Raw genomic sequence first — 225,853 nt, 5'->3', positions numbered from 1 at the left:
GCTGGAGGCGCTGCGGCTCGCCGGCACCGCCTCTCGTGCCCACCACATTGGCGACCCCAAGGGGGGAACGTGGATCGAGGCGGGCGATGGAACGGTCACGATCGCCGGCAGCGACGACTACGGAGCCGCATTCTGGCGCGGTGATGCACTCGTTGACGTTCCCGGGACCGTGCTGGCAGAGCGCCGTGACGTGTGGCAGATCGCCGAAGCTCTACGCAAAGGTCTCGGACGCTCCGAACGTGAACGCGCTCTCGTGCAACTCGAATCCCACGGCACGGACGGATTGCGGATCGAAGTCGAAGGCCGATGGCACCGTGCGCACCTTCTGAAACGTCGAACCCAAGGTCCCGCAATTCCGCCCCGACCCGACACCCTCATTAGAGTCGAGGATGGCCTGGCCCTGAAGTCCGCGGTCGCGCACGTAGCCGCGGCCACAGACTGGAGCGCGGCTCGTCAACCCGACGACCAGCACCGAGACTACGTCGGCATACGCGTTGACGGCGAAACCCTCTGTCTCGACGCCAACAACCGCAAAGCGGCGGCCAACAGCCACGTGCCACTGAGCGACTCCGCCGAGCTAGAGATGCTGGTCCACTACCTCTGGATACGCGAGGTCGCATCCGCGACGGCAGCCGGTCCTTCGGTGATGGGACAAGCTGAGGTGTCAGACGGCCGGCAACTGGCCTACCTCGCCGGCGGGCACTGGGCTGCCTGGCACGCGAACGTGCGTCCATGGATCCGGCGGTTCGAGCCATCGAACCATGATGATCAGATCGAAGTCACCGTGGCGCGAGACGACCTCCACCGATACCTGAACGATGCGCGACGACTTGCCGAGGCCGCAAGCGGTGGTCGCAACAGCTGGCTCGTGGAGGCCACCGTTCGCGACGACACGCTTCAGCTACGCCCACTCAACCACATCAACGGGCCGTCGATGGGTACGCATACCGTCCTCGCCGAGGCTTCGGTGGCCGAGCCCGTCGTCAGTTACCTCCACGTGGTCAGCCTCGTCGAGGCTCTCGCCGGGTTCGCGCGACAGCGAGTGACTCTTCATCTGCGAAGGGAAGCAAAAGACGCCACTACCTACGTGACCACTGCCGGTTTCCGGCCGGGCGACCGGCCACCTGCGGTGCGAGCGACAAGGATCTACTCTCCCGACACCCAAGACACATGAGCGATCGCCCGCGTCGCCGGCTGCCACCCGCGACATCCGACGCGCCCGGTTCGGCCAGTTGCGCAGGGGACTGACGGCGCCTCCTGAGGAGCGGAACTGTCAGTGGCGGCGACCCTCATCCAGCCGAGGTTGATGGTGAAGGTCCGGGTCGGTTGTCACTGCCGGTCGCGGCCGCGACCGACGCCGAGGACCAACCCAGCAGCTCATACGCGTATCCGGTCGCGCGAGCATGTCGTCCTACGAGCAGCACATCCTGCGCCACCCTCTTCTGCCCATGCCCGGTTGCGGACGCCTGATGAGATGCCGATCACAGGACCTGCGACGACGTCGATCTCTCGAACGCCGTCGTCTCACCGTCGGCGTACCGGCCGAGCAGGTGGCCGCGATCATCGGTGCACTTTGGACGCGGCCGCGGACCGCTGGCACGCACATCCCGGCACCGGCCGCCCTTCCATGGGCGTTGACACCGGTTTCGCGGAGCTGACACGGCTGGTGGAGGTCTTCGGTGCCACTGGGCGGGTTCGAGGCGCGTGACGTGAGGTATCGTCAGCTGTGTCGTGACGCGTTGACGTCATCGCTGCCCCGGACCCCGGTGCCACTTGAGTGAGTGCGGGGAGCGGGGCATATGTCAGTCGAACGCGCTTGGCAGCAGGCGTCCGCGGCCGGAGTCGATGAGCCAACGGCTGAACGAATTTGCGACAGTCATGGTGCGGCCCTCTTCTCGTTGGCCCACTTCGTCCTGCTGGACCGTGCCGACGCGCAGCGTGCGGTGGTCAGTGTCATCGCCGATGTGTGTATCGAACGCGACGTGGCCCGCGACGAGGTCGGCATGCGTCGGCGTCTGGCCTATCTCATCTTCGTCCGTTGCCTGGCCTCCAGGGCGACGGTCGCGTCGTTGACGGCGGAGCGCGCTGAGTCACCGAACCCGGGGGGTCGTGGATCCGCGCGGGCGATGATGGCGAGTCTGGGTTCGCTCGCTGGTCAGCAACGTGCCTCGATCGCGTTGGTGCGCTTCGGGGGCTTCTCCTACCGTGACGTCGCGATCCTGCTCGATCTGCCGGCGGGCGAGGTGGCGAGGCTCCTGGCAACGGGTCTGCGGGAGCTCGCGTGGGCGGGTTCGGCGTCGCCGGGCGGAGGCGAGCAGGATGGCCGTGGACGCGACTGACTTACGCACGCTGCTCCCGTCCGACACGGTCGTGCTCGCCCGGTTCGCCGGCGACCTGCACGACCAGCGTGACGTCGAGAAGGCCGCCGAGCTGATCCTGGCGTTCGCCGTACGGTCGATTCCCTGCGACTACGCCGGTCTCATGCTCGACGGCAGGAGAGCCGTCGACCGTGTCTGGGTCTCTGCTCCGTGGCTGCGGCGGGCCGATCAGCTCCAGGTCGATCACGACGACGGGCCGTACCGGTCGAGGCTCGACGGGCAGGGCGGCGTGCGGGTCCTGGACACCGCCCTTGACGGGCGGTGGCCACGATGGAGCCCGCAGCTGGCCGAGCTCGGGGTGCGCAGCGTGTTGTGCCTCCGGGTGAGCGACGGGCGTGTCGCCATCGGGACGATCATCCTCTACGCGCTGGAGCCGGGTCGCTTCGATGCGCGCGAGGCCGCGATGGCGCACATGGTGTCGCGGCATGCGGCGATCGCCATCGACACCGCCCAGCATGAGGACAAGCTGCGCCGGGCAGCGGAGCTGCGCGGGTTCATCGGCCAGGCCCAGGGCATCTTGATGGCGCGGTTCGGTCTGGACTCGGTTCAGGCCTTCGCGATCCTGCGCCGCGCCTCGCGGGAGTGCGACATCAGTGTGGGGGAGGCGGCGCGGCTGTTGGCCTCGACTGGTGAGCTGCCGGCGAACGTCGCCGAGATCGGGGCATGAGGTCGGTCGCAGGATCGACGAGTGTTTCGGCGGCGCCGCCGGGGTGCGCACCGCGTGTCGCGCTATGGTCGGCGCCAGCGGTGTGTCGCCCGGCGTGCCGGCCCGAGCGGTGGAGGGCGGTGTGGCCGGAGTGCGTGCGCCCCGCGTGTGGCGGATCATCCTCGAGTCCATAGCCGCCACCAATGGCGACCAACGCAATGTCCTGGACGCGTTGTGCCTGGCTTGTTCGAAATCGTTGCCGGTCAGCGGCGTCGGACTGGCGCTGATGACCGAGCGCGGCCACGAGGGCACTGTCACCGCGACCGACGAATCCGCGGCGGTGATGGAGAATCTGCAGGAGACCTTGGGTGAGGGGCCCTGCCTCGACGCGTCGCGGTGGGCACGTCCGGTCCTGGAATCCGACCTCGCGGCGGCCGGAACCACACGGTGGCCCGTGTTCGGTCCGGCGGCGATCGAGGCCGGAATCGGCGCCATCTTCGCGTTCCCGTTGCACGTCGGCGGCATCCGGCTCGGCGTGCTCGACCTGTATCGGGCCACGGCCGGTTCCCTGAGCGAGGACGAGTTCGCGGAGGCGCTGGCTTTCTCTGACGCCGCGACGACCGTCCTGCTGCACCTGCAGGACAAGTCGCCGTCGGAGTGGTCGCTGCACCCTCAGCTGGACGATGCCGTCGAGAGCCGGCGTGAGATCCACCAGGCCACGGGGATGGTCTCCGTGCAGGCCGGCGTGAACCTGACCGAGGCGCTACTGCTGCTCAGGGCCCGCGCCTACGCCAGCGAACGGTCGTTGGCAGCCACCGCCGCAGATGTGGTGTCTCGACGGCTACGCATCGGACCCGAAGAAGGCGAGAATGAGTAGGCCATGCCCGGCGCAGCCGTTGCCGATCAGCCAGGAAGGTTGAAGCTTGTGCACAGGGAACGAGATCTGGCCCACGTGTTCGTGGAGCTTGCGGACACGCTGGTGGACGACTTCGACGTCATCGACCTCCTGCAGACGTTGGCTGAATGCAGCGTGGAGTTCCTCCAGGCAGACGCCGCTGGACTGATGCTGGCCGACCAGCGGGGCCAGTTGCAGGTGCTCGCATGCACCAGCGACCAGGTCAGGGTGCTGGAGCTGTTCGAGCTGCAGAACTCCGAAGGACCCTGCCTCGACTGTTTCACGACCGGTGAGCCCGTCGTCAACGTCGACCTCGCAGATGTCGCGACGCGTTGGCCGCGGTTCCATGCGGCCACTGCCGACAGTGGGTTCCGATCGGTGCACTCGCTGCCCATGCGCCTGCGCGGCCAGATCATCGGTGCGATGAATCTGTTCTGCACGCATCAGTCCACGCTCAGCGATGACGACATCACCGTCGGCCAGGCGCTCTGCGACGTGGCGACGATCGGTCTGCTGCAGGAACGCACGATGCGCCAGGGCGAGGTGCTGGCGGAGCAGTTGCAGGGGGCCCTCAACACCCGCGTTCTCATCGAGCAGGCCAAGGGCGTGCTGGCCGAGCGTCTGAACCTGGCTCTCGAGGACGCGTTCACCCTGATGCGTGCGCATGCACGCCGAAGCCAGCAGCGCCTCACCGATGTCGCACGGACCGTGATCGATGGATCTGCCGAGCTCTGAGACGTCGATGAGCAGCCCCTGGGACGCGTAGAACCGCGGCGCCCGAGCTGGTGGGGTGCGCGACCGCCGGGATCAACCAGCACCGAAGATGCGCAGGTAGAACCGGCTCGACCCAAGCGATCGGCTCCGCGACGGATCCACGGGGACGCGGCGGCGGAAACGCTGAAACGAACGCCCGCTGGGTTTCGTGGCCCGAGCGCCCAACGGGGGCAGACGCCCGGGCCTGTCGGCCTCAACGAAAGGCCGTTGACCCTGGCCGACATCACCAGAGTTCTCCGCATGGTTGCCTTCGTCAACGACTGGTTCGTTCCAATCCAACGATTCACGAGACCACCACAGTCGCAGGGGTCGGCCCCCGAATCACGCCGGCCCTCGCATCACGGGTCGGACTGATGGCGATGGCACTGACTCGCTGGGCGAAGGGCGGGTCTGTGCCTCAGGAGCCTGCTGAACTGAAACGCCACCACCATCGGCACCATGCCCGCCGCCCGCAGTCCTTCTCGGGGGACCCGCGACCTGGTCTTCATCCTCGACGATCAGAATCGCATGCCGCGACTCTGGCGCGTCCGGCTGCGGTGTAGACGTCCAGGAGGCGCCGCTCGGCATCGGAGAGCGCGAGCCGCACGGCGCCGAGCGCGACGGCGTCGTCACCGAGCTGCGAGAGCTCCAGCCGGGGTGTCACCAGCGCGCGCCGGGTGAGGTGACGCCGCAGGCTGTCCAGCACCGCGTCGCCGGCCAGGGCGACGCTGCCGCCGATGATGACGAGTTCCGGGTCGATCGCGGACACGAAGGAGGCGAGGCCCCGTGACAGCCGGGCGCAGGCCTCGTCCACCGCCTGCAGCGCCCGAGCCTCGCCGCCGGCTGCGCCGTGGGCGCCGCGGTGCAGCTCTCCGTGCACCAGCACGGCCGCGCCGACCCGGGCGCCCCATTGCACGAGGATCAGGTTCTCGGCGGCACCGCCGGCGCCGTTCCAGCGCTCGGCCATCACGGCGAGGTTGACGTCGTTCTCGACCCGGACGGAGCACTCGACGCTGCGCCGGAACAGGCCGCCCAGCTCCAGCGAGCTCCATCCGGGTATCGACGGCGCCTGCACGACGGCGCCGCGCTGCTCGTCCACCACGCCAGGCGTGCCGATGCCCACCGCCGCGAGTGCGGTCGACGGGACGGGCACCGCGTCGAGTGCCTGCCGCATCGTGGCCGTCACCTGCTCGAGCAGCTGGGCGTGGGTGCTGGCCTCCTCCACGTCACGACGAGGGGGCTTGGGAGCTGATGCTCCAACGTCCCGGTCTCGCGGCCGCCCGACCATCCAGGTGCTTTGATCGGATGTATTGACAACCACGCGACGCACGTTGACGTCCATCGCGCGGTACCGCTAATGTCATGACGGAAAACATCCGATGACTTGGCCTCAGAGTGGAGAGCATCGTGATCGGTTGGATGTCTGTTCGGCAAGGTGGTTCGTTGGTGGCCGGCGCGTCGCTGCTCGCCGGCCTCGTGGGCGGGCCGGCCGCAACACAGCCTGCCGTGTCGGCTCCCGACTCCGGCCCGCAGCGGTTGCTGCACGTCGCGCCCGATGGTCAGGACCGTGGTCCAGGCAACGAGCGGCATCCCTACCGGACGCTGGAGCATGCCCAGCAGCAGGCCCGCGGGTGGCTCAGCCGTGGCCTCACCGTCAACGTGGTACTGCACGAGGGCGTGTACCGGCTGACGGAAACGCTCCGGTTCGACGCTCGAGACTCGGGCAGGGACGGCGCGCCTGTGCGCTGGACGTCCGCACCCGGTGCGGACGTCACGGTCACGGGTGCGACGGAGCTCGCCGAACCATGGACACCGTTCCGGGACGGCATCTACGTGGCCGAGGTGGGTACCGGCCGAGACTTCGATCAGCTCTATGTCAACGGGGAGCGGCAGGTACTGGCGCGTTATCCCAACATCGATCCCGGCCAGCCGGTACTCGACGGCTACGCCGCCGACGCGCTCTCCCCGCAGCGAGTGGCGACCTGGTCCGATCCCACGACCGGCTACGTGCGTGCTCTGCACTGCAACGACTGGGGCGGCAACAGCTTCCGCATCGACGGCGTGAACGCCGACCACACGCTGCAGCTGACGTGGGTAGGCGACAACAACCGCAGCAACTGCATGCACGGCAGCAAACGCGTCGTGGAGAACATCTTCGAGGAGCTGGACGCGCCGAGTGAATGGTTCTACGACGCGCAGACCGGCGAACTCTACTTCTACCCGCCCGCGGGCCTCGACGTCTCGACCGCCACCGTGGAGGGCGCGGGACTGGACGAGCTGATCACAGTCACGGGCGCCGGCGCGGCCGAGCCGGCAGGTCACCTCAGCTTCGAGGGCATCACCTTCACCGGCACTCACCGGACCCTGTTCAACAGCGAGTACGAGCCGCTCCTGCTCGGCGACTGGGCCATCGTGCGCAAAGCGGCGGTCCGGCTGAAGAACGCCGTCGACGTGTCGGTATTGAACAGCACGTTCTCGCAGGTCGGCGGCAACGCGATATTCGTCGACGGCTACAACTCCGGTCACCGGATCGCCGGCAACCGCTTCGAGCACTCCGGCGCGAGCGACGTCGCCGTCGTGGGCTGCACCTGCTCGGTGCGGAACCCTCGCCACTGGAACGGGCTGTCCGACCCGGGCACTGACGTTCCCATCACCGATCTCGCACCAGGCCCAAAGACCGAGGACTATCCGCGCGACGTCCGCATCGAAGGCAACGTCATGACGGACATGGGCGTCTTCGAGAAGCAGACCTCCGGCGTGCAGATCTCCATGAGCGAAGGCATCGAGGTCATCGGCAACACCGTGCACCACGGCCCACGAGCCGGGATCAATGTCAACGACGGCACGTGGGGCGGCCACCTGATCGCCGACAACGACATCTTCGATATGGTCCGCGAGACCGGCGATCACGGTCCGTTCAACTCGTGGGGTCGCGACCGTTACTGGTCCTTGCGCGCCGACGACGCGACGAAGAAGCAATACGCATTGCTCGATGCGCAGCAGCCGACGGTCATCCGGCACAACCGGATCTGGCACGACTCGGAGTGGGCGATCGACCTCGACGACGGATCGAGCAACTACATCATCGAGAACAACATCATGCTCAATGCGGGCTTCAAGCTCCGCGAGGGATACCGCCGCGTGGTTCGCAACAACATCGTTCTCGGCGGGTCGGGCCACTTCCACGTCTCGTATCCCGACAACGACGACCAGATCGTGACGAACATCCTCGCCGGCGCCGACCCCTACCAGTTCATCCAGTCCGACCCCGGTGCGAGCAAGACCGTCTACGACCGCAACGTGTTCTGGAACGACGGCAACGCGGTCGCCGACATCGATGCCGCCTGGCTGGCCCGTGGCCTCGACGTCGACTCCGTCATCGCCGATCCTCAGTTCGCCGCGGGCAACCCGTGGGAGGACCCGGCGATGAGAGACTTCCGAGTGAGCGAGGCGTCACCGGCCATCGACCGCGGATTCGCCAACTTCAGCATGGACTTCGGCGTACCCGGCGCCCCGCAGCCGCCGCCGATCGCCTGGCGGCTACCTCCTCCCGGAGTGATCGGCACAGTCGACGCACAGCCCGAACCCTTCCTCGGCGCCACGGCCACCGGCATCCATTCCGAGGCGCTGAAATCATCGGTGGGCCTCGGCGACCGCAACGGCCTGTATCTGTCCGTGGTGCCGGCGGACTCCCCCGCGCACGCCGCCGGCCTCCGCAGCGGCGACGTCATCCGCACGGTCGCGGGCGTAGAGGTCGGCGACCGCTCGACATTCTGGCGAACCTGGCTGACACGAGCTCCGGGTCAGCCGGTGGCGCTCGGCGTGTGGCGCAACCAAGCCATGACGTCGATGTCGGCACAGCGGCCCGCCGATGTCGAGATCGTCAACGACACGGCAGGCGTGACGTACACCGGAGGCGGCTGGGACTGGAAGAACGCCGCCCGCGGCGGCGCCGGGTCCAGCCACGACGACCTGTGGGCCACCCAGACCAACGGCGAATCGTTCGAACTCAGCTGGAACGGCACCGGACTCGACCTCATCTCGCAGATCAACAGCGACGAAGGCGACATCGACATCTACCTCGACGGGCAGTTCCTGCAGACCATCAGCGCCCACAACGACACCCGCGTCTACCAGCAGACCATCCTCGATATCCGCGACCTGCCCGCCGGCGAGCACACGCTACGCGGCGTCAAGACGAACGGCGACTACATGATCGTCGATGGCTTCAGGCTGTTCGGGTAGTCGGCCGCTGCAGATCTCAACACGTATGCAACTTCTCCAGGTGAGGGGTGATCTACCCGGCGACGTTCGAGCCGGCCCCCCGAGAGGCCTGTGCGCTGGTCCGTCATGCCACCTGGACCCTTCTTGCTGACGGCCGATCACATTGACCGGGGCACGTCCTCGACGGCGAAGCCGCGCTGTCTCACGCCGGTGAGTATCTCGCGCAAGCTCCCGCGGCCTGGCCGACTCCGAACCTTGGCGCTGCAGGACCACGTCGTTCAAGGCATCCGACAGCCGGATCGAGCTGTTCGCAATCCGGTGGCTCACCTAGCCGTACACAGGTTGCGAGCACGGATGCGGTCGGGCACCGTGGTGGACGTCGCCGGTCCGTGTCTGATCCGAAGGTTGCCGGTTCCCGGCAGCGAGGGGAGGAGCGCAGTGCGTGTCGCCGTGACTGGTCATCGATGCCTTGACGAGGCGACTACGGGCCTGATCAGCCACGCCATTCGCAAGCACCTCGCCACGATCGACAGACTCGTGGGGATATCGTGTCTGGCTGAGGGTGCTGATCGTGTCTTCGCTCGCGCCGTCCTCGACGTCGGCGGTCGACTGGTGGTCGTCGTTCCATCGGCACCGCGACCTTCTACCGGTGAGTAGCCGGTGCGACTACGATGCACTGCTCAACCGTGCCTTTGATGTGGTTCGCCTTCGATTCGAAGAGTCCGATCCGCAGGCGCATCTGGCGGCCAGTAGGCACATGCTTGAGCGTGCTGACGAATTGGTCGCCGTCTGTAATGGCCGACCGGCGTGCAGGCTCGGTGGACCTGCCGATGTCGTACGCGAAGCCCTCCGGCTCAGGGTCACCGTGAAGGTGATTTGGCCGGCTGGCGCTGCGTCGTGATCACCCGCGGAATCGTGACCAGGAAGTGACGGGATAGACGTCGCATTCGCGCCGTACGGGTCGCCTCGGCAGGCGACCAACGGGCCAAGGTCGGGCCCGCGACCGAGGTGCCGCTGGTCGTCCTATACGCCTGCAGGGCTACCCAGTGTGTCGGGCCGAACATCTTCAAGCGTGCTCACGTGCGCATCGGTCGTCGGCTCGGGGCTTGCGGGCGTTGTCGATCACCTTTGCGCTCCGGTGCCGCGCAGGTGGACGTTGGTGGCGAGGGTGAAGGATTCGTCGGTTGCGGTGAGGGTGCCGGTGAGGTGGAGGTGGAGGTTGGCCTTCTCGCCTTCGTCGGTGTTAACGAGGTGGTAGGTGCCCGTGATTTCGAGATCAACGGTGTCGCCGGGTGCGATGGTGATGGGCGCCTCATCGAGGTCGGCGGTGGCGTCGGGGGCGCGGCCTCGGGGGCGCGGCGTCGTATGGGTGAGGTGGATGTCATCGACGGTGACCGTCGCGCTGCTGGCGGCGTCGTTGGTGATGGAGACGGCCAGGGCATACTCGCCGGTGGTGCCGGCGTCAGGGCAGAGAAGCGCGCCGTCGTAGGTGAGTGTGGTGTCAGAGCCGATGGTGGGGGTGCTCCGGTCGGCGCTGATGCACTGCTGGGATGACCCGTCGGGCACGGGTCCGATGGTGGGCGGGGTGTCCAGCTCCGTGATGCCGGCTGGCCCATCGGCGGCCGGGCGAGGGGCGGATCTGTCCAGTGCCCGCTCGATTGCTGGTCGGGCAGCGGCTGGCACGATGTCCTGCAGCGCGTTCAGGACGTGTTCGTGGGTGTGGAGTTCGCGGTTCGCACGGTCGGTTGTCGCCGCAGCTGCGTCGTCGCCTAGGTCGGCGAGCGCAGTGCGCAGCCCGGCGATGGCACGTTCGTAGCCGGCGATGACGTCCGGAATGGCGTCGTTGCGCTTGGTGCTCTGCGCGCGGACGAGTTCTTCCAGCCGGGTCTCGGTGTCGCGCAGGTAGAGCGAAGCCTCGTCGGCAGGATCGGTCGTCAACACGTGGCGGGCACGTTCGAGGACGATCTTGGCTGGATAGGCCGTGTCACCGGGCAGTGCCTGGTCCATCGCCGACACCGTAGCCGTCGAACCGGCCGCGGTGATCACGGCGGCCGCGCCGACGGCGGCGAGACGGCGCACCCATAGGATGCGCACGCGGCGAGGTCGCCGGGCCGCTGCTGCCCGAAACGCGGCCGTAGCGATGCGACTGGCAGCCCGAGCGTCCCCGGGATCTGGAGACGCATCGAACGCCGCGCTTAGTTCGCCGGCGAGTCGTGCGATGCAAGTGTCTGTAGCCTCGTCGCCGGCTGCGAAGCGTCTGGCTCTGATCATGGTTCCTCCAGAAGGCGGTGCAGCGCAGCGAGAGCCCGGTGCTGCAAGCTCTTCACCGCCGATACGGGTTTACCAAGCGCACGAGCGACCTCTTCGTTGGACAGGCCCGCGGCGAACTTGAGCAGCACCACGTCGCGCTGGTCACCGGTCAGCCGGTTGAGTGCGGCGCGCAGCCGGTGCGCCTCCAGCCGTCCGATCACCTGCTCGGCAACATCAGGGGCGGCCTCGGGTTCGGGCACCTCGGCGACCGGATCGACGCGGTGCCGGCGGTGGTGCCGATGTGCATCGGCGAGATCATGCCGGGCCACTGTGAACAACCAGCCGATGAACGCCGCACCACCACTGTGGAAGCCGGGTAGCCCGCGGGCTACCTCGACGAAGACGGCGGCCGCCATGTCCTCTGCCTCCACCCGGTCCGGTATCCGCGCGGCGAAGTACCGATACAGCGGCTCGTAGAACCGTTCGAATAGCGCAGCGAACGCCTCCGCGTCACCGTCGGCGGCGCGCCGCACCAAATCGTCAAGTGGTTCCACAGCCCTAACACCAGTACAAGCGCCGTACTGCCACAACAGATACGGTGAACCGCCTGTAAGTGTTCGTGGCGGCTGGCCTGGGGCTGGCTGGCAGGGTTAGCGCCCGGTCGCTCGGCGCCCGGTGTGACTCCTGAATCGCCTGACCCCTTCGGGGTGTCATGCCCGGGATCTGTCCATCCGGTGCTGGGTGCCGGCGCCGACCCTGGCCCACCACGATGGCTTGATCAGAAGCATGTCCGCCACGGGGATTGCCGTCCCCGCGGCGTGGCTCGTTACAGGCCCGCCTCGTAGTGACTTCTCACCCCGGGCCGACGCCGGCAACGACGTCCGTCCCAGCGAGTGAAGAGGAACATCGTCTTGTCCAGTGTGACAACCACAGTGGCCGACCTCTACCGGTACGTGGTCGGGGTCGACACCCACGCCGCGACCCACAGCTACGCCATCGTCGCCGCACCCAACGGCGCCCTGATCGACCAGGCCACCTTCCCAACCACCGCGGCCGGTCTGCGACGCGCCCGGGACTGGATCGGTCGCCGCACCGGCGGTGACCTCGACGGCGTCCTGGTCAGCGCCGAGGGAACCGGCTCCTACGGTGCCCTGCTGGGCGACGTGGTCGAGGAGGCCGGCTACCGGGTCGTCGAAGCACCCACGCCCCGACGCGAGCGTGGCCGCGGGAAGACCGACACCCTCGACGCGGTCCTGGCGGCCCGATCCACGCTGGTGATGCCGCTGGCTCACCTGCGGGACCGGCGAGCCGGTGAGATCCAGGTCGCCCTACAGGTGTTGACGGTGGCTCGGGATCAGCTCAACGCCGACCGGCTGCGGTGCATCAACGCGCTCACCGCTCTGGTCCGCAGCCATGACCTCGGCGTGGACGCTCGCCGGGCGCTGACCGGCTCCCAGATCTCTACGATCGCTGGCTGGCGTCGTCGTGACGAATCGCTCGGAGTGGCGACCGCGCGCGCCGAAGCAGTTCGCCTGGCCAAGCGGATTCTCGTCCTCGATGAGGAACTGGCCGACAACCGCAACCAGATCACCACACTCGTCACCGCGCAGGCGCCCGAGCTGCTCGACCTGACCGGCGTCGGCGCGGTCACCGCCGCGGTGATCCTGACCGTGTGGTCCCACCCCGGTCGGATCCGCAGCGAGGCTGCGTTCGCCCAGATCGCCGGCACCTGCCCGATCCCCGCATCCTCGGGCAACACCATCAGGCATCGGCTCAACCGCGGCGGCGACCGGCGGCTCAACCGGGCGCTCAACACCATCGTGCTCACCCGGATGCGCACCGACCCCGACACTCGCGCCTACCTCGAGCGGCGTGCCGGCGAGGGAAAGACACTCAAGGAGATCCGCCGCTGTCTCAAGCGCTACGCCAGTCGCCAGATCTTCCGCACCCTGGCAGCAGCGCACCGACCACCGGAGGCGATGGCCTCAGCGGCTTGACACGACATAGAAGCATCCCGGGATGTCCGGAGACTGATGTGCCCCGAGGTTCGTGGAGTCGCGTTGCTGGATTGTAGGCGACTTGCTGGATGGTGGTTTGGCGTGTTTCGTACTCGATCGGGGTGAGCATTCCGAGCGCGCTGTGTCGGCGTTGGCGGTTGTGGAAGATCTCGAGGTACTCGAAGATCGCGTTGGCCAGCTCGATCCTGGTCCGCCACTTCTTGCGGTTGAGCAGTTCGGTCTGCATGCGGCCCCAGAACGATTCGATCATGGCATTGTCGTAGCAGTCGCCGATCGAGCCCATCGAAGGGACCAGCCCGGACTCGCGGGCTCGCTGGGTGAAGGCCCAAGAGGTGAACTGCACGCCGTGGTCGGAGTGGATCAGCGTGCTGCCGGCGGCGGGTTGCCGGTTGCCGATGGCCATGCTCAGCGCGTTGGTCACCAGGGCCGCGGTCTGGCTCGAATCGATCGACCACCCAACCACCCGGCGGGAGAAGGTGTCGAGCACGACGGCGCAGTAGACCTTGCCCTCTCTGGTCGGGTGCTCGGTGATGTCGGTGACCCACAGCCGGTCGCGGGCCGGGCGGGCGAAGTCGCGGTTGACGAGGTCGGCCGCGGTCGGCGTTTCCGGCCTAAGCCGGCGGCTCTTGTGTCCGGGCAGGCCCTTGAGACCAGCCCTGTTCATGAGCAGCTCGACCGCGCCGTGGCCGACGCTGATGCCGCACCCAAGGCTGAGTTCGGCGTGCACCCGCCGCGATCCGTAGGTGCCGTGCGAGGAGGCGTGGATCGCAGTGATCGTGTCGGTCAGCCAGGCGTGCCGGACCGATCGCGCCGACGGCGTCCGAGACCGCCAGTCGTAGAAGCCGGACTCGGAGACCCGTAATACCCGGGTGGCCAGCTGCACCGGCAGACCCTCGGTGGCCATCACCGCGATCGCCTCGAACCGTCTTTTGGGGGCACCACATCGTCGAGCAACTCCGTGGCCCGGCGATGTATGGCGAGCTCGGTCTCCAGCTCGGCGATCCGCCGGCGCGCGGCCACCAGTTCGGCCTGGTCGCTGCTGGTGATCCCGAACACCCGCCCGGTATCAATCAGGTGCTGACGACGCCAGTTATAGATCGTCTGATCGCTCAGGTCGAGGTCGTGGGCGATCCGCGGAATCGGCCGACCAGCATCGACAAGGTCAAGAACTCTCCGACGGAACTCCGGCGGATAACGGCGGGGCAAGTAGGCCTCCTACAGGCACAGGAACATCGATTGTCCAGCAACCCGACACCGCCAAACCCGGGGCACATCAAAGTCTCCGGACATCCCGGGATGCTTCTATGTCGTGTCAAGCCGCTGAGGCCATCGCCTCCGGTGGTCGGTGCGCTGCTGCCAGGGTGCGGAAGATCTGGCGACTGGCGTAGCGCTTGAGACAGCGGCGGATCTCCTTGAGTGTCTTTCCCTCGCCGGCACGCCGCTCGAGGTAGGCGCGAGTGTCGGGGTCGGTGCGCATCCGGGTGAGCACGATGGTGTTGAGCGCCCGGTTGAGCCGCCGGTCGCCGCCGCGGTTGAGCCGATGCCTGATGGTGTTGCCCGAGGATGCGGGGATCGGGCAGGTGCCGGCGATCTGGGCGAACGCAGCCTCGCTGCGGATCCGACCGGGGTGGGACCACACGGTCAGGATCACCGCGGCGGTGACCGCGCCGACGCCGGTCAGGTCGAGCAGCTCGGGCGCCTGCGCGGTGACGAGTGTGGTGATCTGGTTGCGGTTGTCGGCCAGTTCCTCATCGAGGACGAGAATCCGCTTGGCCAGGCGAACTGCTTCGGCGCGCGCGGTCGCCACTCCGAGCGATTCGTCACGACGACGCCAGCCAGCGATCGTAGAGATCTGGGAGCCGGTCAGCGCCCGGCGAGCGTCCACGCCGAGGTCATGGCTGCGGACCAGAGCGGTGAGCGCGTTGATGCACCGCAGCCGGTCGGCGTTGAGCTGATCCCGAGCCACCGTCAACACCTGTAGGGCGACCTGGATCTCACCGGCTCGCCGGTCCCGCAGGTGAGCCAGCGGCATCACCAGCGTGGATCGGGCCGCCAGGACCGCGTCGAGGGTGTCGGTCTTCCCGCGGCCACGCTCGCGTCGGGGCGTGGGTGCTTCGACGACCCGGTAGCCGGCCTCCTCGACCACGTCGCCCAGCAGGGCACCGTAGGAGCCGGTTCCCTCGGCGCTGACCAGGACGCCGTCGAGGTCACCGCCGGTGCGGCGACCGATCCAGTCCCGGGCGCGTCGCAGACCGGCCGCGGTGGTTGGGAAGGTGGCCTGGTCGATCAGGGCGCCGTTGGGTGCGGCGACGATGGCGTAGCTGTGGGTCGCGGCGTGGGTGTCGACCCCGACCACGTACCGGTAGAGGTCGGCCACTGTGGTTGTCACACTGGACAAGACGATGTTCCTCTTCACTCGCTGGGACGGACGTCGTTGCCGGCGTCGGCCCGGGGTGAGAAGTCACTACGAGGCGGGCCTGTAACGAGCCACGCCGCGGGGACGGCAATCCCCGTGGCGGACATGCTTCTGATCAAGCCATCGTGGTGGGCCAGGGTCGGCGCCGGCACCCAGCACCGGATGGACAGATCCCGGGCATGACACCCCGAAGGGGTCAGGCGATTCAGGAGTCACACCGGGCGCCGAGCGACCGGGCGCTAACCCTGCCAGCCAGCCCCAGGCCAGCCGCCACGAACACTTACAGGCGATTCAGGAGTCACACCGGGCGCCGAGCGACCGGGCGCTAACCCTGCCAGCCAGCCCCAGGCCAGCCGCCACGAACACTTACAGGCGGTTCAGAGACCGGCACGGCCTTGTGGTCGAAGAAGATCGACAACGACGAGGCGGCGATCCTGACCGCTCTCGGGGAGATCCTTGATCTGGCCGGCGAGGTCCGCTGGGCGGTGGACATCTCTGGTCGGTCGTCCGCGCTGCTGCTGGCGCTGCTCGCGGCGCACGGCCAGCGGGCCGTCTACGTGCCGGGCCGGACCGTGAACCGCATGTCGGGGGCCTACCGCGGCGAGGGCAAGACCGACGCCCGAGACGCCTATGTGATCGCCGAGACGTCCCGGCAGCGCCGGGACTTCGCCGCCATCGACGTGCCCGCCCAGCTGGTGGCCGACCTTGCGTTGTTGACGGCCCATCGCACGGACCTGGTGGCCGACCGGGTGCGGATGATCAACCGGCTCCGTGACGTGTTGACCGGCGTCTTCCCGGCTCTGGAACGGGCCTTTGACTACTCCGCCCACAAGGGCGCGTTGGTGCTGCTGACGGGCTACCAGACCCCGGCCGCGATCCGCCGCCGTGGCCGGGCACGGCTCACAGCCTGGCTGACCAACCGCGGCGTGCGCGGCGCGGACGCGGTCGCGGCCACCGCCCTGGCGGCCGCCAAGGCCCAGCACACCACCGTGCCCGGCCAGGACGTCGCCGCGCAGATCGTCGCCGACCTGGCCACCCAGATCCTCGCCCTGGACGACCGGCTCACCCGCCTCGACCGGCAGGTCCGTGACACCTTCCGCGCGCATCCGCAGGCCGAGATCATTGAGTCCCTGCCTGGCATGGGCGCGATCCTCGGGGCGGAATTCGTTGTCGCTGCCGGCGACTTGTCCGCCTACACCGACGCCGGCCACCTCGCCTCGGCCGCCGGTCTCGTGCCGGTCCCGCGCGACTCCGGCCGTCGCACCGGCAACCTCCACCGGCCCAAGCACTACAACCGCCGCCTGCGCAGAGTGTTCTACCTGTCCGCGCAGACAAGCATCATCCGCGAAGGACCGAACCGGGACTTCTACCTCAAGAAACGCAGCCAGGGCTGCAAACACGTCCAGGCCATCATCGCCCTGGCCCGCCGACGAGCCAGCGTCCTGTGGGCCCTGCTGCGCGACAACCGGGTATTCACCTCCGCCCCGCCGGTCACGCAAGCGGCTTGACTTCCTCATTGAGACTCCTCTGTATTCGACTACCAGGCACTCTGGGTTCGAGGACCTACTCGTGAAGCGACGTTCAGGCGCGCACTCTCGACGCCCGGACGACCGGGGCGCGGTCGGCCAGGGCCGAGACCACGCGGTCCAGATAGATGGCCAGCACGACGACGGCCAGACCGGCCTCTACGCCGCGGCCCACGTTGAGCGACTGCAGGCCGGACACCACGTCCAGACCCAGTCCGGCCGCGCCGACCATGGCCGCGAGGACCACCATCGACAGCGACAGCATGATGACCTGGTTGATCCCGGCCATGATCGTGGGCAGTGCCAGCGGCAGCTGGATCTGCCGCAGGATCCGCGCCGGCGACGACCCGAACGCCTGGCCGGCCTCCACCACCTCGGTGTCGACCTGCCTGATCGCCAGCTCGGTGAACCGGACGCCCGGCGGCATCGCGAAGACGATCGTCGAGATCATCCCGGGGACGACGCCGATGGCGAACGCGCCCAGCGTCGGGATCAGGTACACCATGGGCGGCATCGTCTGCATGAAGTCGAGCACCGGCCGCAGCACGTTGCTCACCGGCTGCGACCGCGCCGCCCAGATGCCCAGCGGCACCGCGATCGCCGTCGCGATGAACGCGGCCACCAGCACCAGCGACAGCGTCTGCATGGCGCCGTCCCAGCGGTCCATCGCCGCGACGAGATAGAAGCCGACGACGGTGACGACGGCGAACCGCCACGACCGCACCAGCCAGCCGAGCCCGGCGAACAGCGCGATCATGACGAGGAACGGCGGCGCGCTGAGCACGTCGAAGACCCCGTTGTAGGCGCCCTCGAGCACGGAGCCGATGACGTCGAGGACCGGCTGGAAGGTCTCGGTGAACCAGTCGAACGCGTCGGAGATCCAGGTGCCGACCTCCAGGCGCGGGTCCAGCGGGTCGAAGGACTCGCTCACCGGACCACCTCCGCCTCGGGCAGCGCCTGCGCCAGGCTGGCCATCGCGTCGAGCAGGGTCACCCGCGGGATGACGCCCAGTTGCCGGCCGTCGCCGTCGACCACCGCGAGCGGCTGGTCCGACCCGGCCGACGCCGCGAACAGCTCCGCCAGCGGCGTGTCCGGGCGGACCACAGCCACGTGGTCAGTCACGATCGGCTCCAGCATGCAGTCGCCCCGGTTGACGGCGGTGACGACGTCCTCGTCGCGCACGACGCCGCGCAGCCTCCGGTCCCGGGAGACGACGAACGCGGCCCTGAGCCGCTTGCCGCGCATGCCGTGCAGCGCCACGTACGGTCCAGCCGACCCGTTGACCTCCACCGGGGCCGGCACCATGACATCGGCCGCCGTGAGGACGCGGGTGCGGTCGACGTCGGCGACGAACCGGGCGACGTAGTCGTCGGCGGGGTCGCGCAGCACCTCTTCCGCCGTCCCGACCTGCACGATCCGGCCGTCGCGCATGACCGCGACGCGATCGCCGAGCCGCATGGCCTCGTTGAGGTCGTGGGTGATGAAGACGACCGTCTTGCCCAGGCGCGCCTGCAGCTCCAGCAGCTGGTCCTGCATCTCGCGGCGGATCAGCGGGTCCAGCGCCGAGAACGCCTCGTCCATCAGCATGATCTCGCTGCCGGCGGCGAGCGCGCGGGCCAGCCCGACCCGCTGCTTCATGCCGCCGGAGAGCTGGGCCGGATAGCGGTCCTCCCAGCCGTCCAGGCCGACCAGCTCCAGCGCCTCGGCGGCTCGTGCTCGCCGCACGACCCGGCTGACACCCTGGACGTCCAGCGCGTAGGCCGCGTTCTCGGCGACGGTGCGGTGCGGGAGCAGGGCGAAGTGCTGGAAGACCATGCTGATCTTCTGCTGCCGCAGCCGGCGCAACTCGGCCGCGTCGATGCCGGAGAGGTCGACGCCGTCGACGTGGACCTGGCCGGCCGTCGGTTCGAGCAGGCCGTTGAGCATCCTGATCAGCGTCGATTTGCCCGAGCCGGAGAGTCCCATGACGACGAAGATCTCGCCCGGCCGGACCTCGAAGCTCGCGTCGATCACCGCCGGGGTCGCACCCTGCGCGACGACGTCAGCGCGGCCGGCGCCGGCCCGGAGCCGTTGAACGGCGTCGTCGGCGTCTCGGCCGAAGACCTTGAACAGTCCTTCCGCGCGTGCCGCGGTCACGCCCTCACCTTTCGTTCGTCTGCCACGCGACGGACGGGACCACCGGGCGGGATGGCGTATGGTCCAGTCTCCCGTCGGTCTGGTCGCTGCGGCCGGCATTGCCGGTGTCCTCGACGATGCACACCAGTTCTGCCGTGTCACCGGTGTGATCGAGGGACCATTCCTTGGTGAGCACGGTGAGGGCGTCGGCGACGGGAGGATCGGGGTCACCAGGTCCGTTGCCGGACGGTGACCACGCGATCGTCAGCTCCACGCAGACCGGGGTGCGCCAGGCGAGCCCCACGGTGATCTCCCTCGGCCTGGCCGACATGCCCAGGTGCACGCCGAAGGCGGCAAGGATCTCCAGCCGGGTGGCGGCACGCTCGCCGACGACCCGGGAGTCCGTCCAGGCATGGACCTTGTCCATCGCCTCCTGGGGAGTGATCAGGTCGACGGCTCCAGGGGGGTAGGTGCCGTCGTGGACAGCGGGCTCGCGCAGGGTGTGGTGACTCATCGGGTTGCCCTTCCGAGGGCCGAATCGAGGGGAGGTTGGATGTCCAGAACGTCATCGAGACCTGTGCGGTGCAGGAGTCCCGCCATGGCCTGATCTGGGTGGCTGAGCATCACGCGGACCCCGCGGGCGGAGCAGCGCCGCTTGGTCCACAGCAGCGCGGCGATGGTCGGAGACGAGAGTCTGGTCAGGCCGGACACGTCGACGACCAGCGCGGACGGACCGTCGGCCAGCATCTCCTCCAGACGCCAGCGCAGGTCGTGGATGCCTTCGCGCAAGGTCTGGTCCGACAGGGGCACGACGGCCGAGTCGCCCCGCGTGTAGAACACCGCTGGGCGGGCCGGCCCCCGCTGCGGGCGCGGTGGGTGGGCGTTCTGACGCATCCGCACAGGCTGCCCTGGCCAGGTGGAGGTGTCCTGACGGCTGCTTTGCAATTCCATGACAATGCCGGCCGGGGCCGCCGAGGCAGGTATACGCCTCCGGGGTCGGTGAGACGATGCCGGATGTGTCGAGGCGGGTGCTCGTGTTGGAGGAAGACTACGGCCTGCGCACGTCGTTGCGGCTGGTGCTGGAGCAGGACGGGTACACAGTCGTCGAGGCGGCCGACGCGATGACGGCGCTGGCCCTTGTGCGCGCTGAGCACGTGGACGTGATGCTGGTCGACCTCATGCTGGGTGGTCTAGACGGGTTCACCTTCATCCGCAGTGCCCGGCCGGACGCGACCGCCCCGATCATCGTGATCAGCGCCAGGGACGCTGCCCGGGACGTGGTCACGGCCCTGGAGGCAGGCGCGGACGATTACATCCGCAAGCCCTTCGACGTCGCCGAGGTCCAAGCCCGGCTACGGGCCGCGCTGCGACGGCCGGCCATCGCCGCCCACGAGGCGCCCGACGCGGGCAGCGCAGTGGTGCTGGACTCCCGGTACGGTCCGCTGGTGTTCGACCCGGTTGCGGCCACGCTCAGGCGCGGCGAGGAGGAGGTGCATCTGACCTATACCGAGTTCAAACTCCTGCACACGTTGACAGAGAACGCCGGAAAGGTGATGGCCCGCGGCAGCCTCCTGTCGCAAGTGTGGACCGACGGGCACTTCGGTGACGAGCGGATCGTGGACGTCCACATTCGGCGGCTGCGGACCAAAATCGAGCAGGACCCCGGCGCGCCCGCACTTGTCCTCACGATCCGCGGTCTCGGCTACCGGCTGGATCCACAGTGAGGACACGGCTGGTGCCGCGCGGACTTCGTTCTTCGGTGCTGGGCGCCTTCGCCGCCGGGGCACTGCTGATCAGCGTGATCCTTGCCCTGGGTACGTAGCTCTCGGCACGGCACTACCTGATCGAGCAACGCGAGCGCACAGCATTGCAGCAGGCCTACACCAACGCCGCCCTGGCCAAGGACGGGCTGCGCACCTCCGGCGCTAGCGTGGTCGATGTGCTCGACGCGATCGCGCTGCCGAACCGCACCATCGCCTACGTGCGCACCGGCGGGCAGTGGTACTCCTCCGGCCTGGCCGAGGAGGGCCATGCGGTCACCGAGCACGTCGCCCGGGCCGTCGTCGCCGGGTCGGCCGGCCTGAGCTGGACCGGGGCGACGGATCCGCCCGCCATCGTGGTCGGCATCCCGCTGGCCGCGGTGGATGCGGAGTACTACGAGGTCATCGTCGCCGAGGAGCTCGACGGAACACTGCTCACCCTGCGCACCGCACTCATCGTGTCCGCGCTGATCACCACGCTGGCCGGCGCGCTGCTGGGCTGGTACGCCGCGCGCGGCGTGTTGCGCCCGCTCAACCAGGTCACGGTCGCCGCCGCCCGGATCTCCGGCGGCCACCTCGCCTCCCGACTGGACCCGGTCGACGACCCCGACCTGGCCACCCTGGTGGGGTCGTTCAACAACATGGTCGACACCGTCACCGAGCGGATCGAGCGTGACGCCCGTTTCGCCGCGGACGTCGCCCACGAGCTGCGTACCCCGCTGGCGACCCTCACCACCGCGCTGGGGGTGCTGCAGGGCACGCCCGGGCTATCGGGGTCGTCCGCGCTCGCGGTCCAGCTGATGAGCACCGAACTCGAGCGGTTCCGTCAAGCGCTGGAGGACCTCATCGCCCTCGGCCGACTCGACTCCGGCGTCCGCGAATCGGAGTGGGAGTCCGTCGCCGTGACCGATCTCGTCGCCCTGGCCGTCGCCGACACCCGGTCCGCGATCATCGTGGACACGGACAAGGACGAGCCGACCGCGGTGGTGACGACCGAGCCCGATGCGGTACACCTGCGGGTACGGGTCGACAGGCTCCAGGCCCGCCGCGCGCTGTCCAACCTCATCCGCAACGCCGACACCCACGGTGGCGGGTTGACCGCCATCCGGATCGCGTCCCGTGGCCGGTTCGTCGACATTCACGTCGAGGACGCCGGTCCTGGCGTGCATCCCGCGGAGCGGCAGCGCATCTTCGAACGCTTCGCCCGTATCGGCGCTCGGGGCGCCAACGGCGGCAGCGGACTCGGGCTGAGCATCGTCGAGCGGACCGTCGCTGTCCACGGCGGCTCGGTGTGGTGCCGCGAGAGCGCTGCCGGAGGCGCCGACTTCGTCTTCTCCCTCCCCGCGTCCGGAGGGTTGCCGTGACCGCGCACGCAACGAGACGAACCACGAGGCTGGTGTCGGCCTCCGCTGCGGTGCTGGCCATGCTGCTCTGTCCGCTGGCCGGGTGCGGCGTCCCGTCCGACGACGCCGTCCGAGTCATCGACGCCGCTGAGGTGCCGTATCGACTCCTGGACGACCCGGAACAGACACCGTCCGCCGGGCCGGCCCCGGAGCAGTCTCTGACGGCCCACCTGTACTGGGTCGACCCCACCGAGCACCTGGTGGCCAGAACCCCGGCCCGCTACTGCGTGGCCACGCGTGCCGAGGTCGTCGAGGAGATCCTCGAGCAGCTGGTGGCGGGCCCGCCTGAGGAGGACCGGGTCGCCGGCATTGGCACCGCCCTTCCACCAGAGGAGTGGGTCACCCTCCTCGAACTCGACGGAGACACCGCACGGCTCCAGGTCTCGCCCAACGACGCGATCGGCGCCGGCCGCGTCACCCTCGCGGCCGCCCAGGTCGTCCTCTCGGTCACCTCCATCCCCGGCGTCAGCCGGGTCGAGCTCCTCCGCGACCAGGGCGAGCTCCAAGTGCCGCTGCCCGACGGCGAGCTGGCTACCGGACCACTCGGCGCCTCCGACTACGCGGCGCTCCTCGCGGCACCCGACGACACGCCACCCACCGCCACACCCGGCAGCGACGTCAGCTGTCCCTCAGCTGCGGCCCCGGAGCAGTGACCCGACCCGCCTACACAGCGCGGCGCCGGCCGGGGTGACCGTCGCCATCGCGACCTGGATCGATTCGCACCTGGCTCGGCCGGTGCCCGGTGGCGATGGGGCGACCGGGCAGCTATTGTCCGCTTTCGGACACCTTGCGACCCGCTGTGCGGGCGCTGTGTCCACGAGCGAGTCGGGGCGGCCGTCAAGGGGGGCGGGCCGCGCCGGCTCGCCTTCGATGAGGCTCACCCGGAGCGGTGGTGGGCGGCGCTTTCCCCGTGGCGTCGCCCACCATCGGCACGCACGCTGCACACATTCGCCCGCGTGACCTCAGCCGACCCGCTGCGGACCGAGCGCCTCGACGACCGTGGCGGCCATGCGCACGACGGACGAGATGGACTGCGGCATTGTTCCTCCGAGTGGCAAGGGGTCTGACACTAAGGGGTACGCGCCGGCCAGGCTTCGCGTTCAGCGAGGTTCATCCACCTGTCACTGTGCGGGCACGAGGCGGTCGCGGGCGAAGGAACGGGCGGGCCGACTGCTTCGGTCGGCCCGACGCGACGATCGTCGGCGGCCGGATATTGGCAGCCCGCCTCGACCTGCTGTCGCCTGCAGAAGCGATTGCCCGTAGCTGCGCCCATGTCTCGTCCCAAGCCCTCGACCTCTGGTGAGGATGCGGATGGACCGGGGGGCGTTCGCCCGGGCTCACATGGGTTGGGTTCGCACCGTTGGCCGGCCCCTGCTGCTCCATTGCCGCTGTGTCAGGCCGCAGGTGCACCTCACTCGCCTGGGGCACCGCAGCGGTGCCCGATCCGGCTGACGTTCGGTCCCAGACGAGCGAGCTGCGCCCCCAGCCGAGCGACGTGCCCCATCCATCCGCCTCTCAGCCGGGGACGGGGGCGCCGGGCGGGGTGAAGGCCGCGAGCAGGGTGGCCGTGATCGTGTCGGCCGCGGCGTCGGGAGCCAGCCGCCCGGCGCCGAGCTCGTCCGCTGCGCCGTGAATCACCGTGTAGAACACCGCGACCAGCCAGTCCGCCGGCAGGTCGAACCGGAACACGCCGGCGGCCCGGCCGCGCTCGAGCAGTGAGCGGACCCTCCCCATCGGGTTCTCGTGCAGCTCGCGGATCCGCTCCGGGGGCAACGCGTGCTGCGCCGCGACCAGCAGCAACCGCGACTCGTCGATCACCCGCCAGCTAGACGCGACCAGCCGCGCCAATGCCGCCCGCGCGTCGCCCGTGAGGTCGACGGCGTCAAGGGCCTCGTGTGCCCGGGCCACGGCCCGGACAAACACCGCGTCGACCAGGTCGGTGCGTGAGGCGAAGTGCCCGTAGAGCGTCACCCGGCCCACCCCGGCGGCCGCCGCGATGTCGGAGACGCTCGCGTCCGGATCGCGGACCAGGCACTCCGCGGCGGCGTCCAGGATCGCGGCGACGTTGCGCTGGGCGTCAGCGCGCCTCCCCGTCGTGACCGGCATCCGTTCTCCCGCCTTGTCGAACACACGTGTTCGAGTTAGTGTACCGTGCATAAGTCAGACAGAGGTGTTCAGATTAGGGGGATCATGTTCACGAATCCGCCCGCTGCCGATCGCTGGCGGCTGCTCGCTCTGCTCGGCGTCGCGCAGTTCATGCTGGTGCTCGACGTGACGGTGGTAGCGGTGGCGCTGCCGGACATCGGCGCGGAGCTGTCGCTCTCGCGTAGCTCGCTGACCTGGGTGGTCTCGGCGTACACGCTGATGTTCGGCGGACTGCTGCTGCTCGGCGGCCGGCTGGCGGACCTGTTCGGCGCCCGGCGAGTCGTCCTCGCCGGGCTGACGTTGTTCACGGCGGCGTCACTGGTCAGCGGGTTGGCGTGGAACGCGGAGTCGCTGATCGGTGGCCGCGTCGTCCAGGGTGCCGCTGCCGCGCTGCTCTCCCCTGCCGCGCTGTCGGTCGTCGCGACCACGTTCAGGGGCACCGAGCGCAATCGTGCCCTTGGCGTCTGGGCCGCGCTGGGTGGCGCCGGGTCGGCGGCCGGCGTGCTGGTCGGCGGGCTGCTGACGGCCGGCCCCGGCTGGTCGTGGATCTTCTACGTGAACGTGCCGGTCGGCATCGTGCTGGTGGCCCTGCTGATGCGGCTGATGCCACCGCACGACGCGTCGCCGGGCCGGCCAGTCGACGGCGGGATGCGGCCGCCGCGGCTGGACGTGCCGGGGGCGGTGCTCGTCACCGCGGCGACCGGAGCCCTGATCTACGGCCTGGTCAACGCCGGCGACGACGGCTGGACCGGCGCATCGACCGTCGTGCCGGCGGCGGTCGCGCTGGTCCTCTACACCGTCTTCGGCGCGCTGCAGCGGCGGCTGCGGGCACCCCTCATCGACCCGTGGATCCTCACCCGCCGGCCTGTGCTGACCGGGGTCCTGCTCATGTTGGTCCTGACGGCGCTGCTGATCTCGTCGTTCTTCCTCGGCTCGTTCTTCCTGCAGCACGTCCGCGGCTACAGCGCCCTGACCACCGGCCTGCTGTTCCTTCCGGTGGCGGTGGCGGTCGCCACCGGGGCGCACGTGGGTGGACGGGCGGTCGGCCGGGTGGGACCGAGGCGCATCGCGGCGGTCGCGCTGACAGTCGCGGCCGCCGGGCTCGCGCTGGCGGCCGTGGCGACGACGCGGCACAGCGGTTCAGCCGCTACCGCGTTACTGGTGGCTGGGATGAGCGTCGCCACGGCCGGTCTCGGCAGCGGCTTCGTCACCGCCACGACCACCGCCCTCGCCCACGTCGACCACCACGACGCCGGGCTGGCATCCGGGATCGTCAACACGTTCCACGAGTTCGGCGCCGCGCTGGGGGTCGCGTTGGCGTCGAGTATCGCCGCGGCGGACCTGGCTCCCGGGGCGGCCGGGACGGACGGGTTCACGGGCGCGTTCGCTGCCGGCGCCGGCGCTGCCGTGGTCGCTGGAATGGTCGCGTGGGCGCTCGTGCCGGCCGGACGGCCCGCGATGGCCGAGCTGCCGCTCCACTGAGGTCGCCGGGCTCGTGGCCAACCGCTCCGTTCATGTTCGACGTCGCCGATCTGCTTGCGGAGACGGCCCGCGACGCGCCGAGTTGCGCATTGCCGTCACTGGCCACCGTGAACTCGGCGACGCCGGGAGGTTTCTCGTTGATCGTGCCATCTGCACGCGTCGTGCGATCACGCTGTGGGAATCTCTTGCCTGGCCGATGGTGCGGACAACGGTTCGGCCGTGCGGTTCTCGACATCGGTGGCCGGTTCCTGGTGGTTCCGCCGCGGACCATCGTGACACGCTTCCGCCAGTGAGCCGGACTACGACGCCTTGCGAGCACAGTCCGTCGATGTGATTCGACTCAGATTCGACGAGTCCAACCCGCAGGCAAAGCTGACGGGCCAGCCGGCACATGCTCAAGCGCACCGGCGAACCGGTCGCCGTCTGGTGTGGCCGGCCGGCGGGTTGCCGTGACTGCCAACCTGTCGTCAGCTGATCCGATGATCGGGTGTGGTGTGGCGGCGCGCCCGACGGCGGGTCAGCCGCGCGGCGAGTAGGCCGGCGGCGACGACCAACGCGAGGGCGGCGGTGGCCCGGGCAGGCCCGAGGTCGGTGGCCCAGCCGCTGAGCGTGGCCTGGATCGCCAGCGCGGTGTCGATCACCGGGTCGTCCAGGCCGCCGCCCGCGTTCACTCGCAACTCGTAGATACCGTAGTACGTGACGTACCCTCCGGCGGGAAGCAGGAGCGCGCCGCTGACCCGCGACACGTACGGCAGCAGCCGGCGCGAATGCCGCAGCACCGCGTCGCTGCCCAGCGCCACGGTGATCGCCAGGACGCCGACGACCAAGCCCATGCCGAGGCCGTAGGTCACGAATGCCAGGAGCCCGCTGAGGATGCCCGGCCCGGAGAAGGTCGATGTCGCCAGCGCCAGAAACGGTGCGATGGTGCAGGACAGGCTGGCGATGGCGTAGGCGATGCCGTAGCCGGTCATCGACCATGGCGAGTGTGTCGGCGCGTTGCCCGCGAGCCGTGGCGCCCGGACGACCAGGTCGCGGCCGGACAGCAGCCAGCATCCCAGCGCGACGAGGCCGATGCCGATCACGACGGTTGCCCAGGGCAGGAACCGCTCGACCGACACGGCCGCGGGCACGACGATCAGGCCGAACGCGCCGAACACGAGGATGAATCCTGCCGTCATGGCGGTCGTCATGACGGTGGCGCGCCGCAGCGCTGCGTTCGGGCCGGGCGCGCCGCCCTGGGCGACCAGGAGGGTCAGGTAGGTGGGAAGGAGCGCGAAGCCGCACGGGTTCAGCGCCGCCACCATGCCGAGCAGCAGCGCGAACTGGAATGGGACGTCGGGCATGGTCAGCCGGCCGCGAGGCGCTCGACCGCGGCCACGATCTCGTCTTCTCCCAGCGGCCCGCGGATCACCTCGACGGTGCCGTCGGCGGACACGAGGCCGAAGTCGTATTGCTGGGTCACCTCGAACCGGGTGTAGACGTCGCCGTCGCGGTCGTCGATGTGCGGGATGGCGTCGACGCCGCCGTCGGCGATGAAGTCCTCCATCGAGGCGAGGTCACCGGACAGACCGGCCACACCCACGAATGCCACCTGACCCTCGTACTGCCCAGCGAGGTCGGCGATGAGCGGTGCCTCACGCTGACACACCGGGCACCACGGCGCCCAGAACCAGAGCACAGCGGGACGGCCGAGCAGGCTCGCGCCCTCGAATGTGCCGCCCGCTACGGTGGGCGCGGTGAAGTCCAGTTCCTCTGGCAGGGCCACGGCCGGTGCAGCTGGGCTGGTCTGCGCCGGCGGCGCGGGCGTCGTTGGTTCCGGCGTCGCGGCCGGGATGGGGTCGGTCGTGGCCGACGCCGTGGGCGGCGATGCATTGAGCTCGTCGCCGTTGTCGACGGATCCACATGCGGACAGACAAAGCAGGACGGCACCGACCAGGGCAGTCGATCGTGGACGCATACGAGAGAACCTCCGAGGCGAAGACGGACACGGGCATCATCCCCTGCACGCGAACTTGTGGACCTTACGAAACCGTGAACCACAGTGCCGCTGGCATCGCCGGCTGACCTGCGGGGTCGCGTATCCCACCAAGGCGGCGTGGCGGACGCCCCACCTCCGCCACCCGTCACCGCAGCCGCGGACGGCGTCGGCTCACGGCGATGCCCGTGAACTGGTCAGCACTCTCATCGAGCGCGAGGTCGAGATCCTCGCCTATCTCGGTGAGGCCTGTCGAGCCGACCTCGTCGACCCGGAGCGGATCAACGTCCACGAGCGCTGGGAGACGCAGGGAGGCGCTCGACGCGCTCCGGGGCGACGGCACCGGCGACGAGCAGGCAGCGCGCATCACCGACGCCGACGCCGAGGTCCGCGAGTTCGCCGTGGGCGCGGAGACGCGGCTCTAGCGACTCAAGCTCCTGCCTCGCGGCGGCATCCTGACCTCGCGCCGCGACGGCAAGACCGTCTACTGCCGCGCCGACAAGGACGCCACGGCCCGTCGCCGTCCGACTGGCGTTGACCGGGCGTGCCGTGGAGAAACACATCACCTCGGCCCTCATGAGACTCGACCTCGAACCAGAAGTCACCGAGGTCCACCGCCAGGTCCGCGCCGTGCTCGTCTGCTCTCGCCGCAGCCGGCGAGCCATGACGGTCGCCGCTGTGAGCGCCCAGGGGTTCCTGCGCGGCGCATTGGAGGCGGTGGCCAGCTCCGGTCGGGACGACCCCACGGGGGAGGGACGCCACGTCGAGAGCTGGCCACCTGCGATCCATTATGGCGTCACGACGACCAGCGTCAGGTCCCAGCGGTCTTCTCGGATGCGGGGCTTGCAGGACGGTCGGAGCCGTCGTCGGGGAGCTCGTCGTGTTCGTAGATGTCGGGGATGCCGTCGCGGTCGGTGTCGGTGGTCTCGGCGAGTTGGATGAGCCGGTGGGCGCGGTTGCGGATCCGCAGCACGACGGTGGCGAGGATCGCGGCGGTCAGGGAACCGGTGAGGACGGCGAGTTTGACGTGACCGTCGCGTTCGCTGCCGAGGCCGAAGGCGAGTTCTCCGATGAGCAGCGACACGGTGAAGCCGATGCCGGCCAGCATTGCCAGCCCGAACACGTCGGTCCAGGTGAGGCTGGGGTCGAGCCGGGCCTGTGTGAACCTGCTGACCAGCCAGGTGGCGGTCATGATGCCGACGGGTTTGCCGATGACGAGCCCGGCCATGATGCCCAGCGCCACCGGGTCGGTGAGGGATGTCGCAAGCCCGCCGCCTTGGTCGTTGATGGCGACACCGGCGGACATGAAAGCGAAGATCGGCACGGCGACGCCGGCGGAGAGTGGCCGGAACCGGTGTTCGAAGTGTTCGGCCAAGCCCGGGCCGGCTTCGGGGCCGCCGGCTTGCTGGCTGCGCAGCACCGGCACGGCGAAGCCGAGCATGACACCCGCGACGGTGGCGTGGACGCCGGAGGCGTGCACCAGTGTCCAGGTGGCGGCGGCGAGCGGCAGCAGCAGCCACCAGGAGCGCACCCGCTTCTGGACCAGCCAGGTGAAGACCGCCAGCGGCAGGAGCGCGCCGAGCAGGGGCGCGATGGATAGGCTGCTGGTGTAGAAGACGGCGATGATGATGATCGCGACGAGGTCGTCGACCACGGCGAGGGTGAGCAGGAACGTCCGCAGCGCCGTGGGCAGGCTGCGTCCCACGACGGCGAGGACGGCCAGGGCGAAGGCGATGTCGGTGGCGGTGGGGATCGCCCATCCCTCGAGTGCGCCGCCGTCCTGCAGGTTGATGAGCGTGAAGATGATGGCGGGGATCGCGACGCCGCCGAGGGCCGCGGCGATCGGCACCGCGGCGCGCTGAGGGGATCGTAGGTCGCCGGCGACGAACTCTCGCTTGAGTTCCAGTCCGGCGACGAAGAAGAAGATCGCGAGCATGCCGTCCGACGCCCAGGCGGCCATGGTCAGGTCCAGATGCAGTGCTTCCGGCCCGAACCGGTAATCGCGGATCGACTCGTACAGATCGGATGGGGGCGAGTTCGCCCATACCAGGGCGAGGACGGCGCCGGCCAGGAGCAGCGCGCCGCCGATGGTCTCCTTGCGCAGGATGTCCGCGATGCGGTGTGCCTCGACCCACGAGCCCCGTCCGAAGAGGAGGGGTGTGCGGCGAGGCTGTTGAGTCATAGGGGTGCTCCTCAGGGGTCGGGGCATCGACTGCCGACCAGACTTCCCGGCGCACCATGTCCATCCTACGGATTCGGGCTGTTTGGTCTGCGCACGTGGTCAGCCCAGCGGCTGGTCGGCGACCTCGGCTACCAGCGGCACCACGTCGTCGAGGTGGCTCGGGGTCGTCAGGTGGCCCATGCCGGGGAGGACCCGCAGGTCGAGATTCATGGTCCGCGCCAGTGCCGGTCCCAGCCGCTGGGGCGGGAGAAACCGGTCGTGCTCGCCGACGGCGACAATGCAGGGCCGGTTGGTGCGGCGGGTGAGCAATTCGGGCGGAAGGGGAGGCGGGGCGAGGGTGGTGTGGCAATGGGTGGCCACGAGGGTCATCCATGCCACTTCGGTCTCGGGCGGCTCCTCGCCGGGGGCGACGAACGATCGGAGCATGCGGCGAGCGTGGTCGGCTGTGGGACGCACCAGCCAGCGCGCCGAGGCCAGTGCCAGCGTCGGGTCCACGGTGAGACGGGTGACACCGGCCGGGGAGATCAGTGCGCGAACCGCGATCCGGGGTGAGTCGGCGGCCAGGGCGACCGCTGCGCCCAGGGAGTTGCCCACGAGCACGACACGGTTCAGATCGGCGGCCGTCAGGACCTCGTCGAGGACTCGGCCGTACCAGGCCATGCGGCCGGACCGCGGCCGGTGCGGGTCGCTGAGTCCGGGTTGGCCGGGCAGATCGACCACGGTGGTCGCCCACCGATCCGACAACGCCCGCAGCCACGGCAGGGTCACCGCGGCGTTGAAGTTCGTGCCGGGCACTACGACGACCTGAGGGGTCCGGTGCCCGGCCGACACGAGCGACACGCGACCGACGCTGGTGTCCACGCTCGCGGTGGCGAGGGGGAAGTCTGCGCGCGCCAGGGTGTCCGAGCACCACTGCTGCACCGCGAACTGGCCGCGCGGGCTCTTGTACACGGTGGGCACAGGGCCAGTGTGCCCGACGGCGCAGGCCCCGGTCAGCCTCCCGACCGGCCAGAGTGTCCAGGGCACGTCCATCACGATCCGGCCGCCGTCCACCTGGGACTGGGGTCCGGCGAGTTAGGTTGGTGGTAACCGTCCTGGATGTCCGGGAGGTCGGTTCCATGTCGTGGATCGTGTGGCTGCTGGTGGCTGCGATGCTGGGCGCGGCGGAGTTCTTCACGCTGACGTTCGCTCTCGGCATGCTCGCCGGCGCGGCGCTGGTCGCGGCCGTCGTCGCGGGGCTTGGCGGTGCGTGGCTGCTGCAGATCGCGGCGTTCGCGCTCGCCGGCGCCGCCGGGTTGCTGGTCGTCCGGCCGATCGCTCGCCAGCACATGAGTCACCCACCGCTGACCAGCGAGGGCAGCGATGCGCTGGTCGGGAAGCGGGCCGTGGTGATCGAGGACGTCACGACCGACCGCGGGCTGATCAAACTCGCCGGTGAGACCTGGTCGGCCCGCGTCCTGGACGGTGACCAGGTGATCCCGGCCGGTTCGGTGGTCGACGTGATGGAGATCGAGGGCGCGACGGCCATCGTCTATCCGCGGGAACTGCTGCCCTGACACGACGACGGAGGACACATGGAACTGCTGGTGCTCATCATCGTCCTCGCTGCCGTGGTGGCGTTCGGGGTCGCCTCGACGGTGCGGGTGGTGCCTCAGGCGCGCCGCTACAACGTCGAGCGATTCGGCCGCTACCGCACGACGCTGCAACCCGGGCTGAACTTCATCATCCCGATGGTCGACCGCATCAACACCAAGCTCGACGTGCGCGAGCACGTGTTCACGTCGCAGCCGCAGCCGGTGATCACTCAGGACAACCTGGTGGTGAACATCGACACGGTGCTCTACTACCAGATCACCGACCCCCGCGCGGCGGCCTACGAGGTGGCCAACTACCTGCAGGCCATCGATCAGCTGACCGTCACCACGCTGCGCAACGTCATCGGCAGCATGGACCTGGAGAGCACGCTCACCTCCCGTGAGGTGATCAACGCCCAGCTGCGGACGGTGCTCGACGACGCGACGGGGAAGTGGGGCATCCGGGTGAACCGGGTCGAGATCAAGGCGATCGATCCGCCGTCCACCATCAAGGAGGCCATGGAGAAGCAGATGCGGGCCGAGCGCGACAAGCGCGCCGTCATCCTGCACGCCGAGGGGGAGCGGCAGTCGAAGATCCTCACCGCCGAGGGGACCCGGCAGCAGGAGATCCTGGAGGCGCAGGGCAACCAGCAGGCGATGATCCTGCGTGCCGACGGCGAGGCGCGCGCCATCGAGCGGGTCTTCCAGGCGGTGCACCAGAACGACGCCGACCCGAAGGTGCTGGCCTACAAGTACCTCGAGACGCTGCCGCACCTCGCCGGCGGCGAGAACAACACGTTCTGGGTCATCCCCGGCGAGTTCACCGAGGCGATCCGCACGGTCACCAGCGCCTTCGGCGACCACTCCGGCTCGGGCGCCGCTCAGGCGTCCGGCAACCACGACGGCAGCCATGACGGCGACGGTGACGGCGACGGCAGGGCGCCGGCCGAGCTCGACCACGACGAGCACCGGGAGCTGACGGCAGGGGGCGTGCCCTCCGGTGATGCCGCCGCCGCGGCGCATCAGGTCGCCCAGCAGGCCGCGGCCGCCGTCGAGGACGCCAAGGCCGAGGCCGCGGCGGCCGAGAGCGGCATTGGCACAGGCCGCGCCGGCGTTCGCGCAGCGAGGGTGGCCGGCCGCCCACATGGGGATGAGCCGGCCGTCTCCGCCCCGGATGAACGCTCAGATGGCTGAGGCGAGGTTCGAGGTCGGGATGCTCGTCAGACCGGTGGGGGTGCTGGCAACAGAGATGGTTGATGAGGACCCTACCCGCCCTGATCCTCGTGCCGTTGTCGGTCAGGTCCTCATAGCCCTGGACCGCAACGGTGACGTGCATGTGGAATTTCCGCGGACGGGCGTTGGAGTATTCCGGCCTGACGAGCTTGAGATCGTCGACGACCCGTCGCGGGATGAGGCACAGACTGCGACGTGCTGGGATCCACCGCGTGGCGCGTGTGCTCTGGTCAGAGGATGCTCCAGGCAGGGTCCGAGCCGGTGGCATCTCCGCTGGTCACCGGACGAGCCGGAATTTCCATGATCGTTGCGCCGCCATTGTCGGGGGCGCCTCGTTCCGCACGGTGAGTAGCGCCACCATGCTCGCCATCAGGATGAGCAGCAGGATGGCGATCACCTTCGGTGGCGAACCGGGCTGGATCAGCCACCGACGCAGCGGAGCCATCACGTGGCGTTCAGGCATTGGTGCCCCCCTGGCCGTCTGTTCGGCCACACCGTAGGCATCCGGTGTGGCCGAACACCACCACTTGTCCTGACCGCCATCCGGTGGCCGTCAGTTGATCGGGATGTCGCGGCGGCGCATCCCGGCGAGCCCGGCCCAGGAGAATGCCGCAGCTATTGTCAGCAGGATGAGCACCGGGACGGGTTCGAAGTCGCCGGCCGGGAGTTCGGGGACATGCCCGAACGGTGACAGGTTCCTGGTCCAGTCGGGGAACTGCAGGATCTGTCCCATGTAGACGATGGCGATCGCGTAGGCGGGGACGAGCCAGGTCAGCGGGCTCAGTCGTGGTGCCAGGCCGACGACGGCCATCGCGAAGCCGGCAGCGACCCAGATCGCTGGGAGCTGCACGAGGCCGGCGGCGAGCATGTCGCCGATCCAGGCGGTGTCGTCGGTGGCGATTGCGGTGGAGACGCCGAAGCCGAGCCCGGCCAGCACCATGCTGACGGCGCTGCCGCCGAAGGCCATGGTGAGGTGGCTGGCGGCCCAGCGGCCGCGGGAGACCGCCGTGGCCAGGATCGGTTCCGCGCGCCCGGCGGTCTCCTCCGCCCGCAGCCGCAGTACCGCGAGGACGGCCTGGATGGAGGCGAGCATGCCGGTGAGGCTGAGCACGGTGACCAGCCACGACTCGATCAGTGTGGCACCGGCGATGTCGCGGATCAGGTCCTCGAACGAGGAGATCTGGTCGAACATGCCCTGGATGCTGTCGACCAACGATCCGTAGGTGACCGCGAGGACGAGCAGCCCGATGGACCACGCGATGAGGCTGGCGCGTTGCAGCCTGAACGCGAGCCCGAGCGGGCCGCTCAACGCTGGTGAGGCGGTGGGGGAGCCGAGCCGGGCCGGACGCAGACCGGCGCCGACGTCGCGGTGCACGCTCAATGTGTAGGCGACGGTGGCCAGCAGGACGGTCAGGGCGACCATGAGCAGCAGCGGCCACCACCGCTGGTCGGCGGCGAAGGACCGGGTGGCCTGGCCCCAGTACAGCGGCGACACCCACGACAGGCCGCTCGCGGCGACGTCGCCGACCGCCCGGATCGCGTAGGTCACGCCGAGCACCGCCAGCGCCATCCCGGACGCGCCGCGGGCGTATTCGGTGATCTGGCTGGTGACCGCGGCGACCGCGGTGAACACCAGACCGGCGGCGACCAGGCCGACACCGAACAACAGGGAACCCTCACCGGAGACGCCGTCGGCGCCGGAGCCGCTCAGCCCGGCGGCGATGAGCAGTCCGGTGACGGCGTTGGCGCCGCCGACGACGAGGAACGCCGCGGTCAGCTGGGCGTGGCGGCCCAGGACGTTCGAGCGGACGAGTTCGGCGCGGCCGGTCTCTTCCTCGGCGCGGGTGTGGCGGACGAACAGCAGGATGCTCATCAGTCCCAGCAGGATCGCCATGAAGACGTACATCTGGTGGCCGGTCATCACGCCGTAGGTGTAGTCGTCGCGGCTGTAGATGCGGCCCACCATGGCGGTGACCGCCGGCAGGCTGGACAGGTCCGCCGCCGTCGCGCGGTCCGCGGCGGTCGGGTAGGTCTGCTCGAAGCTGCCCACCGTGCCGACCCCGAAGAGTGTCAGCGCGGCGATCCATACTGGCAGGCGGACGCGGTCGCGGCGCAGCATGAACCGGGTCAGCGTCCAGGTGCCGGCCAGTGTGCTCCGCGATCTCGACGATGACCTGGCCTGCGTGGGCAGCGTGGTGGCGGTGCTCATCGCGCACCCCCGGCCCCGTTGCCGGCGAGCTCGTCGCCGTAGTGGCGCAGCATGAGCTCCTCGAGCGTGGGCGGGCGGCTGGTGATGCTGCGCACGCCCAGGTCACCGAGCCGGCGGATCACCGTATCGAGGTGCTCGCTGTCGACGTCGAAGCGTGCCCGGCCGTTCTCGTCGTGGAAGTCGTGCACCCCGGGCAGCTCCGCCAGCGTGTCCGCCGGTCGCAGCGTGTCGGCCTCGATGGTGGTGCGGGTCAGGTGCCGCATCTGCGCGAGGGTGCCGGTCTGGACGACCTCGCCGCGGCGGATGATGCTGATGGTGTCGCACAGCTTCTCGACCTGGGCGAGGATGTGGCTGGACAGCAGCACGGTGCGCCCGTCGTTCTTGGCCTGGGCGATGAGCTGCTGGAACACCGTCTCCATGAGCGGGTCCAGGCCCGCGGTGGGTTCGTCGAGGATGAGAAGGTCCATGTCGGAGGCGAGCGCGGCGATGATGGCGACCTTCTGCCGGTTGCCCTTGGAGTAGGTGCGGGCCTTCTTGGAGGGGTCCAGGTCGAAGCGTTCGATCAGGTCGCGGCGGCGGTCGGGGTCCAGGCCGCCGCGCAGCCGGGCCATCAGGTCGATGGCCTCGCCGCCGGTGAGGTTGGGCCACAGCTCGACGTCACCGGGGACGTAGGCGAGCCGGTGGTGCAGCTCGACGGCGTCATCCCATGGGTCGCCACCGAGCACGACGGCGCGGCCGGCGTCGGCACGGAGCAGCCCGAGCAGGATCCGGATGGTGGTCGACTTGCCGGCGCCGTTCGGGCCGAGGAAGCCGTGGACCTCGCCGGTCTCGACACTCAGGTCGAGTCCGTCGAGTGCGGTGACGGTTCCGAAGGACTTGCGCAGTTGCTGGATCTGGATGGCAGGAGTCATCGGGCTACCTCGATGCGTGAACCCCAGCCCATGGCCGGGGAAGAGAAGATCGTGACGGATGAAAGGGCCCCGAGGTGCGGGGCGTGCGTCAGTGGCTAGCTCGCGGCCGTGGCCGCGTCGCCTGCCGGTGGCGGATCCGGCACGTACATGAGGTAGTCGTCCAGCATGGAGCGGTCGACGAACAGGCCCTGGCTGAACAGTTCCAGCGCCGGCAGGGTGATCTGCTCGGAGTAGCGGCGGAACGCCGCGGCGAAGTCGTCCGGGTGATCGTCGAGGTGCATCGTGGCCCACAGCAGCAGGCCGCCAATGTTCTGGTAGGCGAGGAACCGCGTGCGCGCCTCCGGGTCGCGGCTGGGGAGGATCACGCCCGCCGCGACGCCCGCCGCCAGATACTCCTGCGCGTCGGCCAGCATCTGCTCGACCAGCTCCGACGCCAGCGCGCCACCGGCCTGCAGGCTGCGCAGCAGGTACCGGGCCATCGGCGCGAACTGCTCCACCTCGGCCAGCTGCGCGAACAGCATCGCGGCGGTGCCGGTCGTCACGGCCTTGGTCTTCTCGGCGCGGATGACCGCCAGGACCTGCGCATCGCACTCGCGTCGCAGGCCGTCCTTCGAGCCGAAGTGGTGCACGATCAGTCCCGCGGTCACGCCGGCGTCCGCGGCGAGTGCTCGCAGCCCCACGGCGAAACCGTCGCGACCGAACCGCGCGATCGCGGCGTCGCGGATCCGCTCGGCCGTCTCCACGCCGGCGGGCCGGGCCTCTCGCTTCGCGCTCGTGTCGCGCACGCCTCTGATTAAACATGTGTTCAATCAGGCGCACAAGGACCCCTGCGCAGCAGCTGTCGTCAGTAGCCCAAATCGAGACACGGGACGAGCTGCGCCTGGCCGCGCCCGGCGCTTGGGGTTACCACTGGGTGACGATCGGTAGGTCCGGTTCGTGCTGCCGCCAGGCTTCGGTGAGGCGGATGAGTTGGGTGGGGGCGGCGACGCCGCAGACGGCGGCGATCCTGCCGCCGGTGAGATCGAACGTCACGGCGCCGACGACGTGGTCGCCGAGCACGAAGAGGATGGCAGGGGAGCGGTTGACGAGCGCGTAGTGGACGGCGGGCGTGCCGCCGGCGAACCGCCGTTTCGCGGCTGTGGGTGCGAATCCGGCCCGGGCGATGGCGGCGATGCGTTGCGGCGTGTCGTATCGCAGTAGCGTCGCGGTCAGGCCGGCGCCGTCGGAGATCGCCGTCGCGTCGTCGGTGAGTAGCGCCACCAGTGGTTCGGTGCGGCCCGAGGCGGCGGCGGTGAAGAACTCCTCGACGATCCTGCGGGCGGATGCCGGGTCGACGTCGACGCCGCGGGGTCGCGATGTGCTGATGCGGCGCCTGGCCCGGTGGAGGTGCTGCTGGCTGGCGGATTCGGTGACGTCGAGGATCTCGGCGATCTCGGCGTGGCCGTAGGAGAACGCTTCGCGTAGGACGTAGACGGCCCGTTCGACGGGTGACAGGTGCTCCATGAGCGTCAGCACGGCCAGGGAGACCGATTCGCGCTGCTCGTAGGTGTCGGCCGGGCCGAGCATCGGGTCGCCGTCGAGCAGTGGTTCGGGCAGCCAGGCACCGGCGGTGCGTTCGCGGCGGGCCTGCGCCGAGCGGAGCCGGTCGAGGCACAGGTTGGTGACGACCTTGGTCAGCCACGCTTCCGGGACCTTGATCCGCTGCCGGTCGGCGGCCTGCCAGTGCAGGTATGCATCCTGCACGGCGTCCTCGGCGTCGGCGGCGGAACCCAGCAGCCGGTAGGCCAGTGAGGCCAGCCGGTTGCGGCTGGCTTCGAACCGGCCGGTGCCGAAGCGATCGATGGCGGTGCCGTCCATGCGGACCAACGTAGACGGCTACGCGACCGTCGTGTGGGCGTCGTTCGATGGGGTGGCCAGGCGACGCCGGCGCTTGGGCAGGCCGAACGCCGTCGGGTGCATGGTGCCCAGCAGCGCGCCCCGCTGGACGCCGGCCTTGATCTGCCTGGCCATCCGCCCGCCGACGAATCTCCGCCGCGGCTGCGCGGCGCCGTCGATCAGCTGCAGGATCCCGTCGCGCCGTCCGAGGCTGATGGCGTTGTTCCAGTAGACGAGTTTGACGTTCGCGATGTCGCGGCCGGTCAGGCGTCCCACGATCGCCTCGATGGCCTGGCGGCCGGTGTAGCCGGCCGAGCCGCAGTTCATCGGCAGCTGCCGGCCGTTGTCGCCGATGGTGTGGACGCTGTCGCCGATGGCGTAGACGTCCGGGTTCGAGACCGACCGCATGGTGCGGTCGACGACGATCTGACCGTGCTCGGTGACCTCGAGCCCGGCGGCGGCGGCGATGGGGCTGACCGCGAACCCGCCCGTCCAGACCGTCGCGTCGGAGGCCAGGACGGCGCCGTCGGCGCACCGCACCCGGGTGGCCTCGACCGCGTCTACCCTCGTGTGCTCGACGACGGTGATGCCCAGCCGCGCGCAAGCCCGGCGCAGATGGGTGCGCGCACCGGTGCAGAGCCGGGCGCCCAGCTCGCCGCGGGCCAGCAGCGACACCGACAGCCCGATCCGGGCCTCGGCGATCTCGGTGGCGGTCTCGATGCCGGTCAACCCGTCGCCGACGACCAGCACCCGTCCGCCGTCGCCCCGCCGCTCCAGCTCGTCCAGGCGTTCGCGCAGCCGCAGCGCCGAGGGCCGCCCGGCGACGTCGAAGGCATGCTGGGCCACGCCGGGGACGATGTGGTCGGCGACGTGGCTGCCGAGCGCGTACACGAGCGAGTCGTAGCCGACCTCGCCGCCGCCCTCGGCGTCGGCCACCGCGACGACCCGGCGCTCCGGGACGATCGCGGTGACCCGGGCCAGCCGCACCTGGATCGTCGTGCCCGCGAAGACCTCGGTCAGCTGCGGAGCCGCGACCTCGCGGCCGGCCGCCAGCTGGTTCAGCCGCTGCCGCTGCACGAACTCCGGCGCGGCGTTGACCACTGTGATCTCGGTGTCCGTCGGTGACAACCGGCCGGCCAGGTTCCCGGCCACGTAGGCCCCGGCATAGCCCGCGCCGAGAACGACGATGCGATGCTTCATGCGATGCTCCTGTCGGTCCCGCTGCTCTTCGTGACCTTGAGCGGGACAGCGCCCCGATTCCTGACAGGACCAGCAGGTGACGTGCGTCACACCTCGGTGGCGCGGGTGGCGTCCTTCGGACCGCGCAGGGCGATGTAGAGGGCGAGCACGGCCATGACGGCGACACCGACCCACATGGATTGCTGCCATCCGTCCACGTAGGACTGTCTCGCGGCGTCGAGGAGGTATTGCGTGTCCGTGCCAGCGCTGGCCGATGCCTCGACGGCGTTGGCGATGCCCTCCCGCGCGGTGGCCGCGGTCGCCGTGGGCACGCCGTCCAGCCGGTCGTCGATGGCGTCGCGGTAGCCGGCCGTGAGGATCGCCCCCAGCGCGGCGACGCCGAGCGCGGTGCCGAACTCGCGGGTGACGTCGTTGAGGGCCGAGGCGACACCCTGCTTCGCGCGCGGCAGGGAAAGGGTGATGGCCTCGGTGGATGGCACCATGGCCAGGCCCATGCCGATGCCCATGACGATGATGCCGGGCAGGATCGACAGGTAGCCGCCGTCGACGGAAACGGACAGGGCCATGAGCGTGAGTCCGGCAGCGGTCAACGCGACTCCGGCGGTCATGGTCGGCCGGGCCCCGATCCGCGAAGCCATCCTCGGGGCCAGCCCGGAGGCCGTCATCATCGCGGCGGCCATCGGCATCAGCGCCGCCGCGGACAGCAACGCCGACCAGTCGAGAACGGCCTGGAAGAACGGGAAGAGCACCACGAAGATGCCTGACTGAACACCGAAGACCGCCACCAGGGTGGTCGAGCCGCCGGCAAGGCCGCGTTCGCGGAACAGGCGCACGTCCAGCAGTGCGGCGTCTTTGCGGCGCAACTCCCAAGACACGAAGCCGACCGTGGCGACGACGCCGACGGCCAGGCTGGTCAGCGTCGCCGGTGCGGTCCAGCCGCGCTCCGGCCCCTCCTGGAGGACGAAGATGAGGCCGACGACGGCGACGACGGAGACGAGTGCGCCGATGGTGTCGAAGGCGTGGGCGGACCGCTCGCGGGAGTTGGGAACCGACCTCAGCGTCATGGCCAGGGCGAGGACCACCAAGGCGATGGGCAGGGCGAACAGCCAGCGCCAGTCGGCCACGTCGATGAGAAGGGCGGACAGGAACATGCCGAGGATGCCGCCGCCTCCGGCGACGGCGGTCCACACGCCGATCGCCTTGCCACGCTGATCCTCGGGGAACGTGGAGGTGATCACGGCCAGGGTGACGGGCATGATGATGGCTGCCCCGACACCGTTGGCCACGCGCGCTGTGAGCATGAATTCAGCGGTCGGCGCGAGGGCGGCGACAACGCTCGCGACGCCGAACACGGCCAACCCGGCGATCAGCGTCGGCCTGCGACCCAGGCGGTCACCGATCGCGCCGAGCGGCAGCAGCAGTGCGGACAGCGCGAGGGTGTAGATGTTGATGATCCACAAGACCGTGGATTGCGTGGTCTCCAAGTCGACGGCTATGCGTGTCTGCGCGACGTTGAGCCCGGACACCGAGGCGATGACGGCCATCAGTGCCATCGAGACGGCGATCAGGATCGTGCGCAGCTGGCGCGCGTCCGGCGCGCCCGGGCCGGACCCGTCAGCGGGTACTGCCTGTACATGGTTCGTGCTCATGTGGGTTGAGCGGAACGACGCCCCGATAGCTGACAGGAGCGGCCTATGGCGTGCGTCACAGGAGTGGCTCAAGCCACGGTGGGGTCCGGGGTCGTGCACGGTCGTGCCGTGGGCCTCGACGGCGAGGTCCTGCCAATCCGCCCAGGTCTTGAGCCGGTCGGCGTAGACCCTTCGGCACGATCTGGTGGCCCTGAGGACCGAGGAACACCGGCAACGGCGGGTGCTCGGCCTCGACGATCGTGACCAGCGCCTGGGCCGCGGCGGCTTGTCGCCGCCGGGCGGCTTGTCCACGAACGCGGCAATGCGCTCGCGGATGCCGTCGTAGATCGGGTCCCAGATGGCGTGCGCCCGCAATCATCGATGGGCCCGAAGCCGCCCGGGAACGACTACGTCCGGCGTGGCTGGTGTTCGCGGGAGGTCCGGGCGCCGGTGTTGGCGAGGGCGGCGACCGTGTCATCGCCCGTGGCGGGGTCGTCGGTATCGCTTCGCAGTTCGATGCCGCCGGCCAGCCAGCCGCCGTCGATGGTGAAGACGCTGCCGGTGATGAACGAGGCGTTCTCGCCGGCCAGGAACGCGACCAGGTGGGCGACCTCGTCGGCCTGCCCGGGCCGGCCCAGGGGGAACCGGCTGCTGACGTCGAGTTCCTCGCCCATCCTCCGTAGCAGCTCGTTGCTGGCGATGAAGCCCGGGCAGATCGCGTTGACCCGGATGCCGGCCGGCCCCAGCTCCAGTGCGGCCGACTTCACCAGCCCGATCACGCCGTGCTTGGACGCGGAGTACGCCGCCGACATCCGCACACCGGTCAGCCCGGCCGCCGACGCCGTGACCACGACCGAGCCGCCGCCCGCGGCGCGCATCGCCCGTCCCGTCGCCTGCAGACCGAGCAGCACACCGCGCAGGTTCACCGCCATCGTGTGGTCCCACTCCTCCAGCGGGTAGTCCAGGACGCCGGCCCAGTGCCCCGTCGCGGCGTTGAGGTGCGCGATGTGCACGGCGCCGTAGCGGTTCACCGTCTCGCGCACCATCGCGGCGTTGTCCTCCGGCGACGCCACGTCGACGCGCAGCCCGAAGGCCTTGCCGCCCGCGGCCGTGATCCGCTCGGCCGTCCGCTCGACGCCGTCGGCACGACGTCCGGCGCAGCACACCCGCGCGCCCAGCGCTGCCAGCGTCACCGTCGTCGCCGCGCCGATTCCGGACCCGGCCCCGGTCACGACCGCGACCCGTCCCGCCAGCGAGGCCGGCCCTGGCTCCGTCATCCGTCACTCCGCTCGTCGCCGTTGTCATTGCCGGTCATGAGATGCCCGCACCCGGCCGGGTGTGACAGGCACGGCACTGTGACGCGGGTCATCGCCGCGGTGATGTCACAAACCGATGGCGCGCGGCATCTTGTGAGTGATGGCGAAGCGCGGCGAGACGGGAGACCCATGGGCGACGACGGCGGGGCGGACGCCGCGACCGAGGTGTTCGTCGCCCACCGCAACCTGCTCTTCACCGTCGCCTATGAGCTGCTCGGCTCGGCCGCCGACGCGGAGGACGTGCTGCAGGAGACGTGGCTGCGGTGGGCCGGCGTCGACCTGAGCACGGTGCGGGACCAGCGCGCCTATCTGGTCCGGATCGCCGCCCGGCAGGCGCTGGCCCGGCTGCGCGTCGTCGGCCGGCGCAAGGAGTCCTATGTCGGCCCGTGGCTGCCCGAGCCGTTGCTGACCGCGCCCGACGTCGCCGACGACGTCGAGCTGGCGGATAGCCTGTCGATGGCGATGCTGCTGGTCCTGGAGACGCTCACCCCGACTGAGCGGGCCGTGTTCGTGCTGCGCGACGTGTTCGACCTGGCCTACGACGAGATCGCTGCGGCCGTCGACAAGAACCCCGCCGCGGTGCGCCAGATCGCCCACCGCGCGCGGGCGCACGTCGCCGCGCGCCGGCCGCGTGGAACGGTCAGCTCCGCCGAGACCCGGGCCGCGCTCGCGGCCTTCCAGCGTGCGATCGAGACGGGCGACCTGCGGATCCTGTTCGACATCCTCGCGCCGGACGTCGTCGCTATGAGCGACGGCGGCGGCGTCAAGCAGTCGATGCAGCGGCCCACGGTGGGTGCTGACAAGGTGGCTCGCCTGTGGGCGACCGGCCTGAACCGGCTCGGTGCCGCCATGTCGGCCGAGCCGGCGCAGGTCAACGGCTACCCCGGCCTGATCGTGCGGGTCGACGGCGAGCTCGACGGCGTCGTCGCGGTGCGGGTCGAGGACGGCCTCGTCACCGGGCTCTACTACGTGCGCAACCCCGACAAGCTCTCGCGGGTGGAGCGCGAGACCGCGGTGAGCCGCTGAAACAGCCATCGGCCGCCGAACCATCGGCCACCCGGCAGATGCTCTGGCGCTGGTGCTGGCGGCGCTGGCGTCGATCGTGGTCGTCGCCGAGCGGCCGTCCGTCGCCGGGCCGCCCGCGGCGGGGTGGCCGCGGTCCGGGCGGCGGCGCTGGAAGGGGTCTCCTACCTCGGCCACGCGCTGCCCGGGATCGTGGTCGGGCTGTCGCTGGTCTTCTCCCCGCGGGTGGTCCCCGGCCTCTACCAGAGCGCCGCCGTGCTGTGCTTCGCCTACGCGGTGTTGTTCCTGCCCAAGGCGATCGGGGCGACCCGCGCCGCCGTCGAGCGCACGCCGCCCGCCGCCGAGGAAGTGGCCCGCACGCTGGGCCGCTCCGCGCTGAGCACCTGGTCGGCGGTCACGATGCGGCACGCCGCGCCCGGCAGAGTCCGGGAGGAACCTCGCTCGTTGACGTGGCGGTGGGCGATGCGGGTGGCGGGGCCTGACGAAGCTCGCGAGCTCGAGCCAGGTTCCTGCGGGTGAACGCCGGCGGCGACCCGGCCGATTCCGTCGTCGACACCGCCCTGAGATCCAGGGCACGCTCTTTGCGGCTGGGTCGCGAACGCCGGTCCGCGGTGGCTCGCCGCTGCCGCTCTCACCGTTGCGGGTGCCGGTCCGCTCGCAGGCATCGCACGATGCCACCGCGCCCGTCGCTGACCCGTTGGACGCGCACGACTCCGTGGGGCCGAGAATGCGCAGTCGTAGTCTTCGGACTGGGTGTCCTGATCGGCATGCTCCCGTTCGTCAGTAGGTCGGAGAGGGAAGCGCCAGCGTCAATGTGGTTGGGAGTTCGGATGAACCAGTACCTGTTGTCGGTGTACGAGGTGCAGGGCAGGGTCGAGGGAGCCCCGGCGACGCCGGAGGAGATGCAGTCGTTCATGGCTCGGGTGGTCGCGCTGGAGGAGGAGATGGAGGCTGCTGGTGCCTTCGTGTTCGGCGGGGCACTGCACGGCCCGGACGTTGCTACCGTGGTGAGTGCCGGCACCGGCCTGGACAAGGTCATGACCGACGGTCCCTTCACGGAGGCCAAGGAGCACATCGGCGGCTTCTACATCATCAACTCCGAGAGCCTGGACCATGCCCTGGAGTGGGCGGGCAAGGTCGTGGACGCGACCAACCACGCCGTCGAGGTCCGGCCGTTCCGGGCCACCGGCCGCGTCCAACCGGCGTAACAGCCCGTGGCTCGGACCTGAGTGGATGAACGAGGTCGAGCGTGCGTTCCGTGCGGCCCATGGTCGTGCGGTGGCGACGCTGGTCCGCGTCTTCGGTGACATCTCGCTCGCCGAGGACGCGGTCCAGGACGCGTTCGTCGCCGCTTTGGACAGGTGGCCGAGGGACGGGATCCCCGACAATCCGGCGGGATGGATCGTGACGACTGCCCGTAACCGCGCGACCGATGTCGTACGACGCAATCAGCGTGGCCGGGAGCTGTACCAGCAGCTGGCCGCAGCAGCGGCGAGCGAGCTCGCCGCAGCTCCAGGTGGGGACCTCGGTCTGAGCCGTGATGACCAGCTCCGGCTCATCTTCACGTGTTGCCACCCGGCGATCAGCGTGGAGCACCAGGTGGCGCTCACGCTGCGACTGATCGGTGGGCTGTCCCTGGGTGAGGTGGCTCGCGCGTTCGTGGTGAGCGAGGCGACCATGGCCAAACGGCTGGTGCGCGCCAAGTACAAGATCAAGGCGGCGAACATTCCCTACCGTGTGCCCGGTGAGGCGGAACTCCCCGCGAGGCTACGCGCAGTGCTGTCGGTCCTGTACCTGATCTACAACGCGGGCGCCGACGGCCAGGAAGCGCGCGCTGATCTTCGTCGTGAGGCGATCCGTTTGACGCGACTACTGGCGGCGTTGATGCCGGACGAGCCCGAGGCGCTCGGTCTGCTCGCGCTGATGCTGCTGTGCGAGTCCCGGGTCCCGGCGCGCAGTGGCAGCGGCATCGTTCTCCTGCGCGACCAGGACCGATCACTGTGGGATCGAACGCTCATCGCGGACGGACACCGGCTGGTGCTGGCCTGCATCCAACGGGGTCGGATGGGACCGTTCCAGCTCCAGGCCGCGATCCACGGGGTCCACTGTGCGGCCGTCACGTACGACGTCACCGACTGGCCGGCGATCGTCCGGCTCTACGACCGGCTGGTGGCGATCATGCCGACCCCGGTCGTGGCACTGAACCGCGCCATCGCCGTAGCCGAGACCGAAGGGCCCGCGACCGCCCTTGTTTTGCTGGACGGGATAGCGGACGACCTCGACGGCTACCACCTGCTGCACGCGTCCCGGGCGGCGATGCTGGAGCGCCTCGGACGGACCGCGGAGGCGGCCGAGGCCTACGCCCGCGCCGCGGAACTGGCGCCCACCCAACCCGAACTCGAGTTCCTGGCCAGTAGACGCGACCACCTCGTCACAGCCGGCCGACCGTCTCGGTGAACGCTTCCCGATGGCGCGGGTCGTTGATGGAGCGCCGCTCGCCGAACTGCCCGTTCTTGGATCTTCGCGACGACGATCCGCCAGGATCTCACGGCCTCGGGTTCCTCATCGGCCGTGACCTCGACGACGGGTGGTTCCAGCGGAGCAGGGCGTGGCGTCGATGAGCGGCCCGACGCGGGCCTGACGAGTTTGGCCCAGCCTGGATTGGTGCGAGGTCAGATGCCGGCCTGGCCCGGATGTCATCGAACCGGCGATGATTTCCTGGATGTGCTGGCATCGACCAGTACATGGCGCGGAATGGGGCGGGTCGTCCGCACGGGACGTCGTGGAAGGGAGCAAGCGGTGGTGGATCGGACTGCCGGTGCGCTGTATGAGGACATCGAGGACCGGTTGCTCGCCGACCGCGGGGTCGAGCGGTCGACGATGATGGGTTTCCCGTGCCTGAGGTTGCGGGGCCGGTTCTTCGCCTCGTTCGATGCCCAGGCGGATGCCCTGGTGATCAAGCTGCCGCGGCAGCGTGTTCGCGAGCTGATCGGCGAGGGCCTCGGTGAGCCGTTCGCTCCCGCGGGGCGGGTGTTTCGTGAGTGGGTGTCGTTGCCGATCGCCAGCGTGGACGCATGGGACCAGTTGGCCGACGAGGCCCGCAGGTTCGCGCGGCTCCACGAGTCCGCCTCATGAGCGTTCACCTGGCCGGTCATCGATGCAGGGGCTGCATGGGTCGGGCTCGCGTGGTGACGAGCCCGACCCGCGGACAGTGTTCAGCTGGCCATCACCTTGCGCAGCGACTCGGCGTCGTAGATCAGTTCACCTCGCACGATCTGCCCGTCCTCCACCTCGAGGATCTCGGCCGAGGTGAGGACTTCCCCGGGCAGCATGGCCATCTGCCAGTCGACGATCGAGCAGATGGTCGATCCGTCGGTGAACTGACGCCGCACCTCGAACGCGGTGACGGCTGCGCCGGCCTCGGCGGCCATCTGCGTGAACCCGGCGGCGTCGGTGAAGCTGACGATCGGGCCCTTGAAGACCATGTCATCGGCCAGCGGGACCCCGGTCATGTCTCCCTTCTTGTTCTTCCAGGCGTCGTAGTAGACGCCGATGACTCGCGTCGCGTCCATGACAGTGCTCCTTCAGCAAGTGATGTGGTGTGGACGACGCGTTTGATGCCGCGACGACGCGACATTCATCGCCCGCGCCGCTGCACCCCGAGAGGTGAGACCAGTGGTCCCAGCTGACCAGTCGACGTCCTTCGCTGCCGCGCGTGACGGCGACGGACATGCCTTCGCCGAACTGGTGGGACCACACCGAGGCGGGATCCACTTGCACTGCTACCGCATGCTGGGGTCTTTCCATGACGCCGAGGAGGCGACGCAGGAGACGCTGCTGCGCGCCTGGTCAGCGTTGGGGAGCTACGAGGCGCGGGCGCCGTTCTCGCACTGGCTGTACCGGATCGCGACCACCACCTGCCTGATGATGATCCGGGCCGCGGGACGCCGGCCACAGCTCGTGGAAGACCTCGCTCACCTGCAGCCGTACCCCGACCGGCTCCTCGACGCCCTGCCGGCCGCGAGCCTCGATCCGGCGCGCGAGGCCGAACAGCGCGAGAGCGTGACACTCGCCTTCGTGTCCGCCCTGCAACTCCTGCCAGCGACTCAGCGGGCAGCGGTCATTTTGAAGGACGTCCTGGCCTTCAGCAGCGCCGAGATCGCCGAGGCTCTCGACACGAGTGTGGCCACGGTCAACAGCGGCCTGCAACGGGCACGAACGAGGCTGCGTGGCGCTGGCCCGGGAGCCGGCCGCGAGCTGACACCGGCCGACGTCACCGTCCTGGAGCGGTTCTTGGACGCCTGGTCGCGCCGCGACATCGACTGCCTCATCACCCTGCTCAGCGAGGATGCTGTGCTGCGCATGCCGCCGGAACCGCTCGCGCTACATGGCCCCGACGAGATCATGGCCTTCCTGTCCACGGTCCCGGCCGGTGGTCGCCTCGACCTCATCCCGCTCATCGTCACAGCCGCCAATGGACAGACCGCCCTGGCGGCCTACGGACCCGACGACGACGGGGACGTCGCGGCGTACGGCGTCATGGTCCTGGACCTGCGCGACGGATCGGTGGCCGGCATCACCGGGTTCGCCGACGCCACCCTCTTCCCGGCATTCGGGCTACCCCACGAGTTCGACCGCACAGCCACCAATGGCGGCTACCCGAGTACGCGCACGAGGAGTACGCGATGAGGCCGCCGCCCCTGGACATCGGACCCGAGGGCCTTGCGTTCCTCGAGCAGCTGGCGAACCCGGCCGCGGCGGCCGGGCCGAGTGCAGTGCCGGTGAGGTCACGCCGATGCCGAGCCTGATGCGGCTGGTGGCTATCGCGCATGGACCCAGGGCGACGAAGGGGTCCGGATCGAATCGACGTCGCTCAGCATGACGGGTTCCGGCGGTGGACGAAGGTCACGACCATGGGGCCGTCGGGTACCAGATGAGGTCGTTGCGGGCGAGGATGCGGACGTCCCAGTAGAGGAAGGTGAAGACGCCGACGACGATGAACGACGCGCCGGTGATGACGGCCAGCCGGGCCGGCCGGGCGATCAGCCAGCGGCCCGCTCGGCCGCCTGTCACCAGCGCGAGGAGCACGAACAGCACGGCGATGAGGACGATGTTGCCGAGCGACTGGAGCATGAACGCCGCGGCGCCGTAGAACGGGTTGCCGCTTTCGGCGGCGTCGCGGAAGAGCTGGCGGAACAGGCCGAACGGCCGGCCGATGAGGAAGCCTCCGATGAGGGCGCCCATGAGGAGCATGCGGGCCCCTGGGAACCGTCGGGAGATCCGCTCCAGTGGGTCCGGGACGAGGCGCAGTGCGGCGAGGCCGAGGTAGAGGAAGGCGAGGCCGATGATCCCGAAGGCCACCATGGACTGGATGTTGCGCGGCGAGAGACCTTCTCCTCCTTGTGCGGTGGAGAACTGGGGCATGCTCGTGCCGACCAGCCCCACGATGAAGCCGTACACGCCGGACACGGTCAGCACGCCCACCGTGAGCCACCCGAGCGGCTTGAGCACTTCGCGCAGCCGCTCGCTCAGCGACGGCCGCGAGCCGACGAGCGGGGCGACCGCGCTGAGCGCCGCGATGTTGCAGGCGGTGAACGTCCCCGCCATGCCCGTCGCGAAGGCGAACGCGATGCCGGAGAGGACACCGGTGATCGGCGCGTCCTCGGCTTCGTGACCCAGCACGGTGTCGGCGACGCTGGCGCCGATGGTGTCGTCCACGAAGCTGGCCGACCATACGACGGTGAGCAGGAATCCGGCGATCACACTGACGACGACCACCAGCCATGGGCGTCGCACGCCGGACGGGGACTCGGGGGTGACGACGGGTCGCTGGGTTGCGGTGTCTTGTTCGGTCATGTCCTGATCCCTTCGAAGTACCTCTGGCACAGGCGCAGGCGGCGCGCGTCCCACACCATGTAGGTGCCGAGAACGAGTTGGACGATGCTGCGCGATACGTCCTCCCACCTGTCGCGGACTCGCATGAGCGCGAGCCTCGGGGCACGTAGCGGGACGGAGGTGCCGCGCGGGGCCATCAGGCAGGGACCGCGGTTGGGCAGTGCGCGCGTGTGCGCCGCGGTCGTCGCGAGCGTGTGGTCGCGGAGGAGCTCGCGGGTCACCGCCTTGACGGTGACGGGGGCGAGGTGCCAGGCGGGGCAGGGGCGGTTGGCGGCCACGCCGAAGGGGATGTACCCGCCCGAACGGTGGAACTCCGGATAGTCGAAGCACAGGACGGAGCCGGCGGGGAGCGTCCGGTCCGATGACAGCTCGACGTCGGCCGTCGTGATGCGGTGCGCCACGCCGAACAGCGGGTACCGGCGCAGCGTCTGCTCGAACGCGTGGTCGAGCAGCGCCTCGTCCGAGGCGGCTCGCTGCAGGGCGTCGTCGGCCGCCAGCGCCATGAGCAGGTGTGCCGTCGCCTCCGAGCTCTGCACGACGGCGGTGTTGAAGAACGTGCCCTGCAGGTAGAACGCCTGCTCTCTCGGCTGCAGCGACGACGGCAGCTCGTGCGGCACGTCGTCGAGCACCCGCTCCAGGTGTGCCGTCAGCCGGAGCCGGCGGTCCAGGTGCCGGAGGCCGGTGCACTTGAGGGCGGTGATGACGTCGTCGGCGTTGCCGACGATCAGTGCGCGGACGTCGTCCGTGCACGGCCGCTGGAACACCACACGGTGGTAGAACTCCGCCCACACCGGCATGACCAGGTCGCGCAGCCGCACGACCTGTGACCGCGCCGGTGCGCCCAGGGTGGTGTGCAGCGTGGCGTGCAGGCTCTGCACCGCCAGCCGGTCCGCCTCGGCGGTCGGCATGGTGAGGATGCGCCGGGTGCAGTGCGCCACCTCGTCGTAGACCGGCCCCGGCTCCAGGTGCTCCTGGTGCACCTCGGCGCCGGGGGACAGCCAGTACCAGAACAGGTCGGACAGCCCGGCCCCGTGACTGCGTCCGTTGACCGCCGGATGTGAGTAGATCTCCAGGAAGCGGGACTCGTCGATGAGCTCGCCCGGGACCTGGATCCCGTCCGGACCGTTGATGCGAGCGAACACCCACATCCGCAGCGCGACCACCAGGTGTGGCAGCCAGTAGGGCAGGCTCGCCACCGCGACCAGTGCGACCACCGTGACCAGGACACCGTTCACGGTCCGTTGTACGGGCCGACCGCGGCGTAGGGATTTCGCCGCAATCCATTTGGTCGAGATTCGCGTAGTACGGGTCGTGGCGTCTGCAGCAGTCGACTACGCAGTGATCGGCGCGGGCCCGGCCGGCCTGCAGGTGGCGTACTTCCTCGGCAAGGCCGGGCGTGACTACGTCGTCCTGGAGAGCGGTCCGACGCCTGGCACGTTCTTCCGCACCTTTCCGCGCCACCGGCGGATGATCTCGATCAACAAGCCGCACACGGGCTGGCACGACCCCGAGAAGGACCTGCGGGTCGACTGGAACTCGCTGCTCTGCGACGATCCGGCGCTGCGGTTCACCCGCTACACCGACCGCTACTTCCCGGACGCCGGCGACTACCTGAGCTACCTGGCCGACTTCGCGCGGGGCCTCGACATCCGCTACGACTGCCGGGTCGGCCGGGTCGACAGGCGGGACGGGGAGAGCGGGTGGTTCGAGCTCGGCTGCGAGAACGGCGACACGATCCATGCCAGGCGGGTCATCGTCGCCACCGGGTTCGGTGCGGCGAACGTTCCGCCAATCCCGGGCATCGAGACCACCGAGCGCTACGCGGACGTGTCCGTCGACCCGGACGACTTCACCGACCAGCGCGTGTTCATCATCGGCAAGGGCAACTCCGCGTTCGAGACCGCCGACCACCTGACGGAGCGGGCGGCGGTCATCCATGTCGCGGGTCCTCGGGCGATCAACTTCGCCTGGCGCACCCACTTCATCGGTCACCTGCGTGCCGTGAACAACAACTTCCTCGACACGTACCAGCTGAAGACGCAGAACATGGTGCTCGACGGTGACATCCTGCGGATCGAGCGCGGTGCTGACGAGTACGTCGTCACGTTCTCGTACGCCCGCAGGGACAAGGTGGTCCAACTCGCCTACGACCGGGTCATCACCTGCACGGGGTTCCGGATGGACTCGTCCGTCTTCGCCACCGGCTGCCGCCCCGAGCTGACCATCGACGACCGGTTTCCCGCGCTCACGCCCGAGTGGGAGTCGGTGAACGTGCCCGGCCTGTACTTCGCCGGGACGCTCACGCAGTCACGCGACTTCAAGAGGTACACGAGCGCGTTCATCCACGGCTTCCGGTACGGCATCCGCGCGCTCGTCCGGATGCTGGAGCAGAAATACCACGGCGTCGAGTGGCCGCATCGCACGGTCGCCGCGGACGACCTCGCCGACGCCGTGCTCGAGCGCATCAACCGCACCTCCGCGCTGTTCCAGCAGTTCGGCTTTCTCTGCGACGCCTTCACACCCGATGGGCGGTACGTCGAGGAGCTGCCGCTGGCCTACGTGCCGTTCGCCGACTGCTTCACCGTCAGTCTCGAGTACGGCGCGGGCCACGACGCCATCGACCCGTTCGACGTGCGGGCCGGCCGGGAGTGGGAGGCGGACCGGTCGCACGACGACCGCTACCTCCACCCGGTGGTCCGGCGCCGCAGGGCCGGCGAGGTCGTCGCGACCTACCGGCTGCCGGAGGACATCTGCAACGACTGGACCGACGAGCAGGTGTATCGGCAGCCGCTGCGCGCATTCATCAAGGACTGGCTGTGAACGGGGGCGCCGTCGACCTGACGGCGGCGTCGACGTCCGAGGCCCTGGATGACATCGTGAACGTCCGCGACTTCGAAGCGGCCGCCCGGGACCGGCTGAACCGCGTCCACTACGACTACTTCGCGAGTGGTGCGCAGGACGAGGTGACGGTCGCGGCCAACGAGGCGGCGTTCGGCCGGCGGGCGCTGATCCCACGGGTGTTGCGCGGCCCGGGTGCGCCGGCACTGGAGACGACGCTCCTCGGGCAGCCGGCGTCGATGCCGGTCCTGATCGCGCCCACCGCGTTCCACCGGCTGGCCTGGCCCGAGGCGGAGGTGGCGACGGGGCGCGCGGCCGCGGCAGCCGGCGTGATCATGATCGCGGCGATGCTGTCCACGGTCACCGTGGAGGACATCGCGGCCACGGGCGCGAAGCTCTGGCTCCAGCTCTACGTCCAGCCGGACCTCGCGTTCACCGAGTCGCTGGTGCGGCGCGCGGAGGCGGCCGGCTGCGGTGCACTCGTCGTGACGGTGGACTCGCCCGCTCTCGGCCGCAACGAGCGGGGCGACCGCAACGACTTCCACGACCTGCCGCCGGGTATGCGCTGCGCCAACATGGGCGGCGACGGGCACGTGCGCGACGTCGTCCTCTCGCCCGAGATCAGCTGGCGGCACCTCGACTGGCTGCGCCGGACCACGTCGCTGCCGATCCTCCTCAAGGGCGTGCTGCACGACGCCGACGCGCGGCTCGCGGTGGAGCACGGTGCGGACGGCATCATCGTGTCCAATCACGGCGGTCGGCAGCTCGACACCACGCCGGCTTCGCTGGACCGGCTGCCGCTCATCGCGGACGCGGTCGCGGGCCGGGTGCCGCTGCTGCTCGACGGCGGCGTGCGGCGCGGCACCGACGTCGCGAAGGCCCTGGCGCTGGGCGCGCAGGCGGTGGCCGTCGGGCGCCCGGTGCTCTGGGCGCTGGCGGTCGCCGGGGAGGCAGGCGTCAGGCGGCTGCTCGAGCTGATGCGCGGCGAGCTGGCCAACGCCGTCACGCTGCTCGGCGCGGGCGCACCCGCCGACGTCACCAGGGACCAGGTGGTGCCATGAAGGTCATCGGAGTCGGTGTCGGACGCACGGGCACGCTCTCGCTCAAGGCCGCCCTCGAGCGGCTCGGATTCGGACCGTGCTTCCACGGCCGGCACGTGCTCGACCATCCGGACCGGTTATCTCTGTGGGACGCCGCGGCGGCGGGTGACCGCGTCGACTGGAACGCGGTCCTAGCGGGATACACCTCCACCGTCGACTGGCCCGGCGCGGCGTTCTGGCGTCAGCTCGCGGACGCCTACCCGGACGCGCGGATCATCCTCACCGTGCGCGACGCCGACGGCTGGTACGACAGCGTGAGCAAGACGATCTACCGGATGTTCGGCGACGGCCCGGCGGACGACCGCGTCGCCGAGGCCCGGCGGGTCGTCCGCGGCCTGGACGTCTTCACCGCCTTCCACCGCCGGATGATCTGGGACGGCTTCTTCGGCGGCCGGTTCGCCGACCGCGAGTACGCCATCCACGTGTACGAGCAGCACAACGCCGCCGTGATCCGCGACGTGCACCCCGACCGGCTCCTCGTCGTCACGCCCGGGGCCGGGTGGGCACCGCTGTGCGAGTTCCTCGGCGTGCCCGTGCCCGACGAGCCGTACCCGCACCTCAACGACCCCGAGAGGTTCTGGGCCCGGGTCGATGCACGGGTCAGCGAGTCACGGTCCTGAGGAGCGCGTTCTTGTCCGGCTTGCCGCCCGGGCTGAGCGGCACCTCGGTGATGACCTTCACCGTCGCGGGCACGCTGTTGGCACTCAGACGTTCGCGCACCAACGCCCGGAGCGCCTCGGCGTCCGGTGCGGAGCCGCCGGCGGGCACGACGAACGCGTGGACCGCTTCGCCCGTCTCCTGATCGGGCGCGCCGACGACGTACGCCTGGGCGACCAGTGGGTGTTCGGCCAGGACCCGCTCGATCGCGCCCGCGTAGCACACCTCCGCGTTGACCATGATCACGTCGCGGGCCCGGCCGGTCAGCCGGAGGTAGCCCTCGTCGTCGAGGTAGCCGAGATCCCGGGTGCGCAACCAGCCGTCGTGCAGCACCTCGCGGGTCTGCTCCGGGTCGTTCCAGTAGCCGGTCATCAGGTGCGGGCTCCGCACGTAGATCTCGCCGTCCCGCTCCGCCACCTGCACCGCCGGCAGCGGCCGCCCGACCGTGTCGTCGTGCCCGGTGATGATGTCCTTGGGGGTGAGCATCGAGATGACGCCGGCTTCTCCCTGCCCGTAGCCCTGCCACACGATCGGGCCGAGTCGCCGGGTCGCCGCCCCCAGGATGTGCGGTCCCGCCGGCGACCCGCCGATCACGACGGCACGCAGGCTGCGGAGATCGGCGGAGGCGCCCAGCATCTGATGCAGCCGGGCCGGCGGCATGAGGGCGGCGGTGACGCCGTACCGCTCGATGGCCTGCGGAACCTCGAGCCCGTCGGGAAGCACCACGGTGCCGCCGCCCACGAGCGTGCGTCCGAGATAGGTGAACATGACCGGACCGGCGAGGTTCTCGGAGATGAGGCACCGCTGGAAGCCCGTCATCAGCCGAGCCAGAGCCGGCGCCCAATGGTCGCGCTGATGGGCGAGGCTGATCGCACGGTACGTGTGTGCGCACGCCTTCGGCGCGCCGGAGGTGCCGCTGGTGAAGGTGAGGCGGGCGACGTCGTCCGGCCGGGCGAGTTCCGGGATCGGCACGGCCTCGGCTGCGGACCCGGCGCCGGCGAGCAGCTCACCCAGAGCGAGGGCCGGCCGATCCACGAGCTGGTCGGTGACGACGACGTCGACCAGGTCCAGCGCTCGCGCGAGCTGCCGCGGACTCCACCCCAGTCGTGCCGCTGCCACGCGACACCCCAGCGCGTGCGCCGCCAGGTGCGCGGCGTACGCCTCAGGCGACAGCGACAGCACCAGACCGACGCCCGTCCCTCTGGACACCCCGGCTCGCTGCAGCGCGCCGGTCAGCTGCCGCACCATGGCGAGCAGCTCACCGTACGTCACCGTGCGGCGGCCCACCTCGAACGCCGCTCGACCGGGCGCGGCGCGCAGCGCCTCCAGCACCGGCCCCGGAAACAGCATGACCATGCCGGTAGTACGGGAGAAACGCCCCAAGGGATTCGGGCGCCCCCATCGCGAGGCAGGCTCCCAGCGACCGCAGTGCGCGTTGCGTGGGCGGAGTGCTCCGACGTGTTCAGCCGGTTCGACGGCACAGGCTCACGCAGAGCTACATTCGATGCATGGAGGTCGTGTTCTCCGCGGCCGCCGTCATCTCGTTGCTACTGGCGATCTGGGCGGTCTGGTACGCGCGCCGAGCGGTGGCCGTCGTCAACCGGTCGGCCCGGACGACGCTGAGTGTCATGGGCCGCGTATGGACGGGAGCCTGGTTCCGGCTCGATCACGTCAGCCGGCACCGCTATGTCCTGCGCAACGTCGGCGCTGCGGCGGCCTACGGCGTCCGCGTCGATGTGGGAGACCTCGTCAACACGAGGGCACCTCGGCGCTCGACGAGTTCCCGGCCGGCCACGCCGAGCGCTATCTGCTGATCCAGCCGCTGCAGGCGCGCGTCACGAGGATCAGAGTGACCTGGCATGACCGGCCCGACCACCTCGACCCCGCGCGCTCGGTGCATCTGGCATTGCCGCTGGGTATCGATCGCCCCGAGCGTCAGGGCGCCTGAGGTCGGAGCCGCACCTCCGGGGCCGCGCCTTCCGGCGCCACGTCCATCGCTCACGGTCGCGGAGGATGTGGCGTCAGATGCTTGCTGGTGACTCGTCGCGATACTGGTTGGCCGGGATGAGCCTGAAGCCGGTGACGATTTGGGGATGTACGCGGATGACCTGGCCCATCGGCTGAGTGACCCATGGCTGGAGTGTTCGTTCGTACCGGACAAGCTGGCCGGCATCGGTGACGAGGTGCGCGACGCCGGTGATGACGACCATCCAACCGAGCTGGTCAACAGGGTCGATGGTGTCGGCCTCGTAGGCGACGACGGTGTCGGCGGCCGCATCGATGGCGCTGACGACGGCATCGTCGGTGTGGGTGCGGATGACGACATCGCCGTCGTCAACGACGTGGTTGACCGGGCGGATCGCCGGGAGCGCGTGCGCGGTGAAGACGATCCGGCCGAGCGAGATGGTGGCGACCAGCCGCAGGGCTTCCTCACTGTCCAGCGGTGTCAGTCGCCTAGGAGCGACGCCCATGTGGCCTCCGCGGTGACATCGATCCGGCCTGGTGAGCGGGGAACACTCAACCACCGACGGGTCCTCGATTCTGGTGCTCAGCGTCGTCAGTTATGAGGTCGCTCGCCCCTTGACACGGCTGGCGTGAGCCGTGTCATCACCCGCGAGGGTGAGGCACGGGGCCGCCCGCTGGCCCATCGCGCGCACGATATTGGAGGTATCTCGCATGGCCTCGCGGTGGTAAGGATGTGGTGTGGAGGACACGCTCACGCGCAGCGAGTTCGAGGAGCTCGTCGCGATGTATCGCCGCCAAGGGGTCGAGGTCGACGTGCGTTGGGAACATGGCGGCACCAACCCGATGCTCGTGTTCCGGTCAGCGACCGACGAAGAACGGATCGCCATCGAAGCCGCTGCCATGCGGGTCGTTCCCCGGGCTGACGAGGCTTGACACGACGATCGCGGAAATCGCGTGGGCTCCGGTGCCGCGCAGGGCGCTCAGTAGTACGGGAGGAGCCGCCCGTCGGGCTGGCCCTCGACGAGCGCCGGCCGCTCACGGGGTTGGGGCGGTCCAGCCGAGTTCGGACATCGCCTGGACGGTGACGGCGAACTCGTGGTCGATGGGGACGACGTGGCCCTCGGGATGCTGCGTGGTCCAGGTGCCGGCGGCCTCGGCGTCGATGAAGAAGTTTCCGAGGTCGCAGAGCTGGCGGCGGATGTCGTCGACAGCCTGGTCGGGGCGGATCTTGGAGACGACGGTGCTGGCGGGGGTGACGGCGACGACGTGGTCCGGGTCGACCTCGATGCGGATGCGCCGGCCGGTTGCGGGGCAGGCGGATTCGATGACGCCGGAGCGTCCGAGCATGACGGGGAACTCCAGGGCGTCGCTGGCGCAGAAGGCGTAGACGGTGCGCCCGTCGGTGGTGAAGGAGTGCGGGGTGGGTCGTAGCGTCAGTCCGAAGCCGGCGATGCGGCCGTCGTCGGTCCAGTCGACGCCGGGGTGCTTGCGCAGTTCGGTGCTGAGTTGTTCGATCGTCCAGCCGCCGGCTGTGGCGACCTGGTCGACGGTGACCGGTTCGCCGGCGGTGAGGAGTTGCCGGCCGATGTGCAGTGGCAGGTCGGTCAGGCCGAACTGGCGGCGGATGAGGCTGACGAGGTGACGGGCTTCGTCGTCGACGGTGGTCATGGGGCGACCTCCAGGAGCGGCCCGAAGACCCGGCCGGCGAGTTCTTGCGCTTCGTGCTGGTCGAGGATCTGGCCGGGGATCTGCGGGTGGGCGTCGGTCCAGGCCTGTGCGGCGGCGTGGCTGGTGAAGAAGTTCAGGTAGTCGCAGCAGCAGTCGGCCGCGGCGCCGCCGCAGGTGTCGGCGCCGACGAACACCACGGCGTCAGCCGGCTCCCACGACGTCCGGCCACCGGCCGTCGTGACGGCGACGGCGCGGCCGGTGGTGACGTCGAGGGAGTCGATCCGCGTGTCCTGACCGAGCATGGGTGCGATGCCGAGGGCGTCGATCGCGCACATCGCGTGGACGTCGGTGCGGCCGGCGATGCGGACCCGATGCCGGGTCGGCGTGGCGGAGAACGGGTACGCGACGACGATCCCTCCCGCCGGGTCGAGGCGGACGGCGTCGAGGTCGTGCAGCTCGGCGAGTGCGGCGGCGGTGCGAGCGGGGTCTGCCGTGACGGCGTCGAGGTCGGCCCGCGTGGGCGGCCGGCCGGCGGCGGCGAAGTGGCGCAGGATCGCCTGGTGCACAGCGCGCTGGGCCGGGTCCAGCGGCACGGCCCGGGCGCGCGCGGCGGCCAGGGCGTCGACGACGTCCGCCGGGCCGCTCGGCGTCGCGGCCCTGAGTGCCTGCCGCAGTTGCTCGGTGGACGGTACTGGGACGAGGCGGCCGTCGTCGTCGCGGTAGAGCCGGCAGGCGACCCCGCAGCCGCAGTCGTCAGGCGCGCCGAACGGGTCGGTGCCGTCGATGAGCAGCGTGGGCGACCCGGCCATGCCGGACGACGCGGCCTCCTCGTCGGTGGTGATCTCGCGGACCGTGACCGGCAGGTCCGTGACCTCGCGCAACCGTTCCAGCAGGGGAGCGAGGTTCGGGCACTCGGCCACGTGGAGCACGTCCAGTCGAGGGGCCGGCTCGGTGCTCATCGGCCGTCCTCCGGTCGGGGCGGCGGCTCGATGGCCACCAGCAGCCGGCAGCTGCGGTCGTCCCGCGGCAGGTCGCAGGTCTCGACGAGGTCGGCGAGGCCGTCGCGCATCCGCTGCAGGTCCGCGATCCGGGCCTCCAGATCGGACTTCCGGGCGACGGCGAGCGCCCGGGCGGCGTCGCAGCCGTCCGGGCCGCCGGCGTCGAGGTGGAGCAGCTCCTCGACCTCGTCGAGGGTGAAGCCGAGCTCCTGGGCGCGCTTGACGAACCGCAGCAGCCGCACGGTGGTGTCCGGGTAGTCGCGGTGCCCGCCCGGCGTCCGCGGCGGCTCGTCGAGAAGTCCGCGGCGCTCGTAGTAGCGCAGCGTCTCCGGGTTCACGCCCACGTGGCCGGCCAGCTCGCTCGTCCTCATGCCGCCATCATCGACCCCGTAACCCGGTACAGGGTCAAGCGCTGATGACGAAGCCCGTAGGTCAGCGCGCCAGGCGGTCGCCGAGGTAGGCCGCATCGGTGCCGACCCAGCCGATCAGTGCGGAGCCACGGGTGCGCTGGTAGGGCAGTCCGAGGAAGTGCAGGCGGGGGATCGGGCTGACGCCGGCGGTGTGCTGAGGCCAGCCGTCGCCGCCGACAGCGTGTGGGACGTCGAGCCAGCTGTAGTCGGGCTGGTAGCCGGTGGCCCAAATGACGGTGGCCGGCTCGATCATAGTGCCGTCGGCCGTGCGCAGCGCGCGGCCGACGGCACCGGCGACGCGGTCGACCACCCGGACGCCGGTGCGTCGCAGCGCCCGCGGGCCGGTGCCGATGAGCGGGTCCCGTTCCCGCATGCGCCGGCCGATGCGGCTGTCGGCCGGGATGTTCATGACGCGCAACTGGTCGAGCCAGGAGAACACGTCCCGGCCGAGGAGCCGCTGGGGCAGGACCGGCTGCCGGCGGCCCGCGGCCAGGACGACGGGCCGTGTGCGCGCGAGTTCGTCGGCGATCTGCACGCCGGAGTTACCCGACCCGACCACCAGCACCGGCCCCTCGGGAAGCTGGTCCGAGTTGCGGTAGTCCGCGGCATGGAGTTGCGCGATGTCGGGCTCCAGCCCTCCCGTCAGGGCCGGTATTGCGGGTCGCTGGAAGGGTCCGGTGGCGACCACGACGGCGCGAGCGATGTAGCCGCCTTGGGTGGTGACGGCCTGGAACCCACCGTCTACCTGCCGCAGGTGACGCACGGCGGTGTCGAGCCGCACGGGCAGACCGAAGTGGCTGAGGTAGTCGCTCAGGTACCGGGCCACCTCGTCCCTGTCTGGCAGGTGGTCCGGGTCGGCCGGAAACGGCAGGCCGGGCAGGCTGCTGTGCCGGGCCGGGGTGAACAGCCGCAGCGAGTCCCAGCGTCGCCGCCAGGACTCGCCCACCGTGCTGGCGCCGTCGACGATCACGAAGTCACGATTGGCGCGGGCCAGTTCGCGGCCCATGGCGAGGCCGGCCTGGCCGGCGCCGATCACCAGCACGTCGACGGTCGTCATGAGCAGGTGCATCCCTCGGTCGAGCAGCAGCCGGGATCGACGAACAGCGTCACCCTCAGGAGCTCGTCCAGTGCGTGGGCGATGTGGTCGTCGGAAAGGCGGTACCAGGTGTGCCGACCCTCCCTGACTGCCGCCACGAGATCACAGCCGCGAAGGCAAGCCAATTGGTTCGACATCACCTGACGCGACACCCCGAGGGCGTCGGCGAGATCGGACGGGATAGCCGGGGCCTCGCGTAGGGCGAGAAGGATCTGCGTCCTGGTCTCGTCGGCGAGCGCACGGCCCAGGCGGGTCACCGCCTCGGCGTGCGAGATCGTCGCAGTCAACGTCATGCCGTGACGATACATGATGTGCTGAACTGTCTTCGGTGCGTGAACCTGCTCTGGTGTTCCCCTTCAGATGACCGCCGCGACGCCGGCGTCACCGGTGTCGGTTACGCCCAGGTGAGGCGTTCGTGCAGGATCGCCTGCTCGGCCGGGTTGCTGGTCAGCTCCAGTGCCCGTTCGTCGGCAGTGCGGGCGTCGGCGGGCCGGCCGAGGTCGCGCAGCAGCCCGGCCCGGGTGGCGTGGAAGAGGTGGTACCCGTCCAGCCGCTCGGCCAGGTGGTCCAGCTCGCGCAGGGCCGCCGCGGGCCCGGCGGTGTAGCGCAGCGCGACGGCCCGGTGCAGCCGGGTGACCGGCGACGGCGCGAGGTGCAGCAGCATGTCGTAGAGCAGGAGGATCTGCTCCCAGTCTGTGTCGTCCCAGCGTTGCGCCTCGGCGTGACAGGCGACGATGGCGGCCTGCAGCTGGTACGGCCCGGGCCCGTGCCGGCGCGCGGCGCGGGTCAGCAGCGCGACGGCGCTGGCGATGGCCGCGTGGTCCCAGCGGGACCGATCCTGGTCGGCGAGCAGCACGAGGCCGCCGTCGCAGTCGAACCGGCCGCCCGCCCGGGCGCGGTGCAGCCTGATCAGCGCCAGCAGCCCGGCCACCTCCGGCTCGTCGGGCAGCAGTTCGTGCAGCAGCGCCGCCAGCCACTCGGCGTCGTCGACCAGCCGCTGCGAGTGCACGGCGCCGGCCGTGGACAGGTAGCCCTCGTTGAGCATGAGGTAGACGACGGTGAGCACGTCGGCCGTGCGGTCGCGCAGATCGGTGTCCGCCGGGATGCGGTACGCGATGCCGGCGTCGGCGATCTTCCGCTTCGCCCGGGTGATCCGCTGCGCCACCGTCGTCTCCGGCACCAGGAAGGCCCGGCCGATCTGCGCCGTCGTCAGCCCGCACACCACCCGCAGCGTCAGCGCCACCTGTGCCGACCGGGGCAGCGCCGGGTGGCAGCAGGTGAAGATCAGCCGCAGCCGTTCGTCCGGCTCCGGCGGGACCGGCCACTGCACCTGCGCCAGCTTCTCCCGGTACCGGGCCTCGCGGCGCAGCAGGTCCAGGCCACGGCGGCGGGCGACGGTGAACAGCCAGGCGTCCGGCCGCTCCGGGATGCCGTCGACCGGCCACCGCTGCAGCGCGGCGACGACGGCGTCCTGGACGAGGTCCTCGACGGTCGGGAAGTCGCCGATCAGCCGGACCAGGGCGACCGCGAGCCGGCCCGCGTGCTCACGCACCACACGGGCCAACTCGTCGTGCGGGTCCGCGGCCCGCGCCGGGTCCGTCGTCACGACTCCAGGGGCCGGATCTCCGCGACCGGGCAGCCCGGCCAGGCCTGCACCATGCGCAGCGCCTCGTCCAGGTCGGCGACCTCGACCTCCAGGTAGCCGCTGACCACCTCCTTGCCCTCGACGAACGGGCCGTCGGTGACGATCGGCTCCGGCCCGTCGAGGCGGACGGTGGTGGCGGTGTGGGCGCCCTGCAGCTTGCTGCCGCCCCGGATGACGTGACGATGCTCGGCCACCCACGCGTTGACCAGGTCGAAGGCACGTGCGCGGTCGTCGGGTGCCATCGCATCGAGGTCGGCGGAGAACTGCTCGGTATCGACGAACAACAGCACGTACTTCATCCGGTCAGGCTCCTTGCATCGCGGCCAGCCGGCGGCCCAGCTCGTCCTGCGCGACGTCCTCGACGTGCGTCGCGATGGTCCAGCCGTGCCCGAACGGGTCGACGACGTAGCCGTCGCGGTCGCCGTAGAACTGGTCCTGCGGCGCCCGCTTCAGCCTCGCCCCCAGCTCCACCGCCTTCGCGACGACGGCGTCGACGTCCTCGACGTAGAGGAACAGGAACGACGGCGAGCCGGGCAGCCCGCCCGCGGGCGGCGCTTCGGTCCCCATCAACGGCGACGCGTCCTCGACGATCAGGACCGAGTCGCCGATCTCGATCTCGGCGTGCGCGACGGTTCCGTCCGGCCCGGGGAAGTGCATCCGCTCGGTCGCGCCGAACGCGCCGGCGTAGAACTCCAGCGCCTTCGCCGCCCCGTCCACGACGAGGCATGGCGTCACCCGGCGGTAGTGCGCGGGAATCGGTTGCACGCTCATCAGAACGTCCTCCTGAGTACTCGACCTGAATGCATTTCTACCCATGAGACGAACGGCCCGTGGCCGGATACGACAACCGGCCGGATGCGTTCGGCCGGATCAACCCGCGGCGTTCAGCCACGTGGTGCGTACATGATCACGGCGACGCCGAGGAGGCAGATCGCGGCCCCGATGGTATCGAAGCGGTCAGGGCGGTAGCCGTCGAAGATCATCCCCCAGGCGAGGGAACCGGCGACGAAGATTCCGCCGTAGGCGGCGAGGATGCGGCCGAAATTGGCATCGGGCTGGAGCGTGGCGACGAAGCCGTAGAGGCCGAGGCCGACGATACCGGCGCCGATCCAGAGCAGGCCGCGGTGCTCGCGGACGCCCTGCCAGATGAGCCAGGCGCCGCCGATCTCGGCGATCGCGGCGGCGATGAACAAGGCGATGGAACGTGCAACGGTCACAGAGCGGATTCTCCCGAACTCCGGCTCTTGTCGCTCACAGGTTCGCAGCGGCCGCTGTGGTCGCCTGGTGGGCCAGGCCGTCGAGAACGCTGCCGCGCTCCGCCGGCACGTCCACCTGCAGCTGCACCGTTCCGTCGACAGGTGCCCTGAAGGTGAAGGTGAAGAAGGAGCAACAGCTGCTCTCTCGCGCGGCGAGGTCGCGGGCGCGCCCCTCGGCCGCCTCATCGAGGCTGAACACCAACCGAGTCGCAGTCGGCCGTTCGAGGCCGTGCAGCGACGTCGCGAACAGGTCGGCGAACTCGTCCAGCCGGAACGGACGTTCTGCTGTCGGAAGGGTGCAGGCGTCGTCGGGGACCCATGCCAGCAGGGCCGCGGTGCTGGGTGCGGTGGGAACGAGCGACGCCGTGATCGCTTCGCGCACCGTCACCTCCGGGTAGGCGCCGACCAGCGGCGCGCCGATGGGGGAGCCGTCCTTGAAGACCAGCAGGGTCGGCGTCGACCGCACGTCGTAGCGGGAGACCAGCTCGGTGGCCTCATCCACGTTCACCTTCACGAACTCGACTTGACCGGCGAGTTCGGCGGCGACGGCATCCAGTACCGGCGTCATGCGCCGGCATGCCCCACACCAGGTCGCGTAGAACTCGACCACGACCGGGCCGCGGCTCGCCGTGACGTCGTCGAAGTCGCTCGGGCTGATCTCTCGCACCATCGCAGGTTCGTTCACCGTTACCGTCCCATCCTCACGGCCGGACTCCCGACGTCCTGGCCTCTCCGTATCGACGGTAAACCTGTAGCCGGGTACCGATTGCAAGCCCCTCTGCGCGTCCCGGGCGCCCTTCAGGCCGGTGGCAGCCAGCGGCGGAGGTATGCCTCGACGCCGGTGAGGTCGGTGCCGCCGCGGTGGGCGAGGTGGCCGTCGGGGCGGACGAGCAGGTGGGCGGCGGTCTTCCCGATGCCGAGTAGTCGGCTGACCCGGCCGGTGTGGTCGAGCAGGACGTCGTCGCCGTTGTCGCGGCTGAGTCGGTGGATGGTGAGCAGGCCGGCGTAGCGGGCGGCGAGGTCGGCGCCGGCCGACGGCGGCCACTGGCCCGGCGGGCCGCAGAGGAGCAGGTGGAACCCGGGCGCATCGAGCTCGGTGTGGAGTGTCGTGGGCAGGCCGTCGCGGGTGAGGGGAGCGTCGGGCAGCCGGTCGCCAGGACGTGCGCGCCGGCCGAGGCGGCGCGAGCCGCCGGCCGTCAGCGGGCTGTGCCGGTAGTGGATGGCGAGCTGGGAAAGGACGCGGAATCCGTAGCCGCGGATGCGCCGGAACCGGGTGGCCAGGGGAGCGATGGCCGGGACGACGCGGGCGCGGGCGGTGCGGATCAGCGGGTTCGAGGAGGTGGCGATGGTGAAGGCGCGGTCGGTGAAGCGCAGCACGCGGCGCCCGACCGGTGCGCGTTCGGTCTCGTAGGTGTCCAGCAGTGTGCCGGGGAGCCGCGGCCGGTGACGACGAGGCCGAGCTTCCAGCCGAGGTTGACGGCGTCCTGGATGCCGGTGTTCATGCCCTGCGCCCCGGCCGGGCTGTGGATGTGGGCGGCGTCGCCGGCCAGGAACACCCGCCCGGACCGGTACCGGGTGGCCCCGCGGTTGGCGATCCGGAAGTCGGTCGCCCAGATCGGCTCGTGCAGCCGGACGGTGCTCGTTGTGGCGGCGTCGACGAGTGCCTGCAACTCCGCCAGCGTGACGGCGCCGGGTTCGGGCTCTGGTCGGCCGGGTGGGCGCATGGCCAGCAGCCGCCACGACGCCGGGGTGGCTAGTGGGAAGAAGAACAGGATGCCCCGGCCACTCACGAAGGCGTGGGCGGCGCCGGGCTCGATGACGTCGGCCTCGAGGTCGGCCAGCACGAACGTCTGCGGGTAGGCCAAGCCCTCGAAGCCGATGCCGGCCAGCGTGCGGACGGTACTGTGGGCGCCGTCGCAGCCGACGACGTACCGGGCGGTCACGGTCTCCTCGTCCTCGGCGCCGAACCTGAGCCGGCAGGTGACCGCGTCGTCGTGCTGCTCCAGGCCGACGAGCTCGACGCCGCGCTCCGGTTGAACGCCGTGCTGGGTCAGGTGGTCGACGAGGATGCGCTCGGTCTCGGCCTGGGAGAGGAACAGCAGGTAGGGGTAGGCGGTGTCGTCGAGGCCGATGTCGAACAGCGGCATCGACACGGTGCGGCGACCGGTATGCAGGCGCAGCCGGACGGTGCAGTTGCCGTGCGCGACGAGCTGGTCGGTGACGCCGAGTCCGGCCAGGACCTCCAGCGTCCGCGGCTGGATGGCCAGCGCCCGCGACTCGTGCACCCGGTCGAGCGCGCGGTCGACGACCCGGAACCGCACCCCGTACCGCTGCAGCGTGGCGGCCAGCGCCAGGCCGGTCGGCCCGGCCCCGACGACGAGCACGTCCAGCACCTCGCCGTCAGCGGAAGTCGTCATGACGGCACCATGCCACCGCGCGACGCCGGCGTCAGCGGTGGCGCCAGACTTTGATCGCTGAGAGCAGCAGGATCGCGACGAGCACCGGGATCAGGACGGCGTCGGACACGATGCCGAGCAGGAAGCCGCCGGCGATCGTGCCCGCGACCGAGCCGGCCGCCATGGTGACGAGGAAGCGGGTCTGCTCGCGCAGGACGACGAAGCTTCGGTCGCGGCTGTAGCGGGCGAACGCCACCAGCATCGTCGGGAGTGAGACGAGCAGCGACAGGCTGCCCGCGACCTTGATGTTCACGCCGTAGAGCAGCACGATCGCCGGGATGAGCAGCTCGCCGCCGGCCACGCCCATCAGCGCGGCGACGACGCCGATGCCGGCCCCGGCGAGCACGCCGACGGCGGTCGTGGCGGCGGCACGGCGGCGAGGCGTGCGGGCAGCGTGGTCGCGACGACGACCAGGCTCATCGCCCTTGTTGAGGATGACCGCGGCGAGCGCGGCGAACCCGAACATCCCGATGAGAATCGGCAGCCGGAACTCGGCGCCGCCGAGGCCGATCAGCCCGCCGAGCACCCCCACGAGCGCGCCGGCCAGGAACGCCGCCGCGGGACGCTGACGGACTCGCGGTCGTGGCAGTGCCGGGCCGGCGTCGGACGGGTCCACCGCGCCGGCCTCCGAGTGGCAGCTCATGAGGCATGGCGGTCGAGGCCGGCGAGCCGAGTGAGAGCGGCGAACCCATCCTGGCTCCCGGGCCAATGGTCCCGGACGGCGTCGATGCCGGCCCGGCGAACCACGCCACGTAGGACCGCGATGACGATGATGGCGTCGTCGGCGTAGCCCAGCACCGGAATGAAGTCGGGAATCAGATCGACCGGGACGGCGAGATAGGCCAGGAGCAATCCCAGCCGGATGCGTACGCCGCGCGGCAGCGATCTGTCGGCTGCCAACCCGCGCATCAGCCTCAGCACGTCGGGCACTAGCCGCAGCGCCTCGCGCAGCAGCCCGCCGCGCGGCCTGACGACCACCAGCACCAGGACCAGAGCAAGCCAGGCCACAGCCAGCGCGATCACGAGGCCCAGCCCGAGGTCCCACCAGATCGAAGTGGTCAGAGCTGGTCCACCGCCTGTGATCGCGACACGACATTGCCGGGCTCGGGCGATTCGGCGCGCACGGAGGCGTCCTCGAAAGTGGCGAGGTCGGCGGCGGCCAGATCGACAGCCTCCCGGGCGGCCGGTCCGCCGGGTGCGTCGAAGTAGTCGCACGTTTCGATCTTGGCGAGCCAGCTGCGGAACCGGTCCAGGTCGGCTTCGGACTCCTTCACCGCGGCGTACGTCACGTCGCCGCAATCTCGCTCGACAGCCAACTCACCGCTCAGGTCGGGTAGCCGCTCGAGCACTTCCGCATACTCCGCGTTGTGGCCGACGTCTTCCACCTCACGCGGCTCGCCCGCTCCTGACCTCTCCGGCGCAAGCGCCGTGCAGGCACTGGACCTCGGCCGGGTCGCGAAGGGCCCAGCAGCGGCGCGGTCAAGAGCCGGCTTGGGTCGAACAGGCAATACATAGCGAGTATGCTCGGTGGAAAGGGAGGCCCGCGCTGGTGGCGTTCGTCGGACACAAACGGGCACGTGACCTGATCGTGCGATGGCGCTACGCCGGGCTGGACGAAAGTGAGTTCGATCAGACCACCGGGCACACGTTCGGCTCGGCGGCCGAGATGGGCTGGGACGAGTTGGACCGCGCCTACGAGCGGATCGGAGCCGTGTACCGCGGGCGCGCGACACCCCCGGACGCACCCAGCACCGACCCGACGTAGTGACGGCATCCCCGGGAGCCTGCGAGCGGGCCACGCGGGTCCAAACGAGCCCGGTCGAACCCACCGACACCGAACCGCAGGGCGCGGCGAGAACTGTCAGACAGGCCGGTGACGACGCGAGAACCCGTCGCACCTGTCGACGGCCTGGTGATCCAGTGACCAACGAGGATCAGTCCGACGGGTCGCCGCGACGCCACGTACACCGTCCGGCGTCGGCAGCATCGGGTCCGTTGGCCGATCCGACCACGTGACCCTTGACACGCCCCACTCCGGCCTTGGGGCAGCAGCCATGAGGGGCGCGGACCGTCACAGCACGCGACCATGGGACCTTCGGCACTAGACGCAACGTTCGGGAACAGCGAGAATGATTGTGATTCGCCCTAATTCAGCGCTAGCGGCTGGGGATCCGTCCCCGTGCTGGGTCCGATCCGGGGGGACAGGCCCTGCACGGGGGCGTGATCGAATACAGCAGGGAAGTGCGGCGACCAGGGAGACCGTCACCACTGCGCACTTGACCAGCACAGGCCGGTGACCAGCGCCGGAACCCTGGCAAACCCCGCCGCTCGCGGTTGTTGGATCGGTGCTCCCACGCCATCAGTTGGCGGGCTCGACATCCCGTCAGCGATTCATTCTCCCGGCCACCAGCAGCGGCGTGAACTCTCATCGGGATCACATGTGCTCACCCGGCCGGACGGCCGCTTCGCCAGCGCCCTCTGGGCGTCGTGCTCATTCCGGCGCGACAGGCGCTGATCTGTACCAACGCAGCCGTACCAGGATCACTTAGGGCGACGAGGTTGGCCGCCGACCAGCCGGCGCGAACCCGGGTCGGGGATTGAGCCGACCAATGCCGGCGGACGTCTGACCGCGGCCGGTGAACCTCCGTGAGTCGAGCATCGGTCGGCTCGTCAGGAAGATCGGCCGATGATCTTGCCAGTAGCTCGGGGGTTCTGTGCTCGGCGGCATCATCCCGGGCGTGTTCATCTGCTGAATCTCGTCTCTTCGACCGACGCGACCCAGGGCGGGCTTGCGTGCTCTGAGCCTGTGAAGCGCTTCAGTGCGACCTGGCGGCTGTGCGTTTCCTGGTTCCGCACCGGCGCCCTTGAGGCCGTCCCTAGCCTTCCGGGCGAGGCGCTCGTACGCCCCCGGTGGTCTATGTTTCGGCTAATCTGGACGAACCCCCGCAAGGCACCCCACCCGCACGTTCCCCCGTCGGCGGGTGGGGTGTCATTAGTCAGGCCGTCTGCTCGTGTGGTCCGACCGTCCGCCTCCAAGCCGCCCCGCGGCGGTGGCCGGTGGGCTTGAGGCAGGCCTGACCCACAGGTACGAGGCACCGGGAGGACTTCTCCTTCCGGTTGAGGCACCAACAAGAAGCAAAGACGTCATGCGAACTGCGCGGTCGCCCAGAGCTGGCAGTCCTTCTCGATGTCGTGGCGATCTGCAACTCCTCATCAAAAGGGCTGCATCAACTCGTACCTGGGTACAGGGTCAAGACCGACGTTCAGCGCAAGTCGCGGGCCGATCTGGCGCCGCGAGCACGAAGCCACGCGACCAGGTCCGACGCGCCGGCCCGGTCGGCGGCGTCGAGCGGAGTCAGGTCGTCGTACCCGATCCAGTCCGCGTCGGCGCCGCGGCTGAGGAAGTACGCCGCCGCCTCACGCTGACCGCCATGGCACGCCGCCCACAGACCCTGGGTCACCTCCTGCGCGTCCGGCGCAGGCTCGGCGGCGAAGGCGCCCTCGATGCGGTCCATCAGACCGAGTGCGGCGGCCTCCCAGAGCAGAGCGGTCGCGCCGCGCTCGAGCAGGCGGCGGGCGGCGTTCCACTGGGCGAAGGCGCACGCGTCGGACATCGGCGTGCCCCCGCCGATGACGGAACCGCCGGCCTCGATGTCCGCGCCCGCATCGAGCAGGGCATCGAGCACCGCGACATCGTCGGTGCTGGCCGCCCAATGCAGTGGCGTTTCGATGTGCGGGCCGGCGAACCGGGCGTTCACGTCGGCGCCCGCCTGGACGAGCGCGGCCACGGTCTCGGCGCCGCGCGGGAAATGACCGGGCCAGTCGGTCGCCACGTGCAGCAACGTCCGCGACATGCCGGTCGCGGAGCCGAGGCGGTCCGTCGCCAGGCCCGGGTGCTCCACGAGCAGGTGCCGCAGCCCGTCCACGTCACCGGAGTGGATCGCCGCCACCGCGGCCACCGCGACCGGATCACGCGTGTCCAGGAAGGCCATGCCGAAATCCTCCTCTCAGCGTGTGCGGCTCGCCAGGTCTGCCGTCGACGCGGCGTCGAAGCGCCCGCGGGGTGGCATCGTCACCCAGCCGCCGCGTTCGGTGCCGGTGCTCACGCAGTCGTCGGTGCAGCGGACAGCCCGACCAGGTCGGCGCTCACGCGCCAGAGCCGAGCCGCGGCGGCCTCGTCATAGCTGCGCTTGGAGGATCTCTTGGGCTTGCTGTTGGTGAAGTACTGACCGGTCACCTGCGCGAGGTCCGGTGCGGATGCCAGGTGGATGGATGTGACGGCGCCTCGGGCTGGGGTCTTCATGAAGGGCCGCATGAGGGGGACGAACAGTCGCTGGGCGCGGCTGGGGTCCTCGGCCCCGAATGTGGTGCTCGTGACACCGGGATGCAACGCGTTCGCGGTGACAGAGGTGGCCTGCAACCTTCTGGCCAGCTCGTAGGTGAACAAGATGTTGGCGAGCTTTGACTGGTTGTAGGCCCGTGTGCCGGAGTAGGACCGTTCGCATTGCAGGTCGTCGAAGTCGATTCGTCCTGTGGCGTGCGCGTTGGACGAGACCGTGACGACGCGGCTCGGGCCGTTTTGTCGCAGCCGGTCGAGGAGCAGGTTGGTGAGCAGGAACGCCGCCAGGTGATTGAGAGCGAAGGTGCGTTCGAGCCTGTCGGCGGTGAGGTGGCGGGTGTTCCAGTAGCCCCCGACGTTGTTGATCAACACGTGGATTCGGGGAACGTTGTGGAGCAGTTCGTCGGCCAGGTGCCGCACCTGCGCCTGCGAAGACAGGTCGGCGACGAATACGTCCACCTGCCCGCCGCCGGCGGCGCGGATCTCGCGAGCCGCGTGGTCGGTGCGTCCGCGGTCGCGGCCGATGATCGCGAGATGTGCACCCATCGCGGCCAGACCCAGCGCGGTCGCTCTGCCGATGCCGGCCGTGCCGCCGCTGATCAGCACGGTCCGGCCGGCCATCGCCTCGCGGTGGATCTGTTGCATGTCCGCTCCTTCGATCCCGCTCGCGCCGAGGGCCTGGTTGCGTTGTTGCTGGACTCCGGCGTGGTCATCCGTTTCGGTAGGCCGCGAGGGTGTCGTCGATGGCTTGGTCGATGGAGGTGGCTTGAACGCCGAGTTTGCTGGCGATCTTGCTGCTGTCCACGATGAAAGGTTCCTCGAATTGGTACTGCATTTCGACGAGTTCCCGGACCGTGGGGTTGATCAGGCCGAGGGAGCGCAGCATCAGCGCCGGCATGGCGCGCAGCTTGGTGCGTGGTTGCCTGGCGTACTGGTAGGCGAGGTCGACCAGCTGCCGCGTGGTGCGGGTGTCGGGGTCGTTCGGGAGGTGCCACACCTGCCCGGGGGCATCCGGGTGTTCGCCGAGCACGGCGAGGGCTTCGCCGATGTCGGGGATGTAGGTGTAGGTGTGCGGCTGGTCGGGGTCACCGAGCACGGTGGCGGTCTTGCCGGCCAGGGCGGCGGGAAAGACGCGGTCGCCGAGATTGGATTGCGCCCCGCCGCGCGGTCCGAAGTAGTCCGACGCGCGGCCGATCGCGACCTGGACACGGCCGGCGTCGTGTGCGGCGAGGAGTTCGCGGGCCATCCTGCCGCGGAGCCGTCCCTTCTTGGTGTGCGCCTCGTAGGCGCGGTCCTCGGTGAGCGCGCGGCCGGCGGGCCGTCCGTACATGTAGACGTTCTCCATGCTGACCAGCCGGGCGCCGGTGGCCTCGGCGGCGGCGAGCACACCCGCCTGCAGAGCGGGGAACTGCGCCGTCCACTCCGGGTAGGGCGGGTTGAGTGTCTGGTAGAGCACCCGGGAGCCTTGGGCGACCGTGGCGGCGAAGGTGGGGTCGCAGGCGTCACCACCGATGACCTCGACGTCGTCGGGCACGCGGGCATGGCCGGAGCGGTTGACGAGCCGGATGGATTCGCCGCGGCGGCGAAGCGCGTCGTAGGTGGCGAGGCCGATCGCGCCGGTGCCGAAGATGACGTGCTGCGCTGCGGTCATGTCGTGGCCGCGGGGTGGGCGGCGGCCGGGGTTGGTTCGACGGTCGCGCGGTAGGGCAGCAGGCGATGGAGCAGCAGTCCAGACAGTGCGGAGAAGGTCACCGCGCCGTAGGCGCCGAAGATCGTGAACTGGTTGTCGACACTGATGCCGCCGAGGGTGGTGACGGTCCACCCCAGAGCCCACAGGACGGGCATCGCGGCGGCCCAGACCCAACGAAGCTGCGTCTGGTGGGGTAGGGCGAGGGCCTGTGCCGGGCCGAGGACGACTCCAGTGAGCGCGCCCATCAGGGCGAGGTCGCCCAGCGAGGTGCCGTACCCGACGACCGCAGCGCCGAGGAGCAGCCCCACGCTCGTGCCGACGGCGGTGGCCGGGATCCACCTGCGCGGATCGAGTCGCCGCCGGCTCATCAACGTCTGGCCGGTACCGAGGACGAGCCCGACGACCAGGCCGCCGAGCAGCGCGGCGGCGGCGTCGTCGACCCGGCCAGCTATCGCGGTGCCGGCCAGGCCGGCGAGGGGAAAGACGATGAATCCCGCGGTCCACACCAGCCAGGTGCGTAGGAAGACCGGTTGCGATGCTCCGGATGGGGTCATGGTGCTCAACTCCTGCTGGTCGGGGTCGCCGACCGGGTAGTGATGCGTTGGAGGCCGAGGCTGGCGGCGAATTCTGTACGCTGTACAAATCCTGTATGCTGTACAGATCGAAGTCAAGAGGGGAGCACGAATCAATGCCGGAGACATCCAAGCGAGGCCGTCCCGGGCCGCGGCGAGTCCTGACCGAGGACCAGATCCTTGACGCCGCACTGACGCTGCTCGACACCGGCGGGGCCAACGCGGCGTCGATCCGGGGAATCGCCGCACAGGTAGGCGTGGCCCCGAACGCGGTGTACACCTACTTCCCGGACAAGGCCGCCGTGGTCAAGGCGCTCGTCGAGCGCCTCCTCGGCGACGTCGACCACGGCGTCTTCGCCGATCGCGACCAACCGTGGCGGCAACGCGTCGAATCCCTCGCACTGGAGCTGAGAACACGGCTGTCCGCACACCCCGGCGCCGTGCCCCTGATGATCGGCGGTCCCATGGACGGCCCCAGCGCGCTCACCCTGAACGAGCGGCTCCTCGAGCTCCTCGCCGACGCCGGGCTCCATCCCGCGGACGCCGTGCGCGCGGCCTACCTGCTGATCGTCTACGTCTTCGGTTCGGTCGCCTTGGAAGTCGCCGATCAGCACCAACCCGGCCCGCTGCTTCCGGAGTCCGAACGCGTCGACACCAGGGTCCGCGCCTACGCCGCGACACCGGCCGAGCAGTACCCCAGGACAGCTGCGGCGGCAACCGAGATGGCCGGCTACATCTCCACCGAGCAGTACCTCTGGGGACTCCGCCGGGTCCTCGACGGCATCACCACCAGCACAGCCGCCTACGCCGACAATGCCAGCGCTTAGCGGGCGTCACGGCCTATCCGCCCACGGGCGTCGTTCACCTCGCGCATGGGCGCCCCACCCGAGATCGACCGACCACGATGTGCACCCCGTGTGCGCGTCGTCCGTGTCGAGATCGTGGGTGCGCGCGCTCGGAATGCGCTGCGACCGAAGTCCGTCGCGGCGAATTCGTTGGCGTGCAGCTTTGCGCCTCGTTCCAGCAAGTGCTCTCAACTGCGGAATCGCAGGTGCGGGGTTCTTTCGTCGGTCCGGGCGTCCTCGACTCTGGGCCGTTCGCGCTTGGCTGGAATTTGCCGACATCACAGGGGGACGGTGCAGGTTCGGCCCGCGGTTGGGCATCGGCGTCACCCGGTCTGTGTGAGGCGTCGGGCGGGTTCGCGGGTCACGATGTCATGGCGGGTGTGATCGCGAGCAGGCGAGGAGCGGGTCATGGTTGACGGTGCGAATCCGGGTGCGGTCGATCGGACGGTGCTGCCGCCGCCGGAGCCGGCGTTCGGTGGCCGGATCGAGGTGGCTCTGGAGGACTCGACGGCGGATTTCCCGATGCCGCTGCGGGCGCCGGAGGGTGCGCCGAACGTGCTGCTGATCATGGGTGATGACATCGGTTACGGCCACATGAGCGGGTTCGGCGGCCCGGCCGACACGCCGGTGTTCGACCGGCTCGCGGATCGGGGACTGCGGTTCACCAACTTCCACACCTCGCCGGTCTGCGCTGCTTCCCGCGCGGCCCTGCTGACCGGGCGCAACGGCCACTCGGTGGGCATGGGCGCCATTCCGGAGACTTCTGTCGGGTTCCCGGGGTACACCGCCAGCATCCCGCGCAGCGCCGCGACCGTGCTCGAGATCCTCCGGCAGAACGGCTATGGCACCGCCTGGGTCGGCAAGACCCATCTGACTCCGATTCACGAGATCACCGCCGCGGGGCCGTTCGACCGGTGGCCTGGCGGTATGGGCGCGGAGTACTTCTACGGGTTCTTCGGCCCCGGGGTGAGCCAGTGGCACCCGCCGCTGTGGGAGAACAGCACCCCGGTGCAGGCGCCGGCGACGCCGGAGGAGGGCTACAGCCTGGAAGCCGACATGGCCGACAAGACCATCGCCTTCATCCAGCGGCAGAGGTCCATCCATCCCGAGAAGCCCTGGCTGGCCTTCTACGCCCCGAGTGGGCACAAGCCGCCGGTCGGGGTGCCGCCGGAGTGGATCGAGAGGTACCGGGGCCGGTTCGACGACGGCTATGACGTGCTGCGAGAACGCACCCTGGCACGGCAGAAGGAGCTCGGGATCGTCTCTGCCGGCACCAGACTGGCGACACCGCCGCCGGCGCTGCCGGCCTGGGCTGACTTGAGCGAGGCCGACCAGAAGGTCGGGGCGCACTGGATGGAGGTCTTCTGCGGCGCTGTCGAGTTCACCGACCACCAGATCGGCCGGATCATCGACGCCATCGAGGAGACCGGTGACGCGGACAACACGCTGATCATCTACCTGGCCGGCGACAATGGGCCCACTCCCGAGGGCGGCCTGCACGGCACCATGAACAAGCTGAGCTACTTCAACGGCGTCCAGGAGTCCCTCGACGACCTTGTCGAGCAGATCGACGCGTTCGGCACCCCGGAGTCGCACGGCAGCTACCCCGCCGCCTGGGCCTACGCCACCTCCACCCCGTTCACCTACGGCAAGGAGGTCACCTCCGGCGGCGGCTGCAGCACCGCGGCCGTCATCTCCTGGCCGGCGCGGATCAGCGACGGCGGCGGCATCCGCCGACAGTTCCACCACCTCAACGACATCGCCCCGACCATCCTGGAATGCGTCGGCGTGCCCGAGCCGGTCCGCGTCAACGGCATCGACCAGAGGCCGATGGAAGGTGTGAGCATGCTCTACACCTTCGACGACCCGGACGCCGCCGACCGGCACACGACGCAGTACTTCGAGCTGCTCGGCGGCCGGGCGATCTACCACGACGGCTGGTGGGCCGGCACCCGCCACGGCGTCGACGGCGTGTCCTTCGCCAAGACCACCGTGCCGTACGACCAGGACGTCTGGGAGCTCTACGACATGCGCGCCGACTTCGGCCAGGCCACCGACCTGGCAGCCCGGCGCCCGGACAAGCTCGAGGAACTGCGGGCCCTGTTCGACCGCGAGGCCCGTCGGTACAACGTCTACCCGCTGGCGGACAACGCGATGGCACTACTCACCGCCGACCGGCCCAAGCTCGTCCACGGTGACCAGGCCAGCTACGGCCCCGGCACCATCCGCCTCGCCGAAGACGCCGTCATCAACATCAAGAACCGATCGTTCTCGCTGACCGCCGAGATCGACAACCCCCACGGTGATGCCGAAGGCACCCTGGTCACCCTCGGCGGAGAGACCGGCGGCTACGCGCTCCTGGTGGTCGACGGCCGGCCGACCTTCCACTACAACTACCTGGGCCTGCACCGCTACACCATCACCGCCACCGAGCCGCTCCCCACCGGGCCGTGCACCATCATCTTCGACTTCGCCTACGACGGCGGCGGCCCCGGCAAGGGCGGCACCGGCACCCTGACCGTCAACGGCAAGCCCGTGGGAGAGGGCCGGATCGAGCGAACCGTCCCGGTCTACTTCTCCACCGACGACACCTTCGACGTCGGCGAAGACTGGGGAACACCCATCTCACCGACCTACCGAACCCCCTTCGCCTTCACCGGAACCCTGAAGAAGGTCACCGTGCAGGCCAAATGACTCCGGCGACCGACCCTGTCGCAGCTGACCCATGGCAAGTCGCGTCCGCGTTTCAACGAGCAGTGCCGCCGCCAGTTCGGCGAGCCGCCGCGCCCGGGCGGAGTGTTCGCCAACGGCGACAACCTCACCTGGCCGACAGGCTGCGTCGGACTCGGGTCTCCGTCTCGAGTGTCGGTCCGCGGTGCTCGGCCGCGGATTCGGTGACGGCTCGTCCGTAGGCTGCCGCCAGCGGGCCGGCCGTCAGGCCATGGGCGACTACCGACAGCAGAATGGTCCATGTGGCCACCTCGATGAGCCGCTCCGAGGCCAACCCGCCGGTCTCCAACGACTCGTGGGCGATGAGCGTGAACAGCACCGATGCCAGGCCTCTCGGGCCGAACCAGCCCATGAACGCGACCGAGACGGGTCTGAGCCCGGTTCCCGCCAACGCCATGGCCACCGGCACCATCCGCACCAGAGGGAGGCTGACCAGGGCATAGACGATGGCGGACGGATGAATGTCGTGGGTCAGCACCGCGGCCACGAGCAACGCGCCGAACAGCGCCCAGATCAGGTACGAAGTGAACAGCCCGAGGTCCTCGGTGAACTCGGTGGCCTGATGCAACCGACCCGCGGACGCGGCGGCGAAGAGGATGCCGGCGACGAACGCGGCCACGAAGCCGTTGCCGCCTGCCGCGACGGCGGCAGCGTACGACAGCAGCGCCGTTGCCAGCACCGCCAGCTGCTCTGACACCGGCGAGGTCCACCCGCGCCGCCGGGCATCGGAGACGAGGCGTCCGGCTCCGAGACCGACCACCGCACTCACGACAACCGCGATGCCCAGCTCGCGGGCGGACTCGGCGAGCCAGCCGTCCGGCCCGGCGCCCTCCTCGGCGACCACGACCGCGAGGAAGAGTGTCACCAGCGGGGTGGCCAGCCCGTCGTTCAGACCGCTCTCGACGTTGAGCGCACGCCGGATCCGTGCCGGGACCGAGCGGTCGGTGAAGACTCCGAGACCGAGGGCGGCATCGGTGGGGGCGAGCATGCTGGCCGCCAACGCCGCGGCGGCCCAGCCGGCGGCGGGCATGAGCCACCATCCGGCCAGCATGCCGGCGAGGACTGTGAGCGGAAACCCGAGCACCAGCAACCGTGCCGGAAGGCTCGCATCGAGGCGCACCTCTGACCACCTGAGCGTTGAGGCATCCGCGAAGAGGATCAAGGCGAGCGTCACCTCAGCGATGATCTTGACCGCCTCGAGGTCGGTCGCCATGTCCAGGATGCCGAAGCCGTGTGGGCCGACCAGGGCGCCCGCCGTGATGAACACCATCGGCGCGGTGATCGACCAACGTCCCAGGCGAGCCGCCACGGCGGAGTAGCCGATGAACACCACGGCGAGCACGGCGAGCCCTGTCACCTGCTCAATCGACCACCACCGACGGTGAGGTGCATCACCCGAACCGGATGAAGACGGTCACCAGGACCGACGACGCCGGGCCCTATTGCCGGGCCATCGCGACGCGGATGCGCTCCTCCGGGTCGATGAGGTGGTCGTGGTCGTCGGGTCCCGAGGTCGATCTGCACTCAGTGGATCTGCGGTGAACCGGCTGGTCACCGGTGTGTAGTCAGGGGGTGACCGTGGTGCCGGTCTCGTGGCCGATGTCGGTCGTCTCGTCGGCTGAAAGACGCTCGGCTGGGTGGCTTCGACCCGGCCGGTGCCGAACGAACGCTGGTATCCCTCTGTCGGTGGCCGACGCCAACTGTCGACGACGCTCGCCGGTCATCCCGTGGCGAATACGTATCCAAGTCGGCAACGTGATCAAGGGATGGCTGCGTTGGTGCAGGTCAGCGACTACTGTGCCGGAGCGAGCGTGCCGCCCTCTAAGGCGGTAGTACAGGTTCGAGGCGCTGGCCTAGCCGTCCGCCCGGCCGACTCAGTGCCTCCATCCTGAAGGTCGTGAGCCAGCGGCTGCTTAGGCTAGAATGCGTCCACGATCGGGGTGTACTTTCGATCTGGCGACGAGGCGCCGGAGTTCCAGGCTCGCGCGCTCGACGCGCTCCGTCAGCCGCTCGAGAGCGGCACCCTCACGCTGGCCCGTTCCGAGGCGGCGTCGGTGTTTCCGGCCCGCTTCCAGCTGGTCATGGCGCAGAATCCGTGTCCCTGCGGCAACTTCGGCAGCACGGTCCGCGAGTGCACCTGCAGGCCCGACGCCGTCCGGCGGTACGGCCAGCGGCTGTCCGGCCCGGTCCGCGACCGCGTCGACATCCGCGCCAACGTCGACGCGCCCACCATGGCCGACCTCGACGTCGCCGCCGAGGCCAGCAAGGTGGTGGCCGACCGCGTCGCCGAGGCCCGGGCCCGCCAGGAACGGCGGCTGCGCGGCACCCCGTGGCGCTGCAACGGCGAGCTGCCCGGCCCGTACCTGCGGCGCGAGCTGAAGCTCCCGGCCGCCGTCACGGCGCCGGCGTTCGCGCGGGTCCGCGACGGCAGCCTCACCCTCCGCGGCGTCGACCGAGTGCTGCGGGTGGCGTGGACCATCGCGGATCTCGCCGGCCGCGACCGGCCCACCGCCGACGACGTGCTCAGAGCGCTCTCGTTCCGGCTGGGGGAGGCCGCATGAGCGTCGAGCGGGTCCGCGTGACCGTGTCGTCCGCCGATCGCGCTGCCCGGGCCGCGCTGTCCGCCGTCACCGAGCCCGGCGATGAACGGATCGCCCTGCGGGTGCGCGATGCCGGCGCCGAGGCGACCTGGCAGGCCGTCCTCGGCGGCGACGACGCCCTCGACCGGTCCCGGACGTCGCGGCGGCGCGCCGAACACGTCGACGGAGGGGAGCTGCTGGAGCGGGCGGAGCAGCTCGGCATCCAGTACCTGTGCCCCAGTGAGCCGGGCTGGCCGGCGCCACTGGACGACATGGCGGTCACGCTCGACTACGGCGACAGGGTCCCGCCGCCGCTCGGGCTGTGGCTCTACGGCGACGGCGACCTCGCGGCGCTGGCGGAGTCGGCGGTCGCGGTCGTCGGGTCGCGCGCCTGTTCCCGGTACGGCGCGCGGGTCGCGTCCGACCTGGCGACCGATCTCGCGCTGGCCGGACGGACGGTCGTCTCCGGCGCCGCGTACGGCATCGACGCCGCCGCCCACCGGGGCGCCCTCGGCGTCGGCGGCGAGACCATCGCCGTGCTCGCCTGCGGCGTCGACGTCCCGTACCCGCGAACCCACGCCCAGCTGCTCGAGCGCATCGCGGCCGACGGGCTGATCGTCAGCGAGGTGCCGCCGGGCAGCCGGCCGTTGCGGGCCTGGTTCCTCGCCCGCAACCGCATCATCGCCGCCCTGAGCGCCGGCACCGTCGTCGTCGAGGCGGCGCCGCGGTCGGGCGCGCTCAGCACGGCGACGTGGACGCAGAAGCTGAGCCGCGAGACCCTCGTCGTGCCCGGGCCGATCACGTCGGACCTCTCCGCCGGCTGCCACACACTCGTGCGCAACGGCGCCGGAACGCTGGTCACCGGCGTCGCCGACGTGCTCGAGGCGATCGGCCGGCTCGGCGACCACATGCCGCCCGACCCCGAGCGCGAGACCCGGCCCATCGACGACCTGCTCCCGGTTCACCTGATGGTCCGCGAGCGGATGTACGCCGACGCGCTCGAGACCGTCGCCGGCCTCGCCCGGCGAACCGGCCTGCCCGCCCGCACAGTCGCGACGTCGCTGCGCGAGCTGGCGGCCGTCGGCTGGGTCACCCGCGAGGACGGCGGCTGGCGCCTCGGTTCGACGATCAGTCCGCTGGAAACCCGCACATGACCAGGCTGGAAGGGGTAAGCATGGACGGAACGGGGCGCCAGGCCATCCGGCGGCGCCGACGGAGAGAGGGGAACCGCACATGGGCTCTGTCGCACGCATCACCAACATCAGCGCTCGCTCCGAGACGAGTTTCGACGACGCGGTCCGCGCGGGCATCGCCCGGGCCAACCAGACGCTGCGCAACGTTTCAGGCGCCTGGATCAAGGACCAGAAGGTCGAGATCCGCGACGGCCAGATCGTCGCCTACCAGGTGGCCATGGAGGTCACCTTCATCCTCGACGACTGACGACGCTGCGGCTCGACGGCGGTGCCGGCCGGTGGGGGCCGGCACCAGCTGTCGTGCGCGTGGTGGCGACCCGCAGGACCCGTCGTCCGCTACGCGCGTGCCGCTCGCCCGCGTGGCGGCGGCCCGCGGGGCGCGTCGTCGGGTGATCCTGGAGGCATGGACGCCGACGAGGAGCTGCCCGAGGCGCTGGCCGGCGCGGTCGTGGAGTTCGCCCGGCACCTGGCGGCGGAGCGAAACCGGTCCGAGCACACGATCCGTGCCTACACCGGCGACGTCGCGGCGCTGATGGGTCACGTGGCGAAGCTCGGGCGCACCGAGGTCGGCCAGCTCGACCTCGCGACCCTGCGCAGCTGGCTGGCGCGGCAGAGCACGCTCGGCCGGTCGCGCGCGACGCTGGCCCGGCGCTCGTCGGCGGCGCGGGTCTTCACGGCGTGGGCGCACCGCACCGGACTCCTGAGCGAGGACGTCGGCGCACCGCTCGCGACGCCGAAAGCGCGGCGGGCGCTGCCCGAGGTGCTGCGGGCGGGCGAGGCCGCGATGTTGATGGACGCGGCCGCCGACGACGCATCGGACGGCGATCCGGTGAACCTTCGCGACCATGCGTTGCTGGAGCTGCTGTACGCGACCGGCATCCGGGTCGGCGAACTGGTCGGCCTGGACGTCGACGACCTCGACGACGGGCGGCGGGTCGTGCGCGTCCTCGGCAAGGGCCGGAAGGAGCGGACCGTGCCCTACGGGGTGCCCGCGGCCGAGGCGCTGGATGCCTGGCTGCGGGTCGGTCGGCCGCGCCTGCTCACGCCCGCCGCCGGTCCCGCACTGTTCGTCGGCGTACGCGGCAGCCGGCTCGACCAGCGCGCCGCCCGCACGGTCGTGCATCGGCGGCTGCAGGCTGTGCCAGGCGCTCCCGACCTCGGGCCACACGGGCTCCGTCACACCGCCGCGACGCACCTCCTGGAGGGCGGCGCCGACCTGCGCAGCGTCCAGGAGCTGCTCGGCCACGCCTCGCTCGGCACGACGCAGATCTACACGCACGTCTCGGTCGACCGGCTGCGCAAGGCCTACAAGCAGGCGCACCCGCGCGCGTGACCCGGACCCGGTCGCGTCGCCGGCGTCCCGCGGAGACGGCGTCCGGCGCGGGATCCGGGAACGAGCCGCATCGGCAAGTCCGGCCGGGTCGTCACCGGCCGCCTCGCGCAGACGGGGACCGGGGGCAGCGTTTGGGTGAAGAGCCCGGGTCAGCAGGCCCAGCCGCGGGCCTGGATCGGGTCGGCGTGCTGGGCGAGGTCGGTGAGGATCTCGTCGAGGCGGTCGAGGTGCGCCCGGATCCAGGGCAGCCGCGTCGGGTCGTCGGCGGCGAGGGCGGCGTAGCGCTGCACGTCGGTGTCGCCGTACAGGAGGCTGGTCGCCAGACGCAGCCGCAGCGCGTCGTGGCCGCCCTCGAAGTCCGCGGCGGGCAGCCCGGCGAGTCCGTACGTGTCCAGCAGGTGGGCCGCCAGCTGCCGGCCGGTCGTGATGCCGTGTTCACGCTCGAGGTAGCCGCTCCAGCCGCCGAAGTCCGGGTAGAGGTAGAAGCCGGCTCGCGGAGTCGGGACGACGGCGCCCGCGCGCTGCAGCCGGTCCGCGACGGCCCGGACGACGGCGCCGTGGAGGCGGCGGCTGCGCTCGACCCGCTCGGTCAGCTCCTCCGGCTCGCCGAACGCGTAGGCGGCGGCGTACTGGACCGGCGCCGCCGGGCTGGACCACACCTCGCTGGCGACGCCCAGGACGTCGGCCAGCAGCGACTGGCCGAGCGGGCTGTCCGGTAGCCGCATGACGCCGAGCCGCCAGCCGCACAGGGCCAGGCTCTTCGAGAGGCCGGTGGTGACGATCGTCCGCTCCGGCGCGAACTCGGCCGGGCTGTGCACGAACGTGCTGGGGTGGTGGACGAGGTCGCGGTAGATCTCGTTGGAGACGATGGCGAGGTCCAGCTCGCGGGCCACGTCGGCGATCTGCTCGATGGTGCCGCGCGACGCGACGTCGCCGGTCGGGTTGTCCGGCGTCGTGACGACGAGGCTGCGGACCGTGCGCCCGGCCGCTCGCGCCGCGCGCACGGCGTCGGCGACGAGGTCGGGTCGCGGCACGCCGCCCTGACCCGGCACCGTCGGCACATGAATGGGCCGGTGACCGGTCAGCCGCGCCTGTGCCCGGTAGCTCACCCAGCCCGGAGACGGCGCGACGATGTCGCCGCCGAGGGCGAGGAGCAGCCCGTACAGCAGCGGCTTGCTGCCGGGGCCGGCCACGACGAGCCCCGGGTCCGTGGGCAGGCCGCGGCGCGTCCAGTAGCCGGCCGCCGCCTCGCGCAGATCCGCCGTCCCCGCCACCGGGCCGTACGCATTCCGGCTGCTCCCGATCGCCAGCGCCTCACGCAACGCCGGGTGCACCGGCAGCCCGGCCTCACCGAACCCGAGCGGCAGGACCGGCAGGCCGTGGCGGCGCTTGTCCGCCAGGGCTTCGTTGAGGGCGAGGGTCGGGGACACAGGGACGGACATGGCGGACGTCAGCTCCGGACGCGAGAGGTCGGGGACACAGACGTGCCCCGCCGAGGCTCGGCTGTTCCGGCCGACCGCACGGTTCGACGTCAGTCCCCAGTGAAGTGGATCACTCCAGGGTGCCCAGTGGTGATCCGCGGCACAACCGATTCCGCTCGATGCGCACGAATGTGACGGCTGTGACATCAGCCCGTCATCGTCAGGCGGCGATCAGCTTGCCATACCGCTGCCGGGCCGCCTCACCGGACGTGCCGAGGTACGACCCGATCAGCCACCACGGATGTCCCGTCCGCCGGGCCTCGGCGACGGCCTCGACGATGTCACGCTCCGCCTGGGCACGCGCCTGGACGGCTCGATAGATGGCGGCCAGCGACCGGGCGTCTCTCCAGTGGTCCTGGTCGGGCTCGCGCTCCTCGATGCGGCGGGCGAGCTCATCGGCATGTTGCAGGGCTTCTTCGAGGGACATGGGCATGGGCATCACCGTAGGGGCTTCGGTCGGGCGGCCATCGCGTGGATGATCACTGGTCCGCGGGTGGATCGGAGGACGGCGATCTCCAGTAGCCGAGCCGATCGGTCGGGCCCGATCAACAGCACGATCTGCTCGTCCTGGTCTTCGTCTCGGATCGCACAACGGTAGGCGTGGAGCAGGTCGTCGTCGGCGATTCCGTGTTTGCGGGCGCTGGGTGCGATGAATGGGTCTGTCAACGACGGTATCCCTCGCGGATTGCCTTGGCAAGGTAACTTGTCGCGGCGGACGACGACGTGGGCAGCCACGGCACGGGATCGGTGACCAGGCCGGCGGCGTAGAGCATGAAGTGCAGGTGGCAGCCGGTCGAGAGGCCCGTGGTGCCGGCCCGCCCAATCACCTGGCCCGCCCGGACCGGCTGGCCGGCCGTCGCCGAGAACGCCGACAGATGGCTGTACGACGTGGTGAGCGGGGTGCCGCGGATCCGGCCGTGGTCGACGGAGAGCTGCAGCCCGTAGGCCCCGCGAACGCCGGCGTCGGTCACGCGGCCCGACGCTGCTGCCCGGATCGGCGCACCGCAGGCTGCGGCGAGGTCGGCGCCGTCGTGCAGCTTGTGCTCGCCGGTGATCGGGTGCACCCGCATCCCGTACGGCGACGTGACGGATGGGACGGCGACCGGCCAGGCCAGCCCGCCTGACGAGGGCGGTTGCGACGGAGGCGGGGGTGGGTCACCGGTGAGGGTCCGCGGGCCGAGCGGGAGCAACCGGACCGGTCCGCCGCCGACCAGCGCGAGTGGGTCGGTGTACCGCTCGCCCTCGCGCGCGCCCCAGTGCAGGCAGGCGGCGGGCGCGCAATGGCTCCCGGCCGGCTCCAGCGTCCCGATCGGCTGCCCGGCGCCGACCTCGTCCCCGACGGCGACTGCCGGGGTGACCGGCTCGTAAGTGGTGCGCAGAGATCCGTGATCGATGACGACGACGCCGCGGCCGGCGAGTGGTCCGGCGTAGCTGACGGTGCCCGGACCGGCGGCGCGGACCTCGGCGCCAGCGGTCACGGCGAGGTCGACGCCGCGGTGACCGGCCAGCCAGGGCTGATCCGGCGGATCGAAGCCGTGGACGACGTCGACCGGACCACCGGGTGGGCCGACCGGGTAGACCCAGCCGGCGCTCGGCGGGGGCATGGGGACCTCCGCGGACGCCGACGCAGCGCGCGCCGAACTGCCGGCGGCGACGGGCGGAGCGGCGGTCGAGGGCGGGGCCGCGGACAGGCAGCCGATGAGGAGGAGGGCGGCGAGAAGAGAGGTCATGCTGCGAGCCTCCGCGCCGGATCGAAGTGGGGCAGCGGGCCGGAGCGGATTTGGGGACAAGTCGGCGAAGTCGTCGGGGCTGTGGACAACTCGGCGGACGCGACACGCCGAGCGATCCGCTCACAGGTGGGTCACGAAAGGGCAACGAAGGCGGGCCGGCGCGGGGCTCGACTGGACGACCCCACCCCCTCGGCCGGAAGGGTCGAAAGGGAGACGGGTGTGACGTAGCTGGTGTGAACGATGCGAGTAGACGGGTATGTGTGCTGATATGAATCGTGGAAAGGTCCGTGGTCATGCGGCCGCTCTCGCGGTGGTCGCGCTGGTCAGCGCGGGTTGCGGCGGCGGGGACGACGTCGATGTCGACGAACCGGGCGGCTCGGGAAACGAGGGCGACGCCCCGAACGGCGACGGCGGCGGCACGCTGATCGCCGCGATCAGCGCCCAGCCCGACCAGTTCGACCCGCACAAGACCCAGGCCTACGCCAGCTTCCAGATCCTCGAGAACGTCTACGACACCCTTGTCGTCCCGGACGCGGAAGGGGAGTTCCAGCCCAGCCTCGCGACCGAGTGGACGACCAGCGACGACGGCCTCACGTGGACGTTCACCCTCCGCGAGGGCGTCACGTTCCACGACGGCAGCGCGTTCGACTCCGCCGACGTCGTCTACTCCTACAACCGCATCATCACCGAGCAGCTGGCCAACGCCTACCGCTTCGCCAGCGTCGCGAGCGTCGACGCGCCGGACCCGCAGACCGTCGCCATCACGCTCAGCGCGCCCACCCCGGCGCTGCTGGACAACATCGGCGGCTTCAAGGGCATGTCGATCATCCCCGAGGGCGCCGCCGAGGCCACCGACCTCGCGACCACCGCCGTCGGCACTGGCCCGTTCACCCTCGAGGAGGCCGGCGCGAACGGCGTCACCCTGGCTCGCTACGACGAGTACTGGGGCGAGCCGGCCCTCGTCGACGGCGTCGAGTTCCAGTACGTGAGCGAGCCGGCCGCCGCCCTGACGGCGTTGAGGTCGGGCGACGTCCACTGGACGGACAACGTCCCGCCGCAGGACATCGAGGGCCTGGAGGGCGACGACGAGGTCGAGCTGGGCGTCACCCCGAGCGTCGACTACTGGTACCTCGCGATGAACCAGACGAGACCGCCGTTCGACAACCGCGACTTCCGCCGCGGCGTCGCGTTCGGCATCGACCGCGACGAGGTCACCGAAGCGGCCAGATTCGGCGCCGCGACGACGAACCAAGCGGCCATCCCGGAGCAGAGCCGCTGGTACCACGAGTACGCCCCGTTCGACCACGACCCGGACCAGGCCACCGAACTCATCGGGGCCAACAGCACGAGCAGCCCCCAGCCCATGGCCCTCATGGTCACCGACGAGTACCCCGAGACCGTTCAGGCGGCCCAGGTCATCCAGGCACAGCTGGCCGAGGTCGGCGTCGAGGTCGGCATCGAGCAGGAGGCGTTCGCCACGTGGCTGGACCGCCAGGCCGCCGGCGACTACGACGCGTTCCTGCTCGGCTGGCTGGGCAACCTGGACCCGTTCGGCTTCTACCACGCGCAGCATCTCTGCGAGGGCACGTCGAACTTCCAGGGCTACTGCAACCCCGAGGTCGACACGCTGCTCAACCAGGCGGCGGCGGAGACCGACCAGGACGCCCGCAAGGCGCTCTACGACCAGGCGGCCGAGCTGATCGTCGACGACGTCAGCTACCTGTACCTGTACAACCCTGACGTCGTGCAGGCGTGGGCGCCGGGTCTGGAGGGCTACGAGATCCGCGCTGACAAGGCGATCAACTTCGAGACCGTGAGGCTCCCGGAGTGACGCGGTACGCGCTGCGGCGGCTGGCTCAGTCGGTCGCGGTGCTGCTCGGTGTCAGCGTGCTGGTCTTCGCGATCATGCAGCTGGTGCCGGGCGACCCGATCCGCGCCGCGCTGGGCCAGCAGGCCGACCCTGAGACCTATCAAGCACTCAGGGAACGGGCCGGCCTCGACGATCCCGTGCCGCAGCAGTTCGTCACCTGGATCGGCCACGCATTCACCGGCGACTTCGGGGTCAGCTTCCGCACCGGCGAGACGGTGTTGTCGCTGATCGTCGAACGCGTCCCCGCCACACTGTCCCTCGCGATCGGCGCCACGCTGGTCGCCCTGCTCATCGCCATCCCGCTGGGCACCCTGTCCGCGCTCAACCCCCGCAAGCCGGTCGACTGGTTCGCCAGCCTCTCCAGCCAGGCCGGGCTGAGCGTGCCGGACTTCTGGCTCGGCATCATGCTCATCCTGGTGTTCGCCGGGACGCTCGGCTGGCTGCCGTCGTCGGGCTACACGCCGCTCACCGAGGACCCCGGCGACTGGCTGAGGCACCTGATCCTCCCCGCCATCACCGCCGGCGTCTCCAGCGGCGCGATCCTCACCCGGTTCGTCCGCTCGTCGGTCCTGGAGTCGCTCGGCCAGGACCACGTGCGGACCGCCCGGGCCAAGGGGATGCGCGCCCGTGACGTGCTGACGTGGCACGTGCTGCGCAACGCGCTGGTCCCGCTGGTGACGGTCGGCGGCGTGCAGCTGGCCTACCTGCTGTCCGGCGTCGTCGTGGTGGAGTACGTGTTCGCCTGGCCGGGCCTCGGGCAGCTGGCCTTCCAGGCGGTGGAGTCGCGCGACTATCCGGTGCTGCAGGGCGCGGTGCTGCTGTTCGCCGTCATCTTCCTGCTGGTCAACCTGGTCGTGGACCTCGCCTACGCGCGGCTGGATCCGCGCATCACCTACCGGGGCGCGCGATGAGGGCCGGCGAGACGCTGCGGCTGCTGTTCCGCGGCCCGACGGCGATCGTCGCGGCGGTCATCCTGGCCGGACTCGTCCTGACGGCGTTCCTCGGCGAGCAGCTCGCCCCGCACAGCGCCACCGAGACCGACGTGTCCAACCGGCTGCAGAGCCCGAGCGGCGACCACTGGTTCGGCACCGACGAGCTCGGCCGCGACGTGCTGTCGCGGGTGATCCTGGGCGCCGAGGTGTCGCTGCGGGTCGGGGCCGTCGCGGTCGGGATCTCGCTGGTCGCCGGCGTGCTGATCGGCCTGCTGGCCGGCTATTACGGCCGCTGGGTCGACGACGTGCTGATGCGGCTGTCGGACGTGCTGTTCGCGTTCCCGGCGATGCTGATGGCGATCGCGGTGCTGGCGATCCTCGGCCCCGGCTCGACCAACGCGATGATCGCGATCGGCATCGTCTACACGCCGATCTTCGCCCGCATCACCCGGGCCAGCGTGCTCAGCGTCCGCGAGGAGGTCTACGTGAAGGCGGCCCGCTCGGCCGGCGCCGGCGACCTGCGCATCATCGGCCGGCATGTGCTGCCGAACGTGACCGCGCCGATCATCGTCCAGACGTCGATCAGCCTGGCGTTCGCGATCCTCTCGGAGGCCGCGCTGAGCTTCGTCGGCCTCGGCACCCAGCCGCCGGACCCGTCGTGGGGCCGGATGCTCGCCGAGGGCCGCGGCTTCGTCGAACAGGCCTGGTGGATGGCGGTCTTCCCGGGACTGGCGATCTTCGTGACGGTGTTGGCCTTCAACGTCCTCGGCGACGCGCTGCGCGACGTGCTCGACCCGCGGCAACGTCAGGCGATGGCGGGCACGGGGGTGTCTGCATGACCACGCCGCTACTCGCCGTCGACGACCTGCACGTCGCGTTCCGCACCCGCCGCGGTCCCGCGCGCGTCGTCAACGGCCTCTCGTTCGAACTGCACCCGGGCCGCACCCTCGCCGTCGTCGGGGAGTCTGGGTCGGGCAAGAGCGTCAGCTCGCTCGCGCTGCTCGGCCTGCTGCCCGGCACCGCCGACGTCAGGGGCAGCGCGATCTTCGACGGGGACGAGCTGATCGGCCGCTCCGAGGAAGACCTCCGGAAGGTCCGCGGCGCCGGCATCGGCATGGTCTTCCAGGACCCGATGACCTCGCTCAACCCGGTGCTGACCATCGAGCGGCAGATCGGCGAGGCCCTGCGGGCGCACGAGAAGGTGTCCGGCGACGGCGTCCGCTCACGCGCCGCGGAGCTGCTCACCGAGGTCGGCATCCCCGACGCGACCACCCGGCTGCGCGCGTACCCGCACCAGCTCTCCGGCGGCATGCGCCAGCGGGTCATGATCGCGATCGCGCTGGCCGGCAACCCGAAGGTGCTGATCGCCGACGAGGCCACGACCGCGCTCGACGTCACGGTCCAGGCGCAGATCATCGAGCTGATCGAGAAGCTGCAGGACGAGCACGGCATGGGCGTCGTCTGGATCACCCACGACCTCGGCGTCGTCGCCGGCATCGCCGACCACGTCGTCGTCATGTACGCGGGGCGTTGCGTCGAAGAGGGCGCCGTCGACGAACTGTTCGGCCGGCCCGCGCACCCGTACACGCGCGGCCTGCTCGGCGCGCTGCCGGTCGTGGACGACCCGCGACCGGCCCGCGAGCGGGACGAGCTGGTGACGATGCCCGGCCTGCCGCCGGACCCGGCCGACCTGCCGCCGGGCTGTGCGTTCCACCCGCGCTGCCCGGTCCGCGCCGACGCCCGCTGCGCGACCGAGCCGCCGCCGCTGGCGCCCGTGCCGGGCAGCGCCGCCGAGCACCGCGCCGCCAGCTTCTACGTCGCCGGTGGTGAGCGCGCATGAGCGACGTCCTGGTGCGGGCGAGCGGCCTGAAGGTGCACTTCGGCCCGGTGCGCGCCGTCGACGGCGTCGACCTCGAGGTCCGCCGCGGCGAGACGCTGGGCCTGGTGGGCGAGTCCGGCTGCGGCAAGTCGACGCTCGGCAACGCGCTGCTGCGGCTGGTCGAGCCGACGGAGGGGACGGTGGAGTTCGACGGCCTGGAGGTGACGGCCGCCGGACGGCGCGAGCTGCGGGCGCTGCGCCGGCGGACCGCGATGATCTTCCAGGATCCGTACGCGTCGCTGGACCCGCGGCGGACGGTCGCGGAGTCGATCGGCGAGCCGCTGGCCATCCACGGCCTGCATCGCGGCCGCGTCGCCCGGCGGGCCCGCGTCGGCGAGCTGATGGAGGTCGTCGGGCTGAACCCGGATCTCGGCGGCCGGTACCCGCACGAGTTCTCCGGCGGGCAGCGGCAGCGGGTCGGCATCGCTCGCGCGCTGGCCGGCGAGCCGGACTTCGTCGTGTGCGACGAGCCGATCGCCTCGCTCGACGTGTCCGTGCAGGCGCAGGTGGTGAACCTGCTGGTCCGGCTGCAGCGCGAGTTCGGCCTGACCTACCTGTTCGTCTCGCACGACCTCGCGGCCGTGCGGCAGGTGGCCGACCGTGTCGCCGTCATGTACCTGGGCCGGGTCGTCGAGCTCGGCGCGGGCGCCTCCGTGTCGTCCGCGCCCGCGCACCCGTACACGGAGGCGCTGGTGTCGGCGGTCCCGGTGCCGGAGCCGACGCGCGAGCGGACGCGGCGGCGGATCGTCCTGACCGGCGACGTGCCCAGCCCGGCCGATCCGCCGTCGGGCTGCCGGTTCCGGACCCGCTGCCCGAAGGCGTTCGAGCCGTGCCCGGACCACGACCCCGTGCTGCAGCCGACCGGGCCGGAGCAGGCCGCGGCCTGCCACCTGCACGGCGTCACGGACCGGTGACCGGCTCCTCGACGGGGTGGGCGTCGGGGGCGTCGGCGGACGCGTCGGCCTTGGCGGCCGAGCGTCGCCACCACAGGACGCCCGCGACGGCGCCGATCAGCAGCAGCGCGCCGGCCGCGATCAGCAGCGGCAGCCCCGACGACGTCCCGTCGCCGGCCGTGAAGTCCCACGGCTGCGTCGCGGTGCCGGCGGTGAACAGCGTCTGCGCCTCCGACCCCTCCGTCGACACCACCGTCCGGTAGCTCTCGTTGATGTCGGTCAGCGCCGACACCGTCAGCTCGACCTCGGTGACCGGCGCGGCGCAGTCGAACACCAGCCGCGCGCCCTCACCCAGCGGGTCGATGGCGTCGATGCGGCCCGCGCAGGCGGCGCCGTCCTGCGTCACCGTCAGGTGCTCCAGCAGGTAGTCGGTGACGCCGGGGGACTGGGCCAGCAGCTCCGCGCCGGTCAACGAGTCCGCGTCGGGCACGTCGAACGCTCCGACGTGCTCGCCCAGCGACACCCAGTCGTCGTCGGCCGCCTCCCACTGCAGCGTGACCTGCTCGCCGTCGGCGGCGAGAGTGGCGACCAGGGGCGGGCCGAACGGGTGGGCGGGAAGCACGCCCGACAGCCAAGCGCACCGCCGTGAACCCGCGGTGAACGCCGAGCGGTCAGCCGGGGGTCAGTTCGCCGAGGCGGTGCAGCGCCGCCCATGAACGACGCTCACACCGTTGCACGACCACCGCCGACCTCGGACCGGGGGACGAGGGCGATTGTGCAGCCCAGGACGTCGGCGACCGCGAGCAGCGACTCCAACCGACTAGAAGCGCGTTATGCCCGAGAAGTCGGGCACAAGAGCCGCATGGGTGGATCTGCTGGTCATTGGAGGTGGGACGGCGCCGTCCCGTACACTGGTGAGCGGCCCAGTTCCGCTGGGTCAAATTCGCGTGCCCTGAGCACGGTCCTTCGTCGTCGGTCCTGACGTTCGCGCAAGCGCACGGCGGGTGGCGGTAGGCCGGTGGGCACCAGGCGCGACGGCCGACCCCCGTCGCGATGAACCGAACGAGCGTGCCGGAGTGCGAGTCTTCGCGCCGGCGCGAGAGGAGGGGACGAGGCCATGGCCGTCGTCACCATGCGTCAGCTGCTCGAGAGCGGTGTCCACTTCGGACACCAGACCCGGCGCTGGAACCCGAAGATGAAGCGCTTCATCTTCACCGAGCGCAACGGCATCTACATCATCGACCTCCAGCAGTCGCTGTCCTACATCGACCGCGCCTACGAGTTCGTCAAGGAGACCGTCGCCCACGGTGGCACGGTGCTCTTCGTCGGCACGAAGAAGCAGGCGCAGGAGGCCGTGAAAGAGCAGGCCACGCGCGTCAACATGCCCTACGTCACCGAGCGGTGGCTGGGCGGCATGCTGACCAACTTCCAGACCGTGAACAAGCGGCTGCAGCGGCTCAAGGAGCTCGAGGAGCTCGACTTCGACGACGTCGCCGGCTCCGGCTTCACGAAGAAGGAGCTTCTCATGCGCAAGCGTGAGAAGGACAAGCTCGAGCGCACCCTCGGCGGCGTGCGCAACATGGCGAAGGTGCCCAGCGCGGTGTGGATCGTCGACACCAAGAAGGAGCACCTGGCCGTCGACGAGGCGCGCAAGCTCGGCATCCCGATCGTGGCCATCCTCGACACCAACTGCGACCCCGACGAGGTCGACTACCCGATCCCGGGCAACGACGACGCCATCCGCGCGGTCAGCCTGCTGACCCGCGTCGTCGCCGACTCCGTGGCCGACGGCCTGCTGGGCCGCCAGGGCCAGCGCGGCGCCAACGGCGACGGCACCGAGCTGGCCTCCGACGAGCCGCTGGCCGAGTGGGAGAAGGAGCTGCTGCAGTCGCAGCCCGACGCGCCCGCCGACGCTGCTCCGGAGCCGGCCGCGGCGCCCGAGGCGACCGCCGCCCCCGAGGCCGAGGTCCCGGCCGCCGAGACCCCGGCCGCCGAGACCCCGGCCGCCGAGACCCCGGCCGCTGAGGTCGCCGAGGCTCCGGCCGCTGAGGCCCCTGAGGCTCCGGCCGCTGAGGCTCCGGCCGCTGAGGCTCCGGCCGCTGAGGCCGAGGCCGTCGAGGCGCCGGCCGCCGAGGTCGAGGCGCCGGCCGCCGAGGTCGAGGCACCGGTCGCGGAGCCCGTCGAGGCCGAGGCTGCCGAGGCGCCGGCCGACGAGCCCGCCAAGGCCTGACGACAAGTCCCGGCCCGGGCGGGCGACCGCCCGGGCCGCACACCAGACCACCCAGCGAACTAGTCAGAGAGAAGTGTGAGGATGCCGAACGTCACTGCGGCCGACGTCAAGCGGCTGCGCGATGCCACCGGTGCGGGCATGATGGACGCGAAGAAGGCGCTGGAGGAGACCGGCGGCGACTTCGACCAGGCCATCGAGGCACTGCGCATCAAGGGCGCGGCCAAGGTCGCCAAGCGCAGCGCCGAGCGCACCACGGCCAACGGCCTGGTCGCGGCGTCGGGCCCGGCCATGATCGTGCTGGCCTGTGAGACCGACTTCGTCGCCAAGAACGAGGACTTCCAGCAGCTCGCCGCCGACATCGCCGCCGCGGCGGCCGAGGCCAAGCCGGCCGACGTCGAGGCGCTGCTGAACGCGCAGCTGGCCGACGGCCGCAAGATCAGCGAGGCCGTCGACGCCATCGCGGCGGTCGTGGGCGAGAAGGTCGAGATCGGCGGCCTGGCCGTCGTCGACGGCGAGTACGCCACCTACCTGCACCGGCGCGCCGCCGACCTGCCGTACCAGGTGGGCTCGTACGTCGTGTACACCTCCAACGGATCCGAGGCCGCGCAGACGGTCGCCCGCGACGCGGCCATGCAGGTCGTCGCGCTGAAGGCCACCTACGCCACCCGCGACGAGGTCCCCGCGGACGTCGTCGAGAACGAGCGGCGCATCGCCGAGGCCACGGCCCGTGAGGAGGGCAAGCCCGAGCAGGCGCTGCCGCGGATCATCGAGGGCCGGGTCAACGGCTTCTTCAAGGAGACCGTGCTGGTCGACCAGCCGTCGGTGAAGGAGTCGAAGAAGTCGGTCGGCGCGGTGCTGGGCGAGGCCGGCGTCACCGTCCAGCGGATCGTCCGCCTCGAAGCCTGACCAGGCTGCGGGAACGACGAGCTCAGGACACGCCCATCTCGACGCACAGGAGGCCGGCACCGTGACGGAGACCAACGGAACCGATACGGTGCCGGCCCCGGCCGTGCCAGGTGGGCCCGCGGGGGAACCCACCCGCGTGTTGCTGAAGCTGTCCGGCGAGGTGTTCGGCGGCGGCGCCGTCGGCGTCGACCCCGAGGTCGTCAAGGGCATCGCCGGCCAGATCGCCGAGGTCGTCGTCAAGGACGGCGTCCAGGTCGCCGTGGTCGTCGGCGGCGGCAACTTCTTCCGCGGCGCGGAGCTGCAGCACCACGGCATGGACCGCGCCCGCGGTGACTACATGGGCATGCTGGGCACGGTCATGAACTGCCTGGCGCTGCAGGACTTCCTCGAGCACCTCGACGTCGACACCCGCGTGCAGACCGCCATCACCATGGGCCAGGTCGCCGAGCCGTACATCCCGCGCCGCGCCGCCCGGCACCTGGAGAAGGGCCGCGTCGTCATCTTCGGTGCCGGCGCCGGCATGCCGTACTTCACGACCGACACCGTGGCCGCGCAGCGCGCCCTGGAGATCAACTGCGACCGGCTCCTGATGGGCAAGAACGGCGTCGACGGCGTCTACGAGGCCGACCCGCGACACGACCCGACGGCCCGTAAATACAGCAGCATCACCTACGCCGACGTCCTGCGGCAGCGGCTCAACGTCGCCGACCCCGCCGCCTTCAGCCTGTGCATGGACAACCAGCTGCCGATCGTCGTGTTCGGACTCGGCGAGCCGAACGGCATCGCGCGTGCCATCCGAGGCGAGCGGATCGGTACCTTGGTCGCCTCGAACATCGAGACGGTCGTCGAGAGCTGAATCGCGGCGGCAAGGCCCGGGCGGTCCTCTAGGATCGTCGCCACACAGCAAGCGAAGGAGTAGTGGTGATCGACGAGACCCTCCTCGAGGCCGAGGAGAAGATGGAGAAAGCCGTATCCGTCGGCAAGGAGGACTTCTCCACCATCCGGACCGGCCGCGCCCATCCGTCGCTGTTCAACAAGATCCTGGTCGACTACTACGGTGCGCCGACCCCGGTCAGCCAGCTCGCGTCGTTCCACGTGGCCGACGCCCGCATGATCACCGTGCAGCCCTACGACAAGGGCTCGCTCGGGGCCGTCGAGCGGGCCATCCGCGACTCCGACCTGGGCGTCAACCCGAGCAACGACGGCAACATCCTGCGCGTCGTGCTGCCCGCCCTCACCGAGGAGCGCCGGCGCGAGTACATCAAGCTGGCCCGCGAGAAGGCCGAGGGCGCCAGGGTGTCCATCCGCAGCGTGCGCCGGCACGCCAAGGAGACGCTGGACAAGCTGGCCCGCGACGGCGAGGTCGGCGAGGACGACGTCACGCGCGCCGAGAAGCACCTGGAGACGGTCACGAAGACCTACGTCGAGCAGATCGACGATCTGCTCAGGCACAAGGAAGCCGAGCTCCTCGAGGTCTGAGGGTGCCGGCGAGTACACACGTGGTGATGACGGACGGGCCGACGGGCAGCCGGGCACGCCGGCACGGGCGAGCCGGCCGTGACCTGCGGGCGGCGACGCTGGTGGGTCTCGGGCTGGGCGCCATCGTGCTCAGCACCCTGTTCCTGCTCGAGCAGGCGTTCGCCGGGCTCGTCGTCGTGGTCATGGTGGTCGCGGTCTGGGAGCTGGCGACGGCGCTCGGCGCGCGGTCGATCCAGGTCCCGGTCGTACCGGTGGTGCTGGGCACCGTGCTCATGCTGGTCGGCGCCTATCTCGGCGGCGGTTCGCCGCTGCTGGTGGGTCTCGGCCTGACGGTGGCCGCGGTGTGCGCCTGGCGCCTGGGCGATCCCCGTCCGGGCTATCTGCGCGACGTGTCGGCGGGCATCTTCACCAGCGTCTACGTGCCGTTCCTCGCCGGGTTCGCGCTGCTCATGGTGCGGCCCGACGACGACGGCGCCTGGCGGGTGTTCGCGCTGCTCATCGTCGTGGTGGCGTCCGACACCGGCGGCCTGCTGGCCGGCGTGCTGGCCGGACGGCACCCGATGGCGCCGAGCGTCAGCCCGAAGAAGTCGTGGGAGGGGTTCGCCGGCTCGGTGATCCTCGGTGTCGGCGTGGCCGTCCCGGTGGCGATGTACGCCTTCGACGCGCCCTGGTGGACCGGCGTCGTGCTGGGCGTCACCGGCGTCGTCGGCGCCACGCTGGGCGATCTGGGGGAGTCGCTGATCAAGCGCGACCTCGGCATCAAGGACATGAGCCAGCTGCTGCCCGGCCACGGCGGGCTGATGGATCGCCTCGACTCGCTGCTGCCCACCGCGCCGCTCGTGTGGCTGGTCCTCGAGTACGTCGTCACGGCCTGACGATCGCGACGGCGCGGTCGCGGATGGGTGAGGGAAAGGTGCTGCCAGGACGACCCGGATCCCGCAACCATCCAGCGACCGGTCGCACGGCCTAGGACGTTCGGCCGCTGCGCGGACCGGCCGATCGGCCCCCTCGACCTCGACATACGTCATCAGCGCGCCGATCGTGGGACAATGGTCGCCATCATGCCCAGACCCGGTGAGCTGACGCTCGTTCCCGCCCGGCGTGGCAAACCGCCCCGCCATCTCGCCGACCTCGACGTCGATGCCCGCCGCCAAGCGGTGGCCGAACTCGGGGAGCAGCCCTTCCGGGCCGACCAGTTGTCGCGGCACTACTTCGCGCGGCACGTGAACGACCCCGCGCTGATGACGGACGTCCCGGCGGCCGTGCGCGACACGCTGGCGGCGACCATGCTGCCCACCCTCACGACGCCCGTCCGGCACCTCGAGACCGACGGCGGCACGACGCGCAAGACACTGTGGCGGCTGTTCGACGGCGCGCTGGTCGAGAGCGTGCTCATGCGCTATACCGGCGACCGCCCGCGCGTGACGCTGTGCGTGTCGAGCCAGGCCGGCTGCGGCATGAACTGCCCGTTCTGCGCCACCGGGCAGCAGGGGCTGACGCGGAACATGTCGGCGGCCGAGATCGTCGAACAGGTCGTGGCGGCGGAGCGCATGCTGGCTGACGGCGAGATCGCCGGGGGAACCGGGCGGGTCACCAACGTCGTCTTCATGGGCATGGGTGAGCCGCTGGCCAACTACAAGGCCGTCGTCACCGCCGTGCGCCGCATGATCGACCCCGCGCCGTCGGGCCTGGGCATCGGCCGGCGCGGCGTGACGGTGTCCACCGTCGGGCTGGTGCCGGCCATCGACAAGCTGGCCGCCGAGAACCTGGGCGTGCGGCTGGCGCTGTCTCTGCACGCGCCCGACGACGAGCTGCGCGACGAGCTGGTGCCGGTGAACACCCGCTGGAAGGTCGGCGAGGCGCTGGACTCCGCGCGGGCCTACTTCGAGAAGACCGGTCGCCGGGTGTCCATCGAGTACGCGCTGATCCGCGAGATCAACGACCACGCGTGGCGCGGCGACCTGCTCGGGAAGCTGCTCAACGAGCGCGGCCGCGGCTGGGTGCACGTCAACCCGATCCCGCTGAACCCGACACCGGGTTCGAAGTGGACCGCGTCGCGGCCCGAAGACGAGGCCGCGTTCGTATCGGCGCTGGAAGAACGGGGTGTTCCGGTGACCATCAGGGACACCCGCGGTAGCGACATCGACGGGGCATGTGGTCAGTTGGCTACCGTTGGTGATTAGTATGCATTGCGCTTTGCTCGGCCGGTCTCGGGGGATATCGGCTTCGCGGGCAGTGAGCTGGCTGGACTCGCTGCCCGTGGAATCGCCCGAAGCCGGCCGATCTGTGTTCGGGAGGAGAGTGACACCTGGTGGCCGTCAGTCGTGAGCCTGAGTTCCGCACCACTCGTATGCGTGAGGGCTATGACCTGGACGCCGTCGACGACTTCGTCGACGTGGTGATCGATGCCCTGGATGGGCGGTCCGCGGCACGCGGCATCACGCCGGAGCAGATCGAGGCCGAGGAGTTCAAGGTCGTCCGCATGCGTGAGGGTTACGTCATGGACGACGTCGACGACTGGCTCGACGCCGCGGCGTCCGAGCTGCGCACCCGCCGCAAGGCCGCCGCGCAGCAGCCGCAGCAGCACCAGCAGGTGCCGGCGAATGCCTACGCGCAGGGTCCCGGGCTGCCGCCCGGCGGATCCGGCATGCCCTCCGGAGCACCCGGCATGGGCGCCGCACCGGTCGCACCGGTGTCGCCGCCGCCCGTCGCACCCCCGGTCATGCCCCCGCCCGCCGCCGGCGGCTACGGCGCGCCCACCGGCCCGGCCGGCCCGCCGTCGAACCCGTCGTACCCGGCCGCCTACTACGACACCTCGCACGGTACGTCGCACGGCACCAGCCAATACGACACCCAGGCGTACGACCCGCTCACCGACTCCGCGGTCAACGAGCTCGACCCCGTGCTGCGCGCGCTCGACACCTCCTACGGGTCGTCACCGCCGCCGGCCGCCCCGCAGCAGCAGGAGCAGTACCAGCGCGCGCCCGAGCCGTCCGCCGACGACGCCTCGCTGGCGCCGTCCAGCACGCCGTCCACCGGCCTACACCACATCGAGGTCTGGGTCCGCGACCTCGACGCCGCCACCCGCTCGTTCGGCTGGCTGTTCGAGCGCCTCGGCTGGACGCTCTTCCAGGCCTGGGAGAACGGCCGGTCGTGGCAAGCACCCGGCGGCGGACCGTACGTCGTCATCGAGTGCTCGCCCGACCTCAGCTGGGTCGCCTACGACCGCAAGGCCCCGGGCCTGAACCACCTCGCGCTGGCGGTGCCGGAGCAGTGGATGGTCGACCGCATCGTCTCCGAGGCGCCGGCGTACGGCTGGCACCTGATGTTCGCCGACCGCCACCCGCACGCCGGTGGCCCGCACCACTACGCGGCCTACATGGAGAACGACGACGGCTACGAGGTCGAGGTCGTCGCTCCCTGACGGGAAACGATGCCGCCCGCCTCGGCGGCCTCAGCGGCCGAGGTAGGCGCCTCCGTTGACGTGCAGCACCTGACCGGTCACGTGCCCGGCGACGGGTGAGGCCAGGTAGTGGACGGCCGCCGCGATGTCGTCGACGGTGCCCGCGCGACCGGTCATGGTCTCGGCGATGTTCTTCCGCCGCCGCTCGTCGGTGAGCCGGCCCTGGAAGAACTCGGTGCCGGCGGTCAGCCCCGGAGCCACCAGGTTCGTGGTGATGCCGCGCGGGCCGAGGTCGGCTGCGAGCGACGCCGTCCACGACTCGACGGCGCCCTTGGCCGCGCCATAGCTGCCGCCGCCGCGCTTGGCCGCGATCGAGCTGATGGTCACGATCCGCCCACCCTCGGGCATCCGCGGCAGCAGCGCCGTCGTCACGAGCACCGCCGTCAGCACGTTGGCGTCGAAGTTCTCTCGCCACGCCTCGGCCACGGCGGCGAGGTCGCCTGGCTGCGCCGCGGGCCGGCCGAAGGCCGTGTTGCCGCCGGCGGCGTTGACCAGGACGTCCACCGTGCCGGGCAGGCGGTCCAGCGCCTCGGTGACGGCGGCCGGGTCGGACGCGTCGAAGTCCACCGCCGTCGCCTTCGGGCCGAGCTCGGCGACCGTCTCGTCCAGCTTCTCGCGCCGCCGCCCGGTGAGGACGACGGTGTCGCCCGCGGCCGCGAAGCCCGCGGCCACGGCCCGCCCGATGCCGGTGCCGCCGCCGGTGACGACGATCGTGCGTGTGCTCATCGTAAACTCCTTTAGTGCTAAAGTACTTGTCGATGACAGCCTACCCCGAGCCGGCCACGTCCCTCTGAGGGGCGGACACACCGGCGGTGACAGGGGGCCGGAGGTCCCCTCGAACCGTCGGTCCAGGCCTGAGTACGACTGGAGCGAGTGACTGATCGTGTCTGCCCCGCGGACGAATTTGGACGGCCCCGACCGCATCCAGGCGGCCTGGCGGCGCGAGCTGCCGGGCGTGCCCGTCGAGTCGATCGGCGTCATCACCCGCGTCTGGCGGCTGGGTCAGCTGCTCGCCGACGAGCGTCGCCGCACGCTCGACCGGCTCGGCATCGACAACCCGACGCAGGACCTGCTCAGCACCCTGCGCCGCAGCGGGGCGCCGTACCGGCTGACGCCGGGGCAGATCGCCGCGCGCAGCTTCGTCACGGCGGGCGCGGTGTCGCAGCGCATCGCCCGCGCCGAGGGGGCCGGTCTGGTCCGGCGTGAACGGTCCGCCGACGACGGCCGCTCCGCCGTCGTGGCGCTCACCGACGAGGGGCGGGCGCTGAACGAGCGCGTCGTCGCGGACCTGCTGCGGCACGAGGAGACACTGCTCGACGGCCTCGACGACGCCCAGCGCGTGGCCCTGGCGGGGCTGCTGAAGACGCTGCTGCGCGACCTGACGACACGGTTCGATGCGGAGGACCGGCCGGGGGCCGATGTACGGTAGCGCCCTATGAAGGTGCTGATCTCGGCTGATATGGAGGGCGCCACGGGCGTCACCTGGCCGGCGGACGTCGAGCCGGGTACCGAGCAGTGGCAGCGCTGCCGGGCGATGTTCACCTCCGACGTCAACGGCGCGATCGCCGGGCTGTTCGACGGCGGCGCCGACGAGGTGCTGGTCAACGAGGCGCACGCGACCATGCGCAACCTGCTGCTCGAGCAGCTGGACGACCGCGCCACCATGATCACCGGGCGGCACAAGGCGCTGACGATGGTCGAGGGCCTGCAGGCCGGCGACGTCGACGGCGTCGTCTTCCTCGGCTACCACGCGGGTGCCGGCGCCGAGGGCGTCCTGGCGCACACGTACCTGCCCAACTCCATCACCGGGGTCTGGGTCGACGGCGACCCGGCCAGCGAGGGCCGGCTGAACGCGCTGGTCGCGGCCGAGTACGGTACGCCGGTCGTGCTGGTCACCGGCGACGACCGCGCCTGCGCCGACGCCGCCACCTACGCGCCGCTGGCCCGCACGTCCGCCGTCAAAAACTACGTGTCGCGCTACGCGGCCCGCTGCCGCCCGCCGTCGCGCACGTTCGAGGACATTCGCGCCGAGGCGAAGGCGGCCGTCGGGCTCGCCGTCAGGCACGAGCCGGCCACCGGCCGCGGGCCGTTCACCGTCGAGATCGAGGTCGACGCCACCCAGCTGGCCGACTTCGCCGGTATGGTCCCGACCGTGGAACGCGTCGCCGAGCGCCGGGTGCGCTACACCGCCGCGACCGCGTACGACCTCATCCGCTGCTTCAAGGCGGTCACGACCCTCATTTCGAACGGTATCGAGAACCACTATGGCTGAGCCCGACGTCCTGACCCTCGCCGCCGACCTCATCCGCATCGACACCACCAACCCCGGCGACGGCACCGGGCGGGAGCGGCCGGCCGCCGAGTACGTCGCGGAGAAGCTGGGCGAGGCGGGCATCGAGGCGACGCTGATCGAGTCGGCGCCGAACCGCGCGAACGTCGTCGCCCGGGTGCCCGGCACCGATCCCGGCCGCGACCCGATCCTCGTCCACGGTCACCTCGACGTCGTCCCGGCCGAGGCCGCCGACTGGTCCGTGCACCCGTTCTCCGGCGAGGTCCGCGACGGCATGCTGTGGGGCCGCGGGGCCATCGACATGAAGGGCATGGACGCGATGATGCTCGCCGTCGTGCGGGCCTGGGCGCGCGAGGGCCGCCGGCCGGCCCGCGACGTCGTCCTCGCGTTCACCGCCGACGAGGAGGCCAGCGCGGCGCACGGCTCGACCTGGCTGGTCACCAAGCACGCCGACCTGTTCGAGGGCGTCACCGAGGGCATCAGCGAGTCCGGCGGCTACACCTTCCACGCCGGCGGTGAGCGCCTGTACCCCGTTGCCGCGGGGGAGCGAGGGACCGCCTGGCTGAAGCTGACCGCGCACGGCCGGGCCGGGCACGGGTCGCGGATCAACGCCGACAACGCGGTGGCGGCGCTGGCCGGGGCGGTGCACCGGCTGGCCGAGTACGAGTGGCCGTTGCGGCTGACACCGACGGTCCGGGCGTCACTGGAGGCCATCGGGGCGGCGCTGGGCGTCGCCGTCGACCTCGACGATGTCGACGCGACGATCGAGCGCTTCGGGCCGGCGCGGGCACTGGTCGAGGCCGTCCTGCGCAACAGCACGAACCCGACGATGCTGAGCGCCGGCTACAAGGTGAACGTCATCCCGGAGACCGCGACGGCGTTCGTCGACGGCCGGGTCGTGCCCGGCGCCCGCGACGAGTTCGAGGCGACCGTCGCGTCGCTGATCGGGCCGGCGGTGGCCTGGGAGTACGAGCACGCCGAGGTCGCGCTGTCCGCCGACCCCGCGTCGCCGGCGTTCGCCGCGATGGCCGCCGCGCTGCTGGCCGAGGACCCCGGCGCGCACGTCGTCCCCGTCTGCATGGCCGGCGGCACCGACGCCAAGCAGTTCTCCCGGCTCGGCATCACCGGCTACGGCTTCTCGCCGCTGCGGCTGCCGCCGGACCTCGACTACTCGGCGCTGTTCCACGGCGTCGACGAGCGGGTGCCCGTCGACGCGCTGGAGTTCGGCGTCCGGGTCCTGGACCGGTTCCTGACCACCTGACCTCGTCTTCTCGCTGGGAGAGTCTGTGCCCGATTCCGCACCGTACGGGAGCTGGCCGTCGCCGGTCACCGCCGAGATCGTCGCCGAGAACGACGGGCGGCCCGGCTGGGTGAGCCACGCCGGCGGCGCGCTGTGGTGGGTCCGTCCGCAGCCGGCCGAGGACGGCCGGGTGGCGCTGCTGCGGCTGCCCGACGGCGGCGGCGAGCGCGGCGAGCCGGAGGTCGTGCTGCCGGCGCCGTGGAACGTGCGCAGCCGGGTGCATGAGTACGGCGGGCTGGCCTACGTCGTGACGCCCGACGGCGTCGTGGTGTTCGCCGAGTTCACCGACCAGCGGCTGTACCGGTACGTTCCCGGGTCCGGGGAGGAGCCGGTGCCGCTGACGCCGTCGCCGTCGATCCCGTCGGGGCTGCGCTACGTCGAGCCGGCGCTGTCACCGTCGGGGACCGAGGTGTGGTGCGTCCGCGAGGAGCACACCGGCCCGGCGCCGACGGACGTGCGGCGCGCGCTGGTGGCCGTGCCGCTGGACGGCTCTGAGGACGTTCGGGTGCTGGTCGAGGACACCCACTTCCTGACCTGCCCGCGGCCGTCGCCTGACGGGCGGCGGCTGGCGTGGATCGGCTGGGACCACCCGAACATGCCGTGGGACGGGACGCTCGTGCGGGTCGCGGACGTCGGCGCCGACGGCCGCGTGGGCAAGCCGGTCACCGTCGCGGGCGGAGCGTCGGAGTCGATCCCGCAGGCCGAGTGGGAGACGCCTGACGCCCTGCTCGTCGCGACCGACCGGACCGGCTGGTGGAACCTGCACCGGGTGCGGCTGGGCGGGGACGGCGCTCCCGCGGGCGCCGTCGGGGCCGTCGGGGAGCCGGAGGTGTTGGGCGAGCGGGCCGAGGAGTTCTCCGGGCCGCTGTGGCAGCTGGGGCTGCGCTGGTTCGTGCCGCTCGGCGAGGGCGAGGTCGCGGTGATCCGCGGCCGTGCGGCGGCGCGGCTGAATCTGCTGGACACCCGGAGCGGGCTGCTCTACGACCTGCTCGCGGACGAGCACACCGAGTGGGCGCCGACCCTGGCGGTGTCCGGCCGCACGGTGTACGGCGTGGCGGCGTCGCGGGTGACGCCGTTCGAGGTGGTCGAGCTGTCCGCCGGCACGGTGTCGGCCGTCGTGCCGGCAGTGGCGTCGGTGCCGGTGACGTCGCTGCCGTCGCCGCAGTCGCGCACGTTCGCCGGGCCGGGCGGGCGCGACGTGCACGCCGTCGTGTACCCGCCGTCGGGATCGCGGTTCGGCGGCGTCGGCGGGGAGAAGCCGCCGTACGTCCTGTTCGCGCACGGCGGGCCGACGCACCGGATGCCGATGGTGCACGACCTCGAGGTCGCCTACTTCACCAGCCGCGGCCTGGGCGTCCTCGAGGTCAACTACGGCGGGTCGGCCGGGTTCGGCCGCGAGTACCGCGATCGGCTGCGGGAGCAGTGGGGCGTCGTCGACGTCGAGGACTGCGTCGCCGCCGCGAAGGCGCTGGTCGACGAGGGCCTGGCGAACGGCGCACGGCTGGCGATCCGCGGCGGGTCGGCCGGCGGCTGGACGGCGGCGTGCGCGCTGGCGTTCACCGATGTGTTCGCCTGCGCGACGATCATGTACCCGGTGCTGGACCTCGTCGCGTTCCGCAACGGCGAGACGCACGATTTCGAGTCGCAGTACCTGGAGGGCCTGGTGGGGCCCTGGCCGGCGACGGAGGAGCGGTATCGCGAGCGGTCGCCGATCAACGTCCCGGAGAAGTTCACCGTCCCGTTCCTGCTGCTGCAGGGGCTGGAGGACGAGGTCTGCCCGCCGGCCGCGACGGCACGGTTCGCGCAGCGGGTGGCCGAGCTGGGGGTCGAGCACGAGTACGTCACCTTCGAGGGGGAACAACACGGCTTCCGACGCAAGGAGACCATCGTGACCGCACTGGAGAAGGAACTCGCGCTGTACGCCAAGGTCTTCGGGTTCACGGTCTCGTGACCGGGCGGCCGTCGATGGTGCCGCTGCGCCGGCCCCGCCGTCTCGTCCCCGGCGACCGCGTCGCCGTCGTCGCACCGTCCGGTCCGGTGCCGAAGGACCGCCTGGACGCCGGGTGCGCGATCCTGCGCTCCTGGGGCCTGGACGTCATCGTCATGCCGCACGTGCTGTCGGTGCATCCGTCGTTCGAGTACCTCGCCGGCACCGACGAGGAGCGCGCCGCCGACCTGCAGGAGGCCTGGTGCGACTCGTCCGTGGCGGGGGTGGTCTGCGCGCGCGGCGGCTACGGCGTCCAGCGGCTCTCGTCGCTGCTGGACTGGGCGGCGATGGCGGCCGTCCCGCCCAAGGTGTTCGTCGGCTACAGCGACATCACGGCGCTGCACTCGGCGTTCGCCCGGCTGCTGGGGGTGGCGACCCTGCACGGCCCCATGGCCGGCGCCGAGGCGTTCGTCACGTCGCCGTCGACGGCGGACGGGCTGCGCTCGATGCTGTTCGGCGGTGCAGCCGGGACGGTGCTGACGTCGCCGTCGGTGCGGGCCCTGGTGCCGGGCGTCGCGTCCGGCGTGACGGTGGGCGGCTGCCTGGCGCTGCTGGCGGCCGAGATCGGCACGCCGACCGGGCTGCCGTCGGCCGCGGGGGCGATTGTCCTGCTGGAGGACGTCGGAGAGAAGGCGTACCGGCTGGACGGGTTCCTCACGCACCTGCTGCGGTCGGGCTGGCTGGACGGCGTCGCCGGCTTCGCGCTGGGTTCGTGGCACGACTGCGACCCGGTGGAGGAGCTGGTGCTGGACCGCCTCGGCGGCCTCGGGGTGCCGATCGTGACGGAGCTCGGCTTCGGCCACGGCCCGTCGTCGATCACCGTTCCGCTGGGGGTACCGGCCACGCTGGACGCCGCTGCCGGCACGCTGACGTTGGACGCGGACGCGCTGACGTAGCACCTATGTAGCGCGTCCGCTACAATAGTGCTATGACCGAGACGATCGGGCAGCGGGAGCTGCGCAACGACAACGCGGAGATCATCCGCCGGGTCGAGGCCGGTGAGACCTTCGTGGTCACCCGGCGTGGGGTTCCGGTGGCCGACCTGATTCCCCACCAGGCGGGAGCACCTGCCCGTTCCTGGCCGACGCTCGGCGAGCTGCAGGAGAAGGCCCGTCGGATGCGGCCGATCGACGCCGAGCGGTGGGCGGCCGAGCGTCGCGCCGACGACGAGATCTTCGGCCCCGACGATCCGCTGACCGACGAGTGGGAGCGGGCCAAGCGGCGGTGACCGCCACTTCCCGCATCCTGCTCGACACCTCGGTACTGATCGACATCGAATCAGTCGACCTCGGGGCCTACGCCTCCACCCCTGCCGCGCTGAGCACCGTCACGATCGCCGAGCTGTCCTACGGGCTCGACGTCGACGACCCGGTCGAGCGGCTCATCCGAACCGAGCGGCTGGAGTGGGCGCTGACCGACTACCAGATCCTGCCCTTCGACGTCGCGACCGCCCGGCTGTACGGCACCCTGGCGTCGCTCGTGCGGCGTAACGGGCGCAACCCGCGACCACGCCGGCTGGACCTGCAGATCGCCGCCACCGCCGGCGTGCACGGCCTGCCGCTGCTGACCCGCAACCCCGGCGACTTCGCCGACGTCGTCCGGGTGGTCGACGTCGTCGAGATCTGAGACGCTCGCGGCGCCGGGCGACTATCGTCCGATGCTGTGAGCGCGTTGCTCTGGGGCCTGCTGGCCAGTTCGTCGCTGATCGTCGGCGCGCTGATCGTCATGGCGCGGCCGCTGCCGCAGCGGCTGGTCGCGCTGGTCATGGCGTTCGGCGCCGGCGTGCTGATCAGCGCCGTCGCGTACGACCTCGTCGAGGACGCGTTCGACGAGAGCAACGGCTGGGTGCTGCTGACCGGCCTGACCGCCGGCGCCCTCACGTTCTACGTCGGTGACCTGCTGATCGACCGTCTCGGCGGTGCGGACCGGAAGCGCTCGACCGGCGTCCAGGCCGGCGGCGCGGGTGCGGCGATCGCGTTCGGCACCGTGTTGGACGGCATCCCTGAGTCGGTCGTGCTGGGCACGACGCTGGTCGCCGGGTCCGGGGTGAGCGTGGCGATGCTGGCCGCCGTCTTTCTCTCCAACCTGCCCGAGGCGATGTCCGCCACCGCCGGCCTGCTCAAGTCCGGGACGTCGCGCCGGACGATCCTGCTGCTGTGGATCGGCACGACGGCGGTGGCCGGGGTGGCGTCCTGGGCCGGCTGGTACTTCGTCGGCGACGCGGGCGGCGGGACGGTCGCGCTGGTCCAAGCGTTCGCGGCGGGCGCTCTGCTCACCATGCTGACGGACACGATGGTCCCCGAGGCCTACGACTTCGGCGGTCCGTCGACCGGCCTGGTGACGGTGCTCGGCTTCAGCGTGGCGTTCGGGTTGAGCACGCTCGCCTGAGTGCTATTCGTCCCTCGGCTCGCGGTCGGCCAGCAGCTTGTCTACGGCGGCCGCTTGCTCCTCGTGGCCGGTGTCGAGGTAGCTCTGCTTCGCCTCCAGCAGGTCGGCGCGCGCTTCGGCGACCCGGTCACCCTCCGCGGGTCCGTTTCGCCGGCCGGCCGCGGTGAGCTCGTCGAGCCGCTGCCGGAACCCCGGCGGTTCCGGCCGCGAGTACTCCACCTCCGCCCCCGGCTCCTTGTAGGCCGCGAGGTCCTCGAATGTCACTCCGCGCGCCGCGAGCCACTGGCGGGTCGGCTCCGAGACGCGCGACGTGTCCTTCGTCGGGATGTCCTCCATGTAGGTGGTCATCCGGTACCGCCCCCAACGCTCCCGCGCAACGGGGTACGGATCGCCCGGCGGCGGCTCGGCCCCGAACACGTCGAACCACAGATCACGCAAGATCTCATCCGTCGTCCACTGCGTCTCCGACGGGAACGGCCCGACCGACGAGTCCCGGATGTGCGCGGCCAGCTCATCGCGGAAGCCGCGCAGGTCGTTGAAGTTGCTCTCCAACCACTCGGGCACCTGCTCACAGGCCTCCATGTAGAAGTCCCGCAGCTCGCCGCCGCCATCGCTGAACTCCTGGCGCCACTCGCGGAAGTTCTCGCTGATCTCCATCACAGCTCCGTGTAGGTCATCTGGTGCTTGGGATCGTCCGTGTAATAGCTCGTCACCAGCCGCCACGGTTGGTGGGGTCGTCTCACCAGCATGATCATGCTCCCAGAGTGACGTCCGCGTCTCACGGCGTCGTGCTCACGGACCGCGGGCGCCTCGCCGTGTCCGTCCATCGCCCCCTGCCGGGTGCGCTTCCACATGCGCTCGCCGGAGTCGGTGTCGGTGCCGGGCGCGCGCACGATGGAAACGTCCTCCGGGGTGATGCCGGTGTCCGCGGGCCGTAGGAAGATCTTGAGCCGCGTCTTCCCCTTCGCCTTGGCGTCCAGATAGCGATCCAGGTCGGCCTGCGTGCGTCCAGCCGCCTGCAGGAGAGCGATCAGCGGCTTGGCGACCGCTTCCGGTGACGTGTAGCGACCACCAGTGGTGCTGACCTGATGAGGTTCGCCATTCCAGCGCCGGGACAGCACCGATCCGTCGGCGTTGAGCTCCCAGCTGTCCTCGCCGGACGGGTCGAGGCGCCACTGGACTCGGGCGGTCAGGTGTTCACGTCGCAGGTGGTGGCCGTGGCGTTCGACGGCGTGGGAGGACTGGCCGAAGAGCAGTTTCTTCGCCAGTTCCTGGAGCTTCGGCGGGAACCGGGCGACGACCTGGTTGATCGCGCGCCTCTGTGCGATCACGCCGGGCAGGTGCTGCTGGGCGAGCGCGGTGTCCTGCGCCGTCGTCACGATGCTGGGGGCCGGCGCGGGTGGCGGTGTGATCGAGAGGACCGGCGGCTCGGCGCCGTCGGCGGGGCGGAGGAGGGTGTCGAGGGCGTCGGCGTACTCGCCGAGCACGTGCGCGACCTCGGTGAACGCGTCCTCGCGGGCGGCGGTCATGCGGGTGCCGATCAGCCGGATCTCGTGCGCCGTCCCCAGCAACTCCCGCCGCAGCTCAGCCGACGCCCCGGCCGAAGCCGAAGCGGCGTGCTCGACCGCGCCGCTCGTCTCGTCCACCCGCTGACGCACCGCGCCGTCGAGCTGTTCGGCGAGGTCGGGCAGCGCATCGCGGGCGGCGCGCAGCGACTCCGCGGCGTGCCGCACGCCGTCGCCGTCGTCGCAGCCCTGCATAGCCCCACGGTAATCGATGGGTGAGCGCCTGGTGTCGCTATGGCAACAGCAGACGCTCACCCATGATCTGGACGAGCAGAGCTCAGCGCGGCCGCCCGTGCAGCAGCGGGTTCCCGACCTCGAGATGACGCAGCACCTCGTTGACGTCGTTGTCGCCGGACGTGCCGGCCAGGCCGAAGTCGCGCGCTTCGATGACGACGCGGTCGGCGTAGACGTCGATGGTGAGGCCGCGGTTGATGTCGCGGGTGGTGACCTCGCCGATGCCGCTGGTGTTCTCGCCGCGGGCGTCCCACTCGATGTGCATGGCGCCGGTGTTGATGGCGAGGAAGCCGTCCGGGTGACCGCCGGGGACGCGCCGCCGGACGGCCCAGTCGCCGAGCTCGAACGGGTAGTGGGTGTGGCCGCTGAGGAAGATCGCGTTGGGGTGGTCGCCGAGCATGGCGGTGAGCTCGTCGTTGCGGTCGTAGCTCTCGTGGTACCAGGGGATCCACGACGCCGAGACGGTGTCACCGAGCGGGAAGTGGGCGATGACCAGCACCTGCTTCTTCCTCGCCGTCCAGTAGTCGAGCCGCTCGTCCAGCCACGCGACCTGCTCGTCGGACATGCCGACCTCGGGCGGACGGGGGAACTCCTGGCCGATGACCAGCACCGGCACCGAGCCGCCGCCGCCCTCCAGCACGTACTCGCCGTAGACCTCGTCGCGCCCGGCGAAGTCGAGGAACCGGTCGCGCAGCGTCTCCCAGGACTCGGCCGCGTAGTTCTCGTGGTTGCCGATCGCGGCCACCAGCTGGTCCGGCATGATCCCCGCCGTCTCAGCGCCCGCGACGACGTCGTTGATCTGCTGCCACTCGGCAGTCGTCCCGGTGGGGACGATGTCGCCGGCGATCAGCAGCCCGGCACCGTCGGGGCGGACGGCGTCGAGGTCGCGCAGGCCGTGGGCGAAGTCGCGCGGATGACCCTGGATGTCGCTGACGACCCACAGCGAGGTCGCGTCGTCGAGCGACGGGGTGGACGTCGCGGTCGTGCGCACGGACACGCTGTCGATCGCCCAGTACCAGGAGTTGCGCGGGGCGTCGAGGCGCCACCGGAACACGGCCTGCCGCACCCCGGACGGGACGGCGAAGCGCAGCGCCTCGGTGCTGTTGGCGAGGTTGCCGTCGTAGTCGTTCGTCGTGTTGGTGGAGTCGTAGCGCAGCAGCGTCGTCTCCTCGCCGCTGCCGTCGAACTCGACGGTGACGGTGGCGGACTGGCCGGTCCACGGGCGCAGGTGCGAGTCGAACGTCAGCTCCAGCTCGTCGTGCCCGAACACCCGCACCGGCCGCGAGGTCAGCGTGGTGTCGAACCGGTCGGCGGCGCCCGCGGCGTCGTCGTACTCGTCGGAGTCGGCGACGGCGATGACGTCGTCGGCGCGGCCGAACCGGAACCGCATCTGGTCCTCGGCCGCGGTCCAGAACTCGCGGGTGGTGAACGACCAGCCGCGCCAGTCGTCGACGCCGCCGGCCTCCATCTCGGGGGTGACCTCGACGGTCCAGCCGCGCGGCGGCTCGTGCGTGTAGCCGTCGTCCGCGACCGTGCCGGACAGCCCGTTGAAGCTCTCGCGCCACAGGGTCTGCTGACCCAGACGCGACTCCTCGGCGACCGCCGTCGTCCCCATGACCGCCAGCGGGGCGGCCACCGCGGCGCTCAGCAAGGCCGCCGTCACAGCTGCGCGTCTGCGCGCTCGGATCGTCATGGCCGGACGGTAGGAGGCGCAGGTGACCACCGGCCGGGGATCGGGCAACGGGGAGATGACCAGCGGCCGTCATGCCCGGGAAGAAAACTTGCCCGCTGGGAAGATTTGCATGATCCGCAAGAAGTAAGTTAGTGTCAGATTGCGGACGGGGCAGGCTGGTAGTAGCAGTCTCACACCGGAGTGGGGCGCCGCACACGTCGCTCTCAGGCTGCTCACAGGTTCGTCATGGTGTTCTGACGTCGCACTTCTCACACGCTTGGAGACTTCGGTGGCGACATTCCTCTACCGGCTCGGCCGGTTCTCGTATCGGCGCCGCGGGGTGGTGCTGGCCATCTGGCTCGGCCTCGTCGCGCTCGTCGGGGTGGGTGCGGCGACGCTCTCCGGGCCCACGTCCGACACGTTCTCCATCCCGGGCACCGAGTCCCAGGAGGCCTTCGACCTCCTCGACGAGCGCTTCCCTGGCAGCAACGCCGACGGGGTGCAGGCGCGGGTGGTGTTCGCCGCACCCGAGGGCGAGACTCTCACCGAGCCCGAGAACCAGGCCGCCGTCGAGGAGGTCCTGGCCGAGCTCGCGTCGGCGCCGCAGGTCGCGCAGGTGCCAGATCCCTTCGAGGCCGGCACCGTCTCGGACGACCAGCGCATCGCGTTCTCGCAGGTGACCTACTCCGTCCAGTTCGCCGACCTGACCGACGAGGCCAGGGACGCGTTGTTCGAGGCGGCCGAGAACGGCCGCGACGCCGGCCTGACGGTGGAGCTCGGCGGCGAGGCGGCCATGGCCGAGGAGGAGCCGGGTGGCGGCACCGAGTTCGTCGGCATCGCCGTGGCCGCGGTGGTCCTCGTCATCACGTTCGGCTCACTGATCGCCGCGGGGCTCCCGCTGCTCACGGCCATCCTCGGCATCATGATCGGCATCTCCGCGATCACGGCCGCCAGCGGCTTCATCGACATCGGCTCCAGCACGCCCACGCTCGCTCTCATGCTCGGGCTCGCCGTCGGCATCGACTACGCACTGTTCATCGTGTCGCGGTACCGGCACGAGCTGGCGATCGGCCGCGAAGGCGAAGAGGCGGCCGGTCGCGCCGTCGGCACTGCCGGCTCCGCCGTCGTGTTCGCGGGGCTGACCGTCATGATCGCACTGGCCGGCCTCTTCGTGGTGAACATCCCGCTGCTGACGGAGATGGGCCTGGCGGCGGCACTCACCGTCGGCGTCGCCGTCATCATCGCGCTGACGCTGCTGCCCGCGCTGCTGGGCTTCGCGAAGCGCCGCGTGATGGGCGGCCGCATCCCGGGCCTGCGCAAGGTCCGCGACCCGGAGGGGGACGGCGGCAAGCCCACCCTGGGCCGCCGGTGGGCGAACCTCATCACCCGGCGCCCGATCCCGGTGCTCGTGGTGGCCGGTGTCGGCATGCTCGCCCTCGCGGCGCCGGTGCTCGACCTGCGCCTGGGCCTGCCCGACGAGGGCAGTTCAGCTCCGGGGACCACCCAGCGCGAAGCCTACGACCTGACCGTCGAGGGGTTCGGCGCCGGCTTCAACGGGCCACTGATGATCGTGGTCGACGCGACCGGCAGCGGCGACCCGCAGGCGGCGGCCGACCAGGTGGCCGGAACGCTCGGTGAGGTCGACGACGTCGTCTCGGTCTCGCCGCCGATGTTCAACGAGGCCGGCGACACCGCCATCGTCAACGTCGTGCCCGAATCCGCGCCGGGGAGCACCGAGACCGAGGACCTGGTGGCGGCCATCCGCGACCAGGGCGAGAGCCTGGCGGATGAGACCGGGGCGACGCTCGCCGTCACCGGTACGACGGCCATCAACATCGACTTCACCGAGCGGATGGCCGACGCGCTGCTGCCGTACCTGCTGCTGGTCGTCGGTTTGTCGCTGATTCTGCTGACGATCGTGTTCCGTTCGATCCTCGTGCCGCTCAAGGCCGCGCTCGGGTTCCTGCTCACGATGGGCGCCACCTTCGGCGCCCTCGTGGCGGTGTTCCAGTGGGGCTGGTTCAACGGCGCGCTGGGCATCGAGCAGACCGGCCCGATCGTCAGCATGCTGCCGATCTTCCTCATCGGCGTGGTGTTCGGCCTCGCGATGGACTACCAGGTCTTCCTGGTCACCCGGATGCGCGAGGAACACGTGCACGGCGCATCGCCCACTGAGTCGGTGGTCATCGGCTTCCAGCACGGCGCCCGCGTGGTCAGCGCCGCCGCAATGATCATGATCAGCGTGTTCGCCGCCTTCATCTTCGGCGGTGAGGACTTCATCATGCAGATCGGCCTCGCGCTGGCCGCGGCGGTCGCCTTCGACGCGTTCGTCGTCCGCATGACGATCGTCCCGGCGGTCATGACGCTGCTGGGCAGCCGGGCCTGGTTCCTGCCGCGCTGGCTGGACCGCCTGCTCCCGAACGTCGACGTCGAGGGCGAGAAGCTCAACCGCCAGTATCGGGAGGAGCCCGAGGCGGAGTTGGAACCGGAACCGGCGCAGCAGCGCTAAGACCCCCCGGTGAAAGAGGACGGGCGGCCGGACGGAGAGGTCCCGGCCGCCCGTCCGCCTGTCCGGCGCGGCTCTGCAACTTTTCTTGCTCAGCAGTTTTGCAGTCTCTGCAACTTTTTGCTAAAGTAGTTGACATGACAGTAGAAGTGGGTCTGCGCGAGCGCAAGAAGGCGGCCACTCGCGCCGCTCTCTCCGCCGCCGCCAACCGGCTCGCCGTCGAACTCGGGGTCGAGCACGTCACCGTCGAGGCCATCGCCGCGGCCGCCGACGTCTCGCCCCGCACGTTCCACAACTACTTCTCCAGCCGCGAGGAGGCCATCGTCGCCTCCATCATCGACTGGGCCGAGAGGCTCACCGACGAGATCGAGGCGCGGCCGGCCGACGAGCCCATCTGGGACAGTCTGCAGACCGTTTTCCTCGGCGCCCTCGACGACAGTCCGCAGGCGCGTGCCCGCATGATGGCACAGATGGACATGATCATGGCGCATCCCAACGTCATCGCCAGTCAGCTGGCCGCGTTCGACACCATGCGCCGCCGGTTCGCCGAGACCATCGCCGCCCGCACGGGCACCGACGCGAGCCGCGATCTCTACCCGCACCTCATCGCCGGCGCAGCGGGGCACTCGTTCAAGACGGCCCTGGACCTCTGGGCGACGGGCAAGTCCGAGCGCCCCCTCAACGACCTGGTCGCCGAGGCGTTCGCGCTGGTCAGGGCCGGGCTGCCGCAGCCAGGTCGCTGACCGTCAGCACACTGTCACATGAACCGCGTAGTGGCAGGCCACCTGGGTGGCCGTCCCGCCGGCCAGCACGCCGGGGTCCTCGCCGCGGCAGGCGCCGTCCACCCCGGCCGCGGCCGCCGCGCCCGACGCCAGCACGGGGCAGCGCAGATGGAACCGGCAGCCTGACGGGATCCGCGTCGGGTCCGGCGGCTCGCCCTGCAGGACGACGGGGGAGCCGGGCGCGTCCGGCAACACCGACAGCAGCGCCTGCGTGTACGGGTGCTCCGGCGCGGTGAGGATCTTCTCCACCGGCCCGGTCTCGACGATCCGGCCCAGGTACATGACGGCGACCCGGTCGGCGATGTTCCACGCCAGCCCGAGGTCGTGCGTCACCACCAGCGCCGCCAGCCCCAGGTCGTCGCGCAGCCGCAGCAGCAGCGCCAGGATCTCGCCGCGCACCGACGCGTCCAGCGACGCGACCGGCTCGTCGGCGACGATGACGTTCGGATCCAGGACCAGCGCGCCGGCGATGACGACCCGCTGCCGCTGCCCGCCGGACAGCTCGTGCGGGAACCGCAGGAAGAAGCGTTCCGGCGGACGCAGCCCGGCCCGCGACAGCGCGTCGGCGACCCGCTCCCGCTCGTTCGGGACGTCGCCGTGGATGCGCAGTCCTTCGGCGACCGCGTCGTAGACGGTGTGCCGCGGGTTCAGCGAGCCGCTCGGGTCCTGCAGCACCAGCTGCACGTCGCGGCGGAACCGCTTGAGCGCCCGCGACGAGTAGGTGAGGGGAGTGCCGCCGTGCAGCACCCGTCCCGACGTCGGCCGCTCCAGGCCGAGCAGGGTGCGGGCCAAGGTCGTCTTGCCGCAGCCGGACTCGCCGACCAGCGCGACGATCTCGCCCCGCGCGATGTCGAGGTTGACGCCGTCGACGGCGCGGGCCCGGCCGCCGCCGCGGCGGGAGGCGAACTCGACGTGAAGGTCCTCGGCGGACAGGATCGGTTCGCTCACGCGGACTCCCGCCCTTCCGAGGTCACGGCCACCAGGGAGCGACCGTCGTCGGGCAGGACGCGGACGCAGGCGGCCCGCCGGTCCTCGCCGTCCACCGGCCAGAGCGTCGGGTCGACGGCGTCGCAGTGGTCCAGCCGTACGGCACAGCGCGGGTGGAACGCGCATCCGGCGGGCAGTTCGGCCGGGTCGGGCGGGTCGCCGGCCAGTCCCTGCGGCCGCCGCCGCGACGCCGGGTCGCCGATCCGCGGGAACGCCGCCGCCAGCGCCGCGCCGTAGGGGTGCCGGGCGGCGCCGAAGACCGCCCCGGCCGGGCCCTCCTCGACGATCCGCCCGGCGTACATGACGGCCAGCCGGTCGCAGGTGTCGGCGAGCACGGACAGGTCGTGGCTGATCATCAGCAGGCTGATGCCCTGGTCGGCGACCAGTGACTCGATCAGCGTGAGGATCTGCGCCTGGATCATCACGTCCAGCGCCGTCGTCGGCTCGTCGGCGACGATCAGCTGCGGGTCGCAGGCCAGCGCCATCGCGATCATCACCCGCTGGCGCTGCCCGCCGGACAGCTCGTGCGGGTAGGCGCCGGCGCGCCGGGCCGGCAGGCCGACCTGCTCGAGCAGCTCGCCGGTCTTCCGCCGGATCTCGGCCTCGGTGGCCTTCGAGTGCAGCCGGATCGGCTCGGCGATCTGCGCGCCGATGCGCTGGACGGCGTTGAGCGAGTGCATGGCGCCCTGGAAGACGATCGACGCGCCGGCCCAGCGGACCGCCCGCAGCCGGCCCCACGACATGGTCAGGACGTCCTCACCGTTGAAACGGATTTCACCGGTAAATCGGGCGGTATTCGGCAGCAGCCGCAGCAGGGCGAGCGCCATCGTCGACTTGCCGCAGCCGGACTCGCCGGCCAGCCCCAGCTTCTCCCCGGCCTCCAGCGCGAAGCTCACACCGCGGACGGCCGGCACGTCGCCGCCGGCGCTCCGATACGTCACCGTCAGGTCGGAGACCTCCAGCAGGCCCATCAGCGGCGCTCCCTCAGCTTCGGGTTCAGGACGCCCTCGATGGCCCGGCCGACCAGCGTGAACGCGAGCACGACCAGCACGATCGCGAAACCCGGCGGCAGGATGTACCACCACATGCGCGAGCTGACGGCGCCGACGTCGCGGGCCGCCTGGATGGTCGCGCCCCAGGACGCCGTCGTCGGATCGCCCAGCCCCAGGAACGCGAACGTCGACTCCAGCAGGATCGCCGACCCGACCGTCAGGGTCGTCTGCGCCAGCACGATCGGCATCACGTTGGGCAGCACGTGGTTCGACATGACGTGCAGGTGCCCACCACCCAGCGCCTTGGCCCGCTCGATGTACGGCCGCGCCTCGACGGCGAGCGTCTGGGCGCGCACCAGCCGGGCGGTCGTCGGCCACGACGTCACGCCGATCGCGACGATGATCGTCGTCAGGCTGCGGCCCAGGACCGCGGCCAGCGTGACGCCCAGGACCAGCGACGGCATGACGAGGAACCAGTCGGTCACCCGCATCAGCAGGCTGGACCCCCAGCCGCCGAAGTGCCCGGCCAGGATCCCGAACAGCGTGCCGAACGCGATCGAGATGAACGTCGCCCAGAACCCGACCGTCAGCGAGACCCGCGACCCCCAGATGAGCAGGTCGATCATCGAGCGGCCGGACCGGTCCGTCCCCAGTGGGAAGTCCGCGCTCGGCCCGTCCAGCGGCGATCCGGGGGGACGGGTGACGCTGAGCGCGTTGTCGGCCGTCAGCAGCGGCGCCAGCAGCGCCGTCAGCACGAACAGCGCCAGCACGACCAGCCCGAACACGCCGGCCTTGTTCTGCCGGAACTGCGACCAGAACCGGGTGGCCGTCCGCCGTCGCCGCGCCCACGCGAGCCCGTTCACGGCCGCACCCGCGGGTCGAGGACGGGGTAGAGCAGGTCGGCCACCAGGTTCATCAGGATGACCGCCGCGGAGAACAGGATGAACAGCCCCTGCACCAGCGGCAGGTCCGGGACGCTCAGGCCGGTGTAGAACAGCTGGCCCAGGCCCGGCCAGCTGAAGATCGTCTCGACCAGCACGGCGCCGAAGACGACGAAGCCGAGGTTGACGAAGATCAGCGTGATGGTGGGCAGCAGCGCGTTCGGGACGGCGTGCCGGCGGCGCACGACGATGTCACGCAGCCCCTTCGCCCGGGCGGTGACGATGTAGTCGCTGCCCATCTCGTCCAGCAGCGACGACCGCATGATCATCAGGTACTGCGCGTACACGACGGCGACCAGCGTCACCAGCGGCAGCACCATGTGGTGCGCGACGTCGGGGATGCGCTCCCAGCCGTCGACGCCGGTGTCCTCCATGCCGCTGGTGGGGAACCAGCCGAGGCCGGAGGCGAAGATCACGATGAGGATCAGGCCCAGCCAGAAGCTCGGCACCGACCACAGCGTCAGTGCCACTCCGGTGTTGACGCGGTCGCTCACGCTGCCGTGGTTCCAGGCGCCGCGGACGCCCAGCCAGAGGCCCAGCGCCGCCGAGATCAGCACGCTGGTGCCGACCAGCAGCACCGTCGGCCAGATCCGGTCGCCGATGAGGTCGGTGACCGGCCGGTTGAACTGGAACGACTCGCCGAAGTCCAGCCGCAGGACGCCCGTCAGGTAGGACCAGAACTGCTCGGCCAGCGGCTTGTCCAGGCCGAACTCGCGGCGCAGCTGCTCCTGCTGCTCGATGCTCACCGGGCGGCCGTGCGTCATCGTCCGCACCGGGTCGCCGGGGATGATCCGGAACAGGAAGAAGCTGGTCAGGATGATGGCGAAGAGCGAGACCAGCGACCCGCCGAGCTTCTCGCCGTAGTACCGGAGCCTGCGCCGGACATGTGACCGGTCCGGCGCAGGCACGACCAGGGTCGGATTCGCCATCTATTCGCGGTCGTCGGCGGTGCTGCCGCGGCGCCGGAGCAGGAGCAGCACCAGGAGCAGGATCACCACGGCGGCCGCGACGATGCCGATGATCAGCCCGGTGTTCGAGCCGCCGTCGTCGCTGTCGCCGTCGTCACCCGAGCCGGCGGCGTCGTCGCTCTCCTCACCGACAGGGACCGCGGACCACCAGCTCCAGTAGCCGTCCTGGCCGTAGAAGTTGCCGCCCGGGTCCGGCTGCGGGGTCATCGAGGCGATGACGTCGCTGCGGTACGCCTCCAGCGCGTCCGCGTAGCCCCAGACCACGAACACGTTGTCCTCGTAGAGGGTGCGCTGCATGTCGTGGACGATGTCCGCGCGGGCGTCGACGTCGAGCTCGGACAGCTGCTCGGCGTAGAGCTGGTCGTAGGACTCGTTGCAGTAGTACGCGTCGGACAGGTACGGCCCGCCCAGCTCGGTCGGCAGCCCGGTGCACAGGTTGATCGACAGCACGTAGTTCGGGTCCGGGTTGACGTTCCAGCCGGTGGTGAGGATGTCGTAGGTGCCCTCGTCGAGCAGCGAGCCGACCTCGGACACCGGCTCGACCAGCAGCTCCATGCCGGCTTCGCGTGCCCACTCGGCCATCATCTCGGCGGCCTGGATGTACTGCGGGTTGTCGCCGTGCACGTTGAACCGGAACGACAGCGGCCGCCCGTCCGGGCCGACGCGGATGCCGTCGCCGCCGGGCGCGTAGCCGGCCTCGTCGAGCAGCCGGTTGGCCTCGTCGATGTCGAAGCCGTTCTCCTCGTCGCCGGACGGCTCCCAGTGGAAGGTGTCGTAGCGCGACGGGATGTAGCCCCCGTTGGGCTCGCCGTAGCCGCCGTACGCGACCTCGTAGATGGCGTCGCGGTCGATGGTGTGCACCAGCGCCTCACGGACGGCGGGGTCCTGCAGCGCCGGGTGTCCGTCGCCGAACGGGGTGCCGTCCTGCAGGCGCGCGCCGGGGTTCAGCGTGACGGCCTGGAACCGCTTGCCCTGGGCGGCGTTGACGGTGATGTTGTCCTCGTTCTCCAGCGACTCGTACTGCGCCGGGGTGAGGTTGAAGACGAAGTCGACCTCGCCGTTGCGCAACGCCTCGACCTGCGCGTCGGGGTCGTCGATGTAACGCAGGATGAGCTGGTCGAACTTCGGCTCGCCGCGCCAGTAGTCCGGGTTGGCCTCGAGCGTGATCGACACGTTCGGTTCGTACTCGGTGAGGATGAACGGCCCGCTGCCGACGATGGGGAACTCGGTGTCGTTGTTGAACGCGCCGTAGTCGTCGATCTCCGCCCAGATGTGCTCCGGCAGGATCGGCACGTCCAGCGCGAGCATCGTCACCTGCGGCTCGTTCAGGACGATCTGGACCATCCGCTCGTCGATGGCCCGGACGGACTCGAAGTTCTCGACGAAGTTGCCGTTCGCCTCGGCGGCCGCCGGGTCGTTCATCATCGTGTTGAACGTCCATGCGACGTCGTCGGCCGTGACCGGCTCGCCGTCGGTCCAGGTGGCGTCGTCGCGGAGGGTGTAGGTCCAGGTCAGCCCGTCCTCCGACGTGTCCCAGGACTCGGCCAGCGCCGGGACCGTCTCACCGGTCTCCGGGTCGTAGTTGGTGAGGAAGTCGTACATCCACCGGCCCATGTTGGTGGTGATCAGCCGCACCGCGATGAACGGGCTGAGCGAGTCGACCTCCTGCGCCACGGCGATCGTCAACGACGTCGGCTCGGCGTCCTCTGTCGCGGCCGCCGGGAGCCCGGCGGCGGCCAGCCCGGACATGCCGAGCGCCGCCGCCGCCGCTGCCGCGGCAGCGGCGAACCGGCGTGCTCTGCCGCGGGGAACGGATGTCGCCATGGTGTACCTCGCATTTCGACACGCGGAGTCGCGGCCAGTAGACCTATTGGCCGGTTGGTCTACCACTGGGCCCGACACGCCGTCAATGGTCTGGACCTGTGGCGAGACCGAATGTCCTGCGGCCTTTGCGCGATCGAGACCGAACTGCAGATCTTCCCGTGATGCCGGAAACATTCAGGACATTCGGCCGTGCGGGGTGGAAACGGCTGGAAACGCACGTTCCTCGGCCCCCTGCTGTTCGATTGTCGAGGGCGCGGCGCCGCGCCTCAAGTCCGCGCCGTTGTGGTTGCTGTGCGCTGTGGTCGGGGGCTTGGACTTGACCCGCGCCGCCGCGCCCTCGTTCTCACAGCATCAGGGGCCTCCCGGAAAGTGGACCGGGCTTTCAGGCCCGCTGACTGTGCGCTCTCCGCCGGCCTCTCACGGTGGCCACCTTTGGCGACCGACTCCGCTGTTGGTGGCGGGTTCGCTGGCCTCCTCTGGCCCCACCCGTTCCATGATCATCAAAGAAACGGTGCGCCCCGGAGCCTGTTGCGCTTTCGGCGGTCGACGCGCTGGAGCCGGAGATCTTCCTGCCCGCGTCACGCGCCGACGGCACGGTGCCGCCCTTGGCAAGGCTGGTCGTCGTGACGGCGCCCGATATGCCCGGCCTGGTGCGGCGACCAGGCTGGCCAAGGCGATCGGGCGTCGCGGCGAGAACGGCGGCCGCCGAAGATTCTTCGGCAACGCCCGCCACCGCACGCCATTCCGCAACAGGCTCCCCGACGCACCGTTTCTTTGATGATCATGGAACGGAGGCGTGGGTGAGCGCTTTCCGGCGGGGTTGGTGGGGCACCTCACTCGCTGGGGGTGCTCCTTACTCGCCTGGGGGTCGGTTCGGGGTCGGGTGCGCACTTCTGGCGGGTTGAGGTGCACCTGCGCGGGTGAGGAGGCCAGCGGAGGGTGACGAACAGCGGAGTCGGTAGCCAGGTGGGTGCGGTCGGAGGAGGCTGGCGGACCGGGACCAGCGGCGGAGTCGGTCGCCCGCCACCCACGACGGTGAGCGGCCGGCGGAGGTCGCCTTCAAGCAGGCTTGGGGCCGGGCCCATCCTTGGGGCGGCCCCCCGACAATGGAGAGCAGCAGGGGGCTTGGCCGACTCGGCACAACGAGGCGAACCCATCAGCGCCCTCTCAGGTTCCCGGTGGAGAATGGGACGCATGCCAAGCGTCCGCGACGTCGTCATCCTGGGTTCGACCGGGTCGGTGGGCACGCAGGCCATCGACGTCGCCAGGCGGAACCCGGGGAGGCTGCGGGTGACGGGCCTGGCCGCCGGCGGCGCCGACCCGGCCGCGCTGGCGGCGCAGGCGCTGGAGCTGGGCGTCGAGACGGTGGCGGTGGCGAAGGCCGGCGCCGCCGAGGACCTGCTGCTGGCGTTCTATCAGGAGGCCAGGAACAAGGGCTACGAGACGGGGGAGTACCGCGTCCCGAAGGTGCTCGCCGGGCCCGACGCCGCCGCCGAACTGGCGGCGACCCAGCAGGCAGACGTCGTGCTGAACGCGATCACCGGGTCCATCGGCCTCGCCCCGACGCTGGCGGCCCTCGACAGCGGCCGGACGCTCGCCCTGGCCAACAAGGAGTCGCTCATAGCGGGCGGCCCGCTGGTCAAACAACGGGCCAAGCCCGGCCAGATCGTCCCCGTCGACAGCGAGCACAGCGCGCTCGCCCAGTGTCTCCGCGCAGGCACGAGCGGAGAGGTGCGCAAGCTCGTCCTGACGGCCAGCGGCGGCCCGTTCCGCGGCCGCAGCCGCGCGCAACAGCACGACGTCACCCCTGAGCAGGCGCTCGCGCACCCCACCTGGACCATGGGCCCGGTTGTCACCATCAACTCCGCGAACCTGGTGAACAAGGGGCTGGAGCTGATCGAGGCGCACCTGCTCTTCGACGTCCCGTTCGACGCGATCGAGGTGGTGGTGCACCCGCAGTCGATCGTCCACTCCATGGTCGAGTTCATCGACGGGTCGACGATCGCGCAGGCCAGCCCGCCGGACATGCGCATCCCCATCGCGCTCGCGCTGGGCTGGCCCGACCGCGTCCCCGACGCCGCGCCGGCGTGCGACTGGACGAAGGCCTCGACCTGGGAGTTCGAGCCGCTCGACAACGACGCGTTCCCCGCCGTCGAGCTGGCCCGGGCGGCGGGCCGGCGCGGCGGCCTCGCGCCCGCCGTCTACAACGCCGCCAACGAGGAGTGCCTGGCCGCGTTCGTCGCCGGCCGGCTGCCGTTCGTGGGCATCGTCGACACCATCGACCGTATCCTTGACGAGTACGGTGGTGGTGACGCACGGAGCGTCGACGACGTGGCGGCCGCGGAGCACTGGGCGCGAGCCCGGGCGCGCGAGCTCGCCGGATCGGAAGAGGAACACTGATGGACCTGCTCGCCGTCGTCGGCATCCTGCTGTTCGCGGTCGGGCTCATCGTCTCGATCGCGCTGCACGAGATCGGCCATCTCGTGCCGGCGAAGCTGTTCGGCGTCAAGGTCAGTCAGTACATGATCGGCTTCGGCCGCACGGTGTGGTCACGCAAGCGCGGCGAGACGGAGTACGGCGTCAAGGCCATCCCGCTGGGCGGCTACGTCCGCATGATCGGCATGTTCCCGCCCGAGCCCGGCGGCGACGGCACCCAGCTGCGGCAGTCCAGCACCGGCCTGTTCCAGACGATGGCCCGCGACGCCCGCACCGCCTCGCGCGAAGAGATCGGCCCCGGCGACGAGGACCGCGTCTTCTACCGCAAGGCGTGGTGGAAGAAGCTCATCATCATGCTCGGCGGCCCGGCCATGAACGTCGTCCTGGCCATCGTGCTGGCCGGCGGCGTGCTCATGACGTTCGGCAACCCCGACAAGCCGGTCTTCGCCCCCGTCGTCAGCGTCGTGAACGAGTGCGTCATCCCCGCGTCGGAGAACCGCACCGTGTGCAACGACGACGACACGGTCGCCCCCGCGGCCGCGGCGGGCATCCTGCCCGGCGACCGCGTCCTTGAGATCGAGGACCAGCAGATGAACAGCTGGACCGAGGTGTCCGACGCCATCCAGGCCGCCGGCCCCGGCCCGATGCCGATGATCGTCGAGCGCGACGGCGAGCAGCTGAACCTCACACCGAACCTCGAGCTGGCCGAGCGGCCCGACCCGGACGGCCCCGAGGGCGCCACCATCGAGACCAGCTTCCTCGGCATCGCCCCGACGCTGGACCATTTCGAGCGCGAGGACGTCGGCGGCACGCTCGCGTGGACCGGCGGCTTCATCAGCAACACCGCCGAGGCCATGTCGCGCATCCCGCAGCGCATGGTCGACGTGTGGGACGCGGCGTTCGGGGGCGGCGAGCGCAACCCCGAGACGCCGGTCAGCATCGTCGGCGCGGGCCGCATCGGCGGCGAGATCGCGTCGGCCGACGGGCTCACCGCGGCGCAGCGGGTGGCCACGTTCATCATGATGCTGGCCTCGTTCAACATGGCCATCGCCATCTTCAATCTCGTGCCGCTGCTGCCGCTGGACGGCGGGCACGCGGCCGGCGCCATCTGGGAGGCCATCAAGCGGGCCTTCGCCAAGGTGTTCCGCCGGCCCGAGCCGCAGCCGGTCGACGTCGCCAAGGCGCTCCCGCTGGCCTACGGGGTCGCCGTCGTGCTCATCGGGATGAGCGCGCTGCTGATCTACGCCGACCTCGTCAACCCCGTCCGGCTACTGGGCTAGGAGAGAGAAACACATGAACGTCGCCCTGGGGATGCCGCAGCTGCCGCCGCCCGTGCTCGCGCCGCGCCGGCCGTCGCGCAAGATCCGCGTCGGCAAGGTCGAGGTCGGCGGCGACGCACCCGTCAGCGTCCAGTCCATGACGACGACGCCGACCACCGACATCAACGCGACGCTGCAGCAGATCGCCGAGCTGACGGCGGCCGGCTGCGACATCGTCCGCGTCGCGGTCCCGAGCGCCGACGACGCCGAGGCGCTGCCGGTCATCGCGAAGAAGTCGCAGATCCCGGTCATCGCCGACATCCACTTCCAGCCGAAGTACGTCTTCGCGGCCATCGACGCCGGCTGCGCGGCCGTCCGCGTCAACCCGGGCAACATCAAGAAGTTCGACGACAAGGTCGGCGAGATCGCCAAGGCGGCCAAGGACGCCGGCATCTCGCTGCGCATCGGCGTCAACGCCGGCTCGCTGGACCCCCGGCTGCTGCAGAAGTACGGCAAGGCCACCCCGGAGGCGCTGGTCGAGTCCGCCGTCTGGGAGGCGTCGCTGTTCGAGGAGCACGACTTCCACGACTTCAAGATCTCGGTCAAGCACAACGACCCGGTCGTCATGGTCCGCGCGTACGAGCTGCTGGCCGAGCGCGGTGACTGGCCGCTGCACCTCGGCGTCACCGAGGCCGGCCCGGCGTTCCAGGGCACCATCAAGTCCGCCACGGCGTTCGGCGCGCTGCTGAGCCAGGGCATCGGCGACACCATCCGGGTCTCGCTGTCCGCGCCGCCGGTCGAGGAGGTCAAGGTCGGCAACCAGATCCTCCAGTCGCTGAACCTGCGCCCGCGCAAGCTCGAGATCGTGTCCTGCCCGTCCTGCGGCCGCGCCCAGGTCGACGTCTACACGCTGGCCGACCGCGTCACGGCGGGTCTCGAGGGCATGGAGGTGCCGCTGCGCGTCGCGGTCATGGGCTGCGTCGTGAACGGACCTGGGGAGGCGCGCGAGGCCGATCTGGGCGTAGCATCCGGCAACGGCAAGGGCCAGATCTTCGTGAAGGGCGAGGTCGTCAAGACGGTGCCCGAGTCGGAGATCGTCGAGACGCTGATCGAGGAGGCCATGCGCATCGCCGAGTCGATGGACGCCGGCGACGGCGACGGCGGGCCGGTGGTCACGGTCGCCTGACGGCGGACCTCGGGGGAAAGGGGGCGACGTTGATCGGAACGTCGACGGCGGTGCGGCCGCTCAGCCAGGCCGACCTGGACGACACCGTCGCGCTGCTCGGCCGCGACCCCTGCCTGGACGTGTTCGTCGGCGCCCGCGTGCACGCGTCCGGCCTCGCGCCGTCGCGGCTGGCCGGCGAGCTGTGGGGCTATTACGAGGAGAGCCGGCTGCGGTCGTTGTGCTACTCCGGCGCGAACCTGGTGCCGGTCGCGGCGTCGGGCCGGGCCGCCCGCACGTTCGCCGACCTCGCCGTCCGCCGCGGCCGCCGCTGCTCGTCCATCGTCGGGCCGGCCGACGCCGTCCTCTCGATGTGGGACCTGCTGCGCCCCGAGTGGGGCCCGGCCCGCGAGGTGCGCTCGTGCCAGCCGGTCATGGCGCTCGGCGCGCCGCCGGCCGTCGAGGCCGACCCGCTGGTCCGCCGGGTCCGCCCGGACGAGATCGACCTGCTGCTGCCGGCCGCCATCGCGATGTTCACCGAGGAGGTCGGCGTCTCGCCCACCGGCACCGACGGTGGCGCGTACTACAAGGCGCGGCTCACCGAGCTGGTCCGGGCCGGCCGCGCGTTCGCCCGGTTCGAGGACGGCGAGATCGTCTTCAAGGCCGAGATCGGCGCCGTCACGCCGCACGCCTGCCAGGTCCAGGGCGTCTGGGTGCGCCCCGAGCGACGCGGCGAGCGGCTCTCCGTCGGGGGCATGGCCGCGGTCGTCAAGCACGCGCTGCGCGAGATCGCCCCCGCCGTCACCCTCTACGTCAACGACTTCAACGTCGCCGCCCGCGGCGCGTACCGCCGGGTCGGCTTCACCGAGGTCGGCCGGTTCGCGACGATCATGTTCTGAGCCCGCATGTGCTGAAGTCGGCCGTGCGTGTCACCTCGGTCGTGCACACTGGACCGCGATGAACCGCCGACTCGCCCGACTTACCGCCGCGTCCGCCGTCGCCGGCCTCCTCGCCGTCGCCGGCTGCGGGGGCGACGACGACCCCGGCGCCGCCCAGTCCGGCACGCCGTCCACGCCGTCGAGCACGCCGACGCCCACGCCGACGCCGACCCCCGACCCGCGCACGTTCACGCTGGTCGCGACCGGCGACGTGCTGCTGCACGAGCGGCTGTGGACGCAGGCCCGCAACGACGCCGGGCCGGGCGAGGAGATGGACTTCGCGCCGCAGCTGGCGAACATCGCGCCGGTCGTCCAGGGCGCCGGGCTGGCCGTCTGCCACCTGGAGACGCCGCTGGCGCCGGCCGGCGGCCCGTACGAGGGCTACCCGACGTTCTCCGGCCCGCCGCAGGTCACGACCGCGCTGGTCGAGACCGGCTACGACGCCTGCACCACCGCGTCGAACCACACCTTCGACCAGGGGGCCGGTGGCGTCGACCGCACGCTCGACGCCCTCGACGCCGCCGGGCTGGCGCACGCCGGCTCGGCCCGCACGCCGGAGGAGGCCGAGACCGTCACGCACGTCCAGGTCGCGACCGACGCCGGCCCCGTCGACGTCGCGTTGCTGTCGTACACGTTCGGGTTCAACGGCATCCCGGCGCCCGACGGCGAGACCTGGCGCGGCGACGAGATCGACCCGGACCGCATCCTGGCCGAAGCCGCCACCGCGCGCGCCGAGGGCGCCGAGGTCGTCGTCACGGCCCTGCACTGGGGCGACGAGTACGTCCACGAGCCGAACGCGCTGCAGAGCGAGCTGGCGCCGCAGCTCATCGCGTCACCCGACATCGACCTGCTGCTCGGCCACCACGCGCACGTCGTCCAGCCGATCGAGAACATCGGCGGCGAGTGGGTCGTCTACGGCATGGGCAACCTCATGGCCAACCACGCCGAGCCGGAGGGCCCGAAGGCCGAGGGGCTGCTCACCCGGTTCACGTTCACCGAGCAGGGCGACGGCTTCACCGTCACGAAGGCCGAGTTCCTGCCGCTCTACCAGACCTACGACCCGCCGGTCGAGGTGCTCGACGTGCCCGCCGCGCTGGCCAGCGGCGACACCGGGACGGCGTCGGCGGACCGCCTGCAGCAGGCGCTCGACCGCACCAACGAAGTGGTGCAGAGCCGTGGCGGCGCGGCCACCGGGCTGACCCTCCTGGAATCCCCGTGACCGCCCGCTGACCGGGCGGTTATCCTCGTCCTTTCGTGCCCGATCCGTCCGTGAACGCCCTGGAGAACCCCGTGATCCTGCGCATGTCGACGTTGTTCCTGCGAACCCTGCGCGAGGACCCGGTCGACGCCGAGGTGCCGAGCCACAAACTGCTGGTCCGCGCGGGCTACGTCCGCCGCGCCGCGCCGGGCATCTACTCGTGGCTGCCGCTGGGCTACATGGTGCTGCGCAACATCGAGGAGATCGTGCGCCAGGAGATGAACGCCATCGGGGCGCAGGAGGTGCACTTCCCGGCGCTGCTGCCGCGCGAGCCCTACGAGGCCAGCAACCGGTGGGAACAGTACGGCGACAACATCTTCCGGCTCAAGGACCGCAAGGGCGGCGACTACCTGCTCGGTCCGACGCACGAAGAGATGTTCACGCTGCTGGTGAAGGACCTGTACTCCTCGTACAAGGACCTGCCGCTGTATCTCTACCAGATCCAGACCAAGTACCGCGACGAGGCCCGGCCGCGGGCAGGCATCCTGCGCGGCCGCGAGTTCGTCATGAAGGACTCCTACACCTTCGACATCTCCGACGAAGCGTTCATGACGTCGTACCTGGCGCACCGCGGGGCGTACATCAGGCTCTTCGACCGGCTCGGCCTCGACTACGTCATCGTCAAGGCGACGTCCGGCGCCATGGGCGGTTCGGCCAGCGAGGAGTTCCTGGCCACGGCCGAGAACGGCGAGGACACCTACGTTCGCTCGCCCGGCGGCTACGCGGCGAACGTCGAGGCCGTCACGACCCCGGTGCCCGATCCGCTGCCCTACGACGACGCCCCCGCGGCGCACGTCGAGGACACCCCGGACACGCCGACCATCGAGACGCTGGTCGGCCACCTGAACGAGCGCTTCCCGCGCGCCGACCGGCCCTGGCAGGCGTCGGACACTCTGAAGAACGTGCTGGTCATCCTGCACCACCCCGACGGCACCCGCGAGCCGCTCGCCATCGGGGTCCCCGGCGACCGCGCGGTGGACGAGAAGCGGCTGCAGGCGCAGATCGAGCCGGCCGAGCTGGAGCCGTTCACCGAGGCCGACTTCGCCCGGCACCCGGCGCTGGCCAAGGGGTACATCGGGCCGGGCGCGCTGGGGGAGAAGAACGCCTCCGGCATCCGCTACCTGGTCGACCCGCGTGTCGTCGAGGGCACCCGCTGGGTCACCGGCGCCGACACGCCCGGCCGGCACGTCATCGACCTCGTCGCCGGGCGCGACTTCACCCCCGACGGCACCATCGAGGCCGCCGAGGTCCGCCCCGGCGATCCCGCACCCGACGGCTCCGGCCCGCTCGAGACCGCCCGCGGCATCGAGATGGGGCACATCTTCCAGCTCGGCCGCAAGTACGCCGACGCGTTGGGCCTGCAGGTGCTGGACGAGAACGGCAAGCTGGTCACCGTCACGATGGGCTCCTACGGCGTCGGCGTCTCGCGCGCCGTCGCGGCCATCGTCGAGAACTCCCACGACGACGCCGGCATCATCTGGCCGCGCGAGGTCGCGCCGGCCGACGTCCACCTGATCGCCACCGGCAAGGACGACGCGGTGTTCGCGGCGGCCGCGTCGCTGGCCGAAGAGCTCGACGCTGCCGGCGTGCGGGTCCTCTACGACGACCGCCGCGGGGTCAGCCCCGGCGTGAAGTTCAAGGACTCCGAGCTGATCGGCATCCCGACCATCGTCGTCGTGGGCCGCGGCCTCGCCGACGGCGTCGTCGAGGTCAAGGACCGCGCCACCGGCGAGCGGGAAGAGGTCGCCGTCGGCGCCGCGGCCGACCGCGTGCGCCAGATCGTCGCCGGCTGACGCGCGACCTCGCCAACGCTGGAGGGTCGGCGACGACGGCGACGAGACCGACGGCCGCGTCAACAACGACATCACGTCGTTCAAGAACCGCGCCGGTTGCCCGGTCGTCGCTACCGCCAGGCCGAGGGCGGTGGCATCTCGCAGAAGTTCGAGCCTGGGACGGAGCAGAAGAACCTCAGCGACAACCGCATCGGCAACAACACCATCAGCTCCTTCGCGCTCCTCGAGAGCGACAAGTGCTGAGCCGGGGCGCAGAATAGGGGCATGAGCCTGGGCGAGTACCCGGCCGGCGCCGCGCATCCGGCGCTGGCCGGCGACGTCGTCGGGTACTGCGGGTACGTCGAGCACTCGGCGGTGCCGGTGCGCCGCCGCGAGCTGCCCGGCCCGCGGGTGCCGGTCATCATCAGCTTCGGCGACGTGCTGTCGGTGCGGTCACCCGGTGTCGGCGGGGAGCTGACCTCGTTCGTCGCCGGGTTCCACGACACCTTCGCCGTCACCGAGTTCGTCGGCGCCCAGTGCGGCCTGCAGGTCGACCTCACGCCGCTCGGCGCGCACCGCCTGCTCGGGCTGTCCGGCGACGACTTGCGCGACGGGTCGCTGCGGCTGTCCGACGTGCTGGGCCGCGCCGGCGACGAGCTGGTGTCGCGCCTGGCCGAGACGCCGGACTGGGCGGCCCGGTTCGCGCTGGCCGACGAGTTCCTGCTGCGCCTTGCCGACCGTGCCCGCCCGGTCGACGCCGAGGTCGGCTGGGCGTGGGACCGGCTGCGGCGGACGGGCGGCCGGCTGCGCGTGACGGCGCTGGCCGAGGAGGTGGGCTGGAGCCGCCGGCACCTGGCCGGCCGGTTCCGCCACCAGGTCGGCCTCGGCCCCAAGGAGGCGTCCCGGGTGCTGCGCTTCGCGCGGACCGTGCGCCTCCTCGACGCCGCGCCGTCGATCAGCGACCTCGCCGCCGACGCCGGCTACGCCGACCACAGTCACCTGGTGCGCGAGTTCCACGCACTGGCCGGCTGCACCCCGTCCCAGCTGGCGGCGGAACGGCGTGGTGCGTCCGTCGTTCCCGTATGATCCCGGCATGCATCGGTTGTTCCCGATCACCCCGCCCCCGCTTCCTAGCGGGGCGCGTCCCAGCGCGCCGGCTGCCCTCTGACGGCGGCCGGCTTCTTCGTGCTTTCTTCTCCGTCGTGTCCCCGCTCCCGCGCCTTGCTGTTCATGTCACAGCCTCTTCACGACGCAGGAGCTGATCCGTGGAACACACTCGTACGCTCACACCCCTGTCCACCCGCACCGACCTGCTCTCGGTCATGGGCGCCGGAGTCCTCTGGGGGACCGGCGGCCTCACCGGGGTGTTGCTCATCGACCGCACCGGCCTCGGCGTGCTCGCCGTCGCGGCGTTCAGGCTGCTGGTCGGCGGCGGGCTGGTCGCCGCCTGGCTGCTGGCGACCGGGCGCCTGCACCGCCTGCGCCTGCCCGGCCGCAGCGTCCGCCGGCTGGTGCTGCTCGGCGCGCTGGCCGCGCTGTACCAGAGCTGCTACTTCGCCGCCGTCCAGCTGACCTCCGTCAGCCTGGCCACCCTGGTGACGCTGGGCGCGTCGCCCGTGCTCGTCGTCCTCGCCGAGAGCGTGCTCGGGCGGCGACGTCCGGACCGGCGCATCCTGGTGGCCATCGCGACGGCCATCGCCGGGCTGGCGCTGCTGGTGGGCACGCCGGCGGCCGGCGACCCCACCGCGGTGCTGGCCGGTACGGCGTGCGCGCTCGGCTCGGCCTGCGGGTTCGCCGCCATCACCATGCTCGGCGCCCGGCCCGTCGACGACCTCGGGGCGCTGCCGACGGCGGGCCTGTCGTTCTGCGCGGGCGGGTTGCTGCTGCTGCCGATCGCGGCACTGAGCGGCGGCGTCTCCGTCGGGCTGGACGCGGGGACGCTCGGCCTGCTGCTCTATCTGGGGCTGGCCCCGACGGCGCTGGCCTACGGCCTGTACTTCACCGGCCTGCGGACGGTCGCCACGGGGTCGGCGGCGCTGTTCTCGCTGCTCGAGCCGTTGACGGCGGCCGCGCTGGGCGCCGTCGTGCTGGACGAGCGGCTCGGCGCGGCCGGGCTGGCCGGCGCGGTGCTCATCGGCGCGGCGGTGCTGATGACGGCGATGGGTCGGCGCGGCTAGCGTTGGGGTACCGGCGAGCTGGAGCGTGCACATGGATGAGCCCGAGTACGACTACGACCTCCTCGTCATCGGCTCCGGCCCGGGTGGGCAGAAGGCGGCCATCGGCGCGGCCAAGCTGGGCAAACGGGCCTGTGTGGTGGAACGCCGGCACATGATCGGTGGCGTCTGCGTCAACACCGGCACCATCCCGTCGAAGACGCTGCGCGAGGCCGTGCTGTACCTCACGGGCCTGTCCATGCGCGAGCTGTACGGCCAGTCGTACCGGGTCAAGCACGAGATCACCGTGCAGGACCTGCTGGCTCGCACCCAGCACGTCATCGGCCGCGAGGTCGAGGTGGTGCGGGCGCAGCTGTTCCGCAACCACGTCGACCTCGTGGTCGGCAGCGGCCGCTTCGTCGACCCGCACACCATCGCCGTCGACGGGCCGGGGGAGCACCGCCAGATCACCGCCGCGAACATCGTCGTCGCTTCAGGTACGACGCCGGCCCGCCCGAGCCACGTCGAGTTCGACGAGGGCCGGGTGGTCGACTCCGACGGCATCCTGACCATCGAGCGCATCCCCGACTCCATGGTGGTCGTGGGCGCCGGCGTCATCGGCATCGAGTACGCGTCGATGTTCGCCGCGCTCGGCACCCGCGTCACCGTCGTCGAGAAGCGGGCGCAGATGCTGGAGTTCTGCGACCCCGAGGTGGTCGAGTCGCTCAAGTTCCACCTGCGCGACCTCTCGGTGACGTTCCGGTTCGGCGAAGAGGTCGAGAAGGTCGAGATCGGCTCGCACGGCACCGTCACGACGCTGGCCAGCGGCAAGCGCGTCCCGGCCGAGACCGTCATGTACTCCGCCGGCCGCCAGGGCGTCACCGCCGAGCTGGGGCTCGAGAACGCCGGGCTCGAGGCCGACACCCGCGGGCGCATCACCGTCGACGGCCAGTACCGCACGACGGTGCCGCACATCTTCGCCGTCGGCGACGTCATCGGCTTCCCGGCGCTGGCCGCCACGTCGATGGACCAGGGGCGGCTGGCGTCGCTGCACGCGTTCGGCGAGCCGGCCAACGAACTGCGCGAGATCCAGCCGATCGGCATCTACACGATCCCCGAGATCTCCTACTGCGGCCGCACCGAGGTCGAGCTGACCAACGAGTCGGTCCCGTACGAGGTAGGCATCTCCCGCTACCGCGAGCTGGCCCGCGGCCAGATCGTCGGCGACTCCTACGGCATGCTGAAGCTGCTGGTCTCGCCGACGACGCGGCACATCCTCGGCGTGCACGTGTTCGGCACCGGCGCCGCCGACCTCGTCCACATCGGCCAGGCGGTCATGGGCTGCGGCGGCACCGTCGACTACCTCGTCGACACCGTGTTCAACTACCCGACGCTGTCCGAGGCGTACAAGGTGGCCGCGCTCGACGTCACCAACAAGCTGCGCGCGCTGGACCGTTTCGACCTCTGAGCACCCCGAGTAACCGGTGAACACCTGGGTACGGTTACGCCCATGAGATACGCGGCCAAGACCAGACACCTGTTCCGCGACGTCGGCGGGCTGCGAGTGCACTACCGCGAGACGGGCGTCCCGTCGTCGACGGCGGTGCTGCTCCTGCACGGCTTCCCCGCCTCGTCGCACTCGTTCCGCGCGGTGCTCCCGCAGCTGGGCGAGCGCTTCTACGCCATCGCGCCGGACATGCCCGGTTTCGGGTTCTCCGACGCGCCGCCGCCGGACGAGTACGAGTACACCTACGAGCGTCTGTCGCAGGCCATCGAGGCGCTGGTCGACGACCTGGGCGTGCGGCGCTACATCCTCTATGTGACCGACTACAGCACGCCGGTCGGGTACCTCATGGCCCTGCGGCACCCCGAGCGGATCCTGGGGCTGGTCGTGCAGAACGGCAACACGCACGAGGCAGGCATGGGCGAGACCTGGGACACCGCGCGCAGGTACTGGGCCGAGCCGACCGAGGAGCACCGCGCGGCGCTGCCCGACTGGCTGACCTTCGAGGGCACGCGCGACCAGTACCTCAGCGGGCTGTCGCCGGAGCTGCAGACCCTGCAGCCGCACGAGACGTGGCACCTCGACTGGGAGCGGCTGACGCGGCCCGGCAACATCGAGGCGCACTTTCAGCTCTTCGTCGACTACCAGCACCACGTGGCCCGGTTCCCCGAGATCGCCGCCTTCCACCGCGAGCACCAGCCGCCGTGCCTGGTGTTGTGGGGCCGGCACGACATCTACTTCGACATCGCGGAGGTCCTCGCGTACCACGAGGACCTGGAGACGCTCGAGGCGCACATCTACGACGGCGGGCACCTCTTCCTCGAGACCCACGCCGCCGAGGTCGCCGACCAGCTCGTCACCTTCACCGGCAACGTCCTCGACACGGCCCCGCCGGCCCGCTGACCCGCCGTTGATCATGGAGAAGGTCGGCTCCCAGCGCGGCCGGGAGCCGACCTTCTCCATGATCAACTTGGCGGCGGCGCTGGGTGATGGCGGCGCCGGGCCGGGCTAGACGCGGCCGTCGAGGCCGGGGAAGGCCGTCGGCGCCCCGCCCCAGGCCAGCGCCTGGACGGTGGCAGAGACGACGCCGCGGACGGCGAACTCGCGCAGCTCAGGAGTGATCGCGACGCCGACGACGTCGGCGTACAGCGCGCCGAGCCGCTCTTCCAGCAGCACCGCCAGCGTCAGCGCGGACGCCTCGTCGGTGACGGGGGCGGGCAGCGCGTAGCCGGGCTCGGCCGCGACCGGCTCGGCCCCAGCGGCGGCGATCAGCGCGATCAGCTCGTCGCGGCGGGTCCGGTGGGTGGTCAGCGCGGCGAGCGCCGCCTCGACGCCGTCGGGCAGGTGTGCGCCGGCGACGCCGTAGCCGTAGACGCAGGCGTGCTCGCCGGCCAGCGCCGCCTGGGCGGCCGCGACCTCGCCCTCGGGCTCGGCGGGCGCGGTGGAAGGCGACGGCGTCGCCGACGACGGGGGAGTGGTCACGCCAGCACCACCCCGTGACCGGCCTCGGACGCCGCGACGGACGCCAGCATCGCCGCCAGTCGCGGCCCGGCGGCGGCGAGGGACGCGACGACGCAGGCGTCGGCGGCGGCCCGCTCGGCGTCGGCGACGGCGGCCAGCGCGGCCTCGGGGTCGCCGGCCACCTCGGCCGCGGCCGCCGGAGCGCCGTCGCCCGCGCCGTACGGCAGCGGCCCGTCGTCGCGCAGCGCGGCCAGGTGCTCGTCGTGGTGCGCGGTCAGCGGCTGCAGCCGCTCCGCGAGGTCCGGATGCGCCGCGACGGTGGCCGCGTGCAGCGCCAGCAGCGCCTGCTCGGCGTGCACCGCGCGCCAGCGCAGCTTCACGTCAGCGTCGAGCGTCGCGCGGGGGCCCGGAGCGGCCTTCGGACGCGGGTCGGAGCCGCACGCGGCCAGCGCCACGCCAAGCACCGGAGCCCCGGCGACCAGCGCGAGCAGCCGCCGCCGGCCCTCGTCCACCCTCTGCGTCACGGTGCACACCGTAACCGGTGCGAACCGGCCCGTGGATCACCGGTCTGCGCTGTAGTCTTGGCTACTCTTGGTGGCAGGGAGTCAAGAACTCCGCCATTCCATGAGACGAACCGCAGACAACTCGACATCGAGGAAGGGGCATCCGATGACATCGGCTACTCATGACCTTCTTCAACAGGTCATCGAGCCCGTGGTGGTGTCGGAGGGGCTCGACCTCGAGCAGCTGGAGCTGTCCCAGGCGGGCCGCCGCAGCCGGCTGCGCATCTTCGTCGACGCCGACGGCGGGGTCGACCTCGACCGCTGCGCCGAGGTGTCCCGGCACATCGCCAAGGCGCTCGACGCCAGCGACGTCATGGGCGAGCGCGCTTACACCCTCGAGGTCAGCTCGCCGGGCGTCTCCCGCCCGTTGACGCTGCCGCGGCACTGGTCGCGCGCCACGGGCCGGCTGGTGCGCGCGGTCCTGCACGACGGCGACGACGTCACCGGCCGCGTCGTGTCGGCCGGCGACACCTCCGCCGTGCTGGACGTCGACGGCGCCAGCCGCGAGCTGGCCTACGCCGACGTCCGCCGGGCCAAGGTGCAGGTCGAGTTCCGCAAGACCGACGACACCGATCTGGACGATTTCGAGGAAGAGGACTGAGAGCGTGGACATCGACCTTTCGCTCCTGAGAGCACTGGAGCGAGAGAAGGACATCTCCTTCGACCTGGTCGTCGAGGCGACGGAGCGCGCTCTGCTGCTCGCCTACCAGCGCTCCGAGACCCACCAGCCGCGCGCTCGCGTCGAGCTGGACCGCAAGTCCGGCCACGTCACCGTCTGGGCACAGGAGGTCGACGACGACGGCGCCGTCGTGCGCGAGTGGGACGACACGCCCGACGGCTTCGGCCGCATCGCGGCGACCACCGCGAAACAGGAGATCCTCCAGCGGCTGCGCGACGCCGAGGACGAGAACACGTTCGGCGACTTCCTCGACCGCGAGGGCGAGATCGTCTCCGGCACCGTCCAGCAGGGCCGCGACCCCCGCACCGTCATGGTCAACCTCGGCAAGGTCGAGGCGGTGCTGCCGTCGGCCGAGCAGGTGCCGGGCGAGCGCTACGAGCACGGCAGCCGCATCCGCTGCTACGTCGTGCAGGTGCGCAAGGGCCAGCACGGCCCGATCATCACCGTCTCGCGCACCCACCCGAACCTGGTGAAGAAGCTGTTCGTGCTCGAGGTCCCCGAGATCGCCGACGGCACCGTGCAGATCGCCGGCATCGCCCGCGAGGCCGGCCACCGCACGAAGATCGCCGTCTTCTCGACGGTGCCGGGCGTCAACGCGAAGGGCGCCTGCATCGGGCCGATGGGCTCGCGGGTCCGCGCCGTCATGACCGAGCTGCACGGCGAGAAGATCGACATCATCGACTGGGCCGAGGACCCCGCTGAGCTGGTCGCCAACGCGCTGTCGCCGGCCCGGGTGCAGCGGGTCGACATCGTCGATCTGGCCGCTCGGTCGGCCCGTGTGACGGTGCCTGACTTCCAGCTCTCGCTGGCCATCGGGCGCGAAGGACAGAACGCCAGGCTGGCCGCGCGGCTCACCGGCTGGCGCATCGATATCCGCCCCGACACCGAGCCAGAGACGGCCGAACGGGGCGCCGACACGCCCGCGTGACCGTTCAGGCCCGATAGACGCTAAACTGTTCGAGTGAATGACCGCGCGCCCGGCCGGTCACCTATGCGCACCTGCGTAGGATGCCGGTCTCGTGCGGTGAAGTCCGAACTGCTCCGCGTCGTCGCGGGCGGTGCCGGCGCCGAACGGGCGCTGGTTCCCGACCTCGACGGCCGGCTTCCGGGCCGGGGTGCGTACCTGCACCCGAGCCAGGGGTGCCTCGACCAAGCCGAGCGTCGTCGGGCGTTCTCGCGCGCATTACGCGCCGAGGGGCCGCTCGACGATCTAGAGCTGCGTCGGTGGCTCGCTGAGCACGAGGATCGACCCGGTCGGCCGCAACGGCCGGCTGGAACGGATGAAGGAGACACGACGTGACGCTCACGAGCGCTCGATGAGCACGCAGCGATGAGCACGCGCACCACCTAGCCGGTCCGAGCCGACACGCCCGGGCCGAGAAGGAGAGCAGTGGCAAAGGTCCGGGTACACGAGCTCGCGAAAGAGCTCGGTGTGACGAGCAAGGATGTCCTCGGCAAGCTGGGTGACCTCGGGGAGTACGTCAAGTCGGCATCGTCGACTGTCGAAGCTCCCGTCGTCCGCAAGCTTCGCGACGCATTCGCCAATCAATCGACCGGCAAGGGGACCCCGCGGTCTCCCGGCCGCCCTGGCCCCGCGGCCAGGCCAGGAGCACCAGCCCCCAGTCCCAGTGCGGCCGCACCGGCGCCGGCACCCGCCGCGCCGGCGGCGAGGCCTGCCCCGCGCCCGGCCACTCCGGCGCCCGCGGCCGAGCAGCCCGCTCCGGCCGCACCGCCGGTGTCCCAGCCGGCCGCCGGCCCGCGTCCCGGTCCGGCACCCGCGCCGTCGCCGCGTCCGGGTACGTCCGGCGGCCAGGGTGACGGCCAGCGCTCCGGCGACGGCCAGCGCCCCGGCGACAGCCGTGGTCCGCGTCCCGGCGGCCAGGGCCAGGGCCAACGCCCGGGTCAGGGTCAGCGTCCCGGCGACAGCCGCGGTCCGCGTCCCGGCTCCGACCAGGGCCAGCGGCCCGGCGGCGGTGCCCGTCCGGGCGCACCGAAGCCCGGTCCCGGCGCACCGCGGCAGTCCGGCCCGCGGCCGGGCAACAACCCGTTCGGCGGCGAGAACACCGGCATGGGCCGGGGTCGTCCCGGCGGCGGCCCGCGGCCGGGCAACAACCCGTTCTCGTCCGGTGGCTCCACCGGCATGCAGCGTCCCGGCTCGCGCCGCGACGCCGACGGCCGCGGCTCGTCCGCGCCGGGCGGCCCGCGGCCCAGCTCGCCGGCGCCGCGTCCCGGCGGTGGCGCCGGCTCCGGCGGCCCGCGCCCGAACCCCGGCATGATGCCGCCGCGCCCGTCGCAGCGGCCCAGTGGCCCGGGCGAGCGTGGCGGCCGTCCCGGCGGTGACCGTGGCGGTCGTCCCGGTGGCGGCGGCGGCGGCGGTGGCCGTCCCGGCGGCGGTGGCGGTGGCGGCGGTCGTCCCGGCGGTGGCGGCGGCTTCGGCGGCGGTCCCGGTGGCGGTGGCCGTCCCGGCGGTGGCGGCGGCTTCGGCGGCGGTCCCGGCGGCGGTCGCCCCGGTGGCGGCGGTGGCCGCGGCCGCGGTGGCACGGCCGGCGCGTTCGGCCGTCCCGGCGGCAAGCCGGCGAAGAGCCGCAAGAGCAAGCGTCAGAAGCGCCAGGAATACGACAACATGCAGGCCCCGTCGATCGGTGGCGTGCGGCTGCCGCGCGGCAACGGACAGGTCGTCCGGCTGCCTCGCGGTGCGTCCCTGGCCGACTTCGCCGAGCGCATCGACGTCGACCCCGCGCAGCTGGTCCAGGTGCTGTTCGGCCTGGGCGAGATGGTCACGGCCACGCAGTCCGTCGACGAAGACACGTTCCGGGTGCTGGGCGAGGAGCTCGGCTTCGAGATCCAGATGGTCTCGCCCGAGGACGAGGACCGCGAGCTGCTCGAGTCGTTCGACATCGACTTCGAGGCCGAGGACGACTCCATCTCCATGCCGCGGCCGCCGGTGGTCACCGTCATGGGCCACGTCGACCACGGTAAGACGAAGCTGCTCGACGCCATCCGCAAGGAGAACATCGTCGAGTCCGAGGCCGGCGGCATCACCCAGCACATCGGTGCCTATCAGGTCTCGGTCGAGCACGACGGCCAAGAGCGTGCCATCACGTTCATCGACACCCCGGGTCACGAGGCGTTCACCGCCATGCGTGCCCGTGGTGCCCAGGTGACCGACATCGTCATCCTGGTGGTCGCGGCCGACGACGGCGTCATGCCGCAGACCATCGAGGCGCTGAACCACGCCCAGGCGGCCGGTGTGCCCATCGTCGTGGCGGTCAACAAGATCGACGTCGAGGGCGCCAACCCGTCCAAGATCCGCCAGCAGCTCACCGAGTACAACCTGGTGGCCGAGGAGTACGGCGGCGACACCATGTTCGTCGACGTCGCGGCGAAGCCGGGCATCAACATCGACAAGCTGCTCGAGGCCGTCCTGCTCACCGCCGACGCGGCGCTGGACCTGCGGGCCAACCCCGACATGCCGGCGCGCGGCGTCGCGATCGAGGGTCACCTCGACCGCGGCCGTGGCCCGGTGGCCACCGTCCTGGTGCAGCGCGGCACGCTGCGCCCGGGCGACGCCATCGTCACGGGTCAGTCCTACGGCCGGGTGCGCGCCATGCTCGACGAGTACGGCAAGCCGGTCGAAGAGGCCGAGCCGTCGCGGCCGGTCCTCGTGCTCGGCCTGACCGCGGTGCCCGGCGCCGGCGACAAGTTCCTCGTCGCCGACGACGACCGCACCGCGCGCCAGATCGCCGAGAAGCGCGAGGCCATGGAGCGCAACGCGGCCCTGGCCAAGGCCCGCAAGCGGGTCACGCTCGAGAGCTTCATGGCCGAGAGCAAGGTCGAGACGCTGAACCTGATCCTCAAGGGCGACGTGTCCGGCTCGGTCGAGGCGCTCGAGGACGCGCTGCTCAAGATCGACGTGGGCGACGAGGTCGACCTCAACATCATCCACCGTGGCGTCGGCGCCATCACGGCCAACGACGTCAACCTCGCTTCCATCGACCGGGGCATCATCATCGGCTTCAACGTCCGGCCGCAGAGCCGGACGGTCGAGGACCTGGCCGACCGCGAGGGCGTGGAGATCCGGTACTACTCGGTCATCTACTCGGCGATCGAGGAGATCGAGGCGGCCCTCAAGGGCATGCTCAAGCCGGAGTTCGAGGAGGTCCAGCTCGGCACCGCCGAGATCCGCGAGGTGTTCCGGTCCTCCAAGATCGGCAACATCGCCGGCTGCATGGTCACCAACGGCATCATGCGGCGCAACGCATCGGCGCGGCTGGTCCGCGACGGCGTGGTGGTCGGCGAGGGTCTCACCATCGTGTCGCTGCGGCGCGAGAAGGACGATGCCACCGAGGTCCGCGAGGGCTTCGAGTGCGGTATCAGCCTCGGCTCGTTCAACGACATCAAGACAGGTGACACCATCGAGACCTACGAGATGAAGGAGAAGCCGCGCGGCTGATGCCGTTCGCGGGACCCGAGCCGTGTTCGTGGGAACGATCACGTTCGACCTGCTCCTTGGCGACGTTCACTCGCTGAAGCAGAAGCGCGCCGTGGTTCGGCCCATCGTGGCCGAACTGCGGCGCCGCTTCGACGTGGCCGTCGCCGAGGTGGGTCACCAGGACCTGCACCGCCGCGCGGAGGTCGGGGTCGCCGTCGTCGCCGGCGACTCCCGGCAGTGCATCGACGTCCTCGACGCGGTCGAGCAGCACGTCGCCCACCGGCCGGAGATCGAGCTGCTCTCGACCCGCCGGCGGATTCACAACGATGAGGACGAGGAGTAGTGCCATGGCCGATCCAGCGCGGGCACGCAAACTGGCCGACCGCATTCGCGAGATCGCGGCCGAGACGCTGGAGCGACGGGTCAAGGATCCCCGGCTGGGGTTCGTGACGGTCACCGACGCCCGCATCACCGGCGATCTGCGCGACGCCACCGTCTTCTACACCGTCTACGGCGGCGAGGAGGAGCGCTCGGCCACGGCGGCGGCGCTCGAGAGCGTCAAGGGCCTGGTCCGGTCCGAGGTGGGCCGGCGCACCGGCGTCCGGTACACGCCGACGCTGGAGTTCGTCGCCGACGCGATCCCCGAGAACGCCGCGAACATCGACGACCTGCTGCGCACGGCGCGTGAGGTCGACGAGCGGGTCGCCCAGACGGCCGCCGAGGCCGAGTACGCCGGCGACCCCGACCCGTACCGCAAGCCGGCGGAGGACGAGGACGACGACGAGGACGACGGCGCTCGTGGCTGACCCCGACGGGCTCGTCGTCGTCGACAAGCCCGGCGGCTGGACCTCGCACGACGTCGTCGCCCGGATCCGCCGGCTGGCCGGCACCCGCCGCGTCGGCCACGCGGGCACGCTCGACCCGATGGCCACCGGCGTCCTCGTCGTCGGCGTCGGCAAGGGCACCAAGCTGCTCGGCCACCTGGCGCTGACGGCGAAGGAGTACGACGCCACCATCCGGCTCGGCGCGACCACCGTCACCGATGACGCCGAGGGCGAGGTCACCGCGACCACCGACGCGTCGGGTGTGACCGATGCCGCCGTGGCCGCCGGCGTCGCCGCGCTGACCGGGCCGATCCAGCAGGTGCCGAGCGCCGTCTCGGCGGTGAAGATCGACGGCGTGCGCTCGTACCACCGGGTCCGGTCCGGCGAGGACGTCGAACTGCCGCCGCGCGACGTCGTCGTCAGCCGGTTCGCCGTGCTGGCCACCCGCCGCGAGGGACAGTACGTCGACCTCGACGCGTCGGTCGCCTGCTCGTCCGGCACCTACATCCGGGCGCTGGCCCGCGACCTCGGCGCGTCGCTGGGCGTCGGCGGTCACCTGACCGCGCTGCGCCGCACGGCGGTCGGCCCGTACCACCTGGACCGCGCGCGCACGCTCGAGGCGCTCGCCGAGGACTACGCGGTCGTGCCGCTGGCCGAGGCCGCCGCGGCGGCGTTCCCGCGGCTGGACGTCGACGCGGGCACCGCGGGCAAGGTCGCGCACGGCGTGCCGCTGCCGGCCACCGGGCGCGGGCCGGGGCCGGTCGCGGTGTTCGGCCCGGACGGTACGCTGCTGTCCCTGGTCGAGGACCGGGGTTCACGCGCGAAGCACCTGGCGGTGTTCGTATGAGCGATCGGCAGCAGGTCCACGAGCGGCTCGAGGCCGAGCTCGCCTTCCTCTGGCGGCGCGTGCGCCGGCTCTCCATCGACCTCGCCCGGCAGGTCGACGAGGGTCTCGAGGCGGCCGCGTACGGGCTGCTCGGAGTGCTCGTCGACGCCGGCGACGTGCGCGCCGCCGACCTCTCCGAGCGGCTGGGGCTGGACAAGTCCACCGTCAGCCGCCAGATCACCCAGATGGAGTCGATGGGCCTGATCCAGCGGGTGCCCGACCCGCAGGACGGCCGGGCCCGGCTGCTGCACATCACCGACGAGGGCCGCGCCCGCATCCAGCAGCTGCGCGGCGCGCGCGGCCGCTGGTTCGGCGAGGCGCTGGAGGACTGGCCGCCCGCCGACGTCGACACCCTCGCCGTTCTGCTCAAACGCCTGAACGAGTCCCTGTCGCAGGAGTAGCCTCCGGGGAATAAGTTGGTTGTTGCAACCATTAACTCTATAGTTGCAGCAACCAACCAACTGAGGCGGTGAGTCGCGCCATGCGCAGCGAAGTCTGGAGCGACCTGGTCGACCAGGGACGGCTCCTGGTCCGGCTGGGCAGGCTGCTCACCCACCGCCACGTCGAGATCTACGACGGCGTGGGTCCGACGCTGGGCGGCATGCTCGCCGCGCTGAGCAAGGGCGGTCCGATGCGGCTGACGGCGCTGGCCGATCAGCTGCAGGTCGACACGTCCGTCGCCAGCCGGCAGGCGGCCGAGCTGGTGGAGCGGGGGCTGGTGGAACGTCGTCCCGACCCGGACGACGCCCGCGCCGGCCTCCTCGACCTCACGGCCGACGGCCACGCCATCCTGCAGCGCGCCAGAGAGCGCAGCGGCGAGATCGTCGCCGCCGCACTCGGCGACTGGAGCGAGGCCGAGGCCCGGCAGCTGGTCGACCTGCTCACCAAGCTCAACGGCGATCTCCGCGAGGAGCTCTGCGGGGGAAAGGAACGCGTCCGATGACGACAGACGCAACTGCGCCGACGACGATGACCCATCGACAGGTGCTGGAGGCGATGTCCGGCCTGCTGCTCGCCATGTTCGTGGCGATGCTGTCCGGAACGATCGTCGCCAACGCGCTGCCGCGCATCATCGGCGACCTCGGCGGCAACCAGGACCAGTACACGTGGGTCGTGACGGCGACCCTGCTCGCGGCGACCGCCACCACCCCGATCTGGGGCAAGCTGGCCGACCGCATGGACAAGAAACTGCTCGTCCAGCTGTCGATCACCGTCTTCGTGATCGGCTCCGTGCTGGCCGGGTTCTCGCAGAACACCGAGTCTCTGATCGGGTTCCGCGTGCTGCAGGGCCTGGGCCTCGGTGGCCTGCAGGCGCTCGTGCAGATCGTCATGGCCTCGATCGTCAGCCCGCGTGAGCGCGGCCGGTACATGGGCTACTTCGGCGCCGTCATGGCCGTGGCGACGGTCGGCGGCCCGCTGCTCGGCGGGTTCCTCGTCGACTCCGAGCTGCTCGGCTGGCGCTGGTGCTTCTGGATCGGCGTCCCGTTCGGCATCGCCGCGCTGGTGCTGCTGCAGCGGACGTTGAAGCTGCCGGTGCTGACGTCGGACACGAAGATCGACTGGAGGGGCGCGCTGCTCATCCCCGGCAGCATCAGCGTGCTGCTCATCTGGGTCACGCTGGCCGGCAAGGACTTCGGCTGGATGTCGTGGCCGTCGGCCGCGTTCGTCGCCGGTGGCCTGCTGCTGATCGCGCTCGCCGTCGTCGTCGAGCGGCGGGTCCAGGACCCCGTCGTGCCGCCGCGGCTGCTGCGGAACCGGACCATGGTGCTGGCGATCATCGCCAGCGTCGCCATCGGCATCGCGATGTTCGGCTCGTCGGTCTTCTTCGGGCAGTACTTCCAGATCTCCCGCGGCTACTCGCCGACGGCGGCCGGCCTGCTGACGCTGCCGATGATCGTCGGCCTGCTGCTGGCGTCGACCATCACCGGCCAGCTGGTGACCCGGTTCGGACGGTGGAAGAGGTTCCTCGTCACCGGGTCCGGGCTGATCGTCGTCGGGCTGGGGCTGCTGGGGACCATCGACCACTCGACCTCGCTGGTGCTGATCGGCGTGTACATGGCGATCCTGGGCGTCGGCGTCGGGTCGAGCATGCAGAACCTGGTGCTGGCCGCGCAGAACGGCCTGCACTACCGCGACCTCGGCGCGGGGACGTCGACGGTGACGTTCTTCCGCTCGCTCGGCGGCGCGGCCGGCGTCTCCGTCCTCGGCGCGATTCTGGCCACCCACGTCACGGACCTGATCAACGAGGGCCTGGCGTCGATGCCGGGCGCCGGCAACGCCACCCAGAGCGGCGGCTCGACCTCGCTGGACCTCAGCGGGCTGCCCGAGCCGGTGCGGGTCGTGGTCGAGCACGCCTACGGCGACGCGACGGCGCTGGTGTTCCTCATCGCCGGGGCGATCTCGCTGCTGGCGTTCGTCGCCGTCCTGTTCATCCGCGAGACCTCGCTGCGCACCACGGTGGGCGACGCCGAGCTGGCCGAACTGGAGGAGGTCACCGCGCGGGCATAATGTCCTTGGCAGCTGTCAAGGACACCGAACCCGGGAGAACGCGTGCACCGCTGGACCGATCTCGACCAGGTCCCTCCCGGGTTCGGCCCGTCCGTGGTCACCATCGGCAACTTCGACGGCGTCCACCTCGGCCACCGGCAGGTCCTCACCCGCATGGTGGCCGACGCGCGCGCGGCCGGCATCCGGGCGGTCGCAGTGACCTTCGACCCGCACCCGCTGCAGCTGCACCGGCCCGACGAGGCGCCGCCGCTGATCACCGGCGTGCGCGACAAGCTCGAGCTGCTCGCCTCGACCGGCCTCGACGCCGTGCTCGTCCAGCCCTACACCTGGGACTTCGCCCGGCAGTCGCCCGAGCGGTTCGTCCGCCGCTTCTTGGTGGACGGCCTGCACGCGCGCACCGTCGTGGTCGGCCACGACGTCCGGTTCGGCTGGCAGAACGCCGGCGACCTGTCGACGATGCTCGCCCTTGGCTCCGAGCACGGCTTCTCCGTCGAGGTGATCGACGACGTCAAGACCCCTGACGGCGGCCGCCGCTGGTCGTCGACGTGGGTGCGCGAGCTGCTGTCTCTCGGGGACGTGAGTGGCGCGGCGGAGATCCTCGGCCGCCCGCACCGCCTGCGCGGCGTCGTCGTCGAGGGCGACAAGCGGGGCCGCGAGCTCGGCTTCCCGACCGCCAACCTCGCCTCCGACGCCGACGGCCTGGTCCCTGCCGACGGGGTGTACGCCGGCTGGCTGTCGGTCGTCGTGCCTGAGGCGGGGGAGCGGTCGCGGCTGCCGGCGGCGATCTCGATCGGCACCAACCCGACCTTCGCCGGCGTGTCGCGGCGGGTGGAGGCGTACGTCATCGGCCGCACCGACCTCGACCTCTACGGCGACGAGATCCTGCTGGAGTTCGCCGAGCGCCTCCGCCCCACCCTCAAGTTCGACTCCATCGACGACCTCATCGCCACCATGACCGACGACGTCGCCAAAGCCCGCGTCGTCCTCGGCATCTAGCCCGGGACGCGGCTCGGTCCGGGGAAGTCGGCTCGCACGGCGTCCATCAGCAGCTCGTCGCAGGACTCGCCGTGCCACCAGCCGGCCTGCCGCAGCCTACCGGCCGGTCGGAACCCGGCCCGCTCGTACGCCCGGATCGCGGCCGCGTTCGGCTCCAGGACCTTCAGCCAGACCATCCGCAGGGCGGCCAGGTGGAAGCCCCAGTCCAGCGTGAGCGTGGCCGCCTCCGCGGCGTACCCCTGCCCGCGGGCCTCCGGCGCCAGCAGCATGACGAACTCCGCCGTCCGCACCGCGTGGTCGACGTGCAGCACCGTCATCCCGACCGGGGCGGCGTCGGACAGCCGGACCACCTCGAACCGGGCCTGCCGGTCGCTGCGCGCCTGCGACTCGTACCCGGCCGACCGGGTCTCGAAGCTCTGCGGCAGCTGGGTCCCGTAGCCGAGGATCGTCCCGGGGTCGGTCTCCCAGCGGTGGTACTCCGCCAGGTGCTCGGCCGTGGTCATGGCCAGAGCCAGCCGATCGCCGTGCAGCAGCAGGTGTGGGGCGCTCATGCGCGACACCCTAGGCGGCCCGGCCGTTGGTCGCCGTCGTGAAGCGAACACCCGTGGTGATCAGCAGTGTCCCGTCGTGCTGGCGGGCGGGCGACAGTGCGTCGGCGACCTCGGCGCGGGCCGCTGGGAGGTCCGCGGGCGCGATGCGCTCGAGCGCGCCGCGGTAGCCGACCGACCAGGCCCAGTCCCACCACTGGTCGACGTCGCGGTAGCGGACGGGGACGGCGACGTCGTCGACCACGACGTCGGCGAAGCCGGCCGTCCGGACCATGGCGGCCAGCGCGTCGGGGTCGTCGAACACGTCGGGGACGTCCGCGCCCAGGCCGGCCCGGGCGCGCAGCCGGCACCGCGCCTCCTCGGCGTGCGGGTCGGGCGGACCGTAGGTGCTGGCGGCGAACCGGCCACCCGGCACGAGCACCGAGCGATAGGCGCCCAGCGCGGCCGCGACGTCAGGCAGCAGGAACAGGATGAAGCCGGCGAGCACGGCGTCGACGCTCCCAGGAGGGAGGCCAGGGGCAGCCGCGTCGCCGACCCGCACCGACACGTGCGCGAGCCCGCGGCGGGCGACGTCGGCCGCCGTCAGCTCGACCATGGCGGGGGAGCGGTCGACGCCGGTGACGGCACCCGCCGGCCCCACGGCGGCGGCCGCCGGGACAAGAACATGACCGCGGCCGGTGCCGACGTCGAGGACCCGTTCGCCCGGCCGCACCTCGGCCCGGGCCACCAGCTCGCGCCCGAGCGGCGCGAAGAAGTCGACGCCGGTATTCTCGTACTCGGCCGCCGCGCGGTCCCAGATGCCACCGGTCATGGGTGTCAACCCTAGGGTCGATTGGGTCTCGGCTGGTCCGCGCTGGTATCCTTGGCGCCGCCGTTAGAACGGCCGCGGTTCGAGAGTGCACCGGTGGACATGCCCGGAAGCGCCGCGCAACGATTCGACAAGGAGTTCCGTGCCGACCGACACGAAGACCAAAGAGACCATCATCGCCGAGCACGCCCGCGGCACCGGCGACACGGGCTCGCCCGAGGTGCAGGTGGCGCTGCTCACGCACCGCATCAACCACCTCACCGAGCACCTGAAGGTGCACAAGCACGACCACCACAGCCGCCGCGGGCTGCTGTTGCTGGTCGGCCAGCGCCGCCGGCTGCTCAAGTACCTGCAGCGGGTCGACATCGAGCGCTACCGTGCGCTGATCGAGAAGCTCGGCCTGCGCCGATGAGCTGACGCCGAGGGGAGCGGACTCCCGAGACCGGGATCCGCTCCCTCGGCATATCAGCCGCCGGCATCACAACTGAACAACGCCAAACCGAACAGGGCGGCCGACTTGAACGCGGCAGGCCGGTCCTCGGTTGTGGCCCTCGGGAGCGGCTGACCCGCGGGCTTCCATCGAAGACCGGCGCGTACGAGATCTCATTCGAGCGGCCTCCCGCCACGCTCCAGGAGGACGACCCATGACGGGTCCCCAGATCCACAGCGCCGAAGCCGTCATCGACAACGGCAAGTACGGCACCCACACCATTCGTTTCGAAACCGGTCAGCTCGCCCAGCAGGCCGCCGGCTCGGCCGTCGTCTACCTCGACGACGAGACCATGCTGCTGTCGGCCACGACGGTCTCCAAGAACCCGAAGGAACACCTCGACTTCTTCCCGCTGACGGTCGACGTCGAGGAGCGCATGTACGCCGCGGGCCGCATCCCCGGCTCGTTCTTCCGCCGCGAGGGCCGGCCCAGCGAAGAGGCCATCCTCACCTGCCGGCTCACCGACCGGCCGCTGCGCCCGTCGTTCGCGAAGGGCCTGCGCAACGAGGTCCAGGTCGTCATGACGATCATGTCGCTGCACCCGGACCACCTGTACGACGTCGTCGCCATCAACGCCGCGTCCGCCTCCACCCAGCTCTCTGGGCTGCCGTTCTCGGGCCCGATCGGCGCGGTGCGCGTTGCGCTGATCGAGGACCAGTGGGTGGGCTTCCCGAACCACTCCCAGCTGGCCGAGGCAGTGTTCGACATGGTCGTGGCCGGCCGCGTGCTGCCCGACGGCGACGTCGCCATCATGATGGTCGAGGCCGAGTCGACCGCCGAGACGTGGGGCCTGGTCCAGGCCGGCCGCACGGCGCCGACCGAGGACGTCGTGGCCGCCGGTCTCGAGGCGTCCAAGCCTTTCATCACCGCACTCGCGGCGGCGCAGCGTCAGCTCGCCGACGTCGCGGCGAAGGAGACGGCCGAGTTCCCTGTCTTCCTCGACTACACCGACGAGATCTACGCCGCCGTCGACGCCGCCGCGCGCGACGAGCTCGCCAAGGCGCTGACCATCGGCGCCAAGACCGAGCGCGAGACCCGCCTCGACGAGATCAAGGCGTCGGTCAAGGAGCGGCTGGCCGAGCAGTTCGAGGGCGCCGAGAAGGACATCAGCGCCGCGTTCCGGTCGCTGACCAAGTCGGTCGTGCGCGAGCGCGTCCTGCGCGACCAGGTCCGCATCGACGGCCGCGGCCTCACCGACATCCGGACGCTGTCCGCCGAGGTCGGCCCCATCCCGCGGGCGCACGGCTCGGCGCTGTTCGAGCGCGGCGAGACGCAGATCCTCGGCGTCAGCACGCTGAACATGCTCAGCATGGAGCAGAAGCTCGACACGCTCGCGGCTGAGAAGTCCAAGCGCTACATGCACAACTACAACTTCCCGCCCTACTCGACCGGTGAGACCGGCCGGGTCGGCTCGCCCAAGCGGCGCGAGATCGGCCACGGCGCGCTCGCCGAGCGGGCGCTGCTGCCGGTGCTGCCGGCGCGCGAGGAGTTCCCGTACGCCATCCGGCAGGTCTCCGAGGCGCTGAGCTCCAACGGCTCGACGTCCATGGGCTCGGTCTGTGCCTCGACGATGTCGCTGCTGAACGCGGGCGTGCCGCTGCGCGCGCCGGTCGCGGGCATCGCGATGGGCCTCATCTCCGGCGAGGTCGACGGCGAGCAGCGCTACGTCACGCTCACCGACATCCTCGGCGCCGAGGACGCCTACGGCGACATGGACTTCAAGGTCGCCGGCACGCGCGAGTTCGTCACGGCGCTGCAGCTCGACACCAAGCTCGACGGCATCCCGGCGTCGGTGCTGGCAGCCGCGCTGCAGCAGGCCCACGACGCCCGGCTCACCATCCTCGACGTCATGGCCGAGGCCATCTCCGAGCCGGACGAGATGAGCCCCTACGCGCCGCGGATCATCTCCATCAAGATCCCGGTCGACCAGATCGGTGCGGTCATCGGCCCCAAGGGCAAGATCATCAACCAGATCCAGGACGACACCGGCGCCGAGATCGCCATCGAGGACGACGGCACCATCTTCATCGGTGCGGTCGACGGCCCCTCCGCGGAGGCCGCTCGTGCGCAGATCAACGCGATCGCCAACCCGACGATGCCCGAGGTCGGCGAGCGCTACCTCGGCACCGTCGTCAAGACGACGAGCTTCGGCGCGTTCGTCTCGCTGCTGCCGGGCAAGGACGGCCTGGTGCACATCTCCAAGCTGCGGACCCTCGCGGGCGGCAAGCGGGTCGAGAACGTCGACGACGTCGTCTCGGTCGGGCAGAAGATCCAGGTCGAGATCACCGAGATCGACGACCGCGGCAAGCTCGCCCTGACGCCTATCGTCGAGGAGGAGTCCCCCGCTGCCGACGCCGGCGAGGCGGGCGACTCCTGACGGTCGAGTGACAACCCCGTCGACGCTGACGCTGCTGGGGGAGGACGAGGGCGGGCTGGTCCGCCGCACCGTCCTCCCCGGCGGACTGCGTATTGTCACCGAGGCCGTGCCGACGGTCCGGTCGGTCGCCTTCGGCATCTGGGTAGGCGTCGGCTCGGTCGACGAACGCCCGACCGAGGCCGGCGCCACGCACTACCTCGAGCACCTGCTGTTCAAGGGGACGCCGAAGCGCACGGCCCTGGACATCTCCGCGGCCATCGAGTCCGTCGGCGGTGAGATCAACGCGTTCACCGCCAAGGAGTTCACCTGCTACTACGCGCGGGTGCTCGACACCGACCTGCCGCTCGCGGTCGACGTCGTGGCCGACATGGTCACGTCGTCGCTGATCGCGCCGGCCGACGTCGAGAGCGAGCGTGAGGTCGTCCTCGAAGAGATCGCCATGCGCGACGACGACCCGTCCGACGCCGTGCACGACCTGCTGGCCGGGCACATGTGGGGCGACAGCCCGCTCGGCCGGTCGATCCTCGGCACGGTCGAGAGCATCACCGGCATGGCCCGCGACACCGTCAACGACTACTACCGGCAGCACTACCTGGCCCGGAACATGGTCGTCTCGGTGGCCGGCAACGTGCGTCACGACGACGTCGTCGCGCTGGTCGAGAAGGCGTTCGGCGCGGCCGGCCTCCTCGACAGTGACGACGATCCCGCGCCCGCCCGCATCGGCGGTGTCGCGCCGGCGTCCGGCCAGGGCGGCGTCACGCTGCTGCACCGGCCGACCGAGCAGGCCAACGTCGTGCTGGCCGTCCCCGGGCTGGCCCGCAACGACGAGCGCCGGTTCGCGCTGGGCGTGCTGAACGCGGCGCTCGGCGGCGGCATGTCGTCGCGGCTGTTCCAAGAGGTGCGCGAGCGGCGCGGGCTGGCCTACTCGGTCTATTCGTACGCGTCGCAGCACGCGGCGGCCGGGCTGCTCGGCGTCTACGTCGGCTGCCAGCCGAAGAAGGTCGACCAGGTGCTGGAGCTGTGCCGCGCCGTGCTGGCCGAGGTCGTCACCGGCGGCATCACGGCCGAGGAGCTCGCGCGCGGCAAGGGCCAGGCACGCGGCGGGCTGGTGCTCGGACTCGAGGACACCAGCGCGCGGATGAGCCGACTGGCCAAGGCAGAGCTGGTCTACGACGAGCTGCCCAGCGTCGACCAGCTGATCGCCCGGGTCGACGCCGTCTCGATCGACCAGGTCACCGACCTCGCCCGGGCGCTGCTGCCGGCGGCGCCGACGCTGGCGGTCGTCGGGCCGTTCGAGTCGGCCGGCCGGTTCGAGGCCGTGCTGGGCTGATGGCACCGTCGCCGCGCGCACTGCTGTATCGGTGGTACGTGCGGCGGCTGTCGGCCGCACTCTCCTCGGCGCCGGGCCGGCTGCCGCGGCACGTCGCCGTCGTCATGGACGGCAACCGCCGCTGGGCCCGGCAGGCCGGCTACGCCGACCCGTCGATCGGGCACCGCTTCGGCGCTGAGCACGTCGACGACCTGCTCGGCTGGTGCGCGGGCATCGGCATCGGGCACGTGACGGTGTACGTGGCGTCGGCCGACAACCTGCGCAAGCGCGACGCCGACGAGGTCGGCCACCTCATGCGCATGATCGAGGAGGTCGTCTCCGTCCGGCTGTCCGACCCGGCGCACCGCTGGCGCCTGCACGTCGCCGGCCGGCTCGACCTGCTGCCCGACAGCACGCGCGACGCGCTGAAGTTGGCGATCTCGGAGACCGCCGGGCGGTCGGCCGGGCTGGAGCTGACGGTCGCGATCGGCTACGACGGCCGTCAGGAGATCGTCGACGCCGTCCGCGCCTACCTCGAGGACGGCGGCGACCCCGAGCGGCTCACCCCGGACGACATCGCCCGCAACCTTTACACCCCCGGTCTGCCCGACCCCGACCTCGTCATCCGCACCAGCGGCGAGCAGCGGCTGTCCGGCTTCCTGCTGTGGCAGTCCACCCAGGCCGAGCTGTACTTCTGCGACGCCTACTGGCCCGGCTTCCGCCAGGTCGACTTCCTGCGCGCGTTGCGGACGTACGCCCGCCGCAGCGGTGACGCCGAGCACCTGCCACGCTGAGCAGCTGTCCCCGCGAGGTTTCGCGCCCGCGGTCGTGGCGGTCGAGGGTCTCAGGCTGCCTGGACGTGGTCGGGTGGATGTCGGGGCGGGCCGGCACGGCGCAGCGCCGATGGCACGGTGAGGCTCAGCGGATCGGTGCCGACGGCGTCGACGACGCGATGGTAGGTGTTGCGTCGAGGTTGTCGGCCGGGGTCGATCCATGGTGGCGGGAGGAATTCGGGCTGGCCGTCAGCGCCGACACGGACGGTCCAGCCGCGATGGTGGACGCTGCGATGGTGGTGTCCGCAGAGCAGTACGAGGTTGTTCAGGTCGGTGGCGCCGCCGTCGGCCCAGTGCTTGACGTGGTGTGCCTGGGTCCAGGCCGCTGGCCGGGAGCAGCCGGGAAACGCGCAGCCCTTGTCGCGGGCCACGAGCGCGACCCATTGTGCGGGTGTCACGGTTCGGTACTGCCGGCCCACGTCGAGCGGCACCCCGGCAGGGTCGGTGAGCACTCGGGAGACGCCGGCGTCGCAGGCCAGCCGGCGCAGGGCCTCGGGAGTGATCGGCGTACCCCACATGGACACCGCCTTGGGGCAGCCGGGCTGGCGGCGCAGGGTCGGCAGCGAGGCGATGACGGTGATGTGCGGCCGGGCGCCACGCGCGCCGGGCAGCAGGTCGCCGTGGTCCAGGCCTCGACGGCACAGCTCGATGAGCGCGTCACCCATCCGGGTGGCGTGTCCGCGCGGATCCGGCGTGCCGTCGGCGGCAGGGTTGGGCGCGGCCAGCGGAGCCAGCGCCGTGGTGATGAGGTCGGCCGCTTCGGCGGAGAAGCACCCGTGGCCCGGACGGTACCGTCGCCGTTCTCGACGAACCCGAACATCGTGGTGGCCTCGGCCCGCTCCTCGGGCCGATCGTTGTCGAGGCGCTCACCGGCGCCCGGCGCAGTGGGTTCGTCACTTGCCGGCTGCGGGCTTGCTGCCTCCCGCTCGTGCTGGCGGGACAGCTCGTGTGCGCCGGTGACGGCCGTCGCCAGATGGGAGCCGAGGCGGGCGAGGTTGCGGGGGTCGTGGCGGGTGGCCTGTACGGCAAGGAACGCCTCGGACTCGGCCCAGGTGAGGGAGTCGATCGCGGCCGGCAACCGCTTCAGCGCGCGCCGGATGACCTGTGCGTGCTCCACTGAGATGGTGCCGGCCCGCAGCGCCCAGGCCGTGCACGGCAGGTACCGGTGGGCGGCCTGCGTCAACTCCGCCAGAGCAGCCACGGGAATGCCCAGACCACTGCGGGCGCGGTCGTCGACCCTGACCCCGGCCGCGGTGGCGGCGGCCGTCGCCTCAGCGACGACAACGCCGTGGGAATCGGCCCGATCGGCTCCGTCAGCCGCCGGATCCGGGTAGCCGGCACTGCGACCAGCTCCGGCCAGCTCGCGGCCGGCGGCGTGCACCATGCCGGCGGCGCCGAGTAGCTGGGCGTCCACGTCCAGCAGCGCGGCCAGCTCGACCCGTCCCTTCGCCACGCCATGGTCGAGCCGTAGCCGATCGCGCAGCCAGTCGGCCGTCGATGTCGCACCGACCGACGAGCCGAGCTCGCGGCGGTCGGCCTCGCGAACCAGCCTCAGTCCCAGCGCTGCCACGCGCGCGGTGAGGGCTTCCTGGCCCACCACCAACCCCGCCAACTCGTCCGGCCCCAGGCTCCACATGGGCACATCCTCGATGTTCGAGATGAGCGACTCCGCAGCGTTGAGCGCCGCAGCCACCGGATGACTGCTTACTGCGGAAAGCTCCGACTCGAACATGTGAACGATGATATCGGCACCCACCGACAGGGTCGCCACGACGAACGAGCCTCGGCGGAGGCGTGCGTGGATGCTGCACATCTGATTCGGCGGCGATGTAGCGTCGACGCCGGGTCGGGCCGGGAGGAGCAGCTGAGCATGACCGACGGAGATCAGATGGAGCGGGTTCGTGAGCTGCGTGAGGCGGGACGCTCGCCTCGGGAGATCGCATGCCTGCAGTCCACCCAGGCCGAGCTGTACTTCTGCGACGCTTACTGGCCCGGTTTCCGCCAGGTCGACTTCCTGCGCGCGCTGCGGACGTACGCCGGCTCGGGCGGTCCTCGGTAGTGGCCGGCGGCATCACGCTGCGGCTGGCTGACACCAGCATGCGTCCGGTGGTCGAGCGGCTGGGCCAGCTGGAACGGCATTACCTGTCGCAGTTCACGGGCGACCAGCCGGGGCCGGACGGCCTGTTCGACTTCCCTCGGCTGTCGCGGTTCTTCACCGACGCCGACCACCACGCCTTCCTGATCCACTCCGACGGCCGGCTGGCGGGCTTCTGCCTGGTCCGGCCCTTCGACGACGGGGCGAGCTTCATCCACGCCTTCTTCGTCGTTCGTGCCCTGCGGCGTCATGGTGTCGGCTTGGCGGCTGCCACCGAGCTGCTGCGGTCACGTCGGGGACGCTGGGTCATCGCCTTCATGGAGCAGAACGCTCCGGCGGCGCGGTTCTGGCGGCAGGTGGCGACCGAGGTCGTCGGCGACACCTGGACCGAGGAACTCCAGCGGGCTCCGGACAATGGTCACGCCTTCACGCTGCTCCACGTCGACGTCGACCGGTTCGAGCGCGACCCGAGCTAAGCGCGGCTGGCCTCCGCGTGCAGCCGCCGGCCGTGCGCGACCACCTCGCCGGCCAGCGTCTCGACGTGCTCGGCCTCGGTGCGGTAGCTGATCAGGCAGGCCCGGATCGCGTACCGGCCCGCGACGACGGCGTTCGAGGGGTACACCAGGCCGGCCCGCTGGACGGCGTACAGGATGCGCTCGTTGAGGTCGTCGAGGTAGGCGTCGTCGTGCGTCCCCGGCGGGACGTAGCGGAAGCAGACGATCGACAGTTCCGGGTCGGCCAGCGCCTCCAGTTCGTCGTGCTCGCCGACCAGGTGGTGCAGCCAGGCGGCCAGCTCGACGTCGTGCCGGATGCGCCGGGCCGCTGCGTCCCAGCCCTGCGCGAGCAGCGACACCCAGACCGGCAGCGCGTCGAACGGCCGGGTGAACTGCGGGGTCCACTGGTAGCGCAGCATCATGTCGCTCTGGGCGGTGGCGTCGAGCTTGGCGTAGTCGGGCTGCAGCGTGAACGCGGCGACGTGCCGGGCCGGGTCGCGGAACAGGACCACGCTGGCCGAGATCGGCATGTTCATCCACTTGTGCGGGTCGCAGGTGAGGGAGTCGGCCCGCTCGATGCCGGCGAACGCCGGCCGCAGCTCGTCGACCATCGCGGCCGGCCCGCCGTACGCGGCGTCGACGTGGAACCAGCAGCCGTGCCGTTCCGCGACGTCGGCCAGCTCGTCGAGCGGGTCGATCGCGCCCAGCTCGGTCGTCCCGGCCGTGCCGACGACGACGAGCGGCTTGACGCCGTCGGCGAGGTCGCGCTCGATGGCCGCCTCGACGGCGTCCGGGCGGAGCCGGAACCGGTCGTCCGTGGCGATGCGGCGGACCGCGGCGGTGCCGAGTCCGAGCAGGTCGGCGGCGCGGTCCACCGTCTCGTGCACGTCGTCGGAGGCGTACACGGCCAGCCGTGGCCCGCCGGCGACACCGTCACGCCGCACGTCCCAGCCGGCCAGCGCGTCGCGGGCGACCGTGAGCGCCATGAGGTTCGCGGTGGCGCCGCCGGTGACGAACGCGCCGGACGACTCGGGCGGCAGCCCGAGCCGGGCCGCGAACCAGGCAAGCACGTGGTTCTCGATCTCGGTGGCGGCCGGGCCGAGCGGCCAGCCGCCGAGGTTCTGGTTGATGCCGGCGGCCAGCAGCGCGGCGGGCGCGCCCGGCACGGTGCCGGCGCCGCTGATGAACGCCATGAAGCCGCCGTGGCCGGTCTGCGCGCCGTGCTCGAACACGACGGTGCGCAGGTGCGCGAGCAGCTCGTCGTCGGGCATCGGCTTGTCGGGCACGTCGCGCCCGTCGAGGACGGCCGCCCGGGTCTCGGCCGGCGTGCGCGGGTGCATGACCGGGAGACCGGGCAGCCGCCGCAGGTACTCCGTCCACAGGTCCAGCGCGATGCGGCCGAACTCGGCGGCGCGGTCGGGCGTCCAGTCCAGGTCGGGGAGGGGCTCGGGTCGCTGCATGGCCCGACCGTACTCCCGCGTGCGTGTGACGGGCCGGGTGACGTCAGACGCCTGACGGGCCGTGACGTCAGACGCCGGCGTAGTCGTGCTGCCGCCACGCCTCGTAGACGGCGACCGCGGCGGAGTTGGACAGGTTGAGCGAGCGCCGTCCGGCCAGCATCGGGATGCGGACGCGGCCGGTGACGCGCGGGTCGTCGAGCACCTCGGGCGGCAGGCCGGTCGGCTCCGGGCCGAACAGCAGCACGTCGCCGGGACGGTACTCGACGTCGCTGTGCCGGGTCGTGCCGGTGGTGGCGAAGGCGTAGACGTTGGCAGGCTCCAGTGCCGCCCAGGCCGCGGCGAGGTCGTCGTGCACCGTCACGTTCGCGAGGTCGTGGTAGTCGAGGCCGGCGCGGCGCAGCTTCGCGTCGTCGAGGTCGAAGCCGAGCGGGCGGACCAGGTGCAGGTGCGCCCCGGTGGCCGCGACCATGCGGATCGCGTTGCCCGTGTTCGGCGGGATGCGCGGCTCGTAGAAGACGACATGAAACACTCAAGGTACGATCTCACGACCGGAAGGTGCGGCGGTAGCCGGACGGCGACACGCCGAGGCTGGCGCGCAGGTGCTGGCGCATCGACGCCGTCGTGCCGAAGCCGCAGCGGCGGGCCACCTCGTCGACGGTGAGGTCGCTGTCCTCCAGCAGGTGGCGGGCGCGGTCGACGCGCTGCTGGATCAGCCACTGGCCGGGGCTGACGCCGTTCTCCTGGCGGAACCGGCGGGTGAACGTGCGGACGCTCATCGCCTGCTGCGACGCGAGGTCGTCGAGGGTGAGCGGCTGGTCGAGGCGCGCGAGCGCCCAGGTGCGTGCGCCGGCGGTCGTGGGCGCGGCCGCCTCGGGGACCGGCTGGTCGACGTACTGGGCCTGGCCGCCGTCGCGCCACGGCGGGACGAGGCAGCGGCGGGCGGCGCGGTTGGCGACGGCGGTGCCGAAGTCGCGGCGGACGATGTGCAGGCACAGGTCGATGCCGGCGGCGACCCCCGCGGAGGTCAGGATGTCGCCGTCGTCGACGAACAGCACGTCGGGGTCGAGCTTGACCTGCGGGAACAGCTCCGCGAAGCGGCCGGTGCTGCGCCAGTGCGTCGTCGCCGGCCGGCCGTCGAGCCGGCCGGCGGCGGCCAGCGCGAACGCGCCGGTGCAGATCGAGACGAGCCTCGTCTTCTGTTCGATGCGCTCGAAGGCCGCGGCCAGTTCGGCCGGGAGCCTGCCGTCGCGGGAGACGCTGGTGGTTTCGTACGACGCCGGGATGACGACGGTGTCGGCGCCGGTCAGCGCCTCGGGGCCGTGCGGCACGACGACGTCGAAGTCGGCGTCGGTGCGGACGGTGCCCGCGGCGAGGCCGCAGGTGCGCACGTCGTAGAGCTGTCTGCCGTCCGCCGTCCGGGCCGCGCCGAAGATGCGCGCCGGGATGGACAGCTCGAACGGGATCACGCCGTGCCGGGCCAGCACGACGACGCGATGGGTCATGGCCGGATTCTTTCACAGTGTGGCTGTCCGGCCACTGGTGGCCCAGGGTCGCGATGCCGCAGGATCGTCGTCGTGACGCAGACCGTCTCGGCGCCTCGTCGGCAGATTCCTCGCATCCACCGCGCCTGGTGGGTGGCGGTCGTCGCGTTCGTCGCGCTGGTCGGGGCGGCGGGATTCCGGGCCACGCCGAGCGTGATGATCGACCCGTTCCGCGACGAGTTCGGCTGGTCGCACGGCACCATCTCGTTCGCGATCTCCGTCAACATCATGCTGTACGGGCTGACGTCGCCGTTCGCGGCCGCGCTGATGGAGCGCTTCGGCATGCGCCGGGTCGTCGCCGCCGCGTTGACCCTGGTCGCCGTCGGGAGCGGGCTGACGGTGTTCATGACGGCGAGCTGGCAGCTGGTGCTGTGCTGGGGGCTGCTGGTCGGTCTGGGGACCGGCTCGATGGCGCTGGCGTTCGTGGCCACCGTTACCGACCGGTGGTTCGTGGCGCGGCGGGGTCTGGTGTCCGGCATCCTCACCGCCGGGACGGCGACCGGGCAGCTGGTCTTCCTGCCGCTGCTGGCCGTTCTCGTCTCCGACCACGGCTGGCGGCCCGCTTCACTGCTCGTTGCTGGGGTGGCGCTGGCGGCGGTGCCGCTGGTCTGGTTCCTCCTCCGGGACCGTCCCGAGGACGTCGGGCTGCGTCCGTACGGTGCCGATCCGGCGGCGCCGTTGGAGCCGCGTCCCGTTGCGACGGGTGCCGGGCGGCGGGCCATCACCGCGCTGACGTCGGCCGCGCGGACGAAGGCGTTCTGGCTGCTGGCCGGCACCTTCGCCATCTGCGGCGCGTCGACCAACGGGCTCGTCGGCACCCACTTCGTCCCGGCCGCCCACGACCATGGCATGCCCGTCACGACGGCGGCCGGCCTGCTCGCCGTGATCGGGATCTTCGACCTCGTGGGCACGATCGCGTCCGGCTGGCTCACCGACCGGTTCGATCCGCGACTGCTGCTGGGCGTCTACTACGCGCTGCGCGGGGTGTCGTTGATGGTGCTGCCGCTGCTGCTGGCCGGCGAGGTGCATCCGCCGATGCTGTTCTTCATCGTCTTCTACGGCCTCGACTGGGTCGCCACCGTCCCGCCGACGATCGCCCTGTGCCGTGAGCACTTCGGCGCGTCCGGCCCGATCGTCTTCGGCTGGGTCCTGGCGTCGCACCAGATCGGCGCCGCCCTGGTCGCGTTCGGCGCCGGCCTGACGCGGGACGCGTACGGCAGCTACGACATGGCCTGGATCGCCGCCGGCGCGCTCTGTGCCATGGCCGCCGCGATGTCCCTCGCCATCCGTCGCGGCACCCGGCGGCCGCCGGGGGTCCGCTAGACCGTCGGGGCCTGCCAGACGTCGTCGGCGCGTACGGCCTCGGCGATGCGCCGAGTGGCTCGGCTGGCGCGTTGGCGTGCGGCCGCCCAGCTGATGCCGCGCCGGTCGGCCGCCGCCCGGCCGCCCTCGTGGCCGGGAGCGGGCGCGTAGATGTCGACCAGCAGCGCGGCATCCTCGCGGCTGACCGTGCCGTTGCCGACCGCCCAGGCGAGCAGCTCGAACAGCTCCAGGTCCGGCGGGTCGCCGGCACCGGCTGAGTCGGACGGCTCGGACGGCTCGCCGTCGCTCGTGGCCGCGTGCAGCTGCTCGGGGCTGGACGGGGTCTCGTGCCGCTGGTGGGCGAGCTCGGTGACGGTCAGCCGGAGCGTGTCCATGGCGATGTTCGCGGCGACCTTCACCGGCCGTCGCTCGACCGGATAGCCCGCGACGACCGTCCACAGCGCCGTCACGGCGGCCTGCTCCAGGCACGCCCGCGAGTCGCGGCCCGCGTGCGTCGCGGCGATGCGGACCGCCTTGCCGAGCATGAGCTGGAACACCGACCGCAGCGCCAGCGAGTCGCCGTCATGGCCGAGCCGCAGCAACGCCAGCAGCACGCCGTCGGCGTCCGTCCGGACCGCCCTCTCGACCTCGGCCAGCGACCGCACCTCCGCCAGCCGCCACCCGGCGACGACCGCTTCCGACGCCGGATCGGCGCACAGCCGGATCCACTCGGCGTTCAGTTGCCCGATCAAGCTGTCGTCCCGCCGCCGGGCCGGCCCCTGCCGGCTGCTGGGGTCGACGGAGCGGCTCGGGCCGGTGCGTCGGTCGGCATCGGTTGCCGGGCGTGCGATGGCTGCGGACACGGGTGGCTCCCTCCGGGGTGGGACGCCTCCACGGTCGCGAACGGCACTTGCCCGGAAACTTGCCCGAACGCCGTGTACGCAGATCAGAGCGGTTGCCCGAGTGGTGTGACCGCTTGCCCGGCCGCGAGCGGGCCGCCAGCCGGCCGTCAGCTCGCCGCAGCCGTCCACAGCCTCGACGACTTCGCGGAGTTGTCCACATTCCGGCGGATCGCCGTTGAACCGGCCCGGCGATCAACGGCAATGTCGAAGCCATGACCAAGACACGCACACACAAGCGCCGCGCCAAGCGGCGAGCCGCGCGCCGTGGCGGCGGCAGCGACCAGCTCACCTTCACGACCCGCCACCGCGAGCTCGTTCTCGAGGCCATGGTCGCCGAACAGAACGGTGATCTCGACCACGCCCTCGACTGCCTGCGAAGAACGCCGCATCGGTTCGGCAGCACCTGGGCGAAACAGGTGGCCGAACTGGTGACGCTGGGCGAGCGCGCCGAGGAGTGGCAGTGGGCAAGGTTCGCCGTCGCGGCCGGGCAGCGATGGGTCGGCGTCATCCCGAGCCCGCTCGCCGCCAAGGTCGAACGCGAGATCTGCGCCGGAGCGGGCATCCCCCTGGCACCCGACTCCGGCGACCATCCCTGGCAGGTGGCGGCGGAACACATCGTCGTCGCCCGGGCGGCCGCCGACGTGCTCCTGTTCGACGAGCTCATGCTCGAGCTGTTCCTGGTCCGCGTCGCGCCATTGCTCGACAGCCGCGGCGGAGGCGGCCGGCGGTGGGCGAGCACCTCGGCCCGCGTGTACGAGGTGGGCGACGTCGCCGGCATCGAGCTCCGCCTCCGCGATCACCTCACCGGTGAGCGGCAGGTGGTCCGGCACCTCGGCGAGGCCGTGGGACGACCGCCCGGCGCACTGCTCTACGGACGCGTCCTCGAGGTCCCGGGCGCGCCCGGTGCGGTGTTCGCCGGGCAACCTGTTGTGGTCGACGCCGCCGCGGCGGCGCTCCTGGCGGAGCTGCCCGATGCCGATTCGCACCACCTGGTGCAGCGCTGCACCGTGCTCGGCGAGGCGCTCCGGTCGGAGTTCAGGTTCCTCGAGGCGCCACCTGACTACGCCGACGAGCCGGCCGCGGGCGTGCGGCTGCTGATGGACCAGGGTCTGGACCGGCTCGCGGCCGAGCAGTTCGCCACGGTGCAGTCCCTCGTGGCGATGTACGGGGTCGATCCCGGCTCGACGCCGGACTACGCCTTCCACGCCGCGGACGCTCTCGCTGATCCGCCGGTCGAGGCCGAGGTGCGGCGTCGACTCGTGGGCCCGTCGTATGCGGAGGTCTGGCGTGCACTGGCGGCGGCCAGCAACGGACTCGACCGCGAGCGCTTCCTGTCGCTCGCCGCCGCCGAGCCGACGACGCCGGAACCGGCCACCTGACGGGCCGGACGACATGGCCGACCAGGGAAGGAGATGATCCATGGCGTAGGGGAGACTGTGCCCATGACGCTACGCGTGGCGGTGATCGGCGCGGCCGGTCGCATGGGGCAGCAGGTGGCCGAGGCGGTCGAGCGCGCCGACGGTCTCGAGCTCGCCGGACGGTTCGACGTGGGCGACGACCTCGGCGACCTCGGCGGCGCCGATGTCGCGGTGGAGTTCACCGTGCCGGGCGCCACGCTCGCCAACGTGCTGCACTGCGTCGAGCAGGGCGTGCATGCCGTCGTCGGCACCACCGGCTGGACCGACGAGTCGCTGGGCCAGGTCCGCGCGGCGCTGGCCGTGCACCCGAAGGTCGGTGTGCTCATCGCGCCCAACTTCGCCATCGGTGCGGTCCTGACGATGCGGTTCGCCGCACAGGCGGCCCGGTTCTACGAGTCGGTCGAGGTGATCGAGCTGCATCACCCGGACAAGGTCGACGCGCCCAGCGGGACGGCGATCCACACCGCCGAGGTGATCGCCGAGGCCCGCCGTGCCGCGGACGTCTCGCCGGCGCCCGATGCGACGGCGAGCGCCCTCGACGGCGCTCGGGGAGCTCGGGTCGACGGCGTGCCGGTGCACGCGGTCCGGCTGCGTGGCCTGGTCGCGCACGAGGAGGTCCTGTTCGGTTCGCCCGGCGAGACGCTGACGATCCGGCACGACTCGTACGACCGTGCATCGTTCATGCCGGGTGTGCTGGCCGGTGTGCGCGGTGTGGTCGACCGGCCCGGGCTGACGGTCGGGCTCGAGGAGATCCTCGACCTGTGAGGGGCGAACGGCGCGACCGCATCTGGGCGGCCGGCATGGCGGTCCTCGTCGGCGCACTGCTGGTGCTGGTGCTGTGGCGCGGCGTGCTGCTGATGGGGTCCGGGACGGTGGCCGGCGTGGGCATCGGCGTGGCGGTCGTGGTGATCGCGGCGGTCGGCGCGTGGGTGCTGTGGCGGTCGGTGCGGTTCGGGTTGCGCATGCAGACGCTGGCGCGCGAGCTCGAGGACGAGGGCGGCCTGCCGGTCGACGACCTGCCACGCCGGCCCAGCGGGCGGGCCGAGCGTGCGGCCGCCGACGAGCTGTTCGAGCGGCGTCGCGCCGAGGCCGAGGCGGACTCGGAGAACTGGCGGGTCTGGTTCCGGCTCGCCCTCGCCTACGACGACGCCGGCGACCGGTCCCGGGCCCGCGAGGCCGCCCGGCGAGCGGTCGCCCTGCACGGCTGACGGTCGTTGTGACCGACTAGCGACCAGTGGTGACGACCCCCTTCTCAGGGTGGCCGAAACCCGGCAGGGTAGTGCCGGACGGGGGTGAGCCGAGGGAGCCGAGCATGGGTGTGCAGCGGAGCAGGCGGACAGCGGCCGTGGTTCTGGCCGGGGCAATGGCCGTGGCGGGAGTCGGACTCCTGGCGCCGGCGCATGCGGCCGAGCGAAACCAGGCCGAGACCGAGCAGTCCGCGTCGTTCGAGCGAGGGCATTCCTCGAAGCCGCCGCCCAAGCAACCCACCGCGACCGGCTACGGCGGCGCGGTCGCGACCGTCGACGCCGATGCGACGGCGGCCGGGTTGCAGGTGCTGCGCCGGGGCGGGACGGCGGTCGACGCGGCGGTGGCGGCGGCAGCGGCGCTGGGCGTCAGCGAGCCGTTCTCGGCGGGCATCGGCGGCGGCGGGTTCTTCGTCCACTACGACGCGAAGACCGGCGAGGTCAGCACGCTCGACGGACGCGAGAGCGCGCCGGCGACGGCCACCGAGCAGCGGTTCATCGACCCCGCGACGGGCGCGCCGCTCGCGTTCGCCGACGCCAGGGTGAGCGGTTTGTCGGTCGGGACGCCAGGCACGCTGGCCACGTGGGCCGAGGCGCTGGACCGCTGGGGCCGCTTCGGCCTCGCCCGCAACCTGCGCCCGGCCATCGAGCTGGCCGAGGACGGGTTCGTGGTCGACGAGACGTTCCGGTCGCAGGTCGCCGCCAACGCCGCGATCTTCGCCGACTTCCCGGCCACGGCCGAGCTGTACCTGCCCGGCGGCGGGCCGCCCGCCGTCGGCACCGTCCTGCCGAACCCCGACCTCGCCGACACCTACCGGCAGATCGCCCGGCGCGGCATCGACGTCTTCTACGAGGGCCCGATCGCGGACGAGATCGCGGCCACCGTTCAGGACCCGCCGGTCCGCGACGGTGCGACGCGGAACGTGCGGCCCGGCGACCTGACGACGGGCGACCTGGCCGGCTACGAGGTCATCGAGCGCGACCCGACCGTCGTCGAGTACCGCGGCCTGCAGGTGTACGGCATGCCGCCGCCGTCGTCGGGCGGCTCGACCGTCGGCGAGGCGCTGAACATCCTCGAGAACTTCGACCTCGGCGCCATGGACGAGGCCCAGGCGCTGCACCACTACATGGAGGCAACGGCGCTCGCCTTTGCCGACCGCAACCGCTATGTCGGCGACCCCGACGTCATCGACGTGCCGCTGGCGGAGCTGCTGTCGCAGGGGTTCGCCGACGAGCGCGCCTGCCTGCTGGACCCGGACGCCGCCGCGCCGAAGCCGGTCGCGCCGGGTGTCCCGGACGGCGACTACAGCGGCGAGTGCGCCACCGCGCCCGACCCGGCCGCCGTCGCCGACGAGGGCTCCACCACGCACCTGACCACGGCCGACCGCTGGGGCAACGTCGTCGCGTACACACTCACGATCGAGCAGACCGGCGGCAGCGGCATCACCGTCCCGGGCCGCGGCTTCCTGCTCAACAACGAGCTCACCGACTTCAACTTCGCCCCGACGCAGGGCAACGCGCCCGACCCGAACCTGCCCGGCCCGGACAAGCGGCCGCGCTCGTCGATGGCGCCGACCATCGTTCTCGACGGTGACGGTGACCCGCTGCTCGCGGTCGGCAGCCCCGGCGGCGCGACGATCATCGGCACGGTGCTGCAGACCCTGGTCAACCGCATCGACCTCGGCATGGACCTGCCCGAGGCGCTCGCCGCGCCGAGGCTCTTCCAGCCGAACGCCGTCAACACGTCGGCCGAGCCCGCCATCGACGGCGGCCCGCTCGGCGTGATCCTGGAGAGCCAGTACGGGCACACGCTTGCCCCGACCCCCGAGATCGGCGCGGCCACCGGCATCGAGTTCCTGGGACGGCACCGGCTGCAGGCGGTCGCGGAGCCGGTCCGCCGCGGCGGCGGCAGCGCGGCGGTGCTCCGTCCGCGGCGTTAGGGGAGGCGCTAGGGGAGGAGCGGGCGCATGAACGTCCGCTCGTAACGGAGCACGCAGCCGGACTCGTCGCGGATGGCGTCGGCGGCGACGAAGTCCGGGTGCACGCCGAACAGCGCGCGGTACTCCTCGTAGGCGGCCAGGCTGGGGAAGCTGAACAGCGCGAGGGCCTGGTCGCTGGCGCCCTCGGACGGGAGGAAGTAACCGTGGTGGGTCCCGCCGTGCTCGTTCACCAGCGACATCCATCGCTGGGCGAACCGCTCGAAGTCGGCGATCTTGCGGGGATCGACGGTGTAGGTGACGACGCAGGTGATCACGCGGGCAGGCTACGTCAGCGCGCGCAACGCCGCCGTCGTCACGGCGGCGACGATGATCACCACGAGGAACGACTGCCGCAGCAGCAGCGCGACCACACCGGCGGCGACCCCGGCGAGCAGCCGGAGGTCCAGCCCGAGCGAGCCCGCGTCGTCGAACAGCTCGACGGCGACCAGACCGGCCAGCATGGCCACCGGCAGCAGCGTGGCCACCCGCTGCACGTCGTCGCGCTCGAGGACCGACGCGGGCAGTGAGACGCCGGCCAGCTTGAGCAGGTAGCAGCCGACGGAGGCGATGATGACGGCCGCCCAGATGCCGGTCATCGCGACGCCTCCCGTCGCGGCAGCAGACCGGCGACGACGGCGATCGGCGCGGCGGCGAGCACCGGGACCCCGGCCGGCACCAGCGGGATCAGCGCCGTCGCCACCAACGCACCGCCCGCCGCCACCACCCGCCCCTCCACCGTCCGCAGCCGGGGCCACAGCAACGCCAGGAACGCCGCCGGGATCATCGCGTCGAGCCCCAGCGTCGCCGGATCGCCGATCGCCGACCCGCCCAGCGCGCCGGCCAGCGTCCCCGCGTTCCACAGGACGAGCAGCAGCGCGCCGGTGATCCAGAACGCGTACCGCTGCGCCGACCGTTCGTCCCGGCCGACCGCCATGGCCGTCGTCTCGTCGATGACCAGGTGCGCCGTGGCCAGCCGGCGCGGGCCGGACAGGTCGTGGCGGCCGAGGATCCGGGTGAGCGGGACGCCGTAGAACGCGTTGCGCACGCCGAGCAGCAGCGCCGTCGGGACGGCCGCCAGCCCGGCCCCGCCGCCGCCGATGACGCCGATCAGCGCGAACTGCGACGCGCCGCTGAACATCACCAGGCTCAGCACCATCGTCTGCCACACGCTGAGCCCGGACGCGACCGAGACGGCGCCGAAGGAGGCGCCGAACGCGGCGGCGTAGGCGGCGATGGCGGCGGCGTCGCGCCGGATCGCGGGCCGCGAATCGTCACTCATGGGGCCAGACAGTACTGACCCGGGCCGACAGTGATGAGCCCGGTTCCGCATCGCGATACCGCTGGTCCCCTTTCCCTCGTGGGACTCGCCGCTGCCTGAGACCGCCACGCCGGCTTTGGTTAGGCTGAGGCGCGTGCTGTTCCAGAAGCGCTTCTGGGCGGGCATCGCCGACGGGACGGTGACGCTGGCGTTCCGGCGCTGGGCCCGCCAGCAGGTGTTGCCCGGCCGCCCGTACCGCACGCCGGCCGGCCGCATCGAGGTCATCGCGGTCACCGTCGTCGACCCGGCGTCCATCAGCGACGATGACGCCCGCGCCGCCGGCCACCCGGACGCCGCCAGCCTGCTGGCCGACCTGCCGGGCGACCCGGCCAACCCGACGTACCGCATCGAGTTCCATCCGGCCACCGACCCGGACCCCCGCGCCCAGCTGGCCTCCGGCGGCGAACTGCAACCGGCCGAGATCGCCGAGATCACCAAGCGGCTCGACCGCCTCGACCGCGCCTCGTCCTACGGCGCCTGGACCCGTGAGACGCTGCAGCTGATCGAGCAGCACCCCGAGCGCCGCGCCGGCGACCTCGCCGACCTCGTCGGCCGCGAGCGCGCCCCGTTCAAGCTGGACGTGCGCAAGCTGAAGAACCTCGGGCTGACACAGAGCTTCCCGATCGGCTACCGCATCTCGCCGCGCGGCCGCGCCTACCTCGACGCCACGGCGGACTGACGGGGACGGCGTCAGCGGCGCGGCTGGTCCGATGGCCCCACGTGGTCGTCGAGCCACTGCTTCAACGGCGCCAGCTCGCGCCACGCCGCCGCGACGTGCGTCGCCGCCGCCGGGGTGTGCAGCCAGTCGGGCGCGCCGAACTCGAGCCAGCCGACCAGCGCCTTCTGCCGCAGCAGTTCGATGCGCGGGTGGTCGGCGTCGTAGCCGCGCGGGCGGGTCTTCAGCGCGTCGCCGCCCACGACGTACCCGGCGTCGCGCACCGTCTCGACGATCTCGGCCAGCGGCTCGCCGCGCCGCGCGTCGTCGACGGCGACGCGGTAGCGGGCGACCTGGTTGGGCGCCATCTGGTAGTAGCCGGCGGCGACGAACAGCCCGGGCGCGCCGACGTGCACGTAGTGGCCGCCGAGCACCATGCCCTGCTGGGTCTTGTACGGGCTCTTGTCGGCGGCGAACCGGACGTCGCGGTACGGCCGGAAGAACCGGACCGCGCCGAACTCGGGTGACAGGTCGTCGGCCAGCGCGCGCATGGGGTCGCGGACGGACTTCTCGTAGACGTGCTTGTGCGCGGTCCAGAACGACTTGGTGTTGTCGTTCTCGAGGTCCTCGTAGAAGTCCAGCGCCTCGACCGGGATGCCGGCGAACGTCACGACTGCACCTCCGGCTCCGGCGAGAGCGACGTGTGCAGCCGCACCTGCCGCAGCGTCGCCGTCCCGTCGCCGGTGAGGTCCAGCGTCCGGTGCGCGGTGTCGGGCGCCCACCCGGCCGGTTCGAGGAACCCGCGCATCGCGTCGTCGCCCACGACCAGCCACATGCGGGCGCGGGTGAAGCCGTCGGCGCGCAGGGTGTCGGCGACGGCGGCCAGCAGCCGCGAGCCGTGCCCCTCGCCGAGCGCGGCGGGGTCGACGTGGAACGCGACCACCTCGCCGTCGCCGGGCTGGGCGTCGGGGTCCTCGGACGGCGCCGTGGCGGCGAATCCGACGACGCGGCCGGCCTCGAGCGCGACGAGCACTCGGTGCTGGGCCGACGGGGGTCGGGTGACGGCCTCCAGCCAGGCGGCCGCGAACGTCGGCGCGTCGACGTCGGCGAGCAGGGCCGCCGGAAGCAGGGGAGCGTAGGACGCGGTCCACGCCCGGGCCTGCACGGCACCGATGGCGTCGGTGTCGGCGGCCCAGGCGAGGCGGACGGAACGATCGGCGACGATGGCGGGCGGCTCGGACACCCGCCCCACGATACGACCCTCAGGCTCAGGCCCGCGCGTGGTACGGGCACTCGGCCGGGACCTCCGCCTCCTTCGGCGGTGTCCAGCCGGGGCTGGGCAGGAAACCGGGCAGCGCCGTCGAGTCGTCGTAGTAGCGGTGGTACACCGGCGACGTCGTGCTGGACAGCGGCGGCACGACCCACGACCACTCGGCGTGCGCGGTGCGGCCGGCCCGCTCCTCCTTCTCGACGAACCGCATGAACATCTCCGACTCGTGGTGGTGGTCGGCGATCTTCACGCCCGCGGCGTCGAACGAGTGCAGCACCGCGCGGTTGATCTCGACGAGCACGCGGTCCTTCCACAGCGACCGGTCGTTGTCGACGTCGAGGCCGAGCAGCCGGCCGACCTGCGTCATGCGGTCGTACCGGTCGGCGTCGACGAGGTTGCGCGAGCCGATCTCGGTCCCCATGTACCAGCCGTTGAACGGCGCCGTCGGGTAGGTGATGCCGCCGATGCGCACCGGCATCGACGAGATCGCGGGGACGGCGTGCCACTTCAGGTCCAGCTCGGCGAACCAGGGGAACTCCGGGTGCGACAGAGGTACCTCGAGGACGGCGTCGCCGGGGATGTCGAACAGCCCGACGCCGTCCTCGGGAGTCTCGATGGCCAGCGGCAGCACGTCGAAGTCGGTGCCCTTGCCCGACCAGCCCAGGCTCTCGACCCAGCGGGTGAACTCGGCCTGCGAAGGATCGCCGATGACGGAGTCCATGCCCTGGTAGCCGGCGTACCGGATCAGCTGGGTGTTGCGCAGCCGGGGCGCCCGCCGGCCGGGCTGGTCCGGCGCGAACAGCGTCAGCACCGGCCGCAGGCGCCCGTCGTTGGTGGCCACGCGCAGGTGCTCGACGCACTCGGCGGCGACGCCCTCGGCGGAGCGGACGTGGCGCCGGTCGCGGACGATCAAGCTGCGCCAGTACAGGCGGCCGATGCAGCGGTTCGCGTTGCGCCAGGCCAGGCGCGCGCCGAACTCCAGCTCCTCGGTGGTGTGGCTGAACGTGCCGCGCCGGCCGAACTCGACCAGCGCCTCGCTGAACCGATCTTCGGGCGAGGGAGCGTGCGGGTTCTCAGCGGCGTGCTGCCGGAAGAACGCCTCGGCTTCGCTGAGATCGACGGAGTGGATCGGAACGTCTGGAAGGCCCGGATGGTGGTGCGTCCCATCGGTCGTCACAGGGTCAGCTCCTCCTGTCGCAGGTGGCGGTCAGCCGGGTCTACAGGCGGACATTTCCGGCAAATCGCCCCGAACATGATCATCGTGCCGCGAAAATGACGCACCGTCACGAATGATCTCAGAAGGCGGACGTCGCCGTCCTGTGTTCGCCGGATTCGCTCCGGATCGCCCGATGTTCGTCCGAATCGGGCGTCGCCGGTGGCTGGAGGATCGGCGCTGGTCAGCGAGACATTGTCATGATCACAAAGCTGTGACCAGGAGTGATGACATGAGAATAGTCTCATGCGTCACTTGAGTACCGAGAGTGACGGCCGTCACGCTGGGTGACGAAACGGGCCGCGACGGCGGAAAACCGCTGGACCGTGGCGTCCGGCCCCGGCTAGTCATGGGGCATGACGGAGAACGGGTCGCGGGCGGCGCTGGGCCGGGTCGTGCGGCGGGTCGGTGGCGAGGACGTGCTCGACGCGCTGGTGGCGCTGCCGGGGTCGGACCTGACGACGCTGCAGCTCGACCTCATGCGCCGCCGGGCCGCCGCGCTGACGCCGGCCGCGGTGCTGGAGCGGTACCGGCGCGACCGGTTCACCGGGCCCGCGCCGGTGTCGTTCCGGGCGCTGCGCCGGGTCGAGGACGTGCTGCTCGACGTGCTGGCGGGGCGGCCGGAGCCGGCCGAGGTGGTCACCCTGGCCCCGCTGGCGCCGCTCGGCACGCACTCGGTGCTCTCGACCGTCGACCAGAACAAGGTGGTCACGACTGTCCGCGGCACCGACGTCGCGGCCGACCCGACCAACGCGCTGGCGCTCGAGGCGGCCGTCCGCCGCCGGGCGGCCGGGCCGGGCGAGGTCGTCCGGCTGGCCGCGATCCAGCGGGTCGTGCGCGCCCAGCTCGTCGGCGGGCCGGCGATGTTCGCGCACTTCTCGCTGTTCGCCCAGGTCACGGCCGGACGCGACGCCGGCGGGCGGCAGTTCGAGCGGACCGCGCTGGCCGAGCAGCTGGCCGTGCTGACGAGTGCGCTGCCGCTGCTCGGCGCCGAGGAGGTCCAGGTGCGGCTGACCGTCCTCGACCCGCGGCTCGCGCCGGTCGCCGACGCGGTGCCCGGTGCCGTCCTCGATCCGGACCGCGCGAGCGGCCACGGCTACTACGAGGGCCTCTGCTTCAAGGTGCTGGCCCGGCTCGGCGGCGAGCTGGTCGAGGTCGGCGACGGCGGGTTCACCGGCTGGACCCGCGACCTGCTCAGCGACCGGAAGGAACACCTGTTGATCAGCGGACTCGGCATCGACCGGCTGGCGGTGTCCTGGTGACCCGGCGACGGTCCCAGCGCGGCCGAGGTGTTACACCAAGTACGCAAGCATGCTGGACAGGTGTCACATCTGGGCCTAGCCTGGAACCATGGCGGCTACCGACGAACGAGAGGCGGCGTTCTACGCGATCGTCGATTCCGACGGGCGCATCGAACCGCGCGACGACATGCCGGAGGCGTACCGGAAGACGCTGATCCGGCAGATCGCCCAGCACGCTCACTCCGAGATCATCGGCATGCAGCCGGAGGGCAACTGGATCAGCCGCGCGCCGAGCCTGCGCCGCAAGGCGATCCTGCTGGCCAAGGTGCAGGACGAGGCCGGCCACGGGCTCTACCTCTACGCGGCCGCCGAGACGCTCGGCGTCTCGCGCGACCAGCTGCTGGAGCTGCTGCACACCAAGCGCCAGAAGTACTCGTCGATCTTCAACTACCCGACGCTGACGTGGGCCGACGTCGGCGCGATCGGCTGGCTGGTCGACGGCGCGGCGATCACCAACCAGGTGCCGCTCACCCGCTGCTCGTACGGCCCGTACGCCCGCGCGATGGTGCGCATCTGCAAGGAGGAGTCGTTCCACCAGCGGCAGGGGTTCGAGTCGCTGCTGACGCTCACCCGCGGCAGCGCGGCCCAGAAGGCGATGGCCCAGGACGCGCTGGACCGCTGGTGGTACCCGAGCCTGGCCATGTTCGGCCCGCCCGACACCGGCGAGCAGGCCGCTCCCGGCGGACACACCGAGCAGTCCATGCGCTGGGGCATCAAGCGGTTCAGCAACGACGAGCTGCGGCAGCGGTTCGTCGACATGACGGTGCCGCAGTCGGAGGTGCTCGGGCTCACCATCCCCGACCCCGGCCTGCGCTGGAACGAGGAGCGCGGCCACTACGACTTCACCGCGCCCGACTACGACGAGCTGTTCCGCGTCATCAAGGGCGACGGCCCGTGCAACGAGCAGCGCCTGCGGCACCGGGTCGACGCCCAGAACGACGGCGCGTGGGTGCGCGAGGCGGCCGGCGCCTACGCGGCCAAGCAGCAGGCCCGGCGACGGGAGGCCGCGGCATGAGCCGACCGACTGATGTCATGACGCAGACCGAGTGGCCCCTCTGGGAGGTCTTCGTCCGGGCCCGGCGCGGCCTGTCGCACATCCACGTCGGCAGCCTGCACGCGCCCGACGCCGCCATGGCCGTCCGCAACGCCCGCGACGTCTATACCCGGCGCGGCGAGGGCGTCTCGATCTGGGTGGTGCCGTCCGACCAGATCACCGCCAGCAGCCCGGACGAGAAGGACTCCTTCTTCGACCCCGCCGCCGACAAGGTCTACCGGCACCCGACGTTCTACGAGGTCCCGGCGGAGGCGAAGCACCTGTGAGGGACCGCTACGCCCTGGCGCTCGGCGACGACGCCCTCGTCCTGGCCCAGCGGCTGGGGGAGTGGGTGGCCCGCGCGCCGGAGCTGGAGGAGGACGTCGCGCTGGCCAACATCGCGCTCGACCTGCTCGGCCAGGCCCGCACGATGCTCACCTACGCGGGCGAGCTGGAGGGGACCGGCCGCGACGAGGACGCGCTGGCGTACTGGCGCGACGACCGCGACTTCCGCAACGCGCTGCTGGTCGAGCTGCCCAACGGCGACTTCGCGGTGACGATGGCCCGCCAGCTGGTCTTCGCCGCCTACCAGTACGAGCTGTACGACCGGCTGCGGGCCAGCACCGACGACACGCTGGCCGCCGTCGCGGGCAAGGCGGTCAAGGAGGTCCACTACCACCGCGACCACGCCACCCAGTGGGTGCTGCGCCTGGGCGACGGGACGGACGAGAGCCGCCGCCGCATGGTGGCCGGCCTGGCGACCGTCTGGCCGTACGCCGAGGAATTGTTCGACGGCGACGACGTCACCGCCGCGCTGAGCGCCGAGGGCGTCGCCGTCGACCCCGCGACGCTGCGGGAGCCGTGGACGGCCTACGTCGAGGGCGTGCTGGCCGAGGCCGGCCTGGAACGACCCGCCGACGCCGCGCCCCGGCGAGGCGGCCGCCGCGGCCTGCACACCGAGCACCTCGGCTACCTGCTCGCCGAGATGCAGCACCTGCACCGGTCCCACCCGGAGGCGACATGGTGACGACGACGCTGGTGACGACGCGGCACGTGCGCGAGATCGTCGCGACGGTCCAGGACCCGGAGCTGCCGGTGGTCACCATCGAGCAGCTGGGCATCCTGCGCGACGTCCGGGTCGACACGGCCGGTGCGGTCACCGTCGACATCACCCCCACGTACTCCGGCTGCCCGGCGATGGACGCGATCCGCGCCGACATCGAGGCCGCGCTGGCCGGCGCGGGCGTCGACGACGTCGACGTGCGGCTGGTGCTCGCCCCGGCCTGGACGACGGACTGGATCACGGCCGAGGGCCACGAGGCGCTGCGGGCAGCTGGGATCGCGCCACCCCGGCCCACGGGCCCGGTCGCGCTGACCCTCTCGGTCCGCTGCCCGCTCTGCGGCTCGCCCGACACCCGCGAGCTGTCCCGGTTCGGCTCGACGGCGTGCAAGTCGCTCTGGGTCTGCCGGTCCTGCCAAGAGCCGTTCGACCACGTGAAGGCGCTATGACGACGGCGACTCAGGCGGCCACTGCGCGGCGGCACTCCGTCGTCCACCGGCTGCGGGTCGCGTCGGTCGAGCCGCTGACGGCCGACGCCGTCGCCGTCACGTTCGCCGTGCCGGCCGAGCTGGCCGAGGCCTACGACTTCGCCGCCGGCCAGCACGTCAACGTCGCCCTGCCCGGTGGTGACGGCGTGCGGCGCAGCTACTCGATCTGCTCGCCGGCCGGGTCGGGGGTGCTGCGCATCGCGGTGAAGCGGATCCCCGGCGGCGTGTTCTCCTCGCACGCGCTGACGACCCTGGCGCCCGGCGACGAGGTCGACGTCATGACGCCGGCCGGCCGGTTCACGCCGTCGTTCGGCCCGGAGCAGGGCAGGCACTACGCGCTGGTCGCGGCCGGCAGCGGCATCACGCCGGTGCTGTCGATCGTCGCGACGGCGCTGGCCACCGAGCCGGACAGCCGCATCACGCTGCTCTACGGCAACCGGACGTCGTCGTCGGTGATGTTCACCGACGAGCTGGCCGACCTCAAGGACCGTCACCCGGGCCGGCTGCAGCTGGTGCACGTGCTGTCGCGCGAGCCTGGGTCGACGGAGCTGCTGTCCGGCCGGCTGGACGGCGAGCGCCTCGGCCGGCTGCTCGACACGCTGCTGCCGCCGGAGACCGTCGACGACTGGTACCTGTGCGGGCCGTACGAGCTGATCACGACCGCCCGCGAGGTGCTGGCCGCCCGCGGCGTCGAGCGCGCCCACGTCCACGCCGAGCTGTACCACGTCGGCGACCCGCCTCCGGCGATCCGCGAAGAGGCCCGCCAGCAGGCCGTGACGTGCGCCGTCACCGCGTCGCTGGACGGCCGTCGCACCGAGGTCACCCTCGACGACCCGGATGAGACCGTGCTCGAGGCCGTGCTCCGCGTCCGCAACGACGCGCCGTTCGCCTGCAAGGGCGGCGTCTGCGGCACCTGCCGGGCGAAGGTCCTCGACGGCGCCGTCACCATGGAGCGCCGCTACGCCCTCGAGGACGACGAGATCGCGGCCGGCTACGTCCTGACCTGCCAGTCACACCCCACGACGCCCACCCTCGACGTCGACTACGACGCCTGACCGGCCAGGCCGCTCTCGTACGCGGCGATGACGAGCTGCGCGCGGTCGCGGGCAGCCAGCTTGGCCAGCAGGTGGCCGATGTGCGTCTTCACCGTCTTGATCGAGATGGTCAGCGCGGCGGCGATCTCGTCGTTGGACAGGCCGGCCGCGACAAGAGCCAGCACCTCGGTCTCGCGCTCGGTCAGCCGGTCCAGCCGCGTCGCCGGCGCCCGCGCGGGCCGTCCGACGTAATGGTCCACCAGCCGAGTCAGGATGCTCGGCGCGAACAGCGACTCGCCCGCGTGCGTGCGCCGGACCGCGTCGAGCAGCTGCTCCGGCCGGGCGTCCTTGAGCAGGAACCCGCTGGCCCCGGCCCGCAGCGCGGCGTACACGTACTCGTCCAGCTCGAACATGCTCAGCACCAGCACCCGGGTGGCGGCGAGCGCGGGGTCGCCGGTGATCCGCCGGGTCGCCTCGATGCCGTCGCCGCCCGGCATCCGGATGTCCGTCAGCACGACGTCCGGCCGCAGCTCGGCGGCGAGCGAGACCGCCTCGCCGCCGGTCCCGGCCGTCCCCGCGACGGCGAGGTCCGGCGCGGCGTCGAGCAGCAGCGCCAGGCTGTGCCGCAGCAGCGGCTGGTCGTCGGCGATCAGCACGCGGACGGTCGACGTCACCGTCCCACCACCCCGCCGCCCCCGCGCTGTTGATCATGGAGAAGGTCGGCTTCCGAGGCCCTCTGGAGCCGACCTTCTCCATGATCAACGGGGTGGTCGGGGAGGGCGGCGGTGACGGCGAAGCCCGCGCCGTCCGGGCCGGCGTCCAGCGTGCCGCCGAGCGCCGTCACCCGTTCCCACAGGCCGGCCAGCCCGTGCCCGGCGCCGGGACGGGGCTGCCAGCCGCCGGCCGGGCCGTCGTCGGCGATCGTCACCACGACCGTCCCGCCGTCGCGGCGCACCCGCACCCGCACCGCGGTCGGGCCGGCGTGCCGGGCGGTGTTGCTCAGCGCCTCGCGGACGACGGCGCACACGGTGAGCTGCACCCCCGGCGAGACACCCGGCGGCGGCGTGACCTCCAGCGACGCGTCCAGGCCGGCGCCGCGGGCGGCCGCGACGACGCCGGGCAGGTCGGCCAGCGACTCCGCCGGCCGCAGGGCCGCCGCGGCGTCGGGGGAGCGCAGGACGGTGAGCATGCGGCGCAGCTCCGTGGTGGTCTCGCGGCTGACCTCCTCGATGTCGGCCAGCGCGGCCGCCTGCTCGGCCGGTCCGCCGGGTCCGGTCAGCCGGGCGGCGACGGCGGCGCGGACGGTGATCAGGCCCAGCCCGTGCGAGACGAGGTCGTGCAGGTCGGCGGCGATCCGCAGCCGCTCCGCCTGGGCCGCGCGCTCGCCCGCCCACGCCGCCAGCCGGTCCTCGTGGGCGCGGCGCTCGCGGCGGGTGCGCACGACCGCCCAGACCGACACCAGCACCGCCAACCCGACGACACCGAGCGGCAGCAGCTGCGCCGCCGGCCCCTGCGCACCGGCCGCCAGCAGCACCATGAGCAGCACGCCGAGCGCCGTCCACGCCACCGGCCAGGCCCGGGACCTCCACGTCGGGCGGCCGGTCTCCATCCCGCGAGTTTAGGGTGTGTCTCCCGGGTCCATGGCCTACTGCGCGACGCCCAGGCGGCGCCGCGCTGCGTTCTCGTCAGTCGTCATAGAACCCCGCTATGACTCCTTTCTCGGCCTTGCGAGGCATCCACCTGGACGCCGCTCGCTACGGCCGAGACCCGGGAGACACACCCTAAGGACGGCGCCGAGCCCCGGCATCGGACCAGGGTCCGAGCGACCGTGGTCCGATGACAACAGGCTTGAGCTCGGCTGACATGGGCCCATGCTGACCTTCGACGATGTGGTGAAACGCCGCGGCGCCCGCGACGTGCTCTCCGGCGTGACGTTCGGGGCCGAGCCCGGCCGGGTGACCGCGTTCCTCGGGCCGAACGGCGCCGGCAAGTCCTCGACGCTGCGGATCCTGCTCGGGCTGGACCGGCCGACGTCCGGCGCGGCGCTGGTCAGTGGCCGGCCGTACCGTGCGCTGCGGCGGCCGCTGCACGTCGTCGGGTCGGTGCTGGACGGCTCCGGCGCGCACCGGTCCCGCTCCGCCCGTCAGCACCTGGCCTGGGTGGCGCGCAGCAACGCCATCCCGCGGCGGCGGGTCGGGGAGGTGCTGGAGCAGGTCGGCCTGGCCGGCGCCGGCCGCACCCGGGCCGGCCGGCTGTCGCTGGGGATGGGGCAGCGGCTGGGCCTGGCCGCCGCGCTGCTCGGCGAGCCGGCCGCGCTGGTGCTGGACGAGCCGGTGAACGGGCTGGACCCGGAGGGCATCCGGTGGATCCGCGGGCTGCTGCGCTCGTACGCGGACGACGGCGGGACGGTGCTGCTGTCGAGCCACCTCATGGGCGAGGTCGCCGAACTGGCCGACGACCTCGTCGTGATCGCCGCCGGCCGGATCGTGGCGGCCGGGCCGCTGGACCGCGTCACCGCCGGGCACCCGACGCTGGAGGACGCGTTCTTCGCGCTGACCGGCGGTGCGTCGTGACCGCGCTCGACGCCGTGGCGGCGGAGCTGCGCAAGGCGCTCACCCTGCCCGCGGCGATCGCCGGGCTGGCCGTCGCGGTCGCCGGGCCGGTCGCGCTGGCGGCTCTCAACGCGTCGCAGGGCGCGGGCGACTCCGCCGCCGACGCCGCCATGTCCGCGGCCCCGCTGCTGACCCTCGGCGCGATCGTCATCGGCGTCGTCGTGGTCGGCAGCGAGTACAGCGGCGCCCGGCCGATCGCGACCACGTTCGCCGCCATGCCGCGCCGGGCGACGGTGCTGGTCGCGAAGGCGGTGACCGTCGTCGCCCTCGTCGCCGCGGCAGCCGTCGTCGCGATGCCCGCCGCGCTCCTGGTCGCGCGGGCCGTCGGCGATGACGCGGGGGAGGTCGAACCCGGCCGCTGGCTCGGCGCCGCCGCGTACGCGACGCTCACCGCGCTCATCGCGCTGGCGATCACCGTCCTGACCCGCAGCGGCGTCGTCCCGCTGATCGTGCTGGTGGCCAACGGTTCGGTGGTGTCGGTGTCGTTCCTGCTGTCCAAGGTCACGCCGCTGGCGCGGTATCTGCCCGACCTGGCCGGCATGCGGATGATCGCCGGCAGCGACCGGCTGGCGATCGACGACGCGCTCGCGCCGCTGCCCGGCGGGCTGGTCATGGCCGTATGGACGGCCGCGCTGCTCGCCGTCGCCGCCGCCGTGCTCGCCCGCCGCGACGCCTAAGGCCGGCGTCTGCCCGATAGGGTCCCTTGTCGTGGTGCTGAAAGCCGAAGCGATCCTGCTCGACCTCGACGGGACGCTGGTCGACTCGACCGACTCCATCGCGCGCAGCTGGCTGCGCTGGTGCCGTCAGTACGACGTCGACCCGGCCCGCCTGGCCGGCGCGCACGGCCGCACCACCGCCGACATCGTGGCCGGCCTGCTGCCGGGACCGCAGGTCAGCGCCGCCCTGGCCCGCATCGACGAGATCGAGATCGAGGACGCCGGCACGGTCCGCCCGATGCCCGGCGCGGCGGAGCTGCTGGCGTCCATCCCGGCGGACCGCCGCGCCATCGTCACGTCCGGCAGCACCGTCATCGCCACCGCCCGCATGCGCGCCGCCGGGCTGGAGCCGGCCGCCGTCATCGTCACCGCCGACGACGTCCTGCGCGGCAAGCCGCACCCCGAGCCGTACCTGCTCGGCGCCCAGCGGCTGGGCGCCGACCCCGCGCGGTGCGTCGTCGTCGAGGACGCGCCCAGCGGCATCGCCGCGGCCCGGGCGGCCGGCATGGCCGTCGTCGGCGTCGTGTCCACCCACGAGGCGCGGCAACTGGAGGCCGACCTCGTCGCCGCCAGCCCCGCCCACATCCGGGTCGACGGAACCGGCCCGCTGCTCGTCGACGTCACCCCGAGGGTCGGGAGAGACCGGCGATGAGAGGGGCCGAAGGTTCCTCGAATCGTCGGTGCAACGCCACGGACCGGTGTGACCGTTCCTGCGGCCATCGACCGACCCGAGATCGGCATGTGACAGCCCCATGACCGGGCCCGTGAGCCGGGCCCCCGCCCAGCACCAGCCGTGGAGCCGGCAGCAGCGCCGCCGCGTCCTCTGGCCGGTGCTCGGGCTGGTCGCGGCGGCCGGGAGCGCGGTCGTGGTGCTCGGGCTCGCGGTCGGCGACCTCGCGCCGTCCACCGTCGCCGTCGCGACGCTGTTCGCGCTGCTGCCGGTCGTGGTCGTCGTCGGCGCGTTCCTGTGGCTGGACCGCTGGGAGCCCGAGCCCGGACGGACGATGCTGGCGGCGTTCCTGTGGGGCGGCGGCGTCGCGACGCTGGGCGCGCTGCTGGTGAACTCGCTCGTCGCGGTCACCTACGGCGAGTACACGTCGTCGGTGGTGTCGGCGCCGTTCGTCGAGGAGGCGCTGAAGGGCGCGTTCCTCGTCGGCCTGCTGTGGTGGTGGCGCGACGAGCTGGACGGGCTGGTCGACGGCATCGTCTACGCCGGGCTGGTGGCGGCCGGGTTCGCGTTCGTCGAGAACATCCTCTACCTGGGCCGGGCCTTCGACACCGCGTCGATCGACGGCTACACCGTGTTCGTCGTGCGCGGCATCTTCTCGCCGTTCGCGCACCCGCTGTTCACCGTGTTCATCGGCATCGCCGTCGGCATCGCCGCGCAACGCCACTCGACCCGGGCCCGGGTGGTGCTGCCGCTCGTCGGGTACCTGCTGGCCGCCGGGCTGCACGCGCTGTGGAACGCGTCGGCGCTGTGGGACGACGGGCAGGGCTTCGTCGCCGTCTACGTCGTCGTCATGGTGCCGCTGTTCGCCGCGATGCTCAGCACCGCGCTGTGGCAGCGCCGCCGCGAGCAGCGCGTCGTCGCCGAGCGGCTGGGCGAGTTCGTGCAGGCCGGCTGGATCCCGTGGTACGAGGTCGACCTGCTGACGACCATGCGCAGCCGGCACCGCTGGACCGCGGCGATGAAGTCGCAGTACGGCCGCGACGCCGCGCGCGCCGTCCGCGCCTACCAGGGCGCCGTCACCGAGCTCGCGTTCCTCGTCACGAGGCTGCGGCACGCCGGCGCCGACGTCCAGTCCGACCCGCGGCTGGCCGAGGTGCTCGCCGGGGTGAGCGAGACTCGCGCCAGGGCCGTCGCCCTGACCAGCGCCGGACAGTGAGGCGAGTCGGCCCGCGGGCGCGGATCACGGTAACCTTCACCCATGTCTGACGAGCTCTTCACCCTCGCCGCCGCCACCACCGGCGCGCCGGGGGCCGCACCCTTCGGCCGCCTGTCGGTCGCCCTGGTCACGCCGTTCCTCGACGACGGCGGCCTCGACCTCGAGGGGACCGCCGCCCTGGCGGAGAAGCTCGTCGCCGACGGCGCCGACGGCATCGTCGTGTCCGGCACCACGGGCGAGAGCCCCACCACCTCCGACGCCGAGAAGGACCACATCCTGCGGGCGGTGCTCGAAGCCGTCGGCTCGCGCGCCCGCGTCGTCGCCGGGGTCGGCACCAACGACACCCGGCACACCAGTGAGCTGGCCCAGGCCGCGCAGAAGGCCGGCGCGCACGGGCTGCTCCTCGTCACGCCGTACTACAGCCGGCCGCCGCAGGAGGCGCTGTACCAGCACTTCACCGCGGTCGCGTCGGCCACCGACCTGCCGGTCATGCTCTACGACATCCCGGTCCGCACCGGCGTGGCCATCGAGACCGCCACGCTGATCCGGCTGGCCGAGCACGACCGCATCGTCGCCGTCAAGGACGCCAAGGGCGACGTGTTCGCGTCGTCCGAGGTCATGGCCCGCACCGGGCTGGCCTACTACTGCGGCGACGACGCCCTCAACCTCGCCCTGCTCACGCACGGCGCCGTCGGCCTGGTCAGCGTGGTCGCCCACGTCGCGGCCGCCGAGTACGCGCAGCTGATCCGCGCCCTCGACTCCGGCGATCTGCCCCGGGCCCTCGAGCTGCACCGGCGGCTCATCCCGGCCGTGCGCGGCATCATGACCCGAACCCAAGGAGCCATCATGGCCAAGGCAGCCGTCCAGCTGCGCGGCGTCATCCGCAACCGCACGGTCCGTTCCCCCCTCATCCCCGCCACCGACGAGCAGGTCGCGCTGCTGCGCGCCGACCTCGCCGAGGCGGGGCTCGCATGAGCCATCCGCATCCCGAACTGCCCTCGCCGCCACCGCTCGACCCCGCCGCGCTGCGCGTCGTCCCGCTCGGCGGGCTCGGCGAGGTCGGCCGCAACATGACCGTGTTCGAGTACGCCGGGCGGCTGCTGATCGTCGACTGCGGGGTGCTGTTCCCCGAGGACAACCAGCCCGGCGTCGACCTCATCCTGCCCGACTTCGAGTACATCCGGGACCGCCTCGACGACGTCGAGGCGATCGTGCTCACGCACGGGCACGAGGACCACATCGGCGCCGTGCCGTTCCTGCTGCGCGAGAAGCGCGACATCCCCGTCGTCGGCTCCCGGCTGACCCTCGCGCTGGTCGAGGCGAAGCTCAAGGAGCACCGCATCGACGCCTACCAGCTGCAGGTCAAGGAGGGGCAGACGGAGCGGTTCGGCCCGTTCGAGGTCGAGTTCCTGGCCGTCAACCACTCCATCCCCGACGCGCTGGCGCTGGCCATCCGCACCCCGGCCGGCCTCGTGCTGCACACCGGCGACTTCAAGATGGACCAGCTGCCGCTGGACGGCCGGCTCACCGACCTCAACGGCTTCGCGCGGCTCGGCGACACCGGCGTCGACCTGTTCATGACCGACTCCACCAACGCCGAGGTGCCCGGGTACACGCCGCACGAGCGCGACATCGCCGACGTCCTCGACGGCGTCTTCGCCCGCGCGCCGCAGCGGGTCGTCGTCGCCTCGTTCGCCAGCCACGTCCACCGCGTGCAGCAGGTGCTCGACGTCGCCGTCGCGCACGGCCGCAAGGTCGCGTTCGTCGGCCGGTCGATGGTCCGCAACATGGGCATCGCCCGCGACCTCGGCTACCTCACCGTCCCCGGCGGCACGCTGGTCGATCTCAAGAGCATCGACGACCTCCCGCCGAACAAGGTCGTGCTGATGTCGACCGGCTCGCAGGGCGAGCCGATGGCGGCGCTGTCGCGCATCGCCAACCGCGACCACCCGGCCATCCACATCGAGCCGGGCGACGTCGTCGTGCTGGCGTCGTCGCTGATCCCGGGCAACGAGAACGCCGTCTCCCGGGTCATCAACGGCCTGACCCGCGAGGGCGCCACCGTCGTGCACAAGGGCAACGCCAAGGTGCACACGTCCGGGCACGCCGCCGCCGGTGAGCTGCTGTTCACGTACAACCTGGTCAAGCCGCGCAACGTCATGCCGATCCACGGCGAGACCCGGCACCTGTTCGCCAACGCCGACATCGCCGTGGCGTCGGGCGTGCCGCGCGAGCGGGTCGCACTGGCCGAGGACGGTGTCGTCGTCGACCTCCTCGACGGGGTCGCGAAGGTGGTCGGCGCGGTGCCGTGCGGCTACGTCTACGTCGACGGCTCCAACGTCGGCGGGGTGGCCGAGGCGTCGCTGAAGGACCGCCGCATCCTCGGCGAAGAGGGCTTCATCTCCGTCGTCGTGGTGGTCGACTCCGTCACCGGCAAGGTCACCGGCGGGCCGGAGATCCACGCCCGCGGGTTCGCCGAGGACGACAGCGTCTTCGACGACATCCGGCCGGAGCTGGTCGCGGCGCTGGAGAAGGCGGCCGAGGGCGGCAACGCCGACACCTACCAGCTGCAGCAGACGGTGCGCCGCACCATCGGCCGCTGGGTCGGCGGCCGCCTGCGCCGCCGTCCGATGATCATCCCGGTCGTCGTCGAGTCCTGACCCCGTGCCGGCCGCCCGGTTCGGCTGCCCTCAGTTGTTGATCTTGGGGTAGAGCGGCCATTGCCGGGTGAAATGTCCGATAGATACCGTACTTACTCCAAGATCAACGAGGGTGGGCGGCGGAGGCGGTGGATTCCTCCGCGCGAGCTGGGGTTACGGACATTTCGGCCGACGCGCCGGGGCTCGTGTGACTGAAGATGCGTCTGTGTCGGATGTAGTGTGATCTCCATGGCGACCCGAACAGCCACGGCACGGTCGCGAAGCTCGTCGGGTACCCCCAAACGGCGTACCCCGGCTCGCGGTCGCAAGCGTCGCGCACCTGAGCCGCCCCCGCCGCCGCCGCCGGAGCCGAGTCTCGCCGCGCAGTTCTTCGGCGGCATCGGCCGGATGTTCGTCGGCATCTGGATGGGCATCGCGCACCTCGTCGGCGGCGTCACCCGCAGCGTCGGGCGCACGGCCACGAGCCTCGAGGCCGACCAGCGCCGCGACGGCGTCGGGCTGTTCCTCATCGGGACGGCGTTCATCGTCGCCGCGTCGGTCTGGTGGACGCTGGAGGGCCGCGTCTACGAGGCCGTCTACCAGGGCATCGCCGGCGCCATCGGCACGGGCGCGTACGTCGCGCCGGTGCTGCTGCTCATGGCGGCCTGGCGCACGCTGCGCCACCCCGCCCGCAACGGCCCCGGCGGCCGGCAGGTCATCGGCTGGGCCTGCCTCGCGCTGGGCACTCTGGGCCTGGCGCACGTCGCCGGCGGCATGCCGCGCCCGGTCGACGGGCAGATCGCCATGGAGCGGGCCGGCGGCGCCATCGGGTACGTCTCGTCGACCATCCTGGCCGACCTGCTGACGGTGTACGTGGCAGGCCCGCTGCTGGGGCTGCTGACGCTGTTCGGCGTACTGGTCATCACCGGCATCCCGCTGTACGAGGTCACGGCGCAGCTGCGGGCCGGCGCGCTGGTCGTGGGCGGCTGGCTGGGCTTCCGCCGTCCGCTCGCCGAGGGTGAGGACGGCGACGCGGGCGGCCGTCTCGCGCCGTCCGACGACGAGCCGTACGACTCGCCGGTGCTGCGCGACAAGCCCAAGCGCCGGCGCAAGCCCGACCCCGAACCCGACGACGACGCCGACACCGCGGAACTCGGCGGCCTCGGCGGCGAGGACGAGACGCCGACCGAGCCGGCCGTGGTCGCCCGCGAGCTGCGCAAGAAGAAGAAGGCCGCCGACGGCCCGGCCGAGGCGCCGCCGCACACGCCGATCCCGCAACGGGTCGAGCAGCTGGCGCTGTCCGGCGACATCACCTACACGCTGCCGAACAGCGACCTGCTCCGGCAGGGCAGCCCGCACAAGGCCAAGTCGGCCGCGTCCGACACGGTGGTCGAGTCGCTCATGGGCGTGTTCGACCAGTTCAACATCGACGCCGTCGTCACCGGCTACACCCGCGGCCCGACGGTCACCCGGTACGAGGTCGAACTGGGCACCGCGGTGAAGGTCGAGCGGGTCACCGCGCTGTCGAAGAACATCTCCTACGCCGTCGCCAGCGCCGAGGTGCGCATCCTGTCGCCCATCCCGGGCAAGTCGGCGATCGGCATCGAGATCCCGAACCTCGACAAGGAGATCGTCAGCCTCGGCGACGTCATGCGGTCGTCGGTGGCCCGCAAGGACCACCACCCGATGATCGCCGGGCTGGGCAAAGACGTCGAGGGCGGCTTCGTCGTCACGAACCTGGCGAAGATGCCGCACCTGCTGGTCGCCGGCGCCACCGGCTCCGGCAAGTCCAGCTTCATCAACTCGATGATCACGTCGGTGCTCATGCGGGCGACGCCCGACGAGGTCCGGCTGATCATGGTCGACCCCAAGCGGGTGGAGCTGTCCGCGTACGAGGGCATCCCGCACCTCATCACGCCGATCATCACCAACCCGAAGAAGGCGGCCGAGGCGCTGCAGTGGGTCGTGCGCGAGATGGACATGCGCTACGACGACCTCGCCAACTTCGGCTTCCGGCACGTCGACGACTTCAACAAGGCGGTCCGCTCGGGCAAGGTGAAGGCGCCCGAGGGCAGCGAGCGGGTGCTGACGCCGTATCCGTACCTGCTGGTCATCGTCGACGAGCTGGCCGACCTCATGATGATCGCCCCGCGCGACGTCGAGGACTCGGTCGTCCGCATCACCCAGCTAGCCCGCGCGGCCGGCATCCACCTGGTGCTGGCGACGCAGCGGCCGTCGGTCGACGTCGTCACCGGCCTGATCAAGGCCAACGTGCCGTCGCGGCTGGCGTTCGCGACGTCGTCGCTGGCCGACTCGCGGGTCATCCTGGACCAGCCGGGCGCGGAGAAGCTGGTCGGTCAGGGTGACGGCCTGTTCCTCCCGATGGGCGCGAGCAAGCCGATCCGCGTCCAGGGCGCTTGGGTCACCGAGTCCGAGATCGCTTCCGTCGTCGGCCACTGCAAGGAGCAGCTGGAGCCGACCTACCGCGAGGACGTCACGGCCCCCGCGGCGGCCAGGCGCGAGGTCGACGAGGACATCGGCGACGACCTCGACCTGCTCTGCCAGGCCGCCGAGCTGGTCGTCAACACGCAGTTCGGCTCGACGTCGATGCTGCAGCGCAAGCTGCGGGTCGGGTTCGCCAAGGCCGGCCGGCTGATGGACCTGATGGAGAGCCGCGGCATCGTCGGCCCGTCCGAGGGGTCGAAGGCGCGCGACGTGCTGATCAAGCCCGACGACCTCGACGAGGTGCTGGACGCGCTGCGCGGTGACTGAGCCGGCGCCCGTCCTGTCTCCCGTCCTTTCCGAGGACCGGCCGCGCGGCGACGTCCGCGCGGCCGTCCTGCTGCTGCACGGCGGCCAGTCCGAGAGCCGCGAGCCGGTGCGGGCCCGGCAGCCGTCGGTGCTGCGGCTGCGGCCGTTCGCCGGCGCGCTGCGGCGGGCCGGCGGTCCGCTCGGGCTGACGGTGTGGCGGCTGCGGTACGCGGTCCGCGGCTGGAACGGCGCCGAGGAGTCGCCGCTGGCCGACGCGCGGTCGGCGCTGGCGGCCGTGCGGGCGCGGGACCCGGACGTCCCCGTCGCACTGGTCGGCTACTCGATGGGCGGCCGGGCCGCTGTGCGGGTGGCCGGGGAGTCCGGCGCCGCGGACGCTGTCGTCGCCGTGGCCGCGCTGGCGCCGTGGCTGACACCGTCGGAGCCGCCGTCGCTGCTGGCCGGGAAGCACGTGCTGCTCATGCACGGCAGCGCCGACAAGGTCACCGACCCGCGGCAGACGGCGGCGCTGGCGGCCGGGCTGGACGGCGTCGCGGCGTCCTGCCGGTATGTCTCCGTAGCCGGCGACGGGCACGCGCTGCTGCGCCACCCGTTCGTCTGGCACCGCGAGGTGACCCGGTTCGTCCTGGCCCGGACGGGGCTGGCCGCCGGCTGATCAGGCCCGTCGGCGCCGTCCCGTGCCGCCGCGCTGGCCGGGGCGCGGGCCGTCGAGCGGCCGGTAGTTCACGCCCAGCGCGTCGAGCCGCTCCAGGTGCGCGGGCAACCGGCGCAGCAGGTCCGCCGCGTCGCGCCGCTCCGGCGCCGTCCACGCGACCTCGGCCAGCGCGCTGAGCCGCGGGAACGCCACGTACTCGACGGCGGCGGGCGTCGGCAGGTACTCGGTCCAGTGCTGTCCCTGGACGCCGAGCAGCCGGCCGGGCCCGTCGCCGGCGGCCGGCTCCCACGCGGCGACGTCCTCGACGGTGGTCAGGCCGCCGATGGCCAGCGGCTCGCCGGCGCCGCCGGACTGGTAGTGGTCGAAGTACGTCACGTCCTCCGGGCACATGACGACGTCGTGCCCGGCCGCCATCGCGGCGACGCCCTTCTCGGCGCCGCGCCAGGCCATCACGACGGTGTCGGCCGGCATGCCGCCGTCGTCGGCGACCTCGTCCCAGCCGACGACGCGCCGGCCGTGCTTCGTCACGTGCCCATGCAGGCGGCGCAGGAACCAGCTCTGCAGCTCGTCGACGCCGGACAGGCCCAGGTCGGCGGTGCGTTCGGCCGCGGCCGGGCTCTCACGCCACTCCGTCCGCGGGACCTCGTCGCCGCCGAGGTGCACCCAGGGGCCGGGAAACACGTCCAGCACGGTGTCGAGGACGTCGCGGGCGAACCCGAGCGCCTCCTCCGTCGGCGCCAGCACGTTCGTCGAGATGCCCCACGTGCGCCGGACCTCGACCGGCCGCCCGGTGTTGCCCAGCTCCGGGTAGGCGGCCAGCACGGACTGCACGTGGCCGGGCAGGTCGATCTCGGGCACGACGGTGACGGAGCGCGCCGCCGCGTAGGCGACGATCTCGCGCAGGTCGTCGAGCGAGTAGAAGCCGCCGTGCGGCGTGCCGTCGTACTCGTCGCTGTTCCGGCCGATGACGGTCTCGGCGCGCCAGGCGCCGACCTTGGTGAGCCGGGGGTGCGCCGGCACCTCGACCCGCCAGCCCTGGTCGTCGGTCAGGTGCAGGTGCACGACGTTGAGGCGGTGCAGCGCAGCGACGTCGATCAGCTTCAGCACGAACGCGACCGGCATGAAGTGCCGCGCGACGTCGAGGTGCACGCCGCGCCAGGCGAACCGGGGCGCGTCCTCGATGGCGCAGCACTCGAGCCGTACCGCGGCGTCGGCGACGGGGGCTCGGCGCAGCGCCGCGGGCGGCAGCAGCTGGCGCAACGTCTGGACGGCGCGGGCGAGCGCCTCGGCGGTCCCGCCCTCGAGCACCGCGCGCTCCGCCGTCACCGTCAGCCGGTAGCCCTCCGGGCTGTCCCGGACCGGGTCGCCGACGCGCAGGACGATCGTCGCCGCGGGGTCGGCGGCCGGGACGACCGGCGCGCGGACCCCGGCGCCGGCCAGCACGTCGTGCAGCACCCACGCCGACGGCAGCGCGTCGCCGTCGGCGCCGATCGTCGTGCCGGTGTCGACGGTGAAGGTCCCGGGGAGCGGTTCGTGGGCGAGGGGCAGCGGGATCAGCTCAGGCATGCGCGCCAACCTAGCCCGCGGTCCCGGCCGGTAGAGTGGCCGGCGACATGAGCAAACATTCCGTCGCGATCGTCACGCTGGGCTGCAGCCGCAACGAGGTCGACTCCGAGGAGCTGGCCGGCCGCCTCGACGCCGACGGCTTCGAGCTCGTCGACGACCCCGCCGCCGCCGAGACCGTCCTCGTCAACACCTGCGGCTTCGTCGAGCAGGCCAAGAAGGACTCCGTCGACTCGCTGCTGGCCGCGGCCGACCTCAAGGTCCCCGGTGGCACCAAGGCCGTCGTCGCCGTCGGCTGCATGGCCGAGCGGTACGGAGTTGGACTCGCTGACGAACTTCCAGAAGCCGACGCCGTCCTGGGCTTCGACGACTACGCGGCCATCGGCGAGCGGCTGCGCGGCATCCTGGGCGGCACCCAGCACGTCTCGCACGTGCCGCGCGACCGCCGCAAGCTGCTCCCCGTCACGCCGGTCGAGCGGCAGGCCGCCGCCTACGCGGCTCCCGACCTGCCGGCCGGCATGTCGCCCGCGTCCGGCCCGCGGTCGGTGCGGCGGCGGCTCGACGGCGGCCCGATGGCGCCGTTGAAGCTGGCCAGCGGCTGCGACCGCGCCTGCACGTTCTGCGCCATCCCGATGTTCCGCGGCTCGTTCCTGTCCCGCCGCCCGTCCGACGTGCTGGCCGACGCGCGCTGGCTGGCCGGGCAGGGCGTGCGCGAGCTGTTCCTCGTCAGCGAGAACTCGACGTCGTACGGCAAAGACCTCGGCGACCTCCGGCTGCTCGAGACGCTGCTGCCCGAGCTGGCCGCCGTCGACGGCATCGAGCGGGTGCGGGTGTCCTACCTGCAGCCGGCCGAGATGCGCCCGACCCTGGTCGACGCCATGCTGTCCACCCCCGGCGTGGTCCCGTACTTCGATCTCTCGTTCCAGCACGCCAGCACGCCGCTGCTGCGCCGGATGAAGCGGTTCGGCGGGACGGAGTCGTTCCTGGAGCTGATCGAGTCGGTGCGGTCGCGGGTGCCCTCGGCGGGCATCCGCTCCAACGTCATCGTCGGCTTCCCCGGCGAGACCGACGACGACGTCGCCGAGCTGGAGTCGTTCCTCAGCCAGGCCCGGCTCGACGTCGTCGGCGTGTTCGGCTACTCCGACGAGGACGGCACCGAGGCCGCGTCGTTCGACGGCAAGCTCGACCCCGACGAGGTCTCCGAGCGGGTCGAGCGGGTCGGCGACCTCGTCGAGGAACTGGTCGCCCAGCGCGCCGAGGACCGCGTCGGCGAGACGGTGTCCGTGCTGGTCGAGTCGGCCGGCGCGGACGGTGCGGTCGAGGGCCGGGCCGAGCACCAGGGCCCCGAGGTCGACGGCACGACGACTGTCTCCGGCGTCCGCGCCACCGTCGGCGACATCGTCACGGCGACCGTCACCGGCAGTGACGGCGCCGACCTGCTCGCCGTGCCCTAGCCTTGGGCCCGTGGCCGAACCGTCGACCCTCCCGCCCAGCCCGTGGAACATCGCCAACGCGCTGACCGTCCTGCGGGTCGTGCTGGTGCCGGTGTTCGGCTGGCTGCTGTTGCGCGAGGGCGGCGACGACGACGGGTCGCGCATCGCGGCGTTCGTCGCGTTCGGCGTGGCCATGCTGACCGACCAGATCGACGGCGAGCTGGCCCGCCGCCACGGCCTGGTCACCGACTTCGGCAAGATCGCCGACCCGATCGCCGACAAGGCGCTCACCGGCATGGCGTTCGTCGGCCTGTCGATCCTCGGCGAACTGCCCTGGTGGGTGACGGTGATCGTGCTGGTGCGCGAGTGGGGCATCACGGCCATGCGGTTCGCCGTCCTCCGGTACGGCGTCATGGCGGCCAACCGCGGCGGCAAGGTCAAGACGGCGCTGCAGACGCTGGCGCTCGGCCTCTACCTGCTGCCGCTACCCGGGTGGTTCGACCCGATCGAGGTGACGGTCATGGCGGTCGCCGTCATCGTCACCGTCGCGACGGGCGTCGACTACGTGCTGTCGGCCATCCGGCTGCGGCGCAGCGCCACGTCGTGAGCGAGCCGGACGTCGCCGAGGTCGTCCGCCGGTTGATCACGGCCGGGAGGTCGGTGGCGGTTGCGGAGTCGCTGACCGGCGGGCTGGTGTGCGCCGCGCTGACGTCGGTGCCCGGCTCGTCGGCGGTGGTCCGCGGTGGCGTCGTCGTCTACGCGACGGAGTTGAAGGCGACGCTCGCCGGGGTGCCGGAGGCGGTGCTGGCGGCGGACGGGCCGGTCGCGGCGTCGACCGCCGCGGCGATGGCCGACGGCGTACGGGTGCGGCTGGGGGCGTCCGTCGGCCTGGCGACGACCGGTGTGGCCGGGCCGGACCCGCAGGACGGCCACCCGCCCGGCACCGTCCACGTTGCGGTGGCGACGGGCGGCGGCGTGCGCGTCCGGTCGTTCACGGGGGAGTCGGCGCTGCCGGGCGACCGTGAGCAGGTGCGGGCGGCGACCGTCGGGGCCGTCCTCGCGCTGCTGTCCGAGGCCTGAGACGGCGTCCCGGCGGCCGGGAATCTCTGGGCGTGACGAGACGTTCCAGACTGCGAGATGAATTCTTCTGTGCACCCCGTCTTTCCCGGCGAGGCTGGAAACGCAAACGTACGAATCAGAAGGTACGGTGGACTCAAGCACAGTCGAGACGAATCGCGAGAGGGGTAGCCGATGGTTCTCATCAGACGGCTCGTCGGCGATGTCTTGAGGCGTCGCCGGATCGAGCAGGGCCGCACCCTTCGCGAGATCTCGGCTGCCGCACGCGTGAGCCTCGGGTACCTGTCCGAGGTCGAACGCGGCCGCAAGGAAGCGTCGTCCGAGCTGCTCGCAGCCATCTGCGAGGCACTGGATCTGCCGATGTCCGAGGTACTGCGCGAGGTCAGCGACGAGATGATGCGCGTCGAGGCGGCTGCGGTGGGTGCGCTCACCGAGCTGCGTCCCCGCGAGTCCGTCCGGCCCCGCGACGTCGTCAAGGTCGGCTGACGCTGCGGCCTGAGCCGACGTCCCGGCCGCGGCCTGCCCCGGAGTTCCGTGACGCCATGGCCCGCCTGGCGGGCGGTGTGGCGTTGCTCACTGTGCTCGACCCGGTCGGGCGCGACTGCGGCCTCACCGTGACCGCCGTCTCGTCGGTGTCGCTGGAGCCGCCGCTCGTGTTGGCCTGCGTCAAGAAGGACGGCTTCATCCACGACGCGCTGTTCGTCGCCGACGGGTGGTCGCTGTCGTTCCTGGCCGCCGGCCAGCTTGCCCTGTCCGACTACGGCGCCCGCGAGCGGCACCCCGGTGCCCGCGACGACTTCTCGCCCTGGCCGACCCGGCGTGCCGCCCGCGGCGAGCTGATCTTCACCGGCGCGGTCGCCGCCCTCGAATGCGTCCCCTACGACCTCGTCGACGCCGGCGACCACACCATCGCGCTCGGCCGCGTCGCCGCTGTCTCCCGCGACACCGCCGGCGCCGTCCCGCTGGTCCACGTCGACCGGCGCTACTACGAGCCCGGCCCCGAGGTCGGCTGATCTACCCTCGGGCTCAGCTGATCACGCTCGACGCCGTCGGGCCGGAACGGATCATGAACTTGTCGAGCGACTCGATCGGTTCGAAGCCGAGCGGCGCGTACACCCCGTGGGCGTCCAGCGTGGCGAGCATCCAGCGCTCGACGCCGGCCTGCTCCGGGTGCTCCAGCACTGCGGTGACCAGGACTCTCGCCAGCCCCTTGCCCCGATGCTCCGGCAGCACGAACACGTCGGCCAACCACGCGAACGTCGTCGCGTCGCTGACCACCCGGGCGAAGCCCGCCTGAGCCCCGTCCGGCGCGTAGAGGCCGACGCCGAAGGACCGGCGGACGGCCCGTTCGACCGTCTCGCGCGAGCGGTGCTTGCTCCAATATGTCGTGAGCAGGAACCCGATGATGACGTCGAGATCGAGCCGTTCCGGGTCGTCGTCGACCTCGTAGCCGGCGTGGGTCGCGAGGATCATCCGGCCAGGCTACCCAGCGCCGGCGTGCTTCGCCGAGGCGGACGCCGGCCGGGTCAGAGGGTCAGGGGCTCCGTCTCGAGGGGTTGACCTCAGCGCCAACTGTTGGCTCTCAAGTCAACACGCCAGAACGCGCCCCGACATTCAGCCGGTCGTGACGCGTCGAGGGGCTCGCCGAGCGCGATGGCGGGTGTACCGGTCCCCAGCGGAGGTCGAGGCCGCACGGGGTGACGTGGAAGCCGGCCGGGGTCAGAGGCTCCGAATCGGCGGGTTGACACCAGCGCCAACTGTTGGCTCTCAAGTCAACACGCCAGTGCGCGCTCGGACGCTCAGCCGGTCGCGACGCCCGCCGATCGCCGCCTCACACGCCGGCCAGCCGCGGCCCGGCGGCGGCGCCGACGTCGAGAGCGTCAGCGAGGGCGACGGCCGGGGGTGTGCCGGTCAACCGCGGAGGCGGAGGCCGCGCGGGGTGATGTGGAAGCCGGCCGCGGTGAGCGCCTCGCCGAGCGGCGTGGTGGTGACCTGTTCGCCGTCGGCGCGTTCGACCCGGAGGGCGCCGAGTGCGCCCTCGCGCACCGACAGCGCCAGTGCGTCGGCCGCGGCGCGCAGGTGGCCGGCGTCGTCAGTCCAGGAGAGCAGTGTGCGGCCGCCGCGCTCGACGTACAGCGAGAGGGCGCCGTCGATGAGCACGACCAGGGCGCCGGCCTTGCGGCCTGGCCGATGCCCGGCCGACCCGGACTCGCCGCGGTCGGGCCAGGGCAGCGCCGCGCCGTAGGGGTTGGCGGGGTCGGTGGCGGCCAGCACCAGGGCGCTCGTCGGCCGCGCGTCGTCGGGCTGGGCGAAGGTGCGGAGTCGGTCGACCGCGCCGGGCGTACCGAACTGGGCCGCGCCCAGGCCGGCGACGAAGTAGCCGCGGCGGGCCCGGCCGGTGTCCTCGAACGCCGACAGCACCCGGTAGGCCGCCGCGAACCCGCCGGGCAGCCGCTCGGCCTGAACGGCGCCGCGGGTGACGACGCCGTGACGGTCGAGCAGCGACTCGGCGGCGGCGTGCGCCCGGCGGGTGGTGTCGGTGTCGCGGTCGGGCAGCAGCGACCAGCGGCCGGCCGCCGCCGGGGGACCGGTGCGCGACGGCATCGCCGGGCGGCCGCGGGCATAGCGCGACCGCGGGCGCGAAGGCCGGGCCCGGTGCGCCGGCCGCCCGGTAAGCAGCGAGCGCATCGGCGCCAGCGTGTCGTTGGTGACCAGCCCGGCCCACACGAGATCCCACAGTGCCGTCGTCAGCGCGGCGTCCTCCGGCGGCGTCGTGACCCGACTCGCCACCGCGTCGCTGAGCTGCCGGAAGAAGTACGCCCCGCCGCCGGTCAGCGTCTCGACGACGGCCCGGTGCAGCTCGCCGTCGGCGTCGGCGAGATCGACGTCGGGCAGGGTCAGGTGAGCGGCGTCGGCCAGGTGCAGCGACACCCAGCCGTCGGACCCCGGCAGCGTGCCGTGCCCGGACCACACCACCTCGCCGGCCGCGGTCAGCTCGTCCAGCCAGGCCGGGGAATAGGCCGCGACCCGGGCCGGCAGCACCAGCGACTCCAGCGCACTCGCCGGCACAGCCGCCCCGCCGAGCTGCTCGACCACCCGCAGCACGCCGTCGGGACCGCGCAGCGCACTGCCCACCGACTGCCACGCCGGCAGGAACCGGCCCAGCGTCGCGGCGTCGACCGGCTCGGCCTCCTTGCGCAGCGCCGCCAGCGACCGGCGCCGCAGCAGCCGCAGTACCTCGGCGTCGCACCACTCAGTGCCGGAACTACCGGGCCGCAGCTCGCCCTCGACCACTCGCCCCTCGGCGGCCAGCCGGCGCAGCGTCGACACCACGACGGCGACCCCCAGCCCGAACCGCTCGGCAAGGTCGCCGGCGTGGAACGGGCCATGGGTGCGGGCGTACCGGGCCACGATGTCGCCGAGCGGGTCGGGCACCGGCGCGGTGAACGCGTCGTGCACCCCGCCGGGCAGCGCCACGCCGAGCGCGTCGCGCAGCCGGGCGGCGTCCTCGACGGCTGCCCAGACGTCCCGACCGGCGATGCGCACCCCGATGACCCGCCGCTGCCGCACCAGCTCGTCGAGGTGCCCGGCGGCGTCGGCCGGCTCAGCGGACCGGGCCGCCACCTCGTCGGTGGTCAGCGGGCCGAGCAGCCGGAGCAGGTCGGCGACCGCCTCGACATTCTGCGCGCGCCGCTCGGGGACCAGCCGCTGCAGCTCGGCCTCGGTGCGCTCGACCACCTCGAGGTCGAGCAGCTCGCGCAGCTCGGTCTGCCCGAGCAGCTCGGCCAGCAGCGCGGAGTCGAGCGTCAGCGCCTGGGCCCGCCGCTCGGCCAGCGGGGAGTCGCCCTCGTACATGAACGCCGCGACGTACCCGAACAGCAGCGACCGCGCGAACGGCGACGGCGTGGGCGTCTCGACCTCGACCACCTTGACCTGCCGGCCGGCGACGCGGCGCATGAGGTCGCGCAGGCCGTCGAGGTCGTAGACGTCCTGCAGGCACTCGCGCATGGTCTCGAGCAGCATGGGGAACGAGCCGTACTTCGACGCCACCTGCAGCAGCTGGGCCGACCGCTGCCGCTGCTGCCACAGCGGCGACCGGCGGTCGGGGGAGCGGCGGGGCAGCAGCAGCGCCCGCGCGGCGCACTCGCGGAACCGCGACGCGAACAACGCCGACGCGCCGACCTCGCCGGTGACGATGTCGTCGAGCTCGTCGGGGTCGAGCACGACCAGCCGGGCGTCGGGCGCCTCAGTGCCCGACAGCTCGTCCACACCATCCAGCGTGTCGGGGATGCGCAGCACGATGCCGTCGTCGGCGTGGGCGGCCTGGACGTCGACGCCGTACCGCTCGCGCAGCCGCGCTCCGATGGCCAGCGCCCACGGTGCGTGCACCCGCGCGCCGTATGGCGAGTGCACCACCAGCCGCCAGTCGCCGAGCTCGTCGCGGAACCGCTCGACCACCAGCGTGCGGTCGTCGGGCACGTGGCCGGTGGCCTGGCGCTGGTCGCGGATGTAGTCGACGAGGTTGTCGACGGCCCATTCGTCCAGCCCGGCGCTGGCGGCCCGCTCGCGCGCCTTCGGGTCGGGCAGCTTGTTGATCTCGCGGACGAAGCCGCCGACGGCCGCGCCCAGCTCGGCCGGCCGGCCCAGCGTGTCGCCGTGCCAGAACGGCAGCTTGCCCGGGTGCCCGGGCGCGGGGAAGACCATGACGCGGTCGTGCGTGATGTCCTCGATGCGCCAGCTGGTGGCGCCGAGCGCGAACACGTCGCCGACCCGCGACTCGTACACCATCTCCTCGTCCAGCTCGCCGACCCGCGCGCCGCCGCGCCGGGGGTCGGAGCCGACCAGGAAGACGCCGAACAGGCCGCGGTCGGGGATGGTGCCGCCGCTGGTGACGGCGAGTCGCTGGGCGCCCGGCCGGCCCCTGAGCACCCCGCCGGTGCGGTCCCAGACCAGCCGCGGCCGCAGCTCGGCGAACTCGTCGGACGGGTAGCGCCCGGCCAGCATGTCGAGCACGGCGTCGTAGGACGACTGCGGCAGCGTGGCGAACGGGTGCGCCCGCCGGACGAGTGTGAGGAGCTCGTCGACCGGCCAGTCGTCCATGGCCACCATGGCGACGACCTGCTGCGCGAGCACGTCGAGCGGGTTGCGCGGGACGTTCAGCTGCTCGATCTGTCCCGACACCATGCGCTCGGCGACGACGGCGGTCTGCACGAGGTCGCCGCGGTACTTCGGGAACAGCACGCCGCTGGACACCGCGCCGACCTGGTGACCGGCCCGGCCGACCCGCTGCAGCCCGCTGGCCACCGACGGCGGCGACTCGACCTGCACGACGAGGTCGACCGCGCCCATGTCGATGCCCAGCTCGAGGCTGCTGGTGGCGACGACGGCGGGCAGCCGGCCGGACTTGAGGTCGTCCTCGATGAGCGCCCGCTGCTCCTTGCTGACCGAGCCGTGGTGGGCCCGCGCGATGGTCGCCGCCGCGCCGTGCGACGACCCCGCCTGCGCCATCAGCGACGCCGGCGGCGGGTGGTTGGTGGCCGGCTTCTCCTCGGGCGGACGGTCATCGGCCCGCTCGGCGGCGATCTCGTTCAGCCGCGCCGTCAGCCGCTCGGCCAGCCGCCGCGAGTTGGCGAACACGATGGTGGACTGGTGCCGTTCGACGAGGTCGACGACGCGCTGCTCGACGTGCGGCCAGATGGACGCCGTACCGCTGCCGCCGTCGCCGTCGTCGAACCCGACCGGGGCCGGGACCGGCGGGGCCGCCGCGTCGAGCTCGTCGAGGTCGGGCACCGGGACGACGACCTGGAGGTCCCACCGCTTCTCGCTGGGCGGCGCGACGACCTCGACCGGGCGGCCGCCGCCGAGGAACCGGGCCACCTCCTCGATGGGCCGCACCGTCGCGGACAGCCCGATGCGCTGCGCCGGCTGCTCGAGCAGCGCGTCGAGCCGCTCCAGCGACAACGCCAGGTGCGCGCCGCGCTTGCCGCCGGCGACCGCGTGCACCTCGTCGACCACGACGGTCTCGACGTGCCGCAGCGCCTCGCGCGCCTGCGACGTGAGCAGCAGGAACAGCGACTCGGGCGTGGTGATGAGGATGTCGGGCGGGTGCTTGGCGAACCGGCGGCGCTCGTCGGCCGGGGTGTCGCCGGTGCGGACGCCGACGCTGATGCCGGGCGCGGCCAGACCCAGCCGGCTCGCGGCGTGCCCGATGCCGGCCAGCGGCGAGCGCAGGTTGCGCTCGACGTCGACCGTCAGCGCCTTCAGCGGCGAGACGTAGAGGACCCGGCAGCGGTGCGTAGGGTCGTCGGGCTCGGGCTCGGCCGCCAGCCGGTCGAGCGCCCAGAGGAACGCCGCCAGCGTCTTGCCCGACCCCGTCGGCGCCACCACCAGCGCGTTGTTCCCCGCCGAGACCGAACGCCAGGCGCCCTCCTGCGCCGCCGTGGGCGCGGCGAACGACCCGGCGAACCACGCACGCGTGGCCGGGCCGAACAGCTCGAGGACGTCACCCATGGACCCATCATCGCTCGCGCCACCGACAAGGTCCGCTCCGTTCGCGATGAGGGATACTGACGCCGTGCGGCTGACGGACTTCTGGGAGCGGATGGAACACCATCTGGGCGCGACCTACGCGGACTCGTGGGCGCGCGACTACGTCATCGACGGGCTCGGCGGGCGCACGGTGCACCAGGCCCTCGAGGCCGGCGAGGACACCAAGGTCGTCTGGCGCGCCGTCGCCGACGCGCTGCGGCTGCCGCCGGGCCAGCGCTGAGGCCGTGTCACGGATCCGCGGGCTGTCCGGTCGTCCAGGTGTAGGGGCGGTCGCCGACCGCCGCGGACCCTCCTGAAAGGCTGCACCATGAAGATCGTCGTCATCGGCGGCACCGGGCTGATCGGCTCGAAGGCCGTCTCGCTCCTCGCCGAGCAGGGCCACGAGGCCGTGCCGGCCGCACCCAACACCGGCGTCAACACGCTGACCGGTGAGGGGCTGTCCGAGGCGCTCGACGGCGCCGACGTCGTCGTCGACGTGTCCAACTCGCCGACGCTGGAGGGCCCCGAGGTGCGCGAGTTCTTCCAGACGTCCACCGGCAACCTCCTCGCGGCCGAGGAGAAGGCCGGCATCGGGCACCACGTCGCACTGTCCGTCGTCGGCACCGACCTGCTGGCCGAGAGCAGCTACTTCCGCGGGAAGATCGCCCAGGAGCAGCTGATCACCGCCTCCTCCGTGCCCTACTCGCTCGTCCACGCGACCCAGTTCTTCGAGTTCCTGAAGGGCATCACCGACGGCGCGACGCGCGACGGCGTCGTCAGCCTGGCGCCGGTGTACATCCAGCCGATCGCCGCGCGGGACGTCTCGGCGACCGTCGCCGACGTCGCGGTCGGCAGCCCGGTGAACGGTGTCGTCGATGTCGCCGGTCCGGAGCGGTTCCGGCTCGACGAGCTCGTCCGCACGACCCTCGCCGCCCGCCACGACCCGCGCGAGGTCCGCACGGACCCGTCGGCACGCTACTTCGGCGCGGCGCTCGCCGAGGACACGCTCGTCCCCGCCGGCCCGGCCCGTCAGGGCCCGACGCTGCTGGCCGACTGGAGCGCGGAGCAGGCGGCCAGAGCCGCCCAGTAGTCCCCGCCGGGCGGGGCCCGGTCCGGATAGATTGGCTCGGTGACCACGGACACCGACGGCGTCGCCGACTTCCTCGACGTACGGCCGCAGCTGTTCGGCATCGCCTACCGCATGCTGGGCAGCGTCGCCGAGGCCGAGGACATCGTCCAGGACGCCTGGATCCGCTGGCAGCGCACCGACCGCAGCGAGGTCCAGAACCCGGCCGCGTTCCTCACCACCACGGCGACCCGGCTGGCGCTGACGGCGGCCACGTCGGCCCGGGTGCGCCGCGAGACGTACCCCGGCCCGTGGCTGCCCGAACCGGTCGACACCAGCGACGACCCCGCTCTGGGTGCGGAGCGGGCCGAGGCGCTCGACCTCGCCGTCCTGCTGCTGCTCGAGAAGCTCGGCCCGGCCGAGCGGGCGGTGTACGTCCTGCACGAGGCGTTCGACTACCCCTACCGGCGCATCGGCGAGATTCTGGAGATCTCCGAGGCCAACGCCCGCCAGCTGGCCCGGCGTGCCCGTCTGGCCCTGGAGTCCGGACGGGCCGCGCCGGCCCCGCCCGCCGTCCGCCGTCAGCTGCTCGAGACGTTCGTCTCCGCGGCGCGCGACGGTGACCTCGAGGCGCTCGAGCGGCTGTTCACGCAGGACGTCGTCGCGCGGCCCGACGGCGGCGGCAAGGTGCACGCGTCCAAGGTCGAGCTGTACGGCGCCGCGCGGGTCGTCCTGTTCATCGACAACATCCTGCGCAAGTACTGGCAGGCCGCCGCCTTCACCGTCGTCGACGTCAACGGCGAGGCCGGCATGCTGGTCGCCGACGGCGCCGGCACGCCGCTCGCGGTCCTCACCCTCGACGCCACCGAGCGGGGCGTCGAGCGGGTCTTCTTCGTCGTCAACCCCGACAAGCTGCGACAGTTCGCGCCGCATGAGTGACCGCATGCGCCAGGTCGTCCTCGCCGCGATCCTCGGGTTGGCGGTGACGGCCGGGTGCACCGTCAGCGTCGGCGGCGACGAGGACGACGACGGCGCCCAGCTCTTCGGCGACCGGAACAGCCTGCAGTGGGACCTGACCCAGCCGCTCGAGGCGGCGGCCCTGGGACTCCCGGATGACGAGATGGTGATCGTCGACGTGCCCGAGGACCCCACCGTGAGCCTCACGCTCCCCACCGGCACCTGGTCCGGGCGCACCGAGGAGATGACGGTGACCACCCGGCACGGCTACGTGGACTCCGTCGACCTGTTCTGGACCGAGGCCGACGGGCAGGCCGCCGCCGACCGGATGGTGGCGGACGCGGAGCTCCTCGGCGTCGACGCCGCGCAGGTCGCCGAATGGGCCGAGAGTGCGCGGTGGGCCGAGACCGCCGACGTCAACGTGACACGCCACGAGGACAACTACAACGGCGCGAACGGTGAGGTGTCCACCGCGATCAAGCCCGGCATGGCCATCGGCGAGGGCGAGGGAACACCGGTCCGGCTCTGGTACATGTTCTACGTCCGGAACGTGGTCGAGGCGGCGGATGGGTGAGGCCGAGTCCGTCCAGCGGCACACCGTCCGCACGCTGGTCGCCAGCCAGGTCGCGGGCGGGCTCGGCGTGTCCGCCGCGATCGCCGTCGGCGCCGTCGTCGTCACCGACGTGTTCGGCCGCGAGGACCTGTCCGGACTGGTGCAGAGCGCGCAGGTGCTCGGCGCGGCGCTGCTGGCCATGCCGGCGGCGTCGCTGGCGGTGTCGTACGGGCGGCGGGTCGGGCTCGGGCTGGCGTACGGACTGGGCGCGGCCGGCGCGCTGATCGCGGTCGTGGGCACGCAGCTGGAGCTGTTCGCGTTGCTGCTGGTGGGGACGGCGCTGCTGGGCGGCGGGACGACGGCCGGGCTGCAGGCCCGCTACGCCGCGACCGACCTCGCGCCGGCCGGGAGCCGGGGCCGCGCGCTGTCCGTCGTCGTCTGGTCGACGACGGTGGGGGCGGTGGCCGGGCCCAACCTGGCCGGACCGGCCGGTGACCTCGCGTCGTCGCTGGGCATCGAGCCGCTGGCCGGGCCGTTCCTCGTCGGCGCCGTCGTGCTGGGCGTCGGCGCGCTGGTCGTCCTGGCCGGGCTGCGCCCCGATCCGCTGCTGACGGCGCGCCGGCTAGGGGGTGCGGCGGGTGGTGCGCCGGTGCGGCGGCGGGGTGTGTTCCGGGCCGGGTGGACGGCGATCGCGGCCAGCCCGCCCGCGGTGCTGGGGCTGGTCGCCATCGTCGTCGGGCACACCGTGATGGTGACCGTCATGGTCATGACGCCGGTGCACATGACGCACGGCGGCGCGTCGATCTCCGTCATCGGCTTCGTCATCAGCGTGCACGTCGCCGGCATGTATGCGTTGTCGCCGGTCATGGGCTGGCTGGCCGACCGCGTCGGCCGGGTGCCGGTGATCCTGGGCGGGGTGATCGTGCTGCTGGCGTCGGTGGCCTTGGCGGGGACGGCGCACGAGGGGCACTCGGCGGGGCTGACGGCCGGGTTGTTCCTGCTCGGCCTCGGCTGGTCGGCGTGCATGGTGGCCGGGTCGACGCTGCTCACCGACGCCGTCGGCGCCGAGGACCGGCCGGCCGTGCAGGGCGCGTCCGACCTGCTGATGGGGCTGGCGGCGGCCGGCGGGGGAGCGCTGGCCGGGGTTGTCGTCGGGTCGTTCGGGTACGGCGTGCTGAACGCGGCCGCCGCCGTCCTGCTGGTCGCTCCGGTCGTCGCGATGCTGATTCCGGCGTGTCGCTCGCTCTCGAACACCCGTTCGGCATAGAGTCTCATCTGTCCACACCGGAGACCGGTTGGCGAGGTTGTCCACAGTCTCGGGAATTCGTTCTCGATCTTGTCGGTGGCACCGCGTAACGTCTCCGGCGATGACCAAGAAAACGCAGGGCCGTGCGCCGGCCCGTCGACCCCAGGTGGTGCCCATGGCTGTTCCCGCGGACCGCGACAAGGCGCTGGAGACCGCGCTCGCACAGATCGAGCGCTCGTTCGGCAAGGGCTCGGTGATGCGCCTGGGCGACGAGGCCCGGGTGCCCATCGAGGTGATCCCCACCGGAGCCATCTCCCTCGACGTCGCGCTCGGCATCGGCGGGCTGCCGCGGGGCCGGGTGGTCGAGATCTACGGCCCGGAGTCCTCCGGCAAGACGACCGTCGCGCTGCACGCGGTGGCCAACGCCCAGCGAGCCGGCGGCGTCGCGGGCTTCATCGACGCCGAGCACGCGCTCGACCCCGACTACGCGAAGGCGCTGGGGGTCGACACCGACTCCCTGCTGGTCTCGCAGCCCGACACCGGTGAGCAGGCGCTCGAGATCGCCGACACCCTCATCCGCTCCGGTGCGCTCGACATCATCGTCGTCGACTCCGTGGCCGCGCTGGTGCCGCGGGCCGAGATCGAGGGCGAGATGGGCGACAGCCACGTCGGCCTGCAGGCCCGGCTGATGAGCCAGGCGCTGCGCAAGATCGCCGGTGCGCTGAGCCAGTCGAAGACCACCGCCATCTTCATCAACCAGCTGCGTGAGAAGATCGGCGTGTTCTTCGGCTCGCCCGAGACCACCACCGGCGGCAAGGCACTGAAGTTCTACGCCTCCGTCCGCCTCGACGTCCGCCGCATCGAGACGCTCAAGGACGGCACCGACGCGGTCGGCAACCGCACCCGCGTCAAGGTGGTCAAGAACAAGGTGGCCCCGCCGTTCAAGCAGGCCGAGTTCGACATCATCTACGGCGAGGGCATCAGCCGCGAGGGCGGCCTCATCGACCTCGGCGTCGAGCAGAGCATCGTGCGCAAGTCCGGTGCCTGGTACACCTACGAGGGCGACCAGCTGGGGCAGGGCAAGGAGAACGCCCGCAACTTCCTCAAGGACAACCCCGACCTCGCCGACGAGATCGAGAAGAAGATCAAGGAGAAGCTCGGCGTCGGCCCGAAGGTCGACGCCACCGTGGCCGCAGAGGCCCCGGTCGACTTCTGAGCCAGCCATGGTGAGCAGCTCCGCCGGGCGGTCGCGACGCGGCCGCCCGGACGCCCCCGACAGCGCCGACGACGCTGCCGACGTCCCCGATGGCGAGCCGCAGCGTCGGCGGGCGGCCGAGCGCCGCCGCCGTGAGCCGGGGGAGAGCAGTGAGCTCCGGCGCGGCGGGCGCGGGGCGACCGGCCGTCGTGCGGCCGGCGGGCGGGGCGGCGCGGAGCCGGGCCTCGATCCCGACGCCGACCCCGAGTCGGTGGCGCGCACGGTCGCGCTGAACCGGCTGTCGGTCGCGCCGCAGACCCGCGCCCAGCTCGATGCCGCCATGGCGCGCAAGGGCGTGCCCGAGGACGTCCGCGACGGCGTGCTCGACCGGTTCACCGACGTCGGGCTGGTCGACGACGCGGCGTATGCCAGGGCGTGGGTCGAGTCCCGGCACGCCGGTCGCGGCCTGGCTCGCCGGGCGCTCGGCTACGAGCTGCGCAAACGCGGCGTCGAGCCCGCCGTCGCCGACGACGCGGTCGAGGCGCTCGATCCCGAGAAGGAAGAGGCGACCGCTCGGGCCCTCGTCGCCGCACGGCTGCCGAGCACCCGCCGCCTCGACCCGGTCGCCCGCACCCGCCGGCTCACCGGCCTGCTGGCCCGCAAGGGCTTCCCGCCCGGCCTGGCCTTCCGCGTCGTCCGCGAAGCCCTCGAGTCCGACGGCGTCGACGGCATGGACCTCCCCGACGACTTCCTCGCCGACTGACCCCGCCGATCCCGTTCACCTTGATCATGTGCGCTGGCGGCGTGTCAGCGACCGCGAGAGGACATGATCATGGGGAACGGGATCGGCATCGGCCCAGCCCAGCGCCGCAGGAGACCGGGCGACGCGCGTTCCCGCTGCTTGACCGTGTGTACACCCTTACGTAACCTCAACTCCAAAGGTGGAGAACAACTCCGCGACCGCGGATCGGACATAGTGAACATGGCAATGCTCGACACCACAGCACCGTCCAGGCCGGCGCAGGGCAGGTCGAAGCGGCTCGTCGAGGTGTGCGTGCCGCAGCGCTGATGCGGCACGTCGGTGGTTCGAGACTCGCATCGCCCCCGATGCGGGTGCGGTCGCGGTGCGGTTTCCCGCCATCAGCCGGTTTGCCTGCGCAGACCGCAATATGTGAGGGAGCCCGCCGATGAACACCGGAACAGCAATTCTGCTGGTCGGCTTGGTGGTCGTGGCGCTACTGGCGGTAGCGCTGTACGCCGTGTTCAGTCGGCTCCGCGGCGTCGAGGGCACGCGCGCCAACTCCGCTGAGCTGTTCGCACAGATCGAAGCCGACTCGTTGCGGCTGCGTTCGACCGCACAGAGCGAGGCCGACGACGTCAGGGCGGCGGCCCGGCGCGAGGCCGAGGAACTGCGCGCGGCCGCCGCCACCGAGGCCGCCGAGCTGAAGAACCGCGCCACCGCTGAGGCCGAGACGGCCCGCGAGCGCGCCGACCAGGCCGGCGCCGACGTGCGTGAGCAGCGCGCCGACCTCGACCGCCGCGAGCAGCGGCTGGTCGAACGCGAGGAACGCGTCACCGCCGACACCCAGTCGCTGGAAGAGCGGCTGCAGGAGGTCGAGACGCAGACGGCGGAACTCGCCACCCGGACCGAGGAGCTGACGGCGCTCGAGGCCGAGCGTCGCGCCGTCCTCGAGCGGACCGCCCAGCTGACCGCCGAGCAGGCGAAGGCCGAACTGGTCGCCACCGTCGAGGACGAGGCGAAGCGCGCGGCCGTCATGCGCGTCCGCGACATCGAGAAGGAAGCCAACGAGAACGGCCAGGCCCGCGCCCGCGAGATCATCACGCTGGCCATCCAGCGCCTCGCCAGCGAGCAGACGGCCGAGTCGGTCGTGTCCGTGCTACATCTGCCCGGCGACGAGATGAAGGGCCGCATCATCGGCCGCGAGGGCCGCAACATCCGCGCGTTCGAGCAGGTCACCGGCGTCAACCTGATCATCGACGACACGCCCGAGGCGGTGCTGCTGTCCTGCTTCGACCCGGTCCGCCGCGAGGTCGCCCGGCTGACGCTCGAGGAACTGGTGCTGGACGGGCGCATCCACCCGCACCGCATCGAGGAGCAGTACGAGAAGAGCAAGGCCGAGGTCGAGGCGCTGTGCGTGCGGGCCGGCGAGGACGCGCTCGTCGAGATGGGCATCACCGACATGCACCCCGACCTGGTGGCGCTGCTCGGCCGGCTGCGCTACCGGACGTCGTACGGGCAGAACGTGCTCAAGCACCTCATCGAGTCCGCGCACCTGGCCGGCATGATGGCCGGCGAGCTCGGCCTCGACATCAAGCTGAACAAGCGGTGCGCGCTGCTGCACGACATCGGCAAGGCGCTGACGCACGAGGTCGACGGCAGCCACGCGCTCATCGGCGCCGAGATCGCCCGGCGCTACGGCGAGAACGACGACGTCGTCCACGCCATCGAGGCGCACCACAACGAGGTCGAGCTGCGCACCGTCGAGGCGGTGCTGACGCAGGCCGCCGACGCCATCTCAGGCGGCCGGCCCGGCGCCCGGCGCGAGTCGCTCGAGGCGTATGTCAAGCGGCTGGAGCGGCTGGAGGAGATCTCGATGAGCCACGAGGGCGTCGAGAAGGTCTTCGCTATGCAAGCCGGCCGCGAGGTCCGCGTCATGGTGCTGCCCGACGTCGTCGACGACATCCAGGCGCAGGTGCTGGCCCGCGACATTGCCAAGCAGGTCGAGGAGGAGCTGACCTACCCCGGCCAGATCCGCATCACCGTCGTCCGCGAGTCCCGGTCGACGGAGTTCGCCCGCTGACGCTGACGCTGACGCCGAGCCCGGGTCGTCACATGGAGACGCCGGTGGCGGTGGTGCCGCCGATGGCCGCGTCGTCGGCCTTCGCCACGCCGCCGGCCGCCTTCTTCGTGCCCCGTCGCTCCAGGTAGACGGCGATCCGCGACAGCGTGAAGTTGACGGCGATGTAGATGGCCGCGCCGACGACGAAGAACTGGAACCAGTAGCGCTGCCCGAAGAACTGCGTGTTCAGCTGGATGCGGCGCAGCAGCTCCGCGTAGCCGATGATGAACCCGAGCGACGTGTCCTTCAGCAGCACGACCAGCTGGCTGACCAGCGACGGCAGCATCCGGCGCACGGCCTGGGGGAGCAGCACGGTGAACAGCGTCTGCTGCCGGCTCAGCCCGATCGCGTAGCTGGCCTCCGACTGGCCCTTCGGCAGCGACACGATGCCGGCCCGCAGGATCTCGGCGAAGATCGCGCTGTTGTAGACGACCAGGCCGAACACGACGCCCCAGAAGATCGGCAGGCCGATCGCGATGACGCCGAAGAACATCAGCAGCACGACCGGCAGGCCGCGGAAGAACTCGATGACGGTGGTCGTCGGCCAGCTCACCCAGCGCGACGTCGACATCCGCAGCACCGCCAGCAGCACGCCGATGGCCAGCGCGAAGACAGCGCCGATGCCGGCAGCTCGCAGCGTCGCGCCCAGCCCGTCGATCAGCAGCGAGGTCCACACGTCGTTCGCGGACTGCCCCAGCGGCGGGTCGGTGAAGATCTGCCAGCGCTCCGGGTCCCACTGGTCGCGCGAGTCGAGTTGACGGTAGGCCAGGAACAGCACGCCGAGCACGAACACGGCGCCGACGATCGACCAGATCGCGGTGCGCCGGCGGGTGCGCGGACCGGGGGCGTCGTACAGGATCGAGCTCATCGGGCGAACGCCACCTTCCGCTCGACGTAGCCGGCGAGGATTCCGGCCGGAATGGTGATGATCAGGTAGAAGAGGCCGATGACGATCAGCACGGGGATGATGTCGGCCGGGTGCGCGTTGGTCAGCTGCCGCGCGACGCCGAACAGCTCGGCCACGAAGAACCCGCCGGCGACGGAGCTGTTCTTCGTCAGCGCGATGAAGATGTTGATCAGCGGCGGGATCACGGTGCGGAACGCCTGCGGCAGCACGATCAGCCGCAGCGTCTGCGGGAACGTCAGCCCGATGGCGCGCGACGCCTCGGCCTGGCCGAGCCCGACGCTGTTGATGCCCGACCGCACCGCCTCGCACACGAACGCCGCCGTGTAGACCGACAGCGCCACCACCGCGGGCGCGAAGAAGTCGGACGGCGTCCAGCCCAGCTGCGGCGCCACGAACACGAAGAAGATGAACACCAGCGTCAGCGGCGTGTTCCGCACGATCTCGACGTACACCGTGCCGAACCAGCGCAGCGTCGGGACCGGCGCCACCCGGAAGGCACCGAGGATCGTCCCCACCACCAGCGCGATGACAGCGGCCAGCAGGGTGAGCGAGAGTGTGGTGGTGAACCCGTCCCAGTAGAGCGGGAGCTCGTCGATCACGGTGTCCATCAGGCAGCCCTTCCCGGACGGTCGAACTCAGAACGGATGGACCGCCGCGCACCGTGGGCGGCGGTCCATCCGATGACGGGCCGTCAGTAGCGGTCGACCGCCGGCGGCTCCGGAGTGTCCAGCACCGCGCCCGCGGTGTCCTCCCACGCCTGCTCCCAGCGGCCGTCCTCGTAGGCCGCCTCGAGCACATCGTTGATCCAGTTCCGGAACTCGGTGTCGCCGAGCTCCAGGCCGATGCCGTACGGCTCCTCGGTGAACGTCTCACCGACCAGCTTGAACTCGCCCGGGTTCTGGTCGACGAAGCCGGACAGGATGACGTTGTCGGTGGTGACGGCGTCGACCTGGCCGTTGCGCAGCGGCTCGAGGCAGTCGGAGTACGCCCCGGTCGGGAACAGCTCCGCCTCGGGGTACTCGGTGCGGATGTTCTCGGCCGGCGTGGAGCCCTCGACCGAGCAGACGCGGCGGCCGGCGAGGTCGTCGGGGCCGTTGATGTCGCTGTTCGACTCGAGCACCATGATCGTCTGGCCGGCCTCGAAGTACGGGCCGGCGAAGTCGACCAGCTGCTTGCGCTCGTCGTTGATCGTGTAGGTGGCCACGACGATGTCGACCTGGCCGTCCTGGATGAACGGCTCGCGGTTGGCGGAGACCGTCTCGGTCCAGGTGATGTTGTCTTCGCTGATGCCCAGCTCGGTGGCGATGATCTTGGCGATCTCGACGTCGAAGCCGACGGGCGTGCCGTCGGGCCCGACCAGGCCGAACAGCGGCTGGTCGAACTTGGTGCCGACGGTGATCTCGCCGGCCTCGGCCAGCTCGGCCATCGTGCTGCCCTCGGGGAAGTCGGCGGCGTCGGCGGTCGGCTCGGTGGTGGCGCCGTCGTCGTCGCCGTCGTCGTCACCACAGGCGGTGAGGACGAGCGACGCGGTCAGCGCCAGCACCGCCAGCGCACTGGAGCGCCGCAGTCCGGATCGCGGGGTTCGCATGGTGTTCTCCTCTGCTTACTTTCTTCGGGTCTCAGTGCGTCAGGATCTTGCTGAGGAAGTCGCGGGCGCGGTCGCTCTGCGCGTTCGTGAAGAACTCCTCCGGGGTGGCTTCCTCGACGATGCTGCCGGCGTCCATGAAGACGACGCGGTTGGCGGCGCGGCGCGCGAACCCCATCTCGTGGGTGACGACGATCATCGTCATGCCATCGTGGGCGAGGCCGATCATGACCTCGAGCACCTCGTTGATCATCTCCGGGTCGAGCGCGGAGGTGGGCTCGTCGAAGAGCATGACCTTCGGCTTCATGGCCAGCGCCCGGGCGATGGCGACGCGCTGCTGCTGGCCGCCGGACAGCTGGGCGGGCAGCTTGCGGGCCTGGTCGGCGACGCCGACGCGGTCCAGCAGCTCCATCGCCGTCTTCTCCGCCTCGGACTTCTTGACGCCCTTGGCCTTGACCGGGCCGAGCGTGACGTTCTGCAGCACCGTCTTGTGCGCGAACAGGTTGAATGCCTGGAACACCATGCCGACGTCGGCGCGCAGCCGGGCCAGCTCTTTGCCCTCGGCGGGCAGCGGGTGGCCGTCGACGGCGATGGTGCCGGAGTCGATGGTCTCGAGGCGGTTGATGGTCCGGCACAGCGTCGACTTGCCCGACCCGGACGGACCGATGACGACGACGACCTCACCGCGGGCGACGCTCAGGTTGATGTCGCGCAGCACGTGCAGCGCGCCGAAGTGCTTGTTGACGTCGCGCAGCTCGACCAGCGGGCCGCCGGCCGGCTCGACGCTCATCGGGAGACGCCCCGGCTGCGGTTCCGGCTCATGGACTCACACCACCACCTTCACGACGATCCCGGGGACAAGCGTCAACGGTATGGGGGAGACGACCGCCTGTCATGCCCTTTGAGCTGCGGTTGCGGTCACTGGTTGGTAACAAACCGACAACGCCCGCGTCGGCACGTGCGGCCGTCCGCTGTGTGGGCGTAGTCATGCGCTGTCACACCGTACTGTGCGATCATTCGCCACACACCGGACGAATTGCCCGCCGAAGCGGCCGGTGACATGGCGGTTTCATCCCCGGAGGTTCTCGTGGTCACACGGTTGCGAACGACCCGCCTCGCCCTCGTCGTCGCCGCGACGGCAGGACTCACCGTCGCCGGGCTGTCCGCCCAGGCCAGCGACCCGGCGCCGGCCGCCGACCCGGTCCGGCAAGAGCTCCCGCTGCCGGACGAGCAGGTGGTGCGCGTCTACGTCCCGGGCAGCGAGGCCCTGTACGCGATGGAGGACGCCGGCTACGACTTCACCGGCGAGTTCCAGCGGCTGCCCGAAGGCATCCTGGTCGACGCGCTGGTCACAGGCGAGCAACTGGCCGGGCTGGACGGCTTCGGCGCCGCCGTGGCCGGCGAGGCGACCCCGCGCGCGGTGACGGCGACACCGTCGGCCCCCGCGGCCCGCGGCACGGCGCCCGACACCGCCGACGCCGACACCGTCACGATCGGGCGGGTCGACTGGTTCACCACCAAGGGCCAGGGCTTCCTCTCCGTCGAGGTGAAGTCCGACGCGCTCGACGCCGCCGACCTGACGCTGAGCTGGGACGGCGGATCGGTGGAGATCCCGGCGTACATCGACTCCGACGAGTACATGTACCACCGGGTGCTGACCAGGGTCGACGGCCCGCGGCCGGACGAGATCAGCGTCACCAGCTCGCTCGGTGGCAGCTCGACGGCGCCGGTGACCGACTGGCTGCACGAGACCAGCGCCGACATCGACCGCCCCGGGTACGAGTACGGCTTCATCGACGGGTACCTGAACCCGACCGAGGTCTACGAGCGGCTCGAGCAGTTGCACGAGGACCACCCGGACGTCACCGAGATCGTCGAGCTGCCGAACGAGACGAACGGCTACCGGCGGCTGGCCCAGGCGCTGTTCGGGACGACGAACGGCAGCCGGGTCGGCGTCGACTCGCTGGCGTGGGGGCACGAGGGCGGCAACGACATCTCCGTCGAGCTGCGCAACTCCGGCGTCGCGAGCAGCGCGCTGGACGTCACCGTCGACGGCGACGCGGTCATCGTCCACCTGGCCACCGACGCGGCCGGGGCTGTGACCAGCACCGCCGCGCAGGTCGTGGCCGCGCTGAACGCTGAAGCCGGCACGCAGGTGTTGGCGTACACCTTCCGCGGCAACGCCGGCGCCGACGTGGTCGCGGCCGCCCCGCCGACGCTGCTCAGCGACAACTTGGCCGCGCCGCCGGAGATCTCGCGCGACCCGTTCCCGATCCGGGCGCTGCGCATCGGCAACCACCGCGACGGCAGCCGGCCGGGCGTGCTGATCATCGCCCAGGACCACGCCCGCGAGCGGGTGACGCCGCTGGTCGCGCTGGAGGCGGCGGAGCGCCTGCTGGCGAACCGCGACAACGACCCGACCACGCGGCGGATCCTCGAGAACGTCGACATCCTCATCGTCCCGTCGAACAACCCCGACGGCGGCCACTACAACTTCTTCGACCGCTCCGGCCAGCGCCGCAACATGACGAACTACTGCCCGCTGACGGGGCAGGCCGACGTCACGGCGCGCGGCAACTGGGGCGTCGACCTCAACCGCAACTACCGGGTCGGCTCGGCGCTGGACGGCTACGACGGCGCCTCGTTCTCCTGCACCAGCGACACCTACATGGGTCCGGACAAGCTGTCCGAGCCGGAGGCGCAGAACATCGTCTGGCTGGCCGACACCTACGACAACCTCAAGTTCTTCATGACGGTGCACAGCTCCGGCGGCCAGCTGTTCTGGCAGCCCGGCGCCTACATCGCCGACGGCCGCATCACCACGCCGCGCCCGCCGCTGCGCGACGAGACGTACTACTGGGAGATGGCCGAGGAGATCCTGTCCAACGTCAAGGGCCTGCGCGACACCGTCGTCCAGCCCGGCAACGTCGGCGGCTCGTCCGACGTCCTGTACTCGTCGGCCGGGAACGTCCGCGAGGACCTCTACTTCAACTACGGCATCTACGCCTTCGGCTGGGAGATCGGCGGCGTCCAGTGGAACCCGGAGACCGGCGAGTTCGACTCCGGCGGCGGCTTCATCCCGGAGTGGCCCGAGGCGGACCTGCAGTACCAGGAGTACGCCAGCGGCGTCATCGAGATGTTCGAGATCGCCATGGCCTACGGGCAGGACCAGCGGCCGGCCACCACGCGGCTGATCCAGGAACGCCAGGCCGACGGCACGGTGCACGTGACGTTCGAGCCGAGCGAGCCGGCCAGCATCCACTACACGACCGACGGCAGCACGCCGACGACGGACTCGCCGGTCTACGAGGCGGCGAACGTCCGCGAGCCCGGCGAGGTCATCGAGGTCGACGCCACCACGACGTTCCGGTGGATCTCCGTCGACGTCAAGGGCCAGACCGAGCGGACCAAGCGGTTCACGGTGCGCGTGCGCTGAGCGCTTATCCTGTGTAGCGACATGAACGCGCGCACGTACGAGGTCCGCACCTACGGGTGCCAGATGAACGTCCACGACTCCGAGCGGCTGGCCGGGCTGCTGGAGGACGCGGGCTACACCCGCGCGGGTGACGGCGCGACGGCCGATGTCGTCGTGCTGAACACCTGCGCGGTCCGCGAGAACGCCGACAACAAGCTGTACGGCAACCTCGGCCACCTGGCGTCGGTGAAGGCCGCCCGCGACGGCATGCAGATCGCCGTCGGCGGGTGCCTCGCGCAGAAGGACCGCTCCGAGATCACCCGCCGGGCGCCCTGGGTCGACGTCGTCTTCGGCACGCACAACGTCGGGTCGCTGCCGGCGCTGCTCGACCGCGCGCGCATCGAGCAGGAGGCGCAGGTCGAGATCGTCGAGGCGCTCGAGACGTTCCCGTCCGACCTCCCGTCGCGGCGGGAGAGCCCGTACGCCGCCTGGGTCGCCGTCAGCGTCGGCTGCAACAACACCTGCACGTTCTGCATCGTCCCGGCGCTGCGCGGGCGCGAGCGCGACCGCCGGCCGGGCGACGTCCTGGCCGAGGTGCAGGCGCTGGTCGCCGAGGGCGTCATCGAGGTCACGCTGCTCGGCCAGAACGTCAACGCCTACGGCGTCGAGTTCGGCGACCGGTTCGCGTTCGGCAAGCTGCTGCGCACCGTCGGCGCGGTCGAGGGCCTCGAGCGGGTCCGGTTCACCAGCCCGCACCCGCGCGACTTCACCGACGACGTCATCGACGCCATGGCGTCCACGCCCACGGTCATGCCGCAGCTGCACATGCCGCTGCAGTCCGGCTCCGACCGCGTGCTGCGGGCCATGCGCCGGTCGTACCGGCAGGAGCGTTACCTCGGCATCGTCGAGAAGGTGCGCGAGGCGATGCCGCACGCCGCCATCACGACCGACATCATCGTCGGCTTCCCGGGCGAGACGGACGACGACTTCGAGCAGACGCTGCACGTCGTCCGCGAGGCGCGGTTCGCGTCGGCGTTCACGTTCCAGTACTCCAAGCGCCCCGGCACGCCGGCCGCCACCATGGACGACCAGGTGCCGCCCGAGGTCGTACGCGAGCGCTACCAGAGGCTGGCGTCGCTGGTCGAAGAGGTGGCCTGGGCGGAGTCCCTTGCGTTTGTCAGCCGCGACGTCGAGGTGCTGGTCGCCGAGGGCGAGGGCCGCAAGGACGGCGCGACGCACCGGCTGTCCGGCCGGGCCCGCGACAACCGCCTGGTGCACTTCTCCGTCCCCGACGGCGCCGAGCGGCCGCGCCCGGGCGACCTGGTGACGGTGCGGGTCAGCCATGCCGCGCCGCACCACCTGGTGGCCGACGGCGGCACCTACGCGCTGCGGCGCAGCCGGGCCGGCGACGCCTACGAACGGGCGACGACGGCGCCCGCTGCGGCCGCGCCGGGGGTGCTGATCGGCATGCCGACGGTCGGCGCCCCGGCCGCCCTGCCGCTCGCCGACGCCGCCGCGCCCGCCTGCGGACATGCCTGACCGTTCCTGGCCGCGCGGCCGCCGCTCCGCGGCCCGACCGGTGCCGCCCGGCTGCTTCGATCCGCGTCGTGCGTGGTCACGGTACTGACGCGACCCCTTAGAGCTCTGCGGTCTCTTCCGATGGCAGACCGCGATCGCGCGCGATGGAGCTCTGCGGTCTCTTCCGATGGCAGACCGCGATCGCGCGCGATGGAGCTCTGCGGTCTCTTCCGATGGCAGACCGCGATCGCGCGCGATGGAGCTCTGCCGTCTCTTCCGATGGCAGAGCTCCAAGGGCGATGAAGGTACCCGCTGCCGGCGGGCTGACCTGCGAATTCACCGGCCGGCGAAGGGACGCTGCGGATCGTCCCGCCGCAGGCCACGTCACCGGCGTGACGCCATCGTCTGAGCCAGTGTGACGGGCTGGTCAGTCGATCAGTTCGATCTCGACGTTGAGCGCTCGGTAGGTCTCGAGCGCGCGACGGTCTCGGGTGCACAGCACTACGCCGTGCTCGCGCGCGGCGAGGCCGACGAGGGCGTCGTAGACCGCCCCGCCCGAGATACCCGCGGAGGCGAGCTGTTCGAGCATCGAGGCCGCGGCCTCCTGGCTCACATGACGGCTGTGCGGGAAGTTCGCCGTCATCATGCGCACCGCTGAACCGGGCGTGCGACGGACAGGTGGCGGCAGCCGGGTCAGCACCGAGAAGGTCTCGAACGCGGCGTGACCGGCGAGTCCGAGGTGCTGTCCCGCCAGGGCTCTCACTACGGAGTCATGGTGGTCATGATCGGCGACGACCAGCGGGACGGCGACGCTCGTATCGACCAGGAGGTCGAGCTCACCGCCGGTCGGCATCGCGCAGCGCCTGGACGAGGTCGTCGTCGATCACGGTTCCGGATGCGGGGACGACGAGTCGCCCGTCGCGCTCCTCGACATCCTCACCTGCGATCGGCTCGATGCGCAGGCCGGCACCATCGACGTAGACGTCGACCTCGCCGGCACTCATGCCGACCCGGTCGCGCAGTTGTTTCGGCAGCACCAGGCGTCCTGCCTTGTCGATGGTTGTCCTCATACCATCACGATACCATCGCGTGCACCACCATGGCTGAAGCCGAACCGGCCGGCGGCGGGACGCTGCGGATCGTCCCGCCGCCGGCCGAGCTCTAGTCGTCGATCAGCAGGGCCAGGATCCGCCAGTAGTTGCCGGTCGGGCTGGACAGCCGCAGGTCCACCGTCCGGCCCGCCGCGCCGCCGTCCAGCGTGAACTGCTCCCACGCGTACTGCCCGGTCGGCAAGGTCGCCCGCGCCGGCACCACGACCGCGCCGTCGGCCTCCACGACGAACCCGGAGGTCGAGAAGTCCGGGTCGCCGGTCAGCAGCGACACCGTGTGCGGCCCCGGCGGCAGCGCCACGCGCAGGACGCCCGGACCCCGGTTGTCCAGCACGAAGTCGCGCCGCAGCGGGTCCGGCCGGCCGCGGTCGCGCGACAGCGGCGCGCCCGTCACCCAGCCGTAGCCGCGTGCCGCGTCCCACGCGTGTGACGGTGCCAGCGGCGCGTACGACTCCAGCACCGGACTGGCCGGCGCGCCGCCGTCCAGCGCGAACACCAGGTCGTCGCCGTGCGGGACGGCGTACGTGCGGGCCGCCGGTGTCCCGGCCACGACCACGCCGGGGGCGGTGACGGACGCGGTCAGGGTCGCCTCGACCAGCGGTCCAGCCGCGACACCGCCGGCCGGCGCCGTCACCGGCACCTCCAGCGTCGCCGACCCGCCGGGCGGCACAGTCGCCGTCGCGGAACCGGCCGTCCAGCCGGACGGGACGGTGACCGTCGCCGTCACGTCCGCGGCGGCGGCCGAGCGGTGGTTCGTCACCGTCACGGACGCGGCCGACGCCCGGCCGGCGAACAGCGGCGCGCCGACCGTCACCCCGTCCGCCGACACCGCCGGCCGCACGACCACCGGCGCCGACACGGGCACCGTGACCCGTTCGCGGCCGACGTGGGCGTACCCCGCCGACCCGGTCAGGGCGACCTCGCCGGGCGCGGCGTCCGCCGGCACCGTCACGTCCCAGGCGCCGGTCAGGCTAGCCCCGGCGGCCAGCGACGTCGCCGACGTCGGACCGTCCGCGACCGCCTGCCAGCCCTCCGGCAGGTCGAGCGAGACCGCCGGCGCCCGCACGGCCGCGGACCCGTCGTTGGTCAGCGTCGCCGTCACCCGGACGGACTCGCCCGCGGTCACCTCGCCGCCGTCGGCCACCAGGGCCGCGCGGATCCCGTCGACGGTGCCGATGACGCCCTCGAGCGCCGCCGCCGCGTCGTCCAGCGGGGGGAGCAGCTCGGCCGGCAGACCCTGGTCGCCGACCCACTGCCGGGTCTGGTTGACGAAGATCAGCGCACGGTCCAGCTGCCGGGCGAAGTCCGGGTCGTCGGTCGCCGTGTCCATGGCCGCGGCCAGTTCGCCGTCGATCCGCTCCGTGGCGCTCGCGAGATACGCGGCCTGCTCGTCGGTCAATTCGGCGGCATCGGCTGCCTCCTCGAGCGACCGCACCGACGCCCGCGCCGCGCGGACCCCGTCGAGCAGCGTGTGCCCGAAGTGGAACGCGTCGACGTTGAACAGGTACACGTCGCCCGGGTTGTTCGTGAACACCAGGAACAGCTCGTGGCTGCCGCCCGGGTCCTCGACCGCGATGTCGGCCTCCTCGAACGCGTACGAGTCGCCGGTCGGCTCCAGCCGCCCGCTGCCGACGACCGGGCCGTCGACGGCGTCCAGCCGCACCGTCACCGTCCCGCCGGTTCCGGACGACGCGTACCGGACGGTCAGCCGGTCCACGCCGCGCAGGTTCACCGGCTCGTAGGAGAGGAAGTCGCCGTGGCCGATCTGGCCGACCATGCGGTTGCCGTCGCCCTCCTGCGTGTCGTACAGGACGACGTCGCCGGCCGACGTCCAGTGCTCGGCCTGCTTGTGCCGCGGCTGCAGGATCGCCGAGTCGCCGCCGGTCAGCGGGGAGACGCCGGCGCCGCCCTGGTCGGTGTACGTCGAGTCGACGATGTAGAAGATGTTGTCGACGTGGCTGTGCCCGTCGTCGACGATCGCCTGGATCTCGCCGGTGCAGCCGGTGTACTGCTCCAGCGGGTGTCCGTGCTGGTCGTGCCCGAGCGCCGGCTGGGTGACGACGTCGTCGCAGTCGACGCCGGCGCCGCTCACGCCGTCCTCGGCGTCGTCGACCCGCACCTCGAACGGCACCGGCTCGCCGAAGTCGAAGACCTGCCCGTCCAGCGGCTCGACCAGCTCGACGTCCGGCCGGGTGTTGCCGACGCTGACCGGGACGTTCGCCACGCCGGTCCGGCCGGTCGGGTCGGTGACGACCAGCTGCGCGGTGTAGTCGCCGTTCGACGTGTACGTGTGCGACGGGTCGGCGTCCGTGGAGTCCACCTCGCCGTCGGAGTCGAAGTCCCACGCGTAGGTGATCTCGTGCTCGTCCGGGTCGCCGGAGCCCTCGCTGCTGAACTGGACGGCCAGTGGCGGCTGCCCCGAGGTCGGGTCGGCCGACGCCCGCGCGACGGGCGACCGCTCGCCCGGCCGGGCGTAGTTGATCTTGTAGATGCCGGAGTCGGTGTTCGGGTCGCCGCGCCCCGAGCCGCCGTAGTTCGAGCCCCACTCGATGACGTACAGCGAGCCGTCCGGCCCGAACTGCAGGTCGATCGGGCGGAGGAACTCGACGCCCGGCAGGAACCGGTTCATCACCGCGGGCTGGCCGGCCTCGTCCAGCTGGATCTCGAAGATCGCGTTGCGGGTCCACTCGGCGATGAAGACGGTGTCGTCGTAGTAGGCCGGGAACTTCGCCTCCGACGGGTTCGCCGCGTCGAAGTGGTAGGTCGGGCCGCCGATCGCCAGCCGCCCGCCGCTGCCCAGCTCCGGGTACTCCGGCGTGACCTCGTACTGGTACGGCAGCCACGCGGGCTGGGCCGGCGGCAGCTGCGTCAGGCCGGTGTTGTTCGGCGAGTCGTTGACCGGGCCGGCGGCGCAGTCGAACAGCGGGCCGGACTCGCCGGTGGCGAAGTCGTGGTCGTTGTACGCCTGGTTCGCGCCGATGCAGTGCGGCCAGCCGAAGTTGCCGGCCGAACGGGCCTGGTTCCACTCGTCGTAGCCGCGGCTGCCCCGGGTCGGGCTGTCGACGCGGGCGTCCGGGCCGACGTCGCCCCAGTACAGCCAGCCGGTCTCCTCGTCGACGTGGATGCGGTACGGGTTGCGCAGCCCCATGACGTAGATCTCCGGCAGCGTCCCCTCGGTGCCGGGCGCGAACAGGTTGCCCGCGGGGATCGTGTACGTCCCGTCGTCCTCCGGGTGGATGCGCAGGATCTTGCCGCGCAGGTCGTTGGTGTTCGCCGACGACCGCTGCGCGTCGTTGTACTCGAACCCGGGCCGCTCGTCGGCCGCGCCGTAGCCGCCGCAGCACGGCGACGAGTTGTCGCCGGTCGCGACGTACAGGTTGCCGGCGGCGTCGAAGTCCATGCCGCCGCCCTCGTGCGCGTTGACCTCGCGCTGCGACGGCAGCTCGAAGATCGTCACCCGCGAGTCCGGGTCGACGGTGCCGGTGGCCTCGTCGTAGGTGAACCGCGCGATGACGGTGTTCGGCTCGTCCACCGGCGAGTAGTACAGGTACAGCCAGTGGTTCGTGGCGAAGTCCGGGTCCAGCACGATGCCGTGCATGCCGTGCGTGTGCTCGACCAGCACGTCGAACCGCGCCGCCAGCTCCGTCCGCGCCGTCACGGGGTCGTACACCTTCACGTCGCCGCCGCGCTGCACGTAGAAGACCCGGCCGGTGTCGTCGATGTCCATCGCCAGCGGGTCGTCGGTGTTGCCGTCGAGCTGGATCTTCTCGAAGTTGTGCTCCGACGTCGCGCCGCAGTCGCCGTCGGCCACGCCGGCCGCCCACTGGATGCCGCCGAGCAGGTGCTGCACGAACAGCGGCTCGTCGGTGAACGCCGACGGCGCGTGGCCCATCCCGGTGTACCAGGACCGGCCGCCGTCGAAGTTCTGGCACCAGCTGATCGGGTGGTCCGCGCCCATGACGTCGCCGTCGTAGGACGTCGAGTCGTAGCTGGCCAGGACGTGCACGTCGCCGCGCGGGTTGGTGACAAAGTCGTACGGCTCCTCGGTGCGGGTCCACTCCTGCGGCAGGCCGGCCGTCGACGGGTGGACGGTGTCGTCGACCTCGACCTCGAGCTCCTGGACCGGCGGGTGGCTGAGGAAGAACGCGCCGACCAGCTCGCCGTACCACTCCCAGTCGCGCTCGGTGCCCGACGCGGAGTGGATGCCGACGTAGCCGCCGCCGGCCTGGATGTACCGCTCGAACGCGGCCCGCTGATCGGCGTCGAGCAGGTCGCCGGCCTGCGGCGTCGAGTTGGTGTTGTTGAAGATCACGACCTCGTACTGGGCCAGCGTCTCGTCGGTGAAGTTCGCCGGGTCGTCGGAGACGGTGACGTTGAACCCGTGCTCCTCGCCGAGCTGCTCGACCAGCGCCTGACCAGCGGGGATGGAGTCATGGTAGAAGTTCGTGACGCGCGAGAAGACCAGCGCGTCGAAGCTCTCGGTGGTCGGCTCAGCGGCCGGGGTGGCGGTCGCGAGGCCGCCGCCGGTGAGTGCCGAGGCCGCCAGCGCGGCGGCCAGTCCTGCTCGCAGCATGGCCGTCTCCTCTCAGAACCGCAGGTCGCGGAGGTGGCGGAAGCTGTTGCGCGCCGTGCTCAACTCGTCGGCGGGGTTGTCGTGCTCGACGAGGAACTGGCGCACGCCGCCGCGGTGGGCGTGCTCGAACATCGCCGCGAAGTCGAGGACCCCGGAGCCGACGTCGGCGAACCCGCCGCCCGGCGCCATGTCCTTGACGTGCAGCGCGGGGAACCGGGCGGGGTGGTCGACGAAATAGTCGCCGGCGTCGTAGCCGCCGCGGGCCGCCCAGTACACGTCCAGCTCGAAGCCGACGAGGTCCGGGTCGGTCTCCTCCAGGAGGACGTCGTAGAGCACCCGGCCGCCGTCGGTGCGGAACTCGGCGTCGTGGTTGTGGTGCAGCACCTTCAGCCCGTAGGTCGCGGCCACCTCGCCGGCCCGGTTGAACGCCGCGGCCGCCTGCCGGATGCCGTCGAGCGTGTAGAGCGAGCCGGGCAGGCTGGACGTCACGACCCAGTGGCCGCCGAGCGTGACGACGTCGGCGCAGGCGCCCTCGAGGTTGTTCGTCAGGCGGTCGTAGCCGACGTGCTCCAGGACCGCGTCGAGCCCGGCGTCGTCGAGCATGGCGCGGATCGCGGCGGCGCTGTGGCCGTGCCGGCCGCTGACGCCGACGGTGGCGTAGCCGATGCCGGCGAGTGCCCGGACGGTGCCGGCGAAGTCCACGGCGAGCGACCGGCGCATCGTGTACAGGTGCATGCCGATGGCCGGACGGGGGATCGGCCGGTTGCCGCTGGCGGCCGCGGCGGGGAGGGCGCCCGCCGTCGTCAGCGCGCCGGCGGCAAGGGCGGTCGCGGTGGTGGCGCGCAGGAACGTGCGGCGGTCGAGCGGGCTTGGGGGCATCGGGGAGCTCCACCTTTCGTTGTTCGTCAGTGAACTTCTCGCGGTGGTAAGCGCTTTCCATACGGTGTGATCCGTAGGCTAGCGGCGCGGCGCAGACGTCGTCAACGCCTGGCGGTAAAACGGTTCAATCCGTGTGTTGCGGACGTGCAGACGACAGCGGCGGCCAGACCGGCGAGCGGGGCGCCGGGCACGCCGGCGATCGTCAGGGCGACGCCGAGCGCCGCAGCCGGCAGCCACATGACGGCGGTGACGGGGCGCGGGGGCCGCCGCTGCCGCCGTCGAACCCGCGCCTCCCAGCCGAGCGGGACGACCAACGGCGGCAGCACCGCGGCGAGCACCGTCAGCCAGGGGATCAGGGCGTTCTCGAACCCGGTGGTCGCGACGGCCAGCCCGGCGACGCCGATGACCGCCGCGGCCGGCCGCTCGCGCAGCCCGGTCACCGACCGCAGCGCCAGTCCGCCGGAGTGGAACGACGTCAGGCACGGCGCCGCGACCGCGACCACCACCAGCGCCGTGCCGAGGTCAGACGTGCGCAGGTGGCCGACGAGGTCGGCGGAGTCGCTGCGCAGCGCGATCATCGTCCCGGCGGTCGCGGCGATGAGCGTCGGCACGACCAGGATCGCCGCGCACGCCCACAGGTCGCTCCGGCCGCGCAGCCCGGCGGTGAAGTCCGGCGCCCGCAGCCCGAACACCGCGACGTAGCCGACGAACACGGCGATGTCGGTGAGCAGCGTGGTCGACGTGCCGAACCCGGCGTCCAGCGGCGCGTCGCCGCGCGCCCCGGCGCCGTGCGTCGCGATGACCACGATCAGCGCCAGCGCGGCCGCCGTCGTCACCAGCGCCAGCGCGTTCCAGCGGTGCTGGCCGGCTGCCGCGATCGCCAGCAGCGGCAGCCCCAGGACGACCACGCCGGCCCACTTCGGGACGTCCAGCAGCGACCCCAGCGCGGCGCCGCCCAGGCCCGCGTTGAAGCCCAGCCAGCCGGCCATCGCCAGCGCCATCAGCGCGCCGACCACCGTCCGGTCGCGGCGCGGCAGGTACGCCTCGAGCAGCTCCGTCAGCGACCGGCCCTCGCCGTGCGGCGGCCGCAGCCCGAGCCGTCCCGGCACCACCAGCAGCACCGTCATCGCGACGCCGCCGAGGAGCAGGGCGCCGACCGGCACGGGGCCATCGTGCCGGTCGGCGAGTCCTGCGCCGAGCACCAGCGCCGCCGGGCCGGTGCCGATCGCGAGCCACGCGCCGGCGGTGTTCCACCAGCGGCGCTCCGGCGTCATCCGTGGTGGCCGCTGGCTCCCAGCAGCACCCGGATCTCGCGCGCCAGCTCCTCGAACGTCGAGCTGGACATGGTGTCGCCGTAGTCGCGGACCGCGGGCAGGTCGACGTCGTAGACCCGCTCGATGCGGCCCGGCCGCGGCGTCATCAGGACCACCCGCTGGCCGAGGTAGACCGCCTCCGCGATGGAGTGCGTCACCAGAACGACCGTCGTGCCGGTCTCGCGCCAGATGCGGTGCAGCTCGACGTTCATGTGTTCGCGGGTGAGCGCGTCGAGGGCGCCGAACGGCTCGTCCATGAGCAGCACCGGCGGCTCGTGCAGCAGCGCCCGGCACAGCGCGACGCGTTGCTGCATGCCGCCGGACAGCTCGTGCGGCAGCGCGGTCTCGAACCCGGTCAGGCCGGTCAGCTCGATCAGGTGGTCGGCCCGCTCGGCGGCCTTGCGCTTGTCCATCTTGCGCATCTCGGCCTGCAGCAGGATGTTCGCCCGGACGCCGCGCCACTCCAGCAGCGCGGCCCGCTGGAAGGCGAAGCCGATCTCCCGCTGCGGCCCCGTGACCGGCTTGCCGAGCAGGCGGACGTCGCCGCTGCTCGGCGGGACCAGCCCGGCGACGATCTTCAGCAGCGTCGACTTGCCGCAGCCCGACGGCCCGACGATGGTGACGAACTCGCCCGCCTGGACCGACAACGAGACGCCGGTGAGCGCCGTCGTCCGCCTCCGCTTGCTGATGAACGTGCAGGTGAGGTCGGTGATGTCGATCGTGGTGCCGTTCTGGTTCCGGTGCTGTGCGGCGGCCGACGGATGGGTCGTCATGGTCTCCGTCATCTCTGTGCTCACTCGGCCTCGCCGAACGACGACTCCCAGTACGTCGCCGGGTCGCCCGGGTCCGTCAGCGAGCCGGCCTCGGAGAGCAGGTCGATGGTCTCCTGCCACTGCTCCTCGGTGTTGACGCCGGGCGTGCCGGCCTCGTCCAGGCGGAGCAGGCCGATGCTCTCCTCCAGCTGGGCGCGCAGCACTTCGGCCGGCGGGGTCTCGTCGGCGCCCTCCTCCATGGCCGCGGCGGCGGCGTCCAGGTCCTCGGCGGCGGCCTCCCACGACCGCGCCGTCGCCCGGACGAACGCCTCGGCCAGCTCCGGATTGTCGTCGATGGTGTTCTGGTGCGCGATGATGCCGGTGCCCAGCAGGTTCATGCCCCAGTCGGTGAACAGCAGCGCGTCGACCTCCTGGCCGCTGATGTCCTCGATGGTCGGGCCCTGGTCGTGGAAGAATCCCATGATGGCATCGGCGCGGCCCTCGACCAGCGCCGCGATCTTGCCGGCCGGGTCGACGTTGACCACCTCGACGTCGTCGGGGTTGACGCCGTTGAGCTCCAGCCACGCGGGGAACGTCGCGTACATGGCGTCGCCCGGCGTGCCGGCCACGATCTTGTCGACGAGGTCGGCGGGCTCGCTGATGCCCTGGTCGGCGAAGAACTCCACCGAGGCCGGGCCGGTCTGCAGGAAGACGCCGAGGCTCTTGATCGGCATGCCCTCGGTGACGCCGTTGAGCAGCGGCGGCGTGTCGGCCCAGCCGAAGTCCGTCTGCGACTGCGCGACCTGCTGGACCGTCGTGCCGGAACCGCTGCCCGGCCGGATCTCCAGGTCGATGCCCTCTTCTTCGTAGATGCCCTCGGCGACGCCGTAGTAGAACGGCGCGTGCTCGCCGTACGGGACCCAGTTCAGGGTCAGCGTCACCTCGGTGAGTTCGCCGTCGTCACCGTCGCCCGCGGCGGTGGGTTCGTCGTCGCCTCCGCACGCGGACAGGACGAGGAGTGCCACGGCAGAGGTGGCCAGCAGGCTGCGTCGCATGTTCGGCCCTTTCATGAGTGCGTCGTTGCGTGGTTCATGGCGGGTTCGGGCGGATTCCTGGGTCATGACGTCGTGAGGGGGACGCCCTGGCGCCGGCTGGCGTGCCAGGGGATGAGCAGTTTCTCGGCCACTTCGACCGCGACGAACAGGACGACGCCGAGTGCGGACATCAGGATCAGGTCGGCGAACAGCAGCGACGAGTTCAGGTTGCCGCTGGCCAGCAGCAGCACGTACCCGAGCCCCTCGTCGGCGCCGACGAACTCACCGACCACCGCGCCGACCACGGCCAGCGTCACGGCGACCTTCAGGCCGGACAGCAGGTGCGGCAGCGAGTTCGGGAACCGGATCTTCCGGAACGTCTTCCACCGGCTCGCGCCCATCGTCGCGGAGAGATCGAGCAGCTCCGGATCCGTCGACCGCAGCCCCGCGACCCCGGAGACCACCACGGGGAAGAACGCGATCAGCACGGCCAGGATCACCTTCGGCATCGGCCCGAACCCGAACCAGACGACGAGGATCGGCGCGATCGCGATCTTCGGGATGACCTGCGCGAACAGGATCAGCGGATACAGCGCCTTCTCCAGCGTCGGCGAGTACACGATGACGACGGCGGCCAGCATGCCGATCGCCGCCGCCAGCAGGAAGCCCAGCACCGTCTCGTACGTCGTCACCCACGTGTGCCGGGCGAGCATCTCGCGCTCCGTCACCAGCTCGTTCGCGACGTCGCCCGGCGTCGGGACCAGGTAGGCGGGAAACACCTCGGCCGCGGTGACGGCCCACCAGCCGAAGCCCAGCAGCACCAGCAGCAGGGCCGGCCGCCAGGCGGCGTCGAGGAGCTGGAGGGCCCGCTGGCCCGCGGTGCGCCGGGTGGGCGCTTCGTCGTCCGGTTCGGCCGCTGGGGGAGCGGCCTGGGAGATCACCTCAGGCATCGAAATACTCGTCCTCGTCGTCGGCGGCGGGGATGGCGACGACCAGCGCGCGAAGCTCGCCGATCGCCCGGTGCCGGGTGCCCGGCGGGATCAGGAACGCGCTCAGCGGACCGGCCGGGTGCGCGACGCCGTCGAGCTCGACCTGGCCTTCGCCCTCCAGGACCACGTAGATCTCGGTGGCCTTCCGGTGGAAGTGCGCTAAGGCCGCGTCGACGTCGAGCAGGTGCACGCTCGCCGTCCCCGGCTCCACGTCCAGGAACGCCCGGCGGGTCTGGCCGCACGAACACGCCCGCGGTTCGATCGCGTCGAGCCTGGCTGTGGCGGGTGCGGGCGGGGGTGCAGACGAGGGTGCGGGCATTCGCGCCTCCGTGGTGGAAGTACGTCGGTGGAAAACGCTTTCCTGTGTCGGCCGACGTTACCGGTGTGCTGCCGAGGTGGTCAAGAGTCCGGTCCGCCGAGATCGTCCGGAGGCAAGTGAGCCGCGGTGAGCGCGCGCGGCGGCGTGCGGTCGCCCCGTCCCCGCCCATGATCATCAACGATCGACCACGCCCTGGAGCCTGTTGCGGAATGGGGTGCGGTGCGGGCGTTGCCGAAGAATCTTCGGCGGGCGCCGTTCTCGCCGCGACGTCCGACCGCCTTGGCTCGCCTGGCCACGCTGCAGGCCGGGCATATCGGGCGCCGTCACGACGACCAGCCTTGCCAAGGGCGGCACCGGGCCGTCGGCGCGTGACGCGGGCAGGAAGATCTCCGGCTCCAGCGCGTCGACCGCCGAAAGCGCAACAGGCTCCATCACGCACTGAACCTTGATGATCATGGTGTGGCGGTGTGGCGGCTTGCGCGCCCGATCCGGGACCCTGGTTCAGGGTTCAGTCGGCTGGCGGCGGTGGAGGCGGCGGCGTGCCCGGTGGTACGCCGACGACGCTGACAGGGGTGCGCTCGCGAGCCGCCACCGACGGTGGGGACGGAGCGGGCGGTGGCGGGGGAGGGGGCGGCGGTAGCACGGTGCCGTTCGCCGCGACCGCGGCCGGGGGTCTCGCGCGCTCTGCCGGTTCCGCTCGCTCCGGCCGCTCGGTCCGCTCGGTTCGCTTGCCCGGTTCGCCCCGCGCCGGCCGGTCGGGCGTGGGCTTCACGGCGGCGGCCGCGTCCCGATCGGCCGGCTGTGCCTCCGGCCGCGCCGAGTCCGACGCCGGCCGGCCCAGCCGCCCCCGCACCGCGTCCCGCAGCCGGCCACCCCACGACGAGCCCGGCGTGCCGGCGTCGTCGTGGCCCGGCCTGGTCGCTGGCGTGGTCGCTGGGGTAGCCGCAGCCGATCCCGGCCGGTCGGCGCGCTCCGCCGAGGTGCGAGGCTCGTCGGTCCGTGGCGTGGGCCGATCGTCGGCCGGCTTCGGCGGCGTGCGACGCTCGTCGCCCGGCGGGGTGAGCCGGTCGGCCAGCACCTGCCGGATGCCGCGGTCGGCCGGCTTCGGCGGCGTGGGCAGGTCGTCGGTCGGGACGGAGCCGCCGCCCTTGCCCGGCGCCGACCCGAACCTACGAGGCGGCTTGCTCTTGCGCGTCGGCGTGGCGTCGCCCGTGGGCGTGCTCTCGTGCACCGCTCCGTTGCCGCGCTCCTGGCCGGAGTCCGCCTCGTCCAGCCGCTCCAGCCGGATCACCGTCAGCCGCCGCAAGGCGTCGCGCCGGGCCCACGGCACGACCTCCTGGGCGTCGTGCTGCTGACCGGCATCGTCCGCCGGCGGCTCGGCCTCCCTGGGCGTCGACCGCCACGGTTCGGCGGCCGGCCGCTCGTCGCCGATCTCCTCCAGCCGCGACGTCGTCAGCCGCCGCAGTACGTCCCGAGCCCAGACCCAGGCCGGTCCGCCGCTCTGTTCCTCGCGCGGCTCCTCGGCCTTCGGTTCCGGCGCCTCCGCCGGCGGCTCCTTGTCGAGCTGCTCCAGCCGCGACGTCGTCAGCCGCCGCAGCGCGTCGCGGGCCCGGACCCACGCCGGTCCCGACTCCTCCTCGGCCGGTGCCTCAGCGGCGGGCTCAACGGGCTTCGGCTCGGCGGTCGGCGTCTCGACGGGCTTCGCCTGGGCGGTCGGCGCGTCGATGGACTCCCGTTTGGTAGTCGGCTTGTCGACAGGTTTCGCCTCGGTGGCCGGTTCGTCCTCCGGCTCGGGATCGGCGGTCCTGGTGCGGCCGAACGCCGCCCGGATCCGCGCCGTCCACGGCACCGCCGGTTCCTCGGGAGCGGACCGGTTGGCCTCGGACTCGGCCGGATCGGGCCAGGCCGCCGTGATCCGCCGGCTGACCGCCCGCCGCAGTTCCAGCTTCGAGCGGGTCGGCGGCGCCTCGGCGGTGGGCGTCTCGACGCCGTCCGGCTGAGCCGGCGCCGACGCGGCGGCGGCCTCCTCGCGCCCGGCGGCAGCGAGCCGCCGTGTCAGAGCATCGCGCAGCGGCGACCGCGGCCGATCGGCCCCACCCGGCGGCCGCGACACCCGCCGCCGGCCACGCGGCTCGGCCGGCTGCTTCGCTGGCTCGGCCCGTACCGGCGACTCCGTGCGCGTGCGCGGTGCGGTGAACTCGCGGCGGATGACGCCGGACGGCCGGCTCGGCGACTGGGCGGCGAGGCTGCCGGACCGGACCTGGAGCTCAGGCTGCGCCGCTTTCTCCGGCTCGACGGCATCTGGCGTGGTCCGGGCGGCCGGGTCGGCACTTGCCGCACCAGCGACCCCGGCAACAGCCGCACTGTCGGAGGAGGCGGCGACGTTGTCCTCGCCGCCCACGTCGACCGGTGCCGCGACGCCGAGGTCCGGAGCCTGCACGGCCGTGTCGGCTGTCGCTTCGGCGCCCGTCGCATCGGCGGGTGTGCTGGTCGCAACGCCCGGAGCAGCGGTGCGAGAGTCGGCGGCAGCCTCGGCCACGACCCCGGACGCGGCGGCCGTCTCGGCTGAGGCAGCGGGTTGGCCGGCGACAACGCCGGATGCGGCCGCAGCGTTGAGAGTGGCGGCGGGAGCCTCTGGCGTGCCGGCACTGGACGCCGTGGCCGGAGCGGCGGCGGGTCGGCCTGGGACAGCGCCGGGCGTTGCGGTGGAGGCGGCCGTGGCGGTACCGGACGCAGTGGCGTGCTGGCTGGTCGCGACGCTGGACGCGGCGGCTTCCCGGGTCGCAGGCCCGGCGCCGGATGCGGCGGCAGCGTCGGGCGTGGCAGGAGTCTCGGTGGCGGGAGCGCCGGGCGACGCGGTGGAGTCGGGAGCAACGGTGGCCGGAGCGTCGGGTGTGCCGGCGCTGGCTGCGGCCGGGGGTCGGCCAGGGACAGCGCTTCGAGCGGCGGCGGCTTCGCGGGCCGAAACGCCGGGAGCGGCGACCTCGAAAGTGGCCACATCAGGAGCGGTGGACTCGCCAGCAGGGGTCGCGTTGACCGCAGCCGCACGGCCGACGGCGCCCCCGCCGCCGCCGGAGGCCGCACGGCCGAGCGGCTCGGCGAACGAGCGCGCGTCCACGGCCGCAGGCGCCTCATGGACCGCGCCCACATCTCGGCGCACATGGGCCCCACCGACCACGGGTGGCCCACTGACCAGAGGCACCTCACTGGCCACGGGCGCCTCGCGGAAACCGGGCACCTCGGCGACCCCAGCAGCCTCAGCGACGACCGGCCGCGGCCGATCGACGGGCGCGAATCGCTGCCGGATCGCGACCCGCAGGCGGACCCGGGCCCGATCGGCGATCGCCAGCGTCGCCAGCGCGCCCGTCACCCCGACCACCAAAGTCGCGACGGCGCGGAGCTCCGCCGGGACCCGGACCAGCGCCCCCCACCCCTCGAACGTCCCCAGCGCGGCGACCCCGGCCAGCAGGGCCGCGACGACGATGCCGCCGCGATGCGGGCGCGGGACCTCGGGCGGGGGCTGCGCCTCCCAGGCGATCAGCGCACCCATCGCGGCCAGCGCGAAGCCGAGCACGCCACCGAGCCCGCCGAGGTCGGCGATGCCCATGATCAGGCCGGCGGTCACCAGCAGTCGCGACGGCAGTCCCGCGGGGTCGCGGCGGCGGGCCGGGAGCCAAGCGATGATGCAGCCGAGACCGAGCAGCAGCACCACGCCGGCGACGGCGAGGCGGAGGCTGTGGTCGGCGTCGAACATATCCGACATTCGACCACGAGAAAGGTAGATGGCGCAGCCGGGCCGCGCCGCATCTAGGCTTTCGGTGTGCTCATCGCCGCCGCCGTCTGCCCGTATCCGCCGCTGATGGTGGCCGGAATCGGCCCGCCCGACGACGTCCGGCTGGACGATGTGCGGGCGGCCTGCTGGTCCGCACTGGACGATCTACGGGCCACCAGCCCGGACGTCCTGGTGGTGGTCGGGCCGGGGGAGACGACGGCGGACGAGGCGCCGCGGGCGGGCAGTCTGGCGCCGTACGGCGTCGACCTCAGCGTCGCGCTCCCGGGGGACGAAGCACCACATAACGAACAAACAATGCCGCTGTCGGTCAGCGTCGGCGCCTGGCTGCTGCAGCGCGACGGCTGGGACGGGCTCGTGACGGCGGCGACGGTGGCCGGCGACGCGGGCGACGGCGACTGCGTCGAGCTGGGCCGGCGCATCGCAGGCCGGGCCGACCGCGTCGCGCTGCTGGTCATGGCCGACGGTTCGCCGCTGCGGGCGGACACCACGCCGCACGAGCAGCGGACCAAGGCGCAGACGTACGACGCCGAGCTGGCGACCGCACTACGCGACGGCGACCCGCAGCGGCTGCTGGACCTCGACGCGGCGCTGGCCGCGGAGGTCGGGTCGCCGGGACGCAAGGCGCTGCGGGTGCTCGCGGGCGCCGCCGACGACGGGCTGTTCGACGCCGAGGTCACCTACGACGACGCACCGTACGGCGTCGGCTACCTGGTCGGCGTCTGGGAGCGGCACGGCTGACGACACAAGCGCCGGCGCCGCGCCGCTCCCGCTGACGAACGAGGAACGCGGCCGTCAGGCCGGGTTGCCGGGGTTGTCGTTCTTGTCGCCGTCGACGCGGTCGACGAAGTCGCGAGCCTTGTCGTCGACGCCCTCGAGCTGCTCGCTGTACTTGCCGGCGGTCTTGTCGTCGATGAAGTCAGTGGCCTTGTCGACACCGTCGCTGACCTTGTCAGCGTTGTCGGAGACCAGGTCGGTGACCTTTTTCTTGATCTCGTCGAAGCCCATGATCGGCACTTCCCCTCGTTGACGTGGGCCGCCGGGCCGCCCGCTGCGACCAGTGCTCCCACCGACGTTCATACCCCCAGCCAGAACGGGCCGCAACGCGTTCGGGACAATTCCGCTCGTGGCACACTCCACGGGTGAGCCAGCACGTCCCCGTCGTCGCCGTCGTCGGGCCCACCGCCGCGGGCAAGAGCGACCTCGCCGTCGACCTCGCGCTCAGGCTGGACGGTGAGGTCGTCAACGCCGACTCGATGCAGCTCTACCGCGGCATGGACATCGGCACGGCGAAGCTGAGCCCAGCGGAGCGCAAGCACGTCCCGCACCACCTGCTCGACCTGTACGACGTCACCCGCCCGGCCACGGTCGCGGAGTTCCAGCGGCTCGCGCGCGACGCCATCGACGACTGCCGCGGGCGGGGCGTCACGCCGATCCTGGTCGGCGGCAGCGCGCTCTACGTCCGCGCCGTCCTCGACAAGTTCGAGTTCCCCGGCACCGACGCCGGCATCCGGGCCCGGCTGGAGGACGAGCTGGCCGAGGTCGGCGCCGCCACCCTGCACCGGCGGCTGGCCGGCCAGGACCCGGCCGCCGCGGCCGCGATCCTGCCCACCAACGGCCGCCGCGTCGTGCGTGCCCTCGAGGTCATCGAGCTGACCGGCCGCCCGTTCACCGCGACCCTGCCGCCGCGCGAGTACCACTACGACGACGTCGTGCAGATCGGGCTGGACGTCCCGCGCGACGTCCTCGACGACCGCATCGAGCGGCGCGTCGACCGCATGTGGGAGCAGGGCCTGGTCGACGAGGTCCGCGCACTGGAGGCGCGAGGGCTCCGCGACGGGCCGACGGCGAGCCGGGCGCTGGGCTACGCGCAGGTGCTGGCCCACCTCGCCGGCGACCTCACCGAGAACGCCGCCCGCGACGAAACGGTGCAGCTCACGCGCCGGTTCGCGCGGCGTCAGCACGCCTGGTTCGGCAAGGACGACCGCATCGGCTGGGTGCCGTTCGACGCCGATGACCGGTTGGAGCGCGCTCTGACCTACCATCGTCGGTCGTGAGCGGCATCCCCAGCGGCATCTCCTTCGTCAAGGGCCACGGCACCCAGAACGACTTCGTGGTGATCCCCGACCCCGACGGCGCCCTGGCCGGCCGTCTCGACGAGGCGACGGTGCGGCGCCTGACCGACCGCTACGCCGGCATCGGCGCCGACGGCGTCATCCGCGTCACCCGGACGGAGACCGCCGACGAGGTCCGCGAGCTGGCCGACGACGCCGAGTGGTTCATGGACTACCGCAACGCCGACGGCTCCGTCGCGGAGATGTGCGGCAACGGCGTCCGCGTCATGGCCCGCTACCTGTGGGAGAACGGCCTGGTCGAGGGGCCGGTGCTGGCCGTGGCGACGCGCGGCGGCGTCCGTACGGTGCACGCCGAGGCGGACGGCCAGATCACCGTCGAGATGGGCCGGGCCAAGCCGGCCGCCACCCGCCAGCTGGCCTTCGTCGCCGCCGGCGGGCACACCTGGGAGGCCACGCCGGTCCGGGTGCCGAACCCGCACGCCGTCGTCTTCGTCGACGACCTCGACGCGCCCGGCACGCTGACGTCCGCGCCCGACCTGCGGCCCGCGTCCGTCTTCCCCGACTCCGCGAACGTCGAGTTCGTCGTCGACCGCGGGCACAAGCACATCGCACTGCGCGTGTGGGAGCGCGGCGTCGGCGAGACCCGCTCCTGCGGCACCGGCGTCTGCGCGGCCGCCTGGGCGGCGATGCGGCGCGACGGTGTGGGCGCCGGCGCCCGCTACCTGGTCGACGTGCCCGGCGGCCGGCTGGTCGTGACGGAGCGGCCGGACGGCGAGCTGCTGCTGACCGGGCCGGCCGTGCTGGGCCTGCGCGGGACCGTCAGCCTCTGAGGTCCCCGGAGCCGACCGGCGAGGTCCCAGGCGGCGGCGAGTCCCACAAGGGAGAGGAAACCAGGTGCTGTGACTCAGATCACAGCATCCTGGGAAACCCCGAGAACGTCTCCTTCAGTAGAAGGAGCACGACGTCAGACTCGCGGTCGATGCGACAGCCGGGGAGCGGGCCTAACGTGGTGAACGTGGGGCGGCAACGGGGCCGGCCGCGCGCCTGACGGGATGGGGTGCCATGGGTGCAACGGAGAAGCGGCGGCGCGAGGCCGTGCTGCTGGAAGTGGCCCGGCGCGCTCAGGAGAAGTCCA

212 protein-coding genes and 8 pseudogenes (1 of these 220 only partly in view) are annotated in these 225,853 nt (G+C 71.7%); 122 read left to right on the top strand and 98 right to left on the bottom strand.

What is annotated here, in order from left to right; translation table 11 throughout:
• The 5 genes from BLV05_RS26070 to BLV05_RS26050 form a co-directional block, all read left to right on the top strand.
• A protein-coding gene (locus BLV05_RS26070) for a hypothetical protein (RefSeq protein ID WP_046772579.1) crosses the window boundary here: on the top strand, positions 1–1,174 show its 3' portion. It extends 191 nt beyond the left edge of the window; the window shows 1,174 of its 1,365 coding nt (coding positions 192–1,365); its start codon lies beyond the left edge, outside the window; its stop codon occupies positions 1,172–1,174.
• A gap of 724 nt (positions 1,175–1,898) precedes the next feature.
• Entirely contained in the window at positions 1,899–2,339 is a 441-nt protein-coding gene (locus BLV05_RS26065) for a sigma factor-like helix-turn-helix DNA-binding protein (protein ID WP_046772580.1), read from the top strand.
• Complete coding sequence (locus BLV05_RS26060; RefSeq protein WP_160312838.1) at positions 2,326–3,045, top strand: GAF and ANTAR domain-containing protein; 720 nt, start codon at positions 2,326–2,328, stop codon at positions 3,043–3,045. Before BLV05_RS26065 ends, BLV05_RS26060 begins: the two co-directional genes overlap by 14 nt.
• Before the next feature lie 64 nt (positions 3,046–3,109).
• On the top strand, positions 3,110–3,901 hold the full coding sequence (locus BLV05_RS26055; protein WP_152691102.1) for a GAF and ANTAR domain-containing protein: 792 nt from the start codon (positions 3,110–3,112) through the stop codon (positions 3,899–3,901).
• 3 nt (positions 3,902–3,904) lie between these two features.
• Positions 3,905–4,654, top strand: a complete 750-nt coding sequence (locus BLV05_RS26050; RefSeq protein ID WP_046772582.1) for a GAF and ANTAR domain-containing protein — start codon at positions 3,905–3,907, stop codon at positions 4,652–4,654.
• 523 nt (positions 4,655–5,177) lie between these two features.
• Here BLV05_RS26050 and BLV05_RS26045 read toward each other — a convergent pair.
• On the bottom strand, positions 5,178–5,897 hold the full coding sequence (locus BLV05_RS26045; RefSeq protein ID WP_052763136.1) for an ROK family protein: 720 nt from the start codon (positions 5,895–5,897) through the stop codon (positions 5,178–5,180).
• Positions 5,898–6,118: 221 nt separating this feature from the next.
• On the opposite strand from BLV05_RS26045, the gene BLV05_RS26040 reads away from it, so the two are divergent.
• Entirely contained in the window at positions 6,119–8,917 is a 2,799-nt protein-coding gene (locus BLV05_RS26040) for a PDZ domain-containing protein (RefSeq protein ID WP_160312839.1), read from the top strand.
• Between the two features lie 1,101 nt (positions 8,918–10,018).
• On the opposite strand, the gene BLV05_RS26030 is transcribed toward BLV05_RS26040, so the two are convergent.
• Positions 10,019–10,975 (bottom strand): DUF5667 domain-containing protein, encoded by a 957-nt coding sequence (locus BLV05_RS26030; protein ID WP_046772583.1) that lies wholly within the window; start codon positions 10,973–10,975, stop codon positions 10,019–10,021.
• A 188-nt stretch (positions 10,976–11,163) separates the two neighbouring features.
• Positions 11,164–11,700 carry a sigma-70 family RNA polymerase sigma factor gene (locus BLV05_RS26025; RefSeq protein ID WP_046772584.1) on the bottom strand — a complete coding sequence of 179 codons (537 nt, stop codon included), beginning with the start codon at positions 11,698–11,700 and terminating at the stop codon, positions 11,164–11,166.
• Between the two features lie 357 nt (positions 11,701–12,057).
• Between BLV05_RS26025 and BLV05_RS26020 the strand changes: the two genes are divergently transcribed.
• The gene (locus BLV05_RS26020; RefSeq protein WP_152691166.1) at positions 12,058–13,143 is read left to right on the top strand and encodes an IS110 family RNA-guided transposase; all 1,086 of its coding nucleotides are present in this window, start codon (positions 12,058–12,060) and stop codon (positions 13,141–13,143) included.
• 94 nt (positions 13,144–13,237) lie between these two features.
• Here BLV05_RS26020 and BLV05_RS37165 read toward each other — a convergent pair.
• Both BLV05_RS37165 and BLV05_RS26005 read right to left on the bottom strand, forming a co-directional pair.
• Positions 13,238–14,370, bottom strand: a pseudogene (locus tag BLV05_RS37165) (IS3 family transposase); the annotation flags it as partial.
• Between the two features lie 106 nt (positions 14,371–14,476).
• Positions 14,477–15,553, bottom strand: a complete 1,077-nt coding sequence (locus BLV05_RS26005) for an IS110 family RNA-guided transposase (protein WP_082155885.1) — start codon at positions 15,551–15,553, stop codon at positions 14,477–14,479.
• 407 nt (positions 15,554–15,960) lie between these two features.
• On the opposite strand from BLV05_RS26005, the pseudogene BLV05_RS26000 reads away from it, so the two are divergent.
• Positions 15,961–17,088: pseudogene (locus tag BLV05_RS26000) on the top strand (IS110 family RNA-guided transposase); the annotation flags it as partial.
• Positions 17,089–17,161: 73 nt separating this feature from the next.
• On the opposite strand, the gene BLV05_RS25995 reads toward BLV05_RS26000, so the two are convergent.
• From BLV05_RS25995 to BLV05_RS25980, 4 genes are all read right to left on the bottom strand, one after another.
• Complete coding sequence (locus tag BLV05_RS25995; protein ID WP_083421388.1) at positions 17,162–18,037, bottom strand: ABC transporter permease; 876 nt, start codon at positions 18,035–18,037, stop codon at positions 17,162–17,164.
• Positions 18,034–19,242 carry a quaternary amine ABC transporter ATP-binding protein gene (locus tag BLV05_RS25990; RefSeq protein WP_046773061.1) on the bottom strand — a complete coding sequence of 403 codons (1,209 nt, stop codon included), beginning with the start codon at positions 19,240–19,242 and terminating at the stop codon, positions 18,034–18,036. Before BLV05_RS25990 ends, BLV05_RS25995 begins: the two co-directional genes overlap by 4 nt.
• Positions 19,243–19,246: 4 nt before the next feature.
• Positions 19,247–19,648 carry a hypothetical protein gene (locus BLV05_RS25985; RefSeq protein WP_152691149.1) on the bottom strand — a complete coding sequence of 134 codons (402 nt, stop codon included), beginning with the start codon at positions 19,646–19,648 and terminating at the stop codon, positions 19,247–19,249.
• A gap of 83 nt (positions 19,649–19,731) precedes the next feature.
• Positions 19,732–20,115, bottom strand: coding sequence for an STAS domain-containing protein (locus BLV05_RS25980; RefSeq protein ID WP_052763228.1), 384 nt, complete (start codon positions 20,113–20,115; stop codon positions 19,732–19,734).
• A gap of 113 nt (positions 20,116–20,228) precedes the next feature.
• Between BLV05_RS25980 and BLV05_RS25975 the strand changes: the two genes are divergently transcribed.
• The 3 genes from BLV05_RS25975 to BLV05_RS25965 all read left to right on the top strand — a co-directional run bounded on the left by BLV05_RS25975 (position 20,229) and on the right by BLV05_RS25965 (position 23,037).
• Complete coding sequence (locus BLV05_RS25975; protein ID WP_046773059.1) at positions 20,229–20,945, top strand: response regulator transcription factor; 717 nt, start codon at positions 20,229–20,231, stop codon at positions 20,943–20,945.
• A gap of 143 nt (positions 20,946–21,088) precedes the next feature.
• Positions 21,089–22,345 (top strand): ATP-binding protein, encoded by a 1,257-nt coding sequence (locus BLV05_RS25970; protein WP_052763227.1) that lies wholly within the window; start codon positions 21,089–21,091, stop codon positions 22,343–22,345.
• A gap of 32 nt (positions 22,346–22,377) precedes the next feature.
• Complete coding sequence (locus BLV05_RS25965) at positions 22,378–23,037, top strand: GerMN domain-containing protein (protein ID WP_083421387.1); 660 nt, start codon at positions 22,378–22,380, stop codon at positions 23,035–23,037.
• Between the two features lie 862 nt (positions 23,038–23,899).
• On the opposite strand, the gene BLV05_RS25960 is transcribed toward BLV05_RS25965, so the two are convergent.
• Positions 23,900–24,490, bottom strand: a complete 591-nt coding sequence (locus BLV05_RS25960) for a TetR/AcrR family transcriptional regulator (RefSeq protein WP_046773062.1) — start codon at positions 24,488–24,490, stop codon at positions 23,900–23,902.
• Between the two features lie 84 nt (positions 24,491–24,574).
• Between BLV05_RS25960 and BLV05_RS25955 the strand changes: the two genes are divergently transcribed.
• Both BLV05_RS25955 and BLV05_RS36050 read left to right on the top strand, forming a co-directional pair.
• Entirely contained in the window at positions 24,575–26,011 is a 1,437-nt protein-coding gene (locus BLV05_RS25955) for an MFS transporter (protein WP_046773058.1), read from the top strand.
• Positions 26,012–26,043: 32 nt separating this feature from the next.
• Positions 26,044–26,304, top strand: coding sequence for a hypothetical protein (locus BLV05_RS36050; protein ID WP_152691147.1), 261 nt, complete (start codon positions 26,044–26,046; stop codon positions 26,302–26,304).
• Positions 26,305–26,478: 174 nt separating this feature from the next.
• Here the strand turns inward: BLV05_RS36050 and BLV05_RS25950 are convergent, their stop codons facing one another.
• A complete protein-coding gene (locus tag BLV05_RS25950) occupies positions 26,479–27,354 on the bottom strand; it encodes a cytochrome c biogenesis CcdA family protein (RefSeq protein WP_046773057.1) in 876 nt (291 codons plus the stop codon).
• Between the two features lie 2 nt (positions 27,355–27,356).
• Positions 27,357–27,776: a redoxin domain-containing protein gene (locus BLV05_RS25945; protein WP_046773056.1), complete on the bottom strand. Its 420-nt coding sequence runs from the start codon at positions 27,774–27,776 to the stop codon at positions 27,357–27,359.
• A gap of 452 nt (positions 27,777–28,228) precedes the next feature.
• On the opposite strand from BLV05_RS25945, the gene BLV05_RS25940 reads away from it, so the two are divergent.
• Complete coding sequence (locus tag BLV05_RS25940; RefSeq protein WP_046773055.1) at positions 28,229–28,411, top strand: hypothetical protein; 183 nt, start codon at positions 28,229–28,231, stop codon at positions 28,409–28,411.
• A 386-nt stretch (positions 28,412–28,797) separates the two neighbouring features.
• Here the strand turns inward: BLV05_RS25940 and nhaA are convergent, their stop codons facing one another.
• Together nhaA and BLV05_RS25930 are read right to left on the bottom strand one after the other, a co-directional pair.
• Entirely contained in the window at positions 28,798–30,168 is a 1,371-nt protein-coding gene (gene nhaA, locus BLV05_RS25935; protein WP_083421386.1) for a Na+/H+ antiporter NhaA, read from the bottom strand.
• A 99-nt stretch (positions 30,169–30,267) separates the two neighbouring features.
• The gene (locus BLV05_RS25930; RefSeq protein WP_083421385.1) at positions 30,268–31,221 is read right to left on the bottom strand and encodes an alpha/beta fold hydrolase; all 954 of its coding nucleotides are present in this window, start codon (positions 31,219–31,221) and stop codon (positions 30,268–30,270) included.
• Between the two features lie 65 nt (positions 31,222–31,286).
• Here BLV05_RS25930 and BLV05_RS25925 point away from each other — a divergent pair, with 65 nt between their 5' ends.
• Both BLV05_RS25925 and BLV05_RS25920 read left to right on the top strand, forming a co-directional pair.
• Entirely contained in the window at positions 31,287–31,724 is a 438-nt protein-coding gene (locus tag BLV05_RS25925) for an NfeD family protein (RefSeq protein ID WP_083421362.1), read from the top strand.
• An 18-nt stretch (positions 31,725–31,742) separates the two neighbouring features.
• A complete protein-coding gene (locus BLV05_RS25920; protein WP_083421384.1) occupies positions 31,743–32,936 on the top strand; it encodes an SPFH domain-containing protein in 1,194 nt (397 codons plus the stop codon).
• A gap of 316 nt (positions 32,937–33,252) precedes the next feature.
• On the opposite strand, the gene BLV05_RS36045 is transcribed toward BLV05_RS25920, so the two are convergent.
• From BLV05_RS36045 to BLV05_RS25885, 8 genes are all read right to left on the bottom strand, one after another.
• Positions 33,253–33,438 carry a hypothetical protein gene (locus BLV05_RS36045; protein ID WP_152691169.1) on the bottom strand — a complete coding sequence of 62 codons (186 nt, stop codon included), beginning with the start codon at positions 33,436–33,438 and terminating at the stop codon, positions 33,253–33,255.
• 90 nt (positions 33,439–33,528) lie between these two features.
• Complete coding sequence (locus BLV05_RS25915) at positions 33,529–35,184, bottom strand: ABC transporter permease (RefSeq protein WP_083421383.1); 1,656 nt, start codon at positions 35,182–35,184, stop codon at positions 33,529–33,531.
• Positions 35,181–36,095: an ABC transporter ATP-binding protein gene (locus BLV05_RS25910; RefSeq protein WP_083421382.1), complete on the bottom strand. Its 915-nt coding sequence runs from the start codon at positions 36,093–36,095 to the stop codon at positions 35,181–35,183. The genes BLV05_RS25915 and BLV05_RS25910 overlap by 4 nt, the downstream gene beginning before the upstream one ends.
• Before the next feature lie 95 nt (positions 36,096–36,190).
• Positions 36,191–36,880, bottom strand: coding sequence for a TetR/AcrR family transcriptional regulator (locus BLV05_RS25905; protein ID WP_046769778.1), 690 nt, complete (start codon positions 36,878–36,880; stop codon positions 36,191–36,193).
• Positions 36,881–36,998: 118 nt separating this feature from the next.
• Positions 36,999–37,952: a sigma-70 family RNA polymerase sigma factor gene (locus BLV05_RS25900; RefSeq protein WP_172860699.1), complete on the bottom strand. Its 954-nt coding sequence runs from the start codon at positions 37,950–37,952 to the stop codon at positions 36,999–37,001.
• Between the two features lie 18 nt (positions 37,953–37,970).
• Entirely contained in the window at positions 37,971–39,170 is a 1,200-nt protein-coding gene (locus BLV05_RS25895) for an NAD(P)/FAD-dependent oxidoreductase (protein ID WP_046769780.1), read from the bottom strand.
• 86 nt (positions 39,171–39,256) lie between these two features.
• Positions 39,257–40,819: an MFS transporter gene (locus BLV05_RS25890; protein ID WP_046769781.1), complete on the bottom strand. Its 1,563-nt coding sequence runs from the start codon at positions 40,817–40,819 to the stop codon at positions 39,257–39,259.
• Positions 40,820–41,205: 386 nt separating this feature from the next.
• Complete coding sequence (locus BLV05_RS25885) at positions 41,206–42,075, bottom strand: SDR family NAD(P)-dependent oxidoreductase (protein ID WP_083421381.1); 870 nt, start codon at positions 42,073–42,075, stop codon at positions 41,206–41,208.
• 168 nt (positions 42,076–42,243) lie between these two features.
• On the opposite strand from BLV05_RS25885, the gene BLV05_RS25880 reads away from it, so the two are divergent.
• The 5 genes from BLV05_RS25880 to BLV05_RS25860 all read left to right on the top strand — a co-directional run bounded on the left by BLV05_RS25880 (position 42,244) and on the right by BLV05_RS25860 (position 46,272).
• Positions 42,244–43,140: an RNA polymerase sigma-70 factor gene (locus BLV05_RS25880; protein WP_083421380.1), complete on the top strand. Its 897-nt coding sequence runs from the start codon at positions 42,244–42,246 to the stop codon at positions 43,138–43,140.
• Positions 43,141–43,263: 123 nt separating this feature from the next.
• Positions 43,264–43,656, top strand: coding sequence for an ABC transporter permease subunit (locus BLV05_RS25875; RefSeq protein WP_046767518.1), 393 nt, complete (start codon positions 43,264–43,266; stop codon positions 43,654–43,656).
• 311 nt (positions 43,657–43,967) lie between these two features.
• A complete protein-coding gene (locus tag BLV05_RS25870) occupies positions 43,968–44,345 on the top strand; it encodes a YciI family protein (protein ID WP_046767519.1) in 378 nt (125 codons plus the stop codon).
• A 25-nt stretch (positions 44,346–44,370) separates the two neighbouring features.
• A complete protein-coding gene (locus tag BLV05_RS25865; RefSeq protein WP_046767520.1) occupies positions 44,371–45,594 on the top strand; it encodes an RNA polymerase sigma factor in 1,224 nt (407 codons plus the stop codon).
• Positions 45,595–45,813: 219 nt separating this feature from the next.
• Complete coding sequence (locus tag BLV05_RS25860; protein WP_157524309.1) at positions 45,814–46,272, top strand: hypothetical protein; 459 nt, start codon at positions 45,814–45,816, stop codon at positions 46,270–46,272.
• Between the two features lie 80 nt (positions 46,273–46,352).
• Here BLV05_RS25860 and BLV05_RS25855 read toward each other — a convergent pair whose 3' ends face one another.
• Positions 46,353–46,709, bottom strand: coding sequence for a nuclear transport factor 2 family protein (locus BLV05_RS25855; RefSeq protein ID WP_046767521.1), 357 nt, complete (start codon positions 46,707–46,709; stop codon positions 46,353–46,355).
• Between the two features lie 103 nt (positions 46,710–46,812).
• Here BLV05_RS25855 and BLV05_RS25850 point away from each other — a divergent pair, with 103 nt between their 5' ends.
• The gene (locus BLV05_RS25850) at positions 46,813–47,826 is read left to right on the top strand and encodes an RNA polymerase subunit sigma-70 (protein WP_082155037.1); all 1,014 of its coding nucleotides are present in this window, start codon (positions 46,813–46,815) and stop codon (positions 47,824–47,826) included.
• Position 47,827: 1 nt separating this feature from the next.
• Here BLV05_RS25850 and BLV05_RS38720 read toward each other — a convergent pair.
• The 3 genes and pseudogenes from BLV05_RS38720 to BLV05_RS25840 form a co-directional block, all read right to left on the bottom strand.
• A pseudogene (locus BLV05_RS38720) lies at positions 47,828–47,976 on the bottom strand (LLM class flavin-dependent oxidoreductase); the annotation flags it as partial.
• A gap of 66 nt (positions 47,977–48,042) precedes the next feature.
• The gene (locus BLV05_RS25845) at positions 48,043–48,993 is read right to left on the bottom strand and encodes a hypothetical protein (protein ID WP_046767522.1); all 951 of its coding nucleotides are present in this window, start codon (positions 48,991–48,993) and stop codon (positions 48,043–48,045) included.
• Positions 48,990–50,267: a cytochrome P450 family protein gene (locus BLV05_RS25840; protein WP_046767523.1), complete on the bottom strand. Its 1,278-nt coding sequence runs from the start codon at positions 50,265–50,267 to the stop codon at positions 48,990–48,992. Before BLV05_RS25840 ends, BLV05_RS25845 begins: the two co-directional genes overlap by 4 nt.
• A gap of 76 nt (positions 50,268–50,343) precedes the next feature.
• Between BLV05_RS25840 and BLV05_RS25835 the strand changes: the two genes are divergently transcribed.
• The 3 genes from BLV05_RS25835 to BLV05_RS25825 are packed head-to-tail and all read left to right on the top strand — an operon-like array spanning position 50,344 to position 53,590.
• On the top strand, positions 50,344–51,852 hold the full coding sequence (locus BLV05_RS25835; RefSeq protein ID WP_046767524.1) for an NAD(P)-binding domain-containing protein: 1,509 nt from the start codon (positions 50,344–50,346) through the stop codon (positions 51,850–51,852).
• Positions 51,853–51,905: 53 nt separating this feature from the next.
• Entirely contained in the window at positions 51,906–52,931 is a 1,026-nt protein-coding gene (locus BLV05_RS25830) for an alpha-hydroxy acid oxidase (RefSeq protein WP_046767707.1), read from the top strand.
• Positions 52,928–53,590, top strand: a complete 663-nt coding sequence (locus BLV05_RS25825) for a sulfotransferase family protein (protein ID WP_046767525.1) — start codon at positions 52,928–52,930, stop codon at positions 53,588–53,590. Before BLV05_RS25830 ends, BLV05_RS25825 begins: the two co-directional genes overlap by 4 nt.
• Here the strand turns inward: BLV05_RS25825 and BLV05_RS25820 are convergent.
• The gene (locus BLV05_RS25820) at positions 53,571–54,983 is read right to left on the bottom strand and encodes a class I adenylate-forming enzyme family protein (protein ID WP_046767526.1); all 1,413 of its coding nucleotides are present in this window, start codon (positions 54,981–54,983) and stop codon (positions 53,571–53,573) included. The genes BLV05_RS25825 and BLV05_RS25820 overlap by 20 nt on opposite strands.
• Positions 54,984–55,135: 152 nt before the next feature.
• Here BLV05_RS25820 and BLV05_RS25815 point away from each other — a divergent pair, with 152 nt between their 5' ends.
• Positions 55,136–55,441 carry a hypothetical protein gene (locus BLV05_RS25815; RefSeq protein WP_046767527.1) on the top strand — a complete coding sequence of 102 codons (306 nt, stop codon included), beginning with the start codon at positions 55,136–55,138 and terminating at the stop codon, positions 55,439–55,441.
• Positions 55,442–55,648: 207 nt separating this feature from the next.
• Here the strand turns inward: BLV05_RS25815 and BLV05_RS25810 are convergent, their stop codons facing one another.
• Positions 55,649–56,098 carry a pyridoxamine 5'-phosphate oxidase family protein gene (locus tag BLV05_RS25810; protein WP_046767528.1) on the bottom strand — a complete coding sequence of 150 codons (450 nt, stop codon included), beginning with the start codon at positions 56,096–56,098 and terminating at the stop codon, positions 55,649–55,651.
• Positions 56,099–56,330: 232 nt separating this feature from the next.
• Here BLV05_RS25810 and BLV05_RS25805 point away from each other — a divergent pair, with 232 nt between their 5' ends.
• Positions 56,331–56,525, top strand: a complete 195-nt coding sequence (locus BLV05_RS25805) for a hypothetical protein (protein WP_046767529.1) — start codon at positions 56,331–56,333, stop codon at positions 56,523–56,525.
• 102 nt (positions 56,526–56,627) lie between these two features.
• Here BLV05_RS25805 and merB read toward each other — a convergent pair whose 3' ends face one another.
• The 15 genes and pseudogenes from merB to BLV05_RS36040 form a co-directional block, all read right to left on the bottom strand.
• On the bottom strand, positions 56,628–57,260 hold the full coding sequence (gene merB / locus BLV05_RS25800) for an organomercurial lyase MerB (RefSeq protein ID WP_052762246.1): 633 nt from the start codon (positions 57,258–57,260) through the stop codon (positions 56,628–56,630).
• A complete protein-coding gene (locus tag BLV05_RS25795; protein WP_046767530.1) occupies positions 57,257–58,219 on the bottom strand; it encodes an alkylmercury lyase family protein in 963 nt (320 codons plus the stop codon). Before BLV05_RS25795 ends, merB begins: the two co-directional genes overlap by 4 nt.
• A complete protein-coding gene (locus BLV05_RS25790) occupies positions 58,216–58,629 on the bottom strand; it encodes a MerR family transcriptional regulator (RefSeq protein WP_046767531.1) in 414 nt (137 codons plus the stop codon). Before BLV05_RS25790 ends, BLV05_RS25795 begins: the two co-directional genes overlap by 4 nt.
• Positions 58,630–58,690: 61 nt before the next feature.
• Positions 58,691–59,725 carry a flavin-containing monooxygenase gene (locus BLV05_RS25785; protein ID WP_046767709.1) on the bottom strand — a complete coding sequence of 345 codons (1,035 nt, stop codon included), beginning with the start codon at positions 59,723–59,725 and terminating at the stop codon, positions 58,691–58,693.
• Entirely contained in the window at positions 59,722–60,057 is a 336-nt protein-coding gene (locus BLV05_RS25780) for an ArsR/SmtB family transcription factor (RefSeq protein ID WP_046767532.1), read from the bottom strand. Before BLV05_RS25780 ends, BLV05_RS25785 begins: the two co-directional genes overlap by 4 nt.
• 101 nt (positions 60,058–60,158) lie before the next feature.
• Positions 60,159–61,370 carry an RNA polymerase sigma factor gene (locus BLV05_RS25775; protein ID WP_046767533.1) on the bottom strand — a complete coding sequence of 404 codons (1,212 nt, stop codon included), beginning with the start codon at positions 61,368–61,370 and terminating at the stop codon, positions 60,159–60,161.
• A complete protein-coding gene (locus BLV05_RS25770; protein WP_046767534.1) occupies positions 61,367–61,708 on the bottom strand; it encodes a YciI family protein in 342 nt (113 codons plus the stop codon). Before BLV05_RS25770 ends, BLV05_RS25775 begins: the two co-directional genes overlap by 4 nt.
• 4 nt (positions 61,709–61,712) lie before the next feature.
• Complete coding sequence (locus BLV05_RS25765) at positions 61,713–62,180, bottom strand: VOC family protein (RefSeq protein ID WP_046767535.1); 468 nt, start codon at positions 62,178–62,180, stop codon at positions 61,713–61,715.
• A gap of 113 nt (positions 62,181–62,293) precedes the next feature.
• Positions 62,294–62,626, bottom strand: a complete 333-nt coding sequence (locus BLV05_RS25760; RefSeq protein ID WP_046767536.1) for a YnfA family protein — start codon at positions 62,624–62,626, stop codon at positions 62,294–62,296.
• A 397-nt stretch (positions 62,627–63,023) separates the two neighbouring features.
• Positions 63,024–63,335: pseudogene (trxA, locus tag BLV05_RS38715) on the bottom strand (thioredoxin); the annotation flags it as partial.
• A gap of 128 nt (positions 63,336–63,463) precedes the next feature.
• On the bottom strand, positions 63,464–64,042 hold the full coding sequence (locus BLV05_RS37155) for an aromatic-ring hydroxylase C-terminal domain-containing protein (protein ID WP_197683320.1): 579 nt from the start codon (positions 64,040–64,042) through the stop codon (positions 63,464–63,466).
• Positions 63,988–65,082, bottom strand: coding sequence for an FAD-dependent monooxygenase (locus BLV05_RS25745; protein ID WP_197683319.1), 1,095 nt, complete (start codon positions 65,080–65,082; stop codon positions 63,988–63,990). Before BLV05_RS25745 ends, BLV05_RS37155 begins: the two co-directional genes overlap by 55 nt.
• A 31-nt stretch (positions 65,083–65,113) precedes the next feature.
• Positions 65,114–65,710: pseudogene (locus BLV05_RS25740) on the bottom strand (TSUP family transporter).
• Positions 65,711–65,760: 50 nt separating this feature from the next.
• Positions 65,761–66,183 carry a YkvA family protein gene (locus BLV05_RS25735; RefSeq protein ID WP_046767712.1) on the bottom strand — a complete coding sequence of 141 codons (423 nt, stop codon included), beginning with the start codon at positions 66,181–66,183 and terminating at the stop codon, positions 65,761–65,763.
• A complete protein-coding gene (locus tag BLV05_RS36040; protein WP_157524307.1) occupies positions 66,180–66,506 on the bottom strand; it encodes a Chromate resistance protein ChrB in 327 nt (108 codons plus the stop codon). Before BLV05_RS36040 ends, BLV05_RS25735 begins: the two co-directional genes overlap by 4 nt.
• Positions 66,507–66,670: 164 nt before the next feature.
• Between BLV05_RS36040 and BLV05_RS25730 the strand changes: the two genes are divergently transcribed.
• Complete coding sequence (locus tag BLV05_RS25730; protein ID WP_046767537.1) at positions 66,671–66,886, top strand: hypothetical protein; 216 nt, start codon at positions 66,671–66,673, stop codon at positions 66,884–66,886.
• Between the two features lie 1,498 nt (positions 66,887–68,384).
• Here BLV05_RS25730 and BLV05_RS25725 read toward each other — a convergent pair.
• From BLV05_RS25725 to BLV05_RS25710, 4 genes are all read right to left on the bottom strand, one after another.
• The gene (locus BLV05_RS25725; protein ID WP_046767538.1) at positions 68,385–69,113 is read right to left on the bottom strand and encodes an ankyrin repeat domain-containing protein; all 729 of its coding nucleotides are present in this window, start codon (positions 69,111–69,113) and stop codon (positions 68,385–68,387) included.
• A 110-nt stretch (positions 69,114–69,223) separates the two neighbouring features.
• On the bottom strand, positions 69,224–70,105 hold the full coding sequence (locus BLV05_RS25720) for an SDR family oxidoreductase (protein ID WP_052762247.1): 882 nt from the start codon (positions 70,103–70,105) through the stop codon (positions 69,224–69,226).
• Positions 70,106–70,169: 64 nt separating this feature from the next.
• The gene (locus tag BLV05_RS25715) at positions 70,170–71,111 is read right to left on the bottom strand and encodes an NAD-dependent epimerase/dehydratase family protein (RefSeq protein WP_046767539.1); all 942 of its coding nucleotides are present in this window, start codon (positions 71,109–71,111) and stop codon (positions 70,170–70,172) included.
• The gene (locus tag BLV05_RS25710; RefSeq protein ID WP_152690634.1) at positions 71,108–71,704 is read right to left on the bottom strand and encodes a hypothetical protein; all 597 of its coding nucleotides are present in this window, start codon (positions 71,702–71,704) and stop codon (positions 71,108–71,110) included. Before BLV05_RS25710 ends, BLV05_RS25715 begins: the two co-directional genes overlap by 4 nt.
• A gap of 47 nt (positions 71,705–71,751) precedes the next feature.
• On the opposite strand from BLV05_RS25710, the gene BLV05_RS25705 reads away from it, so the two are divergent.
• Positions 71,752–72,549, top strand: a complete 798-nt coding sequence (locus tag BLV05_RS25705; RefSeq protein ID WP_197683317.1) for a TetR/AcrR family transcriptional regulator — start codon at positions 71,752–71,754, stop codon at positions 72,547–72,549.
• 426 nt (positions 72,550–72,975) lie between these two features.
• A complete protein-coding gene (locus BLV05_RS25700) occupies positions 72,976–75,261 on the top strand; it encodes an arylsulfatase (RefSeq protein ID WP_046767542.1) in 2,286 nt (761 codons plus the stop codon).
• A gap of 124 nt (positions 75,262–75,385) precedes the next feature.
• Here the strand turns inward: BLV05_RS25700 and BLV05_RS25695 are convergent, their stop codons facing one another.
• Entirely contained in the window at positions 75,386–76,654 is a 1,269-nt protein-coding gene (locus tag BLV05_RS25695) for a cation:proton antiporter (protein WP_046767543.1), read from the bottom strand.
• Positions 76,655–77,237: 583 nt separating this feature from the next.
• Here BLV05_RS25695 and BLV05_RS25690 point away from each other — a divergent pair.
• From BLV05_RS25690 to BLV05_RS25675, 4 genes are all read left to right on the top strand, one after another.
• The gene (locus BLV05_RS25690; protein ID WP_052762248.1) at positions 77,238–77,858 is read left to right on the top strand and encodes an ATP-binding protein; all 621 of its coding nucleotides are present in this window, start codon (positions 77,238–77,240) and stop codon (positions 77,856–77,858) included.
• A complete protein-coding gene (gene dprA, locus BLV05_RS25685) occupies positions 77,855–79,030 on the top strand; it encodes a DNA-processing protein DprA (RefSeq protein ID WP_046767544.1) in 1,176 nt (391 codons plus the stop codon). The genes BLV05_RS25690 and dprA overlap by 4 nt, the downstream gene beginning before the upstream one ends.
• A gap of 79 nt (positions 79,031–79,109) precedes the next feature.
• On the top strand, positions 79,110–79,316 hold the full coding sequence (locus BLV05_RS25680; RefSeq protein ID WP_046767545.1) for a dodecin family protein: 207 nt from the start codon (positions 79,110–79,112) through the stop codon (positions 79,314–79,316).
• A 156-nt stretch (positions 79,317–79,472) separates the two neighbouring features.
• Positions 79,473–80,402, top strand: a complete 930-nt coding sequence (locus tag BLV05_RS25675; RefSeq protein WP_046767546.1) for a tyrosine recombinase XerC — start codon at positions 79,473–79,475, stop codon at positions 80,400–80,402.
• A 149-nt stretch (positions 80,403–80,551) separates the two neighbouring features.
• Here the strand turns inward: BLV05_RS25675 and BLV05_RS25670 are convergent, their stop codons facing one another.
• From BLV05_RS25670 to BLV05_RS25655, 3 genes are all read right to left on the bottom strand, one after another.
• Entirely contained in the window at positions 80,552–81,844 is a 1,293-nt protein-coding gene (locus BLV05_RS25670) for a pyridoxal phosphate-dependent aminotransferase (RefSeq protein WP_046767547.1), read from the bottom strand.
• A gap of 199 nt (positions 81,845–82,043) precedes the next feature.
• Positions 82,044–82,316 (bottom strand): hypothetical protein, encoded by a 273-nt coding sequence (locus BLV05_RS25665; RefSeq protein ID WP_172860697.1) that lies wholly within the window; start codon positions 82,314–82,316, stop codon positions 82,044–82,046.
• 229 nt (positions 82,317–82,545) lie between these two features.
• The gene (locus tag BLV05_RS25655) at positions 82,546–83,613 is read right to left on the bottom strand and encodes a peptidoglycan DD-metalloendopeptidase family protein (RefSeq protein WP_063932507.1); all 1,068 of its coding nucleotides are present in this window, start codon (positions 83,611–83,613) and stop codon (positions 82,546–82,548) included.
• 268 nt (positions 83,614–83,881) lie between these two features.
• Here BLV05_RS25655 and BLV05_RS25650 point away from each other — a divergent pair, with 268 nt between their 5' ends.
• Genes BLV05_RS25650 through BLV05_RS25630 form a run of 5 tightly spaced genes read left to right on the top strand, consistent with a single transcriptional unit; the run spans position 83,882 to position 89,208 of the window.
• Positions 83,882–85,444 (top strand): ABC transporter substrate-binding protein, encoded by a 1,563-nt coding sequence (locus BLV05_RS25650; protein WP_046767550.1) that lies wholly within the window; start codon positions 83,882–83,884, stop codon positions 85,442–85,444.
• Positions 85,441–86,394 (top strand): ABC transporter permease, encoded by a 954-nt coding sequence (locus tag BLV05_RS25645; RefSeq protein ID WP_046767551.1) that lies wholly within the window; start codon positions 85,441–85,443, stop codon positions 86,392–86,394. Before BLV05_RS25650 ends, BLV05_RS25645 begins: the two co-directional genes overlap by 4 nt.
• A complete protein-coding gene (locus BLV05_RS25640; RefSeq protein ID WP_046767552.1) occupies positions 86,391–87,254 on the top strand; it encodes an ABC transporter permease in 864 nt (287 codons plus the stop codon). The genes BLV05_RS25645 and BLV05_RS25640 overlap by 4 nt, the downstream gene beginning before the upstream one ends.
• Complete coding sequence (locus BLV05_RS25635) at positions 87,251–88,255, top strand: ABC transporter ATP-binding protein (RefSeq protein WP_046767553.1); 1,005 nt, start codon at positions 87,251–87,253, stop codon at positions 88,253–88,255. The genes BLV05_RS25640 and BLV05_RS25635 overlap by 4 nt, the downstream gene beginning before the upstream one ends.
• On the top strand, positions 88,252–89,208 hold the full coding sequence (locus BLV05_RS25630) for an ABC transporter ATP-binding protein (RefSeq protein ID WP_046767554.1): 957 nt from the start codon (positions 88,252–88,254) through the stop codon (positions 89,206–89,208). Before BLV05_RS25635 ends, BLV05_RS25630 begins: the two co-directional genes overlap by 4 nt.
• On the opposite strand, the gene BLV05_RS25625 is transcribed toward BLV05_RS25630, so the two are convergent.
• A complete protein-coding gene (locus BLV05_RS25625; RefSeq protein ID WP_052762249.1) occupies positions 89,195–89,809 on the bottom strand; it encodes a hypothetical protein in 615 nt (204 codons plus the stop codon). The two genes, BLV05_RS25630 and BLV05_RS25625, sit on opposite strands and share 14 nt — an antisense overlap.
• 495 nt (positions 89,810–90,304) lie before the next feature.
• Between BLV05_RS25625 and rpsB the strand changes: the two genes are divergently transcribed.
• From rpsB to BLV05_RS25590, 7 genes are all read left to right on the top strand, one after another.
• Positions 90,305–91,417: a 30S ribosomal protein S2 gene (gene rpsB, locus BLV05_RS25620; protein ID WP_046767555.1), complete on the top strand. Its 1,113-nt coding sequence runs from the start codon at positions 90,305–90,307 to the stop codon at positions 91,415–91,417.
• A gap of 81 nt (positions 91,418–91,498) precedes the next feature.
• On the top strand, positions 91,499–92,323 hold the full coding sequence (gene tsf, locus BLV05_RS25615) for a translation elongation factor Ts (protein ID WP_046767556.1): 825 nt from the start codon (positions 91,499–91,501) through the stop codon (positions 92,321–92,323).
• 61 nt (positions 92,324–92,384) lie between these two features.
• Complete coding sequence (gene pyrH / locus BLV05_RS25610; RefSeq protein ID WP_082155040.1) at positions 92,385–93,179, top strand: UMP kinase; 795 nt, start codon at positions 92,385–92,387, stop codon at positions 93,177–93,179.
• A 65-nt stretch (positions 93,180–93,244) separates the two neighbouring features.
• Positions 93,245–93,802 carry a ribosome recycling factor gene (gene frr, locus BLV05_RS25605; protein ID WP_046767720.1) on the top strand — a complete coding sequence of 186 codons (558 nt, stop codon included), beginning with the start codon at positions 93,245–93,247 and terminating at the stop codon, positions 93,800–93,802.
• A gap of 26 nt (positions 93,803–93,828) precedes the next feature.
• Positions 93,829–94,677, top strand: a complete 849-nt coding sequence (locus BLV05_RS25600) for a phosphatidate cytidylyltransferase (protein WP_052762280.1) — start codon at positions 93,829–93,831, stop codon at positions 94,675–94,677.
• A gap of 186 nt (positions 94,678–94,863) precedes the next feature.
• Positions 94,864–95,985, top strand: a complete 1,122-nt coding sequence (rlmN, locus tag BLV05_RS25595) for a 23S rRNA (adenine(2503)-C(2))-methyltransferase RlmN (protein WP_046767722.1) — start codon at positions 94,864–94,866, stop codon at positions 95,983–95,985.
• Positions 95,986–96,113: 128 nt separating this feature from the next.
• On the top strand, positions 96,114–97,226 hold the full coding sequence (locus BLV05_RS25590) for a DivIVA domain-containing protein (RefSeq protein ID WP_152690635.1): 1,113 nt from the start codon (positions 96,114–96,116) through the stop codon (positions 97,224–97,226).
• A gap of 30 nt (positions 97,227–97,256) precedes the next feature.
• Here the strand turns inward: BLV05_RS25590 and BLV05_RS25585 are convergent, their stop codons facing one another.
• Positions 97,257–97,991, bottom strand: a complete 735-nt coding sequence (locus BLV05_RS25585) for an SDR family NAD(P)-dependent oxidoreductase (protein ID WP_046767557.1) — start codon at positions 97,989–97,991, stop codon at positions 97,257–97,259.
• Between the two features lie 178 nt (positions 97,992–98,169).
• Between BLV05_RS25585 and BLV05_RS25580 the strand changes: the two genes are divergently transcribed.
• The 8 genes from BLV05_RS25580 to BLV05_RS25545 are packed head-to-tail and all read left to right on the top strand — an operon-like array spanning position 98,170 to position 105,230.
• A complete protein-coding gene (locus BLV05_RS25580) occupies positions 98,170–98,694 on the top strand; it encodes a MarR family winged helix-turn-helix transcriptional regulator (protein ID WP_231948611.1) in 525 nt (174 codons plus the stop codon).
• 6 nt (positions 98,695–98,700) lie between these two features.
• The gene (locus tag BLV05_RS25575; protein ID WP_046767559.1) at positions 98,701–99,537 is read left to right on the top strand and encodes a M55 family metallopeptidase; all 837 of its coding nucleotides are present in this window, start codon (positions 98,701–98,703) and stop codon (positions 99,535–99,537) included.
• Positions 99,530–100,816, top strand: a complete 1,287-nt coding sequence (locus tag BLV05_RS25570; RefSeq protein ID WP_046767560.1) for a M20/M25/M40 family metallo-hydrolase — start codon at positions 99,530–99,532, stop codon at positions 100,814–100,816. Before BLV05_RS25575 ends, BLV05_RS25570 begins: the two co-directional genes overlap by 8 nt.
• Positions 100,817–100,841: 25 nt before the next feature.
• Positions 100,842–102,806, top strand: coding sequence for a dipeptidyl-peptidase 5 (locus BLV05_RS25565; RefSeq protein WP_197683315.1), 1,965 nt, complete (start codon positions 100,842–100,844; stop codon positions 102,804–102,806).
• Positions 102,807–102,820: 14 nt separating this feature from the next.
• The gene (locus tag BLV05_RS25560) at positions 102,821–103,738 is read left to right on the top strand and encodes a S66 peptidase family protein (RefSeq protein WP_046767724.1); all 918 of its coding nucleotides are present in this window, start codon (positions 102,821–102,823) and stop codon (positions 103,736–103,738) included.
• 32 nt (positions 103,739–103,770) lie between these two features.
• Positions 103,771–104,070, top strand: coding sequence for a type II toxin-antitoxin system Phd/YefM family antitoxin (locus BLV05_RS25555; RefSeq protein ID WP_046767562.1), 300 nt, complete (start codon positions 103,771–103,773; stop codon positions 104,068–104,070).
• Entirely contained in the window at positions 104,067–104,468 is a 402-nt protein-coding gene (locus tag BLV05_RS25550; protein ID WP_046767563.1) for a PIN domain-containing protein, read from the top strand. The genes BLV05_RS25555 and BLV05_RS25550 overlap by 4 nt, the downstream gene beginning before the upstream one ends.
• 36 nt (positions 104,469–104,504) lie before the next feature.
• Positions 104,505–105,230, top strand: a complete 726-nt coding sequence (locus tag BLV05_RS25545; RefSeq protein WP_046767564.1) for a ZIP family metal transporter — start codon at positions 104,505–104,507, stop codon at positions 105,228–105,230.
• Positions 105,231–105,233: 3 nt separating this feature from the next.
• Here the strand turns inward: BLV05_RS25545 and BLV05_RS25540 are convergent, their stop codons facing one another.
• From BLV05_RS25540 to BLV05_RS25530, 3 genes are all read right to left on the bottom strand, one after another.
• Positions 105,234–105,887 (bottom strand): hypothetical protein, encoded by a 654-nt coding sequence (locus BLV05_RS25540; protein ID WP_083421379.1) that lies wholly within the window; start codon positions 105,885–105,887, stop codon positions 105,234–105,236.
• Positions 105,887–106,990 (bottom strand): hypothetical protein, encoded by a 1,104-nt coding sequence (locus tag BLV05_RS25535; RefSeq protein WP_046767567.1) that lies wholly within the window; start codon positions 106,988–106,990, stop codon positions 105,887–105,889. The genes BLV05_RS25540 and BLV05_RS25535 overlap by 1 nt, the downstream gene beginning before the upstream one ends.
• Before the next feature lie 82 nt (positions 106,991–107,072).
• Complete coding sequence (locus BLV05_RS25530; RefSeq protein WP_197683314.1) at positions 107,073–108,722, bottom strand: metallophosphoesterase family protein; 1,650 nt, start codon at positions 108,720–108,722, stop codon at positions 107,073–107,075.
• Between the two features lie 268 nt (positions 108,723–108,990).
• On the opposite strand from BLV05_RS25530, the gene BLV05_RS25525 reads away from it, so the two are divergent.
• Both BLV05_RS25525 and BLV05_RS25520 read left to right on the top strand, forming a co-directional pair.
• On the top strand, positions 108,991–111,210 hold the full coding sequence (locus BLV05_RS25525) for an MMPL family transporter (RefSeq protein ID WP_046767568.1): 2,220 nt from the start codon (positions 108,991–108,993) through the stop codon (positions 111,208–111,210).
• Positions 111,211–111,344: 134 nt separating this feature from the next.
• Entirely contained in the window at positions 111,345–111,950 is a 606-nt protein-coding gene (locus BLV05_RS25520) for a TetR/AcrR family transcriptional regulator (protein ID WP_046767569.1), read from the top strand.
• A 3-nt stretch (positions 111,951–111,953) separates the two neighbouring features.
• On the opposite strand, the gene BLV05_RS25515 is transcribed toward BLV05_RS25520, so the two are convergent.
• The 5 genes from BLV05_RS25515 to BLV05_RS25495 are packed head-to-tail and all read right to left on the bottom strand — an operon-like array spanning position 111,954 to position 117,701.
• Entirely contained in the window at positions 111,954–112,937 is a 984-nt protein-coding gene (locus BLV05_RS25515; RefSeq protein WP_046767570.1) for an oligopeptide/dipeptide ABC transporter ATP-binding protein, read from the bottom strand.
• Entirely contained in the window at positions 112,934–113,947 is a 1,014-nt protein-coding gene (locus BLV05_RS25510; protein WP_046767571.1) for an ABC transporter ATP-binding protein, read from the bottom strand. The genes BLV05_RS25515 and BLV05_RS25510 overlap by 4 nt, the downstream gene beginning before the upstream one ends.
• Positions 113,947–114,831 (bottom strand): ABC transporter permease, encoded by an 885-nt coding sequence (locus BLV05_RS25505; protein WP_046767572.1) that lies wholly within the window; start codon positions 114,829–114,831, stop codon positions 113,947–113,949. The genes BLV05_RS25510 and BLV05_RS25505 overlap by 1 nt, the downstream gene beginning before the upstream one ends.
• Positions 114,828–115,838, bottom strand: coding sequence for an ABC transporter permease (locus tag BLV05_RS25500; protein WP_052762250.1), 1,011 nt, complete (start codon positions 115,836–115,838; stop codon positions 114,828–114,830). The genes BLV05_RS25505 and BLV05_RS25500 overlap by 4 nt, the downstream gene beginning before the upstream one ends.
• The gene (locus tag BLV05_RS25495; protein ID WP_046767573.1) at positions 115,839–117,701 is read right to left on the bottom strand and encodes an ABC transporter substrate-binding protein; all 1,863 of its coding nucleotides are present in this window, start codon (positions 117,699–117,701) and stop codon (positions 115,839–115,841) included.
• A gap of 1,194 nt (positions 117,702–118,895) precedes the next feature.
• Here BLV05_RS25495 and dxr point away from each other — a divergent pair.
• The 11 genes from dxr (at position 118,896) to BLV05_RS25445 (ending at position 131,086) form a co-directional block, all read left to right on the top strand.
• The gene (gene dxr / locus BLV05_RS25490) at positions 118,896–120,101 is read left to right on the top strand and encodes a 1-deoxy-D-xylulose-5-phosphate reductoisomerase (protein WP_052762251.1); all 1,206 of its coding nucleotides are present in this window, start codon (positions 118,896–118,898) and stop codon (positions 120,099–120,101) included.
• Positions 120,101–121,417, top strand: coding sequence for a M50 family metallopeptidase (locus tag BLV05_RS25485; RefSeq protein ID WP_046767575.1), 1,317 nt, complete (start codon positions 120,101–120,103; stop codon positions 121,415–121,417). The genes dxr and BLV05_RS25485 overlap by 1 nt, the downstream gene beginning before the upstream one ends.
• Before the next feature lie 31 nt (positions 121,418–121,448).
• The gene (gene ispG, locus BLV05_RS25480) at positions 121,449–122,582 is read left to right on the top strand and encodes a flavodoxin-dependent (E)-4-hydroxy-3-methylbut-2-enyl-diphosphate synthase (protein WP_172860814.1); all 1,134 of its coding nucleotides are present in this window, start codon (positions 121,449–121,451) and stop codon (positions 122,580–122,582) included.
• A 32-nt stretch (positions 122,583–122,614) separates the two neighbouring features.
• A complete protein-coding gene (locus BLV05_RS25475; protein WP_197683802.1) occupies positions 122,615–123,457 on the top strand; it encodes a GNAT family N-acetyltransferase in 843 nt (280 codons plus the stop codon).
• 58 nt (positions 123,458–123,515) lie between these two features.
• Complete coding sequence (locus BLV05_RS25470; protein WP_046767578.1) at positions 123,516–124,715, top strand: CapA family protein; 1,200 nt, start codon at positions 123,516–123,518, stop codon at positions 124,713–124,715.
• A gap of 71 nt (positions 124,716–124,786) precedes the next feature.
• A complete protein-coding gene (locus BLV05_RS25465; protein ID WP_046767727.1) occupies positions 124,787–126,547 on the top strand; it encodes a proline--tRNA ligase in 1,761 nt (586 codons plus the stop codon).
• A gap of 96 nt (positions 126,548–126,643) precedes the next feature.
• Complete coding sequence (locus BLV05_RS36035; protein WP_157524305.1) at positions 126,644–126,790, top strand: hypothetical protein; 147 nt, start codon at positions 126,644–126,646, stop codon at positions 126,788–126,790.
• Positions 126,791–126,811: 21 nt separating this feature from the next.
• The gene (locus BLV05_RS25460) at positions 126,812–127,612 is read left to right on the top strand and encodes a helix-turn-helix domain-containing protein (RefSeq protein ID WP_046767579.1); all 801 of its coding nucleotides are present in this window, start codon (positions 126,812–126,814) and stop codon (positions 127,610–127,612) included.
• A 179-nt stretch (positions 127,613–127,791) separates the two neighbouring features.
• Positions 127,792–128,703 (top strand): DMT family transporter, encoded by a 912-nt coding sequence (locus BLV05_RS25455; protein WP_197683313.1) that lies wholly within the window; start codon positions 127,792–127,794, stop codon positions 128,701–128,703.
• A 31-nt stretch (positions 128,704–128,734) separates the two neighbouring features.
• Positions 128,735–130,147, top strand: a complete 1,413-nt coding sequence (sthA, locus tag BLV05_RS25450; protein WP_046767581.1) for a Si-specific NAD(P)(+) transhydrogenase — start codon at positions 128,735–128,737, stop codon at positions 130,145–130,147.
• A gap of 42 nt (positions 130,148–130,189) precedes the next feature.
• Complete coding sequence (locus BLV05_RS25445) at positions 130,190–131,086, top strand: alpha/beta fold hydrolase (protein ID WP_046767582.1); 897 nt, start codon at positions 130,190–130,192, stop codon at positions 131,084–131,086.
• Positions 131,087–131,191: 105 nt separating this feature from the next.
• Here BLV05_RS25445 and BLV05_RS25440 read toward each other — a convergent pair whose 3' ends face one another.
• Both BLV05_RS25440 and BLV05_RS25435 read right to left on the bottom strand, forming a co-directional pair.
• Positions 131,192–131,665 carry a ferritin-like domain-containing protein gene (locus BLV05_RS25440; RefSeq protein WP_046767583.1) on the bottom strand — a complete coding sequence of 158 codons (474 nt, stop codon included), beginning with the start codon at positions 131,663–131,665 and terminating at the stop codon, positions 131,192–131,194.
• Positions 131,662–132,168, bottom strand: a complete 507-nt coding sequence (locus BLV05_RS25435; RefSeq protein ID WP_152690639.1) for a hypothetical protein — start codon at positions 132,166–132,168, stop codon at positions 131,662–131,664. Before BLV05_RS25435 ends, BLV05_RS25440 begins: the two co-directional genes overlap by 4 nt.
• Positions 132,169–132,313: 145 nt before the next feature.
• On the opposite strand from BLV05_RS25435, the gene rimP reads away from it, so the two are divergent.
• From rimP to BLV05_RS25380, 11 genes are all read left to right on the top strand, one after another.
• Positions 132,314–132,808 carry a ribosome maturation factor RimP gene (rimP, locus tag BLV05_RS25430; protein WP_046767585.1) on the top strand — a complete coding sequence of 165 codons (495 nt, stop codon included), beginning with the start codon at positions 132,314–132,316 and terminating at the stop codon, positions 132,806–132,808.
• Between the two features lie 4 nt (positions 132,809–132,812).
• Entirely contained in the window at positions 132,813–133,814 is a 1,002-nt protein-coding gene (gene nusA, locus BLV05_RS25425) for a transcription termination factor NusA (RefSeq protein ID WP_046767586.1), read from the top strand.
• Between the two features lie 63 nt (positions 133,815–133,877).
• The gene (locus tag BLV05_RS25420) at positions 133,878–134,186 is read left to right on the top strand and encodes a YlxR family protein (protein ID WP_082155042.1); all 309 of its coding nucleotides are present in this window, start codon (positions 133,878–133,880) and stop codon (positions 134,184–134,186) included.
• A 90-nt stretch (positions 134,187–134,276) separates the two neighbouring features.
• Positions 134,277–137,339: a translation initiation factor IF-2 gene (gene infB, locus BLV05_RS25415; RefSeq protein ID WP_046767587.1), complete on the top strand. Its 3,063-nt coding sequence runs from the start codon at positions 134,277–134,279 to the stop codon at positions 137,337–137,339.
• A 22-nt stretch (positions 137,340–137,361) separates the two neighbouring features.
• Entirely contained in the window at positions 137,362–137,661 is a 300-nt protein-coding gene (locus tag BLV05_RS25410) for a DUF503 domain-containing protein (protein ID WP_046767588.1), read from the top strand.
• 4 nt (positions 137,662–137,665) lie between these two features.
• Positions 137,666–138,124 carry a 30S ribosome-binding factor RbfA gene (gene rbfA / locus BLV05_RS25405; RefSeq protein ID WP_046767589.1) on the top strand — a complete coding sequence of 153 codons (459 nt, stop codon included), beginning with the start codon at positions 137,666–137,668 and terminating at the stop codon, positions 138,122–138,124.
• Positions 138,117–138,989: a tRNA pseudouridine(55) synthase TruB gene (gene truB, locus BLV05_RS25400; protein WP_046767590.1), complete on the top strand. Its 873-nt coding sequence runs from the start codon at positions 138,117–138,119 to the stop codon at positions 138,987–138,989. Before rbfA ends, truB begins: the two co-directional genes overlap by 8 nt.
• On the top strand, positions 138,986–139,429 hold the full coding sequence (locus tag BLV05_RS25395; RefSeq protein WP_046767591.1) for a MarR family winged helix-turn-helix transcriptional regulator: 444 nt from the start codon (positions 138,986–138,988) through the stop codon (positions 139,427–139,429). Before truB ends, BLV05_RS25395 begins: the two co-directional genes overlap by 4 nt.
• A gap of 80 nt (positions 139,430–139,509) precedes the next feature.
• On the top strand, positions 139,510–139,971 hold the full coding sequence (locus tag BLV05_RS25390) for a MarR family winged helix-turn-helix transcriptional regulator (protein WP_046767592.1): 462 nt from the start codon (positions 139,510–139,512) through the stop codon (positions 139,969–139,971).
• On the top strand, positions 139,968–141,536 hold the full coding sequence (locus tag BLV05_RS25385) for a DHA2 family efflux MFS transporter permease subunit (protein WP_046767593.1): 1,569 nt from the start codon (positions 139,968–139,970) through the stop codon (positions 141,534–141,536). The genes BLV05_RS25390 and BLV05_RS25385 overlap by 4 nt, the downstream gene beginning before the upstream one ends.
• A gap of 42 nt (positions 141,537–141,578) precedes the next feature.
• The gene (locus tag BLV05_RS25380) at positions 141,579–142,532 is read left to right on the top strand and encodes a bifunctional riboflavin kinase/FAD synthetase (protein WP_046767594.1); all 954 of its coding nucleotides are present in this window, start codon (positions 141,579–141,581) and stop codon (positions 142,530–142,532) included.
• On the opposite strand, the gene BLV05_RS25375 is transcribed toward BLV05_RS25380, so the two are convergent.
• Together BLV05_RS25375 and BLV05_RS25370 are read right to left on the bottom strand one after the other, a co-directional pair.
• Positions 142,529–143,083 carry a GNAT family N-acetyltransferase gene (locus BLV05_RS25375; RefSeq protein ID WP_046767728.1) on the bottom strand — a complete coding sequence of 185 codons (555 nt, stop codon included), beginning with the start codon at positions 143,081–143,083 and terminating at the stop codon, positions 142,529–142,531. The two genes, BLV05_RS25380 and BLV05_RS25375, sit on opposite strands and share 4 nt — an antisense overlap.
• A 10-nt stretch (positions 143,084–143,093) precedes the next feature.
• Positions 143,094–143,891: a class I SAM-dependent methyltransferase gene (locus tag BLV05_RS25370; RefSeq protein ID WP_046767595.1), complete on the bottom strand. Its 798-nt coding sequence runs from the start codon at positions 143,889–143,891 to the stop codon at positions 143,094–143,096.
• A 139-nt stretch (positions 143,892–144,030) separates the two neighbouring features.
• Between BLV05_RS25370 and rpsO the strand changes: the two genes are divergently transcribed.
• From rpsO to uppS, 4 genes are all read left to right on the top strand, one after another.
• The gene (gene rpsO / locus BLV05_RS25365; protein ID WP_046767596.1) at positions 144,031–144,300 is read left to right on the top strand and encodes a 30S ribosomal protein S15; all 270 of its coding nucleotides are present in this window, start codon (positions 144,031–144,033) and stop codon (positions 144,298–144,300) included.
• 232 nt (positions 144,301–144,532) lie between these two features.
• Entirely contained in the window at positions 144,533–146,755 is a 2,223-nt protein-coding gene (locus BLV05_RS25360; protein ID WP_046767597.1) for a polyribonucleotide nucleotidyltransferase, read from the top strand.
• A 7-nt stretch (positions 146,756–146,762) separates the two neighbouring features.
• Complete coding sequence (locus BLV05_RS25355) at positions 146,763–148,085, top strand: M16 family metallopeptidase (protein ID WP_046767598.1); 1,323 nt, start codon at positions 146,763–146,765, stop codon at positions 148,083–148,085.
• Entirely contained in the window at positions 148,085–148,858 is a 774-nt protein-coding gene (uppS, locus tag BLV05_RS25350; RefSeq protein ID WP_046767599.1) for a polyprenyl diphosphate synthase, read from the top strand. Before BLV05_RS25355 ends, uppS begins: the two co-directional genes overlap by 1 nt.
• A 50-nt stretch (positions 148,859–148,908) precedes the next feature.
• On the opposite strand, the gene BLV05_RS38265 is transcribed toward uppS, so the two are convergent.
• Positions 148,909–149,622 carry an HNH endonuclease signature motif containing protein gene (locus BLV05_RS38265; RefSeq protein WP_269149054.1) on the bottom strand — a complete coding sequence of 238 codons (714 nt, stop codon included), beginning with the start codon at positions 149,620–149,622 and terminating at the stop codon, positions 148,909–148,911.
• A gap of 242 nt (positions 149,623–149,864) precedes the next feature.
• Positions 149,865–150,533, bottom strand: a pseudogene (locus tag BLV05_RS38260) (DUF222 domain-containing protein); the annotation flags it as partial.
• Positions 150,534–150,845: 312 nt separating this feature from the next.
• Here BLV05_RS38260 and BLV05_RS38710 point away from each other — a divergent pair.
• Positions 150,846–150,956: pseudogene (locus tag BLV05_RS38710) on the top strand (undecaprenyl diphosphate synthase family protein); the annotation flags it as partial.
• On the top strand, positions 150,956–151,468 hold the full coding sequence (locus BLV05_RS36680; protein ID WP_160312721.1) for a GNAT family N-acetyltransferase: 513 nt from the start codon (positions 150,956–150,958) through the stop codon (positions 151,466–151,468). The pseudogene BLV05_RS38710 and the gene BLV05_RS36680, both read left to right, overlap by 1 nt.
• Here BLV05_RS36680 and BLV05_RS25335 read toward each other — a convergent pair.
• The 3 genes from BLV05_RS25335 to BLV05_RS25325 all read right to left on the bottom strand — a co-directional run bounded on the left by BLV05_RS25335 (position 151,465) and on the right by BLV05_RS25325 (position 154,448).
• Positions 151,465–152,946 carry a pyridoxal phosphate-dependent decarboxylase family protein gene (locus tag BLV05_RS25335; protein WP_052762255.1) on the bottom strand — a complete coding sequence of 494 codons (1,482 nt, stop codon included), beginning with the start codon at positions 152,944–152,946 and terminating at the stop codon, positions 151,465–151,467. The genes BLV05_RS36680 and BLV05_RS25335 overlap by 4 nt on opposite strands.
• A 67-nt stretch (positions 152,947–153,013) precedes the next feature.
• Entirely contained in the window at positions 153,014–153,475 is a 462-nt protein-coding gene (locus tag BLV05_RS25330; protein ID WP_046767601.1) for a tRNA (cytidine(34)-2'-O)-methyltransferase, read from the bottom strand.
• Positions 153,476–153,488: 13 nt separating this feature from the next.
• Positions 153,489–154,448: a GlxA family transcriptional regulator gene (locus tag BLV05_RS25325; RefSeq protein ID WP_046767602.1), complete on the bottom strand. Its 960-nt coding sequence runs from the start codon at positions 154,446–154,448 to the stop codon at positions 153,489–153,491.
• Between BLV05_RS25325 and BLV05_RS25320 the strand changes: the two genes are divergently transcribed.
• Positions 154,440–155,810: an MFS transporter gene (locus BLV05_RS25320; protein WP_082155045.1), complete on the top strand. Its 1,371-nt coding sequence runs from the start codon at positions 154,440–154,442 to the stop codon at positions 155,808–155,810. The two genes, BLV05_RS25325 and BLV05_RS25320, sit on opposite strands and share 9 nt — an antisense overlap.
• Here BLV05_RS25320 and BLV05_RS25315 read toward each other — a convergent pair.
• A complete protein-coding gene (locus BLV05_RS25315) occupies positions 155,807–156,652 on the bottom strand; it encodes a hypothetical protein (RefSeq protein WP_083421378.1) in 846 nt (281 codons plus the stop codon). The two genes, BLV05_RS25320 and BLV05_RS25315, sit on opposite strands and share 4 nt — an antisense overlap.
• Before the next feature lie 251 nt (positions 156,653–156,903).
• Here BLV05_RS25315 and BLV05_RS25310 point away from each other — a divergent pair, with 251 nt between their 5' ends.
• From BLV05_RS25310 to ggt, 4 genes are all read left to right on the top strand, one after another.
• Positions 156,904–158,070, top strand: a complete 1,167-nt coding sequence (locus BLV05_RS25310) for a hypothetical protein (RefSeq protein WP_046767604.1) — start codon at positions 156,904–156,906, stop codon at positions 158,068–158,070.
• Between the two features lie 63 nt (positions 158,071–158,133).
• Positions 158,134–158,874 (top strand): 4-hydroxy-tetrahydrodipicolinate reductase, encoded by a 741-nt coding sequence (gene dapB, locus BLV05_RS25305; protein WP_046767605.1) that lies wholly within the window; start codon positions 158,134–158,136, stop codon positions 158,872–158,874.
• A complete protein-coding gene (locus BLV05_RS25300) occupies positions 158,871–159,317 on the top strand; it encodes a hypothetical protein (RefSeq protein ID WP_231948607.1) in 447 nt (148 codons plus the stop codon). Before dapB ends, BLV05_RS25300 begins: the two co-directional genes overlap by 4 nt.
• A gap of 155 nt (positions 159,318–159,472) precedes the next feature.
• Entirely contained in the window at positions 159,473–161,293 is a 1,821-nt protein-coding gene (gene ggt, locus BLV05_RS25295; RefSeq protein WP_082155046.1) for a gamma-glutamyltransferase, read from the top strand.
• Positions 161,294–161,301: 8 nt separating this feature from the next.
• Here the strand turns inward: ggt and BLV05_RS25290 are convergent, their stop codons facing one another.
• The 3 genes from BLV05_RS25290 to BLV05_RS25280 are packed head-to-tail and all read right to left on the bottom strand — an operon-like array spanning position 161,302 to position 162,611.
• The gene (locus BLV05_RS25290; RefSeq protein ID WP_046767607.1) at positions 161,302–161,607 is read right to left on the bottom strand and encodes an NIPSNAP family protein; all 306 of its coding nucleotides are present in this window, start codon (positions 161,605–161,607) and stop codon (positions 161,302–161,304) included.
• Between the two features lie 9 nt (positions 161,608–161,616).
• Positions 161,617–161,928 (bottom strand): AzlD domain-containing protein, encoded by a 312-nt coding sequence (locus tag BLV05_RS25285; RefSeq protein WP_046767608.1) that lies wholly within the window; start codon positions 161,926–161,928, stop codon positions 161,617–161,619.
• Positions 161,925–162,611: an AzlC family ABC transporter permease gene (locus BLV05_RS25280; protein ID WP_046767609.1), complete on the bottom strand. Its 687-nt coding sequence runs from the start codon at positions 162,609–162,611 to the stop codon at positions 161,925–161,927. Before BLV05_RS25280 ends, BLV05_RS25285 begins: the two co-directional genes overlap by 4 nt.
• A 133-nt stretch (positions 162,612–162,744) precedes the next feature.
• On the opposite strand from BLV05_RS25280, the gene BLV05_RS25275 reads away from it, so the two are divergent.
• A complete protein-coding gene (locus BLV05_RS25275) occupies positions 162,745–163,329 on the top strand; it encodes an ASCH domain-containing protein (RefSeq protein ID WP_046767610.1) in 585 nt (194 codons plus the stop codon).
• Positions 163,330–163,340: 11 nt separating this feature from the next.
• Here BLV05_RS25275 and BLV05_RS25270 read toward each other — a convergent pair whose 3' ends face one another.
• The 3 genes from BLV05_RS25270 to BLV05_RS25260 are packed head-to-tail and all read right to left on the bottom strand — an operon-like array spanning position 163,341 to position 165,752.
• Positions 163,341–163,976 carry a DUF2461 domain-containing protein gene (locus BLV05_RS25270; protein WP_046767611.1) on the bottom strand — a complete coding sequence of 212 codons (636 nt, stop codon included), beginning with the start codon at positions 163,974–163,976 and terminating at the stop codon, positions 163,341–163,343.
• On the bottom strand, positions 163,973–164,548 hold the full coding sequence (locus BLV05_RS25265; RefSeq protein ID WP_046767612.1) for a GNAT family N-acetyltransferase: 576 nt from the start codon (positions 164,546–164,548) through the stop codon (positions 163,973–163,975). The genes BLV05_RS25270 and BLV05_RS25265 overlap by 4 nt, the downstream gene beginning before the upstream one ends.
• 25 nt (positions 164,549–164,573) lie before the next feature.
• Positions 164,574–165,752, bottom strand: coding sequence for a nitric oxide synthase oxygenase (locus BLV05_RS25260; protein WP_046767613.1), 1,179 nt, complete (start codon positions 165,750–165,752; stop codon positions 164,574–164,576).
• 392 nt (positions 165,753–166,144) lie between these two features.
• On the opposite strand from BLV05_RS25260, the gene BLV05_RS25255 reads away from it, so the two are divergent.
• The 6 genes from BLV05_RS25255 to paaE all read left to right on the top strand — a co-directional run bounded on the left by BLV05_RS25255 (position 166,145) and on the right by paaE (position 170,725).
• The gene (locus tag BLV05_RS25255; protein WP_052762256.1) at positions 166,145–167,050 is read left to right on the top strand and encodes a hypothetical protein; all 906 of its coding nucleotides are present in this window, start codon (positions 166,145–166,147) and stop codon (positions 167,048–167,050) included.
• 88 nt (positions 167,051–167,138) lie between these two features.
• On the top strand, positions 167,139–168,104 hold the full coding sequence (gene paaA / locus BLV05_RS25250) for a 1,2-phenylacetyl-CoA epoxidase subunit PaaA (protein ID WP_046767614.1): 966 nt from the start codon (positions 167,139–167,141) through the stop codon (positions 168,102–168,104).
• A gap of 17 nt (positions 168,105–168,121) precedes the next feature.
• The gene (paaB, locus tag BLV05_RS25245) at positions 168,122–168,409 is read left to right on the top strand and encodes a 1,2-phenylacetyl-CoA epoxidase subunit PaaB (RefSeq protein ID WP_046767615.1); all 288 of its coding nucleotides are present in this window, start codon (positions 168,122–168,124) and stop codon (positions 168,407–168,409) included.
• Positions 168,406–169,149, top strand: coding sequence for a 1,2-phenylacetyl-CoA epoxidase subunit PaaC (gene paaC / locus BLV05_RS25240; protein ID WP_046767616.1), 744 nt, complete (start codon positions 168,406–168,408; stop codon positions 169,147–169,149). The genes paaB and paaC overlap by 4 nt, the downstream gene beginning before the upstream one ends.
• On the top strand, positions 169,143–169,631 hold the full coding sequence (gene paaD / locus BLV05_RS25235; RefSeq protein WP_046767617.1) for a 1,2-phenylacetyl-CoA epoxidase subunit PaaD: 489 nt from the start codon (positions 169,143–169,145) through the stop codon (positions 169,629–169,631). The genes paaC and paaD overlap by 7 nt, the downstream gene beginning before the upstream one ends.
• Positions 169,628–170,725, top strand: coding sequence for a 1,2-phenylacetyl-CoA epoxidase subunit PaaE (gene paaE, locus BLV05_RS25230; RefSeq protein ID WP_046767618.1), 1,098 nt, complete (start codon positions 169,628–169,630; stop codon positions 170,723–170,725). Before paaD ends, paaE begins: the two co-directional genes overlap by 4 nt.
• Here paaE and BLV05_RS25225 read toward each other — a convergent pair.
• Positions 170,713–171,378, bottom strand: coding sequence for a response regulator (locus BLV05_RS25225; RefSeq protein WP_046767619.1), 666 nt, complete (start codon positions 171,376–171,378; stop codon positions 170,713–170,715). The two genes, paaE and BLV05_RS25225, sit on opposite strands and share 13 nt — an antisense overlap.
• The gene (locus BLV05_RS25220) at positions 171,375–172,313 is read right to left on the bottom strand and encodes a sensor histidine kinase (protein WP_063932508.1); all 939 of its coding nucleotides are present in this window, start codon (positions 172,311–172,313) and stop codon (positions 171,375–171,377) included. The genes BLV05_RS25225 and BLV05_RS25220 overlap by 4 nt, the downstream gene beginning before the upstream one ends.
• A gap of 262 nt (positions 172,314–172,575) precedes the next feature.
• On the opposite strand from BLV05_RS25220, the gene BLV05_RS25215 reads away from it, so the two are divergent.
• The 8 genes from BLV05_RS25215 to BLV05_RS25180 all read left to right on the top strand — a co-directional run bounded on the left by BLV05_RS25215 (position 172,576) and on the right by BLV05_RS25180 (position 181,981).
• Positions 172,576–173,277, top strand: coding sequence for an ABC transporter ATP-binding protein (locus BLV05_RS25215; protein WP_046767620.1), 702 nt, complete (start codon positions 172,576–172,578; stop codon positions 173,275–173,277).
• The gene (locus BLV05_RS25210) at positions 173,274–173,993 is read left to right on the top strand and encodes a hypothetical protein (RefSeq protein ID WP_046767621.1); all 720 of its coding nucleotides are present in this window, start codon (positions 173,274–173,276) and stop codon (positions 173,991–173,993) included. Before BLV05_RS25215 ends, BLV05_RS25210 begins: the two co-directional genes overlap by 4 nt.
• 31 nt (positions 173,994–174,024) lie before the next feature.
• The gene (locus BLV05_RS25205) at positions 174,025–174,684 is read left to right on the top strand and encodes an HAD-IA family hydrolase (RefSeq protein WP_046767622.1); all 660 of its coding nucleotides are present in this window, start codon (positions 174,025–174,027) and stop codon (positions 174,682–174,684) included.
• 100 nt (positions 174,685–174,784) lie between these two features.
• The gene (locus BLV05_RS25200; protein WP_046767623.1) at positions 174,785–175,918 is read left to right on the top strand and encodes a PrsW family intramembrane metalloprotease; all 1,134 of its coding nucleotides are present in this window, start codon (positions 174,785–174,787) and stop codon (positions 175,916–175,918) included.
• Between the two features lie 42 nt (positions 175,919–175,960).
• The gene (gene dapA, locus BLV05_RS25195; RefSeq protein WP_046767624.1) at positions 175,961–176,893 is read left to right on the top strand and encodes a 4-hydroxy-tetrahydrodipicolinate synthase; all 933 of its coding nucleotides are present in this window, start codon (positions 175,961–175,963) and stop codon (positions 176,891–176,893) included.
• Positions 176,890–178,578: a ribonuclease J gene (locus BLV05_RS25190; RefSeq protein ID WP_046767625.1), complete on the top strand. Its 1,689-nt coding sequence runs from the start codon at positions 176,890–176,892 to the stop codon at positions 178,576–178,578. Before dapA ends, BLV05_RS25190 begins: the two co-directional genes overlap by 4 nt.
• A 228-nt stretch (positions 178,579–178,806) precedes the next feature.
• A complete protein-coding gene (locus BLV05_RS25185; protein ID WP_082155063.1) occupies positions 178,807–181,329 on the top strand; it encodes an FtsK/SpoIIIE family DNA translocase in 2,523 nt (840 codons plus the stop codon).
• Positions 181,322–181,981, top strand: a complete 660-nt coding sequence (locus BLV05_RS25180) for an alpha/beta hydrolase (RefSeq protein WP_197683309.1) — start codon at positions 181,322–181,324, stop codon at positions 181,979–181,981. Before BLV05_RS25185 ends, BLV05_RS25180 begins: the two co-directional genes overlap by 8 nt.
• Here BLV05_RS25180 and BLV05_RS25175 read toward each other — a convergent pair whose 3' ends face one another.
• Positions 181,982–183,547, bottom strand: coding sequence for a beta-N-acetylhexosaminidase (locus BLV05_RS25175; RefSeq protein ID WP_046767627.1), 1,566 nt, complete (start codon positions 183,545–183,547; stop codon positions 181,982–181,984). It abuts the gene before it with no gap.
• Between the two features lie 47 nt (positions 183,548–183,594).
• Between BLV05_RS25175 and rimO the strand changes: the two genes are divergently transcribed.
• From rimO to BLV05_RS25150, 5 genes and pseudogenes are all read left to right on the top strand, one after another.
• Positions 183,595–184,998 (top strand): 30S ribosomal protein S12 methylthiotransferase RimO, encoded by a 1,404-nt coding sequence (gene rimO / locus BLV05_RS25170; RefSeq protein ID WP_046767736.1) that lies wholly within the window; start codon positions 183,595–183,597, stop codon positions 184,996–184,998.
• Positions 184,999–185,008: 10 nt separating this feature from the next.
• Entirely contained in the window at positions 185,009–185,584 is a 576-nt protein-coding gene (pgsA, locus tag BLV05_RS25165) for a CDP-diacylglycerol--glycerol-3-phosphate 3-phosphatidyltransferase (protein WP_046767628.1), read from the top strand.
• On the top strand, positions 185,581–186,057 hold the full coding sequence (locus BLV05_RS25160) for a CinA family protein (protein ID WP_046767629.1): 477 nt from the start codon (positions 185,581–185,583) through the stop codon (positions 186,055–186,057). Before pgsA ends, BLV05_RS25160 begins: the two co-directional genes overlap by 4 nt.
• Before the next feature lie 171 nt (positions 186,058–186,228).
• Positions 186,229–186,516 (top strand): annotated as a pseudogene (locus BLV05_RS25155) (helix-turn-helix domain-containing protein); the annotation flags it as partial.
• Positions 186,517–186,596: 80 nt separating this feature from the next.
• Entirely contained in the window at positions 186,597–187,067 is a 471-nt protein-coding gene (locus tag BLV05_RS25150; protein ID WP_052762258.1) for a flavin reductase family protein, read from the top strand.
• A 13-nt stretch (positions 187,068–187,080) separates the two neighbouring features.
• Here the strand turns inward: BLV05_RS25150 and BLV05_RS25145 are convergent, their stop codons facing one another.
• Both BLV05_RS25145 and BLV05_RS25140 read right to left on the bottom strand, forming a co-directional pair.
• Positions 187,081–187,527: a GNAT family N-acetyltransferase gene (locus BLV05_RS25145; RefSeq protein WP_046767631.1), complete on the bottom strand. Its 447-nt coding sequence runs from the start codon at positions 187,525–187,527 to the stop codon at positions 187,081–187,083.
• 438 nt (positions 187,528–187,965) lie between these two features.
• Entirely contained in the window at positions 187,966–192,564 is a 4,599-nt protein-coding gene (locus tag BLV05_RS25140; RefSeq protein WP_046767632.1) for an ATP-dependent helicase, read from the bottom strand.
• A gap of 64 nt (positions 192,565–192,628) precedes the next feature.
• Here BLV05_RS25140 and BLV05_RS25135 point away from each other — a divergent pair, with 64 nt between their 5' ends.
• The 8 genes from BLV05_RS25135 (at position 192,629) to rny (ending at position 200,421) form a co-directional block, all read left to right on the top strand.
• Entirely contained in the window at positions 192,629–192,823 is a 195-nt protein-coding gene (locus BLV05_RS25135; protein ID WP_046767633.1) for a DUF3046 domain-containing protein, read from the top strand.
• Positions 192,824–192,910: 87 nt separating this feature from the next.
• Positions 192,911–193,672 (top strand): SDR family oxidoreductase, encoded by a 762-nt coding sequence (locus BLV05_RS25130; RefSeq protein WP_046767634.1) that lies wholly within the window; start codon positions 192,911–192,913, stop codon positions 193,670–193,672.
• 39 nt (positions 193,673–193,711) lie between these two features.
• Positions 193,712–194,587, top strand: a complete 876-nt coding sequence (gene sigJ / locus BLV05_RS25125; RefSeq protein ID WP_152690642.1) for an RNA polymerase sigma factor SigJ — start codon at positions 193,712–193,714, stop codon at positions 194,585–194,587.
• Positions 194,580–195,179 (top strand): hypothetical protein, encoded by a 600-nt coding sequence (locus BLV05_RS25120; protein ID WP_157524304.1) that lies wholly within the window; start codon positions 194,580–194,582, stop codon positions 195,177–195,179. The genes sigJ and BLV05_RS25120 overlap by 8 nt, the downstream gene beginning before the upstream one ends.
• Positions 195,172–196,425 (top strand): MFS transporter, encoded by a 1,254-nt coding sequence (locus tag BLV05_RS25115; RefSeq protein ID WP_046767637.1) that lies wholly within the window; start codon positions 195,172–195,174, stop codon positions 196,423–196,425. The genes BLV05_RS25120 and BLV05_RS25115 overlap by 8 nt, the downstream gene beginning before the upstream one ends.
• Positions 196,426–196,579: 154 nt before the next feature.
• Entirely contained in the window at positions 196,580–197,620 is a 1,041-nt protein-coding gene (recA, locus tag BLV05_RS25110; RefSeq protein ID WP_046767638.1) for a recombinase RecA, read from the top strand.
• A gap of 7 nt (positions 197,621–197,627) precedes the next feature.
• Positions 197,628–198,362, top strand: coding sequence for a regulatory protein RecX (locus tag BLV05_RS25105; RefSeq protein ID WP_082155048.1), 735 nt, complete (start codon positions 197,628–197,630; stop codon positions 198,360–198,362).
• Between the two features lie 424 nt (positions 198,363–198,786).
• Positions 198,787–200,421: a ribonuclease Y gene (rny, locus tag BLV05_RS25100; RefSeq protein ID WP_046767639.1), complete on the top strand. Its 1,635-nt coding sequence runs from the start codon at positions 198,787–198,789 to the stop codon at positions 200,419–200,421.
• A gap of 28 nt (positions 200,422–200,449) precedes the next feature.
• On the opposite strand, the gene BLV05_RS25095 is transcribed toward rny, so the two are convergent.
• From BLV05_RS25095 to BLV05_RS25080, 4 genes are all read right to left on the bottom strand, one after another.
• The gene (locus BLV05_RS25095) at positions 200,450–201,328 is read right to left on the bottom strand and encodes an amino acid ABC transporter permease (protein ID WP_046767640.1); all 879 of its coding nucleotides are present in this window, start codon (positions 201,326–201,328) and stop codon (positions 200,450–200,452) included.
• Positions 201,325–201,975: an amino acid ABC transporter permease gene (locus BLV05_RS25090; protein ID WP_046767641.1), complete on the bottom strand. Its 651-nt coding sequence runs from the start codon at positions 201,973–201,975 to the stop codon at positions 201,325–201,327. The genes BLV05_RS25095 and BLV05_RS25090 overlap by 4 nt, the downstream gene beginning before the upstream one ends.
• Positions 201,976–202,058: 83 nt before the next feature.
• Complete coding sequence (locus BLV05_RS25085; RefSeq protein ID WP_046767642.1) at positions 202,059–202,955, bottom strand: glutamate ABC transporter substrate-binding protein; 897 nt, start codon at positions 202,953–202,955, stop codon at positions 202,059–202,061.
• Between the two features lie 31 nt (positions 202,956–202,986).
• Positions 202,987–203,742, bottom strand: coding sequence for an amino acid ABC transporter ATP-binding protein (locus BLV05_RS25080; RefSeq protein ID WP_046767643.1), 756 nt, complete (start codon positions 203,740–203,742; stop codon positions 202,987–202,989).
• Between the two features lie 309 nt (positions 203,743–204,051).
• Here BLV05_RS25080 and BLV05_RS25075 point away from each other — a divergent pair, with 309 nt between their 5' ends.
• Positions 204,052–206,388, top strand: coding sequence for a M14 family metallopeptidase (locus tag BLV05_RS25075; protein ID WP_152690643.1), 2,337 nt, complete (start codon positions 204,052–204,054; stop codon positions 206,386–206,388).
• Between the two features lie 21 nt (positions 206,389–206,409).
• The gene (gene miaB, locus BLV05_RS25070; RefSeq protein WP_046767644.1) at positions 206,410–207,906 is read left to right on the top strand and encodes a tRNA (N6-isopentenyl adenosine(37)-C2)-methylthiotransferase MiaB; all 1,497 of its coding nucleotides are present in this window, start codon (positions 206,410–206,412) and stop codon (positions 207,904–207,906) included.
• A 406-nt stretch (positions 207,907–208,312) separates the two neighbouring features.
• Here miaB and BLV05_RS25065 read toward each other — a convergent pair whose 3' ends face one another.
• The 11 genes from BLV05_RS25065 to BLV05_RS25015 all read right to left on the bottom strand — a co-directional run bounded on the left by BLV05_RS25065 (position 208,313) and on the right by BLV05_RS25015 (position 222,607).
• Positions 208,313–208,738: a type II toxin-antitoxin system VapC family toxin gene (locus tag BLV05_RS25065; RefSeq protein ID WP_046767645.1), complete on the bottom strand. Its 426-nt coding sequence runs from the start codon at positions 208,736–208,738 to the stop codon at positions 208,313–208,315.
• Entirely contained in the window at positions 208,722–208,955 is a 234-nt protein-coding gene (locus BLV05_RS25060) for an AbrB/MazE/SpoVT family DNA-binding domain-containing protein (RefSeq protein ID WP_046767646.1), read from the bottom strand. The genes BLV05_RS25065 and BLV05_RS25060 overlap by 17 nt, the downstream gene beginning before the upstream one ends.
• Positions 208,956–209,046: 91 nt before the next feature.
• Complete coding sequence (locus BLV05_RS25055) at positions 209,047–213,567, bottom strand: ThuA domain-containing protein (RefSeq protein ID WP_052762260.1); 4,521 nt, start codon at positions 213,565–213,567, stop codon at positions 209,047–209,049.
• Between the two features lie 12 nt (positions 213,568–213,579).
• Positions 213,580–214,446, bottom strand: coding sequence for a sugar phosphate isomerase/epimerase family protein (locus tag BLV05_RS25050; RefSeq protein WP_082155050.1), 867 nt, complete (start codon positions 214,444–214,446; stop codon positions 213,580–213,582).
• Between the two features lie 101 nt (positions 214,447–214,547).
• Positions 214,548–215,720 (bottom strand): hypothetical protein, encoded by a 1,173-nt coding sequence (locus BLV05_RS25045; protein WP_046767647.1) that lies wholly within the window; start codon positions 215,718–215,720, stop codon positions 214,548–214,550.
• Positions 215,717–216,532 carry an ABC transporter ATP-binding protein gene (locus tag BLV05_RS25040; RefSeq protein ID WP_046767742.1) on the bottom strand — a complete coding sequence of 272 codons (816 nt, stop codon included), beginning with the start codon at positions 216,530–216,532 and terminating at the stop codon, positions 215,717–215,719. Before BLV05_RS25040 ends, BLV05_RS25045 begins: the two co-directional genes overlap by 4 nt.
• A 20-nt stretch (positions 216,533–216,552) precedes the next feature.
• A complete protein-coding gene (locus BLV05_RS25035) occupies positions 216,553–217,566 on the bottom strand; it encodes an ABC transporter substrate-binding protein (protein WP_046767648.1) in 1,014 nt (337 codons plus the stop codon).
• Positions 217,567–217,628: 62 nt separating this feature from the next.
• Positions 217,629–218,495 (bottom strand): ABC transporter permease, encoded by an 867-nt coding sequence (locus BLV05_RS25030; RefSeq protein WP_082155051.1) that lies wholly within the window; start codon positions 218,493–218,495, stop codon positions 217,629–217,631.
• On the bottom strand, positions 218,488–218,853 hold the full coding sequence (locus BLV05_RS25025; protein WP_046767649.1) for a cupin domain-containing protein: 366 nt from the start codon (positions 218,851–218,853) through the stop codon (positions 218,488–218,490). Before BLV05_RS25025 ends, BLV05_RS25030 begins: the two co-directional genes overlap by 8 nt.
• A gap of 174 nt (positions 218,854–219,027) precedes the next feature.
• A complete protein-coding gene (locus BLV05_RS25020; RefSeq protein ID WP_046767650.1) occupies positions 219,028–219,309 on the bottom strand; it encodes a hypothetical protein in 282 nt (93 codons plus the stop codon).
• 52 nt (positions 219,310–219,361) lie between these two features.
• Positions 219,362–222,607, bottom strand: coding sequence for a hypothetical protein (locus BLV05_RS25015; RefSeq protein ID WP_046767651.1), 3,246 nt, complete (start codon positions 222,605–222,607; stop codon positions 219,362–219,364).
• A gap of 66 nt (positions 222,608–222,673) precedes the next feature.
• Here BLV05_RS25015 and BLV05_RS25010 point away from each other — a divergent pair, with 66 nt between their 5' ends.
• The gene (locus tag BLV05_RS25010) at positions 222,674–223,384 is read left to right on the top strand and encodes a class III extradiol ring-cleavage dioxygenase family protein (RefSeq protein ID WP_046767652.1); all 711 of its coding nucleotides are present in this window, start codon (positions 222,674–222,676) and stop codon (positions 223,382–223,384) included.
• 54 nt (positions 223,385–223,438) lie between these two features.
• Here the strand turns inward: BLV05_RS25010 and BLV05_RS36675 are convergent, their stop codons facing one another.
• Entirely contained in the window at positions 223,439–223,651 is a 213-nt protein-coding gene (locus BLV05_RS36675) for an antitoxin (RefSeq protein ID WP_046767744.1), read from the bottom strand.
• Between the two features lie 134 nt (positions 223,652–223,785).
• On the opposite strand from BLV05_RS36675, the gene miaA reads away from it, so the two are divergent.
• Both miaA and dapF read left to right on the top strand, forming a co-directional pair.
• Complete coding sequence (gene miaA / locus BLV05_RS25000; protein ID WP_046767653.1) at positions 223,786–224,700, top strand: tRNA (adenosine(37)-N6)-dimethylallyltransferase MiaA; 915 nt, start codon at positions 223,786–223,788, stop codon at positions 224,698–224,700.
• 5 nt (positions 224,701–224,705) lie between these two features.
• Positions 224,706–225,548: a diaminopimelate epimerase gene (dapF, locus tag BLV05_RS24995; RefSeq protein ID WP_046767745.1), complete on the top strand. Its 843-nt coding sequence runs from the start codon at positions 224,706–224,708 to the stop codon at positions 225,546–225,548.
• Positions 225,549–225,853: the final 305 nt, after the last annotated feature.

This window comes from Jiangella alkaliphila (genome assembly GCF_900105925.1).
Lineage (GTDB): Bacteria > Actinomycetota > Actinomycetes > Jiangellales > Jiangellaceae > Jiangella > Jiangella alkaliphila.
Note: the sequence above shows the minus strand (reverse complement) of the source record. Positions and strands in the feature narration are given on the sequence as shown.

Excerpts from the sequence above, each read along its gene's own strand:
- BLV05_RS26055 (WP_152691102.1), top strand. The coding sequence starts at position 3,110 with ATGGTCGGCGCCAGCGGTGTGTCGCCCGGCGTGCCGGCCCGAGCGGTG.
- BLV05_RS26050 (WP_046772582.1), top strand. The coding sequence starts at position 3,905 with ATGCCCGGCGCAGCCGTTGCCGATCAGCCAGGAAGGTTGAAGCTTGTG.
- BLV05_RS25985 (WP_152691149.1), bottom strand. The coding sequence starts at position 19,648 with ATGGACAAGGTCCATGCCTGGACGGACTCCCGGGTCGTCGGCGAGCGT.
- BLV05_RS25980 (WP_052763228.1), bottom strand. The coding sequence starts at position 20,115 with ATGCGTCAGAACGCCCACCCACCGCGCCCGCAGCGGGGGCCGGCCCGC.
- BLV05_RS25975 (WP_046773059.1), top strand. The coding sequence starts at position 20,229 with ATGCCGGATGTGTCGAGGCGGGTGCTCGTGTTGGAGGAAGACTACGGC.
- BLV05_RS25960 (WP_046773062.1), bottom strand. The coding sequence starts at position 24,490 with ATGCCGGTCACGACGGGGAGGCGCGCTGACGCCCAGCGCAACGTCGCC.
- BLV05_RS25955 (WP_046773058.1), top strand. The coding sequence starts at position 24,575 with ATGTTCACGAATCCGCCCGCTGCCGATCGCTGGCGGCTGCTCGCTCTG.
- BLV05_RS36050 (WP_152691147.1), top strand. The coding sequence starts at position 26,044 with ATGTTCGACGTCGCCGATCTGCTTGCGGAGACGGCCCGCGACGCGCCG.
- BLV05_RS25950 (WP_046773057.1), bottom strand. The coding sequence starts at position 27,354 with ATGCCCGACGTCCCATTCCAGTTCGCGCTGCTGCTCGGCATGGTGGCG.
- nhaA (WP_083421386.1), bottom strand. The coding sequence starts at position 30,168 with ATGACTCAACAGCCTCGCCGCACACCCCTCCTCTTCGGACGGGGCTCG.
- BLV05_RS25925 (WP_083421362.1), top strand. The coding sequence starts at position 31,287 with ATGTCGTGGATCGTGTGGCTGCTGGTGGCTGCGATGCTGGGCGCGGCG.
- BLV05_RS25920 (WP_083421384.1), top strand. The coding sequence starts at position 31,743 with ATGGAACTGCTGGTGCTCATCATCGTCCTCGCTGCCGTGGTGGCGTTC.
- BLV05_RS36045 (WP_152691169.1), bottom strand. The coding sequence starts at position 33,438 with ATGCCTGAACGCCACGTGATGGCTCCGCTGCGTCGGTGGCTGATCCAG.
- BLV05_RS25915 (WP_083421383.1), bottom strand. The coding sequence starts at position 35,184 with ATGAGCACCGCCACCACGCTGCCCACGCAGGCCAGGTCATCGTCGAGA.
- BLV05_RS25910 (WP_083421382.1), bottom strand. The coding sequence starts at position 36,095 with ATGACTCCTGCCATCCAGATCCAGCAACTGCGCAAGTCCTTCGGAACC.
- BLV05_RS25900 (WP_172860699.1), bottom strand. The coding sequence starts at position 37,952 with ATGGACGGCACCGCCATCGATCGCTTCGGCACCGGCCGGTTCGAAGCC.
- BLV05_RS25895 (WP_046769780.1), bottom strand. The coding sequence starts at position 39,170 with ATGAAGCATCGCATCGTCGTTCTCGGCGCGGGCTATGCCGGGGCCTAC.
- BLV05_RS25890 (WP_046769781.1), bottom strand. The coding sequence starts at position 40,819 with ATGAGCACGAACCATGTACAGGCAGTACCCGCTGACGGGTCCGGCCCG.
- BLV05_RS25885 (WP_083421381.1), bottom strand. The coding sequence starts at position 42,075 with ATGACGGAGCCAGGGCCGGCCTCGCTGGCGGGACGGGTCGCGGTCGTG.
- BLV05_RS25880 (WP_083421380.1), top strand. The coding sequence starts at position 42,244 with ATGGGCGACGACGGCGGGGCGGACGCCGCGACCGAGGTGTTCGTCGCC.
- BLV05_RS25870 (WP_046767519.1), top strand. The coding sequence starts at position 43,968 with ATGAACCAGTACCTGTTGTCGGTGTACGAGGTGCAGGGCAGGGTCGAG.
- BLV05_RS25865 (WP_046767520.1), top strand. The coding sequence starts at position 44,371 with ATGAACGAGGTCGAGCGTGCGTTCCGTGCGGCCCATGGTCGTGCGGTG.
- BLV05_RS25860 (WP_157524309.1), top strand. The coding sequence starts at position 45,814 with ATGCCGGCCTGGCCCGGATGTCATCGAACCGGCGATGATTTCCTGGAT.
- BLV05_RS25855 (WP_046767521.1), bottom strand. The coding sequence starts at position 46,709 with ATGGACGCGACGCGAGTCATCGGCGTCTACTACGACGCCTGGAAGAAC.
- BLV05_RS25845 (WP_046767522.1), bottom strand. The coding sequence starts at position 48,993 with ATGACCGAACAAGACACCGCAACCCAGCGACCCGTCGTCACCCCCGAG.
- BLV05_RS25825 (WP_046767525.1), top strand. The coding sequence starts at position 52,928 with ATGAAGGTCATCGGAGTCGGTGTCGGACGCACGGGCACGCTCTCGCTC.
- BLV05_RS25820 (WP_046767526.1), bottom strand. The coding sequence starts at position 54,983 with ATGGTCATGCTGTTTCCGGGGCCGGTGCTGGAGGCGCTGCGCGCCGCG.
- BLV05_RS25815 (WP_046767527.1), top strand. The coding sequence starts at position 55,136 with ATGGAGGTCGTGTTCTCCGCGGCCGCCGTCATCTCGTTGCTACTGGCG.
- BLV05_RS25810 (WP_046767528.1), bottom strand. The coding sequence starts at position 56,098 with ATGGGCGTCGCTCCTAGGCGACTGACACCGCTGGACAGTGAGGAAGCC.
- merB (WP_052762246.1), bottom strand. The coding sequence starts at position 57,260 with ATGACCACCGTCGACGACGAAGCCCGTCACCTCGTCAGCCTCATCCGC.
- BLV05_RS25795 (WP_046767530.1), bottom strand. The coding sequence starts at position 58,219 with ATGAGCACCGAGCCGGCCCCTCGACTGGACGTGCTCCACGTGGCCGAG.
- BLV05_RS25790 (WP_046767531.1), bottom strand. The coding sequence starts at position 58,629 with ATGAGGACGAGCGAGCTGGCCGGCCACGTGGGCGTGAACCCGGAGACG.
- BLV05_RS25785 (WP_046767709.1), bottom strand. The coding sequence starts at position 59,725 with ATGACGACCGTCGACGTGCTGGTGATCGGCGCCGGCCAGGCCGGCCTC.
- BLV05_RS25780 (WP_046767532.1), bottom strand. The coding sequence starts at position 60,057 with ATGACGTTGACTGCGACGATCTCGCACGCCGAGGCGGTGACCCGCCTG.
- BLV05_RS25770 (WP_046767534.1), bottom strand. The coding sequence starts at position 61,708 with ATGAAGTACGTGCTGTTGTTCGTCGATACCGAGCAGTTCTCCGCCGAC.
- BLV05_RS25765 (WP_046767535.1), bottom strand. The coding sequence starts at position 62,180 with ATGAGCGTGCAACCGATTCCCGCGCACTACCGCCGGGTGACGCCATGC.
- BLV05_RS25745 (WP_197683319.1), bottom strand. The coding sequence starts at position 65,082 with ATGACGACTTCCGCTGACGGCGAGGTGCTGGACGTGCTCGTCGTCGGG.
- BLV05_RS25725 (WP_046767538.1), bottom strand. The coding sequence starts at position 69,113 with ATGGCCTTCCTGGACACGCGTGATCCGGTCGCGGTGGCCGCGGTGGCG.
- BLV05_RS25720 (WP_052762247.1), bottom strand. The coding sequence starts at position 70,105 with ATGCAACAGATCCACCGCGAGGCGATGGCCGGCCGGACCGTGCTGATC.
- BLV05_RS25715 (WP_046767539.1), bottom strand. The coding sequence starts at position 71,111 with ATGACCGCAGCGCAGCACGTCATCTTCGGCACCGGCGCGATCGGCCTC.
- BLV05_RS25710 (WP_152690634.1), bottom strand. The coding sequence starts at position 71,704 with ATGACCCCATCCGGAGCATCGCAACCGGTCTTCCTACGCACCTGGCTG.
- BLV05_RS25700 (WP_046767542.1), top strand. The coding sequence starts at position 72,976 with ATGGTTGACGGTGCGAATCCGGGTGCGGTCGATCGGACGGTGCTGCCG.
- dprA (WP_046767544.1), top strand. The coding sequence starts at position 77,855 with ATGAGCGTCGAGCGGGTCCGCGTGACCGTGTCGTCCGCCGATCGCGCT.
- BLV05_RS25680 (WP_046767545.1), top strand. The coding sequence starts at position 79,110 with ATGGGCTCTGTCGCACGCATCACCAACATCAGCGCTCGCTCCGAGACG.
- BLV05_RS25675 (WP_046767546.1), top strand. The coding sequence starts at position 79,473 with ATGGACGCCGACGAGGAGCTGCCCGAGGCGCTGGCCGGCGCGGTCGTG.
- BLV05_RS25670 (WP_046767547.1), bottom strand. The coding sequence starts at position 81,844 with ATGTCCGTCCCTGTGTCCCCGACCCTCGCCCTCAACGAAGCCCTGGCG.
- BLV05_RS25665 (WP_172860697.1), bottom strand. The coding sequence starts at position 82,316 with ATGCCCATGTCCCTCGAAGAAGCCCTGCAACATGCCGATGAGCTCGCC.
- BLV05_RS25655 (WP_063932507.1), bottom strand. The coding sequence starts at position 83,613 with ATGACCTCTCTTCTCGCCGCCCTCCTCCTCATCGGCTGCCTGTCCGCG.
- BLV05_RS25650 (WP_046767550.1), top strand. The coding sequence starts at position 83,882 with ATGAATCGTGGAAAGGTCCGTGGTCATGCGGCCGCTCTCGCGGTGGTC.
- BLV05_RS25640 (WP_046767552.1), top strand. The coding sequence starts at position 86,391 with ATGAGGGCCGGCGAGACGCTGCGGCTGCTGTTCCGCGGCCCGACGGCG.
- BLV05_RS25635 (WP_046767553.1), top strand. The coding sequence starts at position 87,251 with ATGACCACGCCGCTACTCGCCGTCGACGACCTGCACGTCGCGTTCCGC.
- BLV05_RS25630 (WP_046767554.1), top strand. The coding sequence starts at position 88,252 with ATGAGCGACGTCCTGGTGCGGGCGAGCGGCCTGAAGGTGCACTTCGGC.
- rpsB (WP_046767555.1), top strand. The coding sequence starts at position 90,305 with ATGGCCGTCGTCACCATGCGTCAGCTGCTCGAGAGCGGTGTCCACTTC.
- tsf (WP_046767556.1), top strand. The coding sequence starts at position 91,499 with ATGCCGAACGTCACTGCGGCCGACGTCAAGCGGCTGCGCGATGCCACC.
- BLV05_RS25600 (WP_052762280.1), top strand. The coding sequence starts at position 93,829 with ATGACGGACGGGCCGACGGGCAGCCGGGCACGCCGGCACGGGCGAGCC.
- rlmN (WP_046767722.1), top strand. The coding sequence starts at position 94,864 with ATGCCCAGACCCGGTGAGCTGACGCTCGTTCCCGCCCGGCGTGGCAAA.
- BLV05_RS25585 (WP_046767557.1), bottom strand. The coding sequence starts at position 97,991 with ATGAGCACACGCACGATCGTCGTCACCGGCGGCGGCACCGGCATCGGG.
- BLV05_RS25575 (WP_046767559.1), top strand. The coding sequence starts at position 98,701 with ATGAAGGTGCTGATCTCGGCTGATATGGAGGGCGCCACGGGCGTCACC.
- BLV05_RS25570 (WP_046767560.1), top strand. The coding sequence starts at position 99,530 with ATGGCTGAGCCCGACGTCCTGACCCTCGCCGCCGACCTCATCCGCATC.
- BLV05_RS25560 (WP_046767724.1), top strand. The coding sequence starts at position 102,821 with ATGGTGCCGCTGCGCCGGCCCCGCCGTCTCGTCCCCGGCGACCGCGTC.
- BLV05_RS25555 (WP_046767562.1), top strand. The coding sequence starts at position 103,771 with ATGACCGAGACGATCGGGCAGCGGGAGCTGCGCAACGACAACGCGGAG.
- BLV05_RS25540 (WP_083421379.1), bottom strand. The coding sequence starts at position 105,887 with ATGGAGATCAGCGAGAACTTCCGCGAGTGGCGCCAGGAGTTCAGCGAT.
- BLV05_RS25535 (WP_046767567.1), bottom strand. The coding sequence starts at position 106,990 with ATGCAGGGCTGCGACGACGGCGACGGCGTGCGGCACGCCGCGGAGTCG.
- BLV05_RS25530 (WP_197683314.1), bottom strand. The coding sequence starts at position 108,722 with ATGACGATCCGAGCGCGCAGACGCGCAGCTGTGACGGCGGCCTTGCTG.
- BLV05_RS25520 (WP_046767569.1), top strand. The coding sequence starts at position 111,345 with ATGACAGTAGAAGTGGGTCTGCGCGAGCGCAAGAAGGCGGCCACTCGC.
- BLV05_RS25510 (WP_046767571.1), bottom strand. The coding sequence starts at position 113,947 with ATGGGCCTGCTGGAGGTCTCCGACCTGACGGTGACGTATCGGAGCGCC.
- BLV05_RS25500 (WP_052762250.1), bottom strand. The coding sequence starts at position 115,838 with ATGGCGAATCCGACCCTGGTCGTGCCTGCGCCGGACCGGTCACATGTC.
- BLV05_RS25495 (WP_046767573.1), bottom strand. The coding sequence starts at position 117,701 with ATGGCGACATCCGTTCCCCGCGGCAGAGCACGCCGGTTCGCCGCTGCC.
- dxr (WP_052762251.1), top strand. The coding sequence starts at position 118,896 with ATGCCAAGCGTCCGCGACGTCGTCATCCTGGGTTCGACCGGGTCGGTG.
- BLV05_RS25485 (WP_046767575.1), top strand. The coding sequence starts at position 120,101 with ATGGACCTGCTCGCCGTCGTCGGCATCCTGCTGTTCGCGGTCGGGCTC.
- ispG (WP_172860814.1), top strand. The coding sequence starts at position 121,449 with ATGCCGCAGCTGCCGCCGCCCGTGCTCGCGCCGCGCCGGCCGTCGCGC.
- BLV05_RS25470 (WP_046767578.1), top strand. The coding sequence starts at position 123,516 with ATGAACCGCCGACTCGCCCGACTTACCGCCGCGTCCGCCGTCGCCGGC.
- BLV05_RS25460 (WP_046767579.1), top strand. The coding sequence starts at position 126,812 with ATGAGCCTGGGCGAGTACCCGGCCGGCGCCGCGCATCCGGCGCTGGCC.
- sthA (WP_046767581.1), top strand. The coding sequence starts at position 128,735 with ATGGATGAGCCCGAGTACGACTACGACCTCCTCGTCATCGGCTCCGGC.
- BLV05_RS25445 (WP_046767582.1), top strand. The coding sequence starts at position 130,190 with ATGAGATACGCGGCCAAGACCAGACACCTGTTCCGCGACGTCGGCGGG.
- rimP (WP_046767585.1), top strand. The coding sequence starts at position 132,314 with ATGACATCGGCTACTCATGACCTTCTTCAACAGGTCATCGAGCCCGTG.
- BLV05_RS25420 (WP_082155042.1), top strand. The coding sequence starts at position 133,878 with ATGCGCACCTGCGTAGGATGCCGGTCTCGTGCGGTGAAGTCCGAACTG.
- rbfA (WP_046767589.1), top strand. The coding sequence starts at position 137,666 with ATGGCCGATCCAGCGCGGGCACGCAAACTGGCCGACCGCATTCGCGAG.
- BLV05_RS25395 (WP_046767591.1), top strand. The coding sequence starts at position 138,986 with ATGAGCGATCGGCAGCAGGTCCACGAGCGGCTCGAGGCCGAGCTCGCC.
- BLV05_RS25390 (WP_046767592.1), top strand. The coding sequence starts at position 139,510 with ATGCGCAGCGAAGTCTGGAGCGACCTGGTCGACCAGGGACGGCTCCTG.
- BLV05_RS25385 (WP_046767593.1), top strand. The coding sequence starts at position 139,968 with ATGACGACAGACGCAACTGCGCCGACGACGATGACCCATCGACAGGTG.
- BLV05_RS25375 (WP_046767728.1), bottom strand. The coding sequence starts at position 143,083 with ATGAGCGCCCCACACCTGCTGCTGCACGGCGATCGGCTGGCTCTGGCC.
- BLV05_RS25370 (WP_046767595.1), bottom strand. The coding sequence starts at position 143,891 with ATGACCGGTGGCATCTGGGACCGCGCGGCGGCCGAGTACGAGAATACC.
- BLV05_RS25360 (WP_046767597.1), top strand. The coding sequence starts at position 144,533 with ATGACGGGTCCCCAGATCCACAGCGCCGAAGCCGTCATCGACAACGGC.
- uppS (WP_046767599.1), top strand. The coding sequence starts at position 148,085 with ATGGCACCGTCGCCGCGCGCACTGCTGTATCGGTGGTACGTGCGGCGG.
- BLV05_RS25335 (WP_052762255.1), bottom strand. The coding sequence starts at position 152,946 with ATGCAGCGACCCGAGCCCCTCCCCGACCTGGACTGGACGCCCGACCGC.
- BLV05_RS25320 (WP_082155045.1), top strand. The coding sequence starts at position 154,440 with ATGGGTCATGGCCGGATTCTTTCACAGTGTGGCTGTCCGGCCACTGGT.
- BLV05_RS25325 (WP_046767602.1), bottom strand. The coding sequence starts at position 154,448 with ATGACCCATCGCGTCGTCGTGCTGGCCCGGCACGGCGTGATCCCGTTC.
- BLV05_RS25310 (WP_046767604.1), top strand. The coding sequence starts at position 156,904 with ATGACCAAGACACGCACACACAAGCGCCGCGCCAAGCGGCGAGCCGCG.
- dapB (WP_046767605.1), top strand. The coding sequence starts at position 158,134 with ATGACGCTACGCGTGGCGGTGATCGGCGCGGCCGGTCGCATGGGGCAG.
- ggt (WP_082155046.1), top strand. The coding sequence starts at position 159,473 with ATGGCCGTGGCGGGAGTCGGACTCCTGGCGCCGGCGCATGCGGCCGAG.
- BLV05_RS25285 (WP_046767608.1), bottom strand. The coding sequence starts at position 161,928 with ATGACCGGCATCTGGGCGGCCGTCATCATCGCCTCCGTCGGCTGCTAC.
- BLV05_RS25280 (WP_046767609.1), bottom strand. The coding sequence starts at position 162,611 with ATGAGTGACGATTCGCGGCCCGCGATCCGGCGCGACGCCGCCGCCATC.
- BLV05_RS25255 (WP_052762256.1), top strand. The coding sequence starts at position 166,145 with ATGACGGAGAACGGGTCGCGGGCGGCGCTGGGCCGGGTCGTGCGGCGG.
- paaA (WP_046767614.1), top strand. The coding sequence starts at position 167,139 with ATGGCGGCTACCGACGAACGAGAGGCGGCGTTCTACGCGATCGTCGAT.
- paaB (WP_046767615.1), top strand. The coding sequence starts at position 168,122 with ATGACGCAGACCGAGTGGCCCCTCTGGGAGGTCTTCGTCCGGGCCCGG.
- paaD (WP_046767617.1), top strand. The coding sequence starts at position 169,143 with ATGGTGACGACGACGCTGGTGACGACGCGGCACGTGCGCGAGATCGTC.
- paaE (WP_046767618.1), top strand. The coding sequence starts at position 169,628 with ATGACGACGGCGACTCAGGCGGCCACTGCGCGGCGGCACTCCGTCGTC.
- BLV05_RS25220 (WP_063932508.1), bottom strand. The coding sequence starts at position 172,313 with ATGGAGACCGGCCGCCCGACGTGGAGGTCCCGGGCCTGGCCGGTGGCG.
- BLV05_RS25215 (WP_046767620.1), top strand. The coding sequence starts at position 172,576 with ATGCTGACCTTCGACGATGTGGTGAAACGCCGCGGCGCCCGCGACGTG.
- BLV05_RS25200 (WP_046767623.1), top strand. The coding sequence starts at position 174,785 with ATGACCGGGCCCGTGAGCCGGGCCCCCGCCCAGCACCAGCCGTGGAGC.
- dapA (WP_046767624.1), top strand. The coding sequence starts at position 175,961 with ATGTCTGACGAGCTCTTCACCCTCGCCGCCGCCACCACCGGCGCGCCG.
- BLV05_RS25190 (WP_046767625.1), top strand. The coding sequence starts at position 176,890 with ATGAGCCATCCGCATCCCGAACTGCCCTCGCCGCCACCGCTCGACCCC.
- BLV05_RS25185 (WP_082155063.1), top strand. The coding sequence starts at position 178,807 with ATGGCGACCCGAACAGCCACGGCACGGTCGCGAAGCTCGTCGGGTACC.
- BLV05_RS25175 (WP_046767627.1), bottom strand. The coding sequence starts at position 183,547 with ATGCCTGAGCTGATCCCGCTGCCCCTCGCCCACGAACCGCTCCCCGGG.
- rimO (WP_046767736.1), top strand. The coding sequence starts at position 183,595 with ATGAGCAAACATTCCGTCGCGATCGTCACGCTGGGCTGCAGCCGCAAC.
- BLV05_RS25150 (WP_052762258.1), top strand. The coding sequence starts at position 186,597 with ATGGCCCGCCTGGCGGGCGGTGTGGCGTTGCTCACTGTGCTCGACCCG.
- BLV05_RS25145 (WP_046767631.1), bottom strand. The coding sequence starts at position 187,527 with ATGATCCTCGCGACCCACGCCGGCTACGAGGTCGACGACGACCCGGAA.
- BLV05_RS25140 (WP_046767632.1), bottom strand. The coding sequence starts at position 192,564 with ATGGGTGACGTCCTCGAGCTGTTCGGCCCGGCCACGCGTGCGTGGTTC.
- BLV05_RS25130 (WP_046767634.1), top strand. The coding sequence starts at position 192,911 with ATGAAGATCGTCGTCATCGGCGGCACCGGGCTGATCGGCTCGAAGGCC.
- BLV05_RS25120 (WP_157524304.1), top strand. The coding sequence starts at position 194,580 with ATGAGTGACCGCATGCGCCAGGTCGTCCTCGCCGCGATCCTCGGGTTG.
- BLV05_RS25115 (WP_046767637.1), top strand. The coding sequence starts at position 195,172 with ATGGGTGAGGCCGAGTCCGTCCAGCGGCACACCGTCCGCACGCTGGTC.
- recA (WP_046767638.1), top strand. The coding sequence starts at position 196,580 with ATGGCTGTTCCCGCGGACCGCGACAAGGCGCTGGAGACCGCGCTCGCA.
- BLV05_RS25105 (WP_082155048.1), top strand. The coding sequence starts at position 197,628 with ATGGTGAGCAGCTCCGCCGGGCGGTCGCGACGCGGCCGCCCGGACGCC.
- rny (WP_046767639.1), top strand. The coding sequence starts at position 198,787 with ATGAACACCGGAACAGCAATTCTGCTGGTCGGCTTGGTGGTCGTGGCG.
- BLV05_RS25095 (WP_046767640.1), bottom strand. The coding sequence starts at position 201,328 with ATGAGCTCGATCCTGTACGACGCCCCCGGTCCGCGCACCCGCCGGCGC.
- BLV05_RS25090 (WP_046767641.1), bottom strand. The coding sequence starts at position 201,975 with ATGGACACCGTGATCGACGAGCTCCCGCTCTACTGGGACGGGTTCACC.
- BLV05_RS25085 (WP_046767642.1), bottom strand. The coding sequence starts at position 202,955 with ATGCGAACCCCGCGATCCGGACTGCGGCGCTCCAGTGCGCTGGCGGTG.
- BLV05_RS25080 (WP_046767643.1), bottom strand. The coding sequence starts at position 203,742 with ATGAGCGTCGAGCCGGCCGGCGGCCCGCTGGTCGAGCTGCGCGACGTC.
- miaB (WP_046767644.1), top strand. The coding sequence starts at position 206,410 with ATGAACGCGCGCACGTACGAGGTCCGCACCTACGGGTGCCAGATGAAC.
- BLV05_RS25065 (WP_046767645.1), bottom strand. The coding sequence starts at position 208,738 with ATGCCGACCGGCGGTGAGCTCGACCTCCTGGTCGATACGAGCGTCGCC.
- BLV05_RS25060 (WP_046767646.1), bottom strand. The coding sequence starts at position 208,955 with ATGAGGACAACCATCGACAAGGCAGGACGCCTGGTGCTGCCGAAACAA.
- BLV05_RS25055 (WP_052762260.1), bottom strand. The coding sequence starts at position 213,567 with ATGCTGCGAGCAGGACTGGCCGCCGCGCTGGCGGCCTCGGCACTCACC.
- BLV05_RS25050 (WP_082155050.1), bottom strand. The coding sequence starts at position 214,446 with ATGCCCCCAAGCCCGCTCGACCGCCGCACGTTCCTGCGCGCCACCACC.
- BLV05_RS25045 (WP_046767647.1), bottom strand. The coding sequence starts at position 215,720 with ATGACGCCGGAGCGCCGCTGGTGGAACACCGCCGGCGCGTGGCTCGCG.
- BLV05_RS25040 (WP_046767742.1), bottom strand. The coding sequence starts at position 216,532 with ATGACGACCCATCCGTCGGCCGCCGCACAGCACCGGAACCAGAACGGC.
- BLV05_RS25035 (WP_046767648.1), bottom strand. The coding sequence starts at position 217,566 with ATGCGACGCAGCCTGCTGGCCACCTCTGCCGTGGCACTCCTCGTCCTG.
- BLV05_RS25030 (WP_082155051.1), bottom strand. The coding sequence starts at position 218,495 with ATGCCTGAGGTGATCTCCCAGGCCGCTCCCCCAGCGGCCGAACCGGAC.
- BLV05_RS25025 (WP_046767649.1), bottom strand. The coding sequence starts at position 218,853 with ATGCCCGCACCCTCGTCTGCACCCCCGCCCGCACCCGCCACAGCCAGG.
- BLV05_RS25020 (WP_046767650.1), bottom strand. The coding sequence starts at position 219,309 with ATGATCATCAAGGTTCAGTGCGTGATGGAGCCTGTTGCGCTTTCGGCG.
- BLV05_RS25015 (WP_046767651.1), bottom strand. The coding sequence starts at position 222,607 with ATGTTCGACGCCGACCACAGCCTCCGCCTCGCCGTCGCCGGCGTGGTG.
- BLV05_RS36675 (WP_046767744.1), bottom strand. The coding sequence starts at position 223,651 with ATGGGCTTCGACGAGATCAAGAAAAAGGTCACCGACCTGGTCTCCGAC.